The sequence below is a fragment of the Streptomyces laurentii genome (genome assembly GCF_040635425.1).
GTDB classification, from domain to species: domain Bacteria; phylum Actinomycetota; class Actinomycetes; order Streptomycetales; family Streptomycetaceae; genus Streptomyces; species Streptomyces laurentii.
This window is the reverse complement of the sequence record NZ_JBEYHT010000009.1, coordinates 1-184,195: the sequence shown is the minus strand read 5'-3', so window position 1 is coordinate 184,195 and position 184,195 is coordinate 1. Positions and strand designations below refer to the sequence as shown.

General features: G+C 71.6%; 119 protein-coding genes, 15 pseudogenes, 1 CRISPR repeat array and 2 riboswitches. Of the genes and pseudogenes, 65 read left to right on the top strand and 69 right to left on the bottom strand.

Annotated features, from left to right (window positions below; genetic code table 11):
• A partial coding sequence (locus ABZ693_RS08920) for a helix-turn-helix domain-containing protein (protein ID WP_359874971.1) occupies window positions 1-122 on the bottom strand: 122 nt, incomplete at its 3' end.
• Window positions 123-458: 336 nt separating this feature from the next.
• A CRISPR array of direct repeats spans window positions 459-2,195; the repeat unit is 28 nt; unit sequence GAACTACCCCCGCGGGTGCGGGGACGAC.
• Window positions 2,196-2,330: 135 nt separating this feature from the next.
• Here ABZ693_RS08920 and cas3 point away from each other — a divergent pair.
• The 10 genes from cas3 (at window position 2,331) to ABZ693_RS08870 (ending at window position 13,175) form a co-directional block, all read left to right on the top strand.
• Complete coding sequence (cas3, locus tag ABZ693_RS08915) at window positions 2,331-5,273, top strand: CRISPR-associated helicase Cas3' (protein WP_435842374.1); 2,943 nt, start codon at window positions 2,331-2,333, stop codon at window positions 5,271-5,273.
• A 331-nt stretch (window positions 5,274-5,604) separates the two neighbouring features.
• Window positions 5,605-7,299 carry a type I-E CRISPR-associated protein Cse1/CasA gene (gene casA / locus ABZ693_RS08910; RefSeq protein WP_359874951.1) on the top strand — a complete coding sequence of 565 codons (1,695 nt, stop codon included), beginning with the start codon at window positions 5,605-5,607 and terminating at the stop codon, window positions 7,297-7,299.
• Window positions 7,296-8,495, top strand: a complete 1,200-nt coding sequence (gene casB / locus ABZ693_RS08905) for a type I-E CRISPR-associated protein Cse2/CasB (RefSeq protein ID WP_359874949.1) — start codon at window positions 7,296-7,298, stop codon at window positions 8,493-8,495. Before casA ends, casB begins: the two co-directional genes overlap by 4 nt.
• A 147-nt stretch (window positions 8,496-8,642) precedes the next feature.
• Window positions 8,643-9,821 (top strand): type I-E CRISPR-associated protein Cas7/Cse4/CasC, encoded by a 1,179-nt coding sequence (gene cas7e / locus ABZ693_RS08900; RefSeq protein WP_359874947.1) that lies wholly within the window; start codon window positions 8,643-8,645, stop codon window positions 9,819-9,821.
• Window positions 9,818-10,618, top strand: coding sequence for a type I-E CRISPR-associated protein Cas5/CasD (cas5e, locus tag ABZ693_RS08895; protein ID WP_359874945.1), 801 nt, complete (start codon window positions 9,818-9,820; stop codon window positions 10,616-10,618). The genes cas7e and cas5e overlap by 4 nt, the downstream gene beginning before the upstream one ends.
• Before the next feature lie 4 nt (window positions 10,619-10,622).
• A complete protein-coding gene (cas6e, locus tag ABZ693_RS08890; RefSeq protein ID WP_359874943.1) occupies window positions 10,623-11,417 on the top strand; it encodes a type I-E CRISPR-associated protein Cas6/Cse3/CasE in 795 nt (264 codons plus the stop codon).
• Window positions 11,410-11,700, top strand: coding sequence for a hypothetical protein (locus tag ABZ693_RS08885; RefSeq protein WP_359874941.1), 291 nt, complete (start codon window positions 11,410-11,412; stop codon window positions 11,698-11,700). Before cas6e ends, ABZ693_RS08885 begins: the two co-directional genes overlap by 8 nt.
• Window positions 11,701-11,987: 287 nt before the next feature.
• A complete protein-coding gene (locus ABZ693_RS08880) occupies window positions 11,988-12,464 on the top strand; it encodes a CRISPR-associated endonuclease Cas1 (RefSeq protein WP_435842373.1) in 477 nt (158 codons plus the stop codon).
• The gene (gene cas2e, locus ABZ693_RS08875; protein WP_359874939.1) at window positions 12,461-12,787 is read left to right on the top strand and encodes a type I-E CRISPR-associated endoribonuclease Cas2e; all 327 of its coding nucleotides are present in this window, start codon (window positions 12,461-12,463) and stop codon (window positions 12,785-12,787) included. The genes ABZ693_RS08880 and cas2e overlap by 4 nt, the downstream gene beginning before the upstream one ends.
• Before the next feature lie 196 nt (window positions 12,788-12,983).
• On the top strand, window positions 12,984-13,175 hold the full coding sequence (locus ABZ693_RS08870) for a carbohydrate-binding protein (protein ID WP_359874937.1): 192 nt from the start codon (window positions 12,984-12,986) through the stop codon (window positions 13,173-13,175).
• Window positions 13,176-13,308: 133 nt separating this feature from the next.
• Here the strand turns inward: ABZ693_RS08870 and ABZ693_RS08865 are convergent, their stop codons facing one another.
• The 5 genes from ABZ693_RS08865 to ABZ693_RS08845 form a co-directional block, all read right to left on the bottom strand.
• Window positions 13,309-17,208, bottom strand: a complete 3,900-nt coding sequence (locus tag ABZ693_RS08865) for a non-ribosomal peptide synthetase (protein ID WP_359874935.1) — start codon at window positions 17,206-17,208, stop codon at window positions 13,309-13,311.
• Entirely contained in the window at window positions 17,205-25,079 is a 7,875-nt protein-coding gene (locus ABZ693_RS08860) for a non-ribosomal peptide synthetase (protein WP_359874933.1), read from the bottom strand. Before ABZ693_RS08860 ends, ABZ693_RS08865 begins: the two co-directional genes overlap by 4 nt.
• A gap of 29 nt (window positions 25,080-25,108) precedes the next feature.
• Window positions 25,109-26,158 carry a MupA/Atu3671 family FMN-dependent luciferase-like monooxygenase gene (locus tag ABZ693_RS08855; protein WP_359874931.1) on the bottom strand — a complete coding sequence of 350 codons (1,050 nt, stop codon included), beginning with the start codon at window positions 26,156-26,158 and terminating at the stop codon, window positions 25,109-25,111.
• A gap of 63 nt (window positions 26,159-26,221) precedes the next feature.
• The gene (locus tag ABZ693_RS08850; RefSeq protein WP_359874929.1) at window positions 26,222-30,103 is read right to left on the bottom strand and encodes an amino acid adenylation domain-containing protein; all 3,882 of its coding nucleotides are present in this window, start codon (window positions 30,101-30,103) and stop codon (window positions 26,222-26,224) included.
• 133 nt (window positions 30,104-30,236) lie between these two features.
• On the bottom strand, window positions 30,237-30,425 hold the full coding sequence (locus ABZ693_RS08845) for an MbtH family NRPS accessory protein (protein ID WP_359874927.1): 189 nt from the start codon (window positions 30,423-30,425) through the stop codon (window positions 30,237-30,239).
• A 205-nt stretch (window positions 30,426-30,630) separates the two neighbouring features.
• Between ABZ693_RS08845 and ABZ693_RS08840 the strand changes: the two genes are divergently transcribed.
• The gene (locus ABZ693_RS08840) at window positions 30,631-31,893 is read left to right on the top strand and encodes an MFS transporter (protein WP_359874926.1); all 1,263 of its coding nucleotides are present in this window, start codon (window positions 30,631-30,633) and stop codon (window positions 31,891-31,893) included.
• Between the two features lie 286 nt (window positions 31,894-32,179).
• Here ABZ693_RS08840 and ABZ693_RS08835 read toward each other — a convergent pair whose 3' ends face one another.
• The 3 genes and pseudogenes from ABZ693_RS08835 to ABZ693_RS08825 form a co-directional block, all read right to left on the bottom strand.
• Window positions 32,180-33,424 carry an MFS transporter gene (locus ABZ693_RS08835; protein ID WP_359874923.1) on the bottom strand — a complete coding sequence of 415 codons (1,245 nt, stop codon included), beginning with the start codon at window positions 33,422-33,424 and terminating at the stop codon, window positions 32,180-32,182.
• A 303-nt stretch (window positions 33,425-33,727) separates the two neighbouring features.
• Window positions 33,728-34,162, bottom strand: a pseudogene (locus ABZ693_RS08830) (aspartate aminotransferase family protein); the annotation flags it as partial.
• 302 nt (window positions 34,163-34,464) lie between these two features.
• A pseudogene (locus tag ABZ693_RS08825) lies at window positions 34,465-34,569 on the bottom strand (phosphotransferase); the annotation flags it as partial.
• Between the two features lie 286 nt (window positions 34,570-34,855).
• A riboswitch (cobalamin riboswitch) is annotated at window positions 34,856-35,059 on the top strand.
• Between the two features lie 79 nt (window positions 35,060-35,138).
• Here ABZ693_RS08825 and ABZ693_RS08820 point away from each other — a divergent pair.
• The 7 genes and pseudogenes from ABZ693_RS08820 to ABZ693_RS08790 all read left to right on the top strand — a co-directional run.
• Window positions 35,139-36,131, top strand: coding sequence for an ABC transporter substrate-binding protein (locus ABZ693_RS08820; protein ID WP_359874921.1), 993 nt, complete (start codon window positions 35,139-35,141; stop codon window positions 36,129-36,131).
• Window positions 36,128-37,216: a FecCD family ABC transporter permease gene (locus ABZ693_RS08815; RefSeq protein WP_359874919.1), complete on the top strand. Its 1,089-nt coding sequence runs from the start codon at window positions 36,128-36,130 to the stop codon at window positions 37,214-37,216. The genes ABZ693_RS08820 and ABZ693_RS08815 overlap by 4 nt, the downstream gene beginning before the upstream one ends.
• Complete coding sequence (locus ABZ693_RS08810) at window positions 37,213-38,028, top strand: ABC transporter ATP-binding protein (protein WP_359874917.1); 816 nt, start codon at window positions 37,213-37,215, stop codon at window positions 38,026-38,028. The genes ABZ693_RS08815 and ABZ693_RS08810 overlap by 4 nt, the downstream gene beginning before the upstream one ends.
• Window positions 38,025-38,777 carry a (2Fe-2S) ferredoxin domain-containing protein gene (locus ABZ693_RS08805; protein WP_359874915.1) on the top strand — a complete coding sequence of 251 codons (753 nt, stop codon included), beginning with the start codon at window positions 38,025-38,027 and terminating at the stop codon, window positions 38,775-38,777. Before ABZ693_RS08810 ends, ABZ693_RS08805 begins: the two co-directional genes overlap by 4 nt.
• The gene (locus ABZ693_RS08800; RefSeq protein WP_359874969.1) at window positions 38,774-39,289 is read left to right on the top strand and encodes an IS630 family transposase; all 516 of its coding nucleotides are present in this window, start codon (window positions 38,774-38,776) and stop codon (window positions 39,287-39,289) included. Before ABZ693_RS08805 ends, ABZ693_RS08800 begins: the two co-directional genes overlap by 4 nt.
• Window positions 39,290-39,664: 375 nt before the next feature.
• Window positions 39,665-41,506, top strand: a complete 1,842-nt coding sequence (gene asnB, locus ABZ693_RS08795) for an asparagine synthase (glutamine-hydrolyzing) (protein WP_359874913.1) — start codon at window positions 39,665-39,667, stop codon at window positions 41,504-41,506.
• A gap of 360 nt (window positions 41,507-41,866) precedes the next feature.
• Window positions 41,867-42,763: pseudogene (locus ABZ693_RS08790) on the top strand (aldo/keto reductase); the annotation flags it as partial.
• A gap of 196 nt (window positions 42,764-42,959) precedes the next feature.
• Here the strand turns inward: ABZ693_RS08790 and ABZ693_RS08785 are convergent.
• A complete protein-coding gene (locus tag ABZ693_RS08785; protein WP_359874967.1) occupies window positions 42,960-44,819 on the bottom strand; it encodes an ABC transporter ATP-binding protein in 1,860 nt (619 codons plus the stop codon).
• Between the two features lie 604 nt (window positions 44,820-45,423).
• Here ABZ693_RS08785 and ABZ693_RS08780 point away from each other — a divergent pair.
• On the top strand, window positions 45,424-45,903 hold the full coding sequence (locus tag ABZ693_RS08780; protein ID WP_359874911.1) for a hypothetical protein: 480 nt from the start codon (window positions 45,424-45,426) through the stop codon (window positions 45,901-45,903).
• Window positions 45,904-46,088: 185 nt separating this feature from the next.
• On the opposite strand, the gene ABZ693_RS08775 is transcribed toward ABZ693_RS08780, so the two are convergent.
• The 6 genes from ABZ693_RS08775 to ABZ693_RS08750 form a co-directional block, all read right to left on the bottom strand.
• Window positions 46,089-47,282: a hypothetical protein gene (locus ABZ693_RS08775; protein ID WP_359874909.1), complete on the bottom strand. Its 1,194-nt coding sequence runs from the start codon at window positions 47,280-47,282 to the stop codon at window positions 46,089-46,091.
• Window positions 47,283-47,597: 315 nt separating this feature from the next.
• Window positions 47,598-48,683 (bottom strand): PP2C family protein-serine/threonine phosphatase, encoded by a 1,086-nt coding sequence (locus ABZ693_RS08770; protein WP_359874907.1) that lies wholly within the window; start codon window positions 48,681-48,683, stop codon window positions 47,598-47,600.
• Between the two features lie 353 nt (window positions 48,684-49,036).
• A complete protein-coding gene (locus tag ABZ693_RS08765; RefSeq protein WP_359874905.1) occupies window positions 49,037-49,876 on the bottom strand; it encodes an aldo/keto reductase in 840 nt (279 codons plus the stop codon).
• 17 nt (window positions 49,877-49,893) lie between these two features.
• Window positions 49,894-50,262: a nuclear transport factor 2 family protein gene (locus ABZ693_RS08760; protein ID WP_359874903.1), complete on the bottom strand. Its 369-nt coding sequence runs from the start codon at window positions 50,260-50,262 to the stop codon at window positions 49,894-49,896.
• 25 nt (window positions 50,263-50,287) lie between these two features.
• Complete coding sequence (locus ABZ693_RS08755) at window positions 50,288-51,496, bottom strand: MFS transporter (RefSeq protein WP_359874901.1); 1,209 nt, start codon at window positions 51,494-51,496, stop codon at window positions 50,288-50,290.
• A gap of 213 nt (window positions 51,497-51,709) precedes the next feature.
• Window positions 51,710-52,177: a MarR family winged helix-turn-helix transcriptional regulator gene (locus ABZ693_RS08750; RefSeq protein ID WP_359874899.1), complete on the bottom strand. Its 468-nt coding sequence runs from the start codon at window positions 52,175-52,177 to the stop codon at window positions 51,710-51,712.
• Between the two features lie 267 nt (window positions 52,178-52,444).
• On the opposite strand from ABZ693_RS08750, the gene ABZ693_RS08745 reads away from it, so the two are divergent.
• Window positions 52,445-53,971 carry a S8 family peptidase gene (locus ABZ693_RS08745; RefSeq protein ID WP_359874897.1) on the top strand — a complete coding sequence of 509 codons (1,527 nt, stop codon included), beginning with the start codon at window positions 52,445-52,447 and terminating at the stop codon, window positions 53,969-53,971.
• Window positions 53,972-54,085: 114 nt separating this feature from the next.
• On the opposite strand, the gene ABZ693_RS08740 is transcribed toward ABZ693_RS08745, so the two are convergent.
• From ABZ693_RS08740 to ABZ693_RS08730, 3 genes are all read right to left on the bottom strand, one after another.
• Complete coding sequence (locus ABZ693_RS08740) at window positions 54,086-54,964, bottom strand: MauE/DoxX family redox-associated membrane protein (protein WP_359874895.1); 879 nt, start codon at window positions 54,962-54,964, stop codon at window positions 54,086-54,088.
• Between the two features lie 13 nt (window positions 54,965-54,977).
• On the bottom strand, window positions 54,978-55,598 hold the full coding sequence (locus tag ABZ693_RS08735; protein WP_359874893.1) for a twin-arginine translocation signal domain-containing protein: 621 nt from the start codon (window positions 55,596-55,598) through the stop codon (window positions 54,978-54,980).
• A gap of 92 nt (window positions 55,599-55,690) precedes the next feature.
• A complete protein-coding gene (locus ABZ693_RS08730) occupies window positions 55,691-56,113 on the bottom strand; it encodes an RlpA-like double-psi beta-barrel domain-containing protein (protein WP_359874891.1) in 423 nt (140 codons plus the stop codon).
• A gap of 753 nt (window positions 56,114-56,866) precedes the next feature.
• On the opposite strand from ABZ693_RS08730, the gene ABZ693_RS08725 reads away from it, so the two are divergent.
• A complete protein-coding gene (locus ABZ693_RS08725) occupies window positions 56,867-57,775 on the top strand; it encodes a ricin-type beta-trefoil lectin domain protein (protein WP_359874889.1) in 909 nt (302 codons plus the stop codon).
• A gap of 17 nt (window positions 57,776-57,792) precedes the next feature.
• Here ABZ693_RS08725 and ABZ693_RS08720 read toward each other — a convergent pair whose 3' ends face one another.
• Window positions 57,793-60,714 carry a right-handed parallel beta-helix repeat-containing protein gene (locus ABZ693_RS08720; protein ID WP_359874887.1) on the bottom strand — a complete coding sequence of 974 codons (2,922 nt, stop codon included), beginning with the start codon at window positions 60,712-60,714 and terminating at the stop codon, window positions 57,793-57,795.
• Complete coding sequence (locus ABZ693_RS08715) at window positions 60,711-67,451, bottom strand: putative T7SS-secreted protein (protein WP_359874885.1); 6,741 nt, start codon at window positions 67,449-67,451, stop codon at window positions 60,711-60,713. Before ABZ693_RS08715 ends, ABZ693_RS08720 begins: the two co-directional genes overlap by 4 nt.
• A gap of 216 nt (window positions 67,452-67,667) precedes the next feature.
• Here ABZ693_RS08715 and ABZ693_RS08710 point away from each other — a divergent pair, with 216 nt between their 5' ends.
• A complete protein-coding gene (locus ABZ693_RS08710) occupies window positions 67,668-68,660 on the top strand; it encodes a hypothetical protein (protein ID WP_359874883.1) in 993 nt (330 codons plus the stop codon).
• A 145-nt stretch (window positions 68,661-68,805) separates the two neighbouring features.
• Window positions 68,806-69,114 (top strand): hypothetical protein, encoded by a 309-nt coding sequence (locus tag ABZ693_RS08705; RefSeq protein ID WP_359874881.1) that lies wholly within the window; start codon window positions 68,806-68,808, stop codon window positions 69,112-69,114.
• Between the two features lie 141 nt (window positions 69,115-69,255).
• Here the strand turns inward: ABZ693_RS08705 and ABZ693_RS08700 are convergent, their stop codons facing one another.
• The 4 genes and pseudogenes from ABZ693_RS08700 to ABZ693_RS08685 form a co-directional block, all read right to left on the bottom strand.
• On the bottom strand, window positions 69,256-73,902 hold the full coding sequence (locus ABZ693_RS08700) for an FtsK/SpoIIIE domain-containing protein (RefSeq protein ID WP_359874879.1): 4,647 nt from the start codon (window positions 73,900-73,902) through the stop codon (window positions 69,256-69,258).
• A complete protein-coding gene (locus tag ABZ693_RS08695) occupies window positions 73,899-75,596 on the bottom strand; it encodes a hypothetical protein (RefSeq protein WP_359874877.1) in 1,698 nt (565 codons plus the stop codon). The genes ABZ693_RS08700 and ABZ693_RS08695 overlap by 4 nt, the downstream gene beginning before the upstream one ends.
• Window positions 75,593-76,243: a sigma factor gene (locus ABZ693_RS08690; protein ID WP_359874875.1), complete on the bottom strand. Its 651-nt coding sequence runs from the start codon at window positions 76,241-76,243 to the stop codon at window positions 75,593-75,595. The genes ABZ693_RS08695 and ABZ693_RS08690 overlap by 4 nt, the downstream gene beginning before the upstream one ends.
• 475 nt (window positions 76,244-76,718) lie before the next feature.
• Window positions 76,719-77,066, bottom strand: a pseudogene (locus ABZ693_RS08685) (TetR-like C-terminal domain-containing protein); the annotation flags it as partial.
• On the opposite strand from ABZ693_RS08685, the pseudogene ABZ693_RS08680 reads away from it, so the two are divergent.
• Window positions 77,038-77,817 (top strand): annotated as a pseudogene (locus ABZ693_RS08680) (MFS transporter); the annotation flags it as partial. The pseudogenes ABZ693_RS08685 and ABZ693_RS08680 overlap by 29 nt on opposite strands.
• A gap of 264 nt (window positions 77,818-78,081) precedes the next feature.
• On the opposite strand, the gene ABZ693_RS08675 reads toward ABZ693_RS08680, so the two are convergent.
• On the bottom strand, window positions 78,082-78,705 hold the full coding sequence (locus tag ABZ693_RS08675) for a TetR/AcrR family transcriptional regulator (protein ID WP_435842372.1): 624 nt from the start codon (window positions 78,703-78,705) through the stop codon (window positions 78,082-78,084).
• A 78-nt stretch (window positions 78,706-78,783) separates the two neighbouring features.
• Here ABZ693_RS08675 and ABZ693_RS08670 point away from each other — a divergent pair.
• Window positions 78,784-79,396 (top strand): annotated as a pseudogene (locus tag ABZ693_RS08670) (SDR family NAD(P)-dependent oxidoreductase).
• Between the two features lie 30 nt (window positions 79,397-79,426).
• Here the strand turns inward: ABZ693_RS08670 and ABZ693_RS08665 are convergent.
• The 4 genes from ABZ693_RS08665 to ABZ693_RS08650 all read right to left on the bottom strand — a co-directional run bounded on the left by ABZ693_RS08665 (window position 79,427) and on the right by ABZ693_RS08650 (window position 84,777).
• A complete protein-coding gene (locus ABZ693_RS08665; protein WP_359874871.1) occupies window positions 79,427-80,155 on the bottom strand; it encodes a rhomboid-like protein in 729 nt (242 codons plus the stop codon).
• A gap of 98 nt (window positions 80,156-80,253) precedes the next feature.
• Window positions 80,254-81,138 carry a DMT family protein gene (locus tag ABZ693_RS08660; protein WP_359874965.1) on the bottom strand — a complete coding sequence of 295 codons (885 nt, stop codon included), beginning with the start codon at window positions 81,136-81,138 and terminating at the stop codon, window positions 80,254-80,256.
• Window positions 81,139-81,236: 98 nt separating this feature from the next.
• Window positions 81,237-82,877, bottom strand: coding sequence for an APC family permease (locus ABZ693_RS08655; protein WP_359874869.1), 1,641 nt, complete (start codon window positions 82,875-82,877; stop codon window positions 81,237-81,239).
• A 538-nt stretch (window positions 82,878-83,415) separates the two neighbouring features.
• On the bottom strand, window positions 83,416-84,777 hold the full coding sequence (locus tag ABZ693_RS08650) for a helix-turn-helix domain-containing protein (protein WP_359874867.1): 1,362 nt from the start codon (window positions 84,775-84,777) through the stop codon (window positions 83,416-83,418).
• 154 nt (window positions 84,778-84,931) lie between these two features.
• Here ABZ693_RS08650 and ABZ693_RS08645 point away from each other — a divergent pair, with 154 nt between their 5' ends.
• From ABZ693_RS08645 to ABZ693_RS08630, 3 genes are all read left to right on the top strand, one after another.
• A complete protein-coding gene (locus ABZ693_RS08645; RefSeq protein ID WP_359874864.1) occupies window positions 84,932-86,284 on the top strand; it encodes a M64 family metallopeptidase in 1,353 nt (450 codons plus the stop codon).
• 335 nt (window positions 86,285-86,619) lie between these two features.
• The gene (locus ABZ693_RS08640; protein ID WP_359874963.1) at window positions 86,620-88,824 is read left to right on the top strand and encodes a M4 family metallopeptidase; all 2,205 of its coding nucleotides are present in this window, start codon (window positions 86,620-86,622) and stop codon (window positions 88,822-88,824) included.
• An 804-nt stretch (window positions 88,825-89,628) separates the two neighbouring features.
• Window positions 89,629-90,225 carry a DUF2165 domain-containing protein gene (locus ABZ693_RS08630; protein ID WP_359874862.1) on the top strand — a complete coding sequence of 199 codons (597 nt, stop codon included), beginning with the start codon at window positions 89,629-89,631 and terminating at the stop codon, window positions 90,223-90,225.
• Window positions 90,226-90,293: 68 nt separating this feature from the next.
• On the opposite strand, the gene ABZ693_RS08625 is transcribed toward ABZ693_RS08630, so the two are convergent.
• The 8 genes from ABZ693_RS08625 to ABZ693_RS08590 form a co-directional block, all read right to left on the bottom strand.
• Window positions 90,294-90,656 carry a hypothetical protein gene (locus tag ABZ693_RS08625; RefSeq protein ID WP_359874860.1) on the bottom strand — a complete coding sequence of 121 codons (363 nt, stop codon included), beginning with the start codon at window positions 90,654-90,656 and terminating at the stop codon, window positions 90,294-90,296.
• A 380-nt stretch (window positions 90,657-91,036) separates the two neighbouring features.
• The gene (locus tag ABZ693_RS08620; RefSeq protein ID WP_359874857.1) at window positions 91,037-94,675 is read right to left on the bottom strand and encodes an NACHT domain-containing protein; all 3,639 of its coding nucleotides are present in this window, start codon (window positions 94,673-94,675) and stop codon (window positions 91,037-91,039) included.
• A gap of 11 nt (window positions 94,676-94,686) precedes the next feature.
• Window positions 94,687-95,061, bottom strand: a complete 375-nt coding sequence (locus tag ABZ693_RS08615; RefSeq protein WP_359874855.1) for a hypothetical protein — start codon at window positions 95,059-95,061, stop codon at window positions 94,687-94,689.
• Window positions 95,062-95,182: 121 nt separating this feature from the next.
• A complete protein-coding gene (locus tag ABZ693_RS08610; RefSeq protein ID WP_359874853.1) occupies window positions 95,183-96,214 on the bottom strand; it encodes a DMT family transporter in 1,032 nt (343 codons plus the stop codon).
• A 108-nt stretch (window positions 96,215-96,322) separates the two neighbouring features.
• Window positions 96,323-97,783, bottom strand: coding sequence for a pyridoxal phosphate-dependent decarboxylase family protein (locus ABZ693_RS08605; protein ID WP_359874851.1), 1,461 nt, complete (start codon window positions 97,781-97,783; stop codon window positions 96,323-96,325).
• Between the two features lie 26 nt (window positions 97,784-97,809).
• On the bottom strand, window positions 97,810-99,615 hold the full coding sequence (locus ABZ693_RS08600; RefSeq protein WP_359874849.1) for an NAD(P)/FAD-dependent oxidoreductase: 1,806 nt from the start codon (window positions 99,613-99,615) through the stop codon (window positions 97,810-97,812).
• Window positions 99,616-99,688: 73 nt separating this feature from the next.
• Complete coding sequence (locus tag ABZ693_RS08595; protein ID WP_359874847.1) at window positions 99,689-100,438, bottom strand: GNAT family N-acetyltransferase; 750 nt, start codon at window positions 100,436-100,438, stop codon at window positions 99,689-99,691.
• A complete protein-coding gene (locus ABZ693_RS08590) occupies window positions 100,435-101,163 on the bottom strand; it encodes a gamma-glutamyl-gamma-aminobutyrate hydrolase family protein (RefSeq protein ID WP_359874845.1) in 729 nt (242 codons plus the stop codon). Before ABZ693_RS08590 ends, ABZ693_RS08595 begins: the two co-directional genes overlap by 4 nt.
• A 674-nt stretch (window positions 101,164-101,837) precedes the next feature.
• On the opposite strand from ABZ693_RS08590, the gene ABZ693_RS08585 reads away from it, so the two are divergent.
• Complete coding sequence (locus ABZ693_RS08585; protein WP_359874843.1) at window positions 101,838-102,299, top strand: FtsX-like permease family protein; 462 nt, start codon at window positions 101,838-101,840, stop codon at window positions 102,297-102,299.
• Between the two features lie 51 nt (window positions 102,300-102,350).
• Here ABZ693_RS08585 and ABZ693_RS08580 read toward each other — a convergent pair whose 3' ends face one another.
• Together ABZ693_RS08580 and ABZ693_RS08575 are read right to left on the bottom strand one after the other, a co-directional pair.
• The gene (locus ABZ693_RS08580) at window positions 102,351-103,394 is read right to left on the bottom strand and encodes a sensor histidine kinase (RefSeq protein ID WP_359874841.1); all 1,044 of its coding nucleotides are present in this window, start codon (window positions 103,392-103,394) and stop codon (window positions 102,351-102,353) included.
• Window positions 103,384-104,049 carry a response regulator transcription factor gene (locus ABZ693_RS08575; RefSeq protein ID WP_359874839.1) on the bottom strand — a complete coding sequence of 222 codons (666 nt, stop codon included), beginning with the start codon at window positions 104,047-104,049 and terminating at the stop codon, window positions 103,384-103,386. Before ABZ693_RS08575 ends, ABZ693_RS08580 begins: the two co-directional genes overlap by 11 nt.
• A 503-nt stretch (window positions 104,050-104,552) precedes the next feature.
• On the opposite strand from ABZ693_RS08575, the gene ABZ693_RS08570 reads away from it, so the two are divergent.
• The gene (locus ABZ693_RS08570) at window positions 104,553-109,172 is read left to right on the top strand and encodes a multicopper oxidase domain-containing protein (RefSeq protein WP_359874837.1); all 4,620 of its coding nucleotides are present in this window, start codon (window positions 104,553-104,555) and stop codon (window positions 109,170-109,172) included.
• Between the two features lie 315 nt (window positions 109,173-109,487).
• Window positions 109,488-110,459, top strand: a complete 972-nt coding sequence (locus ABZ693_RS08565; protein ID WP_359874835.1) for a ferritin family protein — start codon at window positions 109,488-109,490, stop codon at window positions 110,457-110,459.
• A 138-nt stretch (window positions 110,460-110,597) separates the two neighbouring features.
• On the opposite strand, the gene ABZ693_RS08560 is transcribed toward ABZ693_RS08565, so the two are convergent.
• The 7 genes from ABZ693_RS08560 to ABZ693_RS08530 all read right to left on the bottom strand — a co-directional run bounded on the left by ABZ693_RS08560 (window position 110,598) and on the right by ABZ693_RS08530 (window position 116,685).
• A complete protein-coding gene (locus ABZ693_RS08560) occupies window positions 110,598-111,923 on the bottom strand; it encodes a Ni/Fe hydrogenase subunit alpha (protein WP_359874833.1) in 1,326 nt (441 codons plus the stop codon).
• Window positions 111,920-112,714, bottom strand: coding sequence for an NADH-quinone oxidoreductase subunit B family protein (locus ABZ693_RS08555; RefSeq protein ID WP_359874831.1), 795 nt, complete (start codon window positions 112,712-112,714; stop codon window positions 111,920-111,922). The genes ABZ693_RS08560 and ABZ693_RS08555 overlap by 4 nt, the downstream gene beginning before the upstream one ends.
• 1 nt (window position 112,715) lies before the next feature.
• A complete protein-coding gene (locus ABZ693_RS08550) occupies window positions 112,716-113,522 on the bottom strand; it encodes an FAD/NAD(P)-binding protein (RefSeq protein ID WP_359874830.1) in 807 nt (268 codons plus the stop codon).
• Entirely contained in the window at window positions 113,519-113,974 is a 456-nt protein-coding gene (locus ABZ693_RS08545) for a Crp/Fnr family transcriptional regulator (protein WP_359874828.1), read from the bottom strand. Before ABZ693_RS08545 ends, ABZ693_RS08550 begins: the two co-directional genes overlap by 4 nt.
• Window positions 113,971-115,137, bottom strand: coding sequence for a 4Fe-4S dicluster domain-containing protein (locus ABZ693_RS08540; RefSeq protein ID WP_359874826.1), 1,167 nt, complete (start codon window positions 115,135-115,137; stop codon window positions 113,971-113,973). Before ABZ693_RS08540 ends, ABZ693_RS08545 begins: the two co-directional genes overlap by 4 nt.
• Window positions 115,138-115,388: 251 nt before the next feature.
• On the bottom strand, window positions 115,389-115,919 hold the full coding sequence (locus tag ABZ693_RS08535) for a hydrogenase maturation protease (RefSeq protein WP_359874824.1): 531 nt from the start codon (window positions 115,917-115,919) through the stop codon (window positions 115,389-115,391).
• 58 nt (window positions 115,920-115,977) lie between these two features.
• Complete coding sequence (locus ABZ693_RS08530) at window positions 115,978-116,685, bottom strand: CBS domain-containing protein (RefSeq protein ID WP_359874821.1); 708 nt, start codon at window positions 116,683-116,685, stop codon at window positions 115,978-115,980.
• A 552-nt stretch (window positions 116,686-117,237) separates the two neighbouring features.
• On the opposite strand from ABZ693_RS08530, the gene ABZ693_RS08525 reads away from it, so the two are divergent.
• From ABZ693_RS08525 to ABZ693_RS08515, 3 genes are all read left to right on the top strand, one after another.
• Window positions 117,238-118,146, top strand: a complete 909-nt coding sequence (locus tag ABZ693_RS08525) for a universal stress protein (protein ID WP_359874819.1) — start codon at window positions 117,238-117,240, stop codon at window positions 118,144-118,146.
• Between the two features lie 88 nt (window positions 118,147-118,234).
• Complete coding sequence (locus ABZ693_RS08520; RefSeq protein ID WP_359874817.1) at window positions 118,235-118,753, top strand: Hsp20/alpha crystallin family protein; 519 nt, start codon at window positions 118,235-118,237, stop codon at window positions 118,751-118,753.
• Between the two features lie 471 nt (window positions 118,754-119,224).
• Window positions 119,225-120,148, top strand: coding sequence for a universal stress protein (locus ABZ693_RS08515; RefSeq protein WP_359874815.1), 924 nt, complete (start codon window positions 119,225-119,227; stop codon window positions 120,146-120,148).
• A gap of 181 nt (window positions 120,149-120,329) precedes the next feature.
• Here ABZ693_RS08515 and ABZ693_RS08510 read toward each other — a convergent pair whose 3' ends face one another.
• Window positions 120,330-121,019, bottom strand: a complete 690-nt coding sequence (locus ABZ693_RS08510) for a response regulator (RefSeq protein ID WP_359874813.1) — start codon at window positions 121,017-121,019, stop codon at window positions 120,330-120,332.
• On the bottom strand, window positions 121,016-122,179 hold the full coding sequence (locus ABZ693_RS08505; RefSeq protein ID WP_359874811.1) for a sensor histidine kinase: 1,164 nt from the start codon (window positions 122,177-122,179) through the stop codon (window positions 121,016-121,018). The genes ABZ693_RS08510 and ABZ693_RS08505 overlap by 4 nt, the downstream gene beginning before the upstream one ends.
• A gap of 168 nt (window positions 122,180-122,347) precedes the next feature.
• Here ABZ693_RS08505 and ABZ693_RS08500 point away from each other — a divergent pair, with 168 nt between their 5' ends.
• The 8 genes from ABZ693_RS08500 to ABZ693_RS08465 all read left to right on the top strand — a co-directional run bounded on the left by ABZ693_RS08500 (window position 122,348) and on the right by ABZ693_RS08465 (window position 131,347).
• On the top strand, window positions 122,348-123,538 hold the full coding sequence (locus ABZ693_RS08500) for an alpha/beta hydrolase family protein (RefSeq protein ID WP_359874809.1): 1,191 nt from the start codon (window positions 122,348-122,350) through the stop codon (window positions 123,536-123,538).
• A gap of 239 nt (window positions 123,539-123,777) precedes the next feature.
• Window positions 123,778-124,869, top strand: a complete 1,092-nt coding sequence (locus ABZ693_RS08495) for a polyamine ABC transporter substrate-binding protein (protein WP_359874807.1) — start codon at window positions 123,778-123,780, stop codon at window positions 124,867-124,869.
• Window positions 124,866-125,690, top strand: a complete 825-nt coding sequence (locus ABZ693_RS08490; RefSeq protein ID WP_359874805.1) for an ABC transporter permease — start codon at window positions 124,866-124,868, stop codon at window positions 125,688-125,690. The genes ABZ693_RS08495 and ABZ693_RS08490 overlap by 4 nt, the downstream gene beginning before the upstream one ends.
• On the top strand, window positions 125,687-126,484 hold the full coding sequence (locus ABZ693_RS08485) for an ABC transporter permease (protein ID WP_359874803.1): 798 nt from the start codon (window positions 125,687-125,689) through the stop codon (window positions 126,482-126,484). Before ABZ693_RS08490 ends, ABZ693_RS08485 begins: the two co-directional genes overlap by 4 nt.
• On the top strand, window positions 126,481-127,500 hold the full coding sequence (locus tag ABZ693_RS08480) for an ABC transporter ATP-binding protein (RefSeq protein WP_359874801.1): 1,020 nt from the start codon (window positions 126,481-126,483) through the stop codon (window positions 127,498-127,500). Before ABZ693_RS08485 ends, ABZ693_RS08480 begins: the two co-directional genes overlap by 4 nt.
• Complete coding sequence (locus ABZ693_RS08475) at window positions 127,497-128,786, top strand: glycosyltransferase (protein ID WP_359874799.1); 1,290 nt, start codon at window positions 127,497-127,499, stop codon at window positions 128,784-128,786. Before ABZ693_RS08480 ends, ABZ693_RS08475 begins: the two co-directional genes overlap by 4 nt.
• 267 nt (window positions 128,787-129,053) lie before the next feature.
• Entirely contained in the window at window positions 129,054-130,205 is a 1,152-nt protein-coding gene (locus ABZ693_RS08470; protein WP_359874797.1) for a tetratricopeptide repeat protein, read from the top strand.
• An 89-nt stretch (window positions 130,206-130,294) separates the two neighbouring features.
• Window positions 130,295-131,347 (top strand): polyprenyl synthetase family protein, encoded by a 1,053-nt coding sequence (locus tag ABZ693_RS08465; RefSeq protein ID WP_359874961.1) that lies wholly within the window; start codon window positions 130,295-130,297, stop codon window positions 131,345-131,347.
• A gap of 189 nt (window positions 131,348-131,536) precedes the next feature.
• On the opposite strand, the pseudogene ABZ693_RS08460 reads toward ABZ693_RS08465, so the two are convergent.
• Window positions 131,537-133,038, bottom strand: a pseudogene (locus ABZ693_RS08460) (carboxylesterase/lipase family protein).
• 669 nt (window positions 133,039-133,707) lie between these two features.
• On the opposite strand from ABZ693_RS08460, the gene ABZ693_RS08455 reads away from it, so the two are divergent.
• The 3 genes from ABZ693_RS08455 to ABZ693_RS08445 all read left to right on the top strand — a co-directional run bounded on the left by ABZ693_RS08455 (window position 133,708) and on the right by ABZ693_RS08445 (window position 140,079).
• A complete protein-coding gene (locus ABZ693_RS08455; protein ID WP_359874959.1) occupies window positions 133,708-138,249 on the top strand; it encodes a polymorphic toxin type 27 domain-containing protein in 4,542 nt (1,513 codons plus the stop codon).
• Between the two features lie 16 nt (window positions 138,250-138,265).
• A complete protein-coding gene (locus ABZ693_RS08450) occupies window positions 138,266-138,673 on the top strand; it encodes a hypothetical protein (protein WP_359874795.1) in 408 nt (135 codons plus the stop codon).
• 413 nt (window positions 138,674-139,086) lie between these two features.
• A complete protein-coding gene (locus tag ABZ693_RS08445) occupies window positions 139,087-140,079 on the top strand; it encodes a LysR family transcriptional regulator (protein WP_359874793.1) in 993 nt (330 codons plus the stop codon).
• A gap of 141 nt (window positions 140,080-140,220) precedes the next feature.
• Here ABZ693_RS08445 and ABZ693_RS08440 read toward each other — a convergent pair whose 3' ends face one another.
• On the bottom strand, window positions 140,221-142,806 hold the full coding sequence (locus ABZ693_RS08440) for a collagenase (RefSeq protein ID WP_435842370.1): 2,586 nt from the start codon (window positions 142,804-142,806) through the stop codon (window positions 140,221-140,223).
• Window positions 142,807-143,357: 551 nt separating this feature from the next.
• On the opposite strand from ABZ693_RS08440, the pseudogene ABZ693_RS08435 reads away from it, so the two are divergent.
• Together ABZ693_RS08435 and ABZ693_RS08430 are read left to right on the top strand one after the other, a co-directional pair.
• Window positions 143,358-143,423 (top strand): annotated as a pseudogene (locus ABZ693_RS08435) (hypothetical protein); the annotation flags it as partial.
• 409 nt (window positions 143,424-143,832) lie between these two features.
• A pseudogene (locus tag ABZ693_RS08430) lies at window positions 143,833-144,012 on the top strand (hypothetical protein); the annotation flags it as partial.
• 110 nt (window positions 144,013-144,122) lie between these two features.
• Here the strand turns inward: ABZ693_RS08430 and ABZ693_RS08425 are convergent.
• The 4 genes from ABZ693_RS08425 to ABZ693_RS08410 all read right to left on the bottom strand — a co-directional run bounded on the left by ABZ693_RS08425 (window position 144,123) and on the right by ABZ693_RS08410 (window position 148,804).
• Window positions 144,123-144,518, bottom strand: a complete 396-nt coding sequence (locus ABZ693_RS08425; protein WP_359874789.1) for a hypothetical protein — start codon at window positions 144,516-144,518, stop codon at window positions 144,123-144,125.
• Window positions 144,519-145,035: 517 nt separating this feature from the next.
• Window positions 145,036-145,860: an SDR family oxidoreductase gene (locus ABZ693_RS08420; protein ID WP_359874787.1), complete on the bottom strand. Its 825-nt coding sequence runs from the start codon at window positions 145,858-145,860 to the stop codon at window positions 145,036-145,038.
• A gap of 121 nt (window positions 145,861-145,981) precedes the next feature.
• Window positions 145,982-147,409: an FG-GAP-like repeat-containing protein gene (locus ABZ693_RS08415; protein ID WP_359874785.1), complete on the bottom strand. Its 1,428-nt coding sequence runs from the start codon at window positions 147,407-147,409 to the stop codon at window positions 145,982-145,984.
• 189 nt (window positions 147,410-147,598) lie between these two features.
• Window positions 147,599-148,804, bottom strand: coding sequence for an MFS transporter (locus ABZ693_RS08410; RefSeq protein WP_359874957.1), 1,206 nt, complete (start codon window positions 148,802-148,804; stop codon window positions 147,599-147,601).
• Window positions 148,805-148,877: 73 nt separating this feature from the next.
• Here ABZ693_RS08410 and ABZ693_RS08405 point away from each other — a divergent pair, with 73 nt between their 5' ends.
• The 6 genes and pseudogenes from ABZ693_RS08405 to ABZ693_RS08380 form a co-directional block, all read left to right on the top strand.
• Window positions 148,878-149,636: a DeoR/GlpR family DNA-binding transcription regulator gene (locus ABZ693_RS08405; RefSeq protein ID WP_359874783.1), complete on the top strand. Its 759-nt coding sequence runs from the start codon at window positions 148,878-148,880 to the stop codon at window positions 149,634-149,636.
• Between the two features lie 354 nt (window positions 149,637-149,990).
• On the top strand, window positions 149,991-150,320 hold the full coding sequence (locus ABZ693_RS08400; protein WP_359874781.1) for a DsbA family protein: 330 nt from the start codon (window positions 149,991-149,993) through the stop codon (window positions 150,318-150,320).
• The gene (locus ABZ693_RS08395; RefSeq protein WP_359874955.1) at window positions 150,317-150,979 is read left to right on the top strand and encodes a tetratricopeptide repeat protein; all 663 of its coding nucleotides are present in this window, start codon (window positions 150,317-150,319) and stop codon (window positions 150,977-150,979) included. The genes ABZ693_RS08400 and ABZ693_RS08395 overlap by 4 nt, the downstream gene beginning before the upstream one ends.
• A 779-nt stretch (window positions 150,980-151,758) precedes the next feature.
• Window positions 151,759-152,769, top strand: coding sequence for an aldo/keto reductase (locus ABZ693_RS08390; RefSeq protein WP_359874779.1), 1,011 nt, complete (start codon window positions 151,759-151,761; stop codon window positions 152,767-152,769).
• A 330-nt stretch (window positions 152,770-153,099) separates the two neighbouring features.
• A pseudogene (locus tag ABZ693_RS08385) lies at window positions 153,100-153,781 on the top strand (transposase).
• Window positions 153,782-154,060: 279 nt separating this feature from the next.
• A pseudogene (locus ABZ693_RS08380) lies at window positions 154,061-154,210 on the top strand (ATP-binding protein); the annotation flags it as partial.
• On the opposite strand, the gene ABZ693_RS08375 reads toward ABZ693_RS08380, so the two are convergent.
• The 5 genes from ABZ693_RS08375 to ABZ693_RS08355 form a co-directional block, all read right to left on the bottom strand.
• The gene (locus ABZ693_RS08375; RefSeq protein WP_359874777.1) at window positions 154,156-154,779 is read right to left on the bottom strand and encodes a hypothetical protein; all 624 of its coding nucleotides are present in this window, start codon (window positions 154,777-154,779) and stop codon (window positions 154,156-154,158) included. The pseudogene ABZ693_RS08380 and the gene ABZ693_RS08375 sit on opposite strands and share 55 nt — an antisense overlap.
• A 329-nt stretch (window positions 154,780-155,108) precedes the next feature.
• Window positions 155,109-155,570, bottom strand: coding sequence for a hypothetical protein (locus ABZ693_RS08370; protein WP_359874775.1), 462 nt, complete (start codon window positions 155,568-155,570; stop codon window positions 155,109-155,111).
• Between the two features lie 407 nt (window positions 155,571-155,977).
• Window positions 155,978-156,850 carry a glycosyltransferase family 2 protein gene (locus tag ABZ693_RS08365; RefSeq protein ID WP_359874773.1) on the bottom strand — a complete coding sequence of 291 codons (873 nt, stop codon included), beginning with the start codon at window positions 156,848-156,850 and terminating at the stop codon, window positions 155,978-155,980.
• Between the two features lie 44 nt (window positions 156,851-156,894).
• Entirely contained in the window at window positions 156,895-157,599 is a 705-nt protein-coding gene (locus tag ABZ693_RS08360; RefSeq protein WP_359874771.1) for a hypothetical protein, read from the bottom strand.
• Between the two features lie 32 nt (window positions 157,600-157,631).
• Window positions 157,632-158,258 carry a 2OG-Fe(II) oxygenase gene (locus ABZ693_RS08355; RefSeq protein WP_359874769.1) on the bottom strand — a complete coding sequence of 209 codons (627 nt, stop codon included), beginning with the start codon at window positions 158,256-158,258 and terminating at the stop codon, window positions 157,632-157,634.
• A 267-nt stretch (window positions 158,259-158,525) separates the two neighbouring features.
• On the opposite strand from ABZ693_RS08355, the gene ABZ693_RS08350 reads away from it, so the two are divergent.
• A complete protein-coding gene (locus ABZ693_RS08350; protein ID WP_359874767.1) occupies window positions 158,526-158,837 on the top strand; it encodes a site-specific integrase in 312 nt (103 codons plus the stop codon).
• 200 nt (window positions 158,838-159,037) lie between these two features.
• Window positions 159,038-159,247 (top strand): annotated as a pseudogene (locus ABZ693_RS08345) (helix-turn-helix domain-containing protein); the annotation flags it as partial.
• Here ABZ693_RS08345 and ABZ693_RS08340 read toward each other — a convergent pair.
• Genes ABZ693_RS08340 through ABZ693_RS08320 form a run of 5 tightly spaced genes read right to left on the bottom strand, consistent with a single transcriptional unit; the run spans window position 159,246 to window position 165,130 of the window.
• Window positions 159,246-160,244 (bottom strand): LacI family DNA-binding transcriptional regulator, encoded by a 999-nt coding sequence (locus ABZ693_RS08340; protein ID WP_359874765.1) that lies wholly within the window; start codon window positions 160,242-160,244, stop codon window positions 159,246-159,248. The pseudogene ABZ693_RS08345 and the gene ABZ693_RS08340 sit on opposite strands and share 2 nt — an antisense overlap.
• Entirely contained in the window at window positions 160,241-162,007 is a 1,767-nt protein-coding gene (locus ABZ693_RS08335) for a glycoside hydrolase family 36 protein (protein WP_359874763.1), read from the bottom strand. Before ABZ693_RS08335 ends, ABZ693_RS08340 begins: the two co-directional genes overlap by 4 nt.
• Before the next feature lie 2 nt (window positions 162,008-162,009).
• Entirely contained in the window at window positions 162,010-162,849 is an 840-nt protein-coding gene (locus ABZ693_RS08330; protein WP_359874761.1) for a carbohydrate ABC transporter permease, read from the bottom strand.
• Window positions 162,850-162,857: 8 nt separating this feature from the next.
• Window positions 162,858-163,754 carry a carbohydrate ABC transporter permease gene (locus tag ABZ693_RS08325; protein ID WP_359874759.1) on the bottom strand — a complete coding sequence of 299 codons (897 nt, stop codon included), beginning with the start codon at window positions 163,752-163,754 and terminating at the stop codon, window positions 162,858-162,860.
• Complete coding sequence (locus ABZ693_RS08320) at window positions 163,751-165,130, bottom strand: ABC transporter substrate-binding protein (RefSeq protein WP_359874757.1); 1,380 nt, start codon at window positions 165,128-165,130, stop codon at window positions 163,751-163,753. The genes ABZ693_RS08325 and ABZ693_RS08320 overlap by 4 nt, the downstream gene beginning before the upstream one ends.
• 156 nt (window positions 165,131-165,286) lie before the next feature.
• Here ABZ693_RS08320 and ABZ693_RS08315 point away from each other — a divergent pair, with 156 nt between their 5' ends.
• Together ABZ693_RS08315 and ABZ693_RS08310 are read left to right on the top strand one after the other, a co-directional pair.
• On the top strand, window positions 165,287-167,269 hold the full coding sequence (locus tag ABZ693_RS08315) for a hypothetical protein (protein ID WP_359874755.1): 1,983 nt from the start codon (window positions 165,287-165,289) through the stop codon (window positions 167,267-167,269).
• Window positions 167,266-168,552: an aminotransferase class V-fold PLP-dependent enzyme gene (locus tag ABZ693_RS08310; RefSeq protein WP_359874753.1), complete on the top strand. Its 1,287-nt coding sequence runs from the start codon at window positions 167,266-167,268 to the stop codon at window positions 168,550-168,552. The genes ABZ693_RS08315 and ABZ693_RS08310 overlap by 4 nt, the downstream gene beginning before the upstream one ends.
• 210 nt (window positions 168,553-168,762) lie before the next feature.
• Window positions 168,763-168,917: riboswitch (cobalamin riboswitch) on the bottom strand.
• Between the two features lie 684 nt (window positions 168,918-169,601).
• On the opposite strand, the gene ABZ693_RS08305 is transcribed toward ABZ693_RS08310, so the two are convergent.
• Entirely contained in the window at window positions 169,602-170,741 is a 1,140-nt protein-coding gene (locus tag ABZ693_RS08305) for a PucR family transcriptional regulator (protein WP_359874751.1), read from the bottom strand.
• A gap of 87 nt (window positions 170,742-170,828) precedes the next feature.
• Between ABZ693_RS08305 and ABZ693_RS08300 the strand changes: the two genes are divergently transcribed.
• From ABZ693_RS08300 to ABZ693_RS08285, 4 genes are all read left to right on the top strand, one after another.
• Window positions 170,829-171,884 (top strand): ferredoxin reductase, encoded by a 1,056-nt coding sequence (locus ABZ693_RS08300; protein ID WP_359874748.1) that lies wholly within the window; start codon window positions 170,829-170,831, stop codon window positions 171,882-171,884.
• Between the two features lie 7 nt (window positions 171,885-171,891).
• Window positions 171,892-173,010, top strand: coding sequence for a fatty acid desaturase family protein (locus tag ABZ693_RS08295; RefSeq protein ID WP_359874746.1), 1,119 nt, complete (start codon window positions 171,892-171,894; stop codon window positions 173,008-173,010).
• A gap of 793 nt (window positions 173,011-173,803) precedes the next feature.
• Window positions 173,804-174,316, top strand: coding sequence for a hypothetical protein (locus ABZ693_RS08290; RefSeq protein ID WP_359874744.1), 513 nt, complete (start codon window positions 173,804-173,806; stop codon window positions 174,314-174,316).
• Window positions 174,317-174,394: 78 nt separating this feature from the next.
• Complete coding sequence (locus ABZ693_RS08285; RefSeq protein WP_359874742.1) at window positions 174,395-174,832, top strand: 3'-5' exonuclease; 438 nt, start codon at window positions 174,395-174,397, stop codon at window positions 174,830-174,832.
• 872 nt (window positions 174,833-175,704) lie between these two features.
• On the opposite strand, the pseudogene ABZ693_RS08280 reads toward ABZ693_RS08285, so the two are convergent.
• Window positions 175,705-176,443 (bottom strand): annotated as a pseudogene (locus ABZ693_RS08280) (transposase family protein).
• 594 nt (window positions 176,444-177,037) lie between these two features.
• Here ABZ693_RS08280 and ABZ693_RS08275 point away from each other — a divergent pair.
• Window positions 177,038-178,402 carry a hypothetical protein gene (locus ABZ693_RS08275; protein WP_359874740.1) on the top strand — a complete coding sequence of 455 codons (1,365 nt, stop codon included), beginning with the start codon at window positions 177,038-177,040 and terminating at the stop codon, window positions 178,400-178,402.
• Between the two features lie 172 nt (window positions 178,403-178,574).
• On the opposite strand, the gene ABZ693_RS08270 is transcribed toward ABZ693_RS08275, so the two are convergent.
• On the bottom strand, window positions 178,575-179,951 hold the full coding sequence (locus ABZ693_RS08270; protein ID WP_359874738.1) for an IS1380 family transposase: 1,377 nt from the start codon (window positions 179,949-179,951) through the stop codon (window positions 178,575-178,577).
• 122 nt (window positions 179,952-180,073) lie between these two features.
• Here ABZ693_RS08270 and ABZ693_RS08265 point away from each other — a divergent pair.
• From ABZ693_RS08265 to ABZ693_RS08255, 3 genes and pseudogenes are all read left to right on the top strand, one after another.
• Window positions 180,074-181,363 (top strand): annotated as a pseudogene (locus ABZ693_RS08265) (IS110 family RNA-guided transposase); the annotation flags it as partial.
• A 468-nt stretch (window positions 181,364-181,831) separates the two neighbouring features.
• Window positions 181,832-182,395 carry an RNA polymerase sigma factor gene (locus ABZ693_RS08260; RefSeq protein ID WP_359874734.1) on the top strand — a complete coding sequence of 188 codons (564 nt, stop codon included), beginning with the start codon at window positions 181,832-181,834 and terminating at the stop codon, window positions 182,393-182,395.
• Complete coding sequence (locus ABZ693_RS08255) at window positions 182,392-183,540, top strand: CU044_5270 family protein (protein ID WP_359874732.1); 1,149 nt, start codon at window positions 182,392-182,394, stop codon at window positions 183,538-183,540. Before ABZ693_RS08260 ends, ABZ693_RS08255 begins: the two co-directional genes overlap by 4 nt.
• A 285-nt stretch (window positions 183,541-183,825) precedes the next feature.
• On the opposite strand, the pseudogene ABZ693_RS08250 reads toward ABZ693_RS08255, so the two are convergent.
• A pseudogene (locus tag ABZ693_RS08250) lies at window positions 183,826-184,101 on the bottom strand (DDE-type integrase/transposase/recombinase); the annotation flags it as partial.
• Window positions 184,102-184,195 lie beyond the last annotated feature (94 nt).

Here is a 184,195-nt window from a genome sequence, read left to right as displayed (position 1 = left end):
ATCTTCCGGGGAACACCCGGCCGCGGATCATCACACAGGCCGTCCAGGCCGCGTTCCAGGAAACGGCGCCGCCAGGTGCGGACCGTGTCCGGAGCGACCCGCAGCCGGCGGGACACCTCCATGATCGAGTGTCCCTCGGCACACTCCAGCACGATCCGCGACCGCTGAGCCACAGCCTGGGCCGTCGTCCGCCGACGCACCCACCCCTCCAGCACAGCCCGCTGGGCATCAGTCACCGACAACGGCGGAATCTTCGGACCCGGACGACTCATACCTAACTAACGACAAACCTCCGACTCAGGTCACTAGGAATGGCCGGACAGTCGGCGAGAGCCGTGAACTACCCCCGCGGGTGCGGGGACGACCGAGGTCCATCTGGTGATGCCGGGCCAACACCCGAACTACCCCCGCGGGTGCGGGACGAGATGGCCTGGGCCTGCCTCGATCGGGCCATCGGGGAACTACCTCCGCGGGTGCGGGGACGACTCGGCGTCAGCGAAAGCGCGGCGCTCGTCCTCGGAACTACCCCTGCGGGTGCGGGGACGACGGCCTGCCGGGTGCGGGCCGTCTGCGCCGCGGCGAACTACCCCCGCGGGTGCGGGGACGACGCGAGCGGGGTGAACATCCGGTACCGGCCCGCCGAACTACCCCCGCGGGTGCGGGGACGATGTCGCCGCGACGTGGAGGATCATCCCGGCCTCGGAACTACCCCCGCGGGTGCGGGGACGACAGCACAGCAGGCGTGAGCGCGAGCCACGACCACGAACTACCCCCGCGGGTGCGGGGACGACCCGGTACGCGGGGACCAGCTCCCTCGCGGTGCCGAACTACCCCCGCGGGTGCAGGGACGACTGGGCCGAGGCCAGCGCCGCCAGCTCGTGGGTCGAACTACCCCCGCGGGTGCGGGGACGACCACGGTACGGCGGGGGACCGACAGGCAGTGGGAGAACTACCCCCGCGGGTGCGGGGACGACGTCACCCGCGCGTGGGCGGCCGCGCAGGCCCTGGAACTACCCCCGTGGGTGCGGGGATGACATCGCGGCCGAGTACGGCACCCGCTTCCACGGCGAACTACCCCCGCGGGTGCGGGGACGACCCCCGGCCGACATGGACGCCTCGGCCTCCGAGAGAACTACCCCCGCGGGTGCGGGGACGACGCGGCCGAGACCGGCGCCAAGGGCAACCGCGAGGAACTACCCCCGCGGGTGCGGGGACGACGAGAACCAGCGGCAGGGCGGATTCCTCGGCACGGAACTACCCCCGCGGGTGCGGGGACGACGTCGCGCCGGTCCGTACGGCCGGGATGGTCAGGGAACTACCCCCGCGGGTGCGGGGACGACTTCGCGACCGCCCTCATGACCCAGATCACCCGCGAACTACCCCCGCGGGTGCGGGGACGACACGACCACGGCACGTCCATGGGCATGTCCCAGGGAACTACCCCCGCGGGTGCGGGGACGACAACGACGGCAACGGCTACCAGCCGGGCCCCAAGGAACTACCCCCGCGGGTGCGGGGACGACTCACAGCCGCGGATCGGGTCCCAGCGGAAGCGGGAACTACCCCCGCGGGTGCGGGGACGACAAGACCGTGCGCAACACGGCACGGACCATCGGGGAACTACCCCCGCGGGTGCGGGGACGACAGGACGATGACGTGGATGTGCGGGTGCCACAAGGAACTACCCCCGCGGGTGCGGGGACGACGCCTCGCCGGCCATCGACCTGGACGACGTCCTGGAACTACCCCCGCGGGTGCGGGGACGACGCAGTGCCCCGGTCCGGTTTGGTCCGGGGCACTGAACTACCCCCGCGGGTGCGGGGACGACCCTCCCGGATGCCCGCCCCCACGCCCACCCCCGGGAACTACCCCCGCGGGTGCGGGGACGACAGGCGCGGGGTGGATCCGCCGCCCGAGCTGCCGGAACTACCCCCGCGGGTGCGGGGACGACTGCGCGCAGGGCCTCATCACCTGCCGGCTGAAGGAACTACCCCCGCGGGTGCGGGGACGACTGTGCCTCGGTGACGTACGCCTCGATCTCGGTGGAACTACCCCCGCGGGTGCGGGGACGACAGCGCGAGGATCCCGCCGCCCATCAGGTAGAGGGAACTACCCCCGCGGGTGCGGGGACGACACTGCGCCCTCTCAGACTCTCCCGCCACAGCGGGAACTACCCCCGCGGGTGCGGGGACGACACTGCGTGAGCTGCAGCGTTGCTACCGAGGGACGCTGATTTCCTTTACATGCATTCCGGCTCCGACTGCCTGCTCTGGGGCTCTGTCAGTGGCAGAGCCTACTGTGGCCCGGAGTCGAAGTGGGGTGGTTTCGTGGTGGATCGTCAGGGCTCGGTCGTTGCCTTGATGAAGGCGATGGGGCTGTCGCCGGAGGTGATGGAGCGGGTGTCACGGTTATGGGGGAAGTCTGCCGCTCGTAACGGAGGCCGGACGCATCTGTTGTTGGGGCATCTGCTGGATACGGCGGCTGTGGCCGGGCAGATGTGGGAGGGGTACCTGTCAGCGGCGTTTCGGCGGAGGCTGGACGAGGTCAGTGGGGGCCGGGGCCGGCTGTGGTTCATGTGGGTGTGTGGCATCCACGACTGCGGGAAGGCCTGCCCGGCGTTCCAGGCGTTGGATCCGACCGAGGCAGCACCGGTGCTGGCGACCGGGCTGACGTGGGGGCGGCTGCCGACGGACCGGAAGAAGATGTGGCGCCACGATGTCGCCGGTGCTGCGCTGTTGAGGCCGAGGATGGCTTCCGAATGGGGCAGCGAGGAAGCTGCCGAATGGGTGTGGCCGCTGATCGCCGGGCATCACGGTGCGTTTCCTTCGGTTGGGGACATCGGGCCGCGGCACCGAGAGGTCCAGGGCCGGGGCGCCGCCTGGGAGGAAGCGCAGCGCGCGGTGGTGGACGTGTTCACCCGTGCTGTCGGTTTCGAAGATCTGGCGGACACACGGCCGACTGGTGTCCTGCGTAAGGCGGAGCAGTTGGCGTTGTCCGGGCTGATCGTGATGGCGGACTGGATCGCCAGCGACAGCCGTCACTTCACGGGTCTGGCGGATGCCGAACTGATCTCGTTCGGCGGGGCCCGGCGCCGGGCGGAGGTGGCATGGGAGCGGTTGGGGCTGCGTGGTGGCTGGCAGGACCTTGCCCTGCCACGGCACCGTCTTGATCCGCTGATCGACCGGCTGGGTGTACAGCCGCGGGCGTCACAGCGGGAGTTACTGGAACGCGCGTGGTCAATGCCGGTGCCGGGTCTGATGGTGGCCGAGGCGCCCATGGGGGAGGGCAAGACGAAGGCGGCGCTTGCGGCCGCTGAGGTTCTGGCGGCGCGATTCGGCCTCGGTGGTGTGTTCGTGGCGATGCCGACCCAGGCGACGAGTGACCCGATGTATGAGCAGGTGCTTGATTGGGTGCGCACCTTTGATCCGGCACTTGAGTCGCAGGTCGCCCTCCTGCATGGGCGTCGGCGGTTCAACGCCTGGTGGCGGGCGATCTGGGACGGCAAGCCGCGGCCGGATGGTGACGGATGCGGGTGTGAAGACGGAACCGGACCTTGTGGCACCGGGGCGGCCGCGGTGGACGACTTCGGTGCCATCGACGAGGACGACGAGTACGGCATGGCACCGGCCGAGCCGTCATCGGCCGGTCAAGTCGCAGTCCCGTCAGCGGACGGCCCGGCGCACTGGTTCCTCGGGAACAAACGCGGCCTGCTCACCTCGTTCGCTGTCGGCACGGTCGACCACCTGCTGCACGCGGCGACCCGCACCCGCCATGTCATGCTCCGATTCGCGGGACTGGCCGGGAAGGTCGTGGTCGTGGACGAGGTGCATGCCGCGGACGTCTATATGAGGCAGTTTCTCGTCGAGGCGCTGCGCTGGCTGGGGCAGGCGGGAGTTCCGGTCGTGTTGCTGTCGGCGACGCTGCCGCCCGCTCAGCGACAGTTGTTCGTCGACGCCTACCTGTCCGGAGTCCTCGGCACCGCGGATGTTCACCAGCCGGTCCCGGAGCCCGCCGGATACCCGTGCGTCACGGTCGCCTATGGCGCGGGCGGCCGGGCGGTCGCGGAGACGTCCCGTGAGGCGGTGCCGCCCTGGAGGGAATCGGCGCCGGTCGAGCTGGCATGGCTACCCGACATCGACCCCTCTGGAGCACGGGTGGCACAGGCTGTGCGGGAATCCGTCGCCGACGGCGGCGTCGCCCTGGTGGTGGTCAACCAGGTCGCCCGGGCGCAGGCGATCTACCAGGAGCTGCGGGATGCCGGCTTCGACGGCAGTCTGCATCTTCTGCACGCGCGGCTCTGCGCCGCGCACCGTGCGGATCGGACGGCGGAGTGCCTTCGTCTCATGGGGCCGCACGCCGGTGAGGACCGGCCGCGGCGCATGGTGGTGATCGCCACGCAGCTTGCGGAGCAGTCCTTCGATGTGGACGCCGATGTGCTGATCACCGATCTGGCGCCCACTGACCTGCTTCTGCAGCGTATCGGCCGGCTCCATCGTCACAGTGGTACGCGTCGGTCGGTGGCTCACCTGGTGCCTCGGGTTCTGGTCACCGGTGTGGCAGCGGGAAGGGATGGCATCCCGCGATTCCTGCGTACGTCGGAGAAGATCTACGGAGAGTGGTCGCTGTTGCGTGCGGCGGCCCTCGTCATGGAGACCGCAGGCCCTCTCGTCGCCGGAGAGGAGAAGAATCCGCGTCCGGGCTCGGACTGGAGTATTCCGGCCGATGTACCGAGTCTGGTCGCTCGCGCCTACGGGGAAGCCGAGATCTGTCCAGCCGGCTGGCCTGAGGCCGAGTCGTGGGAGCGGTGGCGGGCCGAAGAGCTGAAACGAGAGGGGAATGCCGGCGGATTCCTCCTGTGTCGTCAGCGGGAGTGGGCTTTTCCTACGCTGGAGGGTCTCCACTACGCGGGCAGCCGGGCCGCTACCGAGGAGCAGCTCGACGCCGTGGTCCGGGACGGCGCCCCGACAGCGGAAGCAGTGATCGTACGCAGGGTTCCTGGCGGACACCGGGCGTACGACGGTACGTGGCTCGGGGTGCACGGCGAGGTGGATGACGACGAGGTGACCGACCGGTTGATGGGTGGCACCATCCGGCTGCCGCAGGGCCTTTCCGAGGCCGTCCAAGCGGAGTTGCGCCCGCTTCCGGGGTGGGCCGACCGGCCGTGGCTGCGCTACCAGTCGGCGCTGGTGCTGGAGGAGGACGGTACGCGGCTGCTGGGTGCGAACCGGGTGTCGTATGACGACGATCTCGGCCTTGTTGTCGAGCGTCTGTGAGCCGTGGTGCGCGTGGAGCGTTCCCTTGGGTTCCGGTCACCCCCGCAGGTGCGGGGACCACGTGAAGCAGTGAACGGGAACACCCCTGGCCATTCCGGGGAGGCGGGAGCGCTCCACACGCCCGCAGAGCTTACTCAACCTTTGGCCAGGGCTCATGAGTTGGCGAAATACGCTCCCATGAGAATCGCCAACCAGCTTGCAAGCATTGAACATTGCGTGGAAGCGTATCTGCTGCAAGGCGAGGCGATGCGTGCCTGGGGAGAAACGCATCGGATTGCCGTCCGCATGTCCAGGGGGACATGTGGATGCCTCATGAAGGGGGGAAGCCGCCATGGATGTCACTGGAGACCTGGTCCACGGCGCGATGCTGACCGTGGTCGATGTGGACGGTTCCACACGGTCGGTCGGCTTATCGGGAGCACTGTCCGAAGCACACAGCATCCGGCGGCTCGAGCTTCCGGTGCACACGATGCTTCCGGTGGTGCTCAGGCAGCTGCTGCTGCCGATCACGCTCGACGCACTCGGGGCGCCGCGGACCAGGCAGGAGTGGGGTGAGCGGTTCCGGCGCGGGAAGTTCTCCGAGGAAGAACGGGCGCTCCTCGCGGAATATCTCGGTCCTGGCCGCTACGGGGACCGGTTCCGGCTGTTCGACGCGGAGCGTCCGTTCGCGCAGGTTGCCGGACTGCAGGCGCTGAACGGGGAGACGAAGTCGACCGCCCAACTGGTGCCATCGGTTGCGTCCGGCAATAACGTGCCTCTGTTCAGCGCCCTGAGCGAAGCGGACGAGCTGCCGCTGACGCCGGGTGACGCAGTGCTGTGGCTCTTGCACGTGCACTGCTGGGACACCGCGTCGATCAAGACCGGTGCCGTAGGGGACCCGCGGGCGGACAAGGGAAAGACCACGGGGAACCCCACCGGGCCGCTCGGCCAGCTCGGTGTCGTGGTTCCCACCGGGGAGACGCTGTACGAGACGCTGCTGCTGAACACGCCCGTTGTGCCTGATGGTCTGAGGGACGACGACCGGCCGCAGTGGGCGTGGGACGAGCGCCCGGCCTCCCTCGGTTGTACATCGCCGGCCGAGCCCGCCTGGTCCGAGCGTCCGGCGAGAGGGCTGCTGGACCTGCTGACGTTCCAGGCCCGCCGGGTCCGTCTCTTCCCCTGCCAGACGGAGGAAGGGCTGCGGGTGAACCGTGTGATCGTGTCCGCCGGCGACCGGCTGACGCAGACGCCCGAGGACGACCCGCACACCGTATGGCAGCACACCGCCAAGCCTAAGAAGGGGCAACCTCACCGGCGGCCCCGCCGGCACGCCTCCGGCCGGGCGGCCTGGCAGGGGCTGAACACCCTCCTGGCCATGACACTGCCCGCACAGGGCGACGGCCCCTACACATCCGTGCTGCTGCGGCAGATCGGGGACCTGCAGGCCGCGAAGGTGCTGTCCGAGTCGTATCCGCTCGGCGTGGAGACGTCGGGACTCGAATACGGCACCCAGTCCGCCGTGGTCGAGAACGCGATCGGCGACGATCTGCCCCTGCCCGTGAAGGCGCTGCTCGCCCAGGATCAATGGCTGCGTGAAGCCCTGCTGGACTGCGTGGAGCAGGCCGGCCAGGCAGCCCGGGCACTGGACGTCATGAACAACGACCTGCGCCGTGCCTCGGGCGGCGATCCGCTGCCCCGTGACAAGGGCAGCAGGCCATCCGCACAGTTCCTGCACTCCCTCGACCGGACCATGCGCCGCCTGCTCGTCGGGCTGCGGACTGTCGGAGAAGACGACGACGAGCTTCTGGAACGTGCCCGGCTGGCGTGGGAGCAGTCCGTGTGGAGAGCCGCGGGCACGGAAGCCCGCCTCCTGCTCGCAGCCGCTCCGCCGCGCGCGATCGTAGGCCGCACGGTGAAGAACGGCGACAAGGAATTCGTGTACCGCAGCGGCAAGGCCGCCAGTGCCTTTTGGGCGAAGCTCGCCCAGATCCTGACGCGCGCGGCCGAGGAATCCCGCGAGGCGGCGAAGGAGACGGCTGCGGTATGACATCCCTCACCAGCACCCCAAAGACGCGCCCCGCAGCCGGCCGGACACGGCAGCTCTTCTGGGAGGAAGCCGTCCAGGACTGGCAGTCGGCGCGGAACGAGGGGCGGCGCCCGGAATTCTCCGAGTACGTCACTCGGAACCTCAGAGCCCTGCGCGAGGGCGTCGGCCGGGAGGCCGGCACCGTCGCGTCCATGCGGACCGTCCACCGGATCCACCTGCCGGATGGCCTGCCGGACGGCGACCCCGACCGACTTCCCCGCTCCTACATCGCCGAGCACTACACGCTCACCTTGTTCGGCCTGCACCAGCACACGGGAGCCGAACCCGTTCACCAGGAGGGCATCGGTCTGGGCACCGCGTGCCTGAGCCTGCCCCGGAACGAGGCGCTGACACAGGACGCGTCGACCCGCCGGCTGATCGCGGCCGCCAACGCCCAGGACATGCACGAACTGGCACACCACCTTCAACGGCTTGTACCGCTCCTGCGGAAGGCCGGCATCAGCCTGGACTACACACGCCTGTTCCGTGACCTGAACCGATGGGACGGGCCCGAGCGGACCAGGGTGCTGCGGGCCTGGGGCCTGCAGTACACGGACCCCGGCCTGCCCACCCCAAGTGGCGACGACGAGAAGAGCGCCGACCGTGAGCGGGCACCGTACTGGACGACATTCGAGCCCGGCAGCCCGGACAACGGCGCGGAACTGGCCGCACTACGGTCCGGGACCGGGCGCGAGGCGGGAACAGTCGCCGCGATGTGGCCGTTCCACCGCACCTCCATGGCATCCGAGTGGCGGGACAAGGGGTCTCTCACCCGGGACCTGACAGCCGAACACGTGGCACTCACCCTCTTCGCCCGCCACCAGCAGACGCACGACCACCGGATGCACGTCCCCGGTCACAGCCCGGGCACTGCCGCCGGCCTGCTCGCCCGGAAGGCTGCCACCGACAGCGACGGCAAAGGTGAGACCGCGGCGCTGGAGAGACGCTTCGGCGTCCTGCTCACCTCCGCCGACGCCGACGAACTCGCCATGCATCTGCGCTACCTCGTCCCACGGCTGAACAAGGCCCGCATCGGACTCGACTACGACCTGATCCGCTCCGCCTTGCGTACCTGGGACGACCCGCGCTGGACGGATGCCGTGAGCGGCTACCGGCACAAGTGGGACAGGGACTTCCACCGCGCGGCGACGTCCTGACACCACCTGAGGCAGCCGCTCCGGTGCGCCTCCGAGGACGCGGAGTCCCCGCTGCCCGGACTTCCGCGTGCCGTCACCTCTTCGACTCGTATCTCTCCCAAGCGCCGTGTGCTGCCGCGACGCCTTATGCCTTCAAGGAGTCACCCCATGACCCAGCCCCGTCTGTTCGTCGAGCTCCACATCCTGCAGAGTCTCCCGCCCTCCAACGTCAACCGGGACGACTCCGGTACTCCGAAGCAGGCAGTCTTCGGCGGAGCCCGCCGAGCCCGCGTCTCCTCACAGGCGTGGAAGCGTGCGACCCGTATGGAGTACGCGCGGCAGGTACCCGAGGCCGACCAGGCCACCCGCACCAAGCGCATCGCCACCCTGCTCGCCCAGCGCCTCGCTCGCACCACCGACGACGGTGGCGCCGGCCTTCCCGAGGACCAGGCCGACCGACTGGCCACCGCCCTGCTCGAGCCCCTCGGCATCGCCAAGTCCACCAAGAAGGACGACCAGTCCGCCTACCTGCTGTTCTTCGGCAAGAAGCAACTCGACGCCCTGGTGGAACTGCTCGACGGCCGCGCCACCGAGCTCGCCGCCCTGACCGACGACGACCTCAAGGCCGAGGTGAAGAAGCTGCCCGTCGTGCAGACCCTGTCCACCGGACACCCGGCAGAAGTCGCCCTCTTCGGCCGCATGGTCGCCGACCTGCCCGCCCTGAACGTGGACGCCTCCGTCCAGGTCGCGCACGCCCTGTCCACCCACGCTGTACGCACCGAGTTCGACTACTACACCGCGGTCGACGACGAGAACAAGGAGGATCACGGCGCCGGCATGATCGGCACCGTCGAATTCAACTCCTCCACCCTCTACCGGTATGCCGTCCTCGGCGTGCACCAACTCCGCGACAACCTGTCCAGCACCCACGAGACCCGCGCGACGGCGGTGCGGTTCGTCGACGCGTTCACCCGCTCCATGCCCACCGGGCACCAGAACTCCTTCGCCCACCGCACCCTGCCCCATCTCGTGCTGCTGACCCTCCGCACCGACCAGCCGGTGAACCTGGTCTCCGCCTACGAGGAGCCCGTCACCGGCGCCACCGGCCTGGCCTCGGAGTCCGCCCTTCGGCTCGCCGACGAGCTGAAGGAGGTCGGCGACACTTGGGGCAACAAGCCGCAGCGAACCCTGGCCACGTACACCGCCGAAGGCGACAAGATCGCCGAGGCGTTCGGTCCCTCCCTGTCGTTCCCCGCCCTCCTCGACACCATCGACGACCTGGTCGGCAAGTGGCTCGACGCCGGCGAACTGGCCCCGGCCGACACCGAAGAGGCCGCCACGCGATGACCGGCACCGACCACGCCGTCCTCGTGCTGCGGCTGGCCGCCCCCCTGCAGTCCTGGGGCGGCCCCTCCCGCTACAACCGGCGCGAAACACGTCCCCAGCCCACCAAATCCGGTGTCCTCGGCCTCTTGGCCGCCGCAGAGGGCCGCGACCGTGAGGCATCCCTCGCCGACCTGGTCGGCCTGCGGCTCGGCGTCCGCGTCGACCAGCCCGGCACCCTGCTGCGCGACTATCACACCTACAGCGACCACCGAGGCCTCCCGCTGCTGTCGGCCAAGACCAACGCCAAGGGGCAGCAGACCAGGACCACACCGGCCAAGTACACCGGCGTCACTCAGCGTTTCTACCTTCAGGACGCCGTCTTCGTCGCCGCCCTCCGCGGCCCGAAGACTCTGCTGCAGAGCCTGGAAGAGGCGGTACGGCATCCCGTCCACCCGCTCTCCCTCGGCCGCCGCTCCTGCCCGCCCACCGGCCCCGTCAGCCTCGGCCTGCATCCCGACACGGGACTGGACGATGTACTGGAAGAAGTCCCGTGGGAAGCGGGCCGTCACCGCCGCGGCCAGGTCCGCGGCACCACGACGACCCTGGAAGCCATCGTCGAGGACCCGGCCGGCGACCAGGTCGCCATCGACGTCCCCGACACGTACAACCTCAAGACCGGAACACGCTTCGGCCGCCGAACCGTACGCCACCTCTGGGTCACCGTGCCCACCGGCCATCCCGAACCGACCAACCCCGCACCGGGCGCTGGCGCCACCGGACACCCCGACCACGACCCGTTCGCCCTCCTGGGCTGGTGACCGCATGCCCTACCTGTCGAAGATCGCGCTCAACCCGCGCCGCCGCACCGCCGTGTCCCTGCTCTCCAGCCCACACCGCCTGCACGCCGCCATCCTTGCTGGACTGGCCGTCCAGCCGGTGTCCGAACGGGTCCTGTGGCGGCTGGAGAGCAACACCCCCCACCGGGCCGAAGTCCTGATCCTCACCGAGAACCGTCCCTCCTGGGCCCACCTCGTCGACGACGCGGGTTGGCCCGGAGCCGACGGAGGCGCCCCACTCATCGCCGACTACACGCCACTTCTGGGCCGCATCGTCCGAGGCCGCGAGTTCGGCTTCCGCCTCACCGCCAACCCGGTTCAAAACATCGCCCGCCCCACCCGACCCAGCGAACAGCAATCAGCCCGCCTGAAGGAAGCAGCCGACAGCGGCAGCCGACCTCGCGGTTCCCGCGTCGCCCACCGCACCGTGACCCATCAGCTCGAATGGCTCTTCAAGCGCTGCGAACGCCACGGCTTCACCATCCCCGACGCCACCGCCACACCCCCCGCCACCGACCTGCACGCCGGGGAACACGAACTGTCGGCGGGGCCGGCGGCATCCATCGTCAGCCGTGACATCCTGCGCTTCCGCAAGCACAACGACGGCCCCCGCGTCACCCTGTCCACCGCCACGTTCGAAGGGCGCCTGCGCGTCACGGACCCCGATGCCCTACGCGCCACCCTCCTCGGCGGCATCGGACCCGCCAAGGGCTACGGACAGGGCCTCCTCACCCTGGCGCCAGTGCGCACCGCAGCCACCGAGGCGGTGGCCCATGGCTGACCCATGGTGGCGAACAGGACCGCAGGACGTACACCGGATCGAGGACCGCATCAGCAGCCTCTACGCCGAACGCTGTCACATCGACCGGGATGACAACGCCATCGTCCTGGTCAACAAGGCACGCACCGTGCACGTCCCGGCCGCCCGGCTCGCCGTCCTCATCGCGGCGCCGCCCGGCCTCCGAGGACGTCTCACCCGATGGCTCGTCGAAGTGGACTTGGCATCTACGTCGGCAACCCCAAGCCGCACGGTCGGCCGCGGCCAGTGGACTTTGATGGCCTAACTCTGACTCCCCGCCCACGCCAAGGAGGCCAGGCTTGGCGCCCCTCGAACGAGGCGAAGTAAAATGTCGTGACCACGAGATAAATCCCCTGGTCACGGAGTGTCGTCCCCGCACCCGCGGGGGTAGTTCGGAACGCGTAGCCGTGGCCCGACGCATGTACGAGTCGTCCCCGCACCCGCGGGGGTAGTTCCAGCTCCGAGGCAAAGAAGGCACCCGGATTCGCCGCCTCTACGCCCAGCACTCGCAGCGCACCGGCGTGCCCTGGACCAAGCGCGGCTACAAGCCGGGTGACGCTTTTGCCGCGGGCGACGACGTCAACCGCCTGCTGTCCGCCGTCAACTCGGCCCTCTACGGCGTCTGCCACGCTGCCGTCACCACTCGGAGCCAGCCCCGCTCTCGGCTTCGTCCACACCGGCAACGCGCTGTCCTTCGTACTCGACATCGCCGACCTCTACAAGGCCGAGTTCACCATCCCGCTCGCCTTCGACCTGGCAGCCCAGGGCCTGACCTCGGAGCGGGACGCACGCACCGCCCTCCGGGACGCAGTCGTCCACGGCAAACTCCTGCCCCGGATCGTCGCCGACATCAAGCGCCTTCTCGTCCCCGAGGACACCGTCATGCCGGACGATGACTTCGGAGGCCTCTGGGACGAAGGCGACACCGTCGTCAGCGGTGGCCGCAACTGGAGTGCGACAGACCACCTCGGCGTCATCCCGGAACCGGAAGAAGAGGAAGGCCCCACCACAGGAGAGTCGGCACCGTGAGCACCGGAACGACCGTGGTCGTCCTCATCGCGGCACCGCCCGGCCTCCGAGGACATCTCACCCGATGGTTCGTCGAAGTCGCCGCCGGCATCTACGTCGGCAACCCCAACCCGCGCATCCGCGACCGCCTCTGGACCGTCCTCGCCGAGCGAATCCACGACGGGCAAGCCGTCATGATCGAACCAGCGATGACGGAGCAAGGATGGACCACCCGCACGGCTGGCCGTGACCGGTGGACACCCGTGGACTTCGACGGACTGACTCTGATCGCCCGCCCACGCCAAGGAGGCCAGGCATGGCGGCCCTCGAACGAGGCGAAGTAAAACGCCGTGACCACGAGATAAATCCCCTGGCCACGAAGTGTCGTCCTCGCACCCGCGGGGGTAGTTCCACCCTGGCGGACGGTCTCTGTACGCGCCGGACGTCGTCCCCGCACCCGCGGGGGTAGTTCGCTCGGCCTGCCCGGCCGGGCCGGGTTCGGCGGGTCGTCCCCGCACCCGCGGGGGTAGTTCGAGCCACGTGGTGCACACCACCACCTACACCCTCACCGTGAGCGGCGGTGGTGGGGAGAGCACCTGGCAGCTGGGCGCGACCTACGCCGCCGGTGACGTCGTGACTTACAACGGCGTCCGCTACCGGTGCCTCCAGGGCCACACCGCCTACCCGGGCTGGGAGCCGCCGAACGTTCCCGCGCTCTGGCAGACCATCTGATCCGCCTGATCCCCTCGGGGCCGGTGGACGAGGCGGTGGGACGAGCACCACGGTGTCCGTCCCACCGCCTCGCGGTGCGTTCGCCCGGCGTATCACGCCCTCCCCGAGAGGGCGTTGAGCCGTGCGTCGAGGCTCACCCCGTGGACCGGTCCGACAACACCGCGCCGATCGTGGCCAGGGGAGCGGGGTCCAGCATCTCGTAGTGGCCGCAGGGGATGTCGTAGGCCGAGAGCCGGCCGCCGCTGTGTGCCCGCCAGGCGCTCGGAGCGGTGTCCGGGGCGTCCGTCGTGGCGCGGAAGTGGAGGATGTCCACGCCGTGGGTGTGCGCGGGAGGGGTGCGGAGGGCGTCGACGGCCGAGCGGACCGCGAGTCGGGCGCCGTCCACCACGTGCTCGCCGAGGAGGGCGATCTGCTCCGGTGGTGTTCCGTCGGCGGTGAAGCCGGCCGAGCCGGACACGTGGCGGTGGGTCTCCTCCCAGTCGGGCAGATCGTCGGGCGCCGGGTAGGAGTCGAGCAGGGCCACGAACTCGACCGCGTGGCCCGTCTCCACCAGCTCCGCCGCCACCGCGTAGGCGAGGGTGCCGCCGACCGACCAGCCGAGCAGCCGGTACGGGCCCTCCGGCTGGACCTCCAGGATCCGGCGCGCGTACTCCCGTACCAGCTCCTCCGGCTTGCGCGCGCCGCCCGCCGGATCGGTGAGGCTCGGGGCCTGGAGTCCGTACAGCGGGACGTCCGGATCGAGGTGCGGCAGCAGCCGGGCGTACGGCCAGGCGAGGCCGCTCGCCGCGTGCACCGCGAACAGCGGTCGCGCGTGTCCGCCGGTCCGCAGCGGCAGCAGCACGTCCAGGCCGGAGCCGTCCGTCCCGTCGTCGAGCCGGCGGGCGAGGGCCGCCGGGGTCGGCGCCTCGAACAGGGCGCGGACGGTGAGCTCGGTGCCGAGGACCGCGCGCACCCGGCTCACCAGCCGGGTCGCGAGCAGGGAGTGCCCGCCCAGATCGAAGAAGCCGTCGTCGGGGCCGACCCGGTCCGTCCCGAGTACCTCGGCGAACAGCGCGCACAGCGGCTCCTCGTGCGCGTGGGCCGCCTCCCGGCGGGCGGTGGCGGCGTACGTGGGGGCCGGCAGGGCCGACCGGTCCAGCTTGCCGTTCGGCATCAGCGGGAACCGCTCCAGCTGCACCACCGCCGACGGCACCATGTAGTCCGGCAGCGTGTCACGGGTGAACCGCCGCAGCTCCGCCCCGTCGAGCGGTGTGCCGGGCGCGGCCGCCACGGCGTACGCGACCAGCCTGCGGTCGCCCGCCCGGTCCTCCCGTACGACCGCGACGGCCTGCGCCACGCCCGCGTGCCGCAGCAGGGCGGCCTCCACGTCGCCGAGCTCGATCCGGAAGCCGCGGATCTTCACCTGGCCGTCGAGCCGGCCCAGGTACTCCAGCTGTCCGTCGGCCCGCCACCGCACCTGGTCGCCCGTGCGGTACATCCGGCCGCCGGGCGCGCCGAACGGGCAGGCCACGAAGCGTTCCGCGGACAGCGCGGGCCGGTTCAGATAGCCGCGGGTGACGCCTGCGCCGGCGATGTACAGCTCGCCCGGCTGTCCCACGGCGACCGGCTGGAGCCATGGATCCAGCACGTACATACGGGCGTTGGGCACCGGCCGGCCGATCGGCGGGTCGCCGTCGCCGTCCTCGTCGCCGCTGCGCCACCAGGTCGAGTACGTGGTCGCCTCGGTGGGGCCGTAGATGTTGGTGACCGCGCAGCCGGGCACCCGCTCCCGCAGCTCGCGCAGCAGGGCGTGCGGGATCGCCTCCCCGCCGAGCACCACGTGCCGGGCCGACACCGCGAAGGCGCCGCCCGCCAGCATGCTCGCCACCGCCGAGGGGACGCCGCTGACCAGGCTGCCCTCCCAGCCGTCCCGTTCGAGCAGCGCGAACAGGTCGTCGACCAGCTCCAGCCGGCCGCCCAGCGCCAGGGTCGTGACGATCTCGAAGACCGACACGTCGAAGCTGAGCGAGGTGGACGCCAGCACCCGCGCCATGCCGTCGGCGCCGAAGTGGTCCTCGACGGTCGCCACGAAGTTGACGGCGTTCATGTGCTCGACGACCACACCCTTGGGGACACCTGTGGTGCCCGACGTGTAGATGACATAGGCCGGGTGTCTGGGGAGGAGCGGTTCCGGCCGCTCCGCGTCCGTGACATCCGCGTCGTCCTGCTCCCCGGCGCGCCGCGTCACCGCGGGATCGTCCAGGACGAGCGCGGGCGTCCCCGCCGGCAGCACGTCCCTGGTCGCCTCGGTGACCACCGCGAGCCGGGGCCGCGCGTCGCCGAGCATCCGGGCCACCCGGTCGGCCGGGTAGCGCACGTCGACCGGCACATAAGCGGCCCCCGTCTTGAGGACGGCGAGCAGCGCGACGACCATGTCCGCGGTCCGCGGCAGTGCCAGGGCCACCCGGGTCTCCGGCCCCGCGCCCTCGGTGAGCAGCACACGCGCCAGACGGTTCGCCCGCCGGTTGAGCTCGTCGTACCCGAGGATCCGGCCCTGGTACGAGAGGGCGGGACGATCCGGGATCCGCGCGGCGCGCGCCTCGATCAGCGCGGGCAGCGTGACCGGCGCCACCGGGCGGGCGGTGGCGTTCCAGTCCTCCAGCACCCGCCGGCGCTCGCCGTCCGACAGGACGGGCAGGCTGCCGGCCGTACGGTACGGATCCTCGGCGATCGCCGTGAGGATCCGCGCGAACCGCTCGGCGATCCCCTCCACCGCCTCCCGTGCGAGCAGATCGGGCCGGAAGTCGATCCGGATGCCCAGCTCCTCGGCCGGCGTGCAGATCAGGGACAGCGGATAGTGGGTGGCGTCGAACCCCGTGACCCCGGTGAGCAGCGCCTCGCCGAGACGGCGTTCGCCCGAGGCCATCGGATAGTTGTCGAAGACGGTCGTGGTGTCGAACAGGGCCCCGAAACCCGCCTGTTGCTGGATCTCCGTCAGTCCGACGTGATGGTGCTCGAACAGGTCGAGCTGTTCGTCCTGGACCCGTTCGAGGAGTTCGAGCAGTGTGTCCCGCGGGTCGATCCGCACCCGCGTCGGAACGGTGTTGATGAGCAGCCCGACCATCGCCTCGACGCCGTCGACATCGGCGGCCCGCCCCGACACCGTCATCCCGAACAGCACGTCGCTCTGCCCGGTCAGCTGCCGCAGCACCAGCCCCCAGGCCACCTGCATCACCGTGCCGAGGGTGACCCCCGCCTCCCGTGCCCGGTCCGTCAGCGCCGCGGTGTGCGCGGCGGGCAGCGTGCGCAGCACCCGCTCGGGCACCACCGTGCCCGAGCCCTGCGCCCGCGGAGCCACCAGCGTCGGCCCCTCGATTCCGGCCAGGGCCTCCGCCCAGGCTTCGCGGGACCACTCCGGGTCCACTTCGCCGAGCCAGTCCAGATAGGAGGTGTACGAGGGGGCGGCCGGCAGCAGGTCCGACGCGGCACCCGCACCGGCATCACCCGCACCGGCATCACTCGCATCCGCCCCCGCAGCGGCGTCGTACAGCCGGAACAGCTCGTCGAGAAGGATCGAAGTGGACCAGCCGTCCAGGATGATGTGGTGGTTCGTCAGCACGAAGCGCCATCGGGCGTCGTCCAGGCGGATCAGCAGGTAGCGGATCAGCGGCGGCCGGGCGGTGTCGAAGCGCCGCCGGCGCTCCTCCTCGACGAGCCGCGCGGCCTCGGCCTGCCGGCCGGCGGGCGCCGTTCCGGTGAGATCGGCCGTCCGCCAGTCCACCGGGACCTCGGGCAGCACGAACCGGACCGGCGCGCCCGAGGCGTCCGTACGGAATCCCGAACGCAGACTGTCGTGCCGGTCCTGGAGCACCCGGCAGACCTCGCGCAGCAGACCGGGGTCGAGCGGACCGACGAACTCCAGGGTCAACTGGGTGGTGTAGATGTCCTGGCCGTCAGCGTCGAACGCCGTGTGGAAGAACAGCCCTTGCTGAAGCGGCGCCGGTCTCGACGTCCGCCCGGCAGTGTCCTCGTGGGTGTGGTCTGCTGCGGTCACGCCGTCTCTCCCGGTTCGCCGGTACGTGCTGCGGTCAGGTTCTCCAGGGCCTGCAGGGCCTCGAACCAGGCGTCGGCCAGGGCCTCCACCCGGGTCCGCTCCAGCAGGGCCTCCGGATACGCCCAGGTGACGTGGAGTTCCGGCCGGTCCCCGCGGTCGTGGACGATCGCCGACACCTCCAGGAGGTGCGTCAGGGGCATCTCGGGGTCGCCGCCTCCGGCGACGGCACCGACTTCCGGCGCCAGACTCCAGTCGGTGTCGTCCGGCCGGTCGAACCTGCCCAGGTAATTGAACAGAACCTGCGCCCGGGGCCACGCCCCGAGCACGGGCGCGGTCTCCGGATGCAGATAGCGCAGCAGACCGAAGCCGAGTCCCTTGTCCGGCATGCTCCCGAGCTGCTCGTCCACGGCCCGTACGGTGCGGCCCGGATCGTCCGTCCGGCCCGGGAGCCGCACGGGGAACATGCTGGTGAACCAGCCCACGGTCGCCGACAGATCGAGGCCGTCGGCGATCTCCTCACGGCCGTGTCCCTCGACGTCCACGAGGAAGGGCGCGTCGCCGTGAGGTGTCGCTCCGTCAGACGCCAATGCAGGCACGTCCGTTGTGCGCCAGTGGACCGCGGCGGCGCTGAGGGCGCCCAGCAGCACCGCGTTCACCCCGACGCCCAGTCGGGCGGGCACGCTCGTCAGGAGCCGCGACGTCCGGTCGGCGGGGAGCACCCGGGTGACGGTGCGCTTCGTGCCCTCGACATCGCGTGACGCCACAAGCTTCGCGCCGGGGACGAGATCGTCCGCTCCCTCGACGAGCTCACGCCAGAAGGGGAGTTCGGCCTCTCGGCTCCGCGCCTCGCGCTCCAGCCGGTGTCCCCAGTCGGCGAACGATACGGGGGTGAAGTCCGGCCCCGCCGTCCTGGGGGCGGCGCCGGTGCCCAGGTCTTCCAGGAGGATGCGCCACGAAACGCCGTCCACCACAAGGTGGTTGATCATCAGGAGCAGTCGTCCGGGCAGGCCGGGACCCGCGTCGAACCACACCGTCTGGAGCATGTTCCCGTCGCCGGGCGCAAGTCGCCGACGTGCCGCGTCCGCCTCGGCTCGGACCAGGTCCGCGAGCTCCCCGGCGGCGAGGCCGGCCGTGTCGATCCGTACGACACGCTCGGCCGCGTCGACCGTGCCGCGCGGCAGGGTCTCAAGGCGCCACACCGGGGTGCGCGTCAGCCGTGTCCGCAACGCGTCGTGCCGGTCGAGCAGCGCCCGGATCAGCGTCCGCAGCCGTGGCAGGGTCAGGTCCGCCGGGGTGCGGACGAGCACGGACTGGTGGAAGCCGTCGACGGGGCCGCCCCGTTCGCGCTGCCAGTGGACGATCGGGGTGAGCGGCACCTCGCCGGCCGACGGCGTAGGTGCCGATGCCGATGCCGATGCCGATGCCGACGCCGATTCGGATCCCGATCCCGAGTCCGGAGCCACCGCCGCGCCGGTCGCACCCGCCTTCGGCTTCCGTTCCTTCGCGTGCGCGGCCAGTTCGGCGACCGTACGGTACCGGAAGACGTCCCGGGTGGAGATCGCCAGACCCCGCGAGCGGGCCCGTGACACCAGCCGGATGGACACGATGCTGTCGCCGCCGAGATCGAAGAAGTCGTCCTCGACGCCCACGTCGGGCCGCCCGAGGATGGCGGCGAACAGTTCGCAGAGGATCTTCTCGGCGGGGGTGCCCGGCTCCCGGGACGTACGGGAGGGGGAAGCGGATCCGTTCGGGGCGGGCAGCGCGGAACGGTCGAGCTTGCCGTTGGGCGTGAGCGGCAGCCCGTCGGACAGCACGACGACGGACGGGACCATGTACGGCGGAAGTTCCCGCCGCGCCCACTCGGTGAGGTCGGCGCCGAGTGCGTCGACGGTGCCAGGAGCGTCGCCTACGCCATCCCCGCAAGCGACGGCGTAGGCGACGAGACGGAGCTCGCCCGGCCGGTCCTCGCGTACGACGACGGCGCTGCGGGTGACGCGCTGGTGCCGGTCCAGGACCGCCTCGATCTCGCGAGGCTCGATCCGGAAGCCGCGCAGTTTCACCTGGTCGTCGGTGCGCCCGAGGAAGTCGAGTTCCCCGTCGGCGGTCCACCGGACCAGATCGCCGGTGCGGTATAGGCGGGCGCCGGGCGGACCGTACGGATCGGCGACGAACCGCTCGGCGGTCAGCCCCGGGCGGCCCCGATAGCCCCGGGCCACCCCCGCGCCCCCGATGTACAGCTCGCCCGGCACGCCCACGGGCACCGGCCGCAGCACCTCGTCCAGGACGTACACCCGGGTGTCGCCCAGCGGGGAGCCGAGCGGCGGGCGCTCCGCGTTGTGCGGGCCGATCGGAGCCGCGAGGGACCAGATGGTCGTCTCCGTCGGCCCGTACACATTGGTGACCTCCGCGGCCAGCGCGGTGAGACCGCCAGCCAGGGCGGGCGGCAGTGCCTCGCCGCCGACCAGGACGCGCAGGCCCCGGACCGTGTCCGGCACTTCGGCCACCAGGCCGGACCACAGCGAGGGCGTCGCCTGGACGGCGGTGACCCGGTGCCGTCCGATCAGCCGGCCGAGGGCCTGCGGGTCGCGCACCTCGTCGGGCGAGGCGAGGACGACCGCGGCGCCGTCGAGCAGCGGCAGGAGGAGTTCCAGGTGGGCGATGTCGAAGGCGACGGTCGTGACGGCGAGCAGCCGGTCGGCGGGGCCGAGCGGCAGCCGGCCGCGCATGGCGGCGAGGAGATGGGCGAGATTGCGATGGGTGACCGCGACCCCCTTCGGCAGGCCCGTCGAACCCGAGGTGTAGAGGACGTACGCCGTGCCGTCGGCCGGGATCGCCTGCTCCGGGCGCTCGCCCGGGACGTCGGACCCGGTCCCGGCGGCGAGTGAGGCGGCGAGCCGGGGGTCGTCCAGGGCGAGCCAGTCGCCGGCGCCGAGCGCGTCGCGGGTGGCGCGGTCCGAGAGCACCAGGAGCGGCGCGGCCTCGGACAGGATCCGTGCCACCCGGTCCTTGGGGTGGTACGGATCGACCGGAAGGTACGCGGCACCGGTCCGGTGGACGGCGAGGAGCGCCACCAGGAGGTCGGGCGTGCGGTTCATGGCCACGGCGATCAGCCGCTCGGGGCCGGCGCCGCGCTCCCGCAGCTGCCCGGCCAGTCGGTCCACCCGCGCGTCGAGCTCCCCGTACGAGAGCCGGCGGGCGCCCTGAAGTACCGCCGTGGCGTCGGGCGTTCCGGCCGCCTGGTCCCGGAACCACTGCGGCACCGAGCCGGTTCGCGGCCCCGCGTCGGCCGCCGGCCGCGGCCCGCTCCACTCCGTGAGGAGGGTGTGCCGCTCGGCGGGGGACAGGATGTCCAGCTGCCGCACCGGCCGTGCGGGGTGGGCGACCGCGGTGGCGAGAAGGCGGGTGAAGTATCCGGCGAGCCGCTCGGCGGTGGCGTGGTCGAAGAGGTCGCGGGCGTAGACGAGGGCACCGTCCAGACCCCCGTCGGACTCGGTGAGATCGAAGAGCAGGTCGAAGGCGACCGTCCGGTACCGGCCGCGGTACGGGAAGCCGGCCTGGAGGCCCGGGAGTTCCACGGCCCCGGCCGCGTTGTTCTGGAGGCTGAGCATGACCTGGAAGAGCGGGTGCCGGGCCGCCGACCGCGCGGGGTTGACGGCCTCCACGACCTGCTCGAAGGGCACGTCCTGGTTCTCCAGCGCGGCGAGGACTCGGTCGCGGACGCGGTCGAGCAGATCGCCGAAGTCCGGGTCCCCGGAGGCGTCGGTCCGCACGACCACGGTGTTCACGAAGCAGCCGACCAGGTCGTCGAGACCGCTGTCGGTGCGGCCCGCGACCGGGCTGCCGACCAGGATGTCCGTGCCGGCGCCGAGCTGCCGCAGCAGGGCCGCCAGCGCGGCGTGCAGCACCATGAAGACGCTCGCGCCGTGCTCGCGCGCCAGGGCGGTCAGGTGCGCGTGGTACTCCGGAGCGAGCCGGAACGGCACCGTTCCGGCTCGCCGGCCGGCGACGGCGGGGCGGGCCCGGTCGGTGGGCAGCGGGACCTCGTCGGGGGCGCCGGCCAGCGTGCCGGTCCAGTGGGCGAGCTGCCGGGCGAAAGAGCTCTCGGGGTCGTCGGACGCCCCGAGTTCCTCGCGCTGCCACAAGGTGAAGTCGGCGTACTGGACAGGGAGTTCCGGCCAGTCGGGAGCCTGTCCGAGCAGTCGGGCGGCGTAGGCCGTGGAGAGGTCGCGCAGGAAGGGCGCGGCGGACCAGCCGTCGAAGGCGATGTGGTGCATCGTGACCGCGAGGACGTGCTCCTCGGGGGCGCAGGCGAAGAGTTCGGCCCGCACCGGTATGTCCCGCGCCAGATCGAACTCGTGCTCCGAGGCCGCGAACACCGCCGCCTGGACGTCCTGCTGTGACACCTCCCGCACCGGCAGTACGATCTTGCCGAACTCATCGGCGTCCAGGATGAGTTGATGGGGCTCCCCGTCGCTGACCGGGAAGATGGTGCGCAGACTCTCGTGCCGCGTCACCACGTCCCCCAGTGCCGCCGACAGGGCTCCGGTGTCCAGGGGCCCCGTCAGCCGCAGGGCGGTCGTGACGGTGTGCGCGGCGGCGCCTTCCGTCAGCTCGCCCTGCATCCAGAAGCGCAGTTGGGAGAACGACGGCGGCAGGGCATCGCCGCGCGGCCGGCGCCGCAGCGGGCTGCGGACGGCGGTGCCCGCGTCCTTGAATCTCGCCGCGAGACCGGCGGGCGTCGGTGCCTCGAAGACCGTCCGCAGTCCGACGCCGTCCTGCCCGTCGTCCAGTGCCTCGCGCAGCCGGTTCACCAGCCGGATGGCCAGCAGGGAATGGCCGCCGAGCGCGAAGAAGTCGTCGTCCGCGCCGACCGTCGGCACCCCGAGGATCTCGGCGAACAGCGCGCACACCAGCCGTTCGCCGGGCGTGCGCGGCGGACGGCCGGAGCCGGTGCCCCGCGCGGGGGCGGGCAGGGCGGCCCGGTCGAGCTTGCCGTTGGACGTGAGAGGAAGCCCGTCGGGGAGCACGACGACAGCGGGAACCATGTAGTCGGGCAGAGCCCGCCGCGCGTGCGCCGCGAGAGCGTGCGTGGGATCGCCGTCGACGTCCCCGGCCGGGACGACGTAGGCGACGAGAGCACGCTCCCCGGGCCGGTCCTCGCGGACGAGGACGGCGGCGCGGGCCACGGCCGGATGGCGTTCCAGGACGGCCTGGATCTCGCGGGGTTCGATGCGGAAGCCGCGTATCTTGACCTGCTCGTCGGTGCGTCCGAGGAAGTCGAGTTCGCCGTCGGCGGTCCAGCGGATTAGGTCCCCGGTGCGGTACACGCGGGTACCGGGCGCGCCGTACGGGTCGGCGACGAAGCGGGCCGCGGTGAGCCCCGGGCGGCCGAGGTAGCCGCGGGCCAGCCCGGCACCCGCCACGTACAGCTCGCCCGGCACCCCCACGGGCACCGGCCGGAGCCGTTCGTCCAGTACGTACACGCGCGTGTTCGCCATGGGCCGGCCGATGGGCGGCTTGCCGCCGTCCGCGTCCCGGGCCGGGTCCAGACGCCGGAAGGTGGTGAACGTCGTGTTCTCGGTCGGTCCGTAGACATGGTTCAGCGTGGTGCCGGGGAAGTCGGTCAGGAGTCGCCGGATGGCCTCGCCCGACGGCTGCTCGCCGCCCGTCCAGACATGCCCGAGCCGGCCGAAGATCGAACTCCCCTCCGCCACCAGCAGGTTGAAGAGCGCGGTGGTGAGGAACGCGCTCGTCGCACCGCCTTCGGCCACGGCCCGCTCCAGCGCCCGCGGCGAGGAGTCGCCGGCCGGTGCCATCACGACCGTGCCGCCGCGGAGCAGCGGCACCCACAGCTCGTACGTCGAGGCGTCGAAGGAGTGCGGCGAGTGGGCCAGCACCCGCGTGTGGCCGCCGTCCGCCGCCCAGCAGGGATCGGCGGCGAGCGCGACGATGTTCCGGTGGGTCACCAGGACGCCCTTGGGGTGGCCGGTGGAGCCGGACGTGTACATCGCGTACGCGGCCTGGTCGCCGGTGATGTGCGGCCACCCGCGCTCGTCCGGATCGGGGTCGTCCGACGCGGTGTCCTCGGCCAGGACCACCGGCGGGTCCAGTGGCCCGCCCACGAGGTCCTCGGCCCGCTCCCGCGTGGACGCGTCCGCCAGGAGCAGGCAGGGCCGGGCCTCCTGAAGGACCGTACGCTGCCGTTCCTCCGGATTGCGCGGGTCCAGAGGGAGGTAGCCGGCACCCGTCTTCAGTACGGCGAGCAGGGCGACGACCAGGTCGGCCGAGCGGTCCAGGGCGACCGCGACCAGCCGCTCCGGACCCGCGCCCCGACGGCGCAGCCGGCGCGCGAGGAGGTCGGCCCGGGCGTCGAGCTCCGCGTAACTGAGCCGGGACGTGCCGCAGACCACCGCGGTGTCGCCGGGCGCGGCGGCCGCGCGTTGCCGCAGCAGCTCCGGCACGGAACCGGCCGGCAGCGTCGTGTCCCGGCCGTTCCACGTCTCCAGCGTCGTACGGCGCTCGGCGGGGCCGAGGAGTTCCAGACCGCCGACGCGCCGCTCCGGCGCGGCGACCGCCTCGCTGAGGAAGGCGGTGAAGCAGCGGGCCAGCCGCTCGGCGGTGGCGTGGTCGAAGAGGTCGCGGGCGTAGACCAGGGCGCCGTCGAGCGCCCCGTCCCTCTCCGTGACGTCGAGGAGCAGGTCGTAGGTGACCGTCCGGTGCGTGTAGTCCAGCAGCCGGGTGTCGAGGTGAGGGAGGCGCACGGAGGCACCCGCGTAGTTCTGCAGGCTGAGCATGACGTGGAAGAGTGGGTGCCGGGCCGCCGACCGCACCGGGTTGACGGCCTCCACGACCTGCTCGAAGGGCACGTCCTGATGGTCGAGGGCCGCCACGACGCCCGTCCGGGCCCGCTGGAGCAGCTCGTGGAAGTCGGGGTCGCCGGAGGTGTCGGTCCGGATGACGACGGTGTTCACGAAGCAGCCGACGAGGTCGTCGAGGCCGGCGTCGGTGCGTCCCGCGACCGGGCTGCCGACCACGATGTCGCTGCCCGCGCCCAGCCGCGCGAGCAGCCCCGCGAGGGCCGCGTGCAGCACCATGAAGGTGCTGGCGCCGTGCCGGAGGGCGAGCCGGGAGAGGAGCCGGTGGCTGTCGGGCGGCAGATGGAAGGGGACGGTGCCGGCCCGGCGGACGGAGGTGGAGCGGCGCGGCCGGTCGGTGGGGAGCGGGAGTTCGGCGGGCGCGCCGGCGAGAGCCCGGGTCCAGTGGGCCAGTTGCTCGACGAGGAGGCTGTCGGGGTCGTCGGCCGCGCCGAGCTGCTCGCGCTGCCAGAGGGCGAAGTCCACGTACTGGAAGGGAAGTTCCTCCCAGGACGGAGGGCGGCCGTCGAGACGCGCGGTGTAGGCGTGCGACAGGTCGCGGAGGAACGGTGCGACGGACCATCCGTCGATGGCGATGTGGTGCACGGTGATCGCCAGTACATGGACGGGGTGCTGGTGCTCGTCTCGGGGCACCGGGCGGTCCGGGGAGTCGACGGCGAGCAGCACGGCCCGCAGCGGGATCTCGCGCGCCAGGTCGAAGAGGTGTCCGGCCGCGTCCGCCACGGCCGTCTCGACGTCCTCGTCGGAGATCCGCCGCACGGGCAGCTCGATGGCCGTCGGCTCCAGGATCCGCTGCCCGGGCACTCCGTCGGTGACCGGAATGACGGTGCGGAGGCTTTCGTGCCGCGTCACCACGTCCCGCAGCGCGTCGCGCAGCGCCCCGACGTCCAGCCGGCCCGTCAGCCGGAGCGCCATCGAGGTGTTGGGCGAGTCGCCGCCGCGGTCCAGCTCTCCCTGGAACCAGAACCGCGACTGCGAAAACGACAGAGGGATCACGGTGTTCTCGGCCTCTCAGCTCTCTCGGATCAGTGCGCCGCGGATGCTTCGCGCAGGGTGTTCAGGTGGTGCAGTCCGTCCAGGACGGTCTTGGTGCCGATGCCGAAGTCGATCAGGCAGGCGATCTCGTCCACACCGGCGCCGCGCAGTCGCTCCACGACCGGCGCCGCGTCCTCCACCGTCCCGAACAGTCCCCGTTGCCCGAAGTAGGTGTCGAAGGACTGGTCGACGAGGAAGTCGAGGTCCTCGTCCTCCAGCGCGTCGATGTCGAAGTCCGGGTCGAGGGCGCCGAACGAGCGGGCGAGGAGATGGACCGAACTCCTCAAGTAGGCGCGCAGCGGCCCGTCGACGGTGGCGCGCACCTCGTCCCGGTCGGTGCCGAGGAAGGTGTGCAGCATCAGGACGACATGCCCCTCCCAGCCGTCGTGCGTCTCCCGCGCGGTCCGCCGGTACGCGGCGATCTTCGCGGCGAGTTCGTCGACGTCCTGGTGCAGCAGATGGGTGAGGACCCCGGCCCGCGTGGCCGCCGCCGTACGGAAGGTGCCGGCGTCGCCGGCGCTGGTCACCCAGAGCGGCAGCTCCCGCTGCACCGGCGGCGGGAAGATCCGTACGGTCGCCGGGACGCCGTTGCCGTCCACGACCTCGTGGCCGTCCCCGCGCCACAGCCCGCGGAGCTGCTCGATGCCGTCGGCCAGCGCGCGTTTGCGGTCCTCGTACGGCACCCGGCCGAGCGCGAAGTCCACCGGGTGCCAGCCGGACGCGAGGGACACTCCGGCCCGGCCGCCGGAGAGGTTGTCCACGACCGACCATTCCTCGGCGATCCGCAGCGGGTGGTGGAGGGGCGCGACGACGCTCCCGGCGCGGATGGCGACGGTGTTCGTGACCATCGCCAGGGCGGCGCCCACCACCGACGGGTTCGGGTAGAGCCCCCCGAAGGGATGGAAGTGGCGTTCGGGCGTCCACACGGCGCGGAAGCCGTGCCGGTCGGCGAACCGGGCTCCCTCAAGGAGGAGTTCGTACCGTCCGGCGTCCCCGTCCGGTGTGCTGTCGTCGGCGAAGTAGAAAAGGCTGAAGTCCATCGGGAATCCTTCGATGACCCTGCTCGTACGTGATCCGGTCGGTGTCGCGGGACCGCGCCGCCGTCAGTCGGGGCGAGGCATCCTCCGCAGGGCGGGCCTCGCCTTGCGGGCTCCCGTGAGCCGGGACGCGAGGCCGGCCGGTGTGGGTGTGTCGAAGACCGCGCCCACGTGGAGTTCCACCCCCAGCTCGGCGCGGACCCGGCCCACCAGCCGGGTGACGAGGAGTGAATGGCCGCCGAGCTCGAAGAAGTTGTCGTCGACCCCCACCGCGTACGCCGTGTCCCCTGGCGCGCCCTCGCCCGCAGGGCTCGCCGCCGGTTCCGTCGGTTCCGGCGCGGGGAGTCCGAGGATCTCCGCGTACATCCGGCACAGGGCCGCTTCCTGAGGGGTCCGTGGAGGGCGGCCGGTCCCGCGCCGGGCGCCGCGCGGCCCGTCCGGGGCGGGCAGGGCGGCCCGGTCGAGCTTGCCGTGCGGGGTGAGCGGGAACTCGTCCAGGACGACGATCGCGGACGGCACCATGTACCCGGGGAGGTACGCCGCCGCCCACGCGCCGACCGACGCGGCGATCTCCGCGTCGTCGGACATCGCGAAGGGCATGTTGACGTGGCGCTCGGGATCCCCCGCCGGACCGGTCCCGGCCTCGGCCTCCTCGGGGAAGTCCCGCTCCCCGCAGGCGAATTCGACGTCGACGTGATCGGGTCCCGCCTTCGCGGACCAGCGCACCGCGACGCGGTACCCGAGTCGTTCCCCGAGGCGCGCCAGGTCCTCAGGGTCCTGGCCGGATACGGGAGACACGCCCGACGCGCGGAGATCCTCGGCGAGGCGCGCGTTGGGCACCCCGGCCAGCCGGACGGGTACGGCGTCCCGCGCGCGGTCCCGCAGGGCGGCGGCGAGCTCGTCGAGGGTACGGACGTCCGCACCCCACAGCAGTTCCGTCACCGCGCCGCTGCGCGGCCGCGCGTCGCCGGTGCGGCGCAGGACCACGTCGTAGCGGTAGCGGGTCAGTTCGTCGTGGTGGGTGCCCCGCTTCAGCCGCACGTCGCAGCTCGTGAAGAGCGGCCCGGGATCCTCCGCCGCGGCCGTCAGTGACCGGAAGAACTCCGGGTCCACCAGCAGTTCCGGCTCCGTGGCCAGGCCGCGGGCCACGGCCCGGCGGTGCTCGGCGCTCCCGGGCCCGGCGCCTGTCGAGCGGGCCGCGACGGCCCCGTGGAAGACGTCCGCGAGGCCCCGGTGCCGGACGTCGCCGACGAACACCGAGCCACCGGGAGCCAGGGCCGCCGCCGCGAGCGCGAGCACCCGGGCGAGATAGCGCCCGCTGGGGAAGTACTGGACGACGGAGTTGAGGACGACCGCGTCGAAGTACCCGCGGGGGACGCCCTCGTGGTCGTCGGCCGGTCCGCTGCGCAGGACGACCCGACCGGCCAGATCCGGGCGCTCGTCCACCTGCGCGCGCAGCCGTTCGATCACCCGGGGCGAGAGGTCGAGACCCCAGTAGGTCTCCGCCTCGGAGGCGAGCTGCGACAGCAACAGACCGCTGCCGACGCCGAGTTCGAGGATGCGTCGCGGCCGAAGGGCGCGGATGCCGCGTACGGTCGCGTCGCGCCACTCCCGCAGGTTCTCCACCGGAATCGCGCTGCCGTCGTATCCGCTCCTCCACCCGGTGAAGTCCTCGCCGAAGGCGGCCGGTTCGGCCTCGTCCGGTACGGCGTCGTGGACGCGCCGCCACTCGGCGACGCGGTCCGTCTCGCTCGGGTGTGCCGACGTGAGCGCGTCACGGCGGACGTAGGCGACGAGCCTCCGGTCGCCGTCCCGGTCCTCGCGCACGGTCACCGCGGCGGCGGACACCCGGGGGTGGGCGGTGAGCCGGGCCTCGATCTCGCCCGGTTCGATCCGGTGTCCCCGCACCTTGACCTGATCGTCCGTACGCCCGGCGAACTCCAGTTCGCCCGAAGTGTTCCAGCGGGCCAGATCGCCGGTGCGGTACATCCGCGTCCCGGCCGGGCCGTACGGATCCGCGACGAAGCGCTGCGCCGTCAGACCGGGCCGGCCGAGGTAGCCGCGGGCCAGGCCCGCCCCCGCGACGTACAGCTCGCCCGCCACTCCGGCGGGCACCGGCCGCAGGGCGGCGTCGAGGACGTGCAGGCGCGTGTTCCGGATCGCCCCGCCGATCGGCGGCACGGCGGCGTCCTCCGTGAGGGGCCGGCTCATGGTGGCGCAGACCGTGGTCTCCGTCGGCCCGTACGCGTTGATCAGCGTGCGCCCCGGAGCCCAGCGCCGCCGCAGTCCCGCGTCCAGGGCCTCACCGGCGGCGACCAGGACACGGACGCGCGGGAGGGCGTCGGGCGTCAGGACGCGCAGCACCGACGGGGGCAGGGTCGCGTGGGTGACCCGCCGTTCGTCGGCGAGACGGCACAGGCCGGGCCCGGGCAGCAGACCGCGGGCGGGCGCCAGGACGAGCGCGGCCCCCGCGGACAGCGTCATCGCCAGCTCCCAGAAGAACGCGTCGAAGCTGGGCGAGGCGAACTGCAGGACACGGCTGCCGGCGTCCACCGCGAGGGTGGCGCGCTGGTGGGCGGCCAGGTTGGCGAGACCGGAACGGGTGACGGCCACGCCCTTGGGCAGGCCCGTGGACCCGGAGGTGTAGATGACGTACGCGGGCAGGTCGCCCGCCGTCCGCCGGGCGCCGTCCGGCGGGCCGGACGCCGGGGCGCGCCGCAGCGCCGCGCGCGTCTCCGGATCGTCCAGGTCGACCCGGGGGACCGCCACGCCGGCCGGAAGGACCGTGCCCGCATCCGCGAGCAGCAGGGCGGGGGCCGCGTCGCCCAGGATGTGGGCGATGCGGGGCTCCGGGTAACCGGGGTCCACGGGAAGGTGGGCGGCCCCGGACTTCATCACCGCCAGGACCGCGACGACCAGCTCCACCGAGCGGTCGAGCGCCGAGGCGACCACCGTCTCCGGCCCGGCGCCCCGCGCGGCCAGCACATGGGCCAGCCGGTTCGCGCGGGCGTCGAGCTCCGCGTACGAGACCGCTTCCTCCCCGAACAGCAGGGCGGTGGCGTTCGGAGTGGTTCCGGCGAGCTTCTCGAAGAGGCCGAGGAACTGCGGGGCTTCGGCGGGCAGGTTCGCATCAGGGGCCTGGGAGGTGGGCTCGCCGTCGAGGAACAGCCGCAGCGGGGTGCCGCTCTTCCCTCCGGGCACCACGTACGGACGCAGAACCTCCCAGTGGGACGGGGTGGTGTCGAGGTCGGTGGCCCCATACGCGCTCAGGAACCGCGCGAACAACCGTGGATCGGCGGACAGTTCACCGGTCGGCAGCAGCAGGGTGTCGCCGCGGCAGACCCGGACCCACTGCGGAACCGGGGCGGCGGAGCCGAGGTCCGTGTTCCACGCCACCCGTGCGGGCAGCGGAGGACAGACGCCGCGGTCCTCCCACGCGCGCACCCGGTCGGCGAGGTCGCGCCGGGTGACCGTCACCCCCGCGCGGGGGACGACGTACGCCGGGGAGTCGTCCGGCACCTCGTGAGCCGCCGGGGCCGCGTCCGACACCAACAGGCCCGGGGCGGCGGCGAGATCGAGCCGACGCGTGTCCGCCGGCCACATGCTGCCGTCCGGCCCCGCGGCGACCACCACCCGCGCCCCGGACTCCTCGGCGAGCAGACGCGCCTGTTCCGCCGGACGGGCCGGATCGAGCGACACGTACGCCGCGCCGGCCCACCACACCGCGAGCCTCGCCGCCACCAGGTCGACACCGCGCGGGAGTTGCAGCGCGACGACTGCCCCGGGCCCCGCGCCGGCCGCGCGCAGCGCCCGGGCCAGCCGCTCCACCCGCTCGCCCAGCGCGCCGAACGTCACCGACTCCGACGGCGTGACCACGGCGGCACGCTCCGGATGCCGGGCCGCCTCCCGCAGAAAGCGTGCGAGGAGGTCGATCGCGCTGGTGACCACGGACAGCTCCTTGCACGGGAGAAGGGGGGGCGGTGTCGGTGTGAGGCGATGGGGGAGGCGTCACAGGTGTCACAGGGGCGGTCACGGCGCTCGGAGCCGGCCGTCGCCGCTCGGGCCGCGCCCGTCGCGGTGCTCAGGCAGGCCGGCCGCGTGCCGGCCCGGACGTGCTCCACGTATCCCGGCACGCCGTCCGCGCGCCGGATCCGAATACCGCGTCCCACCCGGCCGGAATGCCGAATTCCGATGGCCGGCGGGAGTGCTGGTCCTCGTCAAGGGCAAGGATCGGGAATCGACCGGATTCATTCGTGAACGGATTGATCATCCGGGCTCGACCTTCCCACGAGGCAGGCTCCGTTGGCAATGGACGTGTTCGAGCCTAAGCGGCACCGACGGGAAATGGCCACCCTGGTTTCCGGGAAGAAATTCTCGTACGATCCAGCGCGCACTCGCGGCGGCCGCACGTACTCTGTGGCGCGCCGGAAATCCGTCGGGATATCGAAGTACCGGAGGCCGTGCTGGAATCCGCCATGCCCACCGCCGCGCAGTCCGCGAAAGGCCGGGGCCGCCCCCACCGGAACTTCCGGCTGCTGCTCGTCGGTGAGACCACCAGCAAGCTCGGCACCAGCGTGACCTCCGTCCTGCTGCCGCTCGTGGCCGTCACCACCCTGCACGCCTCGCCGTTCGTGGTGGGCCTGCTCACCGCCGCGCCATGGCTGCCGTGGCTGCTCATCGGCCTGCCCGCCGGCGCGTGGGTCGACCGTCTCGCACCACGCCCGGTGATGCTCGTGTGCAACGCCGTCTCGGCGCTGGTGTTCGTCAGCGTGCCGCTCGCCTGGTGGCTGGGCGTCCTGGCCATCGGGCACGTCCTGTGCGCCGCCCTGATCTCCGGTGCCGCCTCCGTCTTCTTCTCCACCGCCTATTCGGCCTATCTGCCCCGACTGGTCGCCACGGCCGACCTGATGCACCGCAACGCGCAGCTGCAGGCCGGGGAGCAGGGGGCCAGGGTGGCGGGCCCCGGTCTCGGCGGGCTGATCGCCCAGACCGTGGGCAGCGTGCCGGGCCTGCTGCTCGACGCGGCCTCCTTCATGGTGTCGTCGGTCTGCCTCATCGCCATCAGCTCCGACACGCCACGCCCCGACCCGGCCCCCCGGCGGCGGCTGCGCCGCGAGATCTCCGACGGCCTGCGGTTCGTGTCCGGAGACCGGTGCGTCCGGGCCGTCACCGCGTTCGCCGCGGCCGTCAACCTGGCGATGGCGGGCCTCCAGGCCGTCCAGATCGTCTTCCTCGTACGGACCGTCGGCGTCGGTTCCGACACGCTCGGCTGGCTCGTCTCCTGCGGCGGCCTCGGCGGGGTGCTCGGCGGCCTCGTGGCCGGCCGGCTCGCCCGGCGTCTGGGCACGGCGCGCACGCTGCTGGTCCTCCAGTTCACCGCCGCGCCGTTCGGGCTGCTCGCCGCGCTCGCCGGCCCGGGGCCGAGGCTGGTGTTCTACGTGCTGGGCACGGCCGTGCTGTTCGCCGGGGTCGTGGCCTGCAACGTCGTCATCGTCAGCTTCCGGCAGGCGTACTGCCCGCCCGAGTTACTGGGGCGCGTCACCGCGACCACCCTCTTCCTCAACTACAGCACCATCCCGGTCGGCGCTCTGCTGGGCGGCTCGCTCGCCTCCGTCCTCGGCGCCCGCCCCGCGATGTGGAGCGTCACGGCCGCACTGGTGGCCGCCGGCGGATTCCTGCTCGTGAAACCACTGCGCGGCCTCCGCGACCTGCCGGGCGCACCAGTCGCCGAGAGTTGAGAATTCCGGCCAAGACCTCTGTGAGCCGGAGCGTGCGAAGAAGCACGGGGAATAGGGGTGTGTAGGGGTACTTCACGGATTTCCCGGTGCCGGGGGTCGGCTTTACCAGGGAAAGCCCGACTGTCGGCGACGGGGACGACTCCAGTGGCCGTGGCATATTCCGCCGGAACCAGTCAGGACGCCGACTTCGGCTATCCGGATCCGGCGTTCTCCACGACACGTTTCTCGCCCACCCCGTCGGGGCGCCGGGCGAGCGGGGAGCCGTGACTCCTCGCAGGCGTACGGCTTACGAGACGGCTTCCGGTTCGGCGGTGGCGCGGGTCCGGCCGAGCGGGGAGACGGCGAGGAGCAGGGCGACGGGCAACAGCACCGCGCCGGTGAGGACGATGGACCGGCCTATGCCCGCCAGGTCGGCGGCGACGCCCCCGAGCACCACGCCGATGATCATGAAGTTGACCATGAGCGCGTTGAGCAGGCCGACGCCACGGCCGCGCAGTTCCGCGGGCAGATCGCTCAGCAGGGTGTTGGCCACCGGCACCTGGAAGAGCCCCGAGCCGAGGCCCGCCACCAGACACCACACGAGTACCGCCGACACCCCCAGTCCGTCTCGCAGCCGCCCGGCGGGATCCAGGAGCAGCAGCGACACGGCGAACAACGCGATCGCCCCGATCAGCAGCCGCCGGTTGCCGGCTCGCCGTACCAGCGGCGGCCCGGCCAGCGCCCCGACGACCGATCCGGCGCCGAACGCCGCCTGCGCGAGGCCGTAGTCGAACGCCCCGAGGCGGAATCCGGACAGCAGCTGGGTGTTGAGGTTGGTGCTGAACAGGCCCAGCGCCAGCATGACCGGCACGAGCACGACGGAGAGGAAGCGCAGCGACGGCACGGCCATCACGCCGCCGAGCCCGACGCGCAGCGACCGCCCGTACGACTCGCGCGCGACGCCCGCCGCGGCCGGGACGGGCACCTCCTTCAGCACGGCCATGCCGAAGAGCAGCAGCGCGGAGATCACGAAGGTCGCCGCGTCGAGGACGAAGACCACCGGGACGCTGCCGAGGGCGAGCAGCACACCGCCCATGGCGGGGCCGACCAGGTTCAGGGTGTGGTTGGTCGACTGGAACAGCGCCACCGCCGTGGGGATGCTGTGGCCCCGCACGATCAGCGGCACCGCGCTGATCCGCGCCGTCTCGAAGACCGCCTTGCCGATGCCGCTCAGCAGGATCAGCGCCAGCAGCGGCAGCGGCGAGTCCCGGACGGCGATCATCAGCAGCGCCAGGACGGCCCGGACCAGGTCCGAGCCGACCATCAGGACCCGGGCCGGCACCCGGTCGGCCAGCGGGCCGACGAAGGCGCCGAGCACCCCGGACGGCAGCAACTGGGCGATGACGACGAGGGACACGTACAGGACGGGGTTCGACGTCCCGGTCGCCACCACGTAGATCAAGGTGATCTTGGTGATGGCGTCCCCGAGGAACGACGCCACGACCGCCAGCCAGTAGCGGAGGTACGTGCGGTCTTTGAGCAGTTCGAGCATGGGTGTCACCGTTCTGGTCCGTGCCCGGTCCGGCGGTCCGGCGCACGGCACGTCGTCGGGAGGTCCGCGAGCCCCGTGGGCGGAAGTCCCGCTGCCTGGTGGGGTGTCCACCGCGCCCCAGCATCACCGGACGGGGTACCGAGAGGGAAGCAAGATCGACAGGCCCCTTCGGGCCTTGGCCGAAAATGACCACCGAGGAGGGGAGCGTACGGGCCGCCCATCCCCCCGGCGGAACTCCCGATCGGCCGGTGACGGGCGGCGCCGGCCCCTGGGACGCCCGGCGCGTCCGACGACTCCGACGCCTCAGACGCGGAACAGGGACCCGATGAACTCCGCCAGCAGCCGCTCCTTCAGACGTGGTGGCAGCGCGTCCAGCAAGGCCAGCACCGGTGCCATCCGCGACGGCAGCCCTTGACCGTCAGCGCTGCCCAGGCCGGCGAAGGCCAGGAACCCGGCCACCTCTTCCGGGGTGAGCGTGTCGGGGTCGAGGCCCTCGGCCAGGTCCCTCAGCCCCGGATCCACCACGACCGGTTCGAGAGCCCGCGCCGCGGCGAGGGAGCCGGTGAGGTCGGCGAGGAGCGCGCCGACCCGGTCGACGGTCGCCGTAGTGAGCGTCAGGTGCAGATTGGGCGGCAGACCGTCGAAGGAGAGCTGGGGCTGGAGGTACCAGCCGCGCTCCCGCATCTCGTCGGCGACATGCAGCACCAGGCTCAGGTCCGGTTCGCCGCCGGGTCCGGACCGACCCGGCGGGGTGCCCGCGGGGTCCGGGGCGGTGGGCTCGGGGCATGGGCGTCGTCCCAGATGCTGGGAGGGGGAAGCCGCCTCCCCGAGGGTGCGACGATCAACTCGCCCACCGTAAGGGAGGGTTCGGGCCAGTCCTAGTGATCTGGTTGGGAGTTGGTTCGTCACCACATGAGTCGATTTCCGTACCAATTCGGGGGTCTGGCTGACGGGCGGCGCTTGGTTTCGGTCTGTTGTGGGTTGTGGGTTGTGGGTGACAACAGGCTGGAGCCGCTGGTCTTGAGTGAGGCCGAGCGGCAGCGACCGGACACGATCATCTGCCGGAAGCCGTCGCCGCGCAGGTGCACGGAGCCCGGCAGTCGCTCGGCCAGCAGTTGGGCCACGGTGGACTTCCCGGACGCCATGACACCCGTGACGAGCACGACTGCGGAACGGAGCTCGTGCACTGTTGACCCCCGTCCTGGTGCACCTGAATCAGAACAGCCGTGAAACACCTGGCCGGAACAGGTCTCACCACGAGATCAGATCCGTAATCGCCGGAGGCTTCACGTTGGTCACCCGTGGTGCCACGCTCGATGTACCGCGCCCCGCAGCGGAGTGGTCGTCACACTCGAATCAGGCCGAGGCCGACACGGGAACCATGCCGAGGGCCGGGACTCTTCCCCTCACGGCCGGACTCCCGGTGGTTTGGTAGCCTGTCGCCGCCGTGGTGTACGGGAAACCGGTTGAAAGCCGGTGCGGCCCTCGCCACTGTAGCTGCGGAGTTCCGCGGCCCTCGCTGACGGCTCCCGGAGCGGTCAGGGCCACTGGGTGGATCGGAGACGAGCCCCCGGGAAGGCCGGTCGTGAAGCGTTGATGCGGAAGCCAGGAGACCGGCCACGGCGCGACATGTTCCACGAGGGTTGGAGAACACGTGCCTGGGGGTCCCTTGCGCCCGTTTCGAAGTGAACGTTCCATACGCCCGGCGCGCCCCATGCGCTCCGGCCTTGCCGCTGCGGCACTCCTGCTCGTCGGGGCGCTCAGCGCCTGTACGGGTGCGCCCGCGGCCGACAAGCCCGCCGAGGCGGCCGGGAGCGGCCGTCGAGCGCCGGTGAGCGTGAGCAGTTGTGGCGTCACCACGACCGTGGCGGCACCACCGAGCCGGCTGGTCACCCTCAACCAGGGCGCCACCGAAGTGGCCCTGGCTCTCGGTCTGCAGAACCGGATGGCCGGAACGGCGTACCTCGACGACGCGGTCCCGGCGAAATGGAAGGCGGCCTACGAAGCCGTCCCGGTGCTTTCCAAGGAGTACCCGGCCAAGGAGAAGCTTCTCGCGGCGCGTCCGGATTTCCTCTACGCCTCCTACTCCAGCGCGTTCACCGACAAGGTGGCGGGCACACGGGCGGATCTGAGCTCCCAGGGCGTCGAGTCCTATCTGTCGCCGTTCGGCTGCGCCGACAGCAAGCAGGTGCCGCCGGCGTCCTTCCAGGCGGTCTGGGACGAACTGGGCGATATCGCCAAGGTCTTCGGTGTCGAACCACGAGCCGCCGCCATCCAGAAGGATCAGAAGCAGGAGCTCTCGGAACTCGCGGCCAAGGCGGCGGGCAAGGGCCTGAACGTGCTCTGGTACGACTCGGGCACGAAGACTCCGCTCGTCGGCGCCGGCCATGGCGGCCCCCAGCTCGTGCTTGACGCCGTCGGCGCCCACAACATCTTCGGCACCTTGCCCGGCGGCTGGAAGAGCGTGAGCTGGGAGCGGGTGGCCGCGGCGGACCCGGACGCCATCGTGCTTGCGGACGCCAGTTGGGACACCGCACAGGCCAAGATCGACTACCTGGATCACGACCCGGTACTGAGCAAGCTCAGCGCCGTCCGGAACCGTGCGTTCGTGGTCGTGCCCTTCTCCGAGTCGACGCCCGGCGTGCTGCTCGCCGGCGGTGCCGCCCGGGTTTCGGCCGGCCTCGGCAAGCTGCACCCGCGTTCATGACCGCGGCAGATCGTCCCGCCGCACGGCCCACAGGAGCGCGCCGCGCGGCGGCGGCCCTGGCCGTTGCCGTGTTCCTGCTGCTGGTCACCGTCCTGCTCGGCCTCGCCGTGGGATCGGTCCACGAGCCGCCGCGCATCGTGGCCGACGTCGTCCTGCGCCGGCTCGGCCTCGGCGACTCCCACGTCACGCTGCTGGACGACCAGATCATCTGGCAACTACGGCTGCCACGGGTCCTGGGAGCCGCCGCGACAGGCGCGGGACTCGCGGTCTGCGGCGCGGTGCTGCAGACCCTGACAGGGAACGACCTGGCCGACCCCTACCTGCTCGGGATCTCCAACGGCGCCGCCGTCGGCGCGGTCACCGTGATCGTCCTCGGCGTCGGAGTCTCCGGCGCCGCGGCGGTCAGCGCGCTCCCGGCTGCCGCCTTCGCCGGCGCCCTGATCGCCGTCGTCGTCGTGCTGGCACTGGCCGGGGCGCGCAGCCGGTCCCTGCCGGCCTCGCGGACCGTGCTGGCCGGCATCGCGGTGGGGCAGATATGCGGCGCGTACACCTCGTTCGTCGTGCTCGTCCTCGGCGACCGCAACGCCGCCCGCGGCGTCATGGAGTGGACGCTGGGCTCGGTGGCCGGGGTGCGGTGGCACACGGCCGTCTTCCTGACCGTGGTGACCGTCGTCGGTACGGTGTTCATGGTCGCGGCCGCCCGGGACCTGGACGCGTTCGCGTTCGGCGAGACCGCGGCCCGCTCCTTCGGCGTCCACGTCGAGCGTACCCGCTGGGCCCTGATCGCCACGGCCGCGCTGCTGACCGCGTGCCTGGTCGCCCACACCGGCGTCATCGGGTTCGTCGGCCTGGTGGTGCCGCACGTCGTCCGCCTGGTCTGCGGCCCGCGCCACGCCCTCCTGCTGCCCATGTCGGCGCTCCTCGGTGCGTCCCTGCTGGTGGGCAGTGACATCGTGGCGCGCTCGGTGCTCCCGGACCAGGAGATCCCGGTGGGCATCGTCACCGCCGGGCTCGGCGCGCCGTTCTTCGCATGGCTGCTGTGGCGCCAGGCAGGTACCAGGTCGGCCGCGGGGGGCCGGCCGTGATCGCCGCGAACCCGGTGGGGCTGGGTGCCGAAAGCGTCGGCGTGCGCGTCGACGGCGCTGCTTTGCTGACGGACGTGACCCTCGGCTTCGCCCCCGGCAGGACGACGGGCCTGCTCGGGCCGAACGGTGCCGGCAAGACGACGCTGCTGCGGGCTCTGGCCGGACTGCGCCGGCCGCAGACGGGCCGCGTCCTTCTGGACGGCGGCGACCTGTACGCCCTCTCGGTCCGCCGACGCGCGCGGCAGGTGGCCTTCATGGAACAGCAGGCCGACACCGCACTGCCGCTGACGGCCCGCCAGGTCATCGACCTGGGGCGCACGCCCCACCGCGGTCGCTGGCCCGTTCCGGCGGGCTCCGCGGCCGCCCACGAGCAGTCCGTACTCGCCGAGGCCGTCGCCGCCACCGACGTCGGCGGGCTGCTCGACAGAACCTGGTCGTCCCTCTCCGGCGGCGAGCGCCAGCGGGTCCAGCTCGCGCGGGCCCTGGTGCAGGAACCCGCGGTGCTCCTGCTGGACGAGCCCACCAACCATCTGGACCTGCGCTACCAGCTCGGCTTCCTGGAAACCGTACGCGGGCTCGGCATCACCACCGTCGCGGCCCTGCACGACCTCGAACTCGCCGCCGCCTACTGCAACGAGGTCGCCGTGCTGCTCGACGGCCGCCTGGTGGCCCACGGGCCCACCTCCGAGGTGCTCACCTCCTCCACGATCGCGCACGCCTACGGCGTCGACGCGACCGTGGAGCGGCACCCCCGGCACGACAGGCCTCACATCCGGTGGAACGGGCTGCTTCCCGAAAGGACCGAATCATGAGCCATGACCGTACGGAAGCTCCGTCGCAGCCCGTCGCAGGCCGTGCCACGGTCCTGGTCGGCATGTCCATCACCGAGGCCAATCGCCGGGACGAACTGCTCGCGGAGGCAGCGCCGTTGGGCGCCACGACGGCCTTCCTGCAGCAGGGCGAGCCTTCCCTGTCGGCCGAGCTGACCAGGCTGGCCGACGCGGGCACGGAGACCGCCGTCCTGATCGGGGTCCGCCTCGGAGCATCCGGTCCGGGCCACTCCTGGCTGCGGCGGATCGCGGCGCACTGGTGGCGGGAGCGCGCCGGCCACCGGCCCGCGCTGCTCGTGGCCACCCGGCTCGCCGAGTCGGCGGACGCCGTGACCGCGGCTGCGGCGTCCGTCAAACCGATCACCGGCGAGGAACCCGGCCTCACCTCTCCGGCCTGGGAAGAGGTCACCGGTCACCGGCACCAGGTCATGGTGTGCCGCGGCCCGCGCTGCACGGCCAAACGCGCGGACGACGCCCTGCGCTCGCTGGTGCGGCAGCTGGCGGAGCACGGGCTCGGCGACGACGACGTCCTCGTGGTGCAGACGGGTTGCCAGTTCCCCTGCAACCAGGCCCCGGTGATCAGCGTGCAGCCCGACGACGTCTGGTACGGGCATGTGGATCCGGTGACGATCACCACGATCGTGGCCGACCACCTCATCGGCGGCCGGCCGGTCGCGGCGCACCGCCTCCCACGGCGCAGGAAAGACCCGAGGAACCATGAGGAAGACTGATCCGCCCACTCAGTGAGTCAGTCTCACCGAGGGCGGTTGAGAGCTGGTACCGGGATGGCGTAGGTGAGTCCGGCGCTTTGAACACCGCCACCGGCAAGGTGATCACCATGCTGTCCACGCAACACCGGGCGGTGGACCTCCGCGACTTCCTCGACGAGATCGACCGGCAGACCGACGATGCCCTGGCGGTCCACGTGATCTGCGACAACCTCTCCGCCCACAAGGCGCCGGTCGTGCACAGGTGGCTGCTCGCACACCCCCGCTTCCAGCTCCACTTCACCCCCACCTACTCGTCATGGATCAACCAAGTCGAGCGATGGTTTGCCGAGCTGGAACGACGCTGCCTCGAACGCGGATTGTTCTGCTCCCTCGACGACCTCAAGACCGCCCTTGAGAACTGGATCAAAGCCTGGAACGACGACGCCCGGCCCTTCAAATGGACCAAAACTGCCGACCAGATCCTCGACCGCATCTGCCGCTACTGCTCACGAATCTCCGAACCGGGTCGCTAGGGGTGTGCGCGATCTTCCGATCGCGGACCCTCGGCGAGCGGGCGGGACGCCGAGCGGGCATCGCCGCGGGGAAGGGGGGGCGGACCGGCCGGGACCGGAGACCTGGGGAACTCTTTGCCGATGGCCGAGATCCGGCGGCGCCCTCCCGGCCGGGGGCCGATCGGCGCGTACACGCCGCGTAAAACCCGGCCGAAACGGTGGGGTGGCGAGTGCCGGCCGGGTGGCGGCCGAGTTGACCGCCGTGAGCGGGTGGCACACGCTCGACGTATAGGTGCTCCATACAACTGGTTTGTCGGGAGAGGCCGCCGGCGCCACGAAGCCACGGGCTGACAGGCGAGCGCGCCGCTTCCGGCGGGCGGGACCGGGAGGTAGCGCATGTGCGGCATCACCGGGTGGGTGTCGTTCGACCGTGATCTGCGGGCCGAGGTGGCGACGGTGGACGCGATGACGGAGACCATGGCGTGTCGGGGGCCGGACGACCGCGGCACCTGGATCGAGGGACCCGCCGCCCTCGGCCATCGCAGGCTCGCGATCATCGACCTGCCGGGCGGGCGTCAGCCGATGACGGCGCGGACCCCGGACGGCACCGTGGCGCTGGTCTATTCGGGCGAGGCGTACAACTTCACCGAACTGCGCCGGGAGCTGACCGACCGCGGGCACCGCTTCCGTACCCAGTCCGATACCGAGGTGGTCCTGCGCGCGTATCTCGAGTGGGGCGAGGAGCTCGCCGAGCGACTGAACGGCATGTACGCCTTCGCCCTCTGGGACGGCCGGCGCGACGCGCTCGTGATGGTCCGCGACCGCATGGGCATCAAGCCGTTCTCCTACTACCCCACCCCCGACGGGGTGCTCTTCGGCTCCGAGCCGAAGGCGATCCTGGCCAATCCGCTGGCCCGCGCGCGGGTGGGGATCGACGGGCTGCGCGAGCTGTTCGCGATGGTCAAGACGCCCGGGCACGCGGTGTGGGACGGCATGTACGAGGTGGAGCCGGGCACCGTCCTGACCGTCGACCGCCAGGGGCTGCGCCGGCGCGTGTACTGGCGCCTTGAGACCCGGCCGCACCCCGACGACCGCGCCACCACCATCGCCACCGTCCGTACGCTCCTCGACGACATCGTGCGCCGCCAGCTCGTCGCCGACGTCCCGCGCTGCACGCTGCTGTCGGGCGGTCTGGACTCCTCCGCGATGACCGCCCTGGCCGCCCGGCAACTGGGCGAGCACGGCGAGCGGGTCCGCAGCTTCGCCGTCGACTTCGCCGGACAGGCCGACAACTTCGTCGCCGACGAACTGCGCGCCACCCCCGACACCCCGTTCGTGCACGATGTCGCCCGCGCCAGCGGCACCGACCACCAGGACATCGTCCTCGACGCCCAAGCCCTCGCCGACCCCGGCGTACGGGCCGAGGTGATCCGCGCCCGCGACCTCCCCATGGGGTTCGGGGACATGGACGCCTCGCTCCTCCTGCTGTTCCGAGCGATCCGGGAGCACTCGACGGTCGCGTTGTCCGGGGAGTCCGCGGACGAGGTCTTCGGCGGCTACCTCCAGTTCTTCGACGAGGAGGTCCGCGGGGCCGACACCTTCCCCTGGCTCGTCCGGTTCGGCCGGCACTTCGGCGACGACACCGGCATCCTGAGCCCGGCGCTGACCCGAGCCCTGAACCTCGGCGCGTACATCGCCGACGGCTACCGCACCGCGGTCGCCGGCATCCCGCGGCTCGACGGCGAGAGCGACCTCGAGTACCGGATGCGGCAGATCTGCCACCTCCACCTGACCCGCTTCGTCCGCCTCCTGCTCGACCGCAAGGACCGCGCGAGCATGGCGGTGGGCCTGGAGGTGCGGGTCCCGTTCTGCGACCACCGGCTCGTCGAGTACGTCTACAACACGCCCTGGTCGCTGAAGTCCTTCGACGGCCGGGAGAAGAGCCTGCTGCGGGAGGCGACGGCGGACCTGATCCCACAGTCGGTCTACGACCGCGTCAAGAGTCCCTACCCCTCGACCCAGGACCCCGCATACGCCGTCGTCCTGCAGAAGCACGTCAAGGATCTTCTCGCCGCCCCTTCCCACCCGGTGTTCGACCTGGTCGACCGCGAACGGGTGCACCAGGCCGCCCACCGCGACACTCCCCGGATCACCCAGCCCTCCCGCCGCGGCCTGGAACGGACCCTGGACCTGGCGCTGTGGCTGGACCTCTACAAGCCCGAGATCTCCCTCACCTGACCACGGGTGACGGGAGGATGGTGCGAGAGCCGGGCGCCCCGGCTCGGCGCGCTCGCTCTCATCCGGTGGTGAGGTCCTCGACGGGGACCGCGATCCGCTGGTCGTGCTTGTCGACGAGCCAGCGGTCGACGTCCAGAAGCCACCAGCGCAGCACCTCCACCACGTAGAACCGGCGGGGGCCCGCGCCGTGGAAGTCGGCCTCGGGCAGCCGCCACGCGCGCCGGGTCCGCTCGTCGGGAAAGTTGAGCGCGTAGTACGTCCGATGGAGCTCCGGTACGTCCTCCGGGCCGGCCGCGCGGCAGCGTCCGGTGAACTGGGCGCCGTCCAGGCCGAGTCCGGGCAGGCCGGTCAGATAGACTCGTCGACACCGCCGACCAGTACTCCGGCGGTGAGGCGGAAGAGATCATCGGCAAGGCCCTGCGGGGCCGCCGCGACGACGTCGTGCTCGCGACCAAGGGCCACTTCCCGGTCCGGATGGGGGACCGTGATCCGAACCGGCGCGGCAACTCCCGGCGTTGGCTGACCCGGGCCGTCGAGGACAGCCTTCGGCGCCTGGACACTGACCGTATCGACCTTTACCAGGTGCACCGCCCCGACCCGGCCACCGACATCGACGAGACCCTGTCGGCGCTGTCCGACCTGGTCCGGGCGGGAAAGATCATGGCCATCGGGACCTCGGACTTCCCGGCGGAGCAGTTGGTCGAGGCCCAATGGGCCGCCGACCGGCGCAACCACATCCCCTTCCACACCGAGCAGCCGCCGTACTCGCTGTTCGTCCGCGGCATCGAGGCGGACGTCCTGCCGACCGCGCGCAAGCACGGCCTGGGCGTGCTGACGTGGAGCCCGCTCAACAGCGGCTGGCTGACCGGGCGCATCCGCCGCGGCGAGAAGATCGAACTCGACGCCTTCCGCCGGGTGGTGTCCCACAAGTTCGACCTCGAACTCCCGGGCAACCGGCGCAAGCTCGACGCCGTCGAAGAGCTGCTCGCCGTGGCGCGGGACGCTGGGATCTCCCTCACACATCCGGCGCCGGCGTTCGCGGCCCACCACCCCGCCGTCACCTCGGTGCTCCTCGGCCCGCGCACGATCGACCAGTTGACCGACCAGCTCGCCGCCGCCGAGCTTCACCTCGACGACGAGATCCTCGACCGCGTCGACGAGATCGTCTCGCCGGGTGTCACCCTCAACCCCTCGGACGTCGACTACCGGCGGCCTGGTCTGGCCGCAACGGAACGGCGGCGCGCGCCCGTCGCGTGAGCGGGTTTCGGCCCCGGCCGCCCACGCCGGCCTGACGACGACCCGGCCCGCCCGACGGCCCGCCGTCCTCATGGACGACGGGCCGCCCCCCTGTACTACTGCTACTCGGTCAGGACGTGGGACGGGTGGCCTGGGACGGGCTGAGGCCGAGGCGGGACACGGTCGCCCCCGGCAGCCGCCGCGGTGTCAGGGCCGGTCATGTGCGCGTCCCCGGCTTCTCGTTGTCCTCGGAGGTGACCTGGTACGACAGCAACTCCTGGAACAGGCCCGGCTCGTGGGCGAGTTGCTGGTAGGTGCCCTCCTGGACGACGCGGCCTTCGTCGAGCACGACGATCCGGTCGGCGACGGCGACGTTGGTGATGCGGTGGGTGACCAGCAGCACCATCCGGTCCCGGGCCAGGCCCCGCAGCCGCTGGAAGATCCGGAATTCGGCGCGCGGGTCGAGCGCCGCCGTCGGCTCGTCGAGGACGAGCAGTCCGGCCTCGCGGTAGAACGCCCGGGCCAGGGCGATGCGCTGCCACTGCCCGCCGCTCAGGTCCTCCCCGCTGAGCCACTCGCGGGCCAGCAGGGTGTTCAGGCCGCGGCCGAGCTTGTCGACGACCTCGTCGGCGCCGGACGCCGCGCACGCTTCCCGTACCGCGGCGTCGCCGCCCGCCGCGGGCTGCCCCAGGGTCACGTTCTCGCGCACCGTCAGGGGCCAGTGCGCGTAGTCCTGCGGCACCAGGGCGACGTGCTGCCACAGCGCGTGCGGGTCCGTGTCGCCGACCGGGACGCCGTCCCACAACACCTCGCCGCTGGTGGGCAGGTAGAGGCCGCTGACCAGCTTGGACAGTGTCGACTTCCCCGAACCGTTGAAGCCGACCAAGGCGACGACCTCGCCCCGGCGCAAGGTGAGCGACACCTCGGACAGCGCGTCGCGGTCCTTGCCCGCGTACCGGTGGCTGACCGCCATGAGCTCGATCGTCTTGGGTGACTCCGGGCGGTGCGTGCCGCGCCGCATCCGGAACCCGCCCGCCTTGTCCAGGAAGTCGCTCCAGTCGTCCATGTACAGGCCGGTGCGTACGGCGCGCGCGCCGGCGGAGACCAGCCCGCGCACCGACTGTCCGACCGTCTGCAGCGCGAAGACCGCCGTCCCCGCGTGTCCGACGGTGATCCGGCCCCCCGCCAGCAGCCACACGACCGCCGCCCACACCACCGCGGATCCCAGTCCTCCGCACAGCGCGCCGGCCAGGGACATCCGGGCGCCCGTGTCGGCGGCGGTCCGGTCCTCCCGGTTGACCCGGGCGACGGTCTGCCGGTACCGGCCGGTCAGGAAGCCGGCCATGGTGCCGGCCCGGATCTGGTCGGCGGCGTCCTTGGTGAAGATGTGCCAGCGCAGCACCGACAGCATCCGGTTGTCGCCGCTGCTGCGCAGATTCGCCAGATAGCGCACCCGCGCGCCACTGACCTGGGCGAGGGCCTGCGGGAGGCTCGCCGCCACCAGCAGCGGCAGAAGGATCCAGTGCACCCCGGCCAGCACCAGCGCCCCGGCGAGGAACGAGGCCGCCGAGGCGATCAGGTCCTGACCCTCGTCGATCAGATCGCCGGTGACCCCGGCGCCGCGGTCCGCCGCCTCGCGGTCGCGATTGAAGCCGCTTTCGTCGTACGCCGACAGCTCGACCTCGGCGCAACCGGTGAGGAGCATCTGCTCGGCCTCGCGCGACATCAGCGGTCCCAGCCGGGAGGACAGCCAGACGACGGCGATCCCCAGCACGGCGCGCAGGCCGGCGGCGCCGGCGAGCAGAGCGACGGACGGCCAGGCATCGAGGAGCCGGTGGTAGACGTCCGTGCTGCTCAGCAGCGCGGTGAGGGTGCCGCTGACGGCGACCAGGCCCAGCGCCTGCGTCACCCCGGCGACGGCCTGGCAGAGCAGCAGGCCGACGGTCGCCCGCCGGTTCACCTGCCAGGCCAACGCCAGGGAGCGGCGCACCAGTTGGGGCAGGCGCCGGGCCATGTCGCGCATCCGGATGTGGCGGCCCGCCGCCTCACGACTGCCGGTCAGGTCGACGTACCGCATCTCCTGCTGCGGTGCGGTGGACGCCGCGTCCTCCGAGACGGTCTTCGCCCCGGCCCCGAGGGAGGCCCCGGGGCGGCTCGGCGGCTCGGCCGGCGTCGCCGAGGGCGGGACCGTTGGGGCGGTGCGCGGTTCTGGGACGGAGTCGGCCGAGGGGCCGGTGGATTCGCTCATGCCGCCCCTCCCGCGGAGGGACGTGCCGAGCCGAGTGAGCCGTCAACGCTCCGTACGGCCGTACCGGGCCGTTCGAACGCGAGGGGGCGGCGCGAGGGGGTGGGAGTGGGGTGCATGGCATGTCCTCCGTCTGGGCGTCGGTGGGGCACTGGTGCTCTAAAAACGCGCCGGATCCGGGTCCGTCACGGCCCGAGGACCGGGCATTTCATGAACGCCAGTTCCCATCTGGGTGAGGGGGTGGGCGGCGTCTGGGCGGTCGTCGGCCAAACCCGTTCGATGGGGTCGGATCACTCGTTCAGGGGGTTGCGGGCCGCGCGGACCGGACCGCGATGCGCTCGGCGGCGGTGCGAAAAGGCCGGTCTCGGGGCCCTCACGCGGGACGCCGGCTCGCGTGCCTTCCCCCGGGGAAGAGTCCGATCTTGGAGGTCGAGCCTTGCGCAGACGTACGTTCGTCACCGCCCTGGGCGCCACAGCCGCCGTGTCCGCCGTGCCGGGATTGGCCCGAGCCGCCTCACCCCTCATATCGGCCGCGCTCACGGACCGCGACCCGGCGGCCTCCGCCAACGCGCGGGCGGTGTACACCCACGTGGTGTCGCTGGAGAACGCCGCGCGCGGCGGCCGCCCGATGACGATCATCGGCCGGCACATCGAGACCCGGCAGGAGCTGTACAACGCGGCCTACGGGGACACCGGCGGCACCACCTTCGCCGGCTATTGCTACAAGAAGGCCCGGGACATCACGGGCAAGCTGTCCGGTTTCGTCGAGATCGGCCTCGGGCCGGGGTACGGCGCGACCGGCTGGGGAACGTACGGGGACCGCTCCTGCAACCTAGGAACCGGAACGCCGGAGGGCCGGCTCGCGCAGGCGCAGTCCAAGGTCGACACCCCGATCCCGTTCGACCCCTGGGCCTGACGGCCACAGCGTCCGGCTCCGAGGCGACCCCTGACCCCTGCCCCGGACCGCGACCTGTGATCCGTGAGCCGGAACGACGAAGCCGCCCCCGCCCGAACCGGGCGAGGGCGGCTTCGCGTCGGCCGGCCGACGGCGGTGCCGTGGGACAGTGGGCGCCTGAGGGAGGTGATCCGAGGTCAGGAGCCTCACTGGCCGAGCGGGGACTGCTTTGCCTCCGGGTCCGGCGTCTGCCGGTTCGGCCCCCGGAAGCGGGCGAACGTCTTCGTGAGGGTCTTCAAGGGGGAGGCGTCCTCCTTGGCCGCCGCCGGCGAGGCCGTCCGGGGTACGCCGTCGCCCTTGGTCGCGTCCGCGAGCGCGGCGAGCGCCGACTCGGCGGCTTCCCGGTACAGGTCGCAGGACGCCGTCATGGCTTCGAGCGCCTTGGCGTACTTGGTGACCATGGCCCGCGCGTGGGCCAGTTCCTCGTCGGGGGTGTGCAGGTGCCAGCCCTCGCGCAGCCGCGTCAGGACCTTTTCGGCGTCGGCCGGCAGAGGCCGCGGCAACGAGGCCAACTCCTTGATCTTGCCGAGGAGTTCGGTGGGCTCCGTGCCGTCCAGGAAGACGCTGCGGACGGTGAAGCGCTCCGCGTCGTAGTCGGGAGACCGAGGCGTCAGAGGAAGGACGACGGCGCCGCCGCGCGGTATCCCCACGCCCAGCTCCTTCTTCAGCGCGAAGTCGGCGATCGCCGCCTGCTCCGGTGTGGCCCGGTGCTCGACGACCTGGTGGCGCAGGCTCGGCGGCAGGAAGGCCGTGATCGGCTGGCGTCCGAGGACGTCCGGCGTCATCGCCTCGTGCACCACGACATGGATGAACCAGCTCTGCCGGGCGCAGGCCTGCAGCAGGCGGCGCAGCTCGGCGTCGTCCTTCGGCAGGTGGTTTGCCGAGCGCAGCCGCACACCGGGTGCGACCTCGTGATCCCACGCGACCTGATCGCTGTCGGGCCAGAACATGGTGGCCGGCGAGGGCCAGCCCGGCTCCCACGGCTGCTCGGCCTCGGCGGCCAGGACCCAGGCGACACCCGCGGGGTCCGTGCGGCGGGACTCCGGATCGTACGTGGTCAGCTGTGCGCGTACGGTGACGTCGTCCGCCACGCGCCAGCGCGCCTCGAAGAGACGGCGCGCGTGCGGGCCGGGGTCGGCGGACTCGTCCCGCGGATACAGGTCGGTGGAACGCGCCGCCTCGACGGGGTCGAGATCCAGGAATTCGTCGATCACCCGCGCTGCCTTGAGGGCGATCAGGTTGCGCCGGACATCCCGCTCGGGTTCAGGCCCGAGATGGCGTCCACGCGCGAGCCAGGCGGTGTCGGGGACGGTGGTCGATGGGGTGCTGTTCTTGGCCATGGAACCGTTCAGTGGGCGATCAGGGCCGGACCAGTATGGTCCGCGGCCTCAGCGAGAGTAGCGGCACCCCGGCCGTGCCGTCATGGATCGAAGGGCAAATCGACGAGTATGCGGATTGATCCACTTGAGGCGCGGGACGCGGCCGTATAGGCGGTGCACCCGTACTTTACGGACGCTGATCGGGTGGGTGACAGGCCCGCTGCCGGCGTGTCGCGCAGCAGCCGTCCCTGGCCGTCGGTCGCGGGGCGAGGACGGCACCCGCATCAGCCGGTACGCCCGAGAGCGAGTGCCCGCCGCCACCCCCGCCGGCCCGGCTCAGTGGCGTACGGCGAGGATCGCGGTGGTGTCGTCACCGAGCTTCCCGGCGGCGAAGCGTGCCAGGTCGTCGCGGAGGAGGGGCAGGACCCGGTCGGCAGGCCGGAGGCTCCAGGCCGCGACCCGTTCCTCCAGGGGATAGAACTCCCCGGCCGCGTCCCGGGTCTCGCTGACCCCGTCGGTGAACAGCAGCAGCCGGTCGTCCGGGGCGAAGGGGATGTCGACGATGTCGAACTCCTCGTTCTCGAATCCGACGAGGTTCACCGGAAGGGCGGGGGAGGGGATCGGCACGGTGGTGACGGCCGTCCCGTGCTGGACGAGGGGAGCGGGGTGGCCACAGCTCAGGATTCGAGCCACCGGTTCATCGGCGGGGAATTCGACGAGCAGCACGGTGGCGAACCGGTCGGCGGCCTCGGAGTCGGGGCACATCCTGGCGTAGCGCCGCATGGTGGTGTCGAGGCGGCGGGCGATCTCGGCCAGATCGCCCGCCGTATAAGCGGACTCGCGGAACGAGCCGAGCAGGAGTGACGCGGTCTCCACCGCGCCCAGCCCCTTGCCCTGGACGTCACCCACCATGAGACGGACACCGTCGGGGGAGGGCAGCGCCTTGTAGAAGTCGCCGCCGACCCGTGCGCCCTGGGCGGACGCCTCGTACAGCAGGTGAAAGTCGACCGGCCCGAGCCGGGACGGCATCGGGCGCAGCAAGGCGTGCTGGGTGGCTTCGGCGATGGAACCCATCCGCTGGAGCTGACGTTCGCGGCGCCTGCGCAGACTGCTGGACCACGCGGACACCAGAGTCACCAGGAGAAGCGAGTACAGCGTGACGGGGCCGCTGACGACCTGGAAGTCCGTCCGGCTGGCGGCGAGCCCGAACGAGGCCCCCATGGTGAGCAGTCCGATGCCGAAGGTCGCCGCCGGCCCCCAGGCGATCGCCGCCAGCGCCGGGGCGGCGAAGAGGAAGCGGTCGTAACGGTTGTTGTCCGGGGTGGCGACGTCGATGACGATGGAGGCGACGATGATCAGGAACGGCAGCATCCGGGCGACCGCGTACGCCGTGCCCGATCGCGAGAAAGCGAGCCGAGTCATCTTCCTCCTGTGCTCCGTCGTTCGTCCGTGTCACGGACAGGGCGCCGGGGCCGTTCCCGCCTGGAGCGAGATCGCCTTTCCCTCTCATTCAAAGGTACACAAAGAGGTATAAATCAATGCTTTGCGTCGACCCTCCCCTTCCGTCGGAGTACGCCACCGCCCCCGCGGATCGGCGACGAAGGATCTCGCGGGGGAGGGGAGAGGGGGAGGGCGGAGAGGGGTGGGCACGGCAAGTCCTTCCGGACGCCCGCGCCCGGGCCCCCGGCCCCGGTTCCGGAGGGCTGTCCGGGACCGGGGCCGGCGGTACGCGGGTGCGGGCCGACAAGGGGGGTGCGCCCGGCGGGCGCGCGGGGTCAGTTCAGCTCGTCGGGGTGCGGGCCGGTGCGCAGGCCGCGGTCGAGACCGGCGATCGCGGTCATCTCCTCGTCCGTCAGGACGAAGTCGAAGACATCGAAGTTGGCGCGGATCCGGGCCGGGGTGACCGACTTCGGGATGACCACGTTGCCGAGCTGCAGGTGCCAGCGGATGACGACCTGGGCGGGCGACTTGCCGTGGGCGGCGGCGATCGCGACGATAGCCGGGTCGTCGAGGACCGCGCCCTGCGCCAGCGGGCTCCACGCCTCGGTCGCGATCCCGTGCTCGCCGTGGAAGGCGCGCAGCTCGGACTGCTGGAGCGCGGGGTGCAGCTCGATCTGGTTGACGACCGGGGTCAGCGTGGCGCCGTCCATCAGGCGGCGCAGGTGCTCGGGCTGGAAGTTGGAGACACCGGCGGCGCGGATCCGGCCCTCCTTGGCGAGCCGCTCCAGGGCGCGCCAGGAGTCGCGGTACAGGTCACGGGCCGGGGTCGGCCAGTGGATCAGGTACAGGTCGACGTAGTCGAGGCCGAGCTTGGCCAGGCCGGCGTCGAAGGCGCGCAGCGTGGCGTCGTAGCCCTGGTCGGCGTTCCACAGCTTGGTGGTGACGAACAGCTCCTCGCGGGCCAGCCCGGAGGTGCCGAGGGCGCGGCCGACACCGGCCTCGTTGCCGTAGATGGCGGCGGTGTCGATGCTGCGGTAGCCGGCCTCGAGGGCCGAGGTGACGGCGGCGGTGGTCGCGTCGTCGGCGACCTGGAAGACGCCGAAGCCGAGCTGGGGGATCTCGACGCCGTTGTTCAGCTTGACGGTGGGAACGGTGAGGGAGGTGGACGGTGCCATGGTGTGCGGGTGCTCCTTCACTTGGTGCGCGTGGCGCGGGGGGAGAGGGTGTAGCGGATGGTCTGGGCGCTGATGAGTCCGTCGCGGAACACGAAGGTGTCCACGCCGTCGGTGACCTCGTGGTCGGCGCCGGTGGCGGTCCACTGCAGGAACAGGACGTTCGCGGCGAACGTCGGGGTCAGCCGCCACTCGGCGTCGGGAAGGTCGGCGAGCAGCCGGCCGATGACTTCACGGACTCCCGCGCGCCCGGCCAGCACTCCTTCCGGAGTGATGAGGACGGCGTCCTCCGTGTAGTTCTCGCTGATGAGGACGAGGTCACCGGTGCCGAGGCGCGTGCCGTGGTCGGCGAAGACCTCTTCCGGGGTGCGGGTGGGGAGGGTGCTCATGACGGAGCTCCTGCCGGGTATCGGTTCAGTGGTGTACGAGGGTGGGGGCGGGGGCGCCGCCGGTCTCGGCCTGGGCCGCCGCGGGCGCCGGGGTACGGCGTTCCAGCGCGGCCGACCAGAAGGCGAGGCCGAGGGCGGCGGCGGCGAGGACGGCGCCGACCCAGTTCGGGGAGGTGTAGCCGTGGCCGGCGGCGATGACGAGGCCGCCGAGCCAGGCGGCGAGCGCGTTGCCGAGGTTGAAGGCGCCGATGTTGACGGCGGAGGCGAGCGTGGGGGCGCCGTGGGCGTGGTCGAGGACGCGCTTCTGCAGCGGGGGCACGGTGGCGAAGCCGAGCGCTCCGACGAGGAAGACGGTGACCGCGGCGAGTGCCTGGTTGTGCGCGGTCACGGTGAACAGCGCGAGGACCACCGCGAGGCCGCCGAGGGTGACGTACAGCATCGGCATCAGGGCGCGGTCGGCGTACCGGCCGCCGAGGAGGTTGCCGAGGAACATGCCGATGCCGAAGAGGACGAGGAGCCAGGTGACGGCGCCGTCGGCGTATCCGGCGACCTCGGTCATCATCGGGGCGATGTAGGTGATCGCGGCGAAGACGCCGCCGAAGCCGAGCACGGTCATGGCCATCGCGAGCAGCACCTGCGGGTTGCGGAAGGCGGTCAGCTCCCCGCGCAGGCGGGCGCCTTCGGGACGGGGCAGCGCGGGGACGAGCTTGGCGATGCCGAGCAGTCCGATCATGCCGAGCGCGGCGACGATCGCGAAGGTGGTGCGCCAGCCGACAGCCTGCCCGATGAAGGTGCCGAGCGGTACGCCGACGATGTTGGCGACGGTCAGACCGGTGAACATCAGGGCGATGGCGCCGGCCTTCTTCTGCGGGGCGACGAGCCCCGCGGCGACGACGGAGCCGATGCCGAAGAACGAACCGTGGGCGAGCGAGGCGACCACGCGGCCGACCAGCATCATCCCGAAACTCGGGGCGAAGGCGCTGAGCAGGTTGCCGAGGACGAACAGGCCCATGAGCCCCATCAGCATCGTCTTGCGGCTCACCCTGGTGCCGAGGACGGTCAGCAACGGCGCGCCGATGACGACGCCGAGCGCGTAGCCGGTGACCAGCAGACCCGCCGTGGGGATGGTGACGCCGTAGTCGGCGGCGATCTGGGGCAGCAGCCCCATGATGACGAACTCGGTGGTCCCGATTCCGAAGGCCCCGACCGCCAGGGCGAGGAGTGCGAGCGGCATGGCCCAGCCTTCCCGTGATTGCTTGAGTGAGCTCTTTGCGTCCTTCGACAATAATTGCATGCGCCTGTTAATGCAAGCGCGGGTAGGCGGTGCGGTGCGTAGGTGGGCGTCAGCGCTGTGCGTGCGGGCGCGGCAAAGAGCCCCCCGTTCGGGCGCAGGGCTCGAACGGGGGGCTCTCCGTCGCCGACCGGGGTGGCGAGTGGTGTGTGGGGCTTACGCGGACTGCGCCGACGTCTCGACGGCCTCGACCGCCGCGACCAGCGACGCCAGCTCGGGGTTCCCGGCGGCCTCGTCCAGGGCTTGGCGAAGGGCGATGTCGTTCGTAGGCCGGGCCTCCCGGAGAAGCTCCAGGCCGGCGGCGGTGACGTTGGTGTAGATGCCGCGACGGTCGGTCGGACACAGGTACCGGGACAGGAGTCCGCGGTCCTCCATGCGGGTGACCAGGCGGGTCGTGGCGCTCTGGCTGAGGACGACCGCGTCGGCGACCTGCTTCATCTGCAGGTGTCCGCCGTCGCCGTCGTGCTGGCGGCTGAGCACGTCGAGCAGCGAGTACTCGCGCGCGCTCAGGCCGTGCCCCGACTGGAGGGCGCGCTCGACGTGCGCCTCGATCCGGCTGTGCAGCAGGGAGAGTGCGCCCCAACCGCTGGAGAGTGCGGTGAGCGCGGGGTCCGTGGCGGTCATGGGCTTCCGGTCTCCTTTCGGCTCGTGTACCCAGGATATGCCATCAGTGCAAAAATAAGCTAGTGCAGATATAGCGCGACTGCAATTATATGACTGGCGGGTCGAGGGATGGTCTGCGCCATGATCGATGGCCTGATCGATTCGCTGCCGAGTCATTGCTGGCCGCCGAGCCGCCGGGATAGCTTCACCCCTGCACCATCCGTCACACCTGTCCGGCCGGCGCTCTGCCTGCGGGCGGGTCCCGCACCCGGTTGATGGGGAGACCACATGGCTCGATTTCGTTCGTTACTCCGGTTCGGCCTCGCCGTTCCGGTCGTGCTGTCGCTGGCCGCTTCGTTCGGCACCGCCCCCGCGTCGGCGGCGGCAGTGCCCCGAGCCCGGTCCGCCGCGCAGGCCGAGGACGCGGACGTCCCGACGTACGTCGTCAACACCAGGACCGACCGCCGCACGATCGCGGAGGTGCGGCAGGCCGTCACCGCGGCCGGTGGCACCATCGTCGTCACCTACGACAGGATCGGCGTCATCGTCGCCCATGCGACGAACCCCGACTTCGGCGCGCGGATGCGCGCGGTGCCCGGGGTGCGGTCGGCGGGGGCCACGCGGGCCACGCCGCTCAGCGCGGCGGGAACGAACGACGAGGGTCCGGTGCGCCCGCTCTCCCGGGGTGAGGCCGCGAGGCTCGAGAAGGCGGCCGGTGAGGGTGCCGAGCCCCTCGAAGCCGAGCAGTGGGACCTGCCGGCGATCGGCGCGGACAAGGCCGCGAAGATCAACCCGGGCAGCAGAAACGTTACGGTGGCCGTGATAGACACCGGCGTCGACGACACCCACCCGGACCTCGCCGCGAACTTCTCCCCGTCGCAGTCCGCGAGCTGCGTCAGCGGCAAGGCCGACACCACCTACGGCTCCTGGCGGCCGGCCGACGTGAACTACTTCCACGGAACGCACGTGGCGGGCACGATAGCCGCGGCCCGCAACGGCGTCGGCATCGCGGGCGTGGCCCCCGGTGTGCGGGTCTCCGCCATCACGGTCTCCCAGCCCATCCCGCGCCAGCTGATCTACGCCGAAAGCGTCGTCTGCGCCTTCGTGTTCGCCGCCGACCACGGCGTGCAGATCACCAACAACAGCTACTACGTGGACCCGTGGCAGTACAACTGCCTGGACGACCCCGACCAGAAGGCCATCGTCGACGCGGTCAACCGCGCCCAGCTGTACGCGCAGCGCAAGGGCACCCTCAATGTCGGCGGGGCCGGAAACTCCAACGGCGACCTGTCCACCCTGCCCGGCGCCGGCGGTGCGGCCCCCGGTGGCTCCGCCCCGGCGAAGCGGACGCTCGCCCCGCGCACCTGCTGGGACGTGCCCGCGCAGCTGCCGGGTGTCGTCATGGTCAGCGCGACCAGCGCGACGAACGCCAAGGCGTACTACTCCAACTACGGCCTGGGCGAGATCGATGTCGCGGCGCCGGGCGGCGACCAGTACCAGGCCGCGGACACGCCGTCCGGATCGGGCGGCATCCTGTCGACGCTGCCGGACAACCAGTACGGCTACGAACAGGGCACGTCCATGGCCACTCCCCACGTCGCCGGTGTGGCCGCGCTGCTGAAGTCGGCTCACCCGCAGGCGACTCCGGCCCAGCTGCAGACCATGCTCAAGGCCCAGGCGGACAACCCGGGGTGCCCGGCGGACCCGTACGACTGGAACGGCGACGGCGTCGTGGACGCCGTCTGCGCGGGCGACCAGCGCGTCAACGGCTTCTACGGATACGGCATCGTCAACGCATTCCGCGCGGTCAAGTAGCCCTTACCGCGCGGGACTTCTCCGTACGTCGCGACTGTCCGCGCGTGAGGTCGCGCGGGCCGCGCCGTCCAGGACGGTGCGGCCCGCGAGGGCGGCCCTCGTTCCTCCTCGGCTCTACGGAGCGGTGGGAAGAGCGAGCGCGTCGGCGGGAAGAACCTGTTCACTCTCCTCGTCGACCAGCGAGACACGAACCGCCGGGCTGGGTGCGGTGTCGATGCTCGCCGTGAGGTCCAGGGCGAACAGCACGCTCACCGGGCGGGTGCCGTGCGGGTCCGGGTACGTGCCCGCGTAGCGCAGCACACGCCACCCCTCGTCGTCCCAGTGGTCCAGCAGCGCCGAGCGGACCACCGGCCGCGCGGCCTGCCAGGCCAGGGAGTGCTCCAGCAGTTCCACGGACGCGTCGACCGGCACGCGTACGCCGGCCGACGACGGCAGCGGGTTGCCGAACAGCCTGAGCCTGGCCTTGCGCACCGGCAGGAGCCACAGGTGATCCAGGTCGGAGGAGACGGCCGGCAGGAGAGCCGCCGTGACCAGGAGGAAGAGCAAGGACGCGGCCGGGTGCCCGGAGACCTCCGACCACCAGGTGGTGTCCGCGGTGGCCGCCGCCAGACCGCCGGCCAGGACCAGCCCGGCCCTGATGAACGACCGTGCGCCGATGGGGCCCTCCGCGCGGGCACCGCACCCGCAGGACGACTCGGGCGCGGTGGCCTTGGAGTAGGCGAGGTAGCCCGTGAAGCCGAGGCCGAGCGCGGCGGTGGCGGCGCCGGGAACGACCGTGGTGGGGGCGGCCAGCAGTGCGGCGGCGAGGGCCAGTTCGGCCGCGCCGAGGACGCGCAGGGCGAGCGTGGCCCGTCGGCTGCCGTGGAGCACCCGTACGAGCACGGTGTTCGCCGCCAGCCGGGAGGTGTGCCGTCCGAAGAGCTTGCCCGCGCCGGCCGGTGCCAGCAACAGTCCGCAGACCAGCGGCGCGAGGGCGGAGACGACCGGGATCATGGAGCCGCCTCCTTCAGTGCCCGAGAGTCAGGCGGGCGATGTCGATGTGGTTGTCCGCGGGCCGCCAGGCGCCCAGCACCTGAGCGGTCTGGCCGATGCGCATCCGCGAGAGATCCGAGGTCAGTGCGCCGCCGAGGTAGGAGGCGGTGGTGGTGGCGGGCACGATCCGGCCCACCAGTTCGTGGTTGCCGTGTGCGAGGTGCAGCCGGTCCTTGGCGATGCCGCGGATCGTGCAGTGGACGTTCACGATGTTGACCCACACCGCGTCCGCGGCGATCGTCCCGTCGGGCATCGTCACTCCGCGGGCGTAGAGCCCGTCGCCGGACTCGATCGCCTCCGCGGTGGTGGTGCGCAGCTTCCACACGCTCGTGGCGTTGGTCAGCTGGATGAGATGGCGCTCCCCGTGCGAGCCGGCGACGTCCAGCACGCCGCGGTTGACGGCGACGACGCGTCCTTCGGCGAAGGCGGCCCGGATCGCCGGGTCGAGCGAGGGCATCGGCGCGGCGAAGGCCGCCTCGGCGTCGAGGCCGCCCAGCGCGGACGCGCCGACGATGGTGGCGCCGCCGATGGCGGCCGCGGTGAGGAATCGCCTCCGGTCCAGACGGCGCCCGCCGGACTCCTGGTTGTGGCCCATGTCGTCCCTCCTGCTGTGTCTGCTGCTCCTGCCGGACTGTTCCTGGTCCGTGGTGAGCCCCGGACCGGGGTCGCTCGTGGATCCGGGCCCGGTCACTCGTAGATGTAGACGGGCAGCAGGCCGGAGCTGAGGCTGCCGATCGCGGAGTACGCGGCCGGGGTCAGGTCGACGACCCGGTTGGTGCGGCACGTGCCGCTGCAGCACGTCGCCTCACCGCAGAAGCTCTGGGTGCGCGGACCGCAGTCGGCGAGCGTGACGCACACCGTGGCGCCCGAGCACTGATGCCGGATGTTCATGACGGAGCCGCAGGCCCGGCGCGGCATGTTCTCGCCGCACAGGTCGGGCCGGGTGATGTTCCAGCAGGCGGAGGAGAGGTTGGGCCAGGCGGCCATGTTCTTGGAGGACTGGCACGTGCCGCAGGCGCCGGTGTTCTCGCTGCCGCAGGAGCCCCAGGCGTTGCCACAGCAGAACCAGGTGGCTTCGCCCGCCCAGAGGTAGGTCGATCCACAAGCCATGTCCGTTCCCTTCGTGGGGGAGGTGTCGTGAACTGTATGACCGGTGCATGACAAGTCGACGATGCTCGAATGTCGCGCCGGGTGTCGCGGCGATGCCGTAAGCGCTCCGATGGAGTCGCGCATGACGAAGACCGCGGTCGTCTTCACCACGGGAGCGGGAACGTTCCGTGCTGTGCCATGCCGATGATCCGGCGGACCGTGCGCTGGTGGGCAGCCCGGACGGGCCTCGTGCCGCGTCGTGCGCGTCGTCTGAAACGGCGATGCGGATGGAACGGCCCCATGATGCCGCGTCTCTCCCCGTGACCGGAAGAAGCGTGCGGGGCCAATCCGTTTCGGCCGCCACTCGTGCCGACGGCCCCGTCAGTCGCCCAGGATCTCGTCGTTCGGATCGAAGGTGTGGTCGTCGACGGGCAGGTGGTCGAGGATGCCGGAGTGGATCTCGCCGGTGAGCACGGAGCGGATGAACCGGGCGCTGGACACCGGGTGGTACTTCCACTCCGGTCCACGGCCCGCGTTCGCCAGACCCCCGGTTGCCCGACGCATTGTCCGGGGACCCTGGCCGTGATGCCCTGCCCTAGACTGTCCGGGTCACGGTGGTGAACTGCCCGCAGGGCAGGCGTGCGTGACTACGCCTCATGTACGGGTGTGGGTGAGGGCGCAGGTGTGGCGTGCTGGGGCCGGTGGTCCCGTATCGCGTCGGAGGATGCGTCCGCCCCGGCCCCTACAGGCCTACGAGTCGACGGGAGACCCCACGTGCCGTCCCAGGACAGCGCTCGCCCGAACCCCTCGTCCGGCACGTCCGGCGCCGGTTCCGACGGGCCTCGTTTCGCCGATGCCTTCCGGCGCCGGCCCGCCACGCCCCGGCGTCGGCTGCTGCCGGAGAGACGCGTCTGGACCACCGTGGCCGGTGCGGCGGTGGCGACCGCCGTCGTGGCCCTCGCCGTGCCCGCCCTGGGCCGGGTCACCTTCGTGTCGGACGAGCCCGCGGCCCACGTGGCCGCCGTTCCCGCGCCCAGCCGTACGGGCCCCGCATCCGCGGCACCGGCCGCGCCGGCCGCCTCCGGCACGCCTTCCCAGGGCCCCGCGTCCGCGGCGCCGCCGCCGACCCCGGGCGCCCCCGCGCACATCGCGCCGCCGCCCGTGAACCGGACGCCCGACGCGCCCCGGACACCCGACAGCGGCGGGACGCGGGAGCCGGGGGCGCCCGCGCAGCCCCGGCCGAGGGAGACGACGGCACGTCCGGCGCCGAAGCCGACCAAGAAGGCCGCGCCTCCGCCGGCCGGATCGCTGATCGTGGGCATCGGTTCCCAGCGCTGCGTCGACGTCTCCGGTGGCATCCCCGTCGACGGTCTCCAGCTCCAGATCCACGACTGCGACGGACGGGCTCCGCAGCGCTGGGAGTTCCGTGGCGACGGATCCCTCCGGGCCATGGGCATGTGCATGGACGTGGCCTGGGGCTCCTCCGACGACGGCGCCTCCATCCAGCTCGCCCGGTGCAGCGGCAACCCGGCGCAGCGGTTCGTCATGAGCGGCGAGGGCGACCTCGTCAACCCGCAGGCGAACAAGTGCGTGGAGGTCAAGGGCCGGTCCACCGGCGACGGTTCCAAGCTGCAGCTGTGGCGCTGCACCGGCAACAGCAACCAGAAGTGGCGTCTGGGCTGAGCCGGTGCGGGCCGGCGTCAGCGGGCCGTGCTCCCGGCGGCGGGAAGCGCCGCCGGGACGTCCGGCTCCGGGACGTCCAGTGCGCAGAGCGTCACCAGGTCGTCCTCCGTGGGGAGTTCGATCTCCGCGACCCGGTACGCCTGCCGTTCCGTCATCGCCTGGAACACCTGACGGGCGGACCGGCCGTTGCCGAACCGGCCGTCGCGCGGCATGTGCCCGAAGTAGGCGTGCAGCATGCCGCGGGCGTTGTCGGTGAGGTGGTACTGGTGCGTGGACGCGTGCTGTTCGACGATCCGGACCAGCTCGGGCGTGCTGTAGTCCTCGAACAGCAGAGTGCGGTTGAAGCGTGAGGCGAGGCCCGGGTTCGAGTCGATGAAGTGCTCCATCTCGTTCGGGTAGCCCGCCACGATGACGACCACGGCGTCACGGTGGTCCTCCATCAGCTTCACCAGGGTCGCGATGGCCTCCTGCGCGAAGTCGTTTCCGCCGCCTCCGCCGGCCGGCGCCAGCGAGTACGCCTCGTCGATGAACAGCACTCCGCCCATGGCCTCCTGGAAGACCCGCTGGGTCTTCGGGCCGGTGTGGCCGACGTACTCGCCGACCAGCGCGGAGCGGTCCGCCTCCACCAGGTGGCCGCGCTCCAGCAGGCCGACGGCGGTCAGGATCCGCCCGTACAGCCGGGCCACGGTGGTCTTGCCCGTTCCGGGGTTTCCGGCGAACACCAGGTGCCGGCTGAGCGGCGGCGCCGCCAGCCCGGCGGCCTCGCGGCGCTGCACCATGCGCATCAGCTTGACCAGCGAGGCGACATCGTGCTTGACGCCCTCCAGTCCGATCAGCCGGTCCAGTTCGGCGAGCAGGCTCTCCAGGCTCTCCGCCTCGTCCTCGCCGGTTCCGTCCGCCTTGCCGTCGTGGTCGGCGCCGCGGTTCCCGTCGGCCGCGGCGGTGTCTTCCGTGCCTCCGGTGCCCGCGGGGACCTCCGCGCCCCGGCGGGCCGGAACGCCGCCGGGACGCGGCCATACGGCGTTCGCCACCCGCAGCGACACACAGTCCTCGGTCACCGGAGCCGCCTTCGGATCGGCGTTCAGGTCCTCCTCGGCGTCCCGGACCCGGACCCGCCGCAGCTCGGGTGCCGCGCCCGCGCCCACGTACACCGCCGGGTAGCCGGGCGCCACGATGTCCACGTCCTCGAAGGTGCCGCCCCCGCCCGGCTCCACCACCAGGCCGTTCTTCCCGGCGGCCGTCACGCGTACGTCCCGCAGCCGCGGTCGGGAACCCGCGGCCACCACGATCCCGGAGCCCGCCGCGTCCCGGATCTCCACGTCCGCCACGACGGGCCGGGCGTCCTCGCCCACCACCAGGGCGGCCGTCCCCGCCCGCAGCAGCCGGGCCCCCTCCAGCCGCACCTCACCCGGTCCGAGGGCCACGGCGGCCCGCTCCACGTCGGACACCCGGCAGTCCGTCAGTTCCGCCTCGCCCCGCGGCCCGGAGACTGTCACGCCCCGGTGGCAGTGGGCCACCTCCAGGCCGGCCACCCGGGCCCGGACGTCGCCCGCCAGGTCGAGGCCCGACATGCCGCAGCCGGTGATCCGCGTGTCGGAGAGTTCCAGGGAAGCCGAGGCCACCGCGTGCACCCCGTGCTCGGGCGACCGCGCGACCCGCAGGGCGTCCACGACCGCCGTGGCGCCGTCGCCCACATGGACGGCGCTGTAGCGGGTTCCGGTCACGGAACAGCCGGTCAGGCGGACCGCCGCGTCGTCGGTGGCCAGCACGCCGTTCGCTCCCGCGTCCCGGACGTCGGTGTCCGCCGCCACCAGTTCCGCCGTGTCCCGGACCGCCAGCGCCGTTCCTCCCGTACGGACGATCCGGACGGCGGCGAGCCGGAGCAGGGCGCTGCCGCCGACTGCGGCCCCGGAGCCGGCGCAGTCGCGCAGGGCGCAGTCCCGCAGCTCCGTCTGACCCGTGCCGGTGACGCTCAGCGCGTCGGCCCCGGCGCCGGTCAGCTCGCATCCGGACACGCGTACGCCGCCGTCCCGGCCGGGGTGCGCCTGCTCGTACAGATCTCCGTCCGGGTCCGACTTCGGCCCCTGGGCCTCGTTTACGGACAGCGGGGAGCTGCCGAGGACGCGTACGGCCTCCGCACCGCAGTCCCTCAGCCGGGAGTCCACCGCGTCGACGGCGGCCGAGTCCTCCACCAGCAGTCCGCTGCGGCCGGGTGCCTCGACGAGGCTGCCGCTCAGCGTCAGCCGGGCGCGTTCGCGGATACGCAGCGCCGAGCCGGTCACCGCACGCACGGTGGTGCCGGTGACCTCCAGCGCCGTGTCGCCGCCCGCGACCAGGCCCGTGCCGGTGATGCCGGCGAGCAGACACCCGTCGAGGCGCACCGTGCCGGTGGTGCGCAGCAGCATTCCGGCCAGGTGCGCGCCGCGCAGGGTGAGCCCGCGCAGGGTGGCGGCGGCGTCGCCGAGCACGTCGAGCCGGCCGTCGATGACACCGCCTCCCGTCCACGTGCAGGAACCGCCGGACAGCACGACCGCCGGCCGGTCGCCGACGGAGCCGCGGACCGTGATTCCGGCCAGGTCCGCGCGGACGCCGGGGGAGACCTCCAGCACCGGGGCGTCCGGTTCGGCGTCCGGGCCCGGCCCCGCGCCGGGAGCGGCCAGGACGACTCCCGGCGCGGCGCCGTCCGGGTCCACCGGGTCCGCGGAGTCCACCGGGTCCGCGGAGTCCACGGGGCCCGCCGGGTCCTCCGGGCCGCCGGCCGCCCGGAGCGTGACGTCCCGGTCCAGGCGGAGCCGTTCGCGGTGGACGCCGGGCGTCACGAACACGGTGTCGCCCGGTTCCGCCGCCGCGAGGGCTGCCGTGATGGTCGTGTACGCCGCGTCGGCGCCGCCCGGTACGGCGCGGCGGGCGGCGGGGCGATGCGGGGCGGGCGGGGTCACGGGGTTCCTCCGTGGGGCGGGCGGGGCGGACGCGGCGGGGCGGGCGGGGGAAGGGAGCCGCCCGGCCGCAGCCGGTCGATCCGGTGGTTGATGTGGTCCGCGGGGAGGCCCTCCGTGCTCAAGCGGGGGAACTCGGCGCGGAGTTCGGACAGCCGGTCCTCGGCCTGCTCCAGCGCGTCCTGGGCGTCCTGGACCCGGCGGATCGGCTGTTCGAGCTCCGGGGCGCCGGAGGCCGACCGGTGGTTCAGGGCGCGCCAGTCGCGCGTCTGGAGGTCCAGGCTGTGCTGTGCCGCCTCGAGTTCACCGCGCGCACGCGTGATCTCGGTTTCGGCCTCCGCCATCCGCCATTGGTGCTCGATCGGGATCGTGCCGCGCTCGTCCGGTACCGGTGGGGAGCCTGTGCCCGAGTGACCGGCCTCGTCGGAGCCACGGGGGCGCTTGGGGTCCGGGAGGGACGTGTCCGCGTCGTCGGCCTCGTCGGCGTCGCGGGGGCGCTTGGCGGGCCGGGGAGCATCGAGCCCGGTTCCGTCGCCCGCACCCGTACCCGCATGCGCCGCCCCCTGGGGTCCGGACCCGCCGGGCCCGGCGTGCGCCGGGCCGGCCGGGTCGCCGACCCGCCAGCCGCGGCCGTGGTCCCAGGTGAGAAGGAGCGGGTTCGCGCCGCGGCCCCCGGACGCGGTGGCCGGTACGGTGTGAAGGACGCCGTCGCCGCCGGTGACCTGGATGTCCCGGCCCAGCGCCGCCGCGTACCGCTCCAGGACGAGGAAGCCGCCCGGGTCCACGGCGAACCGCTCCCCGCTCGCGATGAACCCCTGGAGGGTGTCGGAGGGCGGGTGGACGCGGCCCAGGGACAGGCGCGTGAAGAAGTCCTCGACGCCGATGCCCTCGGCGCCCAGGCGGTCGAGCAACGGCTTGAAGTTCTTCTGTGCGAAGTCCTTCATGCCCTTCGCGGTGGTCGTGCGGGCGGAGGGCCGTTGGTCGAGCGCGTCCACGACCTCGTTCAGCAGGCGCTGGGGATCGAGGGGCGGTTCGCCCGCGGAGGCGGGGCGGCCCAGGGCGTCGAAGAGCGAGCCGGGTGGCCGCGGCAGCTGTGTTCCCGGGGCCAGGTGCTGTGCCTTCAGGTAGCGCAGGTGGCGCAGCAGCGTCATACGGTCGTTGGCCAGGGCCATGTCGCGGGTGGAGAGCCGGAGTTCGTCGGGGGTGATTCCGGCGTGCAGTCCGTCGCCGCCGGGCACGGACGCCGAGACCGCGTAGCCGGGTGTGTTGATGTCGGTCCCCAGACGGGAGTCGAGACCGCTCGCCACGTTGCCCGCGTCGCGGGTGGGCGGCGGCGCGACCGGACCGTCGTGGGCACCGGGCGTGGGGTCGGTGAGACGGGCCGGCCGAGGGGCGTGCGTGTTCGGGAACAACGGGTCCTGGCCGGTCCTGACTCCGGTGGCACCGTTGCCCAACGGGTTGTCGGGGCGGCCCGTCCACTCGTCCCGGTGATCGGCCGCGTTGATGTTCTTCCGGGCCGTTTGCGCGTTGGACTGTGTGTCCGACGCGCCGACCAGCCGGTCGATCGGGTTCTTGATGTTCTCGGCGTGGTCCTGGGCCAGCTTTCCCTTCAGCTTGACGTCCGCGATCAGCCGCACCACGTCGGTCGGCACGGCGGCACCCCGCACGTCGTTGACGAAAGCCGCCCCGCGCTCCGGCAGAGCGGTGTTGCCGGCGGCGACGGCCCGCTGGGCGGGACGGTCGTCCAGTGCGGCGAGGGCGTCGTCCAGCAGCTGCGGGTTCCTGGCGTCGGCCAGTTCCTTGCCCTTGGACGTCGGCGGCGTACCGAGGTGCTCGGCGAAGGAGCGGAGAGCATGCGTGTTGAAGCCCGTGTGGGAACCGGGGCTGTCCAGGAAGTCGGCCAGTCGCCGGATCGCGTCCCGGGCGGCCGGCAGTTCGTGCACCGGGAGCGGGGGTCCGCCCGGGCGCAGGGAGTCGGCCGCCCGGCCCAGCAGGTCCCGGCTCCCGTCGAGCGTGTCGTGGGGGCGCGGCAGCCGCCGGTCCAGCTCCCAGGCGTTGAGCCGGTTGAGCCGCTCGCTGAGGGTGGCGAACTCGCCCGCGCCGTCGCCGAACCGGACCGGCGCCGTGCCCGGCCGGGAGAGCAGGGTGGCGGCGGCGTCCACGAAGAGGTTCGGCTCGGGAGCGTAGGGCAGTTGCGGGTGGATGCGCGCGAGCCGCGTGCGGGTGTTCATGTCGTGCTCGATGCGCTGGAGCAGACCGGGCAGTTCGTCCGGCGTGATGACCGGCGGGGTCTTCGGCTCGGGCTCCTTCCCCTTGCCGCCGCCCTTGGTTCCCTTCCCCTTGCTGCCCTTGGCCTCCGGTCCCTTGCCGCCTCCCGCGGGCTCCTTCGCCTTGCCGCTGCCCTCGGCGTCCTTCGCCTTGATTTTCGCCGGGGCGTCCGAGAACTCCTTGACGATCTTGGCGTTGATCTCCTCCACCAGGCGAGCGGTCGCCCCCGGCGAGGTGAGGTCGGGTGCGCGGTAGCCGCCGGCCATCATCAGCGGGCGCAGCGGCGGTTCCGGCGTCCCGCCGGCCGCGCGCACGGCGCCTTCGTCGGGCATGCGCAGCGTCTCGTCGAAGTACTGGAAGACGTGCCGGCCGTCGGGGACCACGTGCGGATGGAAGTCGAAGTCCATGATGGAGAAGTAGGGGTGGAGGTTGTTCTCCATCATGCCGCGCGCCAGGTGGGTGCCGGCCGCGCTGTCGAGTACGGCGTTGCGGACCGTCCCGTACTTGAAGTTGCCCTTGGCGTTGTACGGCACGTGCACCAGCGCCAAGGGGTGGGAGAACCTGGCGCCCTCCATCGCCTCGCGCATGGCGGTCTGGAGGGCGGCCCTCACGGCATCGGGCCCGTTGACGCCGATCACGACCGCCACGCGCCCGTCGAAGCCGTGCAGGCCCGCGTCGACCGTGTTCAGGAACCTCTGGAGACCGCCGCCGGCCAGACCGTCGAAGTGCACGATCGCGTTGACGACGAACCCCAGGGGCCGGGATTCGGCCACGCTTTCGCGGACGAAGTCCAGGTACTGCGCTTCGTTCAGCGGGCCCGTGGGCGGGCTGGTCCGGCCGGGCGGGCCGTTGCGGAAGGCATCGTTGACGAGTACGTGCGGCGGTTGCCGGGGGCCCTGGTGGCCGGGCGGCGTCCACGGGTGGGCACCGCCGCCCCCTTCGGCGGACACCGCGTCCTGCGACCGCGCGGGCGGGTGGGCACCGGCGCCCGCGTCCATGTCCACGTCCATGGCGTCGTCGGCCACGCCGGGCCGGGGCGCCGGAGGGGCGTGTCCCGTGCTCCCGTGCGGTACGGCGGCGAGGTCCAGGTCCATGACGTCGTCCGTGATGTCGTTCACGAGGTCGTCCACGGAATGCTCCACCGCGCCCGGCGGCGGCGTCGGAGCGTGTCCGGCGAGGCGGCCGGGGGTGGGCGCGCCGCCGAGGGCGAAGGGGCCGCGTTCGTGCATGAGGCGACCGAAGACGCTCCGGATCTCACGGAGGGTGGCCGCCGGATCCATGCCGAGCCCGCGCAACGTGTCCTCGGCCTTGTCGAAGACCTGCTCGGCGCGGGCGTACGCGTCCCAGGCCTTCTGGTGGGCGGGGGAGACGGTGGAGGGGGCTCCTGGCTTGCCCGGCGGCGCGAAGTGCTGGAGTTCCTTCTCGGCATGGCCGAGCCGGCTGATCGCCTGTTCGTAGGACGCCCAGCCGTTGAGGCGGGCGGCGGCCAGGGGGCCGGAGGTGTCGCCGATCACGATCTGACGGGCGGCGTGGAACCGGCGGTTGATGGTGATGACCGCGTCCTGGGCGCCCCACCTGTTGGTCGGCGGCAGGGGCTCCGGGCCGGACAGACCGTCACCGCCGATGCGCGAGGCCGGGCCCCCGCCGCCGCGGACCGGCGGCGGGCCGGGCACGGCCGAGGCGGGCACGGGCACGGCGCCGTCCCCGGCGGAGGGGTGCGGTGCGGGTGCGTGCGGGGCCGGGGCCGGAACGTGGGCGGCGAGGTCCGGGCCGCCCGTGCGGCCCGGGCGGGCCACCAGGTCGAGGGCGGCGTCGGCCGCGCCGCGCGGCGCGGTGCCGGCGGTGTCCAGCGCGGGGCGCGCGGAGACCGCGCCGGCGCTCTCCGCGCGGACGCCGCGTACGCCGGTGGCGACGGGCGGCGGACCCGCCGGGCCGTCGCCCCGCAGCAGACTCAGGGCCAGCTCCTGCGGGTTGAGGGCCGGTGCGGCGGGCGCGGGCGGCGGGGTGGTGCTCCGCCCCGGTACGGGCACGCCGTCGCCGGACGCCTTCGCCGCGGTGTTCACGGACGGCACGGAGGTTCCGGAGCCACGGACCGGGGCAGGGATCGGAGCCGTACCCGGGGTGGGCATGTGCACCGCGCCCGTCCCGGGGGCGGGGAGGGTGCCGGTGGCCGGGGCCGCGTGGGCCGCGCCGGAGCCGGGGACCCCGGTCGCCGGACCGGGTACGGGATGCGCCGCGCTCGCGTCCGGCGCCCGGACCACCGGACCCGGTACGAGGTGTGCCGCGTCCGCGCCCGCCGCCCGTACGGCGCCGCCGCCCACGTGCGTGGCCGCCCCGGCGCCCGCGACCGCACCCGGCAGCCCCTGCGCCGCGCCCGTACCGGGGACGTGGCTCACCGGGGCGGCACCGACCGGGGCCGTGGCGGCGATGGCGTGCGCGTCGATCGTCCGTACCGGCGCGTCGCCGATGCGCAGCGAGATGCCGTCCGCCCGGATGCCGGTGACGGACACGTCGCCCAGCGACAGCGCGTGCAGCTCGCCGAAGGTGAGGCCGTCCAGGTCCTCGGCGTACCCGACCGCGCCCCGCGCCATCGACACACCGTCGCCCACACCCGCCACCGGCACGCTGGAGACCCCGGCCGCTCCCGGGTGCACGCCCACCGTGGTCTGCGGGGCGGTGTGCGCGAGCGGCGCCGGGGTGTGGGCGTCGCGCAGCAGGTCGATGGCGGTGTTGCCGTTCACCAGCAGGTTGCCGTCCAGCCGGACCTGACCGCCTGCCAGGTCGGCCTGGGCCACCAGGTGCGCGCCGCCGGACAGTCCGCCGGGGACGCTGAGACCGCTCGGCGTGGTGGTCATCCCGTGCGGTACGGGCGGCAGTTGCAGCGCCGTCCCGGGCGTCGGCGCCGTGAGCCCGCCCGGCAGGTGTATCCCGGTCCCGGGCGTCGGCACCGCGCCGACCACCGGGGCGGCCCCGAGACCGTGCGGGACCACCGTCCCCGGTCCGGTGTGCGCGCCGAGGCCCGGCAGTCCGCGCAGCCCGTTGAGGCCGCCGAAGCCGAGCGAGCCGAGATCGACCGTGGGCAGTTTCGTCAGCGACAGGTGGACGAGGTCGGCCGTGACGGTGAACCCGGCGCCCGCCCCCGGCCGGAACAGCGCGCCCGGCGACGGGACCCCGAAGAGGCCGTTCGCGCCGAACCGCACCCCGGGCGGAGCCAGCGGCGGTACGGGCACCAGCGCGCCCGGCGGGATGTGCGCGAGGGGGCTGCCGCCGCGCACCGCGGCGTCCACCCGGCCCGCGTTGAGGAGCAGCGCGTGCAGGTCCGGCTGGGCGATGCCGAGGACGCGCTCGCCGAACGCCAGGCGCGCCGCGCCGCCGATGCCGAGCACGCTCATCTCGGCGAAGTTCAGCGGGACCAGCGCGGCGACCGTGAACCGGCCCAGCCGCTGCAGGTTGACCACGGTGTAGGCGCCGATCCGGCCCCAGGCACCGGAGGCGCCTGCGGTGGCCGCCTTCCAGTCGCCGCGGACGGTCACCACCAGGCCCTTCCAGCCGCCCTGCCCCACGGCGACGATGCCCCGGCCGATCGCGGCCAGGTCGAAGTGGAAGGAGGCGCCGATCTTCGCGCCCACGATCATCGGAAGGACCACGAAGTGCGGCAGGCCGGTCAGCCGGGCGATGTTGCCCGCCTGGAAGGTCAGTCCGCGCAGCGATCCGGCGAGACCGGAGGCGCCCCCCTTGAGGGTGTTGCCCAGGCCCTTGAGGAGCGCGCCGACGTTGATGCCCTTGGTGCTGGGGAAGAGCACCCCGAGGAAGGCGAGGCCCAGTTCGAGGCCACTCGCCTTGCCCTGGCTGAAGTCCACGATGGTCTTGATGAGCAGGGCGGCGTTCATGCCCCAGGCGAGGATGCCGAGGATGCCGCCGGTGAACACCGCGATCACCGAGATGATGATCGTGAGCCACTGGAAGACTTCCCAGAACAGGTCGCAGTCGCTGACCGGCTGCACCATCAGGGTGCCCGCGTGGTGCAGCGCGTCGCGCAGGTTCTTGGCGGCGGTGGACACGTCCGAGGCGGCGCTCTCGGCGCGTTCCTTCATCGTCTCGCGCGCGGGATCGTCCTCGGACAGGCCCTGGGCGGTGCTCAGCGCCTGGTCGGCCTCCGCCTGCGCGTTCGTCACCGCGGTGGCGTACGTGCGCAGCGCGCCCTCGGCGATACGGAAGGACTCCTCGACGCGTCCGACGAACCGGTGCAGGTGCTCGTCGACCACGTCGCGCAGGGCGTCGGCGGTCTTGCCGATGAACCGCTGCCCGTCCCCGGCGGTGTTCTGCAGCTCGCGCAGGCCGTTGTTGACGACGCCGGCCGAGTCCGCCAGGTCCCGCATGGCGTCCGCGATGGCCGTGAGCGTGGCCGGGTCGCCCGGCGTGGGGTCGGACCCTCTGCCGAGGGCACTCCAGTCCCCGGGGCGTGACGCCACTGTGCCTCCCGGCCCTCTCCTCGTGCCCGTCGCCGACACCTGGTCAACGCAGCGGAGGCTACTGTCGGTTCATGCTGTGACGTATGTCACGGTACGCCTCTCGGGCGGGCCACCCGAGTGAACCGTCCGCGTCCGGCGTGCGTTGTACAAGGGGACGTCGCCCCGGCACGTCCGCACGAACCGCCCGTAACGCCCGTACCGCCCCGGAGGAGTGCTGTGCCCGACATCGCAGTCGACTACGAGCTGCTCAACCAGGTCGCCCAGAAGGCCCGTTCGCTCAAGGACCAGGTGCAGCACGCCCGCGAGAGCAAGCAGGACTACTCGGACGCGGAGGTCGGCGACGGTGTGCCCACCGCCATCCGCGCCTATTACGGGATCTGGAAGGGCTCCTTCAAGCGCTCCGAGGAGAAGCTGGAGAAGCTGGCCAACCTCTACGAGGGTGTGGCCCGAGGCTGGGCCGACTGGGACTTCGGGCTCGCGGGCGAGGCCAGCAAACAGGAGGCGTCACTCGCCGCGGACCTGTACAAGACCCAGAAGGAGATCTGGGACAAGTGGCAGGAGCAGGTCCAGGCCGGGAACGTCGACCCCAACGACCCGCACGCGCCGAAGCCGCCGGAGGGCGACCGGCCCACCTCGTGGACGACCTCGGACGGGAACGGCAACTCGACCACCACCACGTACGAGTACGGCGCGGACGGCAAGCCCACCAAGATCACCACGACGGTGACCACGAGCACCGGCCTGACCAGCAAGGACGTCACGAACTACCACGCCGACGGTACGTACGACTCCTCGGCCACCGACGTCTACGGCAACGTCACCACCACCACCGGCAAGTCCGTCACCACCGAGACGGACGAGCACAAGACGACCGACGACACCTTCGAGAGCGTCACCAAGGCACCCGGCGACGACGGCGGCACGAGCACCACCACCGGCAGCAGCCACTCTGTCTACAACACCACCACCGGGCACCGCGACACCACCACGACCTACACCCGCACCGGCCCGGACGACGACGGCAACGAGAAGACCGTCAAGGGCACCAGCAGCACGTCCGTGGACCTCAACGGCCACGAGGTCGTCACCACCATCGAGGTCGACGAGGACGGCAGCGGCACCAAGACCGTGGTGACCGACGGCCACACGGAGAAGTGGACGAGCGAGGACGCGGACGGCGACACCGGCTGGACGTCCTCCGACGACTGACCCGCCCCGCCCCGTCCGGGCGCTCCCGCGACCTTTCCGTTCCCCTGACTCTCCGAACTCCTCGGCCTCCCCGGCCTTCCGATCCTCCGCATACCCGGGCCCCTCCGGCCCCGTCCCGTACAACCGCCCTCAAAGGAGCACCACCATGGCCGCCGGCAACATCCACCTCGACTACACCGAGATCGTCCGGGTCTCCGGTGTCATGAACCAGGCCGTCAACGACATCAACCCGCACCTGCTCTCCACCAAGACCTCGGTCGAGGGCCTGCTGGACAACGGCCTGTTCATGCAGCAGAGCAGCCCGGCCATGAAGGCCGCCTACGAGAAGCTGACCGCCTCCCTGCAGCAGGCGGTGGAGAGCATCAACAGCTTCGCCACGCAGTTCACCAAGATCAAGGAGTCCGTGGAGAAGATCGACGCGGACATCGCGGCCAGCACCACCAAGTCGTCCTGACCCGCCGCACCTCGCACAGCGCACGCCGCTCGCCGCGCCATCCGGCACGGACCGCGGACGCGTGAACGGGCCGGGCCCCGCCGTACGACACGGCGGGGGCCCGGCCCGTTCCGGTTCGCGCGCCCAGGGGCGCGCCCGGGATCAGACCCCGTCGTCCGAACGCAGCACCGTCTCCGGGATCAGGACCGACACCAGCAGCCCCGTCACCGGATCCACCGTCAGCCCGCGTCCCGGCACCGGCCGTCCGCGCAGCTGGTCGTACGGCAGCCGCACACCCATCAGGTCGCCCTCGGCGGGCGACTGCGGCGACAGCAGCACACCGCGCCGTACCCGCCGCACCTGGCCCAGCCAGCCGATGCCCGCCGACGTCAGCGTCTCGGCGGTGGCGGCGACCGCCAGCCCCTGGCCCCGGTCCCGGCCGGTGGCCGCGATCTCCCGGAGCACCGAGTCGGCGGCGGGCATCTGCGCCAGCAGGTCGGCGTCGTCCACCAGGACCACCGCCGGGCCGGTGCCGGCGTCGAGCGCCTCGCGTACCTCGTCCGCCATCGGGTCCGGCGACTCCAGCACCACCGCCTGCGGATGGCGCCGCAGCCCGCGCAGCGGCGACTCGCGCGGCGTGAGCGCCACCACGCGCGTACCGCCCGCCAACAGCGACACCGCCAGACTGGCCAGCGCCGTGGAGCGCCCCGCTCCGGGCGGGCCGCTCACCAGGAACGAGGGCGAGCCCGCCGCGAAGTCCACGCCCAGCGGCTCCAGATCGTCGCCGCCGATGCCCAGCAGGCCCCACAGCGGGCGCCGCAGCTCGGCGGGCACCTTCTCCCACGCGTCGGTGAACGCCACCTGCCGCGGCAGCGTGAGCACCCGGGCCGGGCGGCGTACCGCCGGCACGTCCCGGTCCCGGCGGGCCGCCTCCTCGCCGATCCGGCGCAGCGCCTCCGCCTGGTGGTGGCCGGTGGCCGTGGACAGGTCCGCGGACTCCTCGCCGACCAGCGCGACCTGTACCTCCGTACCGCTGCCGCCCCGCCAGCCGCGGCCCTGCGGCACGACCGCCGGGATCTGCTTGGACGAGATACCGGCCAGCATGTACTCGTTGCGGTCGGTCAGCCGCATGAGCAGCCGCTCGTCGTTGAGCGAGGCCACCTTGCCCGAGAGCAGGGCCCGTTCGGAGGTGGCCACCACATGGATGCCCATCGGGGCGCCCTCGCGGATCAGCGCCGTCAGCTCCTGCACCGGCCGGCCGCTGTCGTGGTCGCCGAGCAGCGCCACGAGCGAGTCCCAGCCGTCGATCAGCAGCACCACGTGGGCGGGCCGCTCGGCGGCCGGCAGCAGCCCGCGCAGCTCGGACAGCGACGCCACCCCGTGCGCGGCAAGGAGTTCCTGGCGACGGGTCATCTCCGCGAGCAGCCGCGCGTGCAGCCGCCCCAGCCGCTCCAGGTCGGCGCGCGGCACGACCGCGCCGCAGTGCGGCAGCGCCGTGAGTGCGGCCAGCGCGCCGCCGGCCGCGTCGATGCCGTACAGGTGGACGTCGGCGCTGGAGTGCCGGCGGGCCAGCGCCCCGGCGATGGTGCGCAGCACCTGCGAACGGCCCGAGCGCGGCGTACCGATGACGTACAGGTGCCCGAAGGCGGACAGGTCCAGCTCCAGCGGCTCCTGCCGCTGGGCCGCCGGCACGTCGGCCAGCGCCCACGGCACCGGCGCCAGCCGGCCGTCACCCGGGTCGGGGCGCCGGGGCAGGTCGCCCAGGGTGAGAGCGGTGGGCAGCGGCGGCAGCCACGGGCTGGGCTGCGGCGCGATCTCCAGCTCGGCCGCGGCCTCGCGCAGCGCGTCCACCAGGACCGACAGGTCCGTCGGGCCGTCGGCCTCGGCCCTCGCCTCGTCCTCCTCGGCCGTCTGCCCGGGGGCCGGCTCGGCCGCGGCCCGGCCCAGCAGGGACCAGCTCACGTCACTCGTCCAGACCGGCGCCTCCGCGGGGGCGGGCGCCTCCGCCGCCGGAACGGCCGCGACGGCGTCCTCTCGTACGGCACCCACGTACGCCGTCTGGAACGGCAGCACCGAGCGGTGCCCCACGCGCGCCAGGGCCCGGCCCGGCGTTGCGGCCGAGATGGTCACCGCGTCGTTGACCTCCAGCACGTCCTGGCTGTCCATGGTGTCCGTGACGCGCAGCGCGATCCGCAGGTTGGTGTTGGCGCGGATGTCGGCGGTGACCACACCGGCCGGCCGCTGGGTGGCCAGCACCAGGTGCAGGCCCAGCGACCTGCCGCGCTGCGCGATGGAGACCAGGCCCGGCACGAACTCCTGCACGTCGCGCGCGAGGGTGGCGAACTCGTCGATGACAAGCAGCAGCCGGGGCAGCGCCGGCAGCAGCGGGTTCCGGCGGCGCATCGCCCGGTACTCCGCGTGGTCCTTGGCCGCCGCGTCCGCCAGCAGCCTCTCCCTGCGCACCAGTTCGGCGCTGAGCGAGGACAGCGCCCGCTCCACCAGATGACTGTCCAGGTCGGTGACCATGCCGAGCACGTGCGGCAGCCGCACGCACTCCCGGAACGCGCTGCCGCCCTTGTAGTCGACCAGGACGAAGGTCATCTCGTCCGGCCGGTTCGCCGCCGCCAGCGACGCCACCAGGGTCTGCAGCAGCTCCGACTTGCCCGCGCCGGTGGTGCCCGCCACCAGCGCGTGCGGGCCGTCCTTGACCAGGTCGAAGACGACCGGCCCGGTGTAGCCGACGCCGAGCAGAGCCCCGGTGGAGGCGGGCCGCTGCTCCCAGCGGTGCACCAGATCCGCGGCGGCGGGCGGCTCCAGGTCCAGCAGCCGGAGCAGGTTCGCCCGGTCCGGCAGGCCGTCGGAGCCGTCCGGGGTGATGTCGCGTACGGGCGCCAGCGCCCGCGCGACCCGCTCGCACCAGTCGGTGTCCACCAAGTCGGGCCGGATGCCCGGGAGATCGGCGCTGCGGCTGCGGCGCAGCGTCAGCTCGCGCGCCCCGACCGCGCACACCGAGGAGCACTCCTCGGGGAGCATCCGCTCCTCCCGGTCCACACAGAGCAGGAAGACCCGGACCGCGGGCCCCTCCTTCAGCACCTGCACCACGCCCGGCACGTCGCGCAGCCGCCGGGCCCCGTCGAGCACGACCACCAGGTCCGGCTCGGTGAGCAGCGCGCCGCTCATCGCCGCCTGCTTGGCGCGGGCCCGCGACCGTACGGCCGAGACGAGCTCCTGGACCCGGTTGGCCACCGTCTCCGGGTCGTTGCCCAGGGTCACCGCCGGGCCGCCCGAGCGCTCGGCGGCGACCCCGCCGTGGCCGGGGCGGGCGTGCGGCAGCCAGCGCACCCACTCCCAGGCGGGCGCGCCCGCCGGGTCGGTCAGCACCGTGATCCGCACCTCGCGCGGGCTGTGCAGGATCGCCGTCTGCGCCACCACCCAGGCGGCGAGGGCGCGGGCGGCGTCCTGCTCGCCCGCGATGCCGACCACGCCGTCCCCGGCCAGGTCCACGCCGACCGGCATGTCGGGGATGGTCCACCGCACCGAGCGGTGGTTGTCCTCGCGGGAGGAGTCCTCCACGGTCAGCAGCGACTCCTGCCCCACCGTGCCGATGCGCAGCGCCAGATGGTCGGGGTGGGCGCGGGTGCGTTCCCACAGCCGGGCGCCGGGGCCGACCGCCCACAGCCCGGCGGCGGCCGGATCGGGCCCGCCCGCCACGCGCAGCCGGCGCTCCCGGTCCACCTTGTCCCGTACGTCCTGCTCCAGCGTGCCGCGGCGGAGCCGGTAGGCGGCGACGGCCGCGGTGAACTCCTTCTCGGCCGCCCGGCGGCCGGTGACGTGGTTGGCGACGGCCAGGAACGGGCTGAAGAACGCGAACATCAGAAAGAAGTACGACTTCACCACGATCACCATGGCGACGCCGAAGAACATCGGCGCCAGCACGACGAGCAGCGGGATCGGCCGCTTCGCGGGCGGCGCGGGCGGCGCGGGCAGGACGAACCGTTCCGGGGTCAGCGGGGGAACGATCCGGGGCGGCCGGTTGAAGTCCAGATGGGCGCCGTCGGCGGAGGACGCGACCGCCGCGTCCGCCTCGGTCGGCTCGGTCACCCGCAGCAGGAACTCGCCCAGGGCCAGCTGCGCGCCGAGGGGCCACACGCGCCAGCCGTCGGGCAGCGGCTCGTACACCTCCTTGGCGGGATCGGGCAGTTCGGGCGGCGGCGGGGGCGGCAGGGGTACGGCGTCGGCGCGGGGCCGCTCCGGCGGGGGCTGCGGCTCGGAGAGCGCGGCCTTGCCCTGCCCGGTCGCGGTGCCGGTGTGGACGAGCACGGTGCCGTCGGGGCGGACGGCCACCCGGATGCCCGCGGCGGGCACGTCGCGGCCGTCCAGCGGCACGGCGCTGCCCGGCAGCGGGCCCACGGCGTGCGTGCCCGGGGCCAGCGTCCACACCCGGCCGGCCCCGGGGCCGCCGGTGACGTGCAGCTCGACCCCGGCGCCGCGGGGCAGACGCTCGCCGTCCGGGGTCCGTGACGGCGGCTCAAGGCTGCCGCGGGCGGGCCCGTACCGGTCCGGCTCGGCCGGGGCCGGGCCGCCGAGTCCGAGGCGTACGCCGTCCCGTACCCCGGCCGCCGACAGGGGCAGCGCGGGGTCCACCTCGCGGTCGCCGACGAACAGCGCGGGCGGCTCCGGACGCGCGGACCGGTCCAGCCGCCCGGCCAGCGTCCCGGCGGACGTGCCGGGGGCCGCGTCGACCAGCACGTCGCGGCCGGGAGCATCCGGGGCGGTGCCCGGCTGACTGATGCTGAGGAAGAGTCTCACGGGTGTCGCTCGTTCCGTTCGGGCTGCGCGGAGACGCCGCGGGCGCGGCGGTCGGCGGGGGTGGGGGAGGGGTCGGGGGCGGGCTCGGCGAAGTCGTCGAAGTCGGCGGGGGTGGGGGTGGTCGCTTTGCTGGTGGGGCTGATGGGGCTGGCGGGCGCGGTGATGCCGGTCGCCTTGCCGGCGCCGGCGCCGCTGGTGGCTTTGGCGGCGTCAGCGGCGTCAGCGGTGTCAGCCGTGTCAGCGGTGTCCGGCGCGGGCGGGTGCGGTGCCGGTTCGGGCTCCATGAGGTCGGCCGCCGACCCCCCGTGCGCCGCCGATACCCCGGGCACGGGTTCGCCGACGACGGGCTCCGGCACACGACCGGAGGCCGGTGCGGGCTCCGCGAGTTCGGACGGAATCGGCGGGGTCCGGTCGCGGTCCGGTGTACCGGATGGCACCGGGGCGGCCCCGTCGCGGGGCGCCGGGAGCGCGGCCGTGTCCGGGGCGGTGGTGCGGGCCCGTGCCGGAGGCGTGGTCGCGTCCGGAATGGCGGTGTCGTCCCGGGCGGCTTGAAGCATGGCCGTGTCCTGCGCCGTGGCATCGTCCGGTGCCGGGAGCGCGTCCGTATCCGGGACGGCCGCGGTACGGGCCGGGGCCGGCCGGTCGGCCGGGGGCCGGGGCGGCGGGGTCCGGTGGCCGTCGCGGGCGGTGGTGCGCAAGGCGCGGGCGACGGCGCGGCTCAGGCCCGCCGCCTCGACGTCGGCGCCCAGTTCCGGGGAGAGGAGCCGGCCGTCCGGTTCCGCGTGCAGCGCCCACGTGTGCCCCGGCAGGGCCGTACCGCCCACGAGCACGCGCACCGCGCCCCGTTCGGCCAGCGCGCACAGCCGCGCCGCGACGGCGGTGTCCGGCGCCCAGCAGACGAGGACCGGCGGTTCGGCGTCGCCGTCCGCCGCCTCCAGCCCGTCCAGCAGCTCCGGCAGCGGGTGCCCGGCGAAACGGGCGTGCACGCCGCCGGCCACCAGGAGCGGCGGCCCCTCCGGCAGCGCGCCCAGCTGCGCCGTGAGCGCCTGGAGCACGCTGCGGGCGGCCGGGCCGTCGCCCTCGACGGCGATCACGGGCGGACCGGCGTGCCAGTCGGCCACGACCACGCCTCCGGTCCCGTGCCGGTCCACTCCCAGGACCAGCGGCAGCCGCTGGCCGGCCTCCGCTTCCAGGAGCCCGTCGGCGACGGAGCCGTCCTTGCCCAGCGGCGCGGCCCACGTCCACGGCTCCTTGGCCCCGGTGGCGCTCCACGGCGCCCGCGGCGCCGGGACGTCCCGCCCGGCGAGCAGGACGTGCACCCGGTCGCGGGCCGGGGCGAGGGACGCCGCGACCGCCCGGCACGGCCCGGCGGCGTCGCGTTCGGCGCGGTCCAGCGCGTCCACCGCGGTGTCCCGGGCGTCCGGCGCGGCCAGGAACGCCGCCAGCGTCCTCGCCCGGCGCCGGTCACGCCGCCTCACCCGCCACGGCCTGGCTACCTCGCGGCCGGTCATCCGTGCCTCCCAGCGTGCCCGGCGCAGCGCGCGCCGCGGCCCGCCCAGGCGGCGCACCACCCGCCCGCACCACCACAGCAGCGCCACGACGGCGACGAGCAGGCCGACCAGGATGAACCACGAGGTGCGGTCCGGCATCGGCAGCGCGGCGAGCGGGGCCGTGCCCGCGTCCCGGCCTGTCACGCGCAGTCCCGGTCGTTGCGGGCGGCGGCGTTCCGGGCCTCGCGCAGCGCGTGGTGCAGACGGGACTTGACGGTGCCGGGCGGGATCACCAGCGCCCGGGCGGTGTCGGGTCCGGAGGACCCGAGCAGATACGTGTACACCAGAACCTCACGGTGACGACGGGACAGTGGGCTGAGCAGCGCCACGACCTCCGCGCGGTCGTCGACCCGGGCGGGGTCGTCGGCCGGCGCGGCCCGGTCGGGCGCGGGGGAGGCGAGCAGGACGGGGCGGACGCCGTCGCGACGGCTCCAGTCGATGACGAGGTTGCGCGCCACGGTGAACAGCCAGGCGGTGGAGGGCTCCTGAGGATCCGTACGGGCCGCTCCGGCCCTGGCTCCGGGACCGCCCTCGGTCCCTTCCCCCTCCCCGCCCCCGGCGGCGCTCGGCGCAGGACGGCCGGTGCCCCGGCCGGAGTCGTCGCGCGCGGCCAGCCAGGCCCGCAGCAGGGTCTCCTGCACCACGTCCTCCGCGCGCTGCGGATCGCCCGGCAGCAGGCTCAGGACGTAACGCAGGAGCGCCTGTCGGCGGATTCGTACGGCTGCGGTGAACCGTTCATCTGGTAAGTGCGCTCCCGCCTGGTCGGGGGCGGGAGCTGCCCAGACAGTCATGGTGCGGTGTTCCCCAGGGAGTTCGGCACGGAAGGAACCCCGCACCGGATCCCGGCACTTCGATGGTTCCACCACGGATTACGTAGCCTAATACGCCCGTTGGGGATCGTGTTTTCCATGGCCGGGATGCGGATCGCCGCCGATGGCGGCCGGTCCGTGACCGCGTCCCGCGAACGCGCCTGTCGGCGGCACCGTCGGCCCGACCGGTCGGCTCGACGGGCCGGCCCGACCGGGTCGGTGGGCGAGACCGTGGTGTGGCCGAATAGCGAGGGCGATGGCGCCCTGGCGAGGCGAGGCGAGGCGAGGCGAGGCGGGGCGGGGCGGGGCGGGGCGGGGCGGTGCGGTGGGCGGTCGCCGCGATCGGGCGGTCGTACGTGCCGATCAGCCGCGGCGCCTTGTCCGCCGCGTCGCGGTCTCGGTCGATGCCTGCGGCGAGGGTGTGGAGGGCGGGCTGCTCACGGGAACCGGGCCGAGGTCACAGCAGTCGGTCGACCAGCCCGTCGACGTAGTCGGGAGTGAGCGGGGCCATGCCGAACAGGACGCGGATGTACATCGGGGCCAGGACGTGGTCCAGCACGTCGAACGCGTCGGGGGCGGGCTCGCCGCGGTCGCGGGCGCGATCGAGCATGGACCGCAGTTGCCGGGTGCGTTCGGCGCGGAGCGCGGCGCCGGCCTGCGGGCCCGGCCGGCCGCTGCCCGACAGGGCGACTGCCAGGTGCAGCACCGCCGGACCGTCGGGTCCGGTGATCTCGCGGGCCACTTGGGCCGCGTACGCACGCAGGTCGCCGGCGAGGCTCCAGGGCATCGGGGCCGCGGCGCTGAGCCCCGCCTCGCTCGCCCTGCTCGCCGCCGCCTATCCCGTACCGCAAGAACGCGTCAAGGCCATCGGGCTCTGGGCCGGAATCAGCGGAATCGGCCTGGCCGCGGGCCCCGTGGCCGGCGGCGTGCTGACAGAGGCCTTCGGCTGGCCCGCCATCTTCCTGGTCAACCTGCCCATCGGCGTGGTCCTGCTGCTGGTCGGCCTGCGTCATCTCGGCGAGTCCCGCAATCCGAGCGCCCCCGCGATCGACATCCCCGGCACCGTGCTGTCCGTCCTGGCGGTGGGGGCGCTGACCTATGGGCTGATCGAGGGTGGTGCCCGCGGCTGGACCTCACCGGTGATCCTGGGCAGCTTCACCGCCGCGGTGATCCTCCTCGCAGCCTTCGTCGCCGTCGAGGCACGCCGTCCCGCTCCGATGCTGCTGCTGCGACTGTTCCGGCAGCGCCTGTTCACCGTGTCCAACACCGCCATGGTCGTGGTGGGGTTCGCGCTCATGGGCTCGTCGTTCTTCTTCTCCCAGTTCTTCGTGTACGTCCAGGGCAGCTCGATTCTGCGCGCCGGCCTGCAGACGCTGCCGGTGTCCCTCGCCATGGTGATCGTCAGCCCGTACGCGGGCCGGCTCGCCGCCCGGTACGGCTTCCGCGTCGTGATCACCACCGGCCTGGCCCTGGCCGGTCCGGGACTGCTGGCGCTCGGCATGGTGCACGCCGACACCGGTTACGCGAACGTGTGGTGGCGGCTGGGACTCGCCGGCCTGTGGTTGACGAGGTCCAAGCCGGCGGAAGGCTCCGTGCCGTCGCAGCGCTCCACCGCGCCGGATGCGGTCACGGCCTCGAACGAGGCACCCGCGAAGAGCCGTTGACGCGGGGCGCCGCTGCCTCATCGAGCCGGCGTCAGGTCGATGGTCCCCGGCTCCGCCCAGGGGCAGTCGTCACTGACCTGCGTGATCCACGTCCGATACGCGGCCTCGTGCTCCAGCTGTAGATCGTGATCTTGCCGGCCGGGGTGGGTGGACCGGTCAACCTCGCGCTGTCGGCCAGGCGGCCAGGGCCAGTTCGGCCGCCGCGGTCAGTTGGGGGGCGGTGGCGCCGTCCTGGGCTCGTTGCGAGAGTCCCTGGAGGGCGATGGCGAAGTAGTCGGCCAACGCCCGAGGGCTGACCTCGGTGGGCAGTTCCCCCGCCCGCTGTGCCTCGCGCAGCCGGGCCTCGAACCCGTCCACGTTCTTGTTGCGCCGATCGCGGAGGAAGGCCCGCACCTCCGCGTCCTGGGGAGTGACGTTGGTCGCCGCGCTGATGGCCAGGCAGCCGGCCGGGTGCGCGGGGTCCGGGTAGATGGCCGCCGCCTCTCGAAGGATGCGCGCGAACGCCCCGTACGCGGTGGACTCCTCCTGGAGCGCCACCTCCACGAAGGCGCCGACAGGCGAACGGCCGTAGGCGTCGACCACTTCCTCGAACAGGGACCTCTTGTCCCCGAAGGCCGCGTACAGGCTTCCTGAGCGGATCCCCATCGCCTCGGTCAGCTCGCCGATGGAGACGCCTTCGTAGCCTCGCTCCCAGAACAGGCGCGTCGCCGTGGTCAGCGCCGCCGCGCGGTCGAAGGTGCGCGGGCGGCCGCGCTTGGGTGTCTCAGCCATGCGCCACATTTTAGAGTGCTCGACCAAGAATCCGTGCTGGCTTCTTTCTTGGTTGATCGCTCAACAAATGAAAGGCGGCCAACCACCATGAATATGCGGCGACTTGAAGGAAAGATCGCGCTCGTCACCGGAGGCAGCAGGGGCATCGGGCGCGCCATCGCACAGCGGCTCGCCCAGGACGGCGCTGTCGTCGCACTGACCTACGGCCGTGACGAGGCCGCGGCGCACGACACCGTGGAGCGCATCCGAAAGGACGGCGGCCGGGCCTTCGCCCTCCATGCGCCCCTGGGTGCCCACGGGGACGCCGCAGCCCTGTGGTCGGCCTTCGATGACCAGACTGCGCGATGCCGGCCGGATCATCAACATCTCGAGCGGTGCGGCCCACCTCGCCATGCCCGAGATCATCGCCTGTGCCGCCACCAAGAGCGCGTTGGACAACTTCACCCGCAACCTCGCCAAGGAGCTGGGCGCCCGGGGCATCACGGCGAACTCGGTCGCGCCCGGGATCATCGACACCGACGTCAACGCGGGCTGGCTGCGCGGCAACCCGGAAGCCGAAGCCCACGCGGCCTCCGTGGCCGCGCTGGGCCGCGTCGGCCGGCCGGAGGACGTGGCCGACGTCGTGGCATTCCTCGCCTCGGACGACGCGCGCTGGGTCACCGGCAAGGTGATCGACGCCACCGGCGGCTCCGGCCTGTGAGCACGCGTCACCCCGTGGCCCTGGTCCCGTCTACCCGGCCCGCCGGTGGCGCACCTGCTCGCGTGCCCGTTCGAACGTGTCCACCGGGTTCCAGGCCGGGCCCCGGTGCCGGGTGAGGGGGAAGCAGGCCAGACCGATGAGGACCGAGGCGAAGTGGCCGAGATCGGTGAAGGTGCGGCCGGTGACGACGGGGATGCCGTAGAAGACCAGGACCGCCACCACGTACCCGTATCGCCAGGGCGCCGCGATGCGGTAGGTCAGCACGGCGACGACCCCGGCGAGCGCGTAGCTCACCCCGACGTCGAGGGTGTCCACGGCGGACTGCGGCGCGAGGCCGTGGCGGATCGCCCACAGCAGGACCCCCTCACTGGCGAACGTGGCCAGTACATGGGCGGCGGCGGCGACCGTCAGCCAGCGCGGGGTGCCCAGCCAGCGCTCGGCCTGCGCGTGGAAGACGGTGTACAGGACCGCGTAGGACGGCCAGCTCCCGCCGTCGATCCAGAAGGCGCTGGAGATCAGCACCCGCACCGGATCCGTCGACAGCTGGTGGATGTTGGTCGAGCGCTGCCGGAGGAACTCGGCCTCGAACTCCGGTGACATCCTGCGGACGAGGACGGTGGTGACGAAGAGCGCCGCCAGCCAGAGGTACGTGCCCGGCGCGGCGCGCACGTAGCCCCAGGCGCGGGCGGACCAGCGACGGACGGCGGCGGCCAGGCGGCCGGCCCGGCGGGTGACGGCCGGAGGGGAGGAAGGACGCATGTACCGATTGCCGCACGCCTCCGGCTCGTTCGCCGTGATTGACGCGATACGTCGCCCGCGGCCGCGCCGTACCACGTACCGCGGGTACGGCCTGTGCGCTACCCGTGCCGCGACGGCTCGTTCGCGCCCGGTTCGGGAACCGGCGCCGGCGCCTCGCCGAACCGGGTCAGCACCAGCGCTCCCGCCACCGCCGCCAGGAAGCCGACGGCCGCCAGCCACTGCAGACCCTCGCGGGGCCGGTCGCCCAGCCAGACGATGCCCACCAGCGCCGGGCCCGCCGTCTCGCCCAGCACCATGCCCGCCGTCGCCACCGTGACCGAGCCGCGATGGAACGCCGAGGTGAGCAGGAGGAACCCGGTCACCGCGCCGAACGCCAGGGCGTACAGGGCCGGGTTGCCGAGGACCCGGGGAATCGCGACGGAGTCGATCAGCCGTACCGACACCTCGACCACGCCGAAGCCCACGCCCGCGCCGAGCCCCAGCACCAGCGCGCGCGGGCGCCCCGGCAGCCGGCCGGCGAGCACGCCGACGAGGAGCGCGGCCGCCGCGGTCACCAGCAGGGACCAGCGCAGGGCGGGCGGCCCGGCGTCGTGCCCCTCCGGTCCGGAGGCGAGGGCGATCATCATCAGCCCCGCGCAGACCGTGCCCACCGCGGACCACTCGGCGGCGCTCAGCCGGGTCCCGAGGAGCCGGACGGCGACCAGGGCGGTGACCGCGAGACTGGCGGCGAGCGCCGCGCCCACCGCGTAGAGAGGGATGGACCGCAGGGCGACGACCTGAAGGAGGAACCCGAGGCCGTCGAGGGCGAGTCCGGCCAGGAAGCGCCACTGCGCCAGGGCGCGCAGCAGCAGTCCGGGGTCGACGGCGGAGCCCGTACCGGCGTCGCCGCCGGAGCCGGCCGCCGGCTCCGCGGCGCGGGTCGCGACGGCTTGGAGGACGGAGGCGGTGCCGAAGCAGACCGCGGAGGCGAGCGCGCATATCATTCCCAGGGACACAGGGACTGACTGTAGGCCGGTTCGGCGCGGGAGTCCCCGCGGACAGGCCGGGGTGGACAGGCCGAGGCGGCGGGGCCGCCCGGTCGTCAGGGGCCGTCCGGTACGCCGACCGGGTCGATGTACGCCTGGGCCGCCGCGTCCGGGAGCCGGACGGACCGCGCCCAGAAGTAGATGAGCAGGCTGAACACGGCGATGATCGCCATGTCCCACCACAGCGGGATGGCGCCGGTCGCACCGCAGGACACCGTCGAGACCGGCCCGGTGCTGCAATAGCCGCCCTGCCAGGAGATGACCCCCAGCCCCAGCAGATACACGGGCAGCCACTGCGCGGACCGCCAGTCCAGGTGCGGGGTCCGCGGGTTGAGCCGGAGCAGCGCCGAGCCGCCCAGCAGCAGATACCCGAGGACGATCGCGAGCCCGAGGCGCCACAGTGTGTCCCAGCCGACCCAGTAGATGATCAGGTTGGAAACGATGAAGGCGACGGGAGACCAGAACAGGCCGCCGGGGAGCCGGTACGGGCGGTGGCGGTCCGGGTCCTGCTTGCGCAGGCACCCGAGGGCGAGTGGCGCGCCCGCGTACATGAGCACGCTCGACGAGGTGACGAATCCGACCAGCTTCTGCCAGGTGGGGAACGGCAGGAAGATGAGGAGCCCGACGGCGAAGGCGAAGAGCAGGCTGAACCAGGGAACCCCGCGCGCCGTCGTCCGTTCGAAGACCACGGGAACGTAGCCATTGCGGGAGAGACCGTACGACACGCGGGAGGCGGCGGTGGTGTAGATCAGGCCGGTGCCGGTCGGCGAGACGACCGCGTCGATGTAGATCAGCGTGGCGAGCCAGCCGAGCCCGGCGGACAGGGCGAGTCCGGCGAAGGGGCCCGCCTTGTCGGCGAAGGTGAGGTTGGCCCAGCCGTGGGCGAAGGAGCCGGCCGGCAGGGCACCGATGAAGACGACCTGGAGCGCCAGATAGAGGAGCGCACCGATGAGGATCGAGCCGATCACCGCGTACGGGATGTCCCGCGCCGGATTGCGGCTCTCGCCCGCCAACTGGTCCGCCTGTTCGAAACCGAGGAGCGCGAAGATGATCCCGCTGGTGCTGACGGCGGAGAGCACACCCTGGACGCCGAACGGGCTGAATCCCAGGTGGCCGAAGTTGTCGCCGTGGAAGGTGGTCGCCGCCAGGACGGCGATGGTGAGTACGGGGACGGCGATCTTCCACCAGGTGGCGGCGCTGTTCGTATGGGCGAGCCAGCGGATGCCGAAGAAGTTCACCAGGACGAAGAAGGCCATGAAGGCGACGGCGAGCGCGTATCCGGCGGGGGTCAGATGGTTCTTCTCCGTCTGTACCCAGTCGGAGTGGACGCTGAGGTAGTTCAGCGAGGCCATGACCTCGATCGGTGCCGTGGAGACCGCCTGGAGCCAGGAGAACCAGCCGAAGGAGGCCCCGGCGGCGCTGCCGAAGGCGTAGTGCGGGAAGCGCGCGGTGCCGCCCGCGACCGGGTACATGGCCCCCAGCTCCGCGTGGACGAACGCCAGAACGGTGATCGCGAGGGCCCCGATCCCCCAGGAGACGAGGGCCGCCGTGCCGGCCGCCTGCGCGGCGAAGAGCGCGCCGAACAGCCAGCCGGAGCCGATGATGGACCCCACGGAGGTCCAGATCAGCCCGATCAGGCCGATGTCCCGCCGGAGACCCGGCTTCCGGGACGGCTCGGTCGTGGTGGGCGTCGGCATCTGTCGGACCATCTCGCTCGGGTGCGGGCGGGACGCGTCGCCGCTGCGACGGCACGTCCATGGCCTTCTTCTTCCTGTCCCGGCACGGGACCGGCCACTCCGGTACGGCGCGACTTGCTCCGAATGGACCGTCCGGAGGGTGGCCGCGGACGGGGAACGCCTCCGAGAACGACTCCGACCTGGCGGTTCGCCGTCCTGCCCGCGCCCGGAGTGCTGCCGCCGGACCCTGGCCGGTCCGGGCTCGTCGGGTTCCTGAAGGGCCGACTGCCCTACGTGCCCGGCCCCCTGAGGCCGGGAGCCGGGGCCGGGTTCATCCTCTGGCGGTTCCGTCGCCGGGGCGGCGCGTGGCAGTCGTCCGACTGGAACGGTCTGGACGCCGCTGCCCGCAACGTCGCGCTCGCGGCCTTCACGCTCCTCGTGGCGCATCTGCCCGGCGTTCGCCGGCCAGGTGCCGAACGGACCTGACGCGCCTTCTGCCACACGGAGAGGGCGACGCGATACGTAGACTGCGACTCGGCTGAGCCGGAGCCGCAGGACGTCACCAGGAGTCGCGGAACGGCGGTGGCGTGGGCGCCGGGCCCAGTGTGGTGGTGCCCGGTGCCGCCCGGTGACCGAGGCCGGTGCGGTACGCGTCGAGCGCGGCCTCCGTACGGCCCGTACGCCGCAGCAGATCGCCCAGCAGCCGGCACAGATCGGCCAGATCGCCCGCCGCCCCGGTGCGCTCCAGGAGGGCGAGGGCCATGACGTAGTGCTCCTCGGCGCGTTCGTTCGCGCCGTCCCCCTCGGCGATCAGCCCCAGCAGCCGGTGGGCACCCGCGGCATGGACGGCGCCACGTCCGTCACCGAGGTCCGTCCCGAACTCCAGCAGCCGGGACAGCAGGTCCACCGCCTCCTCGCGCCTTCCCTGACGGCGCAGCACATCGGCCAGTTCGACCTCGACCTGCGCGGTGTAGAGGGCGGCACTGCGGGCGGCGAGCATCTCGCGGGCGGTCCGCAGCTCGCGCTCGGCGCCTTCCAGGTCGCTGTTCTGGGCATGCACGTAGCCGCGCATCCAGTGGCAGTGGGCCAACTCGGTACGGGTCTGCAGGTGCTGGTAGAGGTCCTGAGCCTTGGCGAGTGAGGCGTCGGCCTCGGCGATCCTCCCCTCGGCGAGCAGAGTGCGCGCCACGCTGCGATGCATGCCGGCGACGAGGGCCGGGTCGGACACCCGCGGGGCCAGTGCCAGGGCGAGTTCGGCGGCCTGGGCGGCGCGGGCGTGGGCTCCCATGTCCATGTACGGGCCGATGGAGGAGGCGTACAGCAGCACAAGGGCATCCGGATCGTGCAGGCCCTGGGCGTTCAGCTCGTCGATGGCGGTCTCCAGGACGTAACAGGCGTACCGCAGCTCACCGGCGAGAAGGTGTGTGACGGCCCGGCCGCGCAGGGCCCGGACCCGGCGGGGGAGTGGCTCACCGGCTGCGGCGAGGGTGCGTTCCGCCTCCTCGAAGTGCTCACGGGCGGCGGTCAGTTCACCGCTCTCCAGGGCGCACTCGCCGAGCCCGGTGAGTGCTTCGACCCGCTCGGACGTCAAGTCGAGTTCGTCGGCCTCGGCGAGTAGTTCCCGGAAACGAGCGGCCGCCTCGCCGAGGGTGCCGGTGGCGAGCAGACGGCGGGCGTCGGTCAGGGCCAGGCGCAATTCGGTGGCGAGACGGGCGGGCCGGCCGGTGGTCAGCTCTTCGTACGTCGTGCCGAGCCGTTCGGCCAGGAAACGCAGAGCGGTCTCGGAGGGGCGGACCTTGCCGGACTCCAGTGTGGAGATGTACGAGGCCGTGTACGCGGGATCAGCCAGTTGCCGTTGCGTCAGGCCTCGTTCCGTACGCAGGCGCTGCACACGCTGCCCGATGACAGCCGATTCGTCCATGGTGTGGTCCTCTTCCTGCCGTTTCCCGTCCGCAAGGGCATTGTGCGGCACTGGCCGAGGGTCCTAAGTTAAGCGTCTTGTTAAGCGCGTTGATACTCATACTTAAGTCACATGCCCCGGGGAGAGACTGTTGCGCCCGTCCATACGCAGGTCCATGGCGGCGGTCACGGTGGCCGCCGCCGTCATGTCCGCCCTCGCAGTCGCCCCCGGCTCCGCCTCTGCGGGCCCCGGCCCGGAGGCGACCCGGCGGGTCAAGGTCGAGATACCCGGCCATGAATCCGCCGCGAGCGGGGAGCGCGGCCACCACGAGGCCGGATCCGGCTACACCTGGGTACCGTCCGCCCGGGGCGGCCCCGAAGTCCGTACCTCCACCCCGCTCTCCGAGGCCGAGACCCGGGCCGACGGCGAGGTCGCCCAGATCATCGACAACGGCCCCACTGCCGACCGTCTCGACGTGGTCATCGTCGGTGACGGCTACACCGCCTCGGAACAGGCGCAGTTCCACCTCGACGCCCGGCGGAAGTGGGCCGAGGTGACGGCCGTCGAGCCGTACACCGCCTACCAGAACCTCTTCAACGTCTGGACCGTCGACGCCGTCTCGCACGACTCGGGCGTTTCCGGTGACCCCGGCCCCGACATCGTCATGGACACCGCGCTCGGCTCGTACTTCTGGTGCGAGGACATCGAGCGGCTGCTCTGCGTCGACGAGCCGAAGGTCGACTCGTACGTCGCCAAGGCCCCCGAGGCGGATCTCGTCATCGTCCTCGCCAACAGCACCAAGTACGGCGGAGCCGGATACAACACGCCCAGCGGGACGCTCGGTTACGAGGGCGTCTCCACCGCCTCCGCCCGCAACGACGCATCCGGCCAGGTCGCCATCCACGAGACCGGCCACTCGCTCGGCAAGCTCGCCGACGAGTACTTCTACCCCGGCTTCCCCGGCTACGAGCAGTACACCGGCGAGGAGCCGGGTGAATCCAACATCTCCACCCTGAACGCCGACGCCATGGCCGCCCGGCGGACCAAGTGGTACCGCTGGCTCGGTGAGACCTCTCCGGACGGCGGCACGGTCGGCGCGTACGAGGGCGGCGGCTACTACGTGGCGGGCCTCGCCCGGCCGACCGACGCCTCGATCATGCGGGTGCTCGGCAAGCCCTTCAGCCTCCCCGGCCGCGAAGCGATGATTGCCGGCTTCTACCGCCACGCCTCCCTCGCGACCCCCGTCACTCGCACCGACCGCACCCTGCGCCGGTTCGACACGGCGCGCGTCGCGGTGCCGCGGCTGGTGGACGAGCGGCAGCCCGATATCCGGTGGTACCTGGACGGCAAGCCGCTGGGTGCTCAGGCGGGCCGGACCGCCGTGCCCGTCGCCGCGCTCCACCTGGACTCGCGGGACGTCCGCGTCCACCGCCTCACCGTCGTCGTCACCGACCACACGGACGCCGTGCGGGACCCGGAGGTCGCCGCGACTCTCGAGGACCGACAGTCCTGGACGGTCCGTCACTGACGACCGCTGCCGGGCTCGATCCACCGAACTCCACGGAGCGCCCGATGGCGGATTTCGGAAAATCTCTAACGCGTACATGACACATCGTGTCGCAGCTGGCACCCTTTCAACCATTAGCCGCAGCAGCCCCCCACGAAGGCACGCGCACCACAGGATGCGGTGATCAATTCGGACGCCATGCGTCCCACTCGCACCTCCAGCTCTACCGGGCGGCACCATCCCCGCCGGCCCGGCTGATCCCGGCCGCACATATCCGGCCGTCGCAAAAGGAGTTCTGCGTGACCAGATCACCCCGCAAGGCCGTCGCCGCGAGCGCGTTGGTAGCCGGCGCCGCGATGATCGCGGCCGTGCTGCCCTCCGGTGTCGCCACCGCCGACGTCGCGGGCCAGAGCACGGCCCGGACCCAGGCCAAGGCCCGTGCCGGCGCGCTGTCGGTGCGGTTGTCGCCGTCGCAGCGCGGCGAGTTGCTGGCCGCGGCGAACGCGTCCAAGGCGGCGACCGCCAGGTCGCTGCACCTGAGCTCGCAGGAGGAACTGATCGTCAAGTCCGTCCTGAAGGACGCGGACGGCACCCTGCACACCCGCTACGAGCGCACCTTCGCCGGACTGCCGGTCCTCGGCGGCGACCTGGTCGTCCACACCGCCGCGAACGGCTCCACCAAGGGCGCCACCAAGGCCACCGACGCGCCCATCACCGTCGCCTCCACCGCCGCCGCCCGGAGCGCCGGCTCCGCGAAGGCCTTCGCGCTGGGCCGCGCCAAGGCCAAGGGCGTCGCCAAGGCGACGGCCGGCACCGCCCGCAAGATCGTCTGGGCCGCGACCGGCGCCCCGACCCTGGCCTGGGAGACGGTGATCGGCGGCACCCAGGCCGACGGCACCCCCTCCGAGCTGCACGTCATCACCGATGCCCAGACCGGCAAGAAGCTGTTCGAATACCAGGGCATCGAGACCGGCATCGGCAACAGCGAGTACTCCGGCCAGGTCACCATCGGCACCACACCGACCGACGGCGGCTACTCGATGACCGACGCCACCCGCGGCGGCCACAAGACGTACGACCTCAAGGGCGGCAGCTCCGGCACCGGCACGCTGTTCACCGACCCGGACGACACCTGGGGCGACGGCACCACCGGCGACCGGCAGACCGCCGCCGTGGACGCCGCCTACGGTGCCCAGCTCACCTGGGACTATTACAAGGACGTCCACGGCCGCAACGGCATCAAGAACGACGGTGTCGGCGCCTACTCCCGCGTGCACTACGGCAACAACTACGTCAACGCGTTCTGGCAGGACTCCTGCTTCTGCATGACCTACGGTGACGGCGCCGGCAACGCCAAGCCGCTCACCTCCATCGACGTCGGCGCCCACGAGATGACCCACGGCGTCACCTCCAACACCGCGGGCCTGATCTACCGCGGCGAGTCCGGCGGCCTCAACGAGGCCACCTCCGACATCATGGCCGCCGCCGTGGAGTTCCACGCCGACAACGCCTCCGACGCCGGCGACTACCTCGTCGGCGAGAAGATCGACATCCGCGGCAACGGCACCCCGCTGCGCTACATGGACAAGCCCTCCAAGGACGGACGGTCCGCCGACGCCTGGTCCTCCACTCTCGGCTCCCTCGACGTCCACTACTCCTCGGGCCCGGCCAACCACTGGTTCTACCTGGCCTCCGAGGGCAGCGGTGCCAAGACCGTCAACGGCGTGGACTACGACTCCCCGACCTCCGACGGCCTGCCGGTCACCGCGATCGGCCGGGACGCCGCCGCCAAGATCTGGTACAAGGCCCTCACCACCTACATGACCTCGTCCACCGACTACGCCGGCGCCCGCACCGCCACCCTCCAGGCCGCCGCCGACCTGTACGGGCTGGGCAGCGACACCTACGTCAACACCGCCAACGCCTGGGCCGCCATCAACGTCGGCCCTCGCGTCGTCGACGGCATCATGCTGACCGCCCCCGCTGACCAGTACAGCGCGGTCGACGCCGCCACCAGTCTCCAGATCCAGGCGACCGGCTTCAACCCCGGTGTTCTCACCTACTTCGCCACCGGCCTCCCCGAAGGCCTGAAGATCGACCACGTCACCGGCCTCATCACCGGCACCCCGACCAAGCGCGGCACCAGCGACGTCACCATCACCGTACGAGGCTCGATGCACGGCCTCAGGACGGCGAGCTTCACCTGGAGCATCAGGAACGTCTTCGAGAACACCACCGACGTCCCGATCCCGGACGGGGGTGCCGCGGTCTTCTCGGACATCGACGTCACCGGACTCCAGGGCCAGGCGCCGAGCGACCTCAAGGTGGCCGTGGACATCAAGCACACCTACCGTGGTGACCTGGCCATCGACCTGGTCGCCCCCGACGGCACGGTGTACCCGCTGAAGAACATCAGCGGGTCCGACTCGGCCGACGACGTACTCGAGACCTACACGGTGGACGCCTCCAGCCAGGTTGCCAACGGAACCTGGCGGCTCCGGGTCCGGGACGCGTACCGCTCCGACACGGGCTACCTCGACGGCTGGAAGCTCCTCTTCTAGGACCTGTGTGACGGCGTGATCCCGCCGACCGGATTCGCCCTCCAGGGCGGATCCGGTCGGCAGGCGATCGTGACGCGCGGACGACTCGGCAAGACCGTGACCATGAGGCCCGCCACGCCCATGGGGACCCCGAGGCTGCCGCCGGCCGGCGTGGCCGAGGCGTTCCGGTTCGGCCCGGGCGGGATGGAAGCCGTCCGGCCGAGGAGTCGGCCGAGTTCAACCGGTACAGCGTCGGCACGATCGAGGTCGTCCGCGAGTTCCGTCGGCCCAAAGAGGCGGAGGGGCACGGTTGATGACGCTCCCGCACGGCGCTCAGCAGTACGGCGGCTGGTTCGTCATCGAGGCCGCCACCCGCATCCACACCCCGAACTGACGGTAGAGACCGGGGAGCGGGCCCCGTGCCCTCACGGTGCGGGAGTCCGTGCCGGTGACACCGGGGATTCCCAGCAGGGCGCCTCCCGACGGCGCGGCTCCGACTCCCGCACCTCGGGAGCGGGCGTAGAACGCTTCCCACGGCGGGATGCCGCGGGGCCGGTCCCGCCACGGCACCAGCCGAGAGGCCACCCGCGATTTCTTGCGGGTGGCCTCTGTCGTGCGCGGCCGGCGTCGGCGCGGGCGATCCGCCGGGCGGTGCGTCCGCAGTTCGGGTATATCCGGCCGCCGTCGGATGAGCCACAGGGGAACCGACAGCGCCCCGTGGAGGGGCCGGCGCGCGGCAGGGAGGCTGGAAGGCCGCGGAAGTGGGGAGGGGAAGGCATGACCCGGGGTCCAAGCGCCCTCGGGATGACGAGGGAGGACACATCCATGGCACAGGCCCACCGGCCGACCGGACCCGACTCCGGCGCCCCTTCGGGAACGGCCCCGGCCTTCACCCAGCGGAACCGGCTCCTCCGGCTCGGTGCGCCGCCCGTCGCGGCGACCGTGCTGACGGCGACCGTCGCGCTGTACATGGCCCTGGTCGCCTTCGGGAACATCACGGACTTCGGGACCAATCAGCAGTTCGTCCAGCATGTTCTGAGCATGGACACCACCTTCAAGGATCCTGACCTGATGTGGCGGGCGGTCGAATCCCGTGCCCTGCAGAACGCCGCCTACGTCGCCGTCATCGTCTGGGAGGCGCTGGCCGCGCTGGTCCTCCTCGCCGCCACCTGGTTCTGGATCACGGGGCTGCGCCGCGACGCGTACGACCGTGCCCGCGCGGCGAGCACGGTGGGTCTGGTGATGGTGCTGCTGCTCTTCGGGATGGGCTTCCTCGCGATCGGCGGTGAGTGGTTCGCCATGTGGCAGTCGTCCGACTGGAACGGTCTGGACGCCGCTGCCCGCAACGTCGCACTGGCGGCCTTCACGCTCCTCGTGGTGTACCTGCCCGCTGTCCGCCGGGCCGGTGCCGAACGGACCTGACACGCCCTGCGTCGTACGGGCTCCGGCACCGGCGCGCCGCCCGCGGCCGGCACGTACCGCTCCGCCCCTCAGAGGGCTGAACGGATCGCCCGGTAGTCGTCTCTCAGCGCACGCTGCTTCGGCCTGCGCCCGTCACGGGGGAAGGCCAGTATCCGTCCGGAAGAGGCCGGTTCCGGATCGCCGTCCACGGGGAGCCCCAGGCGCCGGCGGGCGGTGGTGGTCGCGGCTGTCACCGCGCCGAGGAACCGTGCGAGGCCGGGATCGGCCTCGCACAAGGCCTCCGCGAGAACGTCGATCGTGTCGAGAACGTCCTCGGCGACCGACGCGCTCCAGCCGTCCGGGCTGATGTCGTCAGCGAGGTTGCAGGCGGCCTCGGCGACCCGCTCGGCATGCGCCTCGACTTGGGGCAGTGCCTGCTTCACCAGTTCCACGGAGCCTCCTCGCCATGTACCGGACCTTCGGCGGCGTACGCGCGACCCTGATCGATATCTGCAGAGGTGAGTGGGGCCCTCGATCAGATTCCCGCACGGTTCGCAACAAGACCGCATCATCGCGAACAACAACGGTGGTACCTCCTCAAAGGACACTGTGTGAGGGGCCTGCCGCCAGGACGCCTCCACGCGCCGCGTCCTGGGGGCACGCGAAGGCGGACGCGTTCCGGCCCGTGAATGCCGTACGGCGGGAGCGCTCGGTGGAGCGCTCCCGCCGCTGGACGAGTCCGGGTGCCGGTCAGCCCGTCGCGGGGTGGACCTGGTTCTCGGTTCCCGGTGCCGCCTTCATGGCGGCGATGCTGTCGAGCATGCTTCTTGCCTCAGCCGGCCGTCCGGAGACTGTCGGCCTGCGTGAACAGGTCGTTCACGATCTTCTGGGCCGTCGCCGCGTCCTCTTGCGGGACATCGGCACGGACCCAGAGCAGATAGAGGTACGGGACCTTCGTCTTCTGGTCACGCCAGGCCCAGGCGTGCTTCATCGCGATCCGGTAGCGGTCCGCCCGGGCACCGGGTCCCGCCGCGATGTACGTGGAGTCGTCGATCTTCGTCCAGGAGGTCCGCTCATGGTCGGGGGCCGTGCGCAGGAACGCGAGCTTTTCCTCCTGGCCGCACGATGCTCCGCAGTAGTGGAATCGGAGGTCGAGCCGCAGGTCGGGAAGGAGCCCGGCTTTCACCGCATCGGGGTCGGCCCGGCAGCCGTACGTGACCGGGTCGTCGGCGTCCGCGCGGGTGCAGACGAGCTGCTTCGGGGCGCGGAAGACGACCGGGGTCCGCCCGAGGTACCAGAGGTACGAGCGTTCGTCGCCGTTCCAGGTCGCTCCCCGCACCGACCGTGCCGGGCCGCGGGAGTAGTACGCGAACCGGTTGCCGCTGTCCGGGATCTTCGTCGGGGGCGGCAGATCGGCCAGGGACCGCCGGCTGACCGGTGTCCCCGTGGTGCCGGGCGTGGCGGCCTCGGCGCCCTCGGTGCGGGACGCGCCGCCCGTGAGCCCGGCGCGGCGAACGGCCTCTTCGGCCAGGATCCGCGCGGCCTCGGCCGCCCGCTCGGCAGAGGCGAACTCCTCGTCGTACCGGACGTACAGGAACACGTTCGCGGTGCGCACGCCGACCTCCGCGAACCCGTCCGGCTCCCGGACCTCGGGAGTGGTCCGGTACGGGTTGCGCACCGCCGAGACGTACGCCTCGTCGCCGAGGCCGGAGAGCGCGCGATGGAAACCGGAGGTGGTGTCGGACCGCGCCCAGCTCTTCGCCGCCTGTTGCGCGGTCAGATACGCCGTGTGCGCCGTGTCCGGGCCTCTCTCGAAGCGGTTCTTCCCGGTGAGGAGCGAGGTGCCGACGGCGATCCCGATGTCACGGACGAACGGCGCCTGTTCGCCCGCGCCGCACGTGCGCCCGTCCTTGCCGACGACGACCGCGGGTGTCTCCATCAGCCGGTCGAGGTCCTCCCGGTCGAAGAGCGCGCACGCGGCGGGCAGGGAACGGACCGGGCCCGGCAGCGGTGCCGAGGTGGGGGCCGCGAACACGATGGCGCCGCCCGCCAGCATGGCGGTTCCCAGGAGCAGGGCACCCGCGACGCGCCGTGGCACGGCGAGACGCGATCCCGGCCGGGCGCGGGCGGTGGTGCCGCCGTCCGTGTCCCGGGCCAGCCGGTCGCGCAGCTCGATGTGCCGGAAGCGGTAGACACCGCCGGACTGGCGCAGCACACCGCGCGCATGGGCGTCCTCCAGGAAGGCCATGAGCCGTCGGGGCAGCCTGCCCGTCCCCCAGAGATACAGGCGGGCGACCGTGAAACCGCCCCACGCGGACACCCCGAACGCGTACAGGGCCCACACCAGCGGCAGCCCGACGGCCAGGCGGATCCAGTCACGGCCGGTGACGACGTCCACGCCGCCGAACCACTGCCAAGCGGCGAGCATGGCGGCCGGCAGCGTCAGCACCGACAGCGGAGTGTCCGTCAGCCCTCGTTTGAAGGGTGCCGACCAGCCCAGGGCCAGGACGCCGCGCCGGTCGGCGCGCAGCAGCGCGGCCGGACTGTCGGCACTCGTCGGATCGGACCGGCGCCAGACGGCGGCGACGGCCCACGCCCCGGACATCCACGCGACGACCGAGGTCGGAAGCGTCATCGCCCAGCGGGGAGCATGGCCGTCGGCGGTCAGCGCGGCGGCCCAGCCCGCCGCCAGGCCGAGCGGCAGGAGCATCAGGAGCGCCCTGCGCCACCGGGCGAGGGGGCCCGTGGCGGGGGCCTCGGCACGGCTGGGCCGGGCCAGACGCCGCGGCGGGAAATGCCACGTGGGCGGGCGTCCGGCCGCGGCGGCGAGCACCAGCACGCACAACAGGACGAAGCCGCCCGGGACTTCCAGCGGGAGCCGGCCGTGCCACCAGGGCACCCCGAAGTCGATCCCCGCGACGAGCACGGCGGCCAGGGCGAACGCCGGGACCAGCGCGAGCACCCGCACGGCGCGCGGCACCGTCTCGTCCAGCCGCCACCAGGCGAGGTCCTGCTCGTTCGTCTCCTTCATCCGGGAGGCGAGGAACCCCGCCCACGCGCGTGCCCGTTCCGGCGCCCATCCGCCGCGCACGGCCTGTACGTCGTGCGAGGCGCTGTAGACGACGTCGAGGAACGCGTCGTACAGATGCCGTTCGATGTCCTGCCTGCTGTCGAACCTCGCCGGTTCCAGCAGCTCTCGGGGGTCGGAGTCCCCGCGCGCGTACGCGACCCGGGCGAGGCCCACCATCAGCGGTACGCCGAGCGCGTCGCGCAGCCGCCGTACTTCCGGCGCGTCGCCGTCCACGGGGTCGGTCCGGTCACCGAGCCGGTCGAGTACGGGTGCCCATCTGCTCCGGGTCCCGCCCGGCGCGAGGTACGCCCGTACGGCGTCGTCGCTCAAGGGGCTGAGCCGGATCTCCGTACGCTCGAACAGCGCTTCCTCCGGCGCGTGTTCGCGGTACTCCGGTTCGCGGCTCGTCAGCACGAACGGGCGGCGGCCCGCCATCGTCGCGGTGATCTGCCGGAGGGCGTCGGCCCGCCGGGGCTCGGGCAGTTCGTCGAACCCGTCGAGGACCGGCAGGACCCGGCGGGTCAGCAGCAGATGGAAGGCCACATCGGCGGGCGGCGCACCCGCGAGCGACGCGAACGCGTCCGGGTACTCCTCCGCCAGCCGCTCGGCCAGCCAGCCCAGCAGGCCGTGGCCCGGATCCCAGGACGCCAGCGACACGATGGCGGGTACGGGGTCCCGGGAGCCGCGGGCGCGCTCGCGCAGGAGGGCGTGCGCGAGGCGCAGGACGAGAACGGACTTGCCGGCTCCGGCGCCGCCGAGGACGACGAGACGCCGGGCGGGGGTGGCGGTGAAGAGGCCGGCGATGGCCGCCTCGCCGGCGGCGGGTCCGGGGCGGCGGCCCGGGCCGTCGCGGTCGTCCTCGCGGTGCTCGTCGTGGCCGGAGCCGCCCTCGGCGGCCGGCGTGCCCGCCGGCCCGGTCGTCCAGGTCACCGCGAGCGGAAGCGGGTCGTTGATCCTCGCCAGGCGCTCGTCCTGGCCGTAACGGAAGGAGAGGCTTTCCGCGAGGGCGTCGGCCGTGCGAGCGAGGTTTCTCTCGGAGCGCCAGGCCGCGTGCCGGCGCCGGGCCACCGCCCGGCTCACCCGGGTGCCGGCCTCGGCCAGGAGCGCGCCCGCGATCAGGAGCGACCCGAAGGCCACCGGACCGAGGCCGGTCCGCTCCGGCAGCGACCCCGGCAGCGCGGGGCGGGTGACGAGGAGCAGTACGCCGACGAGCCCGATGACGAGGCGGCCGGCCGGGCCGAAGCGGCGATACCACGGAGCACCGCGTCCGGTGCCGGTGCCGGAGTGGATCTCGTACGCCCCGTGGATCTCCACGGTCCCGATGTCGCGCGCGAAGACGACGTTCTGCTGGGTGCCGCCCACGATGCTCTGGTCGGGGCCGTCGCCCTCCCCGTGCTTCACCGTCGCGCCTCTCAGCCGAGGTTGATCGTTCCGTGGACGTCCCGGGTGAAGACCACGTTGTGCTGGGTGCCGCCGGATATCTCCTGACGCGTGTCGCCGCCGCGGCCCCCGCCGCCGTGGATCCGCTCCGCCTCTTGGTGCCAGAGCGTCAGCGCCTGCGCGAAGGCGGGATCCTGCTCCGCCCGCAGCGCGAGGGCGTCGGCCAGCGCACGGGCGCGGGCGTCGTCGGCGGTGTCCTCGTCGAGGGCGGCCAGTTCCCCTTCGCCGACGGTCTCCGCGGCCTCTCTTCGTACGAGTGCGCGGAGCCGTTCCCACAGGCTCTGCCCCGCGGCTCCGGCGGTCCCGCTCGCCAGAGCCATGAGAAGTTCCGCTGCCACCGGTTCCATGGACGCTCCCCTCGACACGGCCACCGACACGGGCCCATCCCATCGGAGAGTGCCCGCTCTGTCCACAGAAAAAGAGTCCTGCGGCTCACGGCCCCGCCGAGCCTCGCGCCGCCTCCGTCGCTCAGGCGCGGTCCGATCGGACCGGCGCCGGGCCGACGGGCTCGGCGGTGTCCGCTCCGGTCGGCGCGGCCTTGTCCGGGGTGATTCCGGCGCGGTTGAAGAGGTACGAGGCCAGCAGCACCCCCGCGACCACGAGCAGCCCGCCCCACAACTCGTGGAAGGTCGGGGTCCGCCCCTCCCACAGCAGGTTGAAGGAGGCGCCGAAGACCGCCTCCATGCCGATCACCGGCCCCATCACCGTGGCCGGCAGCCGTTCGGAGGCCAGGTTCCAGAACCAGGTCGCACACCACGAGCCCAGGACGGCCAGCGCCACGCACCACGCGAGGAACGGCCACAGCGTCCCGGCGTCCGACACCGGCGACGGCCCGCCGCCGGTCACCGCGAGCGGCACCAGGAACAGCGACCCCAGGCAGGCCCCCACCCCGATGCAGGCGGTCCACGTGGTGCCGTCGACGGCCGGCCGGCCGTCGGACCTCAGGGCCCGGCGGTTGACGATGACGAAGTACGACCACGCGGCGGAGGAGAGGAACCCCAGGACGGCGCCCAGCGCGAGGTCGCGGCCGTCGGCGGTACGGCCGGAGGGCGACGCGCTGTTGACGAGCAGCAGGCCGACGGAGATCACCACGACGGGCAGCGCGAGCCGGCGCCAGGCGAGCACCTTCTCCAGCCGGTTCGAGACCAGGGTGACCATCAGCGGGATCAGCCCGGTCATCGTCGATGCCAGGACCCCGCCCCCCAGCTTGGCGGACATCGCCAGCAGCAGGTAGAAACCGATGTAGCCCACCACGCCCAGATGGACGGCCGTCAGCAGCCGGCGCGTGCCGAGGGCACGAGGCCCGCCGCGCCGGGCGAGCAGCACGGCCAGGGACATCAGCCCGAAGACGGCGTACCGGCCCACGACCAGCCAGTAGACGTTGACGGGGGCCACGGCCGCCGGCCCGAGGAAGGTGAACCCCCACAGGGCCGTCGCCACCAGGGCCGCCGGCAGGCCGACCAGGTAGGCGCGGTACGGCCCGGCCGTCATGGCTGTCATGGACGCATCCTCCGCTTGTCGGCTGGGACCCCGTGTGGGGAAGAGGATGACACGGGGGCGGTCGGACCCGTCGCCGCGTCATCCTCGCGGGCCGGCGGCCGGTTCATCTCAGCGGCCGGTCTCGGCGGCGGCGTACACCGCTCCCCACCGGCGTACCTCGGTGACCAGGTGGTCGAAGTCGGCGGTGGTGGAACGGTGGTTGTTGTTCGCCACCCGCAGGACGAACCGTCCGCCGAGCACGGTGTGCGAGGGCATGGCGGTGCCGTCCGTCTGGAGCCGGTCGAGCACGGCCCGGTTGACGCGGTCCAGCGCCTCGGGGGTCGCGCCCGGCCATACGTAGCGGAAGCAGGCCACGTTCAGGTCGCTGCGGGCGGCGAGTTCCAGGTCCTCGGCCGCCTCGACCAGCGTGACCAGGTGGGCCACCTGGGCGACGTTCCCGGCGATCGAGTCGGCGAAGGCGCGGATGCCGTACGTCTTGAGCGCGAACCACACCTTGAGCGCCCGGAAGCGGCGCGACTGTTCCACCCCGCGGTCGGAGAACGCCAACGGGAAGGCCGCCGGCCCTTGTTTCGTCTTGCTGATGTAGTCCGCCCCGGACCGGAAGGCGGTTTCCAGGTCGCCGTCGCGGCGGGTGAGCAGGCAGCTGACGTCGAACGGCATGTAGAGCCATTTGTGCAGGTCGAGGACGAGGGAGTCGGCCTCGGTCAGGCCTTCGAGGAGGGGACGGTGGGAGGGCAGGAGTCTGGCGAACGCGCCGAACGCGCCGTCGACGTGGTACCAGAGGCCCTCCTCGCGGGCCACGGCCAGAAGGTCGGCGAGCGGGTCCACGGCTCCGGTGTTGACGGTCCCCGCGTTGCCCACGACGCAGAGGGGTGTCAGCCCGGCGGTCCGGTCGGCTCGGATGGCGGCCCGCAGCGCCGCGACGTCCACGCGGAAGTCGGAGTCGACGGGAACGCGGCGGAAGAACCGTCCGCCGATGCCGAGGAGCTCGACGGCCTTGTCGACGGAGTGGTGGGTCTCCGTGGAGCCGTAGACGGTGAACCGGACGCCGGAGCCGGCCGCGCCGGCCTCCCGGAACTCGGGCGCCCTGGCCGCGCGGGCGGCGGCCAGTGCCGTGACCTGCCCCATGGAGGCACCGCTGGTGAGCAGGCCGGACCCGGCCTGGGGCCAGCCGAGGGCCTCCCCGATCCAGTCGATCACCTGCCGCTCGACCATCATGGCGGCGTTCCCGCCGGAGCCCAGGGTGCAGTTGAGCACCGAGGCGAGCAGATCGCCGTACGCGGCCACGGGCACGCCCGAGCCGTTGGCCCAGCCCCAGAAGCGGGGGTGGATGTTCCCCCGGGGGTAGGGCTGGATGGTCCGGCGGTACTCCTCGTACACCTCGGCCATCGGCCGGCCCTCCTCGGGCAGGCCGGTACGGAACGAGGCGGCGACCTCCTCGGGGACCTGCTGCCACACCGGGCGCTCGCGGATGCCGGAGAGGTGGTCCGCGATGTCGTCGATCATCTGCTTGCCGAGGGCACGGAACTCGTCCCAGTCGGCCGGATCCAGCGGGGGATGGGGGTGCATGGGCTGTGGTCCTCGTCCCTGTCTGACTAGGCGCCGGTGGCGAAGGAGGGATAGCGCTCGGGGTGGTACAGCGTGTGCATCGGGTGCGGATCGCCGCGCAGCGAGGCGAGGACGGCCCGGGCGGTGACGGGTGCCTGGGCGAAGCCGCCGGTGTTGTGCCCGCCCGTGACGACGTAGAGGGCGCCGCCGGGGCCGAGGGGCTCGGCGTGGTACAGGCCGAGGGAGGTCGCGGTCCACGGGCGTACGCAGTACTTGAAGCCGTAGTTGTCGGACGGTCGCGAGGACGCGTCCGGCTCGTCCGATTCGCCGAAGAGGCGCTCGACTGTGTCGGCGATGCCCGCGCGCAGGGCGGCCAGCTGCCGTTCCTCGGGTTCGCCGGCGGCGCCGGTGTAGCCGTATCCGGAGCCGACGATCAGGATCTCCCGGCCGTCGCCGTCGCGGGCCACGGTCACGTTGGCGTCCTCGGTGACGTGCCCGCGGCGGGCGACCTTGAGGGAGGTACGCAGCGCCGGGGCGCGGTTCTCCACACGGGCCCAGCCGCCGATCACCCCGTGGATCCGGCCCTCGCAGGGGGTGCCGTGCAGCAGCGCGGCGCCGTCGACTCCGGGGGAGGCGACGACGTGGGCGTGGGCGGGCACCGGTATGGCGCAGTCGAAGCCGGTCACGGCCCCGTCCGCGCCGCGGCGTACGCCGGTGACCGGGGTGTCCCAGTGGAAGCGGGCACCGAGTCCGGTCAGGAGCTCGATGGCCCGTTCGGCGAACCGGTGCACGTTGACGGTGAATCCGGGCACGAGGATGCCGCCCACCAGGGTGCCGCTCCGGGCGGGTGCGGCCAGGGCGGGGTACTCGCGCGCGAGCTCGGCCGCGGACAGCCGGCGCAGGACGGCCCCGAGGGCGTGATGGCGTTCCAGGGAGGCACGGAAGTGGTCGGGGTCGGCGTAGACGCGCAGGATGTCCTCGGCGAGCGCGACGTCCTCGAACAGGCGGGGGAATCGGGCGCGCAGCGCGGTCCACTCCTGCCCGGCCTCGGCGGTGAGGGAGAAGACGTCCGCGTTGTAACCGCGGGCCAGCCAGGACGGGACGCTCTCGAACTCCTCGATCCAGTCCTGCTCCCGCGGGGTGAGCGTGGCCGGGTCGAGGGCCAGCCACCCGTGCTTCTCGACGGGCTGCCGGAACCACTCGGGGGCCTCGCCCCGGAAGTCCTGGTTGCCGTAGATGTCCATCTCGGTGAGCGTGAACATCCGGGCGTCGTCCCCGCCGTGCGTGCAGCCGTACGCCCGCCAGTCGGCCGTGCCGGGGGCGGGCGAGCGGTCCACCACGGTCACCCGGTAGCCGTGGTCCGCCAGGTGCAGGGCGGTGACCAGGCCGACGACGCCGGCGCCGATCACGAAGGCCTCGCGCGGACCGCCTGCCTCGGGCGCGGTGCCGGCGGGTACCGGGCGGGCGAGCGCGGCGGCGCGCTCGCACCGGGCCAGTGCGCCGGCGATGGCGTCGAGGCCGGTGCCGTCGAGCGTGAACTCGTGGACGGGGTAAGCCGGGTGGATCGGCCGGCGGGTCGGGGCCTGGCTTGCCGGGTCGGCGGTGGTCGGGTCCACGTCGCTGGGTACGTACGCCACGTGAACCGGCCCGGCGGTGTGCTCGGCCCAGGCGCACAACAGGGTGTCGGCGGGGCGGCGGGTGGTGATCAGGGCGCGCGCGCCGTGCCGGAGCAGGGCGGCGAGCAGGGCATCGTCGGGGGCGGAGTCCGCCGCCGGTACGTGGACGACGGTGCCGGAGCGCAGGAAATCGGTGGAGGCGAGGTCGGGACCGGGCAGGGTGAGCAGAATCTTCATCTCGCGAGAGTCCTGTTCGAGCCGGGGTGCGATGAGAGACGAGAGGGGAGGCCGAGCCGGGACCAGGCGGGGCTCAGCGCGGCGCGACGAGCCGGAAGGGCAGCGGGCGCCGCACCATCCGCAGCCGGGCGGGACCGCGCCGGACGGGACCGCCCGGGGCGGCGGGTTCGTCGAAACAAAGGCCGGCGCTGGACCAGCCGTCCCGGAACGCCTGGGCCAGCTCGTCGGCGGCCGAGAACGCTATGAGGCGTTCCTCGGGTCCGGCGTGGGCCAGGCCCGGGCCCGGTGGCGCGGCGGGCGGGTCGGGCCACGGCTGCGGATAGGGCCGGTAGAGCAGGAAACGCAGCTTGCCGCCGAACTTCTCGACGAGACCGACGGGTTGGAATCCCGCTTCCATCAGGGTGCGTACGCCGTGCGGATTGGCGGGCGAACTGGTCGAGAACACATGCCGGATGCCGGTGTCCGTCAGCTCGCCCAGGGCACGTGCGTTCATCAGCCGGGCCAGCCCGTGGCCGCGCCACGCGGGCAGTACGGCCACGGTGTCCCAGTGCGCGACAGCCGCGTACCGCGACGCGGGAAGGGTGGTGTCCTTGGCGAGGTTGAAGGCGCGGTCGCGCGGAAAATAGACCATGCGGTAGGCGACCGGCTCGCCCTCGTGCACCACCCGGTAGCAACGCCCGCCGTCGGCGAGGCAGTACGCGATGAACTCCGGGGTGCTGGTCTGGAAGACGGACGGGTCGGGCAGGGCGGAGCGGACCCGGTCCTGGAGGTCGAGGATCATGCCGAGGTCGGCGGGGCCCAGGCGCTGGACGTCGAATCTCACGAGGCACCCGCCGCCGACACGAAGGCGGAGACCAGCGGATCGGTCCAGTCGTCGGCCGGCAGCTCGGGATGCCACAGCACGCCCACCGCCCAGGGGGCCTCGGCGTCCTCCTGCTCGAAGGCCTCCGCGAGCCCGTCCTCGGCGCGGGCGGTCACCCGCCAGCGGAGGTCGCCGGAGGTCTGCTCGCCCAGCCCTTGGTGGTGGTAGGACGTCACCTCGATCTTGGCCTCGTCGTACGCCTCGGCGACCACGCTGCCGGAGGTGAGCAGGACGAGATGCCGGGACGTCTTGGTGAGAGAGGCGCGGTGCAGCACCTGCCCGTGGTTGACGTCCGGAATATGCGCGATGAGCGGGTTCCCGGTGGCGGACCAGAGGATCTGCGAACCCCGGCAGACGCCGAGGAGGGGCAGGCCCCGATCGAGCGCGCGTCGCGCGAGACACAACTCGAAGGCGTCGCGGCGGGGATGGTAGGTGTAATCCGGCCGGCGGACGGACCCGGTGCAGTGGGCCGGGTCGATGTCCTCGCCGCCGGTGAGGAGCAGGCCGTCCAGGTTCTCGAGTAACTCGTCACAGAATTCGGGGTCGAGCGTCGGCAGGACGGTCGGCAATCCACCGGCGCGCACGACCTGGTCGACATAGCCGTGATGAAGGGCGTGACTGTCGATCGCCTGGCGAAACCGTGAGGTGACCCCTATTCGAGGCCGCACGGACGAGGATGCCACCATGACCCGACTCCCGGTGGGAACGCATGACGTCACGACGTCATGAAGTGAGGGAATTCGCGAACCGGACGGGACGCTAGTCCACCGCCGCGCCCCCTCGCAAGATCGCGGGTCGCCGTCACGCCTGCCCGGAAGCGCTGCGGCGGGAAGAATTCCAGCTGGGCGTCGCTCTGGCGAAAGGGTGAACGTACCCCCTTCCCACCTGAGGTTTTCCCGGAGTCGAGGAAGCCGGCGCCCAATATTCCGCCAGGGTGACTCGAATCAGGCCTGCTCCTGTTTTCGGTCAACTGTGCCAGATTTTTGGTCACATGGTGCGCGATGGAGTCGGCGATCCCCGGAGCGAAACAGGGCTTCGGCCCGGTGAGGTGACCGACGCTTGCCTTCTTATATGTCATTCCGTCGAGTGTTAAGGACGCGTTTGCGTGGCGTCAGGAAATCTTGTTCTGTGTTTCACCGTCTCTATAGGTTCGCGCTGAAACAGTGACAGAACGAGTGGAGCGGAGGTGTGTTCCCTACAGGACCCGTCCCGCACCTCGTCGAGGGCGCGGATCTCTGTCGTTCGGCGGAGACGGGTCATCCCACGGGGGTACGTCCGTGGGTGAGGCACGCGTTGATACCGAGGGCATGTCCCTGGTCAGCCGTGTCTTCGCCGCCTGCCGTGTGGCCGTCGGCACGGGGTGGGGGCGCGGGGTCGCGGAAGGGGGCTTCGCGGCCCTGTCGACCGGTCTGACACGCAGGCCGAGGGGGCACTGACGGAGAAGACCGGTACGCGCGCGACGCCGAGGTCACCGTCGCGGTCGCCCAGGACGCGGACACGGTGCGGCTCGTCGTCCACAACACCGCCCCGGCGCGGCCCGCGGTCACCGAAGGACCGCGCCGGCATCCGCTCCATGATCCGCCTGGAGGCTCTGACCGTCGCCGCCTTCGGCACCGCCCTCGGCTTCGCGAGCGGCGTCTTCGGTGCCTGGGCCGTCAGCTCCCCGGCCAACGGCTCCCTCCCGCAGTACTCCTTCACCCTTCCCTGGGGAACGCTGCTGCTCACCTGCGCGCTCTCGCTCGCGGCCGGCGTCCTCGCCGCCGCCCTCCCGGCCCGCCGAGCCGCACACCTCAGCCCCCTGGAGGCCGCCGCGGAAGCCTGACCCGTATCGGCCGGAGGGGGCGAGAGGCGCCTGACGGGTGAACGCACAAGGTCAGGCGCCTCCCTTCGTGCTGGGCATCGGCGTCGGCGGGCGGGCCGGGAGTGCCATGCGCAGCAGCGAGCCGCGTGGCGGGCCCGACACCACGGTGAGGCCACCGCCATGGCCGTCGACGATGGCCCGTACGATCGCCAGGCCGAGCCCGGTGCCGGGGCCGCCGGAGGACCGAGGGCGGCCGCTTTCGTCGTGCGGCGGCGACGGAGTGAAGCCGATCCCGGTGTCCTCCACCTCGACCACGACGCCCTCGCGGGTCGCGCGGCAGCGCAGCGCGATGGTGTCCCCGGCGACGGTGAACTTCACGGCGTTCTCCACCAGGGCGTCGAGGGCGGCCTCGAGCCGGGATTCGTCGCCCTCGATCAGGACCGTCGGCGCGTCCAGGAGCCAGTCGCGGTCCGAGGCGGGCCGCCACCGCTGAACCGTCCGCCGCAGGAGCGAGCCGAGGTCGACCGGGCCCCACTCGAACCTGGCGGACTCGTACGCGTCGGCCAGCGTGAGAAGACGCCCGGCGAGGCTGCCGAGCTTGTCCAGCTCGTCCACGACGACCTCGATGTCCTCCTTGCTCCCGGGAGTGGGCAGGGCGTCCCGGACCAGCTCCGCGTAGCAGCGGGCCACGGTGATGGGGGTGCGCATCTCGTGCGAACAGTTGCGGACGAACAGCTCCTTGACCTCCTGGGCGCGGCGTTCGCGTGCGACGAGCTCGCGCGTCTCGGCCAGGGCGGCGGCCCGTCGGCGCACATGCCAGACCATGCTGACGAAGACCAGGGCCATCAAAGGGACTTCGGCGAGTTCGTCCCACCCGAGGTGGCCTTGGGCGATGAACCGGCCCAGTGTGAGACCGGTGACCAGGGTGACCGTCACCAGCACGACGACGGTACGCCGGTTCGACCAGCTTCCGACGCCGTAGACGAGGGACAGGCTGATCCACACCAGGTGGAACGCCACGGTCTCCAGAGCGGGCACGATCAGCAACAGCAGCTGACTGCACGCGGCGAACAGCACCCATCCCGCGAAGAGGAAGCGCCGGTGTTCAGCCGGCACGGAACGTGTATCCGGCGTTGCGTACGGTCTCGATGACCGGCCGGGGCACCTTGCCGCGGATACGGCGGACAGTCGCGTCGACCACATTGCTTCCCAGATCGTCCGTGTGGCCCCAGACGCCGGCGAGCAGCTCGTGCCGGCTGCACACCGCCCCGGCGCGTCGCATGAGGTGGCCGAGCAGCATGAACTCACGGTGTGACAGGGGGACTTCCTGCCCGTCCAGGCGAAGCGTCTGCCGCTCCAGGTCGAGTGTGACCTCCCCGACGTGCAGCCAACGCTGGGGAAGGCCGGGGGCGATGGAACGGAGTCTGGTGCGTACGCGCTCCAACAGCTCGGCGGTCGCGAAGGGTTTGCCGAGGAAGTCGACGGCCCCGAGCCGCAGACACCGCACCCGAGTGGAGACGTCCATCACGGCGGACAGCACGAGAACCCGCTGCCCGGGTCTGTGGTCGATGGCGTGCCGCATGACCTCGAAACCGTCGCACCCCGGCAGCATGAGATCGAGTACCACCAGGTCGAACTCGCCGTCGCGCAGGCGCAGAAGAGCGTCCGGGCCGGTGCCCGCGCTGTCGACGGTGTGGCCGTCCGCTTCCAGGGCACGCTTGAGGTAGGCGCGGAGCCGTGCCTCGTCCTCGACGACCAAGAGCCGTGCCATGGTGGCTGCCCCTCCCGCTCCGCGTGCGCCGGCGCTCCGGTTCATCCCTCGCGCCTCTCCCCGGATTCTTCATGAACATCGCACGGGACGTCCACAGGTGATCACGTGGAGGTGGCGGGATCGGTACGGCTCGACATGCGGCTACGGGCCCGGCCCCGAGGCGTGTGCGGGGCGTCGCTCCGCGCGGGTGAAGGGCGGGGTGTCAGTTGAAATTCCCTGCTCGGACGTCTCATTGACGCTCCCTCATGACAGCCGGATGACAGACGTGTCATCTTCGGCCGCGTGCTCGGCGACCGCCGGACACTTGTCGCGCGCGCACCGGCCGGTGTCAGGGGTCGTCGCCCCGTTCCGGCCCTCTCTCGGCGGACCCGGGGCCCGGCTCCGCCGCGCGAGCGGCGGCGGGCCGCCCGAGGGAGAGGGAAGACGTGTTCCGCAGACAGGCAACGAGACAGTCGGGGAAACGGAGTCGGCGCACCGTCGCGCTGATCGGTGTCGGAGCGGCGATGGTGACCGCCGTGACCGGGCTGCCGCCGGCGCCGGTCCAGCAGGCTCAGGCGGCCGTCGCCGGCGGCCCGAGCGGCCCGACGGACCAGACGAAGGTGCCGCACTACTTCGGCCCCTGGCAGAACTGGGCCAACAGCCCGCTGACCCGGTCGAAGGCCACGGTGACCATCACGTCCACCGCGGTGGCGGTGGGAAACCCGCTGGTCGACCGGGCGTACGCGACCGACTACGCGACAGGGCCGGGAAAGCTCGGGCCCGTGTTCGTCGTGCTCGGCGGCTCCCCGCTGCCCGACGGAACGCTCAAGAGCTTCCGTACCCGGAACCAGGCCACGCCGGCGGGGAGCCCCACCGCGTCCGAGGGCGGCGTCTTCCACGCGTACGTCCTGCGGCCGTCGGACACGCCGGACACGTACACCGTGGTGGCGGACAGCGGACTGAAGACGGTGCCCGCGCCCACAGCCCCGGGCGGGGAGGTCGCGACGTACGACGTCCCGGACGTCGCCGTGCGGGCCGGTGACGTCATCGGGTTCTACGGCCAGGGCGTCCCGGTGGACACCGGGATCGGCTCCGCCACCGACACCTTCATGTTCCCGGCCGGAGTCGACGGCACCACGAGCCCACCGGTCGACGTGCCACCCGCCGCGGGCGGCACGGTCACCCTGGGTTCCGCCGCCTACCCCCGCTACGCCACCCAGGACCGCCGGTACTCCTTCGGTGCGCAGGTGGTGCCGGCGAACGCCGGGACCGGCGCCGCGGCGACGGCCACGATCGATCCCCGGACCGGTGGCATCGCCGCCGTCGAGGTGACCTCACCGGGGCACGACTACGTCGCCGGCGCGACCTCGGTCACCATCGACGGCGGCACCACGGCCGCGACCGCCAAGGCCACCGTCAAATCCTCCGGAGCCGTGGTCGATGTGAAGGTCGGCGCGGCCGGCAGCGGCTACGGCGGATTCGCGGTCGGCATCACGGGCGGTGGCGGCAGCGGCGGTGCCGCCACCGCCTCCGGCGGAGTGGACGCCGTGGCGGTCACGGACGGCGGGTCGGGCTACACCATGCCGACGGTCGACTTCGACCTTCCCGACGACCCGGCCGGCACCGTGGCCAAGGGCCACGTCGACCCGGCCGACCTCACCACCGACGGCAAGGTCGTGAAGGTGACCGTCGACGACCCCGGCAGCGGCTACGGCGGCGCCCCCGGCGTCGTGATCCGTAACGGAACGCTCGCCGACCCGATCAACGGCGCGACGCCGGCGAGCGCTTCGAGCAGCCTGAAACTGACGGCGCTCAAGGTGGACGCGGTGGGGTCCGGCTACACCGGAACACCCTCCGTCACCCTCACCGACCCGACGGGCAAGGGCGGTTCCGGGGCGACGGCGACCGCAGTGACGGACGTCGGCGCGATCGACGGCATCGAGGTCACCGACCCGGGAGCCGGCTATCTCACGGTCGGCATGAAGAAGTTCCAGGACCAGCTGCCGCTCACCTGCGACCCCCGGGCGGACGGCACGGGCTGCCCCGATGTCGCGCAGCTGCGAGCGCCGTCGACGAAGCCGTCGGAGAAGTTCATCCCCGTGGGCGTCCCGGAGTCCGTCACCACCAAGGGCAAGCCGGCCGACGAATACGTCATCGGTCTCGTGCAGTACCTCACCCGGTTCTCCTCCGACCTGCCGCCGACCCTGGTACGGGGCTATGTCCAGCTGTCCACGGACGCGGTGCCCGGGCGGAGGGTCCCCCTCTACAACGAGCTGATGGACGGCACCAGGCAGCCGCTGCCGTACACGGGCGTCACCGCGCCGCAGTGGATGGGCCCGCTCCTCGCCGCGACGAAGGACCGGCCGGTGCGGATCGTGTTCCGGAACCTGCTGCCCAAGGGCGCCGACGGCGACCTCTTCCTGCCGGTCGACAGCACCGGCATGGGCTCCGGCATGGGCCCGATGACGATGCCCGACCCGAAGGACGAGGGCACCGTCATGGACGAGGTGCGCAACCCGGCGTGCACGAACGGCTCGTCCGGCTGCTTCACGGACAACCGGGCCACCCTGCACCTGCACGGCGGCATCACGCCCTGGATCAGCGACGGCACCCCGCACCAGTGGATCACCCCGGCCGGCGAGAAGACGGACTGGCCGCAAGGGGTCAGTGTGCAGAACGTGCCGGACATGGTGGACGACGACGGGGCGACGCTGTGCGCCGCGAAGGACGACGGCTGCTCGACGTTCTACTACACCAATCAGCAGAGCGCGCGGCTGATGTTCTACCACGATCACTCCTACGGCATCACCCGGTTGAACGTGTACGCCGGCGAGGCCGCGGGCTACACCATCACCGACGGCACCGAGAAGGCGCTGGTCGACAGCGGCACCATCCCCGCCGCGGCGGACACCCTCCCGCTGCTCATCCAGGACCGCACCTTCGTGCCGGACGACACGCAGCTCAAGGACCAGAAGGGCGCCGGCGGAGCGATCACCTCGTACGGCCAGGACCCCACCTGGGACACGAAGCGCTGGGGATCCAAGGGCAGCTTCTGGTACCACCACGTCTACATGCCGGCGCAGAATCCGGGCGACCCCTCGGGCATGAGCTCGTACGGACGCTGGATGTACGGGCCGTGGTTCTGGCCGCCGGCCGGCGACACGAAGTACGGGCCCGTCGCCAACCCGTACTACGACCCGGGGTGCAAGCTGGACGACGAGTCGACCTGGCAGTACCCGACCGCCCCGTTCTGCGAACCCGAACAGATCCCCGGCACGCCGAACATATCCATGGGCATGGAGCAGTTCAACGACACCCCGATCGTCAACGGAGTCGCCTACCCGAAGGTGACCCTCCAGCCGAAGACGTACCGGATGCGGCTGCTCAACGGCGCGAACGACCGGTTCTTCAACTTCCAGTGGTACAAGGCCGATCCGAAGCAGGGCGACGGTACGACCGAGGTGGCCCTGAACCCGGGCGAGCTGGCCGCCGCCCAGACCGACCCGAACGTGTCACCCACCCCGGCCGACGCCCACGACGACACCGCCGGTCCGGACTGGATCCAGATCGCCAACGAGGGCGGCTTCCTGCCCGCGCCGGCGGTGATCGACGGCCAGCAGCCGACGACCTGGATCACCGACCCGACCCGCTTCGACGTCGGCAACGTGGACAAGTACTCGCTGACCGTCGCCCCGGCCGAACGCGCCGACGTACTGGTGGACTTCTCGAAGTTCGCAGGCAAGACGCTCATCCTCTACAACGACGCGCCCGCCGCGTACCCGGCCCGCGTCGCGTCGTACGACTACTACACGGACGCGCCGGCCTCGGCCGGCACGCCGAAGATCCTGCCGGGGTACGGGCCCAACACCCGCACCGTGATGCGGGTGACCATCGCGGACACGGCCCCGGCCCCGGCGTTCGACCTCACCAGGCTCCAGGCCGCCTTCAAGCACCACGCGGACGGCTCGGGCGTCTTCGAATCGGGACAGAACCCGGTCATCGTCGGACAGGCGGCCTACAACTCGGCGTACGGAACGAGCTTCGCGGCCAGCAGCAACTGCAACGTCAAGAACACGACCGTCAAGACCTGTGACGGCCTGGTCCGCGTGAACGACACCTCGGCCTTCGGCTTCAACACGCTCAAGGCGCCGAACGCCAAGATGTCGATGCCCCTCCAACCGAAGGCCATCCACGACGAGATGAACGCGACGACGTTCGACGACTTCGGCAGGATGGAGGCGAATCTCGGCGTCGAGGCCCAGCCACCGACACCAGGGGCGCAGAACGTCACGCTGTACCCGTACATCAACCCGCAGACCGAGTTGATCGACGGCACCGACCTGCCCCGCGGGGACGTGAAGGTGACGCCCCTCGGCACCAACGCCGACGGGACACAGATCTGGCGGTTCACCCACAACGGGGTGGACACCCATCCGATCCACTTCCACTTGTACGACGTCCAGCTGATCAACCGGGTGACCTGGGACAACATCGTCATCAAACCCGACGCCAACGAGCTGGGGTGGAAGGACACGGTCCGGATGAGCCCACTGGAGGACACGATCGTCGCGCTGCGCCCGATCGTGCCGACAGCGCCGTTCGAGATACCGAACTCCGTCCGGCCCCTCGACCCGACGATGCCGCTCGGGAACACGTCGATGTTCAACAACGTCGATCCGCAGGGCAATCCGACGACGGCCATCACCAACAAGCTGGTGAACTTCGGCTGGGAGTACGTCATCCACTGCCACATCCTCAGCCACGAGGAAATGGACATGATGCGTCCCGAATCGCTGGCCCTGCCACCGCTCAAGGCGAGCGGGCTCTCCTCGACGATCACGGGCGAGGGGGACGGCGCCCGGATCCGGCTGGAGTGGCAGGACAACTCGATCAGTGAAACCTCGTACGTCGTCCAGCGGACGAAGCAGGGCGACACCGCGTGGGTCGACGTCGGCACGGTCGACTCTCCGCTGGACCGGCCGAACACCCACGGCACGCGCGCCTTCGTCGACCCGTCGGCATCGGTGACCACGCCGTACGTCTACCGGGTCGTCGCGCTCAACACGGTCGGCTACGGCGCCGAGTTCCCGAGTCTGACGGTGAAGTCGGTGTCCGACCCACTGCAGGTGCCCCCGGCGCCGTGACGTCGGGAGGGGAGCGTTCCGCGCGCTCGGGCCACCCACTCCGGTGGGAGCGGGTGCCGCGCTCCTCGTCGTGACCAGGCCGGCCGGTTCGGAAGAGCCGGTCGGCCTGCCGGCGCCCCGCCAGGCCGGTCTGGCCGCCTCGCTCGGCCAGACCGGGACCACCCATTTCGGCTCTCACTGCCGGGCAGGCCTGATCAGTCGGGTGAAATAAACCGATCAATCTTCGAGCAGATGGGTGATACCCGTTCACGACCCGCGCGAGAGGTGATGAGGTCGGTCTCCAGGGGGAGCCGAAACCCATGAGCCGAGGAAGAAATGAAACGACGCTTCGTCGAACGGGCCACTGTGATGTGCCTGCCCGCGGCGGCCGCCCTCGCGGTCCTTGCCTGCCCCGCGTACGCCGCTCCCTCCGTCGCCCCCGGCGGCCCGCGCCCAAGCGCCGCGGACACCCTGAGCCCCTCCACGCGAGCCGACCTCGACACCGCCATGGGCGGCGAGGCCTACGCCCACGCGTCCTACACCTTCTACGCCGCTCAGGCCGACCGTGAGGGGCTCGTGGCCACCGGCCGGCTGTACCGCGAGACGGCAGCGGTGGAACTCGGCGAACACTTCCGCGAGGAGGCAGATCTCGCCGGAGTGATCGGTTCCGACGCGGACAACCTGCGCGCCGCCATCGCCGGGGAGACCTACGAGACGACCGTCATGTACCCCACCTTCGCCCGGGAGGCCGCCGCCGACGGCGACGACAACGCCGCCGCGCTGTTCAGCGAGATCGCCAAGGACGAGGGGAACCATCTCGCGGCGTACCAAGCGGCCCTGAAGGCGATCGAGACCGGCCACGGCACCATCCCCGCCCCGCCGGCCGTCGACCCCGTCGACGTTCCCGCCGGAGGTCCGCAGGTGCGTTCCGCCCGCACCAAGGCCAATCTCGACACCGCCCTGCACGGCGAAGCCCTCGCCCACGCCCGCTACACCGTCTTCGCCGACCACGCCGCCGCCGGCGGCCGTCCGGAACTGGCCCGGCTGTTCCACGGCATCGCCCGGGTCGAGCTGCACGAGCACTTCGCCGGCGAAGCCGTCCTGTACGGCCTGGTCGGCAGCACCCGGGCCGACCTGATCAAGAGCGTCACCGGCGAGCTCTACGAGGCCGAGGTCATGTACCCCTCCTTCGCCCGCCGGGCGACCGCCGCCGGCGACTACCAGGCCGCCCGTCTCTTCCGCGACAACGCCGCGGACGAAGCCGGACACGCCCGGGCCTTCCAGCGGATGCTCGGTCACCCCCACTGACGCACCTCACCGCGCTCGCCTTCGTGGCCTGTGCCCCCCGGTCCAAGGCCCCGCGCTGGTCGGCCAGGCCCGCTCTCCCCGCCTCACCTTCCCACGCCACGTCCCTGCCCGGTCCCACGGACACCGGGGGCCGGGCCGTCAGCGGGCCCGCTCGACGGTGAGGTCGAGGAAGTGGGCCGAGCAGGAGATGCACGGGTCGTGGTTGCGGATGGCCCGCTCGCACAGGCGGGTCAGTTCGGCGTCGTCGTCGGCACCGCGCGCGAGGGCGTCCTGGACGATCCGCCGCAGGTCCGCCTCGATGGCGCCCTGGTTCTGCGAGGTCGGCGGGACGAGACGGGCGTCGGTGACGATTCCGTCCGCGTCGAGGACGTAGCGATGGTAGAGAGTGCCGCGCGGCGCCTCGGTGGCGCCATGGCCGGTGCCCGCCCGCGCGGCGACCGCGACGGCCGGGCGCGGCGGGGGCTCGTACGAGTCGATCAGCCGCAGCGCCTCGTCGACCGCGAACAGCACCTCCACGGCCCGGACCACGATGCTGCGGAAGGGGTTGCGGCACACGCCGTCCAGCCCCGCCGAGCGGGCGGCCTCCCGGACGGAGGCCGGGAGCAGATGGCCGCTGACGGCGAAGCGGGCGAGCGAGCCCGTCAGATGCCGGCGGCCGTCGAGCAGGGCCTGGAGCGCGGTGGAGTGGGGGACCTGCTCCTCCACCACGTGCGTGCCGAAGTCCCGTACGGGAAAGGTGCGCTGTTCGCGGCTGTCGCCGTAGGGGAGGACGGTGGGTGTGCCGCCGTCGATGGCGTAGGTGCCGGGCTCGGCCAGCGCCAGGAAGTCGGCGTCGCACTCGGCATCCGGGAAGTCGAAGCCGGACACCCAGCGCACGACCTCCCGCGCGTCGTCGCGGGCCCGGCGCAGTCGCTCGGCCAGCGGTCGCAGTTCGGCGCGGGTGGGGGTGCGGTGGAAGCCGCCGACGCGGACGTTGACGGGATGGACGGCGCGGCCGCCGAGCAGTTCCATGACCGCGTTTCCGGTCTGCTTGAGCCGCAGACCCCGTTCGACCTCGGTGCGGTGGGTGCGGGCGAGGTCGACGACGCTGTCGCAGCCGAGGAAGTCGGGGGCGTGGAGGAGATGGATGTGCAGCGTCTGGCTCTCGATCCACTCACCGCAGTAGAGCAGCCGGCGCAGGGCGGCCAGCGGGCCGTCGACGGTCACGCCGCAGGCGTCCTCGACGGCCCGGCAGGCGCTCATCTGGTAGGCGATCGGGCAGATTCCGCAGATCCGGGAGGTGATGTCGGGTGGCTCGGTGTGCCGGCGGCCGCGCAGGAACGCCTCGAAGAATCGCGGCGGTTCGTAGATCCTCAGCTGCGCGGCGCCGACCGTGCCGTCGTCGATCCGCAGGTACAGCGCCCCTTCGCCCTCGACGCGGGACAGGGCCTCGACGCGCAGGACGCGGGAGCCGCGGTGGGTCATGAGGGTGCCTCCGCGGACGCGCCGCCGTCTTCGAGGGCGGCGAACTTCGCCGCGTTGAAGGTGCGAAGGAGCCGCAGGACGTCCTCGTCGCTCATGCCGTCGCTGCGCAGCAGGGGGATCATCGCGGGCAGATTGACCGAGGCGGACGGGCCGAAACAGCCGTAGCAGCCCCGGCCGTAGGCCGGGCACAGCGCGCCGCAGCCGGCGTGCGTGACCGGGCCCAGGCAGGGAGTGCCGCGGGTCACGGTGACACAGGGGATGCCGCGTCGTTTGCAGGCGAAGCAGACGCTGTGCCGGGGCACGTCCGGTCTGCGGCCGGCGAGGTACGCGGTGATCACCTCCAGCAGCTGGCCGCGGTCGATGGGACAGCCCTGGAGTTCGAGGTCGACGGGGACGTGCGCGGCGATGGGGGTGGAGGTGGCGAGCGTCTCGACGTACTCGGGCCGGGCGTAGACGACCTCGCGGAACTCCTCGACGTCCGCGAAGTTCCGCAGTGCCTGGACGCCGCCGGCCGTGGCACAGGCTCCGATCGTGACCAGACGGCGGGAGGCGGCGCGCACACTCCGGATGCGTTCGGCGTCCTCGGCCGTCGTCACGGAGCCCTCGACGAGCGACAGGTCGTACGGGCCCGTGCCCACCGCGCTGGACGCCTCCAGGAAGTGCGTGACGTCCACCCGGGCGGCGAGGGCGAGAAGTTCGTCCTCGCAGTCCAGCAGGGTGAGCTGACAGCCGTCGCACGAGGCGAACTTGAACACGCCGAGCCGGGGGCGGGCCGGTTCCCGGGCGCCCATCTCACAGCTCCCGTACGGCGAGCAACGGCTCGGCGCGGTCGTAGCCGACGACGGGGCCGTCCCGGCACAGGAGCAGGGGGCCGAGCTGGCAATGGCCGCAATGGCCGGTGGCACAGCGCATATTGCGTTCGAGCGAGATCAGGACGCGATCGGGGCGTACGCCGCGATGCAGCAGCTCGCGGGCGGTGGCACGGATCATCACCTCGGGACCGCAGACGAACGCCGTCGTCCGCTCCGGGGCGAACTCCGTTTCGCCGAGCAGTGTGGTCACCACGCCGACCCGGCCCCGCCAGCCCGCCGCGGGCCGGTCCACCGCCACTCCGAGGTACGGCCCGGCCCAGCCGTCGAGTTCGTCCCGGAAGAGCAGATCGTCGGGACTGCGGGCGCCGATGAGGACGTTCAGCCGCCCGTGCGTCGACGGCGCGGCCAGGGCGGCGAGGATCAGGGGCCGGAGGGGCGCGAGCCCGACGCCGCCCGCGACCACGACCAGATCGTCTCCCGCGGCCAGGGGAGCGTCCCAGCCCGTACCGAATGGTCCGCGCATCCCGACCATCGCGCCCGGCCGGAGCGCGCACAGCGCCCGGGACACGGCGCCGACACCGCGGATCGTGTGCAGCAGCCCACCGCCGGGGAGGATGCCGGACACGGAGACCGGGATCTCGCCGACGCCGAACGCGTAGACCATCGCGAAGCGGCCCGGGGCGAAAGGCGGCAGCGCCTCACCGGCGGGCTCCAGCCGGAGCGTGACGGTGTCCGCCGTCTCGGGCCGGGTGTCCACCACGCGGTAGGGGAGCGGTACGGCCGTCATCGCGGCCCCTCGCCGCCGTGCGGTCCGTACAGGTCGAGCAACCGGGTCCTGGTCGACCGCAGGCGGTGGCCGACCACCCCGATGACATACGTGAGCAGCGCGTGGTCGAGTGCCGGGTCGCGCGCGCACCGTTCCAGGACCTCCGCCGCGTCGTACTCCCGGGCGCGCACCGCACCGCCGGCCTCGGCTCCCAGGTGCCACCGTCTCGGCGGGCACACCCAGGACCAGCCCAGGAGCTGCCCCGGCCCGATGGTCTCGACGACCACCGGCCGGCTGCCCGGCACATACAGGTCGAGACGGACGGTACCGGCGAGGACGGTCCAGAAGCGGTCCGCCCGGCCGCCCTCCTCGAAGATCCGGGTCCCCGCGGGCCACGACACCTCCCGGGAGAGCGCGGTCAACCGCTCCCGGTGGTCCTCGGGAAGTTCGTCGAAAGGTCCGGTCCCGGTCACGCCGGCCGGTCCTTCGCGCGGGCTTCCTGATGCAGGGCGTGAGCCTCCTCGGTGAGGTCGATGCCGACGGGGCACCACACGATGCAGCGGCCGCAGCCCACACAGCCGGAGCTGCCGAACTGGTCGTGCCAGGTGCCGAGCTTGTGGGTGAGCCACTGGCGGTAGCGGCTGCGGCCGGACTCGCGGACCGGGCCGCCGTGCAGAGACGAGAAGTCCAAGTCGTAGCAGGAGTCCCAGCGGCTCCAGCGCTCGGCGTGGTCGCCCGTGAGGTCGGTGACGTCCTCGGTGGTGGTGCAGAAGCACGTGGGGCAGGCCATGGTGCAGTTCCCGCAGGTCAGGCAGCGGGCCGCGACATCGTTCCAGCGTGTGGCGTCCAGGCTGTCGGCAAGCAGTGTCCGCAGGTCCGCCGTCGGCATGGTCCGGCCCATGCGGGCGGCGGCGCTCTCGACCGCGCCCGCCGCCGTGCGGCGCGTGGCGGAGTCCGCCGCTCGCCGTGGCAGTCCGGCCAGGACGTCGGCTCCTTCGGGTGTCCCCGCGCGGGCCAGGAAGCGGTGCCCGGCTTCGTCGAGCACCTCGGTCAGCGCGATGTCGTAACCGGGCCCGGCCGCCGGTCCGGCGTCCATGGAGACGCAGAAGCAGGTCCCGCCCGGCTCGGTGCATTCCACGGCGATCAGGAACGCCCCGGTGCGCCGGGCACCGTAGGCGTCGTCCCGGTGCCGGTCACCGAGAAGGACCCGGTCCTGGATCGCGATGGCGCGCAGATCGCAGGGCCGCACCCCCAGGAACGCGTACCGGCCCGGTTCGTGCCGGTCGGACAGCACCCTCAGTTCCCCGTCGGGGCCGCGGTCGGCGGACCATTGGCGCACCCGCTGCGGGAGCAGGTGGTTCTTCCAGGACTGCGGCCCCGCACTGTGGGCGAACGCGGCCCGGTCCGTACGCCGCACCAGCCGGTAGTGACCGCCGTCCAGTTCCACGCCCCAGCCGTACGGAAGCTCGGTGGCGGACTCCAGTTCGGCGAGCACGATCGCGTCGTCCCGGACCGTCGGGCCGACCACCGTGCGGCCCCGTGACCGGAGGACCTGGACGAGCGCGTCGAGTCCGCCGAGGTCGAGGACACAGTCCGTGTCCCCGGTGTCCCCGGTCGGTTGGGGCGCGGTGGCCATGGTTCGTTCCCGTCCGGTCCGTCCGTGGCCGCGTGCCGAGGTTCCGCGCGGGCCGGAGCGGGACGCACCGCGACACTCCGGCCACCTCAGCGTGACCACTCCGCCGCCGATGCGCACGCCGGGCAGGGCAGGAGTGAGCCACCTGGCGCCGGCACGAGCCCGGACGGCCGCCGCGGGTGGGCGACGGCGCGCCGCAGGGGGCGCCGGCGGCCCACTCGCAGGGCACCCTCACCCTTCGCCCCGCCTCTCGGTCACACCTCTCGCGCGTTCACCGGCGGTGGCGCTTCGGGGGGGACGGCCGCGTGGTACTCCGCGATGTCCTTCTCGATACGCCGTGCCAGCGGCTCCACCACGGCTGCCACGGCCTTGGTGAGCCCCGTACCGAGCGAGCCGTCCCCGCTCTCGACCGCGTACACGATCAGATGCGCCGGCAGCCGTCCCAGGACCCGGGACAGTTCCACGGCCTCCCCGAGGCCGAGCCCGTGCGTGCTGGCGGCACCCGGCCGCCGGACCCCGTGTTCCCCGAGTTCCAGCCGGTGCACCCGACCAGGACAGCCCGGGTGCACGTGGGCGGCGTCGACGACCACGGCGAGCCCGGCCTCCTCCCACAGGCCGATCAGCCGCCCCGGATCCCCGTCGCTCGACGCCAGTACGGTGCCGGGAGGGAGCGGGCGGGTCGCCCGGCCCTCCTTCAGCCGGGTGATGACGGCGGGGCCGAGTCCGTCGTCCCGCCGGAACTCGTTGCCGACTCCGACGACGGTGATGCGGGTGGGGACTGCCACTGCGTCCTCCCTGTGCCCGGGTGGACCGGGTGTGCCGGGTGTCTCCGCGATCCGGTTGTCACCGCTCGGTGCCGGGTCCGCCGGTGCCGAGTCCGGTGGTGCCGGGTCCGGTGGCGTCGGACTCGCGCCCGAGCCGGTCGCAGGAGACCGAGACGACTCCGTCGACCGTTGCGCACATACGTTCGATGACGGGGATCGTGCCGCGGTACGGCACGTGGCCGCCGAGCTCCACCCGGCCGTTCGACACCTCGACCGACAGTGCGGCCGGGTCCAGGCCGAGGGTGCCGCCGAGGATGTCCTCGGTGATCTCACGGCGGATGTCGGCATCCTCGCGAAGGAAGATCCGCAGCAGGTCCCGGCGGCTGACGATGCCGACCAGCCGGTCCCGGGCGTCGACGACGACGAGCCGTTTGACGCCCTGTGCCTCCATGAGCCGCGCCGCCTCCACCACGGTCCACCCGGGGGTGACGCACACCGGGGGAGCCGACATCACCTCCTCCGCCCGGGTGCCCTCGGCCTTCGCGCGTTCCTCTTCCGAGAGCCCGGGAACGGCGGGCAAATCGCCCGGTACGGCAGCCTGGTCGGCGGTCTTGCGCAGCAGGTCGCCCTCCGACACGACCCCGATCACCCGGTCCTCCGAGTCCACCACCGGTACCGCGGTGACACCGTGCCGGGCCAGCGTCCTCACGACGTCCTTGAACGGCACGTCCCCGCGGACGCTCACCACCTCGCGGGTCATCAGCTCTCCGATGCTGCGATGACGCATCGCCCGCTCCTTCCGTGCGGAAGCCGCGCCGCCGGCACGGAGGTGTCCGGCGCGGCCGTCCCGGGCGGCCGGGGCGGGCCGCCCTCCTGCTCTTGTGCGGTCCGCGTTTCGCGGGACAGCGGCCGGAAGACCTCTTTCATGCTTTCAGCCCTGAGCCGGTGCGGCGACCGCTGGGGTGCCGGAGACACGGTCCGGGTGACCAGCCCGCGGCGGCGTGACGCGAGGTGCCCAGCCGGCCGATCGCGGGATATCCGGTCAGCCGTGCCGCACCAGGACGACAGGAGCCCGGCCGCGGTGGAGGAGGACGGAACGGCCGGCCTGGCGAGCGTCCGGCCCCGATGCTTTTCTAAGAGGGAAGGCGCCCGCCCGGAGGACGCGGAGAAGCGGCTCCGAGCCGCACACCGCGCGAACAAGGCCCGGGGAGAAGCGGAGGGCCGCTCCTCCCCGGAGCGCCACGCCCCGGCCCGTCCGGCAAGGCCCCGCGCATCACACCGATGCGGCGGGAGGCCGGGCTTCCGGCAGGCACCCCTGAGCCGGAAGGCGGTGGGCAGGATGGAACGTCCCGTGGTGGCGGGAGTCGACGGATCCGAGACCGGGCTCGCGGCCCTGGACTGGGCCGTGGACGAGGCCGAGCGGTGCGCGCTGCCGCTGCGGATCGTCCACGCCTCGCTCTGGGAGCGGTACGAAGAAGTCGTGACCGACCCGGCCGAGGACCAGCCGCCCGAGCAGAGCATCGCGGAGGGCATTGTCGCCGCCGCGGCCGAACGCGCCCGGCTCCGCGCCCCCGGCGTCGAAGTCACCGCCGTCGTGCGGCCTGACGACCCTGGCAGCGCGCTGCTCCAAGAGGGACGAGACGCGGCCCTCGTGGTCGTGGGCAACCGGGGGCGCGGCGAGTTCACCGGTCTGCTGCTCGGCTCCGTGAGCCTGGTGGTGGCCGCGCGGTCCTCCTGTCCGGTCGTCGTGGTCCGCGGCGACCGCTACACCCGGGACGCCGGGCACGGGCGGGTTTTGCTCGGGATCGGCGCGTATGACGTGGACTCCCCGGCCGTACGCTTCGCCTTCCGCGAGGCGGCCCTGCGCGACGCGGAACTCGACGTGGTCCGCGCCTGGCGGCGGCCGTCCCTTCTGGGTGGCAGCCACCTGTCGCCAGGCGGTGACGCTGTCGAGACCGACGGCGGAGACGAACGGCGGGCCTCCGACCTGCTCGACAAGGCACTGGACGCGCTCGTGCGCGAGCACCCCCAAGTCCGGGTGCGCCGCGTCACGGTGGAAGGCGCCCCTCACCGGGTGCTGGTCCAGCGCTCCGCCGCCGCCGACCTGCTGGTCGTGGGCGCGCGCCGCCGCGACGCGCTCGTCGGCCTGGAACTCGGCCGGGTCGCCCACCGCGCCCTGCACCACGCCGAATGCCCGGTCGCCATCGTCCCGCAGTACCCGCCGCAAGCCCGGGAAGACGAGTCGTGAGGAACCGAACCGGTACGCGGGACACCCCGCGACCTCGGCCGCCGGACGGGAAGAAGCCTGGCACGCCACACCCCAGGAGTGAGGAACGATGACCAGACACGACAGAGAGCACGGACATCCGGCTCTCCCTGACTTCGACGACTGGTTCGCCCGGAGCTTTCCGGGACTGCCGGGGTGGCGACCCGCCTCGGCGGCCCACTCCATCCCGGTGGAGATAACCCGCCGTGACGGCGTCTTCGTTCTGCGCGCCGAACTGCCGGGGACGGACCCCGACCACGACATCGCCATCACCGTCGATGACAACCTGCTCACCGTGACCGCCGAGCACCCCGAGACCGAGGAGGACAAAGAGCACTCGGAGTTCCGCTACGGATCCTTCCGCCGGACCGTACGCCTCCCCGCGGCCATCCCCGCCGACGCCGTCGACGCCTCGTACGCGGACGGCATCCTCACCATCCGCGTCCCGCTGCCCGACGAGAACACTTCCACCGCCCGCACCGTCCCCGTGAGACGGGTGAACCGGAGTGACGCGTCACGGACACGCCCTGAACACCACGGAGGGGGAGGCGAACGGCCCGGCACGACTACGTCTCGCCGTCCGTGGTGAGTTCGTACCGTACGTCCCCAGTGCCTTCGGCCGCTCGCGCCCGTCGGACCTTCGGATCGGGGACGTGTGCGCGGCACTCCTCCTGGCGCACCACGACCGGCCGGAGGGGACGGGCACCGGGACGCTGAGACCGCCGGACGACAGGTGCCGAGATGTCCGGGCCGTGGCTCCTCGACGTGGGCCGGGCGGGTCCCGAGGGGGACCGAACGCCCCCATCGCCAGGAGGCCTGGACAGTGTCAGTGTGAGAGGTGAGGTTCCAGAGGCGTGGACCCTCGGGGTGTACTCCGGTGGAGGAACCATGACCCAGGGGATGCCGAGTCGGCCGAAGGCCGGTTCCGCGTCGGAGCGGACCCCGTTCGTGGCAGGGCCGCCCCGGGCCGCTCCCCGCGCGCCTTGGTCCCTCACGCCCACTGCCCCATCCAGAGCGTCGCGTCCGGCTTCGTGATCCGCGGCGAAGGTGGCGAGGATCCATGGGAAACGACGTAGTGATCGGTGTCGATCCTCGGGAGCCGTCCGTGCCGGCCCTGGACTGGGCGGCCGACGAAGCCCTGCGCAGGGACACGTCCTTGCGCATGGTCACTGCTGTGCCGCCGGTCCACGACCGGCTCTCGTTCGACGCGCTCGCTCACCGGAGCGGCCTGCGCATGCGTGCCGCGTCGGTACTCGCCAATGCCGAGGACCTCGTACGGGAGACGCACGGCGGGCCGCGGACCGTGACGGAGCTCGTCGACGGCGCACCCGCGACCGTCCTGTACGAGCGGGCGGTGGATGCCGCAGTCGTCGTGCTGGGATCACGCCGTCTCGGCCGGACCGCCGAAGTCCTCAGCGAGGGTTCCGTGGTCGTCCCGTTGACGGCGCGCTCCCCCTGCCCCGTCGCCGTGATTCGCGCACCGGCGCCCGAGCCCGTGCACCCGCCGCTGATCGTCGTCGGCGTGGACGGAAGCCGCGACTGCCGGGCCGCCATCGCGTTCGCCGTGGCGGAGGCCGGTCTGCGGGAGGCACGGCTCCAGGCTGTCTGGGTGTGGCCGCGCCCGCCGCTGTCCCGCGACGACGTCGCCGAGGGCCTCGCCGAGCGGCGCCGGCTGCTCGCGGAGGCGGTCGCCGGCTGGGCCGAGCGTCGCCCGGATGTCGGCATCGAGCAGGAGGTCGTACGCGGACATCCGGTGGAGGAGCTGGCGCGCGCCGCAGGGAGCGCCGTCGCCGTCGTCGTCGGCCGCAGAGGCCGTGGCGGCTACTCCGGCATGCGACTGGGCTCCACCGTTCACGGACTGCTGCGCCACGCCGCCTGCCCCGTGATCACCGTCCCCCTTCCCGAGACGGCGGAGACGGACGGCACCCCGGTCGGTGCGGCGCCGCCCCGGCTCCAGAGGGATCAGGGGACGGCCACGGGCTGACGCGGACGCGCCCTGCCCGGATTCCCGCCGACGGGGCCGCGGGGACGGCATCCTCGTCATCGAGGTCCCGGGCGACGAGCGGGCGGAGACGACGCGCACGATGCGTCCCGGCCGCGCGTCGTGCTCTCCCCGCCCCGCCGGGGGCGTCCCCTTCAGGTCCGCCATCCCGGCCGGCGAGGCGTCAGCCGGTGGGCGGGAGGTTCCCGCCCGCGGTGACCAGGCCCGTCTCGTAGGCGATGACGACCAGTTGGGCCCGGTCGTGGGCGTGAAGCTTGGCCAGCAGCCGCCGCACATGCGTCTTGACGGTCGCGACGCTCAGCCCCAGATGCTCGGCGATCACGGGGTTGGGCAGGCCCCGGGCCACCAGGCGGAGAACTTCCCGTTCCCGTGGAGTCACGCCCGCCAGCTCACGGGCGAGTCGCGGCCGCGGCTCGTGGCGTCCGGCGAACTCGCGGATCAGACGGCGGGTGACCGCGGGCGCGAGCAGGGCGTCGCCGGAGGCGACCACCCGCAAGGCCGTCAGCAGATCGGCGGGGAGGATGTCCTTCAGGAGGAATCCGCTGGCTCCGCCGCGGAGTGCCGCGTACACGTACTCGTCCAGGTCGAACGTGGTGAGGACCAGCACACGGGTGCCGACGGCGTCCGGGTCCGCGCAGATGCGCCGGGTGGCCTCCAGACCGTCCATGCCCGGCATCCGGATGTCCATCAGCACGACGTCGGGCCGTAGCCGCAGCGCGAGTTCGACGGCCTGGTCGCCGCTGACGGCCTCGCCCGCGACGGTGAGGTCCGGCACACTGTCGATGAGCAGGCGGAAGCCCGTTCGCAACAGCGCCTGGTCGTCGGCGATGAGAACCCGGACCGGCCGGTTCACCGTGCCGTTCCCGGTTCGCAGGGCAGCCGCGCGTGCACCCGGAAGCCGCCCGTCGCCAGGGGGCCGGCGGAGAGGGTCCCGCCGCACATGACCGCCCGCTCCCGCATCCCGATGAGTCCGTGCCCGCCGCCGGAACGCCGGGACAGGAGCTGCGATGGGAGCCGGAACGGGAGCTGGGACGGGAGCCGGGACGGCGCGTCGTTGACAACCTCGATCTCGACCGCCTCGGGACCCGTCCGGGACAGGTTCACCCGGCAGTCCGCCGATCCCGCGTGCTTGACGACATTGGTGAGGGCTTCCTGAACGATCCGGTAGACCGCCAGTTCCACACCCGGGGGGAGCGGTGCGTCCGGGTCGACGGACAGCTCCACGCGCGGGCCCGCGCCGTCCGCGAGCGCGGGCAGGTCCGCCAGACCGGGGGTGGACGCGGACTCGGCTCCGTCACCCGGTGACCGTAGAACGCCGAGCATGCGGCGCATCTCGGTGAGCGCCGCCCGGCCCGCTGTCCCGACCAGTGCGAGGGTCCGTTCGGCCTCCTGGGGGTTGGTGGAGGCCACCGCACGGGCCACCTCGGCCCGCACCGCGATGACGGTCAGATGATGGGCCACCACGTCGTGGAGCTCCCGGGCGATCCGCAGGCGCTCGTCCGTCACGGCCTGCCGGGCGGCGAGTTCCGCGTACGACCGCTGCTCCCTCAGCGCGGTGCCCACCAGCCAGAGCAGGGCCGTCAGCGAAGACGCGAAGACGACGCCCCCCGCGACCTCGGAGGCCGGGACCGGTCGCGGTACGAAAGCCATGGCCGCCGCGACGGCGCCCAGCGAACAGCCGAGCGCCGTCGCGGACCGGCGCCGCGGTTCCCGTGCCGCCACTGTGTACAGGGCGGCCGCGACGGGGACCCAGGACTCCTCCCATCCGGTGAACGCGATGGCGAAGACCGCCCCGGCCAGGACCGTGTACAGAACCCGGAGGGGCCGTCTGCGCCGTACCGCGACCGGCAGCCAGACCACCGCCGCCACGGCTCCCGCGCCCCAGCCACCGCTCCGCGTCTCGCTCGCGCCGAACGCCAGGGCGAGGAGCACGGCCGCGACCGTGTCCACACCGTGCCACTGTCCGTCCCGCAGACGTCCGGCCACCAGCGGCCGTGACTCCCCGTCGCCCATGCCGGCCACGCTAGTCGAGCGGGGTCCCGGGGGTGGTCAGCCCGGAGGACGTCATCTCCCGGGCTGAGTCATCCGCGCGGCCGATGCCCGTTCTACCTTCCTGGGCTGACACCGGGTTCGTCCCCGGGGGCGAGGCCGCCGGACTCGTCGGACGGGACAGTGGAGCGCATGAATCGGAGAACACTGCTGTCCTCGTGCGCCGGACTGGCCGCCGCCATGATCCCGGGTCCGCTCGCGCCGGTGGCCGTCGCGCGACCGCGACAGGAGGAACCCGTGCGGTTCCGACTGCCCGCCCCGAACGGACCGTACCCACTGGGTACGATCGCGCTGCACCTGGCCGACACCACGCGGCCGGACCCCTGGGTACCCTCCCGTCCCTGCCGTGAGCTGATGATCAGCATCTGGTACCCCGCCCGCGGCGGCGCGGACCGCCCCACCGTTCCCTGGATGCCTCCGGCGGCGGCCGACCGGTATCTGCGCCTGCTCGGCCTGCCTCCCGGGCGGGTACGGCTGGGAGGCACCCACGGCCACGAGGGCGCTCCCGTCGGCGGCCCACCGGGCCCGCTGCCCGTCGTGCTCTACTCTCCCGGCGCCGACGCGTCACGGTCGTTCGGCACCGGCGTGGTGGAAGACCTCGCCAGTCACGGCTTTCTGGTGGTCACCGTCGACCACACCTACGACGCGGCGGCGGTCGCCTTCCCCGGTGGACGTGTCGAGACGAATCCGCTGGGCGGGATCAGCGACTACGCCAAGGCCCTCGCGGTCCGCACCGCCGACATCCGCTTCGTCCTGGACCGGCTTGCCGTCCTCCGCTCGGGCGGCCACCCCGGCGTCTGCCGCACCCCGCTGCCCACAGGCCTGCGCGGGGCGCTCGACCCGCGGCGTGTCGGGATGCTCGGCCACTCCCTGGGCGGCGCCACCACCGCCATGACGATGCTCACCGACGAGCGGATCGCGGTGGGAGCGAGCCTGGACGGAGGCGCGGCGGGTCCAGTGGTGGACGCCGGGCTCGACCGTCCGTTCCTGGTCGTGGACACCCCGGGCAAGGGCGGTATGGAGAGCAACCCCGCCCTGCGCGCGTTCTGGTCGCATTTGCGCGGCTGGCGTCTGCGTCTGACCGTACGAGGAGCCGCGCACCTGTCGTTCGGCGACGACGCGCTGATCCTGCCGCTGCTCGCTCCTCTTCTGGGCATGTCACCGTCCGATCTGGAGGACGAGGTCGGGACGATTCCCGGGCACCGGGCGCAGGCGTTCCAACGCGCCTACCCGCGAGCCTTCTTCGACCTCCACCTCCGCGGCCGGGGGCGGCTGCTCGACGGTCCCTCTCCCGGCTTCCCCGAGGTCGACTACGCCCGGTGAACACCCCGGCGCCGGCCCTGCCCGTCCGGGCTCCGAGGGGCGACGCCGGGGGCACCGAGCAAGGCCATCGCGGCCGTGATCGAGAGACCGCTTCACGGCCATCGGACACGGTCGTCGGATGCGGGAACGGTTCTGATGTGCCCTGACCACCGCCCCGTTGTGAAACCTGTGGCGTGATGCGAGACTCGCGCCTCAACTGGTCCTCGAATTAGGGGAGTTGTGTAGTGAGAGGTATGCGCGTGAGGGGCACGGCAGCGACAGGTCTCGCCCTGTTGCTGCTCACCGGCTGCGGAGCGGAGGACACCCGGAGCAGCGGCCCGGCGACACTCGACCCGAAGGCCGACATCACCCAGCAGTCCCTCACGGTCTCCATCTGGGACGGCTACAGCCCCGAGGACCTGCCCGAGCGCGTCAAGAAGGACCTCGGCGTCCCGCTGAAGATCGCGCACCACGCCACCAACGAAGAGATCATGGCCAAGCTCACGGGGGGCGGCGCGGCAGGGAACGACAGCGGTATCGATGTCGCCTTCGTCTCCGGCCAGTACGCCCAGGCCCTGAACGCGGCCGGACTGCTCGAGCCCGTCCACGCGGACCTGATCCCGAACCTCAAGAACCTCTATCCCGAGGCCCGGCAGCTCGCCTACGACAAGGGCAACACCTTCTCCGTCCCCTACACCTGGGGGACGACCGGGATCTGCTACCGCACCGACCTCGTGGAACAGCCCCCGACCAGCTGGAACGACCTCCTCAAGCCCCCATCCGCGCTGAAGGGGAAGGTCACCATGATGACCACCGAGCGCTGGCTCGCCCTCCCGGCACTCAAGGCGCTCGGCCACTCCGTCAACACCACCAGCGACCGGGAACTCGCCGCCGCCCGCACGCTGCTCCTCGACGCCAAGAAGGACCTGCTCGCCTACGACGACACCACGTTCGGCGACAGGCTCGTCAAGGGCGAGTCGGCGATGGCGGAGGCATGGGACGGCTGGTGCCCGACCGACAACCCGAAGATCGGGTTCGCCGTCCCGAAGGAGGGCAGCGACCTCTGGGTGGACACGATGGTCGTACTGAAGTCCTCCAAGAACAAGGAGGCCGCGCACGCCCTCGTCAACTACATCCTCGCCCCGGAGATCCACAGCTGGGCAGCCGAGAACATCCGCTACAAGGTGCCCAACGAGGCCGCCATGGCACAGCTGGACCCGAAGGTGCTCAAAGCCAACGCACCACTGCGCATGACACCGGACGAGCTGCTCGAGAACGAGTCCGTCATCGATGTCGGCGAGGCGGCCACGAAGTACACCCGGCTGTCGACCGAGGTAGCCGCCGGCTCATGAAGCGGTGGCCGCTGACCGCGACCGGCCTGACGTATTCGACCGTCTTCATGGTCGTCCCCCTGGGCCTGGTGCTGAGTTACGCGTTCTTCCGGCGTGGCCGCTTCGGTGGCGTCGTGCACGAGCCGACCACCGAGAACCTCACCCGCCTCGCCGACCCGCTCTATGCCGGCGTCGTCCTCCACTCCACCTGGATCGCCGCCCTCACCACCGTCCTCGCCCTCCTCGTCGGCTATCCGACGGCGTACGTGATCGCCGGTCTCACGCGCCGTCGGCAGACGATCGCCCTGATCGCCGTCGTCCTGCCCTTCTGGACCAGCTTCCTCATCCGCGTCTACGCGTGGATCGTGCTGCTGAGCGGCCCCGGCTGGCTCAACAAGACACTGGGCGCGATCGGCCTCGGCCCGGTGGAGATCCTCTACACCGATGCGGCCGTCGTCATCGGTCTGCTGTACGCGTATCTGCCCCTGATGATCCTCCCCTTGTACGCGTCCCTAGCGCGGCTCGACCCGCGGCTGCGCGAGGCCGCCGCGAACCTGGGCGGTGGGCCGTGGGCCGTCTTCCGTACGGTGACGCTTCCCCTCACCCTCCCCGGGGTCCTCACCGGCTGCCTCCTCGTCTTCGTACCGAGCTTCGGGAACTTCGTCGTCCCCGAACTCCTCGGTGGGGGAAGGTCGGTGATGGTCGGCAACCTCATCCGCGACCAGTTCCTCAAGGCCCGCGACTGGCCTTTCGGCTCGGCGCTCGCACTCGCGCTGCTGGCCGTGCTGACGCTGCTGCTCTTCGCGCACGCGTGGACGGCGAGGAGGTACGGGAGCCGATGACCCCCACCCGGAACCGGCTGTCGACGCGCCTTCCGTTCTGGCTGACGTACGTCTTCCTCTACGCGCCCGTCGTCGTCCTCGTCGCCATGTCGTTCAACGCGGGTGGCTCCCCGTACGCCTTCGAGGGGTTCAGTCTGCGCTGGTACGGCGAGTTGGCGGGCGACGAAGAGATCCTGCACGGGCTCGTCAACACCCTGATCGTCGCGGCCGGGTCCGCGGCGCTGTCCACGGTCCTCGGCACCCTGCTCGCGATCGGCGCGGGCCGGGGCACCCGTTCACGGCTGCTGGACGTGGTGACCCTGCTCCCCGCCGTCGTCCCCGATCTGCTGCTCGCCATCGGCCTGCTCGTCTTCTACGCCGCCGTCCGGCTCACCCTCGGCCTGCACAGCGTGCTGCTCGCCCACACCGTCTTCGGCGCCGCCTTCGTTGCCGCGCTCGTGCGGACGCGGCTGGCGCACACCGATCCCTCGCTGGAGGAGGCGTCCCGGGACCTGGGCGCGACACCGCTGGCGACGTTCGTCCGTATCACCCTGCCGTCCCTCGCCCCGGGCATCGCCGCCGGGGCCCTGCTCGCCTTCACGCTCTCCGTCGACGAGTTCGTCATCGCCTATTTCACGGCCGCTCCGACCGAGCCGACGCTCCCGGTCGTCGTGTACTCGATGGTCCGCTTCGGCGTCACCCCGGAGATCAACGCGCTCGCGACCCTGCTGCTGGGGGTCAGCTTCACCGCCGTCGTCGCCGCGCAGCGGCTCACCCGTACGACCACTCCCCGCGCTCCGGAGGCGAACGGATGATCGAGATCAAGGGGGTCAGCCACCGTTTCGGAGGGATCAAGGCGTTGGACGACGTCTCGCTGGACATCGGCGAGGGCGAGTTCTGCGCGTTGCTCGGGCCGAGCGGCTGCGGCAAGACGACCCTGCTGCGTATCCTCGCCGGGTTCGAGACGCCGGACGCGGGCACGGTCACGCTCGACGGAGAGGACCTGCTGAGGGTGCCGCCGCACCGGCGCCCGGTCAATCTGATGTTCCAGTCGTTCGCGATCTTCCCGCACATGTCGGTCGAGCGGAACGTGGCGTACGGACTGGAGCGGGAACGGCTCCCGCGCCGAGAGATACGGGAACGGGTCGACGCGGCACTCGCCACGGTCGGCCTGCCCACGTACGCCCGCCGCAGACCGCACCAGCTCTCCGGCGGACAGCGTCAGCGTGTCGCGCTCGCCCGGGCGATCGTGAAGCGGCCCCGTCTGCTGCTGCTCGACGAGCCGCTGTCCGCGCTCGACAAGCAGGTGCGGGTGAAGATGCAGCTGGAGTTGAAGCGGCTTCAGAACGAGGTCGGCATCACGTTCCTCGTGGTCACGCACGACCAGGAGGAGGCCATGTCGCTCGCCGACCGGATCGCCGTGATGAACGCGGGCCGTATCGAGCAGACCGACGCACCGGTGGAGCTGTACGAACGGCCGCGTACCGCCTTCGTCGCGGGCTTCGTCGGCGCGAACAACCTCTTTCCGGGGCCGGACGGCATCACGGCTGTACGTCCGGAGCGCATCCGCATCGGCGACGGAGGTGGCGACGGGGACGGGGGCGGCGAGGGCGTGCGGCTCACGGGCACGGTCGTCGACGTCAGCTTCCACGGCGGCACGTCACACCTCGCCGTGCGTGTCCCGGCCCTGGACCGGCCGGTACTCGTCGCCGTCCAGGGCCCCTCCCGTGTCGTGTCCGGCGAGCGGGTGTCCCTTGCCTGGCCTCCGGAGGCCGCCGTCCGTATTCCCGCCGGCATCCCTGTCGGCCCGATCGAGGGGGAAGAGCCATGACGGAACGCCGGCTCACCGTGCTGTTCGTACCGGAGAGCGCCTACGGGCCCACCAACAACTGCGTCGGCATCGGCGATGTCCTGCGCCGCCGCGGCCATCGCGTCGTCTTCGCCGCCGAGGCCTCCTGGAAGGGGAAGCTCACGGCGCTCGGCTTCGAGGAGGACCTGGTCGCCCTCGCGCCCCCGCCGGAAGGAGAGCAGGAGGCGGGCCAGTTCTGGAAGGACTTCATCCGGGACACCGCACCGGAGTTCCGCAAGCCGACCATCGAGCAGCTGGAGACCTGGGTCAAGCCCGTCTGGGAGGAGCTCGTCGCGGGCGTCCGGTACTGCGAGCCGCACCTGCGGCGGATCATCGAGCGGGTCCGGCCCGATGTGATCGTCGAGGACAACGTCGTGTGCTTCCCCGCCCTGCTGACCGCGGGTACACCGTTCGTCCGCATCATGTCCTGCAACCCCCTCGAACTGAGGACGGACGACGTGCCCCCGGTCTTCTCCGGCCATCCGTCGGCGGACCGCACCGGCTGGGCGGAATTCCGGGAGGCATACGACCGCTCGCACCGCGCGCTCTGGGAGGAGTTCAACGCGTGGGTGGTGGAGCAGGGAGCTCCGGCCCTGCCGGAGCTGGACTTCATCCATCAAGGCGCAACGAATCTCTACGTGTACCCGGAAGCCGCGGACTACGCGCGCACGCTCGGCCCGGCCTGGCACCGGCTGGACTCCTCGGTCCGGGAGACGGACGGGACGTTCGAACTGCCCGCGGAGCTGCGGAACGGCGACGGCGCGTTGATCTACTTCTCGCTGGGCTCACTCGGCTCGGCGGACCTGGGGCTGATGCGGCGCGTCATCGGCGTGCTGGCCGGGACCCCGCACCGCTACCTCGTGTCCAAGGGGCCGCTGCACGAGGAGATCGAGCTCCCGCCGAACATGTGGGGCGCGGAGTTCCTGCCGCAGACGTCGATCCTGCCGCTCGTCAATCTCGTCATCACGCACGGCGGCAACAACACGACGACCGAGGCCCTGCACTTCGGCAAGCCGATGGTGCTGCTGCCCCTGTTCTGGGACCAGTACGACAACGCCCAGCGGATGGACGAGCTGGGGTTCGGCGTCCGCCTGGACACGTACCGCTTCACGGACGGGGAACTGAGGGGGACGCTGGAGCGGTTGCTCGCGGACGACGCGCTGCGGGAGCGGCTGGCCGGCGTGGGGGAGGAGATCCGCCGCCGAGACGGCCTGCGCAAAGCGGCGGACCTCATCGAAGGAGCTGCCACGCCGGCGACAGGGCGATGAAGAACACGTCCTCGGGGGCGACCGACGGTCGCGACCACGGCGACGGTGACTCTCGACAGCGCCCGCCGCGCGGCACCCACCCGTACCGGTCCTCAACCAGGCACCGGGTACCTCTCGTTGAGGAACCTCCGTCGTCCGTATAGCACTTGAGGATGATCCGCCGACCCTCCGGAGATGTACTTTCCGACCGATCCGGAACCCGGCACCACCGCCACCGTCTTCACCCTCGCGTCGGCTTGATCGTCGAGCCGACAGGAGGAGGTTCTGATGGCCGGTCGGATGAGTGAGGCGAGGCGGGCGAAGGCGTCCGCGCCGGAGTATCAGGGAGCGCTCGGGACGCTGTCGGTGAACGCCTCGCTGCCCGAGGTGCTCGCCCGGGGCATCGAGGAACTCCAGGCGGCGGAACAGGCAGGAAACCTGCGGGAGATGGCGCGGTGCGGGCTGGCCGTGGCGGAGGCCTGCCGCAGGCTCGGGCGGATCGGGGAAGCCGACCGGGCGTGGAAGGCGAGCTATCGGGCGGCGCGTTCGGCCGGTCACGAGGGGGCGATGGCGTGGGCGCTGTGGAGCGGCGGCACGCTGGCCCGGCAGCGCGGTGCGTTCCGGCTGGCGTACCGGCTCCTGCGGCTCGCGGCCGAGGCGGGCGAGCGGGGGGACGACATCGTCGTGCGGGGCTACTCGCTGGCGGGGCTCGCCGAGACCGGGCGCATACAGGGCGATTACGAGGCCGTGGGCCGGCTGCACGAACAGCTGCTCGCCGAGGCCCGCCGCCGCGGCGAGGCCCGGCACACGGTGTGGGCACTGGAGGGCATCGCGCAGATGCACCGCAACACGGGCTCCTACGACAAGGCCCTGGCCCTGTTCGAGGAGGCGGCCGAGACGGCGTCGCGTGCCGAGGACCGGCGCGGCTGGGCATGGGCCCTGCGGGGCATCGCCGACGTGGTGTCCGTACGCGACGGGGACGTGGACCGCGCACTGTCCCTGCTGTCGCAGGCGGAGGAGGCATGCCGGGAGATACGGCTGTCCAGCGCGCTCGCCTACAACCACAAGATGCGGGGCAACGTCCTGTACCGGGCAGGCCGGTACGAGCAGGCCCGCGAGCTGTACGCGCAGGCGCTGGAGGAGTTCCGCGAGATGGAGGAGCCACGCGGGACGGCACTGTCGAGGCTGGGCCTGGTCAAGGCCGGTGCCCGCCTGGGCCGCGAGGCCGCGCACACCGCCGCGGAACTTGCCGAACTGCGCACGACCTTGGACCGCATCGGACTGCGACACGCCCGGGACATGGTGGACAAGGCCGCGGCCGAGCTCGGGGTCGGCCCGCTACCGGACCATGCCGGTCAGGGAACCGGGGCAGCGGAGCCGGTGCTGCCGGCGGTCGGGGCGGAGGCCCTGCGGGCCGTGGACGTGGAGGGGCTGCGATGAACGCCCTGCCGAAGCCGTCGTCGCCGGCCTGTTCACCCGTGGACACACCAGCCGGCTCATCCGCCGCCGGCCCCGCGGGCGTGGCGCTGATGAGCCCGCCCCGCCCGCACCACCCCTTGCCCTCCACCGTCCTGGACCGCTGCCGCGCACTGGTCCGGCCGGCGCTGGTGGAGGCGGTGGGAAGACTGCATCCCTGGACCGGTGAGATGGCGGCGTACGCACTGGGCTGGGCCGACCCGTCAGGGACGCCGAACCCGGGCGGATCGGAGGGCAAGGGAGTGCGTCAGGCCCTGACCCTGCTCGGAGCGGAGGCCGTCGGAGCCGACGGCGCCGACGCCGTCCCGGGAGCCGTGGCCGTCGAACTCGTCCACACCTTCTCGCTGCTCCACGACGACATCATGGACGCCGACGCACTGCGCCGGCAGCGCCCCGCGGTGTGGAAGACGTACGGGACTGGCCCGGCCGTTCTCGCGGGCGACGCGCTCCTCGCGCAGGCCGTGGCGACCCTGGCCGAGGTCGGGAGCCGGCACACGGGTGCCGCGGTCCGGTGCCTGTGCACGACCCTGAACACACTGGTGACCGGCCAGGCGCAGGACCTGCGCTTCGAGGACCGTCCGTGGCACGGACCCGGTGCGGTGGGACCGGACGAGTACCGTTCGATGGCCGACCAGAAGACGGGCGCCCTGCTGGGCTGCGCGCTCGCGCTCGGCGCGATCCTGGGCGGCGCCCCCGACCGCACCGTGACCGCACTCGAACGAGCCGGGCGCCATCTCGGCCTCGCCTTCCAGGCGGTGGACGACATCCTCGGCATCTGGGGCGACCCGGCCGTGACCGGCAAGCCCGTCCACGCGGACCTCCGACGGGGCAAGAAGACCTACCCGATCCTCACGGCACTGGCCGGAGGAGACGAGGCCGCACACGAACTCGCCGCGCTCCTCACGACCACCGAGCGGATGGACGACGACGAGGCCGCCCACGTCGCGGCGCTGGTCGAGAAGGCCGGCGGTCGGTCGGCAACCCGCGACGAGGCACTCCGCCACCTGGACACCGCCCGCCGCACCCTGCGCGACACGCCGCTGAGGTCTCCGGCCGTACAGCAACTGGACACGCTGTTCACGCACATGCTCGCCAGAACATGGTGACCCGCGGCCTGCGAGGAGGGGGGCCGCCCCGTGCTTCGGCCGCGCGATGACCGAACGGCGTCACCACCAGAGGTGGTGACGCCTTGTGGGCGCGATCGGCACACCGCCGGATAGACGCGCGACGCGGTTGTGTTCGCCGATTCACCTGCTTTCGGTCATGCGGCCTTACGGCCTTACGGGCTTACGGCCTTACGGCCGAAGCAGCGGGAAGGCGGCCTTGGCCCAGAGCGCTCGCGTGCCGGCGGGCTCGCCCGGGCTGTCGCAGTCGGCCGAGGTCCAGGTCATGAGTGGGGCGTCGGGGTGGTCGACGGCCGGCCAGCCGGGGTCTCCGGTGCGGGCGAAGTCGGCCCAGGCGCGCACCATGCGGGCGGAGAGGTCGTGGTCGGCGGGAGTGGGCAGGCCGCCGATGAGGAAGGCCAGGTCGCTGTCGAGGTGGTTGCCGAAGGCGAAGGGGACGTCGGCGCAGTGCCACGCCCGAACGCTTCCGCCTGGGTCGGTGCGGCGCCGGTCGAAGCGCGAGAGGTAGGTCCGGCCGCCGGCTCGGGCGTGGTGTTCGGCGAGCCTGTTGCCGTACTCGCAGAAGAGCAGGTCGCTGAAGACGGCGAGGTAGATGTCGAGGACCGGGGCCTCGGGCGCGTGGGCTCGGTACCCGTCGATCAGGCCGTCGGGGAGACCGAAGTCCTGCGCGAAGAGGGTGAGTTGCTCTTCACTGGTGACCTTGGTGCTGCTGCCGACCGCGTCGAGGAGCCAGTACTCCTCGGTGGTGTGGCAGACCAGCAGGTCGACTTCCCGGCTCAAGCCCTGGGCCATTCCGGTGAGCGGATCGACGGGGAGGGTGTCCCCGTCGAGGACCGGGGCGTAGAGCGAAGGATCGTAGTGGCGGGAGCCGGAGGCGGGATCGCGCCGGTATGCCTCGACGACAGCGTCGCCGGCGCGGACCAGGGCCTCCGGGCCGACGGCCGTAAGGCCCCCGGGGGTGGCGGGGCAGCCCGCCGCGGCGGCGATCTCGCGCGTGGTCGCGGCGGCGATGTCGAGGGTGTAGCAGGGGCTGGCGGGGCTGTGGGCGATGGCGCGGCGGAACAGATCGCGGGCTCTGTCCATCACCATCAGACAAGCCACCGACGCCGCTCCGGAGGACTGGCCGGCGACGGTGACGTTGCCCGGGTCGCCACCGAACCCGGCGATGTTGTCGCGGACCCAGTGCAGCGCCGCGATCTGGTCGAGCAGGCCGCGGTTGTCCGGGTAACCGACCCCGCGGCCGCGGGTATGTGGCCGAAGCCCTCGAATCCGACGCGGTAGTTGAGAGTGACGACGACCACGCCGGCGCGTGCCAACGCGGTGCCGTCGAAGTCGGGCTGGGCCGAGGACCCGAAGGTGTACGCGCCGCCGTGTATCCACACGAGCACGGGAAGGCGGTCGCCTTTCGCGGCCGGGGTCCAGATGTTCACGGTGAGGATGTCCTCGTCGCCGGGGGACCAGGCGGGCGCGCCCGGCAACCGCGCCGACTGCGGAGACACCGCCCCGAAGCGGGTACAGCCCCGCACCCCGGCCCACGCCGCGGCCGGCTGGGGCTCCTTGAACCGCCTGGGCCCGAACGGCGGCTCGGCATAGGGAACGCCGAGCACCGCGACGACCCCTTCGGAAGCCCGAAAGCCCCGCACCCGGCCGCTGTTCGTCTCGAAGGTCTCCACGCGGACTGCCTCTCGCTCGACGCCGCATCGCCCGAAGCGGGCGTGTCCTCAGCGTGGCATCACCGGCTCCTCGGGCACCAACACCAAGATCGCGAAGATTGACGCACCGGCGATGTGAATCCGCGCCACCACCCGTTCGGCGAGGAGAGCGAGAGCCCGTGCGGCGCCATCCCGCGGCCACACCGGAGGGACTGGCAGCGGGATGGAAGGGTGCGGCGGCGCCGTTGGGCAGCGAGCCGGGGGCCTGGTCCGTGACTGGTCCGGGAGAGCGGGTCAGGAACGGGAAACCGGTGGGAATGGCCGCTCCACCGGCGTCCGGCCGTGAGTGGGTCGGCGGGGGCCCGGACGGCCGGTGGCGAAGACGTTCCGGGCGGGTCCGATCTTCCCAACTCCCTTACGGAGAAAGATCATCCCTATCCACGCCCGCCATCCCTGAGTAGCATCCTGCCTGCCAGGTCCGGACTTCCGTTCCCTGTCCGGACACATGACCTGAGCGACCGTCAGGTTCGACGGCTTGAGCCCGTCGAGTCAGGCCGGGCCATGCCGCACCCCGCGGTCGGCTCCCTGACTGGAAGTGGCACTGCATTGAGACCAAGACGTTCGGGGTCTGCCAGACCCTTGCGTACCTTCTCCCGGTTGACCGGTCGTCTGCTGCCGCCGGTGCTCGCCATGGCGCTGCTGGCCGGCGCGGGTGTGAGCGACGGCTACACGGCTTCGCGGACCGAGCTGGCGGGCGACTACGACTGGTACGAGGACACCGCCGCCGAGGAGTTGCGGCAGGACCAGTGCCTGATGAGCGATGTCCTGCGGCTGGGCGGGCCCGCCATGGCCGCCAGCGCGAAGGACGCGCTCAACCAGAGCCCGGCACGGCTGCGGGAGCTGGCCGACCGGGACTTCTGGGAGGACACGCCGCTCGCCACCGCGTACCAGACGGACCAGGACGCCGCGCTCGCCGATCTGAACCGGCTCGACACGCTCCACAACAGTTGGAAGATCACCGGGCTCACGACGCCGGGCGGCTTCGGTTCCGTCACCGACTTCGAGTGGCCGCCCGGGACGAGCGGGGACGACGGTGAGGACTTCCACACCCAGACCGGCCTGACGCAGTGGATCGCCGACCGGTTCTGGAAGGACGAGAGCGACTTCTACGAGGACGCGACCCCGCCGGCCGACGCGAAGACCGTCGCGGCGGTCAAGGCTCTGGGGCAGCCGCTCTACGGCAAGGATCCCGATCCGTCCTCGCCGGACTGGAACCGGCAGCTCGCACTGCGGGACGCCTACCAGTACCTGACGGACTGGAGTCTGGAGCCGACCGGCGCGGACAACGCCCGCCTGTTCCTGAGCTCGGGCGGCTTCCCGGCCAAGGCGCCGCTGCCGGGATCCGCCGAGTACCGGATCGCGGTGGAGGACCTCAAGTCCCGCTTCGCGTCCTGCGCGTGGCGTGATCCGATGGACCCCGAGAAGGTCCTGGGCGAGGTCACCGCGACCGCGGCGACGGAGTGGCAGCAGGAGATCGGCTCGCAGGCCGTCCCGCGCAACGACATCCTGACCGCGAACAAGAACGCAGTCCAGGCGTTGACCGTGGCCTCCGAGTCGATGGGCAAGCTGCTCGGCCACTCGTGGGTCGCCGACCACATCACCCGCTGGCAGGACTACTGGTCCTCGGGCGGCATCGGCTGGATCGGCACCGCCCCGATGGCCATCCAGATCCCGGGCGCGGCCGGCAAGTGCCTGGGCGCGCAGGGTTCGGCCACCACCAACGGCACCCCTGTCGAGGTGGTCGCCTGTGCGACGGCGGCCGCCCAGCAATGGAAGGTCAACGGGGAATACGGCCAGGGCTACAGCCTGCAGAACGTCAACTCGTCGAAGTGCCTCGACGTGGCCACCGACAAGACGAAGATCCAGCTCTGGACCTGCAACGGCACGCCCATGCAGACCTGGAAGTTCAGCGTCCGCGCCAGCGCCACCCTGCAGAATGTGGGGGCGGACAAGTGCCTGAACTTCCCCGCGTACACCGCGGGGCAGGACGCGCTCGCGGCCGTCTGCAGCACCGCCGCCACGCAGAAGGTGCTGTTCAAGCCCACCGGGAACAACGGCACCGTGCCGCCGGCGGCGGAGTTCACGAAGGCGACGGCGCGGCTCGCCTCCGCACGCGCCGGGGCGGTGGCCGAGCTGGCCGAGCTCAAGCGCCAGGCGACGGCCGCGACGGCGGCCCAGACCGCCAGTGCCACCGCCGAGCAGGCCGCGTACACGATCGCGGACGCCGCCGGCGCGCCGCGGGGCCGCGGTCTGCTGGTGGGGCAACAGAAGGCGCAGGTCACCCAGGGTGCCGCGGCAGCGGTCACGGCACTGGTGAAGGCCGGTGAGACCGCCGAGGCGGCCACCCGGGCGGCGGCCGCGGACAGCGCCACGATCGCCCAGCGGGCGCTGGCGCAGGCCGCGCAGTCCAAGGCGGAGTTCCGCAAGGAGGCGGCCTACCGGGCCGAACTGCAGGCCAAGGCGGCCGCGGACGCGGCCAGGCTGCACCGCGACAACGCCAAGAAGGACAAGGAGCTGGCCGAGGCCAAGCTCGCCCAGTCCCTGATCGCCGAGGGAGACGCCAAGGCGGCGGCGGCCGACGCGCACGCCAAGCGGCTGAAGGCCGAGGCCGAAGAGGCCACGGCGAAGAAGGAGAAGGAGACCGCCGACCTCAAGAGGACGGAGGCCGCCGAGCACCGGAAGACGGCGGAAGCCGAAGCGGCCAACGCGGAGGCCGCCAAGAGCAGGGCCGAGAAGGCGGAGTCCACCGCGGTGGCCCGCAAGGACGACGCCGAGGCCGCCCGGGACCGGGCCAGGGAACTGCGCGACGACGCGTGGGACGCCCAGCAGAAGGCGGACGCGGCGCGCGCCAAGGCCGACGCCAAGAAGGCCTACGCCGAATCCCTGGAAGCCGGGGACGCGGCGGACGCCGCGCGGGCGGCGGCCGATGAGGCCTCCCGGCACGCGGACGACGCGGAGGCGGCGGCCGGCCGGGCCCGTACCGCGGCCGACGCGGCCACCCAGGCGGCGGCGGACGCGGACGCGGCGGCGACCCGCGCGGAGGCAGCCGCCAAGCGCTCGCGGGCAGCCGCGGACGAGGCGCAGGCGGCGAAGCTGCGGGCGGACGCCGCGGTGCGCACCGCGACCAGTGCCGCCGCCGACGCCATCGTCGCCTCCGAGCACGCCTCGGCCGAGGCCGCCCTGTCGGTCAAGGCGGCCAACGAGGCCGAGGCGAAGGCGAAGACGGCCAAGGCCGAAGCGGACGCGGCCAAGGCCGAGGCCGACAAGGCCACCGTCGCCTCGGCGAAGGCGGCGGGATTCGCCTATGTGACCGCGCGGGCCGCGGTGGACGCCGGGAAGTCGGCCGCGCAGGTGGCGGTTCCCGCGAACGACGCGATCCAGCTCGGTTCGCCGTACGTCACCAAGGACTCGGCCGCCTCTCTGGTGGTCCTGTCCGGCCAGGCGGCGAAGACCATCGCCGAGCAGCAGAAGGCCGTCGCGGACGCCCACGCCGTCAACGCGGCCGAGGAAGCGGCCGCCGCCCAGTCCCTCGCCGATCAGGCGCAGGGCGACGCGAAGGCCGCCTACCAGCACGCGGCGAACGCCGCCAAGTACGCCGCGGATGCCCGCGGTTACTCGAAGGAGGCACTCGCCTACGCGGCCGCCGCGGCGGCCGCCGCGGCGAAGGCACAGCAGTCACTGGCCCGCACCATCGAGTACGGGCGACAGGCCGCCGAGGACGCCGCCGCCGCCGACAAGGCCGCGGGCCGGGCCGAGGGCTACGCCGAAACCGCCCGCGCCTCCGCCGACGCCGCCGCCCTCGACGCGGAGGCCGCCCGTGCGGCCGCCGCGCAGGCCGAGGAGTCCGCCAAGGAGGCCAGGGCCGCCGCCGAGCGGGCCGACGCCGCGGCGACGGCGGCGGAGGAAGCCGCCAAGGACGCCCAGAAGTACGCCGAGTCCGCCCAGGAGGCCGCGACCCAGGCCGAGAACGCCGGGAACGCCCAGCAGATCGGGAACGGGACGGTCCCGGACGAGGCCGGCGGTCTGATCGGCGGTGTGTTCTACGTCGTCGATCACATCGAGCAGGTCGGCAAGCCGCAGATCATCAAGAAGACCGGCGGCTGCGACGGCTGGTGGGACCAGCTCGTCTACAAGGGCGACTGCACGATGACCCAGAAGATCGGCTACAAGGCCGATCTCGACCTCTACCTGTGCGCCACGGAGGTCTGGGAGAACGCGTGCTTCTCCGGCGACACGATCTACCTCGGCGAGCAGAAGACGGACACGCAGTACACCGAGGTCACGCACACCATCACGATCGCGGAGTACCAGCGGGGTGTCGATCCCATCGACATCCTGTTCGGCAGCTGGATCCGCTGCGCCCAGAAACTCACCCCGGGTGGTGAGAACGGGAGCTGGGGTGGTTGCGCCTGGGCCGTGGTGGATGTGGCGTCGTTGTTCGCCGGCAAGATCATCCGGCCCATCGCGGACGCCGTCCGGGCGATGGACGCCGCGGCCAGGACCGGAATCGGCGTCTTCGACGCGTGGAAGGCCCTGCGCACCCTCCGGTTGCCCGAGGAAGCCCTCGCGGGCATCGCCGGCAAGATCATGCAGACGGTGCTCAAGGCCTGCGAGACGGCCGCCAGGGCGGCGCCGACCGTCGGCGCCCGGGCGCTCGCCGTTTCGGGTTCGACCGAGGAGTGCATCCGCCAGGCTCTCCGGGACCTGGTCAAGGACAAGGACCACATCGTCCTCGGCATCAACCCGGGCTCGGACGACCTCACCAAAATCGTCGGCGGGCGCACGTTCAACGGCAAGGAGTTCGGCATCCAGCTGCCGGCCGGCATGGGCATGGGGGAACGCCCCCTGTGGACGGTGGGAGTGGACCAGGCGGTGTCCAACTCCACGGTGAGGATCTCGGTGTCGCTGGACGGTGTCGCGGGCGCCAAGAACGCCGACGAGGCGCTGAACATGCTTCTGGCGCGAGGTGAGACGATCACCAACAACGACTGGGGGATCATCCGGTCCAGAGGGTACGGAACCGCGTGGGAGATGGTCAGACTCCGTGCGGCCTGCCGGACGGAGGCCCGCACCTGGAAGAGCATCGACTGGTACATGACCAACGCGGAAGGCAAAGTCGAGCAAGTCTTCCCGGAGCGCTTCACGTACGCCAACGGCGTGCCGGTGAACTGAGGGAAAGATGGTGAGCATGACGGATTTCGTTCGGGAGGGGCGACTCTTCAGAGTCACCGGATTCCACCCCTCGCACCGGCAGCTGACGCTGGCCAGTGAGGCCACCCTGGTGGACCGGACCACGACGAGGATCGAGGTCTGGATCGGGCATGTGGAACTGATGTTCCTCAAGCCCCACTACCGGAACGGGCTCCACATCCGGCGGGCGACCGAAGCCGAGTTCGGCGTGCTCAGCGAACGGCACGGCATCCAGGCGCAGGACGCCGCCTACACCTGGATGCTGGAGCCGGACGGCGACAGCTTCGTCGTCGGCGGCAATCCGAGCTGGCGGGAAGCGGAATACGCGCTGATGGGCGAGCGGGAGTCGTTGTACGACGGGCCCTGGCCGCCGGACTTCCCGGCGGAGTCGGGGAACGTCTACTGACGCCTCGGCACTCGGACGCGCAAGGTGAGGGCGGCACCCGCATCGCGGGGGCCGCCCTCGGCATGTCACTCACGGTCCGGGACCGCACGCCGAGCCGATCTCCCTGGCGCGCCGGGGCAGAGGTCAGTGCGTGGTGGGCCGAACCAGCAGACGAAGGTGTCGAGCAGGCCGTCGAGGGTGTTCCTCCTCGGCCTGGCCGCCCCCCTGACCTGCTACAAGAAGCCGGCGAAACGCGCCACGTGAGACAACCTCGGAACAACAGGCCGGTCATATCGGACCGCTGGGCTCACCCATCACCCCTTCACACGTGCCGTTCGAGATGAGGTGCCCGTAGAGCACGCCTGTGATGGGGATCCCAGCCCCTTCTTTCCGGCACATAATGGAACTCCGTTCATCCGGAGTGAGGTGCCCTCGTGGAGCTCGAGTTGCGACACTTGCGCGTGTTGTGTGCGATAGCGGATTTGGGGGGTGTCGGCCGGGCGGCTGCCGCACTCGGATACTCACAGCCGGCCATGAGCACGCAATTACGCCGCATCGAGGGGATGCTCGGCAAGGGAGTGTTCATGCGCAGCAGCACCGGTATGGAGCTCACGTCCTACGGTGCACAGGTCGTCGGCCGGGCCCGTGAGATTCTGGTGCTCGCGGACAATCTCACTGGTCTTCGGCACTCGCGCACGCCCGAGACGACACGTCGACTTCGCCTCGGTGTCATCAATACGCCCGTGGTGCCTGTGCTGCTGGACTCTCTTCGCGACGCTTTTCCCGATCTCGTCGTCTCCGTCAGCAGTGTGTATGCCACCGGGGAACTCCTGAGCCTTCTGGAAGCCGGCGAATTGGATGCCGGTCTGGGATGCGACTATCCTGGGCTGCCGATTCAGCACTCTCCGAATGTGGATCGTCGTGCGATCAGAACTGTTCCGATCTTCGTAGCCACCCCTGCCGGTCACCCGCTTGCGCATCGCCTTGAAATTCCCTTGGAGGGGCTTTCCGAGGACACTTGGTTCGTTTCTTCTGACGATGGGGTGGGATGGCCTGGCGTCTTCTACGACGCCTGCCAGGCTGCGGGTTTCACGCCGGCGGTCACGCACGAGTTCCATGTGCTCGATCAATTGCAGTCGATGATCGCCAAAGGTCTCGGAGTGACCGCCGTTCAGCCCACTGTGTGTCCCGTGGACGGGGTTCTGATCAAACCTCTGGCGGGGGATCCTCTGTGGCAGCGGCATTTGCTCTTGTGGCGCCGAGATCTGGTCGACGCGTCGGTTGTCGAGGCGGTGCATCATCATGCCGTTCGAACTCACCGGCAGCTGCTGGCTCAGGCTCCGCACTTCCAGAAGTGGGTAGCTCGTACGTACGCGCCTCCTCGTTCTGCGGACGGAACCAGAAAGACGCTTCCTGGTCCGGCTTGATGAGCAGGAGCGTTTCGCGGAGGCTTGCGGTGATACGCACGGCCGGTCCGGGCGAGTCGTTCTCGCTTTCCTTCGGCGGGTCCGTATACGTGCGAGAACGCCGGCTGCGCGGTAGCAGTCGGCGTTCCGCAAGCCCGTGTGTCAGTAGCTGGTGGTGACGGTGACGCCGCTGAAGCCGTTCACGGCGTACAGGCTGATGTAGTTGGCGCCGGCCGGCGGGTTGGTGATGGTCAGGGTGTGGCTGTTGCCGGTTCCCGTGGAACGCTGTGTGTAGCTGGTGGTGCCGGGCCAGCCGTTGTAGCTGTAGTACAGGTCCGCGTCGCCCGTGCCGCCGGTGCTGGTGATCTTCAGCTGGGTGGTGCCGGCCGGGACGTAGAGGTAGAAGTAGGCGTAGTTGCCGGTGGTGGCGGACTGGTTGCTGCGCTGGCAGTTCTGACCCAGCTCTCTGACATCGGCGCCGGTGCACTCGGTGCCGGTACCTCCGCCGCTGCTGACGGTGACGGTCCTCGTGGCAGTGGCGGTGGCTCCCTTGTCATCGGTGACCGTCAGCTTCACCGTGTAGGTTCCGGCGGAGCCGTAGGTCTTGCTGGGGTTGGTGGCGGTGGAGGTGGTGCCATCGCCGAAGTTCCAGGACCTGGAGGCGACGGTGCCGTCGGTGTCGGTGGACTGGTCGGTGAAGGTGACCTTCAGGCCCTGGACTGCCGTGGTGAACGCGGCGGTGGGCGCCTGGTTGCCGGGCGGGTTGGTGCCCCCGCAGGTGCCGGCCGCGCAGCCTGCCAGCCAGGTGGACCAGTCGTTGTCGTAGCGAGTACCGATGGTGCTGGTCAGGTAGGTGCGGGCGGCGTTCCAGTTGCCGGAACGGTAGTACCCGAGGACCGTGTCCATGTCGGTGCGGTGGTTCTCGAGCATGAACCGGGCGGCGAGGTAGCCCCAACGGTATATGCGTGTGGTGTCGTTGCTGTAGGTGGTGTCGAAGAGGGTACTCAGGGCGTAGGTGCCACGGCCCGCCTCCGTCATTGCCTCGGTGTAGGGAACGCCGCGGTAGGAGTAGGAGACGTATTCCGCGAAGCCCTCGATCCACCAGACAGTCGGTGTCGCCATGCCGGCGTCGAAGTCGCCGTACATGTCGAAGCGGCCGTCGAGGTAGTGGGTGTACTCGTGGTTGAGGTTCCAGATCTGGAAGTTCGGGCGCACCCACTCGGCCTCGTAGGCGATGAACCGGGGCTGGTTACCCGCCGCCGCCGGGTCTCCTTCCAGGTACATGCCGCCGTTGTTGGTGTCGATCCCGTACATGGCACCGGCATAGGTCTGGTAGTCGGTGCTGGAGTCGAAGGCGACGACCTCGATGGTGCTGTTCTTGTCGTTGGCGACAGGCCCGTTGTCCCGGACGGCGCTGTGGAAGTACGCGTCCTGGTCGCGCAGGCTGGAGCAGCTCGACGACAGCTCGCTCGAGGTCATCTGCTGGGCTTTGATGGTGATGCTGGAGCTGCACGGGTAGGTCACCGTCAGCACCGCTTTCTCCAGCTGCGACTGCAGGTCGCAGGTGCCGTAGTAGGAGCAGTTGGCCTTGTCGTAGTAGTCGGCCATCTCGGCTACGCCGACCCAGAGCGGTGCGGTGACGCCCTTGATGGAACTGGCGTTCAGCAGGCCGTCGGCCAGGGGCCGGACCTTGGGCTGCAGTGCGGAGTGCTGCAGAAACCTGCCCAGCTCCCGCCCGGCGTTGGACGTCAGATAGGACTGGTCCGTCCCCAGCAGGGCCACGTGACCGATGGCGAAGCCGTACAGCGCGTCGACCAGGCTGGGGTCGGACTGTACCGCGGTCACGAACGCGGGTACCTGGTGGCCACGGAAGGTCACGGTGTAGACGTTGTTGACCGCGTTGAGCATCCACCAGGAGGCGTTCCAGGAGGAGTCGTAGTCCGCCAGCATCCGCTTGACGACGTAGATGTAGCGGGCGTTCTCCTCGGCGCTGTCGATCAGCGTGACGGCCTCGGAGAGCGTCTCCCCGTTGGCGTCCGTGACGTCGCGGGAGTGAGCGCTGGCGAAGAACGCGTCGAGTCCCGCACGGATGGCGGTCTGCAAGCCGCTGCCGTAGGAGCCGACCGCGTCGGCGTTGTAGTAGTGGACGTAGTAGCCGGCACGCAGGTAGAGCACGAGCTGAGGCATACCGGTGCTGGAGTCGCCGGGGTAGGACGTCGAACCGTCACGCAGGGCATAGGCGACGGTGCTCATCTGCGCCTCACGGAAGGCGTAGTAGGCGTCGTTCCCGGTCAGTTTGAACAGCGTGTTGACGCAGTCGACCGTCGACGCCTTGATCTGCTGGACCAGCGCGCTGCCGGTGCGGCTCGTGAAGTCGGACACGTTGCACGCCGCAGCGCTCTTTTCTCCGACTGCCCCTCCGAACGCCTTCTCCGCTGACGTGGAGGAAGGTACAGGCGGTTTGACTGTCTTGCCGTAGTCCACCTTGAGAGCGTCCTTGCTCGCGGCCAGGGGCGGCAGCTGGGATGCCTTCAGGCGCCCCTTCGCGACATGCTCGGTCTCGGCCGTGGTGTGCTGCCCGACAGGCGCGGGCTCAGCCCGGTCCGGGCCCTCTGCCGTGATGCGTGCTGCCGGCTCAGCGTTCTCGGTTGCGCCGGCCGGCTGAGCCAGCAGGCCGATACCCATGGCGAGGGTCAGGGCCAGCGGCAACGCTGTGCCCAGACTTCGTCTGACAAGTGACATTCTCACTACGCCTCCCGTGAGGGAATTCGGCCGCGCAGGACGCGACCGACGGGGTGGGGGGAAAGAGGGCGTGGACAGCGAAAGACCATGCGGACGACGTGACGGGATACAGAAGGCCCGCCCGACTTGACATGGTCACGCCCTGTGAGCTGGACCCTCGCACAGGTGACACGTCGCAAGGAAGCCGCCTGAAGGAACGAGGGATTGCCAACCGGTGTACAGCAGCGCCTGTGCTGAGCCGGTGTAGGGCAAGAACAGCCTGGTCGGAGGGTGGGTAAGCCCCACCGGTCCGGCTCCACCCGCCAAGACGGCAGGGGCATAACAGTTCCGCCGGAGCAGGCATAAGACGTGAGATGAAGAGCGTCCCCGAACCCCGGGAGGAACAGGCCCACACGCATGACCGGGCCGTGCTTCGCCCGCACGATGAACGTGATCCTGTCCTGTCCCGGTTGGCGCCGGCGACGGCACCGGCTCGCTCTACGGCCACGTAGCCCGGAAGACCCTTGAAACGTTGCTGCCTGCGGCGGGTGTGAGCCGCGGGTCCGGGAGCCCGGCGGTTGGTTGATGGAGTTCGGTGGCGGGTACGGACGGGTGTTCCGTGGCGTGATCTGCCACGTGAGTACGGGCCCTGGCAGACCGTTGACGGGCTTTTCCGACGCCGGCAGCGCGAGGGCATCCGGGACGGGCTCCTGACCTTGTTGCAGGCGAGGGCTGATGCGGCCGGGCTGATCACGTGGGAAGTGAACGTCGACTCCACGGTCTGCCGGGCCCATCACACGCGGCTGGTGCCCGCCGGGACGGCGCCGGGCAGAAGGAGCGCCCGGGAGGGGTCGGGGTCGAACCGGAGGATCACGGGCTGGGCCGGTCGCGGGGTGGGTTCTCCACAAAGATCCATCTGGCCTGCGAGCAGGGCCAGAAGCCGCTGTCGTTGCTGGTCACGGCAGGTCGGCGGGGTGACAGCCCGCAGTTCGAGCCGGTCCTCGAAGCGATCCGGGTGCCCAAGGTCGGCGGTGGCCGTCCCAGGAGCAGGCCCACGACTCGGACAACACATTCATCGTGATCCAGCCCGACCAGGACGCCCCCGCCTGGTTCGCCTCCGTCGCCGTCCTGGACGAGGGCGGATACGAGGTCGTCCGCCGCGAACACGACGTGACCGTCGAGACCAGCAACGACCGCATCGCGGGCGACCTCACCAAGTGGCTGGCCGCCCGCGCTTCCTCAAACACGGCCTGGCGGTCTGATCAGTGCCCGGCCTCAGCCCGCATGGAGCGGGGGCTCCTGAGCGTTCAGCTCAACCCCGGTGGCCACGTTCCTTTTGCCTGTCAGCAGTTTTCGTGAGGCATGCTGTTGCGGAACCGCCCCCAGTTCGTGGAGCCGTTGACTACCGTGGTGCTACCGGCGTTGACAAGCCGGATACGCAACTTGATGCAATGGCCCTCGGCGAGGTTGAAGGGCGCACCCATGCTGGCATCGGTATACACCGACCCATTCCGGTAGCCCTTGCGGTTGTAGAACCCGAACTTGTACACGTCGGGCTCCGGGGTGACGTCCCACACATCGATCTCGATGTCCTTGCCATCCGCCTGAATGTCGCCGAGCTCCACCACGTCGCCGTCGGCGAAGAACCCGACGGCGCCGCCGGGGTTGTCGTCTGACGTAGAGAGCGAGTAAGGGTAGCCCTCCCTCGCCGACGCCGGCCACGCGGCCAGAATGGTCATCGCGACCGCTCCTCCTACGATGCCGCCGCGTCGACTCCACCGCGCCTTCTTCGAACCCATGTCTTTTCCCCCGTTACGGCCAGGCAAGTAGTCCTGACATCCAGGAACGTCGCCTGACTCCTTCCCTGGTTGGCGCGGGCCCGTGGCAACCACGGCTGGTCCGACCGCCTGTCTCAATCTGACATCCAGCGATCGTGAAGAGATCACCCCCGCGCATGATGTCGCTCCCCCTCACGGGGGAGGAGATCCGGCGATCCGACGAGCCTGGAGCGAGACCCAGTGGCTCGCCATCACCACGCCTGCCGAAGGAGCGGTACGAGGAGCTGTAGCCGCCGCGCTCGGGGCAGTTTGACGCCCCAGAACGATCCTCACACCGTGATCACCACGGAACGAAGCATGGACCGGAACCCGACCTAAAACACGGCCTGGACGCCGGCGAAGGCCTCGGCGAAAGGTGCCGACGCGGTTCGGGGGTATGGGCACCAAGACGGCTCGGTCCGGGCCGGCGCACGCGGCGTCAGCCCTTGCCGAGGAAGGTCCTCGCACCGCGGATTGCGGTGCTCAGCAGGCGCTGCGTCGCGCGGCCGTCGAGACGTACCTCCAAGGCGCCGGGAAGGCCGGTGTCCGCTCGGCGGCCGGAGGGCAACAGCGCGGGCTCCAGACCGTCGCGCCGGGCGATGAGGACCCCGAGGTCGTAGCGGCTGACGGCATCCGGCCCGGCCAGGTGGAAGACACCCGCGGCGTCGGAGTCCGCGAGTTCCCACAGGCCGGCTGCCAGATCGGCCACATGCACGGGGCAGCGGATGACGTCCGTGAACAGGGCACCCTTCCGGGTGCCGGCGGCGAGTTCGTGTACGACGCGTTCGTGGGTGGATCCGCCGTCTCCGATGATCAGCGATGTGCGGGCGACGGCCGCGGAAGGGTGCAGCAGACGCACCGCGGTTTCGGCTGCGGCCTTCGCACCCCCGTACGGGGTCACCGGATCAGGGAAAGCCGTCTCGTCGTAGGGGGAGCGGCTGCCGGAGAAAACGGCGTCACTGGACACGTGTACCAGCCGAATACCCCGCCTCGCCGTCTCCCCGGCGAGGCGGAAGGAACCGTCGGCGGTGACCGCCCAGTCGGCGTTCCCGCTGGACGCGTTGATCACCACGTCGGCTCCCACGGCATCGATGAGCCGGCCGAGACGACGGGGATCTCTCAGGTCCACGTGGTGCCACGAGACGCCAGGACGGTCACAGGGGCGGGAGTTGAAGGTCGCGGCCACGTCACGGCCGCCGGCCGTTGCCTGGCGAACCAGTTCGGCCCCCAGGAAACCGCTGCCACCCACGATCAGCGCTGTCATGCCTGACCACCGTAGTGGATTCCCCGCGGTCGGTCGTACGGCGGGACGAAGGAAGCGTCGCACGAGGGCGTTCCGTCAGGTGCGAGGTGGAGGGTGCCCGCGCACCGGTGACCGCGCTCTGCTAGAAGATTCCGAAGCTTCCGGTGCCACCCAGCCGGGTGCTGTCCTGCTGCGGGAAGCCGACGGACGGGGCGGTGATCATGCTGCTGCCCTTGGCGGTGGGGCCGCCCGTACCGCCCGGGAGGACCCAGATCGCGCCGGTGTAGTTGTTCTCCGCCTCGGCGCTGATGAAGAGTTCCGGATTGCCGTCCTTGTTGATGTCGCCCGCGGCCAGCGCGTTGCCGAACTTGTCTCCGGGCTCGCCGCCGCCGGGAACGTCGGGGGTGTCCTGGGTGAAGACGTAGGAACCGCTGCCCAGCGCCCCGGTGCGGCTGCCGGGGACGATCGTCACCGTCCCGGCGTCGGCCGGGCCGGTGTCCTCGCCCGGCGAGCCGACGACGATGTCCGCCAGCCCGTCACGGTTGAGGTCGGCCACCGCGAGGGCGGCTCCGAATTCGTCCCCCTTCTCGCTCCCACCAGGAACACCGGGGGTGTCCTGGGTCAGCTGCACCGGCTTCGCGTCCCGCGCGATGCCCTGCGCCGAGCCGTACCAGAGAAGGACCCGCCCGCCCGGCGCGCCGTCGGCTCCGGCCTTCTCCGGTTCGTCGGGGTCTCCGACCACGAGGTCGGCGTATCCGTCGCCGTTGACGTCTCCGGTGGCCGTGGTGAGGCCGTTGCCCGCCTGCTGTGGGTCCCCGGAACCGGGCGCGATGTACACCGCGCCGCCGCTCAGGTCGTGCTGCCGGACGGTGACGGCCGCCTCGTCCGGGTATCCCCCGCGGTCGAAGTCACCCAGCGCGACGCTTGCCAGGGAAGGAGTCTCCCGGATCTCCACCGCCTGGCCATAGGTGCCCCCGCTGGTGAACGGCCCGGTGAAACGGGTCGCTCCCGCGTAGCCGGCGACGAGCACCTCGGTCTTCGCGCCGGGGCCGGTACTGAGCGCCGCCACGTCGAGGCCGAAGTAGGTGCCGGGATGGGGCGTCGGGAGGACGGTGCCGGACGTCAGCCCCGTGCCGCTGCCCCACAGGACCGTCACCATGCCGGAGTCCTGGCCCTGCGGGGTGTCCTCGCCGACGGCGGAGACCACCAGGTCCGCATAGCCGTCCCCGTTCAGGTCGGCCGTCGCGGTGGCGGAGCCGAAGCCGTCACCCGGCTCGGCCGCGCCCGGCACCCCCGCGCTGTTCTGCGTGACGACCGCCCGCCGGGACGTCGACAGCCCCGACTTCGATCCGTAGAGGACGACCACGGCGCCGGCTCTCTGATGACCGGCGACGTACGCCCCCGGCGCGGGCAGAACGGCGTCACGGTAGCCGTCGCCGTTGAAGTCGCCGGGCACCGCCCCGTGGGTGGCCGCCGCGGGCTCGGCCGACAGCAGCGGAGCACCCACGACGACGGCGATCAGGAGCGCACCCGTTCTCCAACCGCCGTGCAGGCCACTTCTGTTCCTCATGAACTCGATCCCCTCCCACTCGACGCACCCGGTGTGCGACGCAGTCCCCGCATAGTAAGGGGGTTCGTAGTGCTGCCGGGTGTGCGGCCGATGGGCGCGATGGCCCGACTCTCCCGCGGTGGAGTGTGACCGGCGCCGGCATCGCATACGCCGTGCACGGCTCGATCCGGCCCCTGCCGTGCCGCCGCGTCACCGGCCACTCGCTTCGGTGGTCATCGACGCAGCGGTCCGCGTCGGGGTGCCGGAAGCCGAGCGCAGGACGCCGGCCGCGGCAGCGGCGACCGCGCACAGGGCCACCGGCAGCAGAAGCACCAGGTTGAGCGGGGCGAGGTGGGTGAGCGGTCCGATCACGGCGGGCCCGGCGAGCATGCCGAGGTAGCCGAGGCCCGCGACGCGGGACACGTTCGTCGCGGCGGCTTCGGGCTCGATGTGCCCGGCGGCGCTGAACAGTTGGGGAACGCAGCCGGACAGGCCGATCCCGAACAGCGCCCATCCTGCCAGCGCGGGAGCGATCCAAGGCGAGAGGGCCGCCGTGCCCAGGCCGGCGGCGGCCGTGGCGGCCCCGTAGCGCAGGACCGCGACGGCACCGAAGCGACCGGCGATCCGATCGGTCAGGAGCCGCCCCGCGGTCATCGCGGTCGCGAAGGCGCCGTAGGCCATCGCGGCCGTGGCGGCGGAGGCGCCGAGAGCGTCCCGCAGATGCAGGGTGGACCAGTCGTTGGCCACCCCCTCGCAGAGCATCAGCATCAGGGCGAGCACGGCCAGGGCCCAGACCCGGGCCGGAGTCGCGCGCCGGCCTCCGGACACCTTGGCGGGCGACGATTCACGCGGGGGACGCGGAGTACGCAGCAGCGCGGGTGCCGCGAGCAAACCGATCGCCAGGCCGAGCCCAGCGGCTGTTCCGAGCGTCGCCTCGGGCGGGTAACCCTGGCCGAGGGTACGGGCGCCGACCAGGGCGGCCAGCACGCCGCCGAGGGAGAAGACCGCGTGGAAGGCGGACATCACCGGCCGCCGGTAGGCGTGTTCGACGTGGACCGCGTGGGCGTTCATCGCGACGTCGAGGCAGCCGTTGCCGAAGCCCAGGGCGAGCAGCGCGCCGCCGAGTGCCGTGGGCCCGGTGGCCAGGCCGGGCAGGGCCAGAGCCACGCTGCACAGGGCCGCCCCGGCGGGTACGGCGATGCGCGGGCCGAGACGGTCCGTGAGCGGCCCGGCCAGCTGCATGCCGGCGAAGGCGCCCGCGCCCAGCAGCAACAGCAGCCAGCCGAGCGCGGCATGACCGATCCCGATCCGATGCTCGATCGCCGGGATGTGGACGACCCACATGCCCATGACGAAGCCGTTCAACCCGAAGTAGGTGAAGGTGGCCCAGCGGGCGACCCGAAGCGAGCGCATCATGCGCTCGAACATACAGAACAGTATCTCTGTTCGTAACTAGAGTTTTGAACAGTCATTGTGTTCACTAAGGGGTATGGGGAGCACCGAACGACTGAGGAAGATCGCGGACGCCGTGCGTGCGGCGGGCCGTATGAGCGTGGCCGAACTGGCGGAGCTCACCGGAGCGTCGGAGATGACCGTCCGCCGCGACCTGGAGGGCCTGGCCGAGCAGGGGGTCCTGGAGCGCTATCGCGGTGGGGCGCGCACCCTGCTGCTGCGCGGCCAGGAGCCGCCGTTCGCACTACGGGCCGCCGAGGACCAGGAGACCAAACGACGCATCGCCGCGGAGGCCGCACGCCTGATCGCCGAGGGCGAGTCGGTCCTCCTCGACAGCGGTACGACCTGCCTGGAGGTCGCCCGTGCCCTCCACGACCGGCGGGTCACCGTCATGCCGCTGTCCCTGCACGCCGTCAACGCCCTGACGAGCGCCCCCCGACTGACCCTCCTGGTCCCCGGCGGCCTGCCGCGCCCGGGTGAGCTCGCCCTGACCGGCCCGTTGACCGAGGCATCTCTGGCCGCCCTGCGGTTCGACACCGCCGTCATCGGCTGCTGCGGCCTCACCGCCGCCGACGGGCTGACCGCCTACGACCTGGCCGACGCCGCGGTCAAGCGCGCCGCGATCGCCTCGGCCCGTCGCGTCATCGCGGTCGCCGACGCCTCGAAGCTGTCCCGGACCGCCCTGGCCTTCGTCGCCCCGGCCTCGGCGCTGCACTCCGTCGTCACCGACGTATCGGCCCCCGACGACCGGACTGCCGCCCTGACCGCGGCCGGGGCGGTCGTACGGAAGGTGTGACCGCCAGGCCGCGGCGGATGGCCGTCTCCGGGCGGTCGGTCTCTCGGCCCCTCGGTGAGTGGCGAGGGCGGCACGTGACCCTCTGGCGTGCGGCTGCGGACTTCGGCCGGGAGTGACGACCGCCTCGGCGCCGGCGGAACGACCGGGGGCGGCCGTGGGGCACGGCGACGGCCCGACCGCGGACCGCTCCGATCCGGGTGCCGCAGGTCGTCCGGTTCGACCGCCTCACCGCCCCCCTGTCGCGGCCGGTGAACGGCAGGCAGGCGGACACATCGTGGGATCGGTGGAGCCGCCAGGCGGCCGGCATGCGCGATTAATGTTGAATGTGCAACATGTGTTGAATGACGTGAAGTCATGAGGCACATCGAAGTGTGGGCGGACGTGGTCTGCGCCTGGGCGTACATCGGCAAGCGGCGGCTGGCTCTGGCGCTCGAAGAATGGGACGGCGAGCCGGTCGAGGTGGTGTGGCGGCCGTTCCGGATCGATCCGATGGCGCCGGCGCGGGCGGAGCCCCTGGAGGACGCGCTGCGGGATCCGGTGGTGGACACGACGCTGCAAGGCTGCGCGCCTGAGGCGACCACGGCCGAGAACCAGGCCAGGGTCTCGGAGATCGCCGCCGCCGAGGGCTTGGGCCGCACTGGGGCGCGGCGTGGCGGGCTTCGAGTCACGACGCGCACCGGCTGATCGCCCTGGCGTACGAGCAGGGTGGAGCCGCCCTTCAGAACGCCGTACTCGAGGGGGTGCTGCGGGCCCACTTCGTGGAGCGGAGGGACATCAGCGCGGCCGAGACGCTTCAGGGGATCGCCGCCGCGGCCGGTTTCGCCGAGGGGGGCCGGCTGCTGAGCGAGGGTGGGGCGGAGGCGTACGTACGAGAGGCCCTGTTGCGGGGCAAGGCGATCGGGGTGAGGACCTCGCCGACCCTGGTGATCGACGGGGAAGCGCTGGCGGGCGCGCACGCACCCGAGGTGATCGCGCGGTTCGTGGCGCGGGCCGTGGCCGAGCCGCGGCGCGAACTGCCGGCCGAGGTCGAGCGACTGAGGCTGGCCGAAGCGCTGCTCGACAAGGGCGATCCGCTGGGCTGCCTGACGCTGCTGGGCGAACTCATGACGGAGTACCCCGAGGAGCGTACGGTGCGGATGCTCGCGGCGCGTGCCCACTTCCACTCGGCGCAGCTGTCGCGGGCACGCGGCGGGCTGGAGGCGCTGGTGGCACAGAACCCGGACGACGCCTACGCCCGGCTGCTGCTGGGCCGGGCCCTGGAGCGTCAGGGTGAGCACGAGGAAGCCGCTCCGCATCTGCGGATCGCCGCCGCGATGAATCCCGAGTACGGGAAGACGGGCTGATCTCCGACGGTCTCGCGCCTCGGTGTCGTCGCGTGAGCCGACGCTCGTGGCTTCTCCTCATCCCGCTACGGCCGGCGCGGCCGGCAGCGCCGGCCGGGTTGGTAGTGAAGATCCATAAGGGCCGGGCGATGCCGGGGCGGCCGGCGCCGAGGTGCGGCGATCGGGTCTTGGGGCTGGTCGGCGATCTTCGGCGGTTCGATCGTGTCCGGTGACGGGGGTGACGGGGGTGACGGGGGTGACGGCGGCGGCCTTGCCGTCACGGGCGACGGTCGCTCTGATCGGGCCCCGCGAGCCGCACCGGCCGAAGGTGGGCGGGGAGGGGGCGGATCGGTTCCGGCCGGAGGAGATGTGGGGTGTCGGGTGACAGGGTCGCCGGCTCCGCTCCTGGAAGCGACCAGATGCATATCGGTCGATGTGGCTGCTGTGGCCGAGGCTGACCGGTGAGGCGTGGGCGCCTGCCGAGGGTAATATCCGGGCCAATCAGGCGTGAGTCGCGGCCTTGTCGCCGAGTCGGGGGCGGGTTGATGGCCGGCGGGCGCCACGGCCGCGTCGCCGGACGCTTGTCGGATGATCATCGAGATCGGTGATCATCGCAGGCCGTGGCGGTGTGATCGACGTTCCGCTTCCGCCCTCGGGTGGCGATTGTATTGATTTCAGTTAAGGGATTCCGCGGGTAGGGGCGCCCTCGCGAGCGCTGCGATACCGCCGCCCGGACCAGCGGAACATGCCCACGCCTCCGAGTTTGCGTGAGAGCGCACTCCGACTCCTAGGTTCGGCGCATGCGATACATCAAACTCGGAACGACCGGACTGGGAGTCTCCGCCATCGCCCTCGGTTGCATGAGCTCCGGCGAGCGGGACCGGGGCGGCGAGCCCTGGTCGCTGGGCGCGGACGCCAGCCGGGACATCATCAAGCAGGCCCTTGAGAGCGGCGTCAACTTCCTTGACACGGCCAATGGGTATAGCGCCGGAAGCAGCGAGGAGATCGTCGGCCAGGCGGTCAAGGACTTCACCCGGCGCGAGGAGGTCGTTCTCTCCACCAAGGTCTGGATGCGGATGCGCCCCGGCCCGAATGGCGCTGGGCTGTCCCGCAAGGCGATCTTCGCCGAGCTCGACGCTTCCCTGAAGCGACTGGGGACCGACTACATCGACCTGTACCAGATCCACCGCTGGGACTATGACACCCCGATTGAGGAAACCCTCGAGGCGCTGCACGACGCGGTCAAGTCCGGGAAGGTCCGCTACATCGGAGCCTCTTCCATGTACGCCTGGCAGTTCGCCAAGGCCCTGTACCTGGCTGACCTGAACGGCTGGACCCGGTTCGTGTCGATGCAGGACCACTACAACCTCATCCACCGGGAAGCAGAGCGGGAGATGCTCCCGCTCTGCGCCGACCAGGGCATCGGCGTGATTCCGTGGAGCCCGCTGGCGCGGGGCAGGCTGACGCGGGTCCGGGACACCGCCACGGCGCGTGCCAGGACCGATGAGGGCGGCAAGATCCTCTACCGCGACGGGGACCAGGCAGTGGCCGAGCGTGTCCACGAGATCGCGGGCAAGCGGGGTCTGTCCCCGGCCCAGGTCGCCCTGGCCTGGGTCATACGCAACCCGGCGGTGACCTCGCCCATCGTCGGGGTCACCAAGCCGGCCCAGCTTGCCGACGCACTTGCCGCGGTGAACGTCGAACTCGACGAAGACGAGGCTGCCTACTTGGAGGAGCCCTACCAGCCGCACGAGGTCGCCTACCTGGAGGAGTCTTTCTACAAGTCGCGCCCTGTGACGGGCTCTCGGTAGCCCGGGCTGCCGCCGGGCCTTCGACGAGTCCTTGGCCTCGGCCTTCACAGCCCTGTGGTGGGCCCGGCGGTACGTGCGGGCGGTCGCGCGCAACTGCATGATCTGCGCGCTGCCCGCCGGCGCGGTGAGCAGGATGCCCGCCACCTCGGCCAGCAGCAGGGCCACGCGCAGCGGGACGTACCCGCGGTCACCGAAGTAGCTGACGTCCATCGGCTGCTCCTGAGTTTGGCAAGAGATTTCGCGGTCAGGGCGTAAGGCCGATGTGCGCGGGCACCGGGATCCGTTTTGACGTGGGACTCCTACATCTCTACATCTGAAAACGGAGCACCGGTGCCCGCCGTCGGAGCATGGGCAATCGAGCCCTTGTGGGTCCAGTTCGAGGCCCTCCTGCCACCGCATCTCGAGACACATCCGTGGGGCTGTCACAACCCACGGATCGGAGACCTGCGACTGTGTCGTGGGCCTGGACCTGGCCGACATCACTGTCGACGGGCGGATCACCAAAGCGCCCTGCGGTGGCGAGGTCGCCGGGAAATCACCGATTGACCGAGGAAAACTCGGGATCAAGTGGTCGCGGATGACCGACGGACGCGGGATCCCGCTGGGCTGTGTCGTGACCGTCGCGAACAGGCATGACTCCCCGTTGCTGCGCCCGACGCCAGAGAAGCTCGCGCGTTTCGAGCTCGCCTTGCCTGAGCAGATCACGGTGTACCTTGACGCGGGCTACGACTCCACGGTCACCCGCAAACTGCTGACCGATCTCGGCTGCGAGTGGCGGATCCAGCCCAAGGGCGTCGTGATCCCGATCAACCACACTCGCCGCTGGGTCGTCGAGCGCACCAACTTCTGGTACAGCCGCGGCTTCAACTTCACCCTTTCCTGCACGGAACGTCGAGCGGCCGTCATCAACGCACTGCTCGCGTTGATGACCGCGATCATCGTGATCCGACGCCTCATCCGCGAAGCCTGGACCGGCCAACGCTGGGACGCACGGCCAGCCCGCCGACCATGACGCCTTGTCCTCTACCCGCGGAATCTCTAAGGGACAAGTGGCGGCGGGGGAAGTCCCCGGATGGGCCCATCGTGTGGGCGCATCCCATTGATTCGTCGACCGTCTGTGATGTGGGGAAGATCCCGTGAGGGAGGGTGGACGCGTGCTTCGGATCGCTGTCGCACTCCTGGCACCTGGAAGACCTGAGCGCCACCGTGAAGACCAACGAGGACCGCAGAAGGTGGATACGGGCCGGTGGCAGCAGAGATCCTCAAGAAGGAACATGTGCCAGCCCCAGATGAGTGGGGACAGGTGTTCGGCGACGAAGTCCTCGCCACGGCCATCCTCGACCGGCTCCTGCATCACCGCGATGTCGTCTCGATGAACAGTCCGAGCTACCGGCTCAAGAACCGGCTCGCCGCCATCGAACGCGACACGAACGTGGCCTGACCGCAGGCAATCCCCGTCGTCGACCCGCCAGCTTCCTGGCAATGCCGGCGGGCGGGCAGTCCCGCTTGGACACGCCAGTAGTCCGCGTCACGAGGGTCGGTCATCCAGCCGATCACTCGCTCAGCGCCTGTTTGGAAGGCGCCAGTCAGCGAGTTCTCCTCGCCGACGACAAGCCTGAGCGCGTCGACGTCATGGGTGGCGTGATCGGTATCGCACCAGCAGGCCACGATCACCGCCGCGTCGACTGCGAGCCGGCCCCGGTCTGTCCACACCACCTCAAGCTGGAACTCCAGCTGATCGACCCCAGTCGCATGCTCAATGACATCCAGGCCGAGAACGATCGGCGTCCACGGCTGCGTGCCCGGGAAGACCGCGTGCTGCGGTGCCCATTCCCACTCCACCCCTCCTCCGTCGACGCGAGCCGCATCGACTGCCCGAGCCGCATGCCTCAGGGACTCCACGTCGGCAGGCGACAGGAAAGGGAAGAGCGTGGTCAACGGGACGTCGCCAAAAGCACCTCGGTTCATGGCCATGAGTCGATCATCCGTTCTCTCCAGCCCGAGCAACATGGGGCCCCTTTCCTGAGGTCCCCGCAACAAGGCCGACAGGTTGCCATCCACCAAGCTGAGCACGTTCACCCGTACCTGGCTGGGCACTTCAACGAGTACGGCGACAGCTGGGTCGACCAGGCTCCGCACCCCGGGCATGCGGCACCGACCGCCGAGCACCGCGCGTCAACGCGCACTATCTCGATATTCACGTCTACCGACAGCACCTCGATGTCCGGGACCGACGGAAACAACAGCTCCTTCAACCGGAGCAAGACCTCTTCCAAGCCCCGGACCTTCAGCCCAACCACCAAGCCGACGGCTGATTTTCGGGCGACTTCCGGAGCTGTTCAGAGACACCCGGACGTCACTCGGAGTCGCCGTTGCACGGAAGCTGAGCCAGAACCAAGACTCGTGATCAAAGCCACCTGCCGGACCGCATGCCGCGGGAGACCGTCGAGGATCTTCTCCAGGCTCCTGAGGCTGAAGTTCCGGTCGACCCACCGCTGGGCCCACTGGCTGGCGACGCCGATCCGCCAGTCCTGGTAGCGGCAGGCGACGCGGCCCATGAGAGGCTCCCGCTCGCCGGTCAGCCCCAGGGCCTCGGCCTTGCGGGTGTAGGCGGCGCCGGTCAGGCACTCCATGGGCACGAGCAGGCAGCTGACGCCCGTGTACAGCGGCCGGTCCGAGGAGTGCGCCGCCCACTCCTCTTCCCGTACTCCGCGCACGATCTCGGCTTCCGGCTTCCGGCCTTGCGGACGCAGGAGCAGGTCGGTGCGCCCCGTCGTCACACGAGCCTCGGCGATCTTCATGACCAGCCCCAGGTGGAAGGTATCGGGTAGCTGGGGCAGCGGTGCCGGGGTTTTGGCCCGTGACTGGTCCGGAAGTCCTGGTCAGGAGTGGGACACCGGTGGGATGAACTGGGAGTTTCGGTGCAAACGCGACCCCTTTATGTGCGAGGCGAGCGAGAGGCGCCTGACGGGCAAAAGCTTAGGTCAGGCGCCTCTTTGTGTGTCCCTAGAAGAAGCCGAGCTTCTTCGCCGAGTACGACACGAGAAGATCGAGAACCGGTGCCCCTCGACGAGGCCGGTGAGAGCGGGTGCCTCGCCATTGCCCTGCGCCCCGGCCTGATGCCCGGGAGGTCACTCTGTGGGCGGGTCCTCACGGAGGATCCGGCCCGGAGCGCCCGCGAGGCGGCACAGCGCACGCTGGACAGGCCTCACCTCCAGTCGCCGAACCTCTCGAAGAACGCCTCGGCGGAGCGCACACTCGCCGCCGCGACGGCGCATCGTTGCACCTCCCAGTCGCTCGCGAACGCCTCGATCAGCACCTCCGCGGCCCTGGGCGTACCGATCACCTTGCGCAGGCACTCCTCGCGGCGCGACCCGTCGAAATGGACGAGGGCCACCCGTGCCACGTTGTACGCGCGGCTCGCGGAGCCCAGACGGTAGGGCGGGTACGGACGGAATCGGTGCTCCAGTCGTGCCGACGGGACGGCCAGCACGTCGATCCCGGCGCGCCAGGCCCGCAGGCTGAAGTCGACGTCCTCAAGCCCCAGCTCGCGAAAGGCCCCGAAGCCGCCGAGCCGCTCGAACACCGCTTGCCGCACGGCCAGGCAGCCGCCCGGTGCGACGGGCACCGGGTGCGGGGCGCCGTCCGGCCCCGGCGGCAGCCAGCGCACCCGCAAGTCGGCGTCGATCAGGCGGGCGCCGCAGCCCAGCGCCGTGCCGCCGAAGTCGCGCAGGCCGGGTGCGAGGACGGCATCGGGTTCGGCGGCCAGCGAGGCCCGCAGTCGGCCGAGGCAGTCCCGCTCCAGCCGGCAGTGCGCGTCCAGGAACAGCAGGTGCGTGCCCCGGGCGAGCCGGGCGCCCGCGTTGCGGGCCGCCGCGACGCCGCTGCGCGGGATGCGGCGTACCACGACCCCTCGCGCGCGCCACTCCTCCCGCTCCAAGGCGGCACAACTGCCGTCGGTGCCGCCGTCGTCGATGACGATGGTCTCGTCGGCGACGTCCGACCCGGCGAACACGGACCTCAGGGTCTCGTGCAGCTCCGCGCCCTCGTCCAGGCTCGCGATCACCAGGGAAACGGTCACCGGCCGCTCAAGAGGCCCTCGCCCCACCCCGGGCGCCGTGCGGATCATTCCACCGGGGGGCCGGGCGTGCCGGGCGGAACTCCGCCGGGAGGAGACGTGGCGATCAGGTCGATCAGGCCCGGCAGCATGGCCGCGTACCGGATCGAATCCTGCAGATAGGCCGTGAGTCCGGCGTTCAGTGCGAAGTGGTAGGAGCTCAGCCGGTCGAGCTCGCCGCCGTCCAGGCCGAGTGCCAGCAGGTCGCCGAGCCTCAGCCGGCCCAGGCTCAGCGTGTCGAGCACCTTCTGCGGCGCTGCGGAGAATTCCAGGTAGTCGGCGAACTCGGTGGACGACTGGAAGTCGGCCTCGGCGAAACCGGCCTGCTCGAGCACGCGCTCGAGAGCCCGGTCGCCCTGGCGGACCAGATATCCGACCGACGGTACGTTCGCCTCGCGCAGATGTTCCAACAGCTGCTTGGTCACGGCGCCGACGAGCCCGATGTTGGTGGCGTTCCGCCGGTCCGTCAGGACGGGGGTGAGATGGGCCCGGTCCTCGCTGCCGATCATGGCGATGCCCACGGCCTCGACGGTCTGCGATCCGATGCCCTTGGGCGGCCAGGGCCGCTCCGTCACGGCCAGCGCCAGCACCAGGCCGCCCCGGGACAGCAGCGGTTCGAGGACCTCGGAATAGAGGTACGGAAACCGGTTGCGGCGGCAGAACGCGGCGAGCGCGGTCCGTGTTTCGACGTCGGTCTCCTTCGTCACCGTCATCCGGACCGACTCGTTCGCGGGGGAGTGGTGGGTCATCGCGGGCCTGCGAGGGCGGGGGAGTCTGCACGGGACATCCACCCTGCGACCGCGTACCGCGTGCCGTCGCGCACGGTCGCCACCTCGTGCATCAGGGAGGACCGGAACAACACCAGCATGCCGGGCTCGGGTACCACGACCACCCGGCGGTCGCGCAGGCCCGGGTCGGTCTCGTAGACGGTGAGCGCGCCGCCGTCGAAGGCCGGCAGAGCCTCGCTGCCGTCGCGCCCGTTGAGGTAGAGCAGCAGCGACCACCGGTGGGCGGCCAGCCGGGGCGGATCGTCCTTGTGGTTGGCCACATCCCGGTGCGCGCGGAAGTAGCTGCCTTTCTCGTACGACATGAAGTACGGGCCGTACAAATAGTCCGCGTCCGAGTCGAAGTCCGCGCGGTGGTCGACGAAATAGGACGTCATGCGCTCGCCGACGCGGCGCTTGAAGTCCTCCGGGAAGTGGTGGTCGAAGCACAGGCGCAGCGACTCGTCCAGGATCGATTCGCCCGCGCGCACGATCTGAGCCGGCTCCCGCGGCGCCTGGGCCATGGCCCTGATGACGTCGGCGCATTCGCCGACCGAAAGGAATCCACGGGTCGACGCGATGTTCTGTGTCCTGAACTGCGGCTGCATGTCCTGGCGCCTCCCGGTCGCGTACGTCTCCTGGCGTGGAACGACACTTCTTCAGACAAGCGCCGTCCACCGCGACCCGCACGCGGGACTAGCCCGACCGACGGGTCCGCCGATCGGCCCGGGCACCGCCCGCCGACACGCCGCCCCAGCCCGGTGCGCCCCCATCCGGTCGGAGGCCGGCCCGCTGGAGTCCTCCATCCGGGTGGTGACGGTGTGGTGCATGAGGTGCCCTCGCTCAAGCGCCGCGCAGCTACCGCGACTCGCCCCGTGCCCATCCCGCCGCAGTTCGTACGGATCCTCCGTGCGCACATCGAACGCTTCGGCGTGGCACCGGACGGCCGGCTGTCCAGGAACCAGGCCGGCGACTACGTGGACCCGGCGGCCTACGGCACGACGTGGGCGCGGGCGCGGAAGTACGTGCTGACACGAATGGAGCTCACCTCCGGGCCGGCCGAACGGCCCTGCGACCTCAGGCACGCAGGTATCTCGTTCTGGTGGTACTCCGGTGTGGACCCGGCCGAATGCGCTCGACGCGCGGGCCAGAGCATCGAGGTTCTCTCGCGGCGCTCGTCGCCCTGACGCAACGGGACACTTGGGCGGCGAGCCTGTGGCATTCCCGAACAGCTTCGGGCCCAGGTGGTACCGGGAGGGCTAGGTGTTCTGTCCCGGGAGGTCGTGGACGGGCGATAGAGGTCTCGGCTGGGGCATCTTGAAATGGGTGAGGGCCTTCCGGCCTGGTGTGGATTGCGACATCTGCACCGGCGACCAGAAAGGCCCTCGTGCCCCACCGTAGTGCACCCCTGACCGAGACCGGACGTCTGCGTCCGGCCCGTTGTATGGTCGAGGACGGCCGGCCGGCCGAGCGCTTCCAGGTCTCACCCACCACGGCCCAGCGATGGGCCGACCGCTACCGCACATTCGGCGAGGCCGGGATGACCGGCCGGTCCTCCCGCCCGCACCACAGCCCTCGGCGGACACCGACCCGCACTAGGTGCCCGGCACCGGTCCCGTGGAGGCTCGGATCACCAGCTCCGGGTCGAAGAGGAGTTCGCCGGTCGGCACCTCGCGGTTGCTGACCAGGGCGAGGACGCTGCGGCCCACCTCCAGGGCGAGCCGGTCGGCCGGCTGGCGGACGGTGGTGAGCGTGGGGTCGGTGAACTCGGTGACGGCCGAGCCGTCGTAACCGACCACCGAGACGTCCGCGGGCACGGAGAGGCCCTGCCGCCGGATGCCCCGGATGGCGCCGAGGGCCATATAGTCGCTGGCGGCGACGATGGCGGTGGCGCCCTGCGCCACGAGGGCCGCGGCGGCGGCCTGCCCGCCTTCCACGGTGTAGGACTGGCGGACGACCCACCGTTCGGCGTCCTCGGCGCCACGCCGGGTCATCGCCTCGACGAAACCGCGCACCCGCCGGTCGGCGGGCCGGTTCCCGGCGGGGCCTGAGGCCATGCCGATGCGGCGGTGGCCGAGCCGGTGGAGATGGTCGACGGCCAACTCGGCGGCGAGTGCGTCGTCGGTGGAGTAGACGGGAACGGGCACGCCGTCGGCGAACTCGCCGTTGATGCCGACATAGGGGACGCGACGCTGGCGCAGCAGCTCGTAGCTCTCGGTGTCGGCACCCTCGACCGTGTTGGAGGCGGAGAGGAAGACCACGGCGGCCACGCCCTTGTCGATGAGCGCGGTGAGGAAGTCCAGTTCCTGGACGCCGCCGGGGAAGACGGGACACAGGACGGTCTTGAGGCCGTGGGGGGCGAGTGCGGACTCGATCCGCTCGGCGACGTCGGCGAAGAACGGGTTCGAGACGAATTCGGTGACGACCGCCACCAGCTGGCCCTGGGTGGGGCGCTCGTAACCGAGTTCGGCCATGGCCCGCTCGACCACCTCGCGTGTCTTGCGGGACACCCCCTGGCGCCGGTTGATCACCCGGCTGACGGTGGCCTCACTGACCTGTGCGCGGGCTGCGACGTCGGTGATGCCGACCTTCATCGCGGTCCTTCCATGAGTGTGAGCGACACCAGGCCGCCGCGCGGGACGGCCAGGGGCCGTGGTCCGTCGGGCAGGAGCGTCAGTGGATCATTCATCATACGGCCGTCGGGACCGTGGACCCGGGCCCTCACCGGTCCGCCGCCGGTGACATCGGCCATCACCCGGTCCCGGCCGGAACCGTTCACTAGGTGGAAGGTCCGGTACGCGGCCGTGTCGAGGGTTGCGACCCGGTCGCCGTGCACGCTGATCAGGCACTCCTCGCCCAGGGCCGAGTGCACCAGCGGGTACAGCTCGTCGGGCCGCCCCGGCTCGGTCTCGCCGTCGAGGATCAGCTCGCGGTGCCGCCGCCACCATCCGAGCCAGAACCGCACGGTCTCCCGGTGCTCCCGGGGCACCTCGTCGAGGCGTACGGAGATCTGCGGTACGGAGTGCAGGGCCCCGATCAACTGCCTGGCCACGGCCTCGGTACCGGCGCTGTGCGACCACATGAGCATGTCGGAGTGGACGGCGCCGCCGACCGCGAGGAGAGCGGTGTCGAGCGTGTTCACCCGGTTGGCGGTGGCGTCCGCCGGACAGTCGAAGGAACGCAGCATGTTCCCGTACGGGGCCATGCCGGGTCCCGTGTACGGCTGGCGCAGCTCCAGCAGGATTCCGGGCCGGACGGCCTCGAGTTCCTGCCGCAGCCTGTCGAGGAGCAGGGTCATGGCGTGGCCGACGTCGCCGCCGCCGTCGCCCGCGTAGACGGCGGCCTCGTCGAGGAAGTCGAGCTTCAGCCCGTCGAGTCCGTAGTCGCGGACGAGGGAGACACACAGGTCGACGACGTGCCGGCGCACCTCGGGGCGGCGGGGATCGAGGACGTGGGCGCCGGGCACGGTGGCGGGGCGGGGGGCCGCGGTGGCCCACCGGTCGTGGCAGTCGGCCTGCGGGCCGAGCAGCAGGGGCGCCACCCAGAGGAGGTGACACAGGCCGTGGGCGCGGACGGCGGCCACGTGCGCGGCGAGGTCGGGAAACTTCGCGGGATCGGGCCGCCAGTCGCCGACGCCCGCGTAGCCGCGGCCGTTGCCGTACGCCTGCCAGCCGTCGTCGAGGATCAGCGCCCCGCAGCCGAGCTCGGCTGCGAGTGCGGCCTGGCTCTCGACGGCGGCGGCGGTGACGTTCTGGTTGAAGGCGTACCAGGTGGAGTAGACGGGGACGCGGGCCGTGTCCGGGACGTGCATCGGGGGGTGGGCGGCGGCGAGGTGGGCGCGGATCGGGCGCAGGGCGGCGGCGACGGAGGGCGCGCGGGGCGCGAGCAGCAGACGGTGGGGGCGGTCGGCGGCGGGCAGCCGGAGGTGGACGACGTGGGTGTCGTTCTCCTCGGAGACGCCGAAGCGGATCGTGGCCTCGGTGACGGGGTCGGCGGCGGCCCAGGTGAGGAGGGTGGCGCCGGAGTGCTCGTACAGGGAGCCGGCGGCGGGGCCGTCGACGAGGCAGGTAGCGGCCCGCCCGGCCCAGTCGGGGACGAGGGTGCGGCGCCAGCCGCCCTGCGGATGCCAGTAGCCGGCTGCGTCGCCGAGGGGGACGGAGAGGCGGATCTCGACGGGGACGCCGGGGGCGTGGACGTCGAGGGCGAGCAGTCCGTCCGGGAGGGGGGTCAGGGTCCGGGAGGGGGTGGTGCCGGGGGAGAGGAGGGCGATCGAGACCCCGTCGTGAAGGGGTTCGGAGGGCACCGGGGTCTCGTGCGCGGTGGTTACGGGCTCGTCGGCCCGGGCCTGGAGAGTCATGGTCATTCCTTGACGGCGCCCGCGAGGAGGCCGGAGACGAAGTGACGCTGGAGGAGCAGGAAGACGACCGCCATGGGGACGGCGGCGACCGAGGTTCCGGCGAGGATGGCGCCGTAGTCGGTCTCGTCGAGTCCCTGGAGGGAGGCGAGGGCGACGGGGATGGTGAAGGTGAGCTCGTCGCGCAGCACGATCAGCGGCCACACGAAGTCGTTCCACTGGTAGAGGAAGAGGAAGATCGAGAGGGCCGCGAGGGCGGGCCGCATCGGCGGCAGCGCGACCCTCAGGAAGAGCCGCCGCTCACCGCAGCCGTCCATGCGGCCGGAGTCGAGCAGCTCCTTCGGGAGCGCCGCCATGGACTGCCGCATGAGGAAGATGCCGAAGGGCAGGGCGAGGTTGGGGGCGATGACAGCCTGGTAGGTGCCGAGCCATTGGAGCCCGGCCATCATGCGGAAGAGCGGCACAAGGGTGATCTGGGTGGGCACGACGAGGCCCAGCATGAGCAGCCCGAAGAGGACCTCGCGGCCGCGGAAGCGATAGGTGGCGAAGCCGTATCCGGCGAGGGTGCAGACCGTGCCCGCGAGCAGCGTGTACACACTGGCGATGCCGAGGGAGTTGAGGACGACCCGGCCGAAGTGGGCGGTGTCCTGGAGGGTGGCGAGGTTCTCGGCGAGGTGGCCGCCGGGGAGCAGCGGCGGCGGGCTCGTGAAGAGTTCGCGCGAGCTGTGGGTGGCGCCGACGACGAGCCAGTAGAAGGGCACGGCGACGGCGGCGAGGGCGATCGCGAGGCCGGAGGTGAGCAGGAGCGAGCGGCCGGCCCGCCGGCCCGGGGCCCGGTTCGTCATGGCGTGTCTCACGACTTGTCTCCCAGGAGGCGGAACTGGACCAGGCCGAGGAGGCCGATGAGCAGGGTGAGGGCGTAGGCGAGGGCGGAGGCGTAGCCGAAGTCCGCGTAGGTGAAGGCGTTGCGGTAGAGGTACACGCCGATGGTGAGGGTGGCGTTGTCGGGGCCGCCGCCGGTGAGGACCGTCGGCTCGTCGAAGAGCTGCAGCGTGCCGATGGTGGACAGGACAGTGGTGAGCAGCAGCGCGGGGCGCAGCCCGGGCAGGGTGACGTGACGGAACGCGGCGAGGGCGCCGGCCCCGTCGACGGCGGCGGCGTCGTACAGCTCCGCGGGCACGGTCTGGAGGCGGGCGAGCAGGATGACGGCGTTGTAGCCGGTGTAGTGCCAGGTGAGGGCGAGACTCAGGGAGATCCGGGCCCACAGGCCGTCGGTGAGCCAGGGCACGGGGGCGACGCCGACGAGGCCGAGCAGCCAGTTGACGAGGCCGTAGTCCTTGTTGAGGAGGACGGAGAAGACGATGCCGTACGCGACGAGGCCGGTGACCATCGGAAGGAAGAAGCCCAGCCGGAAGACCGGGCGGCCGCGCAGGAGCGTGGAGTTCAGGGCGACGGCGAGAGCAGTGGCGAGGGCCAGCATCAGCGGGACCTGTACGGCCAGGACGATCGCCGTGTTGCGGAGCGCGGTCCACAGCAACGGGTCGTCGAGCAGCCGCCGGTAGTTGTCGGAGCCGACGAAGGTCTCCGTGCCCGCGACGGTGCGGTGCAGGCTGATCACGAAGGACCAGCCGATCGGGTAGAGCTTGAAGACGGAGAAGAGCAGAAGGGCCGGCAGTACGAAGAGGTACGGAGCCGCCCGGCCGCGCCGCCGGGGGCGGGCGGCGGCCGGGAGCGGTGTGGCCAGGTTCATCGGGCGGCCTTCCGGCCGGTCTGGCGGACGAGTTCGGCGGCCGCCTCGCGGAGCACGGTCGCCGGGTCGGCGCCCTTGAGGAGGACCCTGGACTGCGCGTCGGTGATCAGCTTGAGAGCGCGGGCGTAGTCGGAGGTGTAGTTCACGGCCGGGGAGGGCGCCTTGAGGGCGGCGAGGAAGATCTCGCCCTTCTTCTGGCCGCTGAAGAAGGCCGAGGGCTCGTGGAACACGGCGTCGTCGTAAGCCTTCATGAGCGCGGGGGCGATGCCCTTGCCCCGGTAGATCCGCACCTGGGAGGCGGGGCGGGTGAGGGCGAACTCGACGAAGCACCAGGCGGCCGCCTGGTGCCTGCTGCTGCCTGCGACGGCGAGGTGGGTGGAGTTCACGGTGGCGGCGGTGGGGCCGCCGCGGCGTACGGCGGGCGGGAGCCGCACCTTCCACTTGCCGGCCTCGGCGGGCACCTGCTCCTCGACGATGCCCCCGAACCACGTGGGCCAGGGCACGACGGCGTTGGTGCCCTGTTTGAGGGAGCTCATGAGGGCGTTCCAGCCGCCGGCGAGGTCGCTGACGAGACCGGCGTCGTTCATGGTCTTGACCAGCGTCATGGCCCGCACGGCCTCGGGCGAGTCGAGGGTGACCCGGCCTTCGAGGTCGAAGTAGAAGGCGCCCTGGAGCTGGAGCAGCATCTGGAAGAAGTTGGCGGCGTCGGGCTGGGAGGCCGGCTTGTCGATGCCGAGGAGGTGGACGCCGGTCTTGGCCTTGAGGCGCTTGCCGGCCTCGATCGTCTCGTCCCAGGTCTGGAGGGCCTCGGCGTCGACGCCCGCCTTCTCGAAGAGGTCGGCGCGGTAGTAGAAGCCGGCTGAATTGGCCTCCCAGGGCAGGGCGTTCACACGCTTGCCGTCGGGGCAGACGGTCTGCCAGAGGCCGGAGGCGAAGGCGTCCTTGTGCCGGGTGGCGCCGAGTGGGCCGAGGTCGGCGAGGCCGCCGGGGAATCGCTCGACGTAGCCGGGAAGGTAGTCGACGCCTATGTGGAGGACGTCGGCGAGCCCCTGGCCGCCCGCGGCCAGACCGGTGGTGATCTTGTCCCAGATGGCCGGGTTCCCGATGTCCTGGACCGTGACCCTGATGTCCGGGTAGACCCGGTTGAAGTCCGGCAGGAGGGCCTTGAGTTCGGTGGCGGGCCCCTGCCAGGACCAGACGGTGATCTCGCCCTTCTTGGGATCGCCGGCCCGGCCCGTGCCTCCACCCGTGCCGGTGCCGGTGCAGGCGGAGAGGGCGAGGCCCCCGAGGCCGGTGGCGGCGAGGGCGCCGCCCGTGCGCAGGACGCCTCTGCGTCCGATCGGTCTGTCCGCTCCGTTGCGGTCGCTCTGTGTCATGAGCCGGGACAGTACAAGCGCCTCTCTGTACTTGCAATGGATCGATGAAAACTTTCGGTTGAGTCGTCGTTCAACGACTGTGAGAACCATTGCAAGCCGCTGTGGGGATTGCTAGCGTGCCGCGCGCCGAGTCCACCCACGCTCCGGGAGATCCCCATGACGCGTTCCCGCCTGGCTCTCAGATCCGCGACCGCCCTGCTTGCCGCGCTGGCCCCACTCGCGGTCGCCCCGGCGGCCCCCGCTGCCGAGACCGAGGCCGCGCCCACTGCCCCGGCGCTCCTCACCGTGAGCGACCCCGGCTTCGAAGCCGGGGGGAGCGGCTGGGAGTTCACCCCGGGCACGGGGACCGCCGTCAACTACCCGCACGCCGGTGCCCGGCTCGCGTACCTGGATGCGGGCAGCGGCATGAAGGTCTCCCAGACGGTGACGGCCGCCGGCCACGGCTCCTACGCGATCTCCGCCTGGATCGCCACCGGCGGCCCGGGCGGCCGGTACGTCCTGCGCGTCAACGGCTCTCCGGCCGCCTCGCTCGACCTGCCCGCCGCCGCCCAGTACCGCCGCCACACCCTCGGCCCGGTCACCCTCGCCCCCGGCGACCGCCTGGAGATCGCCTTCGAGTCCGGCCGGAGCTGGGTCAACGCCGACGACGTCATGGTCTCGCCGGCCACCCCCGCGAACCCCCGGATCACCTCCAGCGACCCTGAGGCCGGCGAGATGTTCGCCTGGGCCACCCGCAAGGCGGGCAGCTGGGTCCACCTCCCGGGCACACCGGGGCCGCTGAACGCGGACGAGCGCCAGACCGGCGGAACCGGCACCGGCGTCTACGCCCCCTCCTACTGGGCCGGCTACGCCAACCGCAGCGGCTACTACTCCCGGGACATGACCCACCAGCTCGCCGGCGCCGGTGTGCTCGGACTGCACGCCGAGAACAAGGCGATGCTGCGCGCCTTCGCCGCGTCCGCCACCGCCGAGCATGCCTACTACCCCGTCTGGGCGCTCAACTTCGACAACCGCACCTACCTGTCCATCGACTACCGCCGCCCCGACCTCTTCGTCCGTGAGGTCCCCGCGGTCTTCGAGCTCGTACAGAAGGCCGAGGAGGCGTACCGCTGGACCGGTGACCGGAGCTACCTCGACGACCCGGTGCTGTGGGACTTCTACCGGCACGCCACCGAGGAGTTCGTCACCCTTCACGACGGCAGGAAGGACAACGGCGACCGGGTGAAGGTCGCCGAGGGCACCGGGAGAGGTATCTTCCAGGGCGTGGCCAGCTACAACGAGCAGAGCGACGAGCCGCTCGTCGAGGCCGGAGACGCCATCGGCTCCCAATACCAGGCATACCGGGCGATGGCCGCGCTGGCCCGCGCCAAGGGCGACGCCCGCACGGCCACCGACTTCGCCCACCGGGCCCGCGAACTCCACACGTACTTCAACACGACCTGGAGCGGCGACGGTTCGGCCGCCGACATGGTCCGCGGCTACACCGTCGACGGGCGGGCTCTGACCGGCTGGGGCAAGGAGAACAGCTGGTTCATGCCGATGAAGCAGATCATCGAGCCCGGCGCCCGGCGCGAGGCATACCTCGACTACGTCGACGCCCAGGCCGAGGGCGAGGGCCGCCCCGAGAACGTCGAGGCCCTCACCTACCTCCCCGACACCTTCTTCACCAACAACCGTCCGGACACCGCCTGGAAGTGGATGCGGCGCGTCTACGCCCAGAAGGACGTCCAGCACGTCAACACCCGCCAGGGCACCAACGGCGACTACCCCGAGGTGTCCTTCACCCTGATCGCCCAGACCGTCCAGGGCCTCATGGGCGTCACACCGAACGCCCCTGCGCGTCTGCTCACCACCCAGTCCCGCCTGCCCTCCGGCATGGCATGGCTCGCCGTGGAGGCCCTGCGGATCGGTGACTCGGCCTTCGCGCTCAAGCACGAGGGCGCCCACCGTTCCACGCTCACCCACACCTCGGGCTCCGCCCCGTACACCTGGGAGGCACGATTCGCCGGCCACCACGACACCGTCACCGTCGACGGCGTCGCCCGCCCGGCCGAGACCAGGATGATCGACGGCGCCGTCTACACGACCGTCCGCGTCAGGGTGGCCCCCGGCCACACGGCCACGGCCGAGACCCGATGAGCACGCCGGCCGGTACGAGCGACACCGCGCCCGGCGGTACGGTCGACGCCGCGCCGGGCCGGACGGTCGACGCCGCGCCCGGCGGTGCGAGCGGTCCGGCACCCCTCCGTACCGACGGCCCGGTGCCTGTCGGTACCGACGGGCCCGCGCCCGCCGGGGTCTTCCCCGGCGGTGCTGAGCTCTTCCGGCTCGACGCGCGGGTGGCCCACCTCAACCACGGCTCCTTCGGCTCCGTCCCGCTCCCGGTCGCGCGAGAACACCGCCGCATCGCGGACGAGGCAGCCGCCGACCCCGACGCCTTCTTCCTCGGCGTCCCGGACCGGCTCGCCGCCGCGCGGGCCCGGATCGCCGCGCACTTCGGCACCGACCCGGAGGGCATGGCGCTGGTGACGAACGCGACCGAGGCCGCGCACCTGGCCCTGGACGCGCTCGGGCTTGGTCCCGACGACGAGGTCCTGGTCACCGACCACGGCTACGGCACCGTGGTCGAGGCCGCCGCGCGCAGGGCCCGGCTCGTCACAGTCCCGCTCCACCCGCTGCTGCCGGACGAGGACGCGGTACGCGAAGCGGTGCTCGCCGCGGTCACTCCCCGTACCCGGGTGGCGGTAGTCGATCAGATCACCTCACCCACGGCCCGGATCGTCGCCGGGCCACGGCTTCTCGCCGACCTCGCCGATCGCGGGGTGACCACCGTCGTGGACGGCGCCCACGCGCCTGGCATGCTTGCCGCCCCGCTGGCCGGCCGGCCGGACGTATGGTTCGGCAACCTGCACAAGTGGGCGTACGCGCCCTCGGGCTCCGCCGTCCTCGCGGTCGCGCCCGCCCTGCGGGATCGGGTGCCTGCGCCTGTTCCGTCCTGGGAGGACCACCGGGGCTTCCCGCGCGCCGTGGAGTACCGGGGCACCGCGGACTACACGGGCCTGCTCGCCGCGGCCGACGGCCTGGACCTGCTCGCCGCACTTGGCGCGGAGCGGGTACGGGCCCACAACAGTGCCCTCGCGGCCCACGGCGCCGGGCTGCTGGCCAAGTTGCCAGGGGTGACCCCGCTGCCGGCCGACGACCGGCTCGCCCTGCGTGCCCTGCGGCTGCCGCCGCGGTTCGCCCGGACCAGACCGGAGGCGGAGGCTCTGCGTGAAGAGATCATGGCCAGGGTCGGCTGCCGGGTCCTGGTCTGGCCGTGGCCGGGAGGCGGCGGGATCCGTATCTGCGGCCAGATCTACAACCGCCCCGCGGAGTACGAGCGGCTTGCCCGGGGGCTGAGGTTCCTGCTGGACGGCGACTGAGGTTGCTGAACAGGGGACGGCCACCTCGGGTGATTGACCCAGCCGCGCTTCCCGATCCGGCACAGGTTGCTCGGCTCCTCGCCACACGGAGCCTTTTCCAGCCCGGTCGTGGCAGCCACGAGTTGGACGCTCCTGCGCAGCGACGAAGCTCCTGGCAGACGGTGTCACGTCACGACCAAGGTCCACCGTGCTGCCAGGAGCTTCGCGGCCAGGTCTTCGGACTCGCGGGCACGTCCTCCTTGTGGAGGACTCCTACTGGCCGTCGCTTCCCGGGCCCGGGCCCGGTACGGCGGTCCCAGTGCGTATGTCGGCGGTCGTTCCCGCTCACCGCTGCGGGGCAGTCCCGGATTCCCACCGGGTTCCCTCTGGCGACCGTCCCGCCTGGCGGACGGGGCGAACCAGCTGCCCGGCCAGCCTACGAAAGAGAGGTCACGTCCTGCTGTCGAGGAAGCCGATGACCAGGGCGGTTCACCCGCCGGCCTGCGAAAGCGCAGCCATCGCAGCGCCGGCGAACAATGCCGTCGGCCCCGGTCTTCTCCCGTCGGAGGGGGAGAGACGGTGCGACGGGACGGTTGCTGCCAGTCAGTTCAGGGCGATGACGAGGACGGAGACGAGCTTCACCTGCGTCAAGGGAGAGTCGACGTCGGGTCCCGAGAAGATCCCCGTGACGGCCAGCCCGGCGGTCCCCGCCCCCATGGGTGCATGACACGCAGGTTTCTCTCGTTCTGGTTGTAGTCCGGTGTGGACCCGGCCGAATGTGCTCGCCGCGCGGGTCAGAGCGTCGGGGTTCTCTGCCAGCACTGCGCCAAGTTCCTTGACGGCGAGAGAGAGACGCCTGACGGGCAAAAGCCCAGGTCAGGCGCCTCTTTTTATGCCCCTAGAAGAACCCGAGCTTCTTCGGCGAGTAGCTGACCAGCAGGTTCTTGGTCTCCTGGTGGTACAGCAGCTGCACGCACTCTGACCTGGGGAAAGGGCAGCTGCCGTGGACCGTTGGCGAGAGCTGGTCCGGAAATGGTCCGGGACGGGGCCGTGGACGGTCGAAGAACACGTCAGCCCGCCCGGAGACCGACCGCCAGCGTCAGTTCGAGAACCCGGTGCGGCGACCCGAGATCCGGAAACAGCTCCCGCAGCTGCGACATCCGGTACCGGACGGTCTGGGGGTGGACGAACAACGCCGCCGCCACCTCGTCCCGCCTGCCCTGGTGCAGCAGCCACGCCCGCAACGTCTCCTCGAGCCGCCGCGCGGTCGCGGCCGACAAGGTCCGCAACGGTGCGAGGGCTCGGACACGCAGGTCGGCGAACGCGTCCGCGTCGGCGCTCAGTACCAGCTCGGGCAGGTGGTCCTCGGTGTCGCGGATGTCGCAGGAGAGGGAGCGCGCACGTACGGCTCGTGCGTACGAGGCGGACGCACGCGTCCACGGCCGGGCCGGGCCGACCACGGCGGTGCGGTCGGGCAGCTGCCTCAGGAGATGCGCTCGGTCGGCATCGGGGACGAGCAGCACGCCGGAGGCGTCCGGAAGATCGTCGAGGACGAGGGTGCCCGGGTCGAGCGCGCGGTAGGCCGGCCGGGCCTGGGCGGCGGGCAGCAGGACTGCGGTCAGCGAAGCCGGCGGCTGCCACGCGGCCCGCCTCGCAGCGGCAAGGAGCACGTCCGGGCTCGCGCCGGAGAGGAGGTCGCGGGCCAGCTGTTCCAGGTGGCGCTCGTGGGCCCGGCCCCGCGCGGCCAGTTCGTCGGCGTGGCCCGCGGCGCTCGCGGCGGAGAGCTCGTCGATGTAGGCGAAGGTCAGCTCGGCGAACTTGGCCACCTGCGCGGCGGGCAGACCTGCGGGTACGGCTCCTGCGGCCAGGCCTCGCCAGGCCACGCGGGCGCCGACCCGGTAGGCGCTGAGCAGGGCGTCCATCGAACGGCCGTCGCGGACCTCGCCTCGGCCCAGTTCGTAGGCCGCGTCGCCGGCGTCGCCGCCCGTGGCGTTCCCGCTCGCGAGGTCGAGGTAGTGGCCCAGGGCGGTGCGGACGGCCCGGCGGATGGTGACGCCCATGCGGCCCGAAAGCGCGTTGGCGTAGGACGGGACCTCGTCGATGATCGCCTGGACGACCTCGTCGGCGGTGGTCCTCAGCGCGGCCCGAAGCGCGGTGACTGTCGTCTCATCCAGGACCAGTTCGCTGGCCCTCCGGACTGCATGGCTCACGTTTTTGTTCCCTGCGAACAATTCAACTGATCAGATTCACGTCCTGCGGACAGGACTTTACCTCCCGAAGCACATCAAGCTGGGGGCATGACGAGTGCAGCCCTCCGCAGTGGGGCGTGGAAACTGCTGGAGATGGTCACGACGCCGCTGCTGCCGTCGGACTACCTCGACCTGGTCAGCCCGCTGCGTGCGGGCGGCGACCTGCGGGGGCGCATCGAGGCCGTGCACCCCGAGACGGGTGACGCCGCGACCATCGTGATCAGGCCGGGACGGGGCTGGCGCGGCCACACAGCCGGTCAGTACGTGCGGATCGGGGTCGACGTCGACGGGGTGCGCCTGTGGCGTGCCTACTCGGTCACCTCACCGACGAACCGTCGGGACGGCCGGATCACGATCACCGTGAAGGCGATCCCGGACGGCAAGGTCAGCAACCACCTGGTCCACAGGGCGGAACCAGGCACGCTGATCCAGCTCGACCAGGCGACCGGTGACTTCGTGTTGCCGGAGGCCAAGCCCGCCAAGGTGCTCTACCTGACGGCCGGCAGCGGCATCACGCCGGTGATGGGCATGCTGCGCGACATCGAGTTCGACGACGTCGTCATGGTCCACTCCGCACCGCAGCCGCACGACGTGATCTTCCGCAGCGAGCTGCACGACCTGGTCGCGGACAAGAAACTGCGTCTCACCGAGCTGCACACCGACACGGACGGCATGCTCGACATCGCCCGTCTAGGCGAACTCGTCCCTGACTGGGCCGAGCGCGAGACCTGGGCGTGCGGGCCCGCGGGCCTGCTCGATGCCGCCGAGGACCACTGGACCGAGCACGGCGTCCCGGAGCGCCTGCACACCGAACGTTTCCGCCCCAGCATTGTCGTCGGCGGCAACGGTGGCCGGGTCAGGTTCAGCACCACCGGCAGGACCGTCGACGCGGACGGCGCCACGCCGTTGCTGGACGTCGGCGAGGAGGCCGGCGTACTCATGCCGTCCGGGTGCCGCATGGGCATCTGCTTCGGCTGCGTCACACCGCTCACGTCGGGCGCCGTCCGCGACCTGCGCACCGGCGAGATCACCGAAGCCGAGCCGGGCGTCCTCATCCAGACCTGCGTGTCCGCCGCGGCGGGCCCCTGCGACATCGAACGGTAGGAGCACCTTGACCGCCATCGACCCCACCGCCCACCTGACCGCGGAGCAGATCGAGGAGCTCGGCCGCGAGCTGGATGCGATCCGCGACGAGGTGATCGCCGGCCGCGGGGAGAAGGACGCCGCCTACATCCGCAAGGTCATCTCGGCGCAGCGCAAACTCGAGCTGGTCAGCAGGGGCGTCCTGCTGTTCTCGATCTTCCCGCCCGCGTGGCTGATCGGCACCGCCGGCCTGTCCGTGGCCAAGATCATGGAGAACATGGAGATCGGCCACAACGTCCTGCACGGCCAGTGGGACTGGATGCGGGACCCGAAGATCCACTCCACCACCTGGGACTGGGATCACGTCTCGCCGGCCGAGCAGTGGAAGCACTCGCACAACGAGCTGCACCACACGTACACCAACGTGATCGGCAAGGACAACGACCTCGGCTACGGCATCATGCGCGTCGACGAGGACCAGAAATGGCGCCCGTTCCACCTCGGCCAGCCGCTGTGGAACTTCATCAACGCCTGCTTCTTCGAGTACGGCATCGCCGCCTACGACCTGGAACTCGGCAGGAATCTGCACAAGCGCCGCCGCAAGAACCCGGAGTTCCGCGTGCGGGCCAGGGCCGTGGGCCGCAAGATCCGCAAGCAGGTGCTCAAGGACTACGTGATCCACCCGCTCCTTTCGGGCCCGTCGTTCCTCACCACGCTCGCCGCCACGTTCACCGCGAACCTGGTCCGCAACATCTGGTCCCACTCGGTGATCATGTGCGGGCACTTCCCCGAGGGCGTGCAGGTCTTCGAGCGCCGGTCGATCGAGGGCGAGACGCGCGGCCAGTGGTACCTGCGCCAGATGATGGGCTCGGCGAACATCAGCGGCAGCAAGGCCATGCACTTCATGACCGGCAACCTGTCGCACCAGATCGAGCACCACCTGTTCCCAGACCTGCCGAGCAACCGGTACGCCGAGGTCGCGGTGAAGGTGCGCGCCCTGTTCGAGAAGTACGAGCTGCAGTACGTCACCGGGCCGCTGCCCAAGCAGGTGTACTCCGCGTGGCACAAGGTCTTCCGGCTCTCGCTGCCGAACAGGAAGCCCAAGGTCACGACGCCGGACCGCGAGCAGGCGCTCGCCGCGGCCTGACTCCCGGTACTGGCTCAGACCCTTCGGCCGTACCGACGGCACCGCCGGTCTGTGCGACATCCCGCGAGTTCTCCTGAGGGCTGCTGAGTGACCGAAGCTGTGGCCAGGGGCTTCTTCCCCCTTTGAATACTCCGTTCGGCTGTGACGGAACTTCGACGACGACGGCCCCCTCTTCCGCCCGGTCAGGAGAGGGCGTGGGCCGCTCGCGCGGCGGGTTCACCAGCAAGCTCCAGGTGAGCGCGGACGGCCACTGCCGCAGGGTTTCCTGCCCGCCCTGCCCGCCCTGCCCGCGACAGGGACCTGGCGCCGCTCGCCGTCCTCACTACCATGACGGCGCACAACACCTTCCCCGGGCTGGCGGTCCGCACCGGAGGGGTCCGGGCCGTTGTCGTCGGGTCCCTGGAGAGGGCGGATCGGCGGCATGCCCATCTGAGGCATGGGCTGGGCCACCCAGCCCACCCCCGACTGTTCGGGGAGAACATCTGAAGCAATCCTGGCCAGCGACGGACCCGACAGCCGCTCCCGATCGCCCTGCGAAGGGAGGGTATGCCGCAGGGTCGCGAGCTGGGCCTTTCGGTGGGAGCTTCGGCATGATTGCACCCGTTCAGGTGGGCAGCGCCGCGTCGCCGGTCGCGCCATTCCGCAACCCCTTCCCGTACGACGGGAACGCGCCGGTGGGCACAGGGTTCTGTGAGGCGTTCTTCGTGGACGGAACAGGGGTGGTGAAGTACCTGTGCTCCAACGCGGGCCGGTACTGGTCGGTGGAGGATCCACCCGGCGCACCGTCGGACGGGTGGCAGCTGGGGGCGGGGGCTCCGGAGGCATCGTCGCGGTGCTGAACCTGTGGCAACTGCCCGGCGGCATCTACCTGTTCTGGACCGATCCGTCCGGGTACGTGGCCTCGTGCCGGCTGGACGAGAGCGGGCAGCTGGACACGCCGGTGCTCTTCAACGGCCTGAACGGCAACCCGAGCGCGCCGATCACCGGCAACCTCCGGGTCGCCTACACGCCGGTCACGGTTGCCGGCGGCCCCGGGGAGGAAACGATGACCACCGGGGGCGGGCACTCGGTGATCTATGGCACCAACGGCACCAGTGAGCTGGTCGTCATGTACTGGAACGGTACGCAGTGGACGGTCAATACGTACCTGGGCGAGTACAACACCGGACCTGAGAAGAACGAGCCGTTCGGGGCCGGGCTGGCCTACAACGGCGTCGCGCTGGTGCCGTTCGGCCAGTCCGACGACTTCGAGGACATCTCCTGGAACTTGTTCTGCAACCGCACCGGCACTCCCGGTCTCGGGTAGTTCATCGGGCTGTCGGAGCCCGGCAACGTTCCGTATTCGGCGAACTACGTCGGAGATCCGCCGCTCAGCGGAGGCGCTGTGAGTGACGACAAGGCCGAAGTCCGGGCGGCGCGGTCGAAGGAGTACCAACAACTGCGCCAGGTGCCGTACGCGGAGTTGCCGGCGTTGAACGAGCACCTCGGCGGCGGCACGCCCTTCGCCACACAACATGGAGTCAAGGGACTGGAGTTCGACCGGGTCCTCGCCGTGGTCAGCAAGGGACACTCCCGCTTCCAGATCCCCGAGATGCTGGCTATCTTCTCCCGGCGCGACGAACTGATGGACAAGGAACTTGAGGCGTTCATCAGGGCACGCAACCTCTTCTACGTGGCATGCTCACGGGCCAGAGAGGACCTGGCCATTCTCTTCACCACGAAACTTGAGCCCGCTGCACCGGACACCCTCCGGGAGTGGGTCGGCGAGTCGCGGATCACGTCGCTGCGGTTCGACGGGGATACGGTGGTGGGTGGCGAATGAGGGACGAGGCAGGCCGGACGGATCCCCGGGCCAACCCCGACACGAAGTTTCCCCGTGATGCTCATGTCCCAGTCTCCAGGTGTCCACGATCAAGGGGAAGCTTCACAAGCCCCCTTCCCCTGCTCGGTGCCCGGTTGTCCGAAGGGTCCTCATCGGGACGTGAGCCAAATGGCAAGACCGCTACCTGTGGCGGTGGCGAGGGCTGCCACCGCCAAACCCTTGTGGGGGATGTCCTTGCAACCGTCACAGGCGAGGGGTTCGCGCCACGACCAATGCGTTGATGGCCAGTGTCCCGAGGACGGCAACAAGGAGCGTTGTAGCAAGCACCAGTTGGACTCTAGAAGAGGCCGAGCTTCTTCGGCGAGTATGACACCAGTAGATTCTTCGTGTGCTGGTGGTACACGCCTCGCGTGGCCGCTGACCAGCGGAAACGGCCACGATTCGGCCAAGCTGCAGGTGGCTGGTCCGCGTATGGCCCGGATCTTGGTCGGCACGGAATGGGCCCCTGACCAATGGCCCGCGGCGGCGGTGAGTCGGTACACGAACGAAGGATGGGCCGACAGGTCTCCACGGAGCACGCTTCGATCCAACGCGCCACGAGAGAGAGTCGCCAGGGCTTGGACCGCGGAGCGGGCAACCAATCGGCTGCTGCGAAGCACCCGAAGGCTCTCGAGTGGACGTCATGGTCCAGCGAAGGACGAGTACACCCCCAGTACGCCGAGGACCTGGCACACGCAGCAGCGGCGGCCGGAAATAGCCATGTCCCTGCACTGGCTCGCCCAACTGGGATTCTTCAATGGCGAGATTCACGACGCCGAGCGTTTGAACTGCGCTGCTGCACTTGCAGGGTCAGTGAGCCTTTTCCATCTTGATCAGCTGGCGAGTTCGAGGGCGACGACGGCTCGGACGACCGCGGTGATTCGGGTGGTGCTGCAGCGGAGCTTCCGCAGGAGTCGCCAGCACTTGAGGATCGCCATGGCGCGTTCGCCGAGGCTGCGGATCTTGGCGTGGTCCCGGTTGTGACGCCGGCGCCAGCCGCGAAGGTTCTTGCCCCGGAACGGGACGCGGACGGCAGCACTCGCACCTTGGTAGGCCTTGTCCGCCCAGCACTTGACGCCGTCAGCGGCGGGAATGCCGTGGGTCCGGGCCGCGGTCAGGTCGTGCGTGGCCCCCGGCAGCGCGTCCGATGCCCAGATCAAACGCCCGGCCGGATCGGCGATGACCCGCACGTTCATGCCGTGGTGCTTCTTCTTCCCCGAGTAGTACGGCCGGTCGGCGGCGATGCGGTCGATCGGCAGCACGGTCGAGGATCACGTACGCCTTCTTCCGCACGGTCTGCATGGCCTGTTCGAGCGTGGGCGCGAGGGCGGCCAGGAGGTCGACGGCCTCGCGTATGTACCGGTAGACCGTCGCGATCCCGACCCGGAAACCCGCCGCGAGGCGGGCGTAGGTGTCGCCGCAGCGCAGGTGAGCGAGAACGAGCAGGGCCTGCCGGCCGCAAGTGAGGCGCCGCCAGCGGGAACCGATGCGGCGGCGGTGACCTGCGAGAAGACCGGAGAGATGCTCCAGGGTGCGGCTGGACAGATCGATGGCGGACGGGTAGACAAGCACGAGAGCTCCTGGCGGACTGGTGATCTTGGTCGTGAACCCGTCTACCAGGAGCTTTCTTCATGCCCGCCACCGGGGACACCGATCCAACCACCCGTCAGCTTGGAAGAGGTTCACTGACCTTCGTCCGCACCAAGCAAGCCGACGCGGCCAAGCTCATGAGAAGGACTTCCGTCGGCCTCGGGCTTCCCTCCACCCGGCCAGCCCGAGACTGAACACCTCGCCGTCACCCCGTTGAGTGAAGTGCAGAGAAGCCGCCGCAGTTGGTGGGCGTTCTCACCCTCGGGGTTTCGGAGCGGCCTGACGTGGCACGCTCGACCTCCACGACGAGGGAGGCTGTCGCGCCGCGGCCATGCCGTTCACGCCGCCGGATCAGCGAGGTGCGAGTCGTCGTCCGCGGTCGCATACTCAAGAGGACGGGATGCCCGCAGGTTCCCGGAACCTTCGAGCGTGCATGTCGTGCCGGGTTGACGCTGCGAGGACCGCGGTGACGAGCACCTCACCATTCTCACACTGAGCCGCGACACGGGCTGTTCACGCTGCCGGCGCGGCAGGTGAAGCTTGTGCCCCCCAACCGCATCGTCGGAAGGACTCAGCATGGCAGTCGACATTCTCTTCGCCGATCTGTCGAGGGCCCGGAACCCTCGGGATTACATGGCTCGCAAACTGCAGGACTTCTACCGCACGTCCCGGGCGACGCCGGATGAGATTCGGGCTCTGGTCGACCGGGTCTACATCGAAGGAGACCACAACAACTTCCCACTTGCGGCACCACAGGATTTGCCGAAGCTCAGCGAGGGCCAGAAAAAATTCCTGGACGGGGAGACCGCTCTCTTCCAGAAACTCGTCGACCAGTTGAGCCCGTTGATCGAGGGCGAGGAAATCCGCTCGGGCTCGGACTGGGCAACCCTCCTAAAAGCTGACTTCCACGACTATCCTGCCGGGACGCCCGTTCTCGTTCGGGAAACCAGCCAAGCCACAATCTACTACCTCTATCACCTTGCCCAGGTTACCCGGGATGGCCGTTTCACCTATGTTCCGAATGAACCGGAGCCCAACGAGGTGCGGGCCAACCAGTATGAGAAGCAGGCACGGATCGAGGCCCTGGCGATCGCGCTGTGGGCGGACCTTCTGCTATCCGTGGCCAAGGGATTGCTCGGAGCCGTGGGTGGGAAGGTCGGCAGCGACCTGTTGAACGCGCTTTTCCCGGGGAGCCAGGGAATAGACGTCAAGAAGATGCTGGATGATTTCTCCGCCATCGTCGCGGAGGCGAACAAGGTCCAGACGGTCAGCGAGCAGGCAGGGCAGGTCAACGGCGTACTCATCAGCAACAGTGAGTACTACATCCCGCGAAAGTCCAAGAGCACTTCGAAGCGGGAGCTGTACGAAACGTTGCTGACGTACCACAACAAACTTACCTCGGTCATAGGAACACTGCAGAGCAAGAGCGCCGGCGTGGACTACACGAAAGCGGGCCTGCCGGTGTGTGTACTGGCCATCAGCACCCACCTGGCGACCTACCAGGAGATGGCGTTCCAGGACCCCAACGTGAGCGACCCCCACGAGTCCACGAATGTCGACAGCATCCGGATCGCAGCCGCCTCCAATGCCGCCTGGGTCGGCGCCAAAGCCGACGAGATCATCACCGACAACCTCAATGCCCGGCTGGCCAAAATCAGTGATGTACTGAACAACCCGGTGTGCGACGGGGTGGGCAGCGGAGTGGTATGCAAGAGCCGCTACTTCTTCACGGACGACGCGACGGGCTACCGCAGTGGATACTACGAGCAGTCCGGATGCAAAGACGACGCCCAAAAACGCTGTGCCGACGCACGGGCGGCGTACGTCGAAAACGTCCGAAGGCAGTGCCAAGCCGATGAGCGGAAGAAGCTGGATTGGGCTTTCGAAAGTGCGGAGCACTGGACGAGTCTCAAGGAGACGCCGTTGCCAAAGACGTCCTGACCTGTCCCTATCCTCGATCTTTCGTGACGGTCCGTCGGTTTCTTCGGCGGGCCGTTTCGGTTGTTCGGGCTGGTGATGGTCAGCTTGGTGGCCCGGCTGTCGCGTCGGGTGGGCGCCGGGTTCCACGGCTCCGGTCGGGGTGGTGCTGCTCGCAGGGACGGGAACGTGCTGGTCAGCCGGGGTTCGGGAGTGCGTCGAGCCGCGCCAGGGCGGCGGTGATCACGTCGGTCCAGGGCCAGTGGCGGGCGAATCTCAGGTGCCGGCGGCGGGCGGTCGTGACGATCTGGGCGGCGGCGGAGAAGAGGCGGAGCCGGAGCTGGCGGGGCTCCCACCCGCGGGTCTCGCCGGTCAAGGCGAGCATGGGCATCCAGGCCAGCAGGTCGAGGGCGATCTGGACGATCTCCAGCCAGATCTGGTTCTGCGCGGTGTCGTGCAGGGGCAGGTTGCGCAGGCCGGTGGCCCGCGCGGCCCGGATGCGGTCCTCGGCCCGTGCCCGCTGGCGGTGCCGCAGTTCGAGTGCCGCGATCGGGATGTCAGTGGTGTTGGTGGCGAACGCGGTCAGCCGCAGGCCGTCGGCGTCGGTGATCCGCGACTGGGCGCCGGGGTGCGGTCGTTCCTTGCGGACGATCAGCCGCGTTCCCTGCGGCCGGCCCTTGAGGACATCGCCGGTGAGTTCGGCGACCCATGCGCCGTCGCGGATCTCTCCATCTGGCTCGACGGCCACTGTCCACGTGGCGGGCGGGATCTTGAGGACGGCCTGGTGGATGGTGTCGGTGATGGTCATGCCGACCGAGTACGACAGCCACCGGCCCCGCTTCGCGAGCCAGGCGGCGAACTCGTGGGTGCCGCCTGCGGAGTCGGTACGGATCAGCGTCTGGCGTCCGCGCCGGTACTTCTTCGGCAGTTGGGCCAGGGCGAGTTGGGCGGTGGTGATGTGGTCGGCGGCGGTGTCGCTGCCCGCGTTGCCCGGCCTGAGCAGGCCGGCCACCGGCTCCCCGGCCCCGCCGCTTCCGTGATCGACGAACCCCATCAGAGGATGGTGTCCGAAGGTCTTCTTCCAGGTCGCGGTGGCGTCCTGCTTCTCGGAGTGGGCCGGCACGAGCACCCCGTCCAGGTCCACGACCACCTGCCCTTCGGCGTCCGGGGCCGCGTTCTTGGCCACGTTCCAGACGTGTTCGCGGGCTTCGGCCCGCGCGGCCCGTATCGCGGACAGGGCCTTCGGCCCAGCCGCGGCGAGGCTGTCGACGAGGCGGGAGACCGTCGGGTCGGACGCCACCGGCCCGAACACGGCCGGCTCGGCCCGCAGCATCCCGACATCCGCAAGGCAGTCCCCGCCCAGCGCGACCGCCAAGGCCACGTCCAGCAGGATCTTGCCCGGATCGTGCACCGCCCTCGGACGACGCCACGGCATCAGCGCCGCCGATATCGCCCGGTCCAGCCCGGCCTTGCGAACCGTCTCGACCAGCAGCACGGCCCCGGCCTGGGACACCACCCCGCGGCCACCGCCCTCAATGCGGACACGCGGGTACGACCCGATACTCTTCTTCACCTGAGAAGTGCCTCCGGCTGGAGCAGGAACAAGGACCTCGACAATCCTCATTCTTGCTGGTCAGAGGCACTTTTCGCACACCTGACCACCCGTCGGACGGCCCGCTTCCTGAAAGCGCGAGGCTAGCCAGGGCTCGGATCGCCGACGACCTGGACGGCCTGCACCAGCTACTCGAACTCCTCACCACCCACGGCGACGCCGTGAACGCCCCAGTCCCTATCGCGATCGAGACCTCCCGCGGACTTCTCGTGGCATGCCTCCGCGCAACCGGCCGGCCTATTTACGCCATCAACCCGATGGCCGCCGCCCGTTACCGCGACCGCCACACGGTCACCCGCAAGAAATCCGACCACCTCGACGCCATGGTGCTCGGGAACATCCTGCGCACGGACAGGGCCGCGCACCGGCCGCTGCCTGACGACAGCGAGCTCGCCCGAGCAGTCGCCGTCCTCGCCCGCGCCCAGCAGGATGCCGTATGGGACCGGACCCAAGCCGGCAATAAACTCCGCTCTCACCTGCGCGAATACTTCCCCGGTTACCTCGCTGCCTTTCAGCGCAAACGCGAAGGGATCAGCGGCAGCGTCGCCCGCGCCGTGTTGGCAGCGGCCCCCACCCCCGAACAGGCCGCCAAGCTCACCCGCGCCCAGCTGCGCACGCTGCTGAAGAAGAGCAGCCTTCGCCGGGGCCGCACCGATCACCAGGGCGTCCGGCAGAAGCCTCGCCGTCATGGCCCGCAGGGTCAAAAACCAGCGCCTGGCCTCGGTCGGCTACGTCTGGGCCTTCGCCAGCCTGACCGCCTCACCCGGCGCCCGAGCCCACTACGACCGGCGACGAGCCGACGGAGACCGCCACACAGCCGCCCAGCGGAACCTCTTCAACCGCATGCTCGGCTGCCTCCACTACTGCCTCACCAAGCGCAGCCCATACGACGAACAAGCCGCATTCCCGATCCTACCGGCCCCACAACTCACCATCGCCGCTTGACAGATCAACTGCATCGGATATCTCTTTCCCCGGTCCTGACCTCGATGCCCGGCGTCGGCGTCAGGACCGCCGCCGTCCTGCTGGTCACCGTCGGCGACGGCACCAGCTTCCCCACCGCAGCCCACCTCGCCTCCTACGCCGGCCTCGCCCCGACAACGAAGTCGTCGGGAACCTCGATCCACAGCGAGCACGCGCCCAGAGGCGGAAACCGGCAGCTCAAACGTGCCATGTTCCTCTCCGCCTTCGCCTGCATGAAGGCCGACCCCACCTCCCGCGCCTACTACGACAAGCAACGAGCACGCGGCAAAACCCACACCCAAGCCCTCCTCCGCCTCGCCCGCCAACGCATCAGCGTCCTGTTCGCCATGCTCCGAGACGGCACCTTCTACGAATCCCGCACGCCCGCGGACGTCGAGCTCGCCGCATGACCCCAGCAAGACCGAATCACCCCAAACCCGACAAGGATGCCTTGACGAAGGACATAGAGGCACCCCCCGGGACGGCTGGGGAGCGTAGGGGAAGCTCCGGCCTACGAGAACCTGTTCGCCGTATCTGTACCGGCGGTGGAACGAGGGCTGCACGGACGCGGCACTGCTTCATGCGGAGATCACCGAGCTCGGCTATCGCGGCAGTAAGCGGACCGTCCGCCGCCACCTGGAGCAGGTCCGGGCCAGCGGAAAGCCCGCACCCGACAAGCGCAAGGAGCTGACCGTCCGGAAAGCCAGCCGGCTGATCACCGCACATGACGCCCGGGGCCTGCGCGGCGGTCTTGCGGACCCTGACGCGACGTACCGCTCGTCTCTCGGGCGTGTTTTCCGACATGCCGCTGTAACGATCAGCCCGTTCGGCCCATTACCCCATGACAGAACACACCAGGAGGGACAGGAGGTGCGGCAGTGCCCAACTACGACGCGGATCGTTTCACCGCAATCTATGACGGCTGCCGGCAACGCGTGTGGGCGTATGTCGTCAGCCGTGCGGGACGTCAGGTCGCCGATGAGGTGGTGAACGAAACGTTCACCGTGGCCTGGCGCAAGCTGGACGACGTTCCCGAGCCGCCGCTGCCATGGCTGCTCGGAGTCGCCCGCAACATCCTGCGGGACAGCATCCGGGCGGAGGGCAGGCGCGCGTCGTTCGCCGCCGAACTGCGTTCCTGGGCGGAGCCCGCCGAGGCGGACATCGCCGAGGAGGTGTCCGAGCGAAGCGCGCTGCTCAAGGCGCTGGCCACGCTGCCGGAGGACGACCGGGAACTGCTGATCCTCTCCGGGTGGCAGGGCCTGACCCCGGCACAGGCGGCCGAGGTGGTTGGCTGCTCGCCCATCACTCTGCGGGTCCGTCTGCACCGGGCGCGCAAACGTCTCACCCAGGCCGCGTCGGCCTCCCCGCTCATGGAGGAGGCTGCAGCCGTGCGGCGCACGTCCACCCGAGTCCGAATCGCCGTAGGAAAGGATGCCCGGTGAAGAACGACATCCTGCACCGCCTGACAGCCGCCCGCCCCGCCCACCTTGACCCCGGCCGCCGCACGCCGTCGCCGGTTCGGGAAGAGGAGCTCGCAACGATCATGATCCGTCCGCGCGCGACGCGCATGGTTCGCGCCACCGCCCAGCCGCGGAGGGTAGGCCGCCCTCTCCTCTCGGGTCTCGCCCTGGCCACCGCGATGGCGGTGGCGGCTGTGGTGATCACTGACACCGCGCCGGAGAAGCCAGGACCTGCGCCCTCCGCGGCGTCGGGCTCCGGCAGCCAGATCCTTCTCGCTGCCGCCTCCCACGTCAGGCAGCAACCGGCTGGCTCCGGCACCTACTGGTACGTGGAGGAACACGCCGGTTCCCTCCACAAGGTCCCCGGCAAGAACTACACCGTCGCCGTTCGCAACGAACAGCGGTCCTGGACGGCCGCCGCCAAGAACAAGCAGTGGTCGCAGTTCCTGGACCCGGGGGCCCGCCCGGCCACGAAAGCCGACGAGGCGGCATGGAAGGCGGACGGTTCCCCCACGTCGTGGAACCTGACGGGTGAGACCGTCACCTACGCCGGCAGGGGCGAGATCGAGCACGATGCCCCCGGCGGAATCTCGGACAGCGGCACGACGGGCGACCTCCCCCTCCGCCTCCTGGCCACGCTCCCCACCGATGAAAAGGCCCTCCGCGAGCGCTTGTTCGCCCTGGTCGACAAGGACTACAACGCCCCCGAGGAAATCCTCGACCGGACGGTCGTCGACACAGCCGTCCGACTCGCCACGACTCTCCCGTCCACCCCGGCCCTGCGCGCCGCCGCCTACCGCCTCCTCGCCGCCGAACCCGGCGTGCGCTCCCTCGGGGACGTCAAGGACCACACCGGCCGCACCGGCTACGCCGTCGCCCTCCGCAGCCCCCGCGAGCACGACCCCGAACTCCGCCTGATCTTCGACAAGTCCACGGGCATGCCGCTCGGCACCGAGACAGTCGCCACACGGAGCGGTGACGGTGTGAGCAAGGGCGAGGTGCAGTACTACACGACGATCACCTCGATGAAGTGGACCGAGGAGGCACCGCCGTTCGACACCGACACCGAGGACCCGGGCCCGAATTCCACTCCGGGCGAGGAGCCGGATACCGAGCCGGCCCGCTGAGGGCACTGTCACGTTGACCGGCCGGGTGGGATGATCTTCTGGTGGTCGCGCCGGGGAGGGATTCGTTCGTGTCGTCCGCGTCGCCGTCGTACAAGGGCCACCGGTACCCGGTGGAGGTGATCGCGCACGCGGTATGACTGTACTTCCGCTTCCCGCTGTCCTTCCGCGAGGTCGAGGAGCTGATGCTCCGCCGAGTTCGGCCAGGCCTACGCGGACGGACTGCGCCGCCGGTAACCACCGTGGACACGGCCGGACACGGCACCGCAGTCAGGGCACGCCGCCTCGGGCGTCACCGACCGAGCCGATCGAGGCCGCGATGCCCGCGTCGTTCAGGTGCTCGGCGAGCAGGAAACTCGTGTATTGCGACCCGGCATCGGAGTGATGTATCAACTCGCCGCGCCGGTAAGGGTGTTCGTCGCGGTCGCGTTGCCACAAGGCCATCTCGAGGGCGTCCAGGACGAGCCTTGTCTCCTTCGGCATGGCGGCCGACCAGCCGACGATCCGGCGGGAGAAGGTATCCACGACGAAGGCGACGTAGACCACTCCGGACCAGGTGTTGACCTAGATGAGTCATTCCGATGTGTTCAGTGGTCGTAGGCGATCAGGGATCGTATGACTGGTTGTCCGGTCTTGTGGTTGTGCCAGATCGCTGCGG

Excerpts from the sequence above, each read along its gene's own strand:
- casA (WP_359874951.1), top strand. The coding sequence starts at position 5,605 with ATGGATGTCACTGGAGACCTGGTCCACGGCGCGATGCTGACCGTGGTC.
- casB (WP_359874949.1), top strand. The coding sequence starts at position 7,296 with ATGACATCCCTCACCAGCACCCCAAAGACGCGCCCCGCAGCCGGCCGG.
- cas7e (WP_359874947.1), top strand. The coding sequence starts at position 8,643 with ATGACCCAGCCCCGTCTGTTCGTCGAGCTCCACATCCTGCAGAGTCTC.
- cas5e (WP_359874945.1), top strand. The coding sequence starts at position 9,818 with ATGACCGGCACCGACCACGCCGTCCTCGTGCTGCGGCTGGCCGCCCCC.
- cas6e (WP_359874943.1), top strand. The coding sequence starts at position 10,623 with ATGCCCTACCTGTCGAAGATCGCGCTCAACCCGCGCCGCCGCACCGCC.
- ABZ693_RS08885 (WP_359874941.1), top strand. The coding sequence starts at position 11,410 with ATGGCTGACCCATGGTGGCGAACAGGACCGCAGGACGTACACCGGATC.
- ABZ693_RS08855 (WP_359874931.1), bottom strand. The coding sequence starts at position 26,158 with ATGGACTTCAGCCTTTTCTACTTCGCCGACGACAGCACACCGGACGGG.
- ABZ693_RS08845 (WP_359874927.1), bottom strand. The coding sequence starts at position 30,425 with ATGATCAATCCGTTCACGAATGAATCCGGTCGATTCCCGATCCTTGCC.
- ABZ693_RS08840 (WP_359874926.1), top strand. The coding sequence starts at position 30,631 with ATGCCCACCGCCGCGCAGTCCGCGAAAGGCCGGGGCCGCCCCCACCGG.
- ABZ693_RS08835 (WP_359874923.1), bottom strand. The coding sequence starts at position 33,424 with ATGCTCGAACTGCTCAAAGACCGCACGTACCTCCGCTACTGGCTGGCG.
- ABZ693_RS08820 (WP_359874921.1), top strand. The coding sequence starts at position 35,139 with ATGCGCTCCGGCCTTGCCGCTGCGGCACTCCTGCTCGTCGGGGCGCTC.
- ABZ693_RS08815 (WP_359874919.1), top strand. The coding sequence starts at position 36,128 with ATGACCGCGGCAGATCGTCCCGCCGCACGGCCCACAGGAGCGCGCCGC.
- ABZ693_RS08805 (WP_359874915.1), top strand. The coding sequence starts at position 38,025 with ATGAGCCATGACCGTACGGAAGCTCCGTCGCAGCCCGTCGCAGGCCGT.
- asnB (WP_359874913.1), top strand. The coding sequence starts at position 39,665 with ATGTGCGGCATCACCGGGTGGGTGTCGTTCGACCGTGATCTGCGGGCC.
- ABZ693_RS08785 (WP_359874967.1), bottom strand. The coding sequence starts at position 44,819 with ATGCGGTACGTCGACCTGACCGGCAGTCGTGAGGCGGCGGGCCGCCAC.
- ABZ693_RS08775 (WP_359874909.1), bottom strand. The coding sequence starts at position 47,282 with ATGGCCAAGAACAGCACCCCATCGACCACCGTCCCCGACACCGCCTGG.
- ABZ693_RS08770 (WP_359874907.1), bottom strand. The coding sequence starts at position 48,683 with ATGACTCGGCTCGCTTTCTCGCGATCGGGCACGGCGTACGCGGTCGCC.
- ABZ693_RS08765 (WP_359874905.1), bottom strand. The coding sequence starts at position 49,876 with ATGGCACCGTCCACCTCCCTCACCGTTCCCACCGTCAAGCTGAACAAC.
- ABZ693_RS08760 (WP_359874903.1), bottom strand. The coding sequence starts at position 50,262 with ATGAGCACCCTCCCCACCCGCACCCCGGAAGAGGTCTTCGCCGACCAC.
- ABZ693_RS08755 (WP_359874901.1), bottom strand. The coding sequence starts at position 51,496 with ATGCCGCTCGCACTCCTCGCCCTGGCGGTCGGGGCCTTCGGAATCGGG.
- ABZ693_RS08750 (WP_359874899.1), bottom strand. The coding sequence starts at position 52,177 with ATGACCGCCACGGACCCCGCGCTCACCGCACTCTCCAGCGGTTGGGGC.
- ABZ693_RS08745 (WP_359874897.1), top strand. The coding sequence starts at position 52,445 with ATGGCTCGATTTCGTTCGTTACTCCGGTTCGGCCTCGCCGTTCCGGTC.
- ABZ693_RS08740 (WP_359874895.1), bottom strand. The coding sequence starts at position 54,964 with ATGATCCCGGTCGTCTCCGCCCTCGCGCCGCTGGTCTGCGGACTGTTG.
- ABZ693_RS08735 (WP_359874893.1), bottom strand. The coding sequence starts at position 55,598 with ATGGGCCACAACCAGGAGTCCGGCGGGCGCCGTCTGGACCGGAGGCGA.
- ABZ693_RS08730 (WP_359874891.1), bottom strand. The coding sequence starts at position 56,113 with ATGGCTTGTGGATCGACCTACCTCTGGGCGGGCGAAGCCACCTGGTTC.
- ABZ693_RS08705 (WP_359874881.1), top strand. The coding sequence starts at position 68,806 with ATGGCCGCCGGCAACATCCACCTCGACTACACCGAGATCGTCCGGGTC.
- ABZ693_RS08690 (WP_359874875.1), bottom strand. The coding sequence starts at position 76,243 with ATGACTGTCTGGGCAGCTCCCGCCCCCGACCAGGCGGGAGCGCACTTA.
- ABZ693_RS08675 (WP_435842372.1), bottom strand. The coding sequence starts at position 78,705 with ATGTGGCGCATGGCTGAGACACCCAAGCGCGGCCGCCCGCGCACCTTC.
- ABZ693_RS08665 (WP_359874871.1), bottom strand. The coding sequence starts at position 80,155 with ATGCGTCCTTCCTCCCCTCCGGCCGTCACCCGCCGGGCCGGCCGCCTG.
- ABZ693_RS08660 (WP_359874965.1), bottom strand. The coding sequence starts at position 81,138 with ATGATATGCGCGCTCGCCTCCGCGGTCTGCTTCGGCACCGCCTCCGTC.
- ABZ693_RS08655 (WP_359874869.1), bottom strand. The coding sequence starts at position 82,877 with ATGCCGACGCCCACCACGACCGAGCCGTCCCGGAAGCCGGGTCTCCGG.
- ABZ693_RS08650 (WP_359874867.1), bottom strand. The coding sequence starts at position 84,777 with ATGGACGAATCGGCTGTCATCGGGCAGCGTGTGCAGCGCCTGCGTACG.
- ABZ693_RS08645 (WP_359874864.1), top strand. The coding sequence starts at position 84,932 with ATGGCGGCGGTCACGGTGGCCGCCGCCGTCATGTCCGCCCTCGCAGTC.
- ABZ693_RS08640 (WP_359874963.1), top strand. The coding sequence starts at position 86,620 with ATGATCGCGGCCGTGCTGCCCTCCGGTGTCGCCACCGCCGACGTCGCG.
- ABZ693_RS08630 (WP_359874862.1), top strand. The coding sequence starts at position 89,629 with ATGGCACAGGCCCACCGGCCGACCGGACCCGACTCCGGCGCCCCTTCG.
- ABZ693_RS08615 (WP_359874855.1), bottom strand. The coding sequence starts at position 95,061 with ATGGAACCGGTGGCAGCGGAACTTCTCATGGCTCTGGCGAGCGGGACC.
- ABZ693_RS08610 (WP_359874853.1), bottom strand. The coding sequence starts at position 96,214 with ATGACAGCCATGACGGCCGGGCCGTACCGCGCCTACCTGGTCGGCCTG.
- ABZ693_RS08605 (WP_359874851.1), bottom strand. The coding sequence starts at position 97,783 with ATGCACCCCCATCCCCCGCTGGATCCGGCCGACTGGGACGAGTTCCGT.
- ABZ693_RS08600 (WP_359874849.1), bottom strand. The coding sequence starts at position 99,615 with ATGAAGATTCTGCTCACCCTGCCCGGTCCCGACCTCGCCTCCACCGAT.
- ABZ693_RS08590 (WP_359874845.1), bottom strand. The coding sequence starts at position 101,163 with ATGGTGGCATCCTCGTCCGTGCGGCCTCGAATAGGGGTCACCTCACGG.
- ABZ693_RS08575 (WP_359874839.1), bottom strand. The coding sequence starts at position 104,049 with ATGGCACGGCTCTTGGTCGTCGAGGACGAGGCACGGCTCCGCGCCTAC.
- ABZ693_RS08570 (WP_359874837.1), top strand. The coding sequence starts at position 104,553 with ATGGTGACCGCCGTGACCGGGCTGCCGCCGGCGCCGGTCCAGCAGGCT.
- ABZ693_RS08565 (WP_359874835.1), top strand. The coding sequence starts at position 109,488 with ATGAAACGACGCTTCGTCGAACGGGCCACTGTGATGTGCCTGCCCGCG.
- ABZ693_RS08560 (WP_359874833.1), bottom strand. The coding sequence starts at position 111,923 with ATGACCCACCGCGGCTCCCGCGTCCTGCGCGTCGAGGCCCTGTCCCGC.
- ABZ693_RS08555 (WP_359874831.1), bottom strand. The coding sequence starts at position 112,714 with ATGGGCGCCCGGGAACCGGCCCGCCCCCGGCTCGGCGTGTTCAAGTTC.
- ABZ693_RS08550 (WP_359874830.1), bottom strand. The coding sequence starts at position 113,522 with ATGACGGCCGTACCGCTCCCCTACCGCGTGGTGGACACCCGGCCCGAG.
- ABZ693_RS08540 (WP_359874826.1), bottom strand. The coding sequence starts at position 115,137 with ATGGCCACCGCGCCCCAACCGACCGGGGACACCGGGGACACGGACTGT.
- ABZ693_RS08530 (WP_359874821.1), bottom strand. The coding sequence starts at position 116,685 with ATGCGTCATCGCAGCATCGGAGAGCTGATGACCCGCGAGGTGGTGAGC.
- ABZ693_RS08525 (WP_359874819.1), top strand. The coding sequence starts at position 117,238 with ATGGAACGTCCCGTGGTGGCGGGAGTCGACGGATCCGAGACCGGGCTC.
- ABZ693_RS08520 (WP_359874817.1), top strand. The coding sequence starts at position 118,235 with ATGACCAGACACGACAGAGAGCACGGACATCCGGCTCTCCCTGACTTC.
- ABZ693_RS08515 (WP_359874815.1), top strand. The coding sequence starts at position 119,225 with ATGGGAAACGACGTAGTGATCGGTGTCGATCCTCGGGAGCCGTCCGTG.
- ABZ693_RS08505 (WP_359874811.1), bottom strand. The coding sequence starts at position 122,179 with ATGGGCGACGGGGAGTCACGGCCGCTGGTGGCCGGACGTCTGCGGGAC.
- ABZ693_RS08500 (WP_359874809.1), top strand. The coding sequence starts at position 122,348 with ATGAATCGGAGAACACTGCTGTCCTCGTGCGCCGGACTGGCCGCCGCC.
- ABZ693_RS08490 (WP_359874805.1), top strand. The coding sequence starts at position 124,866 with ATGAAGCGGTGGCCGCTGACCGCGACCGGCCTGACGTATTCGACCGTC.
- ABZ693_RS08485 (WP_359874803.1), top strand. The coding sequence starts at position 125,687 with ATGACCCCCACCCGGAACCGGCTGTCGACGCGCCTTCCGTTCTGGCTG.
- ABZ693_RS08480 (WP_359874801.1), top strand. The coding sequence starts at position 126,481 with ATGATCGAGATCAAGGGGGTCAGCCACCGTTTCGGAGGGATCAAGGCG.
- ABZ693_RS08475 (WP_359874799.1), top strand. The coding sequence starts at position 127,497 with ATGACGGAACGCCGGCTCACCGTGCTGTTCGTACCGGAGAGCGCCTAC.
- ABZ693_RS08470 (WP_359874797.1), top strand. The coding sequence starts at position 129,054 with ATGGCCGGTCGGATGAGTGAGGCGAGGCGGGCGAAGGCGTCCGCGCCG.
- ABZ693_RS08465 (WP_359874961.1), top strand. The coding sequence starts at position 130,295 with ATGAGCCCGCCCCGCCCGCACCACCCCTTGCCCTCCACCGTCCTGGAC.
- ABZ693_RS08455 (WP_359874959.1), top strand. The coding sequence starts at position 133,708 with ATGGCGCTGCTGGCCGGCGCGGGTGTGAGCGACGGCTACACGGCTTCG.
- ABZ693_RS08450 (WP_359874795.1), top strand. The coding sequence starts at position 138,266 with ATGACGGATTTCGTTCGGGAGGGGCGACTCTTCAGAGTCACCGGATTC.
- ABZ693_RS08425 (WP_359874789.1), bottom strand. The coding sequence starts at position 144,518 with ATGACCATTCTGGCCGCGTGGCCGGCGTCGGCGAGGGAGGGCTACCCT.
- ABZ693_RS08420 (WP_359874787.1), bottom strand. The coding sequence starts at position 145,860 with ATGACAGCGCTGATCGTGGGTGGCAGCGGTTTCCTGGGGGCCGAACTG.
- ABZ693_RS08415 (WP_359874785.1), bottom strand. The coding sequence starts at position 147,409 with ATGAGGAACAGAAGTGGCCTGCACGGCGGTTGGAGAACGGGTGCGCTC.
- ABZ693_RS08410 (WP_359874957.1), bottom strand. The coding sequence starts at position 148,804 with ATGATGCGCTCGCTTCGGGTCGCCCGCTGGGCCACCTTCACCTACTTC.
- ABZ693_RS08405 (WP_359874783.1), top strand. The coding sequence starts at position 148,878 with ATGGGGAGCACCGAACGACTGAGGAAGATCGCGGACGCCGTGCGTGCG.
- ABZ693_RS08400 (WP_359874781.1), top strand. The coding sequence starts at position 149,991 with ATGAGGCACATCGAAGTGTGGGCGGACGTGGTCTGCGCCTGGGCGTAC.
- ABZ693_RS08390 (WP_359874779.1), top strand. The coding sequence starts at position 151,759 with ATGCGATACATCAAACTCGGAACGACCGGACTGGGAGTCTCCGCCATC.
- ABZ693_RS08375 (WP_359874777.1), bottom strand. The coding sequence starts at position 154,779 with ATGTTGCTCGGGCTGGAGAGAACGGATGATCGACTCATGGCCATGAAC.
- ABZ693_RS08370 (WP_359874775.1), bottom strand. The coding sequence starts at position 155,570 with ATGAAGATCGCCGAGGCTCGTGTGACGACGGGGCGCACCGACCTGCTC.
- ABZ693_RS08360 (WP_359874771.1), bottom strand. The coding sequence starts at position 157,599 with ATGACGGTGACGAAGGAGACCGACGTCGAAACACGGACCGCGCTCGCC.
- ABZ693_RS08355 (WP_359874769.1), bottom strand. The coding sequence starts at position 158,258 with ATGCAGCCGCAGTTCAGGACACAGAACATCGCGTCGACCCGTGGATTC.
- ABZ693_RS08340 (WP_359874765.1), bottom strand. The coding sequence starts at position 160,244 with ATGAAGGTCGGCATCACCGACGTCGCAGCCCGCGCACAGGTCAGTGAG.
- ABZ693_RS08335 (WP_359874763.1), bottom strand. The coding sequence starts at position 162,007 with ATGACTCTCCAGGCCCGGGCCGACGAGCCCGTAACCACCGCGCACGAG.
- ABZ693_RS08330 (WP_359874761.1), bottom strand. The coding sequence starts at position 162,849 with ATGACGAACCGGGCCCCGGGCCGGCGGGCCGGCCGCTCGCTCCTGCTC.
- ABZ693_RS08325 (WP_359874759.1), bottom strand. The coding sequence starts at position 163,754 with ATGAACCTGGCCACACCGCTCCCGGCCGCCGCCCGCCCCCGGCGGCGC.
- ABZ693_RS08320 (WP_359874757.1), bottom strand. The coding sequence starts at position 165,130 with ATGACACAGAGCGACCGCAACGGAGCGGACAGACCGATCGGACGCAGA.
- ABZ693_RS08315 (WP_359874755.1), top strand. The coding sequence starts at position 165,287 with ATGACGCGTTCCCGCCTGGCTCTCAGATCCGCGACCGCCCTGCTTGCC.
- ABZ693_RS08310 (WP_359874753.1), top strand. The coding sequence starts at position 167,266 with ATGAGCACGCCGGCCGGTACGAGCGACACCGCGCCCGGCGGTACGGTC.
- ABZ693_RS08300 (WP_359874748.1), top strand. The coding sequence starts at position 170,829 with ATGACGAGTGCAGCCCTCCGCAGTGGGGCGTGGAAACTGCTGGAGATG.
- ABZ693_RS08275 (WP_359874740.1), top strand. The coding sequence starts at position 177,038 with ATGGCAGTCGACATTCTCTTCGCCGATCTGTCGAGGGCCCGGAACCCT.